The organism is Carnobacterium sp. (assembly GCF_045617425.1).
Taxonomy (GTDB): Bacteria; Bacillota; Bacilli; order Lactobacillales; family Carnobacteriaceae; genus Carnobacterium_B.
In genome coordinates this window covers 1-230,686 of the sequence record NZ_JAZLIO010000015.1, presented here as the reverse complement: position 1 = coordinate 230,686, position 230,686 = coordinate 1, and the positions used below count along the sequence as shown (strand labels likewise).

At 35.2% G+C, this 230,686-nt stretch carries 223 protein-coding genes, 3 pseudogenes, 1 riboswitch and 2 other annotated features; of the genes and pseudogenes, 153 read left to right on the top strand and 73 right to left on the bottom strand.

Annotation, left to right across the window (positions count from 1 at the left end; all coding sequences use genetic code 11):
• Positions 1-56 precede the first annotated feature (56 nt).
• From ACKI3H_RS08505 to ACKI3H_RS08445, 13 genes are all read left to right on the top strand, one after another.
• The gene (locus tag ACKI3H_RS08505) at positions 57-401 is read left to right on the top strand and encodes a hypothetical protein (protein WP_407371846.1); all 345 of its coding nucleotides are present in this window, start codon (positions 57-59) and stop codon (positions 399-401) included.
• Between the two features lie 143 nt (positions 402-544).
• Positions 545-757, top strand: coding sequence for a hypothetical protein (locus ACKI3H_RS08500; RefSeq protein ID WP_407371845.1), 213 nt, complete (start codon positions 545-547; stop codon positions 755-757).
• Positions 758-795: 38 nt separating this feature from the next.
• A complete protein-coding gene (locus tag ACKI3H_RS08495) occupies positions 796-966 on the top strand; it encodes a hypothetical protein (protein ID WP_407371844.1) in 171 nt (56 codons plus the stop codon).
• 745 nt (positions 967-1,711) lie between these two features.
• A complete protein-coding gene (locus ACKI3H_RS08490) occupies positions 1,712-2,383 on the top strand; it encodes a response regulator transcription factor (protein ID WP_407371843.1) in 672 nt (223 codons plus the stop codon).
• A 155-nt stretch (positions 2,384-2,538) separates the two neighbouring features.
• Entirely contained in the window at positions 2,539-3,381 is an 843-nt protein-coding gene (locus ACKI3H_RS08485) for an ATP-binding protein (protein ID WP_407371842.1), read from the top strand.
• Between the two features lie 242 nt (positions 3,382-3,623).
• Complete coding sequence (locus ACKI3H_RS08480) at positions 3,624-4,391, top strand: ABC transporter ATP-binding protein (RefSeq protein WP_407371841.1); 768 nt, start codon at positions 3,624-3,626, stop codon at positions 4,389-4,391.
• Positions 4,381-6,408, top strand: a complete 2,028-nt coding sequence (locus ACKI3H_RS08475; RefSeq protein ID WP_407371840.1) for an FtsX-like permease family protein — start codon at positions 4,381-4,383, stop codon at positions 6,406-6,408. The genes ACKI3H_RS08480 and ACKI3H_RS08475 overlap by 11 nt, the downstream gene beginning before the upstream one ends.
• Before the next feature lie 726 nt (positions 6,409-7,134).
• A complete protein-coding gene (locus ACKI3H_RS08470) occupies positions 7,135-8,103 on the top strand; it encodes a LacI family DNA-binding transcriptional regulator (RefSeq protein WP_407371839.1) in 969 nt (322 codons plus the stop codon).
• Positions 8,104-8,257: 154 nt separating this feature from the next.
• A complete protein-coding gene (locus ACKI3H_RS08465) occupies positions 8,258-9,199 on the top strand; it encodes an ABC transporter permease (protein ID WP_407371838.1) in 942 nt (313 codons plus the stop codon).
• A gap of 12 nt (positions 9,200-9,211) precedes the next feature.
• Entirely contained in the window at positions 9,212-10,093 is an 882-nt protein-coding gene (locus ACKI3H_RS08460) for a carbohydrate ABC transporter permease (protein ID WP_407371837.1), read from the top strand.
• Between the two features lie 24 nt (positions 10,094-10,117).
• Positions 10,118-11,725 carry an ABC transporter substrate-binding protein gene (locus ACKI3H_RS08455; RefSeq protein WP_407371836.1) on the top strand — a complete coding sequence of 536 codons (1,608 nt, stop codon included), beginning with the start codon at positions 10,118-10,120 and terminating at the stop codon, positions 11,723-11,725.
• A gap of 12 nt (positions 11,726-11,737) precedes the next feature.
• The gene (locus ACKI3H_RS08450) at positions 11,738-13,237 is read left to right on the top strand and encodes a glycoside hydrolase family 32 protein (protein WP_407371835.1); all 1,500 of its coding nucleotides are present in this window, start codon (positions 11,738-11,740) and stop codon (positions 13,235-13,237) included.
• Between the two features lie 30 nt (positions 13,238-13,267).
• Entirely contained in the window at positions 13,268-14,125 is an 858-nt protein-coding gene (locus ACKI3H_RS08445) for an ROK family protein (protein WP_407371834.1), read from the top strand.
• Between the two features lie 561 nt (positions 14,126-14,686).
• Here the strand turns inward: ACKI3H_RS08445 and ACKI3H_RS08440 are convergent.
• Positions 14,687-15,100: pseudogene (locus tag ACKI3H_RS08440) on the bottom strand (recombinase family protein); the annotation flags it as partial.
• Positions 15,101-15,188: 88 nt separating this feature from the next.
• On the opposite strand from ACKI3H_RS08440, the gene ACKI3H_RS08435 reads away from it, so the two are divergent.
• Entirely contained in the window at positions 15,189-15,539 is a 351-nt protein-coding gene (locus tag ACKI3H_RS08435; protein ID WP_407371833.1) for a hypothetical protein, read from the top strand.
• 246 nt (positions 15,540-15,785) lie between these two features.
• Here the strand turns inward: ACKI3H_RS08435 and ACKI3H_RS08430 are convergent, their stop codons facing one another.
• The 7 genes from ACKI3H_RS08430 to hisJ form a co-directional block, all read right to left on the bottom strand.
• Positions 15,786-17,087, bottom strand: a complete 1,302-nt coding sequence (locus ACKI3H_RS08430) for a M20 family metallo-hydrolase (RefSeq protein WP_407371832.1) — start codon at positions 17,085-17,087, stop codon at positions 15,786-15,788.
• A gap of 368 nt (positions 17,088-17,455) precedes the next feature.
• Positions 17,456-18,247 carry a tryptophan synthase subunit alpha gene (gene trpA, locus ACKI3H_RS08425; protein ID WP_407371830.1) on the bottom strand — a complete coding sequence of 264 codons (792 nt, stop codon included), beginning with the start codon at positions 18,245-18,247 and terminating at the stop codon, positions 17,456-17,458.
• Entirely contained in the window at positions 18,240-19,421 is a 1,182-nt protein-coding gene (gene trpB / locus ACKI3H_RS08420) for a tryptophan synthase subunit beta (protein WP_407371829.1), read from the bottom strand. Before trpB ends, trpA begins: the two co-directional genes overlap by 8 nt.
• Positions 19,418-20,029, bottom strand: a complete 612-nt coding sequence (locus ACKI3H_RS08415) for a phosphoribosylanthranilate isomerase (protein ID WP_407371828.1) — start codon at positions 20,027-20,029, stop codon at positions 19,418-19,420. The genes trpB and ACKI3H_RS08415 overlap by 4 nt, the downstream gene beginning before the upstream one ends.
• Complete coding sequence (gene trpC / locus ACKI3H_RS08410; protein ID WP_407371827.1) at positions 20,026-20,811, bottom strand: indole-3-glycerol phosphate synthase TrpC; 786 nt, start codon at positions 20,809-20,811, stop codon at positions 20,026-20,028. The genes ACKI3H_RS08415 and trpC overlap by 4 nt, the downstream gene beginning before the upstream one ends.
• Positions 20,808-21,824 carry an anthranilate phosphoribosyltransferase gene (trpD, locus tag ACKI3H_RS08405; protein WP_407371959.1) on the bottom strand — a complete coding sequence of 339 codons (1,017 nt, stop codon included), beginning with the start codon at positions 21,822-21,824 and terminating at the stop codon, positions 20,808-20,810. The genes trpC and trpD overlap by 4 nt, the downstream gene beginning before the upstream one ends.
• Before the next feature lie 109 nt (positions 21,825-21,933).
• Positions 21,934-22,184 (bottom strand) — a binding site (T-box leader).
• Between the two features lie 395 nt (positions 22,185-22,579).
• Positions 22,580-22,824 (top strand) — a binding site (T-box leader).
• 340 nt (positions 22,825-23,164) lie between these two features.
• Positions 23,165-23,947, bottom strand: a complete 783-nt coding sequence (gene hisJ / locus ACKI3H_RS08400; protein WP_407371826.1) for a histidinol-phosphatase HisJ — start codon at positions 23,945-23,947, stop codon at positions 23,165-23,167.
• Between the two features lie 148 nt (positions 23,948-24,095).
• Here hisJ and ACKI3H_RS08395 point away from each other — a divergent pair, with 148 nt between their 5' ends.
• Genes ACKI3H_RS08395 through hisIE form a run of 9 tightly spaced genes read left to right on the top strand, consistent with a single transcriptional unit; the run spans position 24,096 to position 31,040 of the window.
• The gene (locus ACKI3H_RS08395) at positions 24,096-24,926 is read left to right on the top strand and encodes an ATP phosphoribosyltransferase regulatory subunit (protein WP_407371825.1); all 831 of its coding nucleotides are present in this window, start codon (positions 24,096-24,098) and stop codon (positions 24,924-24,926) included.
• Positions 24,927-24,938: 12 nt separating this feature from the next.
• Positions 24,939-25,541 carry an ATP phosphoribosyltransferase gene (hisG, locus tag ACKI3H_RS08390; protein ID WP_407371824.1) on the top strand — a complete coding sequence of 201 codons (603 nt, stop codon included), beginning with the start codon at positions 24,939-24,941 and terminating at the stop codon, positions 25,539-25,541.
• Positions 25,541-26,800 (top strand): histidinol dehydrogenase, encoded by a 1,260-nt coding sequence (gene hisD, locus ACKI3H_RS08385; RefSeq protein ID WP_407371823.1) that lies wholly within the window; start codon positions 25,541-25,543, stop codon positions 26,798-26,800. The genes hisG and hisD overlap by 1 nt, the downstream gene beginning before the upstream one ends.
• Positions 26,797-27,792 carry an aminotransferase class I/II-fold pyridoxal phosphate-dependent enzyme gene (locus ACKI3H_RS08380; protein WP_407371822.1) on the top strand — a complete coding sequence of 332 codons (996 nt, stop codon included), beginning with the start codon at positions 26,797-26,799 and terminating at the stop codon, positions 27,790-27,792. The genes hisD and ACKI3H_RS08380 overlap by 4 nt, the downstream gene beginning before the upstream one ends.
• Positions 27,792-28,370, top strand: coding sequence for an imidazoleglycerol-phosphate dehydratase HisB (hisB, locus tag ACKI3H_RS08375; protein ID WP_407371821.1), 579 nt, complete (start codon positions 27,792-27,794; stop codon positions 28,368-28,370). Before ACKI3H_RS08380 ends, hisB begins: the two co-directional genes overlap by 1 nt.
• Positions 28,367-28,942: an imidazole glycerol phosphate synthase subunit HisH gene (gene hisH, locus ACKI3H_RS08370; protein WP_407371820.1), complete on the top strand. Its 576-nt coding sequence runs from the start codon at positions 28,367-28,369 to the stop codon at positions 28,940-28,942. The genes hisB and hisH overlap by 4 nt, the downstream gene beginning before the upstream one ends.
• Positions 28,939-29,649 (top strand): 1-(5-phosphoribosyl)-5-((5-phosphoribosylamino)methylideneamino)imidazole-4-carboxamide isomerase, encoded by a 711-nt coding sequence (hisA, locus tag ACKI3H_RS08365; RefSeq protein WP_407371819.1) that lies wholly within the window; start codon positions 28,939-28,941, stop codon positions 29,647-29,649. The genes hisH and hisA overlap by 4 nt, the downstream gene beginning before the upstream one ends.
• Positions 29,642-30,406: an imidazole glycerol phosphate synthase subunit HisF gene (hisF, locus tag ACKI3H_RS08360; RefSeq protein WP_407371818.1), complete on the top strand. Its 765-nt coding sequence runs from the start codon at positions 29,642-29,644 to the stop codon at positions 30,404-30,406. The genes hisA and hisF overlap by 8 nt, the downstream gene beginning before the upstream one ends.
• Complete coding sequence (gene hisIE, locus ACKI3H_RS08355; protein ID WP_407371817.1) at positions 30,399-31,040, top strand: bifunctional phosphoribosyl-AMP cyclohydrolase/phosphoribosyl-ATP diphosphatase HisIE; 642 nt, start codon at positions 30,399-30,401, stop codon at positions 31,038-31,040. Before hisF ends, hisIE begins: the two co-directional genes overlap by 8 nt.
• Before the next feature lie 290 nt (positions 31,041-31,330).
• Here hisIE and ACKI3H_RS08350 read toward each other — a convergent pair whose 3' ends face one another.
• From ACKI3H_RS08350 to ACKI3H_RS08340, 3 genes are all read right to left on the bottom strand, one after another.
• Positions 31,331-32,245: an AEC family transporter gene (locus tag ACKI3H_RS08350; RefSeq protein ID WP_407371816.1), complete on the bottom strand. Its 915-nt coding sequence runs from the start codon at positions 32,243-32,245 to the stop codon at positions 31,331-31,333.
• Positions 32,246-32,654: 409 nt separating this feature from the next.
• The gene (locus ACKI3H_RS08345; RefSeq protein ID WP_407371815.1) at positions 32,655-34,139 is read right to left on the bottom strand and encodes a flotillin family protein; all 1,485 of its coding nucleotides are present in this window, start codon (positions 34,137-34,139) and stop codon (positions 32,655-32,657) included.
• 41 nt (positions 34,140-34,180) lie between these two features.
• Positions 34,181-34,759: a hypothetical protein gene (locus ACKI3H_RS08340; protein WP_407371814.1), complete on the bottom strand. Its 579-nt coding sequence runs from the start codon at positions 34,757-34,759 to the stop codon at positions 34,181-34,183.
• A gap of 478 nt (positions 34,760-35,237) precedes the next feature.
• Here ACKI3H_RS08340 and purE point away from each other — a divergent pair, with 478 nt between their 5' ends.
• The 13 genes from purE (at position 35,238) to ACKI3H_RS08275 (ending at position 49,470) form a co-directional block, all read left to right on the top strand.
• Positions 35,238-35,726: a 5-(carboxyamino)imidazole ribonucleotide mutase gene (gene purE, locus ACKI3H_RS08335; RefSeq protein WP_407371813.1), complete on the top strand. Its 489-nt coding sequence runs from the start codon at positions 35,238-35,240 to the stop codon at positions 35,724-35,726.
• Positions 35,719-36,867, top strand: coding sequence for a 5-(carboxyamino)imidazole ribonucleotide synthase (gene purK, locus ACKI3H_RS08330; protein WP_407371812.1), 1,149 nt, complete (start codon positions 35,719-35,721; stop codon positions 36,865-36,867). The genes purE and purK overlap by 8 nt, the downstream gene beginning before the upstream one ends.
• Before the next feature lie 179 nt (positions 36,868-37,046).
• On the top strand, positions 37,047-37,757 hold the full coding sequence (purC, locus tag ACKI3H_RS08325; protein ID WP_407371811.1) for a phosphoribosylaminoimidazolesuccinocarboxamide synthase: 711 nt from the start codon (positions 37,047-37,049) through the stop codon (positions 37,755-37,757).
• Between the two features lie 85 nt (positions 37,758-37,842).
• A complete protein-coding gene (purS, locus tag ACKI3H_RS08320) occupies positions 37,843-38,094 on the top strand; it encodes a phosphoribosylformylglycinamidine synthase subunit PurS (RefSeq protein WP_407371810.1) in 252 nt (83 codons plus the stop codon).
• Positions 38,094-38,774 (top strand): phosphoribosylformylglycinamidine synthase subunit PurQ, encoded by a 681-nt coding sequence (gene purQ / locus ACKI3H_RS08315; protein ID WP_407371809.1) that lies wholly within the window; start codon positions 38,094-38,096, stop codon positions 38,772-38,774. The genes purS and purQ overlap by 1 nt, the downstream gene beginning before the upstream one ends.
• Complete coding sequence (purL, locus tag ACKI3H_RS08310; protein ID WP_407371808.1) at positions 38,771-41,002, top strand: phosphoribosylformylglycinamidine synthase subunit PurL; 2,232 nt, start codon at positions 38,771-38,773, stop codon at positions 41,000-41,002. Before purQ ends, purL begins: the two co-directional genes overlap by 4 nt.
• The gene (purF, locus tag ACKI3H_RS08305) at positions 40,978-42,432 is read left to right on the top strand and encodes an amidophosphoribosyltransferase (protein WP_407371807.1); all 1,455 of its coding nucleotides are present in this window, start codon (positions 40,978-40,980) and stop codon (positions 42,430-42,432) included. The genes purL and purF overlap by 25 nt, the downstream gene beginning before the upstream one ends.
• A gap of 2 nt (positions 42,433-42,434) precedes the next feature.
• Positions 42,435-43,490 carry a phosphoribosylformylglycinamidine cyclo-ligase gene (gene purM, locus ACKI3H_RS08300; RefSeq protein WP_407371806.1) on the top strand — a complete coding sequence of 352 codons (1,056 nt, stop codon included), beginning with the start codon at positions 42,435-42,437 and terminating at the stop codon, positions 43,488-43,490.
• Positions 43,487-44,059, top strand: a complete 573-nt coding sequence (gene purN, locus ACKI3H_RS08295; RefSeq protein WP_407371805.1) for a phosphoribosylglycinamide formyltransferase — start codon at positions 43,487-43,489, stop codon at positions 44,057-44,059. Before purM ends, purN begins: the two co-directional genes overlap by 4 nt.
• Before the next feature lie 33 nt (positions 44,060-44,092).
• Positions 44,093-45,634, top strand: coding sequence for a bifunctional phosphoribosylaminoimidazolecarboxamide formyltransferase/IMP cyclohydrolase (purH, locus tag ACKI3H_RS08290; protein ID WP_407371804.1), 1,542 nt, complete (start codon positions 44,093-44,095; stop codon positions 45,632-45,634).
• A gap of 89 nt (positions 45,635-45,723) precedes the next feature.
• On the top strand, positions 45,724-46,995 hold the full coding sequence (purD, locus tag ACKI3H_RS08285; RefSeq protein WP_407371803.1) for a phosphoribosylamine--glycine ligase: 1,272 nt from the start codon (positions 45,724-45,726) through the stop codon (positions 46,993-46,995).
• Between the two features lie 140 nt (positions 46,996-47,135).
• Positions 47,136-48,677: a flavocytochrome c gene (locus ACKI3H_RS08280; RefSeq protein WP_407371802.1), complete on the top strand. Its 1,542-nt coding sequence runs from the start codon at positions 47,136-47,138 to the stop codon at positions 48,675-48,677.
• Between the two features lie 244 nt (positions 48,678-48,921).
• A complete protein-coding gene (locus ACKI3H_RS08275) occupies positions 48,922-49,470 on the top strand; it encodes a YtxH domain-containing protein (RefSeq protein WP_407371801.1) in 549 nt (182 codons plus the stop codon).
• A gap of 174 nt (positions 49,471-49,644) precedes the next feature.
• Here ACKI3H_RS08275 and ACKI3H_RS08270 read toward each other — a convergent pair whose 3' ends face one another.
• Positions 49,645-50,484, bottom strand: coding sequence for a MurR/RpiR family transcriptional regulator (locus ACKI3H_RS08270; protein ID WP_407371800.1), 840 nt, complete (start codon positions 50,482-50,484; stop codon positions 49,645-49,647).
• A 202-nt stretch (positions 50,485-50,686) separates the two neighbouring features.
• Here ACKI3H_RS08270 and ACKI3H_RS08265 point away from each other — a divergent pair, with 202 nt between their 5' ends.
• From ACKI3H_RS08265 to ACKI3H_RS08245, 5 genes are all read left to right on the top strand, one after another.
• A complete protein-coding gene (locus tag ACKI3H_RS08265; RefSeq protein WP_407371799.1) occupies positions 50,687-51,541 on the top strand; it encodes a hypothetical protein in 855 nt (284 codons plus the stop codon).
• A 1-nt stretch (position 51,542) separates the two neighbouring features.
• A complete protein-coding gene (locus ACKI3H_RS08260; RefSeq protein WP_407371798.1) occupies positions 51,543-53,246 on the top strand; it encodes an ABC transporter ATP-binding protein in 1,704 nt (567 codons plus the stop codon).
• Positions 53,243-54,079, top strand: coding sequence for an energy-coupling factor transporter transmembrane component T family protein (locus ACKI3H_RS08255; RefSeq protein ID WP_407371797.1), 837 nt, complete (start codon positions 53,243-53,245; stop codon positions 54,077-54,079). Before ACKI3H_RS08260 ends, ACKI3H_RS08255 begins: the two co-directional genes overlap by 4 nt.
• Positions 54,080-54,094: 15 nt before the next feature.
• The gene (locus ACKI3H_RS08250) at positions 54,095-54,883 is read left to right on the top strand and encodes a PHP-associated domain-containing protein (protein ID WP_407371796.1); all 789 of its coding nucleotides are present in this window, start codon (positions 54,095-54,097) and stop codon (positions 54,881-54,883) included.
• 233 nt (positions 54,884-55,116) lie between these two features.
• Positions 55,117-55,326, top strand: a complete 210-nt coding sequence (locus ACKI3H_RS08245; protein WP_407371795.1) for a hypothetical protein — start codon at positions 55,117-55,119, stop codon at positions 55,324-55,326.
• 187 nt (positions 55,327-55,513) lie between these two features.
• On the opposite strand, the gene ACKI3H_RS08240 is transcribed toward ACKI3H_RS08245, so the two are convergent.
• Entirely contained in the window at positions 55,514-56,140 is a 627-nt protein-coding gene (locus ACKI3H_RS08240; protein WP_407371794.1) for a DapH/DapD/GlmU-related protein, read from the bottom strand.
• 124 nt (positions 56,141-56,264) lie between these two features.
• On the opposite strand from ACKI3H_RS08240, the gene ACKI3H_RS08235 reads away from it, so the two are divergent.
• Positions 56,265-57,416 (top strand): NAD(P)-dependent oxidoreductase, encoded by a 1,152-nt coding sequence (locus ACKI3H_RS08235; protein ID WP_407371793.1) that lies wholly within the window; start codon positions 56,265-56,267, stop codon positions 57,414-57,416.
• 222 nt (positions 57,417-57,638) lie between these two features.
• Here ACKI3H_RS08235 and ACKI3H_RS08230 read toward each other — a convergent pair whose 3' ends face one another.
• Positions 57,639-58,208, bottom strand: coding sequence for a YdeI/OmpD-associated family protein (locus ACKI3H_RS08230; protein WP_407371792.1), 570 nt, complete (start codon positions 58,206-58,208; stop codon positions 57,639-57,641).
• Positions 58,209-58,273: 65 nt separating this feature from the next.
• A complete protein-coding gene (locus ACKI3H_RS08225) occupies positions 58,274-59,149 on the bottom strand; it encodes a LysR family transcriptional regulator (RefSeq protein ID WP_407371791.1) in 876 nt (291 codons plus the stop codon).
• A 124-nt stretch (positions 59,150-59,273) separates the two neighbouring features.
• Between ACKI3H_RS08225 and ACKI3H_RS08220 the strand changes: the two genes are divergently transcribed.
• The 3 genes from ACKI3H_RS08220 to ACKI3H_RS08210 are packed head-to-tail and all read left to right on the top strand — an operon-like array spanning position 59,274 to position 61,452.
• Positions 59,274-59,837, top strand: coding sequence for a DapH/DapD/GlmU-related protein (locus ACKI3H_RS08220; RefSeq protein ID WP_407371790.1), 564 nt, complete (start codon positions 59,274-59,276; stop codon positions 59,835-59,837).
• 33 nt (positions 59,838-59,870) lie between these two features.
• Complete coding sequence (locus tag ACKI3H_RS08215) at positions 59,871-60,743, top strand: aldo/keto reductase (RefSeq protein ID WP_407371789.1); 873 nt, start codon at positions 59,871-59,873, stop codon at positions 60,741-60,743.
• Between the two features lie 55 nt (positions 60,744-60,798).
• A complete protein-coding gene (locus ACKI3H_RS08210) occupies positions 60,799-61,452 on the top strand; it encodes an NAD(P)-binding oxidoreductase (RefSeq protein ID WP_407371788.1) in 654 nt (217 codons plus the stop codon).
• 109 nt (positions 61,453-61,561) lie between these two features.
• Here the strand turns inward: ACKI3H_RS08210 and ACKI3H_RS08205 are convergent, their stop codons facing one another.
• From ACKI3H_RS08205 to ACKI3H_RS08175, 7 genes are all read right to left on the bottom strand, one after another.
• Entirely contained in the window at positions 61,562-62,647 is a 1,086-nt protein-coding gene (locus ACKI3H_RS08205) for a hypothetical protein (RefSeq protein ID WP_407371787.1), read from the bottom strand.
• Positions 62,634-65,135, bottom strand: coding sequence for a phosphoenolpyruvate synthase (locus ACKI3H_RS08200; RefSeq protein WP_407371786.1), 2,502 nt, complete (start codon positions 65,133-65,135; stop codon positions 62,634-62,636). The genes ACKI3H_RS08205 and ACKI3H_RS08200 overlap by 14 nt, the downstream gene beginning before the upstream one ends.
• Positions 65,132-66,037 carry a prenyltransferase gene (locus tag ACKI3H_RS08195; RefSeq protein ID WP_407371785.1) on the bottom strand — a complete coding sequence of 302 codons (906 nt, stop codon included), beginning with the start codon at positions 66,035-66,037 and terminating at the stop codon, positions 65,132-65,134. The genes ACKI3H_RS08200 and ACKI3H_RS08195 overlap by 4 nt, the downstream gene beginning before the upstream one ends.
• Positions 66,031-66,897, bottom strand: a complete 867-nt coding sequence (locus ACKI3H_RS08190; protein WP_407371784.1) for a phosphatidylserine decarboxylase — start codon at positions 66,895-66,897, stop codon at positions 66,031-66,033. Before ACKI3H_RS08190 ends, ACKI3H_RS08195 begins: the two co-directional genes overlap by 7 nt.
• Position 66,898: 1 nt before the next feature.
• A complete protein-coding gene (locus ACKI3H_RS08185; RefSeq protein ID WP_407371783.1) occupies positions 66,899-67,507 on the bottom strand; it encodes a CDP-alcohol phosphatidyltransferase family protein in 609 nt (202 codons plus the stop codon).
• A gap of 2 nt (positions 67,508-67,509) precedes the next feature.
• A complete protein-coding gene (locus tag ACKI3H_RS08180) occupies positions 67,510-69,978 on the bottom strand; it encodes a PEP/pyruvate-binding domain-containing protein (RefSeq protein ID WP_407371958.1) in 2,469 nt (822 codons plus the stop codon).
• Positions 69,979-70,064: 86 nt separating this feature from the next.
• Complete coding sequence (locus tag ACKI3H_RS08175; protein ID WP_407371957.1) at positions 70,065-70,655, bottom strand: CDP-archaeol synthase; 591 nt, start codon at positions 70,653-70,655, stop codon at positions 70,065-70,067.
• Positions 70,656-71,022: 367 nt separating this feature from the next.
• On the opposite strand from ACKI3H_RS08175, the gene nth (ACKI3H_RS08170) reads away from it, so the two are divergent.
• Positions 71,023-71,289, top strand: a complete 267-nt coding sequence (nth, locus tag ACKI3H_RS08170; protein WP_407371782.1) for an endonuclease III domain-containing protein — start codon at positions 71,023-71,025, stop codon at positions 71,287-71,289.
• A 207-nt stretch (positions 71,290-71,496) separates the two neighbouring features.
• Here the strand turns inward: nth (ACKI3H_RS08170) and msrA are convergent, their stop codons facing one another.
• Entirely contained in the window at positions 71,497-72,336 is an 840-nt protein-coding gene (gene msrA / locus ACKI3H_RS08165; protein ID WP_407371781.1) for a peptide-methionine (S)-S-oxide reductase MsrA, read from the bottom strand.
• 321 nt (positions 72,337-72,657) lie between these two features.
• On the opposite strand from msrA, the gene ACKI3H_RS08160 reads away from it, so the two are divergent.
• Positions 72,658-72,861: a 2-keto-3-deoxygluconate permease gene (locus ACKI3H_RS08160; RefSeq protein WP_407371956.1), complete on the top strand. Its 204-nt coding sequence runs from the start codon at positions 72,658-72,660 to the stop codon at positions 72,859-72,861.
• Positions 72,862-72,915: 54 nt separating this feature from the next.
• On the opposite strand, the gene ACKI3H_RS08155 is transcribed toward ACKI3H_RS08160, so the two are convergent.
• On the bottom strand, positions 72,916-73,917 hold the full coding sequence (locus ACKI3H_RS08155) for a nucleoid-associated protein (RefSeq protein WP_407371780.1): 1,002 nt from the start codon (positions 73,915-73,917) through the stop codon (positions 72,916-72,918).
• A gap of 204 nt (positions 73,918-74,121) precedes the next feature.
• On the opposite strand from ACKI3H_RS08155, the gene ACKI3H_RS08150 reads away from it, so the two are divergent.
• Entirely contained in the window at positions 74,122-74,412 is a 291-nt protein-coding gene (locus tag ACKI3H_RS08150; RefSeq protein WP_407371779.1) for a DUF2087 domain-containing protein, read from the top strand.
• A gap of 40 nt (positions 74,413-74,452) precedes the next feature.
• Entirely contained in the window at positions 74,453-74,833 is a 381-nt protein-coding gene (locus ACKI3H_RS08145) for a DUF3021 family protein (protein WP_407371778.1), read from the top strand.
• Between the two features lie 189 nt (positions 74,834-75,022).
• Here the strand turns inward: ACKI3H_RS08145 and ACKI3H_RS08140 are convergent, their stop codons facing one another.
• Positions 75,023-76,366, bottom strand: coding sequence for an Nramp family divalent metal transporter (locus ACKI3H_RS08140; RefSeq protein ID WP_407371777.1), 1,344 nt, complete (start codon positions 76,364-76,366; stop codon positions 75,023-75,025).
• 405 nt (positions 76,367-76,771) lie between these two features.
• Here ACKI3H_RS08140 and ACKI3H_RS08135 point away from each other — a divergent pair, with 405 nt between their 5' ends.
• The 9 genes from ACKI3H_RS08135 to deoC all read left to right on the top strand — a co-directional run bounded on the left by ACKI3H_RS08135 (position 76,772) and on the right by deoC (position 83,665).
• Positions 76,772-77,605: a histidinol-phosphatase HisJ family protein gene (locus ACKI3H_RS08135; RefSeq protein ID WP_407371776.1), complete on the top strand. Its 834-nt coding sequence runs from the start codon at positions 76,772-76,774 to the stop codon at positions 77,603-77,605.
• A 304-nt stretch (positions 77,606-77,909) separates the two neighbouring features.
• The gene (locus ACKI3H_RS08130) at positions 77,910-79,403 is read left to right on the top strand and encodes a BglG family transcription antiterminator (RefSeq protein ID WP_407371775.1); all 1,494 of its coding nucleotides are present in this window, start codon (positions 77,910-77,912) and stop codon (positions 79,401-79,403) included.
• The gene (locus tag ACKI3H_RS08125; RefSeq protein WP_407371774.1) at positions 79,393-79,830 is read left to right on the top strand and encodes a PTS sugar transporter subunit IIA; all 438 of its coding nucleotides are present in this window, start codon (positions 79,393-79,395) and stop codon (positions 79,828-79,830) included. Before ACKI3H_RS08130 ends, ACKI3H_RS08125 begins: the two co-directional genes overlap by 11 nt.
• Before the next feature lie 11 nt (positions 79,831-79,841).
• Positions 79,842-80,159: a PTS fructose transporter subunit IIB gene (locus ACKI3H_RS08120; protein ID WP_407371773.1), complete on the top strand. Its 318-nt coding sequence runs from the start codon at positions 79,842-79,844 to the stop codon at positions 80,157-80,159.
• 30 nt (positions 80,160-80,189) lie between these two features.
• The gene (locus ACKI3H_RS08115) at positions 80,190-80,642 is read left to right on the top strand and encodes a fructose PTS transporter subunit IIA (protein WP_407371772.1); all 453 of its coding nucleotides are present in this window, start codon (positions 80,190-80,192) and stop codon (positions 80,640-80,642) included.
• Positions 80,643-80,656: 14 nt separating this feature from the next.
• Positions 80,657-80,986: a PTS fructose transporter subunit IIB gene (locus ACKI3H_RS08110; RefSeq protein ID WP_407371771.1), complete on the top strand. Its 330-nt coding sequence runs from the start codon at positions 80,657-80,659 to the stop codon at positions 80,984-80,986.
• A gap of 11 nt (positions 80,987-80,997) precedes the next feature.
• On the top strand, positions 80,998-82,098 hold the full coding sequence (locus ACKI3H_RS08105) for a PTS fructose transporter subunit IIC (protein WP_407371770.1): 1,101 nt from the start codon (positions 80,998-81,000) through the stop codon (positions 82,096-82,098).
• A 56-nt stretch (positions 82,099-82,154) separates the two neighbouring features.
• On the top strand, positions 82,155-82,844 hold the full coding sequence (gene alsE, locus ACKI3H_RS08100) for a D-allulose 6-phosphate 3-epimerase (protein ID WP_407371769.1): 690 nt from the start codon (positions 82,155-82,157) through the stop codon (positions 82,842-82,844).
• 128 nt (positions 82,845-82,972) lie between these two features.
• On the top strand, positions 82,973-83,665 hold the full coding sequence (gene deoC, locus ACKI3H_RS08095) for a deoxyribose-phosphate aldolase (protein WP_407371768.1): 693 nt from the start codon (positions 82,973-82,975) through the stop codon (positions 83,663-83,665).
• A 188-nt stretch (positions 83,666-83,853) separates the two neighbouring features.
• Here the strand turns inward: deoC and ACKI3H_RS08090 are convergent, their stop codons facing one another.
• Positions 83,854-84,714 carry an NAD(P)H-binding protein gene (locus ACKI3H_RS08090; RefSeq protein WP_407371767.1) on the bottom strand — a complete coding sequence of 287 codons (861 nt, stop codon included), beginning with the start codon at positions 84,712-84,714 and terminating at the stop codon, positions 83,854-83,856.
• A gap of 149 nt (positions 84,715-84,863) precedes the next feature.
• Here ACKI3H_RS08090 and ACKI3H_RS08085 point away from each other — a divergent pair, with 149 nt between their 5' ends.
• From ACKI3H_RS08085 to ACKI3H_RS08070, 4 genes are all read left to right on the top strand, one after another.
• Positions 84,864-85,208 (top strand): winged helix-turn-helix transcriptional regulator, encoded by a 345-nt coding sequence (locus ACKI3H_RS08085; RefSeq protein WP_407371766.1) that lies wholly within the window; start codon positions 84,864-84,866, stop codon positions 85,206-85,208.
• 34 nt (positions 85,209-85,242) lie between these two features.
• Complete coding sequence (locus tag ACKI3H_RS08080; RefSeq protein ID WP_407371765.1) at positions 85,243-85,374, top strand: DUF1398 family protein; 132 nt, start codon at positions 85,243-85,245, stop codon at positions 85,372-85,374.
• A 76-nt stretch (positions 85,375-85,450) separates the two neighbouring features.
• Positions 85,451-86,410: a glutathione S-transferase family protein gene (locus ACKI3H_RS08075; RefSeq protein ID WP_407371764.1), complete on the top strand. Its 960-nt coding sequence runs from the start codon at positions 85,451-85,453 to the stop codon at positions 86,408-86,410.
• A 33-nt stretch (positions 86,411-86,443) separates the two neighbouring features.
• Complete coding sequence (locus tag ACKI3H_RS08070) at positions 86,444-87,289, top strand: endo alpha-1,4 polygalactosaminidase (RefSeq protein ID WP_407371763.1); 846 nt, start codon at positions 86,444-86,446, stop codon at positions 87,287-87,289.
• A gap of 486 nt (positions 87,290-87,775) precedes the next feature.
• Here ACKI3H_RS08070 and ACKI3H_RS08065 read toward each other — a convergent pair whose 3' ends face one another.
• A complete protein-coding gene (locus ACKI3H_RS08065) occupies positions 87,776-88,237 on the bottom strand; it encodes a DUF305 domain-containing protein (RefSeq protein ID WP_407371762.1) in 462 nt (153 codons plus the stop codon).
• Between the two features lie 349 nt (positions 88,238-88,586).
• Here ACKI3H_RS08065 and gap point away from each other — a divergent pair, with 349 nt between their 5' ends.
• Entirely contained in the window at positions 88,587-89,600 is a 1,014-nt protein-coding gene (gene gap / locus ACKI3H_RS08060; RefSeq protein ID WP_023179418.1) for a type I glyceraldehyde-3-phosphate dehydrogenase, read from the top strand.
• Positions 89,601-89,695: 95 nt separating this feature from the next.
• On the opposite strand, the gene ACKI3H_RS08055 is transcribed toward gap, so the two are convergent.
• Positions 89,696-90,574: a MurR/RpiR family transcriptional regulator gene (locus ACKI3H_RS08055; protein WP_407371761.1), complete on the bottom strand. Its 879-nt coding sequence runs from the start codon at positions 90,572-90,574 to the stop codon at positions 89,696-89,698.
• Positions 90,575-90,754: 180 nt separating this feature from the next.
• On the opposite strand from ACKI3H_RS08055, the gene ACKI3H_RS08050 reads away from it, so the two are divergent.
• From ACKI3H_RS08050 to ACKI3H_RS08040, 3 genes are all read left to right on the top strand, one after another.
• Positions 90,755-92,191, top strand: a complete 1,437-nt coding sequence (locus tag ACKI3H_RS08050; RefSeq protein ID WP_407371760.1) for a 6-phospho-beta-glucosidase — start codon at positions 90,755-90,757, stop codon at positions 92,189-92,191.
• Positions 92,192-92,245: 54 nt separating this feature from the next.
• Positions 92,246-93,085, top strand: coding sequence for a Cof-type HAD-IIB family hydrolase (locus tag ACKI3H_RS08045; protein WP_407371759.1), 840 nt, complete (start codon positions 92,246-92,248; stop codon positions 93,083-93,085).
• Between the two features lie 123 nt (positions 93,086-93,208).
• Positions 93,209-93,312, top strand: a riboswitch (NiCo riboswitch).
• A gap of 92 nt (positions 93,313-93,404) precedes the next feature.
• On the top strand, positions 93,405-95,228 hold the full coding sequence (locus ACKI3H_RS08040; protein ID WP_407371758.1) for a heavy metal translocating P-type ATPase: 1,824 nt from the start codon (positions 93,405-93,407) through the stop codon (positions 95,226-95,228).
• A gap of 63 nt (positions 95,229-95,291) precedes the next feature.
• Here the strand turns inward: ACKI3H_RS08040 and ACKI3H_RS08035 are convergent, their stop codons facing one another.
• From ACKI3H_RS08035 to ACKI3H_RS08025, 3 genes are all read right to left on the bottom strand, one after another.
• Complete coding sequence (locus ACKI3H_RS08035; RefSeq protein ID WP_023179412.1) at positions 95,292-96,050, bottom strand: ABC transporter permease; 759 nt, start codon at positions 96,048-96,050, stop codon at positions 95,292-95,294.
• Positions 96,047-96,700 (bottom strand): ATP-binding cassette domain-containing protein, encoded by a 654-nt coding sequence (locus ACKI3H_RS08030; protein WP_023179411.1) that lies wholly within the window; start codon positions 96,698-96,700, stop codon positions 96,047-96,049. Before ACKI3H_RS08030 ends, ACKI3H_RS08035 begins: the two co-directional genes overlap by 4 nt.
• A 117-nt stretch (positions 96,701-96,817) precedes the next feature.
• Positions 96,818-97,240, bottom strand: coding sequence for a cupin domain-containing protein (locus ACKI3H_RS08025; protein WP_023179409.1), 423 nt, complete (start codon positions 97,238-97,240; stop codon positions 96,818-96,820).
• A gap of 252 nt (positions 97,241-97,492) precedes the next feature.
• Here ACKI3H_RS08025 and ACKI3H_RS08020 point away from each other — a divergent pair, with 252 nt between their 5' ends.
• The 7 genes and pseudogenes from ACKI3H_RS08020 (at position 97,493) to nth (ACKI3H_RS07990) (ending at position 101,949) form a co-directional block, all read left to right on the top strand.
• Complete coding sequence (locus tag ACKI3H_RS08020) at positions 97,493-97,798, top strand: rhodanese-like domain-containing protein (protein ID WP_407371757.1); 306 nt, start codon at positions 97,493-97,495, stop codon at positions 97,796-97,798.
• Positions 97,798-99,450: an FAD-dependent oxidoreductase gene (locus ACKI3H_RS08015; protein ID WP_407371756.1), complete on the top strand. Its 1,653-nt coding sequence runs from the start codon at positions 97,798-97,800 to the stop codon at positions 99,448-99,450. The genes ACKI3H_RS08020 and ACKI3H_RS08015 overlap by 1 nt, the downstream gene beginning before the upstream one ends.
• On the top strand, positions 99,450-99,746 hold the full coding sequence (locus tag ACKI3H_RS08010; RefSeq protein WP_407371755.1) for a rhodanese-like domain-containing protein: 297 nt from the start codon (positions 99,450-99,452) through the stop codon (positions 99,744-99,746). The genes ACKI3H_RS08015 and ACKI3H_RS08010 overlap by 1 nt, the downstream gene beginning before the upstream one ends.
• Entirely contained in the window at positions 99,746-100,006 is a 261-nt protein-coding gene (locus ACKI3H_RS08005) for a metal-sensitive transcriptional regulator (protein WP_407371754.1), read from the top strand. Before ACKI3H_RS08010 ends, ACKI3H_RS08005 begins: the two co-directional genes overlap by 1 nt.
• Before the next feature lie 275 nt (positions 100,007-100,281).
• Positions 100,282-100,647: a PH domain-containing protein gene (locus ACKI3H_RS08000; protein ID WP_007722078.1), complete on the top strand. Its 366-nt coding sequence runs from the start codon at positions 100,282-100,284 to the stop codon at positions 100,645-100,647.
• 328 nt (positions 100,648-100,975) lie between these two features.
• The gene (locus ACKI3H_RS07995; protein WP_407371753.1) at positions 100,976-101,146 is read left to right on the top strand and encodes a hypothetical protein; all 171 of its coding nucleotides are present in this window, start codon (positions 100,976-100,978) and stop codon (positions 101,144-101,146) included.
• Positions 101,147-101,306: 160 nt separating this feature from the next.
• Positions 101,307-101,949: pseudogene (nth, locus tag ACKI3H_RS07990) on the top strand (endonuclease III).
• Positions 101,950-102,055: 106 nt separating this feature from the next.
• Here nth (ACKI3H_RS07990) and ACKI3H_RS07985 read toward each other — a convergent pair.
• Genes ACKI3H_RS07985 through ACKI3H_RS07960 form a run of 6 tightly spaced genes read right to left on the bottom strand, consistent with a single transcriptional unit; the run spans position 102,056 to position 107,359 of the window.
• Positions 102,056-102,334, bottom strand: a complete 279-nt coding sequence (locus ACKI3H_RS07985) for a chorismate mutase (RefSeq protein WP_407371752.1) — start codon at positions 102,332-102,334, stop codon at positions 102,056-102,058.
• Positions 102,327-103,424: a chorismate synthase gene (gene aroC / locus ACKI3H_RS07980; protein ID WP_407371751.1), complete on the bottom strand. Its 1,098-nt coding sequence runs from the start codon at positions 103,422-103,424 to the stop codon at positions 102,327-102,329. Before aroC ends, ACKI3H_RS07985 begins: the two co-directional genes overlap by 8 nt.
• Positions 103,405-104,658 (bottom strand): 3-phosphoshikimate 1-carboxyvinyltransferase, encoded by a 1,254-nt coding sequence (gene aroA / locus ACKI3H_RS07975; protein WP_407371750.1) that lies wholly within the window; start codon positions 104,656-104,658, stop codon positions 103,405-103,407. Before aroA ends, aroC begins: the two co-directional genes overlap by 20 nt.
• Positions 104,655-105,740 carry a 3-dehydroquinate synthase gene (aroB, locus tag ACKI3H_RS07970; protein WP_407371749.1) on the bottom strand — a complete coding sequence of 362 codons (1,086 nt, stop codon included), beginning with the start codon at positions 105,738-105,740 and terminating at the stop codon, positions 104,655-104,657. The genes aroA and aroB overlap by 4 nt, the downstream gene beginning before the upstream one ends.
• A gap of 20 nt (positions 105,741-105,760) precedes the next feature.
• Positions 105,761-106,801 (bottom strand): 3-deoxy-7-phosphoheptulonate synthase, encoded by a 1,041-nt coding sequence (aroF, locus tag ACKI3H_RS07965; protein WP_407371748.1) that lies wholly within the window; start codon positions 106,799-106,801, stop codon positions 105,761-105,763.
• 21 nt (positions 106,802-106,822) lie between these two features.
• Positions 106,823-107,359, bottom strand: a complete 537-nt coding sequence (locus tag ACKI3H_RS07960) for a hypothetical protein (RefSeq protein WP_407371747.1) — start codon at positions 107,357-107,359, stop codon at positions 106,823-106,825.
• A gap of 527 nt (positions 107,360-107,886) precedes the next feature.
• On the opposite strand from ACKI3H_RS07960, the gene aroE reads away from it, so the two are divergent.
• The 9 genes from aroE (at position 107,887) to ACKI3H_RS07915 (ending at position 118,555) form a co-directional block, all read left to right on the top strand.
• Positions 107,887-108,702: a shikimate dehydrogenase gene (gene aroE, locus ACKI3H_RS07955; RefSeq protein ID WP_407371746.1), complete on the top strand. Its 816-nt coding sequence runs from the start codon at positions 107,887-107,889 to the stop codon at positions 108,700-108,702.
• Complete coding sequence (locus ACKI3H_RS07950; RefSeq protein WP_407371745.1) at positions 108,699-109,241, top strand: shikimate kinase; 543 nt, start codon at positions 108,699-108,701, stop codon at positions 109,239-109,241. Before aroE ends, ACKI3H_RS07950 begins: the two co-directional genes overlap by 4 nt.
• On the top strand, positions 109,222-109,671 hold the full coding sequence (gene aroQ, locus ACKI3H_RS07945) for a type II 3-dehydroquinate dehydratase (protein WP_407371744.1): 450 nt from the start codon (positions 109,222-109,224) through the stop codon (positions 109,669-109,671). Before ACKI3H_RS07950 ends, aroQ begins: the two co-directional genes overlap by 20 nt.
• Positions 109,668-110,504, top strand: coding sequence for a prephenate dehydrogenase (locus ACKI3H_RS07940; RefSeq protein WP_407371743.1), 837 nt, complete (start codon positions 109,668-109,670; stop codon positions 110,502-110,504). Before aroQ ends, ACKI3H_RS07940 begins: the two co-directional genes overlap by 4 nt.
• 478 nt (positions 110,505-110,982) lie before the next feature.
• Positions 110,983-112,659, top strand: a complete 1,677-nt coding sequence (gene kdpA / locus ACKI3H_RS07935; RefSeq protein WP_407371742.1) for a potassium-transporting ATPase subunit KdpA — start codon at positions 110,983-110,985, stop codon at positions 112,657-112,659.
• 11 nt (positions 112,660-112,670) lie between these two features.
• Positions 112,671-114,701: a potassium-transporting ATPase subunit KdpB gene (kdpB, locus tag ACKI3H_RS07930; protein WP_407371741.1), complete on the top strand. Its 2,031-nt coding sequence runs from the start codon at positions 112,671-112,673 to the stop codon at positions 114,699-114,701.
• Positions 114,702-114,711: 10 nt separating this feature from the next.
• Positions 114,712-115,239: a potassium-transporting ATPase subunit C gene (locus tag ACKI3H_RS07925; protein WP_407371740.1), complete on the top strand. Its 528-nt coding sequence runs from the start codon at positions 114,712-114,714 to the stop codon at positions 115,237-115,239.
• Between the two features lie 16 nt (positions 115,240-115,255).
• A complete protein-coding gene (locus tag ACKI3H_RS07920) occupies positions 115,256-117,853 on the top strand; it encodes a DUF4118 domain-containing protein (RefSeq protein ID WP_407371739.1) in 2,598 nt (865 codons plus the stop codon).
• Between the two features lie 15 nt (positions 117,854-117,868).
• Positions 117,869-118,555 (top strand): response regulator, encoded by a 687-nt coding sequence (locus tag ACKI3H_RS07915; protein WP_407371738.1) that lies wholly within the window; start codon positions 117,869-117,871, stop codon positions 118,553-118,555.
• Between the two features lie 432 nt (positions 118,556-118,987).
• Here the strand turns inward: ACKI3H_RS07915 and ACKI3H_RS07910 are convergent, their stop codons facing one another.
• Positions 118,988-120,334 carry an FAD-dependent oxidoreductase gene (locus tag ACKI3H_RS07910; RefSeq protein ID WP_407371737.1) on the bottom strand — a complete coding sequence of 449 codons (1,347 nt, stop codon included), beginning with the start codon at positions 120,332-120,334 and terminating at the stop codon, positions 118,988-118,990.
• Positions 120,335-120,468: 134 nt separating this feature from the next.
• Positions 120,469-121,395, bottom strand: a complete 927-nt coding sequence (locus tag ACKI3H_RS07905) for a LysR family transcriptional regulator (RefSeq protein ID WP_407371736.1) — start codon at positions 121,393-121,395, stop codon at positions 120,469-120,471.
• A gap of 367 nt (positions 121,396-121,762) precedes the next feature.
• Here ACKI3H_RS07905 and ACKI3H_RS07900 point away from each other — a divergent pair, with 367 nt between their 5' ends.
• From ACKI3H_RS07900 to mgrA, 9 genes are all read left to right on the top strand, one after another.
• Positions 121,763-122,698: a nitronate monooxygenase gene (locus tag ACKI3H_RS07900; protein ID WP_407371735.1), complete on the top strand. Its 936-nt coding sequence runs from the start codon at positions 121,763-121,765 to the stop codon at positions 122,696-122,698.
• Between the two features lie 143 nt (positions 122,699-122,841).
• Positions 122,842-124,431 (top strand): acyl CoA:acetate/3-ketoacid CoA transferase, encoded by a 1,590-nt coding sequence (locus ACKI3H_RS07895; RefSeq protein ID WP_407371734.1) that lies wholly within the window; start codon positions 122,842-122,844, stop codon positions 124,429-124,431.
• A complete protein-coding gene (locus ACKI3H_RS07890; RefSeq protein ID WP_407371733.1) occupies positions 124,424-125,659 on the top strand; it encodes an OFA family MFS transporter in 1,236 nt (411 codons plus the stop codon). The genes ACKI3H_RS07895 and ACKI3H_RS07890 overlap by 8 nt, the downstream gene beginning before the upstream one ends.
• Before the next feature lie 388 nt (positions 125,660-126,047).
• The gene (locus ACKI3H_RS07885) at positions 126,048-127,892 is read left to right on the top strand and encodes a beta-glucoside-specific PTS transporter subunit IIABC (protein WP_407371732.1); all 1,845 of its coding nucleotides are present in this window, start codon (positions 126,048-126,050) and stop codon (positions 127,890-127,892) included.
• A gap of 2 nt (positions 127,893-127,894) precedes the next feature.
• Complete coding sequence (locus ACKI3H_RS07880) at positions 127,895-129,358, top strand: glycoside hydrolase family 1 protein (protein WP_407371731.1); 1,464 nt, start codon at positions 127,895-127,897, stop codon at positions 129,356-129,358.
• Positions 129,359-129,382: 24 nt separating this feature from the next.
• Positions 129,383-130,231: a PRD domain-containing protein gene (locus ACKI3H_RS07875; RefSeq protein ID WP_407371730.1), complete on the top strand. Its 849-nt coding sequence runs from the start codon at positions 129,383-129,385 to the stop codon at positions 130,229-130,231.
• A 149-nt stretch (positions 130,232-130,380) separates the two neighbouring features.
• A complete protein-coding gene (locus ACKI3H_RS07870; RefSeq protein ID WP_407371729.1) occupies positions 130,381-130,833 on the top strand; it encodes a MarR family winged helix-turn-helix transcriptional regulator in 453 nt (150 codons plus the stop codon).
• A 14-nt stretch (positions 130,834-130,847) separates the two neighbouring features.
• Positions 130,848-131,357: a GNAT family N-acetyltransferase gene (locus tag ACKI3H_RS07865; RefSeq protein WP_407371728.1), complete on the top strand. Its 510-nt coding sequence runs from the start codon at positions 130,848-130,850 to the stop codon at positions 131,355-131,357.
• Between the two features lie 187 nt (positions 131,358-131,544).
• Entirely contained in the window at positions 131,545-132,534 is a 990-nt protein-coding gene (gene mgrA / locus ACKI3H_RS07860; RefSeq protein ID WP_407371727.1) for an L-glyceraldehyde 3-phosphate reductase, read from the top strand.
• Between the two features lie 285 nt (positions 132,535-132,819).
• On the opposite strand, the gene ACKI3H_RS07855 is transcribed toward mgrA, so the two are convergent.
• Complete coding sequence (locus tag ACKI3H_RS07855) at positions 132,820-133,836, bottom strand: N(5)-(carboxyethyl)ornithine synthase (RefSeq protein WP_407371726.1); 1,017 nt, start codon at positions 133,834-133,836, stop codon at positions 132,820-132,822.
• Positions 133,837-134,088: 252 nt separating this feature from the next.
• Positions 134,089-135,063, bottom strand: a complete 975-nt coding sequence (bsh, locus tag ACKI3H_RS07850) for a choloylglycine hydrolase (protein WP_407371725.1) — start codon at positions 135,061-135,063, stop codon at positions 134,089-134,091.
• A gap of 704 nt (positions 135,064-135,767) precedes the next feature.
• On the opposite strand from bsh, the gene ACKI3H_RS07845 reads away from it, so the two are divergent.
• The 3 genes from ACKI3H_RS07845 to ACKI3H_RS07835 all read left to right on the top strand — a co-directional run bounded on the left by ACKI3H_RS07845 (position 135,768) and on the right by ACKI3H_RS07835 (position 137,908).
• Entirely contained in the window at positions 135,768-136,403 is a 636-nt protein-coding gene (locus ACKI3H_RS07845; protein ID WP_407371724.1) for a TetR/AcrR family transcriptional regulator, read from the top strand.
• Between the two features lie 91 nt (positions 136,404-136,494).
• On the top strand, positions 136,495-137,205 hold the full coding sequence (locus tag ACKI3H_RS07840) for an ABC transporter ATP-binding protein (protein ID WP_407371723.1): 711 nt from the start codon (positions 136,495-136,497) through the stop codon (positions 137,203-137,205).
• Between the two features lies 1 nt (position 137,206).
• Positions 137,207-137,908 (top strand): hypothetical protein, encoded by a 702-nt coding sequence (locus ACKI3H_RS07835; protein WP_407371722.1) that lies wholly within the window; start codon positions 137,207-137,209, stop codon positions 137,906-137,908.
• A 42-nt stretch (positions 137,909-137,950) separates the two neighbouring features.
• On the opposite strand, the gene ACKI3H_RS07830 is transcribed toward ACKI3H_RS07835, so the two are convergent.
• From ACKI3H_RS07830 to ACKI3H_RS07820, 3 genes are all read right to left on the bottom strand, one after another.
• Positions 137,951-138,397 carry a HEAT repeat domain-containing protein gene (locus ACKI3H_RS07830; protein ID WP_407371721.1) on the bottom strand — a complete coding sequence of 149 codons (447 nt, stop codon included), beginning with the start codon at positions 138,395-138,397 and terminating at the stop codon, positions 137,951-137,953.
• A gap of 350 nt (positions 138,398-138,747) precedes the next feature.
• On the bottom strand, positions 138,748-140,133 hold the full coding sequence (locus ACKI3H_RS07825) for a M24 family metallopeptidase (protein WP_407371720.1): 1,386 nt from the start codon (positions 140,131-140,133) through the stop codon (positions 138,748-138,750).
• Positions 140,123-140,908 (bottom strand): DeoR/GlpR family DNA-binding transcription regulator, encoded by a 786-nt coding sequence (locus tag ACKI3H_RS07820; protein WP_407371719.1) that lies wholly within the window; start codon positions 140,906-140,908, stop codon positions 140,123-140,125. Before ACKI3H_RS07820 ends, ACKI3H_RS07825 begins: the two co-directional genes overlap by 11 nt.
• A 362-nt stretch (positions 140,909-141,270) precedes the next feature.
• Here ACKI3H_RS07820 and ACKI3H_RS07815 point away from each other — a divergent pair, with 362 nt between their 5' ends.
• The gene (locus ACKI3H_RS07815) at positions 141,271-141,414 is read left to right on the top strand and encodes a rhodanese-like domain-containing protein (RefSeq protein WP_407371718.1); all 144 of its coding nucleotides are present in this window, start codon (positions 141,271-141,273) and stop codon (positions 141,412-141,414) included.
• Positions 141,415-141,863: 449 nt separating this feature from the next.
• Positions 141,864-142,838 (top strand): sensor domain-containing diguanylate cyclase, encoded by a 975-nt coding sequence (locus ACKI3H_RS07810; RefSeq protein ID WP_407371717.1) that lies wholly within the window; start codon positions 141,864-141,866, stop codon positions 142,836-142,838.
• 241 nt (positions 142,839-143,079) lie between these two features.
• On the opposite strand, the gene ACKI3H_RS07805 is transcribed toward ACKI3H_RS07810, so the two are convergent.
• The 5 genes from ACKI3H_RS07805 to ACKI3H_RS07785 all read right to left on the bottom strand — a co-directional run bounded on the left by ACKI3H_RS07805 (position 143,080) and on the right by ACKI3H_RS07785 (position 147,196).
• Positions 143,080-143,298: a TRIC cation channel family protein gene (locus tag ACKI3H_RS07805; RefSeq protein ID WP_407371716.1), complete on the bottom strand. Its 219-nt coding sequence runs from the start codon at positions 143,296-143,298 to the stop codon at positions 143,080-143,082.
• Positions 143,291-143,446, bottom strand: a complete 156-nt coding sequence (locus ACKI3H_RS07800) for a TRIC cation channel family protein (RefSeq protein WP_407371715.1) — start codon at positions 143,444-143,446, stop codon at positions 143,291-143,293. Before ACKI3H_RS07800 ends, ACKI3H_RS07805 begins: the two co-directional genes overlap by 8 nt.
• A 227-nt stretch (positions 143,447-143,673) precedes the next feature.
• The gene (locus tag ACKI3H_RS07795) at positions 143,674-144,618 is read right to left on the bottom strand and encodes an acetylxylan esterase (protein WP_407371714.1); all 945 of its coding nucleotides are present in this window, start codon (positions 144,616-144,618) and stop codon (positions 143,674-143,676) included.
• Between the two features lies 1 nt (position 144,619).
• Positions 144,620-145,825, bottom strand: coding sequence for an AGE family epimerase/isomerase (locus tag ACKI3H_RS07790; RefSeq protein WP_407371713.1), 1,206 nt, complete (start codon positions 145,823-145,825; stop codon positions 144,620-144,622).
• A 33-nt stretch (positions 145,826-145,858) separates the two neighbouring features.
• Positions 145,859-147,196: an MATE family efflux transporter gene (locus ACKI3H_RS07785; protein WP_407371712.1), complete on the bottom strand. Its 1,338-nt coding sequence runs from the start codon at positions 147,194-147,196 to the stop codon at positions 145,859-145,861.
• A gap of 155 nt (positions 147,197-147,351) precedes the next feature.
• On the opposite strand from ACKI3H_RS07785, the gene ACKI3H_RS07780 reads away from it, so the two are divergent.
• The 15 genes from ACKI3H_RS07780 to ACKI3H_RS07710 all read left to right on the top strand — a co-directional run bounded on the left by ACKI3H_RS07780 (position 147,352) and on the right by ACKI3H_RS07710 (position 166,075).
• On the top strand, positions 147,352-148,281 hold the full coding sequence (locus ACKI3H_RS07780) for a glycoside hydrolase family 113 (RefSeq protein ID WP_407371711.1): 930 nt from the start codon (positions 147,352-147,354) through the stop codon (positions 148,279-148,281).
• Positions 148,282-148,371: 90 nt separating this feature from the next.
• Positions 148,372-149,694, top strand: a complete 1,323-nt coding sequence (locus ACKI3H_RS07775; RefSeq protein WP_407371710.1) for an ABC transporter substrate-binding protein — start codon at positions 148,372-148,374, stop codon at positions 149,692-149,694.
• 62 nt (positions 149,695-149,756) lie between these two features.
• Positions 149,757-150,635 carry a carbohydrate ABC transporter permease gene (locus tag ACKI3H_RS07770; RefSeq protein WP_407371709.1) on the top strand — a complete coding sequence of 293 codons (879 nt, stop codon included), beginning with the start codon at positions 149,757-149,759 and terminating at the stop codon, positions 150,633-150,635.
• 42 nt (positions 150,636-150,677) lie between these two features.
• Positions 150,678-151,496 carry a carbohydrate ABC transporter permease gene (locus ACKI3H_RS07765; RefSeq protein WP_407371955.1) on the top strand — a complete coding sequence of 273 codons (819 nt, stop codon included), beginning with the start codon at positions 150,678-150,680 and terminating at the stop codon, positions 151,494-151,496.
• A 25-nt stretch (positions 151,497-151,521) separates the two neighbouring features.
• Positions 151,522-152,121: a hypothetical protein gene (locus ACKI3H_RS07760; RefSeq protein ID WP_407371708.1), complete on the top strand. Its 600-nt coding sequence runs from the start codon at positions 151,522-151,524 to the stop codon at positions 152,119-152,121.
• A 37-nt stretch (positions 152,122-152,158) separates the two neighbouring features.
• Positions 152,159-154,390: an alpha-galactosidase gene (locus tag ACKI3H_RS07755; protein ID WP_407371707.1), complete on the top strand. Its 2,232-nt coding sequence runs from the start codon at positions 152,159-152,161 to the stop codon at positions 154,388-154,390.
• A 22-nt stretch (positions 154,391-154,412) separates the two neighbouring features.
• Positions 154,413-155,825, top strand: a complete 1,413-nt coding sequence (locus ACKI3H_RS07750; RefSeq protein ID WP_407371706.1) for a glycoside hydrolase family 1 protein — start codon at positions 154,413-154,415, stop codon at positions 155,823-155,825.
• Between the two features lie 166 nt (positions 155,826-155,991).
• Positions 155,992-156,705 carry a GntR family transcriptional regulator gene (locus ACKI3H_RS07745; protein ID WP_407371705.1) on the top strand — a complete coding sequence of 238 codons (714 nt, stop codon included), beginning with the start codon at positions 155,992-155,994 and terminating at the stop codon, positions 156,703-156,705.
• A gap of 203 nt (positions 156,706-156,908) precedes the next feature.
• Positions 156,909-157,802, top strand: a complete 894-nt coding sequence (locus tag ACKI3H_RS07740) for an ROK family protein (protein WP_407371704.1) — start codon at positions 156,909-156,911, stop codon at positions 157,800-157,802.
• Between the two features lie 92 nt (positions 157,803-157,894).
• Positions 157,895-158,491 carry a hypothetical protein gene (locus tag ACKI3H_RS07735; RefSeq protein WP_407371703.1) on the top strand — a complete coding sequence of 199 codons (597 nt, stop codon included), beginning with the start codon at positions 157,895-157,897 and terminating at the stop codon, positions 158,489-158,491.
• Between the two features lie 459 nt (positions 158,492-158,950).
• Entirely contained in the window at positions 158,951-160,003 is a 1,053-nt protein-coding gene (locus ACKI3H_RS07730; protein WP_407371702.1) for a glycosyltransferase, read from the top strand.
• Entirely contained in the window at positions 160,000-162,210 is a 2,211-nt protein-coding gene (locus ACKI3H_RS07725; protein ID WP_407371701.1) for a glycosyltransferase, read from the top strand. The genes ACKI3H_RS07730 and ACKI3H_RS07725 overlap by 4 nt, the downstream gene beginning before the upstream one ends.
• Positions 162,207-164,051, top strand: coding sequence for a lantibiotic ABC transporter permease (locus ACKI3H_RS07720; protein WP_407371700.1), 1,845 nt, complete (start codon positions 162,207-162,209; stop codon positions 164,049-164,051). The genes ACKI3H_RS07725 and ACKI3H_RS07720 overlap by 4 nt, the downstream gene beginning before the upstream one ends.
• A gap of 144 nt (positions 164,052-164,195) precedes the next feature.
• Positions 164,196-164,918, top strand: a complete 723-nt coding sequence (locus tag ACKI3H_RS07715) for an EAL domain-containing protein (protein WP_407371699.1) — start codon at positions 164,196-164,198, stop codon at positions 164,916-164,918.
• 59 nt (positions 164,919-164,977) lie between these two features.
• Positions 164,978-166,075: a GGDEF domain-containing protein gene (locus ACKI3H_RS07710; RefSeq protein ID WP_407371698.1), complete on the top strand. Its 1,098-nt coding sequence runs from the start codon at positions 164,978-164,980 to the stop codon at positions 166,073-166,075.
• Between the two features lie 51 nt (positions 166,076-166,126).
• On the opposite strand, the gene ACKI3H_RS07705 is transcribed toward ACKI3H_RS07710, so the two are convergent.
• Positions 166,127-166,729 (bottom strand): hypothetical protein, encoded by a 603-nt coding sequence (locus ACKI3H_RS07705; protein ID WP_407371697.1) that lies wholly within the window; start codon positions 166,727-166,729, stop codon positions 166,127-166,129.
• A 236-nt stretch (positions 166,730-166,965) separates the two neighbouring features.
• Here ACKI3H_RS07705 and ACKI3H_RS07700 point away from each other — a divergent pair, with 236 nt between their 5' ends.
• The 8 genes from ACKI3H_RS07700 to ACKI3H_RS07665 all read left to right on the top strand — a co-directional run bounded on the left by ACKI3H_RS07700 (position 166,966) and on the right by ACKI3H_RS07665 (position 176,425).
• Positions 166,966-167,640: a response regulator transcription factor gene (locus tag ACKI3H_RS07700; RefSeq protein WP_407371696.1), complete on the top strand. Its 675-nt coding sequence runs from the start codon at positions 166,966-166,968 to the stop codon at positions 167,638-167,640.
• Complete coding sequence (locus ACKI3H_RS07695) at positions 167,637-168,890, top strand: sensor histidine kinase (protein ID WP_407371695.1); 1,254 nt, start codon at positions 167,637-167,639, stop codon at positions 168,888-168,890. Before ACKI3H_RS07700 ends, ACKI3H_RS07695 begins: the two co-directional genes overlap by 4 nt.
• A gap of 209 nt (positions 168,891-169,099) precedes the next feature.
• Positions 169,100-170,479 carry a glycoside hydrolase family 1 protein gene (locus ACKI3H_RS07690; protein WP_407371694.1) on the top strand — a complete coding sequence of 460 codons (1,380 nt, stop codon included), beginning with the start codon at positions 169,100-169,102 and terminating at the stop codon, positions 170,477-170,479.
• A 294-nt stretch (positions 170,480-170,773) separates the two neighbouring features.
• Positions 170,774-171,523 (top strand): polyphosphate polymerase domain-containing protein, encoded by a 750-nt coding sequence (locus tag ACKI3H_RS07685; protein WP_407371693.1) that lies wholly within the window; start codon positions 170,774-170,776, stop codon positions 171,521-171,523.
• Positions 171,520-172,203, top strand: coding sequence for a DUF4956 domain-containing protein (locus ACKI3H_RS07680; protein ID WP_407371692.1), 684 nt, complete (start codon positions 171,520-171,522; stop codon positions 172,201-172,203). The genes ACKI3H_RS07685 and ACKI3H_RS07680 overlap by 4 nt, the downstream gene beginning before the upstream one ends.
• Positions 172,203-174,116, top strand: coding sequence for a carbohydrate-binding domain-containing protein (locus ACKI3H_RS07675; protein WP_407371691.1), 1,914 nt, complete (start codon positions 172,203-172,205; stop codon positions 174,114-174,116). The genes ACKI3H_RS07680 and ACKI3H_RS07675 overlap by 1 nt, the downstream gene beginning before the upstream one ends.
• A gap of 471 nt (positions 174,117-174,587) precedes the next feature.
• Positions 174,588-175,250 (top strand): deoxynucleoside kinase, encoded by a 663-nt coding sequence (locus ACKI3H_RS07670; protein ID WP_407371690.1) that lies wholly within the window; start codon positions 174,588-174,590, stop codon positions 175,248-175,250.
• Positions 175,247-176,425: a NupC/NupG family nucleoside CNT transporter gene (locus ACKI3H_RS07665; protein ID WP_407371689.1), complete on the top strand. Its 1,179-nt coding sequence runs from the start codon at positions 175,247-175,249 to the stop codon at positions 176,423-176,425. The genes ACKI3H_RS07670 and ACKI3H_RS07665 overlap by 4 nt, the downstream gene beginning before the upstream one ends.
• A 56-nt stretch (positions 176,426-176,481) precedes the next feature.
• Here ACKI3H_RS07665 and ACKI3H_RS07660 read toward each other — a convergent pair.
• Positions 176,482-176,658 (bottom strand): annotated as a pseudogene (locus ACKI3H_RS07660) (type I methionyl aminopeptidase); the annotation flags it as partial.
• Between the two features lie 47 nt (positions 176,659-176,705).
• On the bottom strand, positions 176,706-177,089 hold the full coding sequence (locus tag ACKI3H_RS07655; protein WP_407371688.1) for a MerR family transcriptional regulator: 384 nt from the start codon (positions 177,087-177,089) through the stop codon (positions 176,706-176,708).
• 218 nt (positions 177,090-177,307) lie between these two features.
• On the opposite strand from ACKI3H_RS07655, the gene ACKI3H_RS07650 reads away from it, so the two are divergent.
• From ACKI3H_RS07650 to ACKI3H_RS07630, 5 genes are all read left to right on the top strand, one after another.
• The gene (locus ACKI3H_RS07650; RefSeq protein ID WP_407371687.1) at positions 177,308-178,159 is read left to right on the top strand and encodes an aldo/keto reductase; all 852 of its coding nucleotides are present in this window, start codon (positions 177,308-177,310) and stop codon (positions 178,157-178,159) included.
• Positions 178,160-178,688: 529 nt separating this feature from the next.
• Positions 178,689-179,009 carry a hypothetical protein gene (locus ACKI3H_RS07645; RefSeq protein ID WP_407371686.1) on the top strand — a complete coding sequence of 107 codons (321 nt, stop codon included), beginning with the start codon at positions 178,689-178,691 and terminating at the stop codon, positions 179,007-179,009.
• A gap of 282 nt (positions 179,010-179,291) precedes the next feature.
• Entirely contained in the window at positions 179,292-179,666 is a 375-nt protein-coding gene (locus tag ACKI3H_RS07640) for a hypothetical protein (protein WP_407371685.1), read from the top strand.
• Positions 179,667-179,781: 115 nt separating this feature from the next.
• The gene (locus tag ACKI3H_RS07635) at positions 179,782-179,979 is read left to right on the top strand and encodes a hypothetical protein (protein ID WP_407371684.1); all 198 of its coding nucleotides are present in this window, start codon (positions 179,782-179,784) and stop codon (positions 179,977-179,979) included.
• 176 nt (positions 179,980-180,155) lie between these two features.
• Positions 180,156-180,566, top strand: coding sequence for a cupin domain-containing protein (locus ACKI3H_RS07630; protein WP_407371683.1), 411 nt, complete (start codon positions 180,156-180,158; stop codon positions 180,564-180,566).
• Positions 180,567-180,689: 123 nt separating this feature from the next.
• Here ACKI3H_RS07630 and ACKI3H_RS07625 read toward each other — a convergent pair whose 3' ends face one another.
• From ACKI3H_RS07625 to ACKI3H_RS07610, 4 genes are all read right to left on the bottom strand, one after another.
• Positions 180,690-180,983 carry a hypothetical protein gene (locus ACKI3H_RS07625; protein ID WP_407371682.1) on the bottom strand — a complete coding sequence of 98 codons (294 nt, stop codon included), beginning with the start codon at positions 180,981-180,983 and terminating at the stop codon, positions 180,690-180,692.
• 308 nt (positions 180,984-181,291) lie between these two features.
• Entirely contained in the window at positions 181,292-181,900 is a 609-nt protein-coding gene (locus ACKI3H_RS07620) for an alpha/beta hydrolase (protein ID WP_407371681.1), read from the bottom strand.
• A gap of 39 nt (positions 181,901-181,939) precedes the next feature.
• Complete coding sequence (locus ACKI3H_RS07615) at positions 181,940-182,932, bottom strand: ring-cleaving dioxygenase (RefSeq protein ID WP_407371680.1); 993 nt, start codon at positions 182,930-182,932, stop codon at positions 181,940-181,942.
• A 42-nt stretch (positions 182,933-182,974) separates the two neighbouring features.
• Complete coding sequence (locus ACKI3H_RS07610) at positions 182,975-183,910, bottom strand: ring-cleaving dioxygenase (protein ID WP_407371679.1); 936 nt, start codon at positions 183,908-183,910, stop codon at positions 182,975-182,977.
• 372 nt (positions 183,911-184,282) lie between these two features.
• Here ACKI3H_RS07610 and ACKI3H_RS07605 point away from each other — a divergent pair, with 372 nt between their 5' ends.
• Positions 184,283-184,933 carry an NADPH-dependent FMN reductase gene (locus ACKI3H_RS07605; protein WP_407371678.1) on the top strand — a complete coding sequence of 217 codons (651 nt, stop codon included), beginning with the start codon at positions 184,283-184,285 and terminating at the stop codon, positions 184,931-184,933.
• Between the two features lie 321 nt (positions 184,934-185,254).
• Here the strand turns inward: ACKI3H_RS07605 and ACKI3H_RS07600 are convergent, their stop codons facing one another.
• Positions 185,255-185,560: a hypothetical protein gene (locus ACKI3H_RS07600; RefSeq protein ID WP_407371677.1), complete on the bottom strand. Its 306-nt coding sequence runs from the start codon at positions 185,558-185,560 to the stop codon at positions 185,255-185,257.
• A 440-nt stretch (positions 185,561-186,000) separates the two neighbouring features.
• Between ACKI3H_RS07600 and ACKI3H_RS07595 the strand changes: the two genes are divergently transcribed.
• The 3 genes from ACKI3H_RS07595 (at position 186,001) to ACKI3H_RS07585 (ending at position 188,042) form a co-directional block, all read left to right on the top strand.
• Positions 186,001-186,777, top strand: a complete 777-nt coding sequence (locus ACKI3H_RS07595) for a DUF2785 domain-containing protein (RefSeq protein ID WP_407371676.1) — start codon at positions 186,001-186,003, stop codon at positions 186,775-186,777.
• 147 nt (positions 186,778-186,924) lie between these two features.
• Positions 186,925-187,545 carry a histidine phosphatase family protein gene (locus ACKI3H_RS07590; RefSeq protein ID WP_407371675.1) on the top strand — a complete coding sequence of 207 codons (621 nt, stop codon included), beginning with the start codon at positions 186,925-186,927 and terminating at the stop codon, positions 187,543-187,545.
• A gap of 38 nt (positions 187,546-187,583) precedes the next feature.
• A complete protein-coding gene (locus tag ACKI3H_RS07585) occupies positions 187,584-188,042 on the top strand; it encodes an NUDIX hydrolase (protein WP_407371674.1) in 459 nt (152 codons plus the stop codon).
• Positions 188,043-188,057: 15 nt separating this feature from the next.
• Here ACKI3H_RS07585 and ACKI3H_RS07580 read toward each other — a convergent pair whose 3' ends face one another.
• On the bottom strand, positions 188,058-188,492 hold the full coding sequence (locus ACKI3H_RS07580; protein WP_407371673.1) for a GNAT family N-acetyltransferase: 435 nt from the start codon (positions 188,490-188,492) through the stop codon (positions 188,058-188,060).
• Between the two features lie 112 nt (positions 188,493-188,604).
• Between ACKI3H_RS07580 and ACKI3H_RS07575 the strand changes: the two genes are divergently transcribed.
• The gene (locus tag ACKI3H_RS07575) at positions 188,605-189,219 is read left to right on the top strand and encodes an HAD-IA family hydrolase (protein WP_407371672.1); all 615 of its coding nucleotides are present in this window, start codon (positions 188,605-188,607) and stop codon (positions 189,217-189,219) included.
• A gap of 113 nt (positions 189,220-189,332) precedes the next feature.
• Positions 189,333-190,217: an SDR family oxidoreductase gene (locus ACKI3H_RS07570; RefSeq protein WP_407371671.1), complete on the top strand. Its 885-nt coding sequence runs from the start codon at positions 189,333-189,335 to the stop codon at positions 190,215-190,217.
• Positions 190,218-190,312: 95 nt separating this feature from the next.
• Here the strand turns inward: ACKI3H_RS07570 and ACKI3H_RS07565 are convergent, their stop codons facing one another.
• Entirely contained in the window at positions 190,313-191,143 is an 831-nt protein-coding gene (locus ACKI3H_RS07565; protein WP_407371670.1) for a hypothetical protein, read from the bottom strand.
• 216 nt (positions 191,144-191,359) lie between these two features.
• Between ACKI3H_RS07565 and ACKI3H_RS07560 the strand changes: the two genes are divergently transcribed.
• Positions 191,360-191,578: a hypothetical protein gene (locus ACKI3H_RS07560; RefSeq protein ID WP_407371669.1), complete on the top strand. Its 219-nt coding sequence runs from the start codon at positions 191,360-191,362 to the stop codon at positions 191,576-191,578.
• Between the two features lie 93 nt (positions 191,579-191,671).
• Here ACKI3H_RS07560 and ACKI3H_RS07555 read toward each other — a convergent pair whose 3' ends face one another.
• Positions 191,672-192,553, bottom strand: a complete 882-nt coding sequence (locus ACKI3H_RS07555; RefSeq protein ID WP_407371668.1) for a hypothetical protein — start codon at positions 192,551-192,553, stop codon at positions 191,672-191,674.
• Positions 192,554-193,203: 650 nt separating this feature from the next.
• Between ACKI3H_RS07555 and chvE the strand changes: the two genes are divergently transcribed.
• The 4 genes from chvE to ACKI3H_RS07535 all read left to right on the top strand — a co-directional run bounded on the left by chvE (position 193,204) and on the right by ACKI3H_RS07535 (position 197,443).
• Complete coding sequence (gene chvE / locus ACKI3H_RS07550) at positions 193,204-194,286, top strand: multiple monosaccharide ABC transporter substrate-binding protein (protein ID WP_407371954.1); 1,083 nt, start codon at positions 193,204-193,206, stop codon at positions 194,284-194,286.
• A gap of 64 nt (positions 194,287-194,350) precedes the next feature.
• Positions 194,351-195,880, top strand: coding sequence for a multiple monosaccharide ABC transporter ATP-binding protein (mmsA, locus tag ACKI3H_RS07545; protein ID WP_407371667.1), 1,530 nt, complete (start codon positions 194,351-194,353; stop codon positions 195,878-195,880).
• Positions 195,881-197,098, top strand: a complete 1,218-nt coding sequence (gene mmsB / locus ACKI3H_RS07540; protein ID WP_407371666.1) for a multiple monosaccharide ABC transporter permease — start codon at positions 195,881-195,883, stop codon at positions 197,096-197,098. It begins immediately after the preceding gene.
• Between the two features lie 27 nt (positions 197,099-197,125).
• The gene (locus ACKI3H_RS07535) at positions 197,126-197,443 is read left to right on the top strand and encodes a PTS sugar transporter subunit IIB (RefSeq protein ID WP_407371665.1); all 318 of its coding nucleotides are present in this window, start codon (positions 197,126-197,128) and stop codon (positions 197,441-197,443) included.
• Between the two features lie 1,112 nt (positions 197,444-198,555).
• On the opposite strand, the gene ACKI3H_RS07530 is transcribed toward ACKI3H_RS07535, so the two are convergent.
• Complete coding sequence (locus tag ACKI3H_RS07530; protein WP_407371664.1) at positions 198,556-198,747, bottom strand: hypothetical protein; 192 nt, start codon at positions 198,745-198,747, stop codon at positions 198,556-198,558.
• Between the two features lie 142 nt (positions 198,748-198,889).
• Here ACKI3H_RS07530 and ACKI3H_RS07525 point away from each other — a divergent pair, with 142 nt between their 5' ends.
• Entirely contained in the window at positions 198,890-199,369 is a 480-nt protein-coding gene (locus ACKI3H_RS07525; RefSeq protein ID WP_407371663.1) for a DUF5626 family protein, read from the top strand.
• A 16-nt stretch (positions 199,370-199,385) separates the two neighbouring features.
• Here the strand turns inward: ACKI3H_RS07525 and ACKI3H_RS07520 are convergent, their stop codons facing one another.
• Positions 199,386-199,901 (bottom strand): helix-turn-helix domain-containing protein, encoded by a 516-nt coding sequence (locus ACKI3H_RS07520; RefSeq protein WP_407371662.1) that lies wholly within the window; start codon positions 199,899-199,901, stop codon positions 199,386-199,388.
• 875 nt (positions 199,902-200,776) lie between these two features.
• Here ACKI3H_RS07520 and ACKI3H_RS07515 point away from each other — a divergent pair.
• From ACKI3H_RS07515 to ACKI3H_RS07495, 5 genes are all read left to right on the top strand, one after another.
• Positions 200,777-201,253: a DUF2975 domain-containing protein gene (locus ACKI3H_RS07515; RefSeq protein WP_407371661.1), complete on the top strand. Its 477-nt coding sequence runs from the start codon at positions 200,777-200,779 to the stop codon at positions 201,251-201,253.
• Between the two features lie 15 nt (positions 201,254-201,268).
• On the top strand, positions 201,269-201,481 hold the full coding sequence (locus tag ACKI3H_RS07510; protein WP_407371660.1) for a helix-turn-helix domain-containing protein: 213 nt from the start codon (positions 201,269-201,271) through the stop codon (positions 201,479-201,481).
• 113 nt (positions 201,482-201,594) lie between these two features.
• Positions 201,595-203,343: a LytS/YhcK type 5TM receptor domain-containing protein gene (locus ACKI3H_RS07505; protein ID WP_407371659.1), complete on the top strand. Its 1,749-nt coding sequence runs from the start codon at positions 201,595-201,597 to the stop codon at positions 203,341-203,343.
• Between the two features lie 2 nt (positions 203,344-203,345).
• Positions 203,346-204,071: a LytTR family transcriptional regulator DNA-binding domain-containing protein gene (locus ACKI3H_RS07500; protein ID WP_407371658.1), complete on the top strand. Its 726-nt coding sequence runs from the start codon at positions 203,346-203,348 to the stop codon at positions 204,069-204,071.
• A gap of 159 nt (positions 204,072-204,230) precedes the next feature.
• Entirely contained in the window at positions 204,231-205,709 is a 1,479-nt protein-coding gene (locus ACKI3H_RS07495; protein WP_407371657.1) for a carbon starvation protein A, read from the top strand.
• 115 nt (positions 205,710-205,824) lie between these two features.
• On the opposite strand, the gene ACKI3H_RS07490 is transcribed toward ACKI3H_RS07495, so the two are convergent.
• Together ACKI3H_RS07490 and ACKI3H_RS07485 are read right to left on the bottom strand one after the other, a co-directional pair.
• On the bottom strand, positions 205,825-206,454 hold the full coding sequence (locus ACKI3H_RS07490) for a DUF975 family protein (protein ID WP_407371656.1): 630 nt from the start codon (positions 206,452-206,454) through the stop codon (positions 205,825-205,827).
• A 283-nt stretch (positions 206,455-206,737) separates the two neighbouring features.
• Positions 206,738-207,103 carry a phage holin family protein gene (locus tag ACKI3H_RS07485; protein WP_407371655.1) on the bottom strand — a complete coding sequence of 122 codons (366 nt, stop codon included), beginning with the start codon at positions 207,101-207,103 and terminating at the stop codon, positions 206,738-206,740.
• Positions 207,104-207,330: 227 nt separating this feature from the next.
• On the opposite strand from ACKI3H_RS07485, the gene ACKI3H_RS07480 reads away from it, so the two are divergent.
• The 12 genes from ACKI3H_RS07480 to ACKI3H_RS07425 all read left to right on the top strand — a co-directional run bounded on the left by ACKI3H_RS07480 (position 207,331) and on the right by ACKI3H_RS07425 (position 219,984).
• Positions 207,331-207,690, top strand: coding sequence for a helix-turn-helix domain-containing protein (locus tag ACKI3H_RS07480; RefSeq protein WP_407371654.1), 360 nt, complete (start codon positions 207,331-207,333; stop codon positions 207,688-207,690).
• Positions 207,691-208,122 carry an ImmA/IrrE family metallo-endopeptidase gene (locus ACKI3H_RS07475; protein WP_407371653.1) on the top strand — a complete coding sequence of 144 codons (432 nt, stop codon included), beginning with the start codon at positions 207,691-207,693 and terminating at the stop codon, positions 208,120-208,122.
• 599 nt (positions 208,123-208,721) lie between these two features.
• Positions 208,722-209,768: a PTS transporter subunit IIC gene (locus tag ACKI3H_RS07470; RefSeq protein WP_407371652.1), complete on the top strand. Its 1,047-nt coding sequence runs from the start codon at positions 208,722-208,724 to the stop codon at positions 209,766-209,768.
• 35 nt (positions 209,769-209,803) lie between these two features.
• The gene (locus ACKI3H_RS07465; protein WP_407371651.1) at positions 209,804-210,730 is read left to right on the top strand and encodes a 2-dehydropantoate 2-reductase; all 927 of its coding nucleotides are present in this window, start codon (positions 209,804-209,806) and stop codon (positions 210,728-210,730) included.
• A 144-nt stretch (positions 210,731-210,874) separates the two neighbouring features.
• Positions 210,875-211,741 carry an MBL fold metallo-hydrolase gene (locus ACKI3H_RS07460; RefSeq protein WP_407371650.1) on the top strand — a complete coding sequence of 289 codons (867 nt, stop codon included), beginning with the start codon at positions 210,875-210,877 and terminating at the stop codon, positions 211,739-211,741.
• Between the two features lie 265 nt (positions 211,742-212,006).
• Positions 212,007-213,227, top strand: a complete 1,221-nt coding sequence (locus tag ACKI3H_RS07455) for an acyl-CoA dehydrogenase family protein (protein ID WP_407371649.1) — start codon at positions 212,007-212,009, stop codon at positions 213,225-213,227.
• Between the two features lie 173 nt (positions 213,228-213,400).
• Entirely contained in the window at positions 213,401-214,291 is an 891-nt protein-coding gene (locus ACKI3H_RS07450) for a LysR family transcriptional regulator (protein WP_407371648.1), read from the top strand.
• Positions 214,292-214,557: 266 nt separating this feature from the next.
• Positions 214,558-215,736, top strand: a complete 1,179-nt coding sequence (locus ACKI3H_RS07445) for an acetyl-CoA C-acetyltransferase (RefSeq protein WP_407371647.1) — start codon at positions 214,558-214,560, stop codon at positions 215,734-215,736.
• A 51-nt stretch (positions 215,737-215,787) separates the two neighbouring features.
• Positions 215,788-216,909 (top strand): acyl-CoA dehydrogenase family protein, encoded by a 1,122-nt coding sequence (locus ACKI3H_RS07440; RefSeq protein ID WP_407371646.1) that lies wholly within the window; start codon positions 215,788-215,790, stop codon positions 216,907-216,909.
• A 43-nt stretch (positions 216,910-216,952) separates the two neighbouring features.
• Entirely contained in the window at positions 216,953-217,807 is an 855-nt protein-coding gene (locus tag ACKI3H_RS07435; protein ID WP_407371645.1) for a 3-hydroxybutyryl-CoA dehydrogenase, read from the top strand.
• Between the two features lie 15 nt (positions 217,808-217,822).
• On the top strand, positions 217,823-218,608 hold the full coding sequence (locus ACKI3H_RS07430) for an enoyl-CoA hydratase-related protein (protein ID WP_407371644.1): 786 nt from the start codon (positions 217,823-217,825) through the stop codon (positions 218,606-218,608).
• A 35-nt stretch (positions 218,609-218,643) separates the two neighbouring features.
• A complete protein-coding gene (locus ACKI3H_RS07425; RefSeq protein ID WP_407371643.1) occupies positions 218,644-219,984 on the top strand; it encodes an acetyl-CoA hydrolase/transferase family protein in 1,341 nt (446 codons plus the stop codon).
• A 64-nt stretch (positions 219,985-220,048) separates the two neighbouring features.
• Here ACKI3H_RS07425 and ACKI3H_RS07420 read toward each other — a convergent pair whose 3' ends face one another.
• The 9 genes from ACKI3H_RS07420 to ACKI3H_RS07380 form a co-directional block, all read right to left on the bottom strand.
• Positions 220,049-221,050 (bottom strand): LacI family DNA-binding transcriptional regulator, encoded by a 1,002-nt coding sequence (locus tag ACKI3H_RS07420; RefSeq protein ID WP_407371642.1) that lies wholly within the window; start codon positions 221,048-221,050, stop codon positions 220,049-220,051.
• A gap of 39 nt (positions 221,051-221,089) precedes the next feature.
• The gene (locus ACKI3H_RS07415; protein WP_407371641.1) at positions 221,090-222,139 is read right to left on the bottom strand and encodes an aldose epimerase family protein; all 1,050 of its coding nucleotides are present in this window, start codon (positions 222,137-222,139) and stop codon (positions 221,090-221,092) included.
• Positions 222,123-223,643, bottom strand: a complete 1,521-nt coding sequence (gene galT / locus ACKI3H_RS07410; protein WP_407371640.1) for a UDP-glucose--hexose-1-phosphate uridylyltransferase — start codon at positions 223,641-223,643, stop codon at positions 222,123-222,125. Before galT ends, ACKI3H_RS07415 begins: the two co-directional genes overlap by 17 nt.
• 15 nt (positions 223,644-223,658) lie before the next feature.
• On the bottom strand, positions 223,659-224,657 hold the full coding sequence (gene galE / locus ACKI3H_RS07405) for a UDP-glucose 4-epimerase GalE (protein WP_407371639.1): 999 nt from the start codon (positions 224,655-224,657) through the stop codon (positions 223,659-223,661).
• A complete protein-coding gene (locus tag ACKI3H_RS07400; protein ID WP_407371638.1) occupies positions 224,654-225,832 on the bottom strand; it encodes a galactokinase in 1,179 nt (392 codons plus the stop codon). The genes galE and ACKI3H_RS07400 overlap by 4 nt, the downstream gene beginning before the upstream one ends.
• A gap of 125 nt (positions 225,833-225,957) precedes the next feature.
• Positions 225,958-226,467 carry a hypothetical protein gene (locus tag ACKI3H_RS07395; protein ID WP_407371637.1) on the bottom strand — a complete coding sequence of 170 codons (510 nt, stop codon included), beginning with the start codon at positions 226,465-226,467 and terminating at the stop codon, positions 225,958-225,960.
• A gap of 473 nt (positions 226,468-226,940) precedes the next feature.
• Positions 226,941-228,197, bottom strand: a complete 1,257-nt coding sequence (locus ACKI3H_RS07390; protein ID WP_407371636.1) for a metal ABC transporter solute-binding protein, Zn/Mn family — start codon at positions 228,195-228,197, stop codon at positions 226,941-226,943.
• A gap of 109 nt (positions 228,198-228,306) precedes the next feature.
• Complete coding sequence (locus tag ACKI3H_RS07385) at positions 228,307-229,275, bottom strand: ZinT family metal-binding protein (RefSeq protein WP_407371635.1); 969 nt, start codon at positions 229,273-229,275, stop codon at positions 228,307-228,309.
• 265 nt (positions 229,276-229,540) lie between these two features.
• A complete protein-coding gene (locus tag ACKI3H_RS07380; protein ID WP_407371634.1) occupies positions 229,541-230,395 on the bottom strand; it encodes a DegV family protein in 855 nt (284 codons plus the stop codon).
• Between the last annotated feature and the right edge of the window lie 291 nt (positions 230,396-230,686).

The following is a 230,686-nucleotide window of genomic DNA, read 5'->3' as shown; positions in this document are numbered from 1 at the left end:
ATCCTGTCTATCGAATAACAGATAAACTTTATAAACAAATGAATGGAGGTTTTTTTTTGATACATACTATAACTACTACTTTTTTATCGCTACTTATTTTAGGCAAACTGATGGGCATACTCAATATTTTACTGGGTAGATATACCTCTCCTTTTATAAGCTATTTTACGGTAGCGCCTATTGACTCCTATCAAATCAATGATCTAACTAAAGAAAAACAAACTAAATTTAAACGTTTAGCTACCTTAAGTGGAATGATAGACATCTTTATTTATATCATTGTATTCTTAATTATCTCAAAAGTAGAAACCGAAGTGATCCTACTCTTTGCAGTTATACTCTATGCAAATGACACTTTTTTTTCTAACTATATGAAAAAAAATTTACGTCTTAACTATTAATTGGATTACTGGAAGCTTCAGTATGAGGAGAGATTAAATTAGAAAATTAGCTAAAAAGATCCGTTATATAACAATGGAATCAAAGTAAAATCGATTGTAACTAAATACAAACCGAAGTAATTATTTAGGTTAGAGGTGAGATTATGCTTAATAAATATAAAGAATATACAGAAAACCATCCGTATGCTTATGTCATATTACTAATGGTATTTACTAGTTTTTTTGGTATTTTAATAGAGTATCTAGTAAATAAAGACTTTATGGGTGCAGGACTATATAGCTCTCTAGGGATTACTTTAATTGAAATTTTAAGAGTCAGAAGAAAAAATAGACAAAAGAGAACAACGTCCAAATAATGTCTATATAGATTTTTACTAAACAAGGAGTTGTCTCATTGAAATATATTATTATTATTATCTGGATTTTCTTAATTAGTTATATTAGTGGCGAAATATTTAACCTAAACCAAGATATCTATTATTTTATTATTACCGGTATTTTAAAATTTGGCGGGGCATTTTTTATACTAAATGTTTTTGAGAAAAAACAAAAAACTAATCTTTAAAAACTACAGAGAAAAAGGGGATAGCATGCAAAAAAGAACTGTAAAAGTAATCATTGCTACTGTAATAATCATTATGCTGATTTTTGCAATTATTGGAATCATGGCTTTTTAATATATATGCAAAAAATCTAAGTTAACATAAAACCCAAAGTTCAAAATAATTACGCTGATTTAAATGAATAGTTTAAAAAAAAAGAGTTATAAGGTTAGTATGTTATAAACCTATAACTCTTTATTTAATTTCTGCATTATTAAATAATTATAAAATAAAAAGAAATACTAATTTTATTTTTTTATAAACTTAAATAAAATTCACTAGTTTAAGACAATTCTCAGAAGGCTGGTTAATAAACTTCGATATTCATCGTTTGCTCATTGTAATTCAAATACTAAACTGTACATATGACAGCAATAAAAAAAGTGTGATTATTCGCCGATTCTATAAAAGGATTCTAAGAAAATTTAAAATAAAGCTTACTTTTTTGGTTACATTTTTTCTTGAAAAAAAAGTTCATACTAAATACTAGTTACTTTAATTAAATATTACTTATAAATGTTATAATACCAGCAAAAGAAAATATGTTCTAAATCGGATATACAATTTAAATAAAATGAAAGAAACTAACAAAATAAGGACCTAAACGAAGTTTAAATGTACCCATTCTTATTTTTTAAAAGTATGAATCAATCAGGATAATATAGTTGTGGAAATAATTTTATAATAATGCTTAAGGGAAGTGACTACATGACAAAAATTATTATTGTAGAGGATACCGTTACAATAAGAGAAGAGCTTAAAACCTTTTTAACTAGATATGATTATGAGGTACTTGCTCCAGTTACTTTTGAAGACATTCCTGGATTTGTGGATAAGAATAAGGCAGACTTAATACTTCTAGACGTAAATTTACCTGTATTTGATGGGTATCATATATGTAGAGAAATAAGACGAAATTCGGATGTTCCAATAATAATAGTTACAAGCAGGGATACAGAAATGGATGAGCTTATAAGCTTGAATATAGGGGCAGATGATTTTATTACTAAACCCTATAATACTCAAATACTATTAGCTCATATCGCTTCTATTATAAAGAGAACAAAGGGTTTGCGTAGGGATCAAGACATATTGACTTATAATGATTTAACACTTAATTTATCCAACAGTTCTGTTAGATATAAAGAAAACACAACAGGTGTAACAAAAAACGAACTTAAAATACTATCATGCCTTATAAAAAATAAGGGTCATATAGTATCTAGGGATGAGCTAATGGATTTTTTGTGGACATCCTATCTTTTCGTGGATGATAATAATTTATCAGTAAACATTACAAGGTTGAGAAAAAAACTTGAAGAATTAGGAATGGAAAAGAATATTGAAACGAAACGAAGCTTAGGTTATATACTGCCATGAGTATAGTAGAATATTTAAAGGAAAGGTTATTATTTTTAGCAATTAACCTCATACTATTTATTATCTTATGTGTTGTACTTTTAATAATAAATATTAGTACAGTCATAATTTTATTGATATTTTGTTTATGGTTCTTCCCTATGAGTGCATATATTATGACAGAATTTATAAAAGCAAAAAGATTTTTTGATGAATTAGAAGATGTGGTAGACAAATTAGACAGAAAATATTTGGTCGCTGAAATTATAAAAAGACCTGAATTTATTGAAGGTAAGATTTTTTTTGATGTCTTAAAAAGAGCAAATAAAGATATGCATGAGCATGTTAATATGTATAGAGATATGCAAAGTGGTTACAGAGAATATATTGAAACTTGGGTCCATGAAATAAAGACACCTATTGCTTCTACAAGACTTATTATCGATAATAATGAAAATAAAATTACCAAAAACATAGAATATGAAATGAAAAAAGTAGAAAATTTTATAGAGCAGATATTATATTATTCTAAAAGTAATGATGCCTACAAGGATTACATTATAAAAAAAATTTCTTTAATTTCTATAGTAAGTAATGTAATTAAAAATAATTCTAAAGATTTTATAAATAAAAAAATATCTGTGGACATAAAAAATGTACAAGCTAACATATATAGTGATGGAAAGTGGCTTGAATTTATTGTAAATCAGATAATAGGAAACTCCGTTAAATACTGCAATGAGAAAGAAGGAAAGATAACAATATCTTCAATTATAAATACTAATAATATAGTTTTAATTATTGAAGATAATGGGATCGGAATTGCGGATTATGATGTAAGCAGAGTTTTTGAAAAAGGCTTCACTGGAGAAAACGGAAGAGAATTTGGTAAGTCTACAGGAATTGGGCTGTATCTATGTAATGAACTTTGTGGAAAATTGGGTTTAGGATTGAATTTAACTTCTAAAAAAGGAGAAGGAACCAAAGTAAGCATTATATTTCCAATAGGGAATGTATGACTACGGATACTAAATTTACCAGCTTTATGTTTATATAGTTGTAGTAAATGTTAGCTTATATCATATAAGGGCTCATTACTTCTGTAATCTACAGTTGTAATGAATCCTTTTTTTACATACTCGTTAAGTTGCAAAAATGAAAGGTTATTGAAATGTAAACAACTATTTAGTCTGGTAACGTTTGTATACAATAAAGAATGTAGATAAGAATAAAAAATTAACTAAAGATGGAGACAAAATATATGAAGCACATACTAAGCGTATCTAAAATTGAAAAATACTATGGGAATAAAGGAAATATAGCTAAAGCAATTGATAATATAAGTTTTAAAGTAAATAAGGGAGAATTTGTTGGAATAATGGGGCCATCAGGTAGTGGAAAAACTACGCTGCTTAACTGTATTTCTACAATAGATACTGTTACGACAGGGCATATTATTATAAATAATCGAGATATTACTGACCTTAAACCAAAAAAATTAGAAGAGTTTAGGCGAGATGAGTTAGGTTTTATCTTTCAAGATTTTAACCTATTGGATACTTTGACAGGTTTTGAGAATATAGCCTTAGCTTTAACAATTCAAAATAGAAATCCAAAAGAGATAGAAGTTTTAATAAAGAGCGTAGCAGAGATACTTGAGATTAGTGATGTATTAACTAAGTATCCATACCAAATGTCGGGTGGACAAAAGCAAAGAGTAGCCTCAGCTAGGGCTATCGTTACTAAGCCCTCGTTAATTCTTGCTGACGAACCTACAGGGTCATTGGATTCAAAATCCTCTAGATTACTCTTGGAATCTTTTGAAAAATTAAATAAAGAGCAGGAATCTACAATTCTGATGGTAACACATGATGCGTTTACTGCAAGTTATGCTCAACGAATTTTAGTTATAAAAGATGGGAAAATATTTAATGAATTAATAAGAGGAAATAGTTCAAGAAAAGAATTTTTCAATAAAATAATTGAAGTTGAAGGACTTCTTGGAGGTGATATTAGCAATGATTTTTAAAATGGCAGTAAATAATGTAAAAAAAAGTTTTAAAGACTATACAATATATTTTTTAACGTTAACCTTTTCGGTATGTATTTTCTATAGTTTTAATTCAATTCATGCACAAACTGCAGTGCTTGAGGTAGGAAAAAGCTCTTTAAGTTATATGCAAACGTTAACCAATCTTATATCTATAACATCTATATTTATATCTTTTATTTTAGGTGGATTAATTGTTTATGCAAATAATTTTATTATAAAAAGAAGAACTAAAGAATTAGGAATATATATGATATTAGGTATGGGAAAAAACAAAATGTCAAAAATATTTATATATGAGACCCTTATAATAGGAGGATTATCTTTAGGGGTTGGTCTTTTTTTAGGAATAATCGCATCACAAGGAGTATCAGTAATTACAGCTAATCTTTTTGCACTGAATATGACTAGTTTTAACTTTATACTATCTATTGAAGCAATAATTAAAACCGTATTATATTTTGGAATAGCATTTATAGTAGTAATAGTATTTAATCAGGTAATAATTTCAAAATACAAATTGATAAATATGTTAAATGCATCAAAGAAAAACGAAGATACCAAAGTTAAAAATCCTATAATTTCCGTAATTGTATTTTTGTTGTCGGTAGGAATGATAGGAATTTCATATGATTTGGTTATAAAAGTAGGTTTATTTCCAAGGGAGACTGAATTTTTACTGTCTGTAATTCTCGGGATACTTGGAACATTATTGTGCTTTTATAGTTTAGCAGGATTTTTTATTCTCATAGTACAAAAAAATAAAAAAATATATCTAAAAGAATTAAATATATTTACTCTAAGACAAGTTAACAATAAAATTAACACAAATTTTGTATCTATTTCCGTAATTTGCCTGATGTTATTTGTAACTATGGTGAGCCTATTTACAATGTTTAGCTATAAAGCAAACTTAGATGAATCTATAGAAGGTAATACGAGCTTTGATGCCTCTGCAGTACTATATACTACTCAAATGAATGATGAAGGAGACTATATTGAAGAGGCATTAAATAAATTGAATTTCAACTTTAGCGAGTCTGAAGATTATTTATTTTTTAATCAGTATGAAATTAATCTTCAAGTAGCTGATTTAGTAAGCAAATATATTGATTTAAATGATGTAAATGATTTAGAAACAAAAGCTGATGATAGAAATATTAAAGTTATTACGGTTGCAGATTATAATGCAGTTATACAGCTTAAAAATAAGCAAAAAGTTACTTTGAAAAATAATGAAGTTTTAGTAGTATCAAATTATGGTGATAAAATTGAGTCTATAAATAAATTTATGGAAAACGAACAATCAATAAATATTAACAGTAAACAGTATAATATTAAAAATAAAGACTTAATAATAGAAAATATAGAAAATCAGCCACACAATACTGACTTTTTTTACTTAGTAGTTCCAGATAATCTTAGTAAAGAATTAACACTGGCGGCTACAAGGCTGAACGTGAAATTTGATGATAGTAATAGAAAGGAATCAGCAATAAAGTTCGCCACTCTATTTGATAATTTTAATACTATTGGTGGAGAATTTACTCAAGAAGTAGGTTTTATTGAAGGATATACAAAAGAGCAAGCTACTGCAATATTGTATGGCAACTCTGCAATTATAGTGTTTTTAGGATTATATGTAGGAAGTATAGTGTTAATTTCTAGCGCAGCAGTACTAGGAATACAACAGTTATCCGAAGCAAATACTAGCCTTGATAGATATAAGGCACTTAAAAAAATTGGTGTTACAGAAAAAATGATAAATAAAACAATATTTATACAAACCTTAATAGCATTTATATTTCCGTTTGTGTTAGCGGTTATACATTCAATAGTAGGTATCATAGTAATAAATAATGCATTTGAAACGCGCAATAAAAGTGTAATTGGTTCATCCTCACTTATGATTTCTCTTGTAATAGCTATAATATATGGCGGGTATTTTTATGTTACTTATGTTGGATATAAAAATATAGTGAAGGGTAGTAGTTGAAATCTTAAAATTAGTTGAATGATTCATACTATTTCAAAAAAAATTTGTTAAAAAAGCATAAAATATGCTGGAAAAGTTAAAGATTCCAATAGGAATGAAAATATCGCCGACAACGTAAATTTGATAAAATTTAAAAGCTGAAATTAGTAATATAGAATCATAAAACTACTTTAATATAGATTAAATAGACCAAAGTTTTTATTTTGGTCTATTTTCATAGTCAAAACTTAAGGTTAATGACTATAAATTTAATGGATGAAGGGATACTAAAAAGTAGTTTGTCAATAAGCATAAAGAAGTTTATAGTATTGTGCATGTTCAAATTTTTTGAACACTGGGAGGATGGTATTGTTTAAGCTCACAAATAAAGAACAACATTATAAAATAATTTTCAAAAATTATTAATCGAATTAAAATATACGTGTTATTTAAAGAGGGATATCTTTCATAATAATCCTTATTTAACTCTTAAAAGAGGTTAATTTATTCCAATTTCTGATATGATAGAAAATGGTCGGAAATTATGATAATATTTTTCAATAAAATATAAATTTCTAATAGTAAGATGTCTCAAAATTAATATTGAAACCGGTTTATTAAAAGCATAATTTGTTATATACTTATCTATACTGCAGTATACATCTTGATTTTATAGGAGAATTTAAAAAGATATTATTTAAAATTAGTTATATTAGAATAAGATATACAATAAAATGAGGTGTAAAAATGGCTACAATGAAAGATGTTGCAAATTTGGCAGGAGTTGGAGTAGGTACAGTATCTAGGTATGTAAATAATCCGGATTCTTTAAAAGAAAGTACGAAAGTAAAAGTTGAGTATGCAATTAATAAGCTGGATTATCAGCCTAATGAATATGCTAGGGGATTAAAATTAAATAAAACAAATTCTGTCGCCTTGATCATTCCGTCAATTTGGCATCCTTTTTTCTCAGAGTTTGCTTATTATGTAGAAAGAACCTTGGAAAATTACGGATACAAATTACTTTTATGTAATTCAGAAAATAACTATAAGAAAGAATTGGAATATATTAAAATGGTTCAACAAAATAAAGTGGATGGTATTATTGGTATTACGTATAGTGATATTGATAAATATGTTAAGTCTAATATGCCATTTGTAAGTATTGACCGTCATTTTAAAGAAGATGTCACATATGTCACATCAGATAATGAACAAGCTGGAAGATTAGCAGCAACACAGTTAATAAAAAATGGATGCAAATCTTTAGCTTATATTGGGGGGATACCTGTTTATAAGTCTGAGATTACGAAACGCGCTAGTTCTTTTCTAAAAGAAGCAAAAGAACAAAAAATCAAATTTTCAAGTTTAGAAATTCCTGAACCTATTGATCAATGGGAAGAAAAAATCGAAGAATTTATATTATCTCATCCAGATATTGATGGTATCTTTACAATCAACGATTATATGGGGTTAGATGTAAAACAGTGTTTAGAAAATCTAGGTAAAAAAGTGCCAGATGATATTCAAATTATAGGTTGTGACGGTATTAAATTATCAAAAGATAGACAAGTTATCATGTCTACAATAAAACAACCTGTTGAAGAAATGGCTATAAAGTCAGTACAATCGCTTTTAAAAATAATTAATCACTTGCCTGTAGAAAAAAGAATTGTTCTTCCAGTAACATACATTCAAGGAAAAACCACAAAATAAAAGTTTGACAGATAGCGCTTACTATGTTAATTTAATAGGTGTTAAAAGTAAATATTTGTTTTTTGAAAATATTGGAAACGTTTCAATAAAATGCAAACATTTCCGGTATTATTTTTTCGTCAAATTGGAAACGTTTCAAAAAGGAGGAAGTATAATGGAAAATGCAATTTTGAAAACTGGAAAAAAGGAGAAAGTAAATAAAAAATGGCAATACATAAAAAATAATAAACTTCTATATGTATTGTTAATGCCTGGTTTATTATTAACACTCATTTTTAAATATTTTCCGATGTATGGAGTATTACTTGCCTTTAAAGACTATAATCCGTTAAAAGGTATTTTAGCTAGTCCTTGGGTGGGTTTTGATCATTTTATTTCTTTTTTCAACTCTCCAAACTTTAGTGTTTTGCTTGAAAATACATTGAAATTAAGTTTTTATGGATTAATACTTGGTTTTTTTCCACCAATTATATTAGCGCTTTCTTTAAACCAGATTATGAGCAAAAAATGGAAAAAAAGAATTCAATTAATCTTATATGCTCCAAATTTTATTTCAGTTGTAGTTATCGTAGGAATTATATTTATATTGTTTAGCGCAAATGGGCCAATTAATATTATTTTTAATAGTATTACGGGGGAAAATATTAAATTTATGCAAAATCCAGATTTCTTTAGACCATTGTATGTTTTCTCAGGTGTATGGCAAGCAATGGGATGGTCTTCAATACTTTATACTTCTGCCTTAGCAAATGTTGATACCGATTTATTGGATGCAGCTGGAATAGATGGAGCAAATATTTTCCAGAAAATTTGGCATGTTGATATTCCAACTATTAAACCAGTAATGGTTATCAATTTTATTCTTGCAGCAGGGGGAATAATGAGTGTGGGATACGAAAAAGCCTATCTTATGCAAACATCGTTAAATTTACCAACATCAGAAATAATTTCGACCTATGTATATAAAGTGGGTTTGCAACAAGGTAATTATGGATATTCAACAGCTGTTGGACTTTTTAATTCCTTAATAAATATTATTTTATTGATTGCCGCAAATACAGTTGTTAAAAAATTAAATGATGGAAAAGGATTATAGGAGGCGAGATCGATGTTAAATTATACAGAATTCGATAAACGAATGTTGGTTGTTAATCGAATTATCATAGGTTTTTTAGTTGTTATTACTTTATTACCATTAATTTACGTGTTGGTAGCATCATTTATGGATCCAACAACATTGTTAAATAAAGGTATAAGTTTTAACCCAAAAGATTGGACGTTAACTGGTTATGAAAGAGTATTTGCAGATGGCTCTATTTTAAGGGGGTTTTTAAATTCAATTTTTTATTCAGTTACCTTTAGTGTTTTGACAGTTTTTATTACCATGATTACAGCATATCCTCTCTCTAAAGCAAACTTAGTTGGAAAAGGACCAATTATGACTTTTTTGATTATTACAATGTTTTTTGGTGGTGGGTTAGTACCAACCTACTTGTTACTAAAAAATTTAAATATGATTAATACGGTTTGGGCATTAATTATCCCTGGAGCAGTGAATGTATTTAATATCATTCTGGCAAAAACTTATTTTCAAGGTATTCCAAAAGAATTATCTGAAGCAGCAGTAATGGATGGTGCAAATGAGTTTCAAATTCTTTTTAAAATTATGTTACCAATAGCAAAACCTATTATTTTCGTATTATTTTTATACGCTTTTGTTGGTCAATGGAACTCTTATTTTGAAGCTATGATTTATTTGCAAGATCCCAAACTAGAACCTCTACAAATGGTATTACGCAAAATATTAATTCAAAATGAACCTTCGCAAAATATGGTAGGCGCCCAAACAGAAATGGCTGCCATCAAAGAAATAGCTGAACTAATTAAGTATGCAACTATTGTTATATCAAGCTTACCTTTACTTATTATGTATCCATTTTTCCAAAAATATTTTGATAAAGGAACGTTAGTAGGATCTGTAAAAGGATAAAAAAAGATAATGGGGGAATAAAAAATGCGTAAGAAAAAAGCGAGAAATTTACTACTACTATCAGGGTTAACGATTATGCTATTAAGTGCATGTGGTTCAACAGAGGAAGCTTTTACAGAAGATTATGAATTATCAAATGTTACTTTTCCATTAAAAGAAGATGTTTCATTAAAATTCTTAACACAGAGTTCTCCATTGGCACCGGCGGATCCTAATGATAAGTTGGTATTTCAAAGACTTGAAGAAAAGACGGGCGTTCACATCGATTGGACAAACTATCAATCAGATTTTGCAGAAAAAAGAAACTTAGATATTGCAAGTGGATCCTTACCAGATGGTATTTTTAACGCAGCCGCTAGCGATTATGATCTTTTGTCTTGGGCAAAAAATGGAGTTATTGTTCCTGTAAATGATCTAGTTGATCAATATATGCCTAATTTAAAAAAAATTTATGACGAAAATCCAGAATATAAAGCTCTTGCAACAGCTCCGGATGGAAATATGTATTCCTTTCCATGGATTGAAGAATTAGGTAGTGATAAGGAATCGATTCATACTGTGAATGATATGGCATGGATTAATGTGGACTGGTTAAACAATCTTGGATTAGAAATGCCACAAACGACTGATGAATTGATAACTGTCTTGGAAGCTTTTAAAACTCAGGATCCAAATGGGAATGGAGAAGCTGATGAAATTCCACTATCTTTTATTGATAATGGTGGTAATGAAGATATGAAGTTATTATTTTCTGCTTTTGGTATCGGTGACAATGATGACCACCTTGTAGTGGGGAATGATGGGAAGGTTGACTTTACAGCAGACAATCCAGAATATAAAGAAGCTATCAATTACTTTAATGATATGTATCAAAATGGGTTAATTGATACGGAAGCTTTTGAGCATGATTGGAATGGATATATTGCAAAAGGAAAAGAAGCGCGTTACGGCGTTTACTTTACTTGGGATAAGGCAAATGTTACAGGAGATAATGATACTTACGACTTATTACCAGTACTCTCAGGACCAACCGGAGAGAAACATATAACAAGAACAAATGGGATGGGTTTTAGTCGTGACCGTTTTGTTATCACAAGTGAAAATAAAAATCTTGAGTTAACGGCAAAGTGGATAGATGCTATGTATGAACCGTCTCAATCCGTTCAAAATAACTGGGGAACTTATGGAGAAGAAGATAGCCAGAATATTTTTGAACTAGACGAGGAAACGAATATGTTGAAACACTTACCATTAACTGGAACTTCTCCTGGAGAATTAAGACAAAAAACAGAAGCTTCAGGTCCGTTGGCTATTTTAAACGATTATTATGGAACCGTCACGACCATGCCAGAGGATGCAAAATGGCGATTAGAAATACTAAAAGAAAACTTTGTACCTTATGTTACTAATGATTTTATTTATCCAAGAGTATTTCTAACACTTGAAAATGCAGATCGTATAGCAAAAATTGATGCAGACATGCTACCATATCTGAATAGAAAACGAGCAGAATGGATTATAAATGGAAATGTTGATACAGAATGGGAGGATTATTTGAAAGAATTAGAAAGTTTTGGTTTATCAGAATGGTTAGAAATTAAACAAGAAGGTTACGATACTTTTAAAGAATAAGAGGGGAAATAAATGACAATGAGCAATTACACACTTTTGAAGGCAAATTCCTATATAGAAGAGCATAAAGATAAGATTGTACAAGATTACCGTCTAAATTATCATTTTTCTGCACCTACAGGCTGGATAAATGATCCTAATGGATTTGTTTTTTATAAAGGCGAATATCATTTATTCTATCAATTCCATCCATACAATTCGGAATGGGGTCCTATGCACTGGGGACACGCAAAAAGTAAAGACATGATAAATTGGGAACATCTTCCGGTTGCTCTAGCACCTGATACACCTGCAGATGCAGGTGGGTGCTTTTCAGGAAGTGCCATTGAGAAAGATGGAAATCTTTATCTTATGTATACAGGTATCATGCATGTAGAAACGGAAAATAAGACACAACAAGTACAATGTATAGCCGTATCAAAAGATGGAATAAATTTTGAAAAAGTAAAGCAAAATCCTATTATTGATGCATCTTCCTTACCGATAAATGCAGTCCAAGAAGATTTCAGAGATCCAAAAGTGTTTGAAAGGAACGGTATTTATTATAGCGTGATTGTATCAAAGACAAAAAAAGAAACAGGGCAAGTTTTATTGTACAAATCGCTTGATTTGATCAACTGGGAATTTAAATCAATCCTACTTGAAGGCCAAGAAGAACATGGTGTTATGTGGGAATGCCCTGATTTATTTGAATTAAATGGGCACGATGTTCTAATCCTTTCTCCTATCCAAATGCCTAAAAAGGGTCATGATTTCCACAATACAAGTTCCTCCATAGTGATGGTTGGAAGAGTAGATTGGAATACTGGGAAATTTGTAAAATCAACTTTACAAGAAATAGACCATGGTCTTGATTTTTATGCTCCCCAGACACTACAAGATGCTAACGGAAACCGTATCATGATAGCGTGGATGCAGATGTGGGGAAGAACGCAGCCAACACATGTTGAAAGACATGGTTGGGCTGGAGCTATGACACTTCCACGAGTATTAGAAATCAAAAATGAACAATTAATTCAAAAGGCAATCAATGAAATTAATCATTATCAAACAGTTGAAAAAGAATATTATGATATATATTTAGAGAATGAAACAAAAATAATTGATTCCTTTTCGGAACCGAGTTTACGTATTCAATTAAAGGCTAATTTAGAGAACGCTAAAACTTTTTTTATTGAATTACCCAAAAATGAAAATGAAAAAGTTGTTTTACTTTTTCAAGTAGAAGAAGGTGTACTGGAGTTAAGTAGAGAGAATATTGGATCTCCTATTTTAGGTTCTGAAGAGGCTACTTTGGTAAAAAGAACCGTGAGTATTCCGCTTATCGAAAATCAACTTCATTTAGATATTTTTATTGATAAATCTTCAATAGAAGTATTTATCAACGGCGGACGTGAGGTGATGTCCATGACTATTTTCCCATTAAAAGCAGTTTATGAATATGCTATTGGCGTGAATGGAAAAGTGACGATTAATGAATTACAGCACTCGTCAATTCATGTTGGTGAGTAGGGCATTCAAAATACTAAAGGAGGATTATCATTGAATTATGGAGGTATTGAAGCGGGAGGCACAAAATTTATTTGTGCTGTTTCGGATGAAAGTTTAGAAATAATTGCAAAAAAAAGTATAGAAACAACAAATCCCAAAGATACATTAAAGAAAGTTTTTGATTTTTTTGAACCATATAAATTAGTTGCTCTTGGAATTGGGTCTTTTGGCCCGATTGAGATAAATAAAAATTCTGAACTATATGGTAGTCTCACTTCAACGCCAAAAAAAGGCTGGGAAAATTTCAAGCTTTTATCGGCAATAAAAAAAGAAATAGACGTTCCTATTCATTTGACAACAGATGTAAATGCAGCTGCCTACGGTGAATGGAAGCATGGTAGCGCAAAAGGATTAGAAAGTTGTATCTATCTAACGATTGGCACTGGAATTGGTGCTGGAGCAATCGTCAACGGAGAAATCCTTTCAGGATTTGGTCACCCTGAGATGGGACATATTGGGATAAAAAAACATAAAAAAGATAAGTTCAATGGTAATTGTCCGTACCATAGCGATTGCTTTGAAGGTATGGCATCAGGCCCAGCTATTGAAAAGAGATATGGAAAAAAAGGCTACGAATTGGCTGATAAAAAAGAGGTTTGGCAAATTGAAGCTGATTATATAGCGCAAGCTCTGATTAATTACAGTCTAATACTAAGACCAGAGCGTATTATTTTAGGTGGAGGAGTAATGAAACAGAAGCAACTTTTTCCTTTAATTAAAAATCGTTTTAAAGAACTTATGAATGATTATCTCTCTGTCCCAGATTTAGATACCTATATCGTCCCGCCAATTTTGGAAGATAATGCAGGTATAGTGGGATGTCTTCAGTTAGCTGTGGAATACAAATAAGAGATAGTGATTATTTAAATAAAAAAGTGTTTAATACTTCAATATAGATGTATTTTACTTTATAGTTAGCTCATATTTTTCTTAGTTAGTATGAAATTAGATTTCATGGAATCATAGAGATGCTGGATATATAGTTCTTTAATATATACATTAGAATTATTTTTTTAAAAGATAAATTGTAATACTAAGTGTAATACTAAAAGATGAGTATTAAAAATTAAGCAGCCTACTGGCTTGTTTTAGTTCGGTATTATACTGAGCTTAAGCAAGCCAGTTTTTTATTTTTACGCTTGATGTCAGTTCGCAATAACAGATAGATCCCTAATACTTAATAATATTTTTTTAATAAAAGACTCAAAAGTCAAAATATCTCTTCTAACTTTGAATGTCGATACAGAATTTAATTCTTCGTACTATTGAAGTTATATTCAAACCCACTGAGTTCCCTTCATATTATTGATTCAATAAGTGTTAACGATATAGTATCTGACTGTATTTTTCGCTTCCCGACTGTACATATAATAATATTCAAAATAAACTATAAAAAAAATTTATATTTAATTATTTTGGATCCGTCGTTTCTATTATTTTAGTTAAAATCTGTTTTGAGTCTCTCTCTTTTATTTTTCGGTATAATGAACCTTGAGAGATACCAGTGATTCGGATGATATCTTTAACCTTTTGTTTGTCCATTATCGGTCTACCAATCTTCACTCCGCGTGCTTTAATTGATGCTAAGGCTTCGTGCACTTGCTGTACCGTCAAAACACGCTCCAATTGAACCATGACGTCCATCATCTGAAACATAGCTTGTCCGGTTGGAGTAGAGGTATCTAAATTTTCTTTTAATAAAATAACTTCTACTCCTTGATCTTTAAGTTCTTCAATCGTAGATACAATATCTACAGTTTTCCTACCTAAATGACTAATCAATTCAATAATAACTATATCACCTGATCGAACAGTATTAAATAAGCTATCTAATCCAGCTTATTTAATAATTGTCATATGGGTTAAGATTATATGCTAAAATGAGAAAAACATATATTGAAGGAGACTTAAAATGAATCTTAAGAAAAAATGGCTTATAGGTGTTTTATTTACTTTTGTAATTATAACTTTATCTGCTTGTGGTGGATCTAGTAAGTGGGTAGGTACTTATGGAGGGACTTCTACTAGTGGGACTAAAGTAGAAATTAATATTGATAAAGATGGATCTGTCAGTTACGAAGATGATGGTGAAAAGTCTAAAGGAGAGTGGACAGAAAACGAAAATAGTATAGAACTTGATTTTGACGGTCAGGTATCTGATGTATCTGAACCTTTAATCGTAACACTTTCTTCTGATGGACAGTCGATGACTGTTGAATCTATGAATAGTAATTGGAACCCAGATAGTTACCAAAAAAGATAAAACATACGTTATAATATTTAAAAAATAATTAAGTATCTTATAAAAAATCCATATCCATACTATAGGTAGGTCTCTTACTACAATAGTAACCCAAAGTAAGAAAAGTCGAATTGGATATAACTAAGTTAATAGTGTCATGTAAAGTAGAGTAAGAGTCGAGAGTACAAAAAAAACGGAGTAGTATGAACTACACCGAAAATTTTGTATTCTTTTTTGCACTACAAGGTTATGTTTTTTATTTGGAATTTAGTACTGCAATTTTTCTATATAGGTTTTTAATACGTGTATGGTTTGGATGCAGTCATTTAAGTCGGACCATTCTGCCGGGTTATGACTGAGGCCATCTCTACTCTTAACAAACAGCATGACTATCGGAAGTTGTGCTCCGAGAACCATGGCATCGTGTCCTGCTCCGCTTGGCAAACGATAAGGTCGGATGCCGTTTACTTTCATAGCCTCTTCAAGTAGCTCTTGCCGGTCTTCAGAAATTGGCACAGGTGGGCTCTTTAAGGTTTCTTTATATGTAACAGACAATTTGTGTGATACTCCAATTTCTTCTCCAAGTTGAATAATGCGATTGACTAAAGTATCTCTTGATTCTTCATAGATATCTCTAATATCGACATACAAGGTAACTTTCCCAGGGATGACATTAACTCCATTAGGTTCTACATGAAGTTTTCCTACTGTGGCTACAGCGGTATTATTAATTTGCTGTGGAATTTGAGTGAGTTCGACTATAAACTCACTGGCAGCAAGTAAGGCATCTTTCCGGTCATTCATCGATGTATTGCCTGCATGACCCGCTTCTCCTTGAAATGTGTATTCCAGCCAGTGAGGTCCGGCAATTCCTGTCACAATTCCACATGGAAGTTCTTCTTTTTCTAAACGTTTTCCTTGCTCGATATGTATTTCAATAAAGGTTTCGATATCATCCAAATCCCGTTTGGCATTAGAGTAACTTTCTAGACTTAAACCCACATCTTGCAATACTTTTTCAAAACTTTCCCCATTTATGTCTTTCTTTTTTATCTTCGCGTCTAAGTCGCCTGATCCCATAAAAGCTTCACTTCCATTCAAGCCACCATGGAATCTCGATCCTTCTTCATCAGAAAAAATAACGACTTCGAATGGTTTTTCAGGTGTGAATTCTGTCTCTCTCCAAGCTTCTGCAACTTCTAGAGCAGACAATACTCCTAATGGACCATCGAAGTGTCCACCATTTGGGACGCTGTCGACATGAGAACCGCTTAATATGGCAGGTACACCTGGGCGTTTGCCTTCCAGCCGACCAAATACATTGCCTGCTCCATCCTGATGTACAGAAAGTCCGGCTTCTTTCATCCATTTCATGACCAGTTCTTTTGCTTCTTTTTCTTCAAATGAAAAACCAGTACGATAAGAACCATTCTGTTCTGTTAATCCAATTTTTGACAAAGCTCCTAACCGTTCGGCTAGTCGCTTACCGGAAACACCATTGTAATCAAGTGAAACGTCATACGTTTCAAGTAAATTTTCTTTTAAATTAAAAATTGTTTTTTGGCTCATAAAAATCCCTCCTACTCATTAATTATAACAGATGACTAACAATAAGAAGCTGGAACAAAACTACTTTTGTGAAAAAATAGTCCCACTTTCGTTTATTTTGATAAAGATATAGAAAAATATACTCCCACTACTGAACAAAATAGTTCATAGTTTTAGGAGTGTATTTTTTGAGAAACCTTTTGTCTCAGCCTCTTTTAAGTGTCTACTCTATGGTTCATAAAGTAATGACTATTTTAGGAAATCTTTATTATGTTCAGAAGAAGAGGAAGAATTTATTCAGATGAATTTAATAAAGAAATTTTCTTCCTTTACAATACTGGATAATCCAGAAAAGACGATTGATATATAAGGAAGTCTATTTCTTTTCTTTATACGGAAGTACTCAATTCTTGGTGTACAGTATCTGTCATTTTCTTTACATATTGGTAGACATATTCAGGAGCTTGTTCTCCTTTTTCGGCAATGATATTGACAATAGCACTCCCTACAATGACTCCATCAGCATTTCTAGCCATTGTTTTCGCTTGTTCTGGCGTTGAAATACCAAATCCTACCGCACAGGGAATGGGACTCACTGCTCTAATTTTATTCAATATATCTGAGACGTTGGTTTGAATATCTTTTCTAACACCGGTTACTCCAAGAGAGGACACCACGTACAAAAAGCCTTCTGCTTGTTTTGCAATCATCGTAATGCGTTCTTTTGAAGAGGGTGCAATCATAGAAATATGTTCAACTTGGAACTTCTTACAACTATCTGCAACCAGTCCTTTTTCTTCAAAAGGCACATCAGGAATAATCAATCCATCCACGCCGACTTCTTGACAACGTGACATGAATTTATCAACCCCATAAACGAAGATCGGATTGATATAGGTCATAAAGACAAGGGGGATATCTAATTCTTTTCGTAGTTCCTGTACCATAAGAAAAATATCGTCTACATTAATGTGGTTGGCCAAAGCTCTTTCACTAGCTGCTTGAATGGTAGGGCCTTCCGCCGATGGATCAGAAAAGGGGATCCCGATTTCAATGATATCGGCTCCTGCTTCTGCCATTTTCAAAATCACTTTTTTTGTGACCTCAATGGTTGGATCTCCGGCAGTAACGAAGGGAATAAAAGCTTTTCTCTTTTTGAAAGCATCTTGTAGTCTACTCATGTAAGTCAACTCCTTTATGACGCGCAATGGCTGCAACGTCTTTATCTCCACGCCCTGACAGACAAATCACAATAATTTGATCTTGAGTCATGTCCGGTGCAATTTTTTTGGCATAGGCAACTGCATGAGAACTTTCAATTGCTGGGATGATTCCTTCAGTTCTGGATAGATATTCGAAGGCGTCAACAGCTTCATCATCTGTAATGGACACATATTGTGCCCGCTTAATATCGTGTAAGTTGGCGTGTTCCGGACCGATTCCCGGGTAGTCCAAACCGGCAGAAATCGAATAAACAGGTGCAATTTGTCCGTATTCATCCTGACAAAAATAAGAATTCATGCCATGGAAAATACCTTGCGTGCCAACTGCGATTGTGGCAGCTGTATCTTTCGTATCGATTCCTCGTCCGGCTGCTTCACAACCTATGAGTTGTACTTTTTCGTCTTCAATAAAATCATAAAACATTCCGATGGAGTTGCTGCCGCCCCCCACACAAGCCATTACAATATCCGGCAATTTGTTCTCTTTTTTTAATATCTGAGCTTTTGTCTCTTCTCCAATAACTTTTTGGAAATCTCTTACCATTGTAGGAAACGGGTGAGGGCCCATCACTGATCCAATAGCATAGTGAGAAGTCTCAAAAGATGATGCCCAGTCTTTCATCGCTTCATTGACAGCATCTTTCAGGGTTCGTGTACCAGACTTTACCGAAATCACTTTAGTGCCTAACAGTTCCATACGAAAGACGTTTAATGCTTGTCGTTTTGTATCTTCTTCTCCCATATATATCACGCATTCCATGTCGAATAAAGCTGCCGCCGTAGCGGTTGCTACGCCATGCTGTCCTGCTCCAGTTTCTGCAATGATCCGTGTCTTGCCCATTTTTTTTGCCAACAATAGTTGTCCTAGTACATTATTGATTTTGTGTGCTCCAGTATGATTCAAATCTTCCCGTTTTAGGTAAATTTTGGCTCCGCCCAAATCTTTTGTCATCTTTTCAGCATAATACAAAAGAGAGGGTCTTCCAGCGTAATTTGCCAACAAATCTTCTAGTTCGTTAACAAACTCTTCATCCTGTTTATAATACTCATACGCTTGTTCCAACTCGATTACAGCATTCATTAGTGTTTCCGGAATGAACTGTCCGCCGTGTTTTCCAAAATAGTTTGTCATTTGGTAACCTCCTGTATTTTCTTTACGAATTCCTCTAATTTTGCTTTGTCTTTGTATCCATCTGTCTCTACTCCGCTTGAAATATCCACAGCATATGGGTTTAATTTTTGGATAACTTCTTGGATGTTTCGTGAATTTAAGCCACCTGCTAAAAAATAATTATCGTTCTTTCCATTGAGAAGATTCCAGTTGAAGGTCTCTCCAGTCCCACCATTCAGTTGTTTATGATAGGCATCATAAAGAATTAAATCAGCACCGGTTTTCTTCTCTGCATCTTCTGGGGAAGTTACCCGAATAGCTTTTATAATGGGAGCCTTCACTTTCGCTTTTAAGGTATTTATATAGCGATTGTCTTCACTACCATGTAATTGGATGCAGTCAATGATTTTTTCCTCTACCAATGTTGTGATGAAACTAATCTCTGCATCGACGAAAACCCCAACGGTTTGAATCTCTTTGTCTAAATGTTGACGAAGAATTTTGGCTTCTTCAACTGTTATCTGGCGCTTGCTATCTGCAAATACAAACCCTGCAAAGTCCGGTTTGACATCATTTAACAGTGCAACATCTTCCAGCCTTCTGATTCCGCAGACTTTCAACCTAGTCATGCTGATTCACCTCGCAGTTCTGATAAGCGTGCCTTTTTATCTTTAGCGAGCATCATGGTTTCCCCAATCAAAATGCCGTCCACTGATCCTTCAACTAAGACAGACACATCTTTTCTTGTTTTTATCCCGCTTTCGGCGATAAATAAAATATCCTTTGGCACTTGGCTACGTAAGTCAACTGAGTTCTTTAAATCCACTGTGAACGTTTTTAAGTCACGGTTATTGACGCCGATAATTTGAGGGTTCAACTCCAAAGCTCTTTTTAATTCTTCCTGTGAATGTACTTCTACTAGAGACGATAAACCTAATGAGCGCGCCAACTTATGATAGTGTCGCAATTGTTCATCATCTAGTATGGATACAATTAACAAGACAGCATCAGCTCCAATTGTTTTGGCTTCATAGATCTGGTACTCGTCAACAATAAAATCTTTTCTCAAAATAGGAAGATTCACGGCTTGCTTGATTTCAGTAAGATAGGTATTCTTTCCTTTAAAAAATTCAGGTTCCGTTAATACGGATAGAGCATTAGCACCCGATTGTTCGTAAGAGTGTGCAATCGCTAAGTAATCAAAGTTTTCAGCAAGCATTCCTTTGGAGGGCGAAGCTCGTTTTACTTCGCAAATGAAACTCATTCCTTTTTTAGTAAGAGCTTTTTCAAACGGAAAGCTTTGTTCATTTGGTTGTTCCAAAGCTATTTGTTTCATCTTCTCTAAAGGAACAGTTTGTTTGGCTTTTGCTACTCGCTTTTCAGTACTTTTGACAATTTCATCCAGTATCATACGGCCACCTCATTTGATCGTTTTTTTAACTCATTCAATTTCTTAAGTGCTGCGCCATCGTCAATCAATTTTCCTGCAAGCTGGATAGCTTCTGTGATTGTTATATTTTCTTTTGCCAGATAAATGGCCAAACCTGCATTGCATAAAATAGTATCCCGTTTAGGTCCTTTTTCCCCTGAAAGAATGTCTAACGTAATTTGCGCATTCACTTTTGGTGTGTCACCCATTAAATCTTCTTTTAGGCAGTAATCAAAGCCATAGACTTTTGGATCAAATACAAAGTGGTTGATTACTCCATTTCGTATTTCTGCTATCTCAGTAGTAGTGGTTAACGTGATCTCATCCAATCCATCATTTCCGCCAAATACCATTCCTTTTTCAATACCCAAGTTTTTCAATACTTCCGCTAAAGGATCCACCAAATCTGTATCGTATACACCCAACATTTGCATGGTAGTATTGGCTGGGTTTGCCAGAGGACCAAGAATGTTGAAGATAGTGCGGGCAGCAATTTGTTTTCTAACAGGCGCTGCATATTTCATTGCCGGATGATAGTTCTGAGAGAACATAAAGCACATATTGATATCGTCCAACATTTTTTCACTCTGTACCGCCACTAAATCAATTTTGACCCCTAAAGCTTCTAGTACATCTGCACTGCCGCTTTTACTTGAAGAGCTACGATTTCCATGTTTAGCGACCGGAATGCCAGCAGCTGCGATTACAAATGCAGAAGTTGTTGAAATGTTAAACGTAAAAGCCTTATCTCCACCAGTTCCTACAATATCCAAGGCTTTTATCTTGGTGGTTACTTTTTGAGAATGATCCCTCATCACCATCGCTGAAGCGGTGATTTCTTCAACCGTTTCTCCTTTCATTCTTAGAGCCGTTAGATAAGCAGCAATTTGAGCATCCGTAGCAGATCCACTCATAATTTCTTGCATAATACTTTTTGCGATTTCCAAATTTAAATCGTGTCCTTCCAATAGCTCGGAAATTCCCGTTTTAATAATGTCGGCCTCTTGCTGCGCTTTTACTTCGTGCTCTATTACCGTTAGTTGGTTACTCATAGTTCTCATCCTTTCTAATTTTAGGTATAAAAAAAGACCCTTGTCCCCTATATAAAGGGACAAGAGTCTATACTCCTGCGATACCACCCAAATTGACATTAAAAAAAACATCCACTCGTTTCACGTACTATCATACGTGCCCAGTTGATAACGGATAGGGTTTCCCGTCAGCGCCTACTATGATTTCATTTCAGGCTGCCCTCACAAGTCCATTCAAGAAATGTCTGCTGTCGTAATCTCACCACCTACGACTCTCTTTCAAACAGAAGTGCTTTCTCTACTACTCTTGATTATCGGTTTTTATATTTTTTTAATCGATTCTATAATTTAATTATCAGTATAAATCTTGTTATTTTTAAAGTCAACCCATTTTATATAAACTAATAGGTCACTAGTAATAGACTAAAAAAATGTAGTCATTTGGAAAATTAAGTCAAGACTTGTAAAGTAAGGTGTTTCAAATCTTCATTTACAAGGCTCAAAATTAGAAGAAATGTAGAGAGTTTATTCATGCAATAGTCACTTTTATAGACCAACTCTTCTATTCTTGATGTTAAATGGCGTAACACTTAAGAAGAAGCATATAAAGTTTTTATAAGACTTAGTTTAAAAATTGAAAGAAATAAAAAATTCCTTTTTTGTTTACAAACTATTTTTTATGTGATAGATTAAGTAACAATTAGAAAATGAATAGAAATACATAAGCTATGAAAAGAAAAAGTAAGTACAGGATGTTTGTCAGAGAGTGTGCGGTTGGTGAGAGCACATAAACAAATGTATTGAACACGTCTTTGAGCTAATCGGCGAAACCATTTGGGGGAGTAGTTGGATTCGGGACTCGCACCCGTTACAGTGCAAAAGTATGATAGTACTTTCTGAGTTTGATACTGTGAAGTATCAATAAATTGAGGTGGAACCACGTGAGGCAACTCCCGTCCTCTAGCATTATTGCTAGAGGACGGGAGTTTTTTGTTTTTTGTTGACTGTTTTGCGAGATAAATTATACGTTCAAATTTTGAAAAACTATAGGAGGAATGCAAAATGAAGAATAAGTAATTAGCTTTTGGAAGATTACTGCACTAATGGCAGTACTCAGGGCGTTAAAGTTTGAGGAACAAGTTAGAATACAAGTGCGACGGATGAATTAGAAGTTAAACTGAGAGGTGTGCCGTTTAACCTTTTTGCAGTATTGAATAGGATTACCCAAGGGAAGCATGACTTATTAAGATGAGAAGAAAAAGGTCTTATCGCAAAAAAGCAATGTCATACTTTTTCTCCCATTATTAGAATTCTTCAAGAGATGAAAAGTAACGTCCAATATCTTTTGCTTGATGAGCATCCGAACCTGTCTCATAGTTCAATCCAATTTTTTTAGCATACATCATCATGTCGGCATTGGGGTAAGTCTTCTCATAAAGGGGCTTGTCCATCCCAGAAAAGTTATAGTCTAATCGGTAATGATTCATTTTAGCTAAATCCATTAATGTTTCCCACTGTATAGGATCGTCAACGATATAAGCTTTCTGAAATTTATGGATCAAGTTCAGATGACCAATTTTTTTAGGTGTCCATTCACCGAAAGGAAGAGATAGCGCTTTGATAAGCGTTTCTTCATAACGACGGTACATTGTTTCAAAACCGATGGATGTTCCTTTTTGTACAAAAGAATCACTGTCATAGTCAATGCAGAAATAGTCATTGGGTTTCAGGTGAAGGAAATGAACACTCAGTATGGAATGTTCAATACATTCCGGATACTTTTTTAAAAAATCAATTGTCTTTTTTTCATGATCTTCAATATAATCTACTTCGAATCCGATATGGATACGAATCTTTTCCGCATACTTGTGTTGCATATCTTTTAATGTACCTATATAACGTTCGACATCTTCAGTTTTCATAGCACTGTCTTTTGTTGGAACAGAGTCTTTGATTGGCAGAGGAGCATGTTCTGTAAAAGTCAATTCTTTCAATCCTTTTAATATCGCTTCCTCTATATACATTTCTATAGAATCAGACGAGGCATGTGGGCAATAATTTGTATGGATATGATGGTCTCTTTTCATTTTTTTCTCCTTTTTAAAAAATAAATCAAAAAATTTAGGGTGTGCTTATTTCTCTATAGTAACATGCCTTTAAAGTCGGGTGAAATAGTTTCTCATTTAGGGAAGAGGATCAGTAAAATCAATTAAATAAACTAGGAGTGAGACAACTATGGATCAAATCAGAATGAATCAGGACTTAATGAAAATAAAACAGAAAGAGATAGGGTTTCTGCAACATTTCCAGCAACGTGGTTATGAGTTAATTGATTTAGGGATAGTGGAATCCTTTCAATGGACGGAATTGTCTCAAGATGATTTGCATTTGATGCAATACCGATATAAATGGGAAAGAAATGGGACACTGTTTGCTTTGCGTAGCGACTGGACGAATGCAATTGTGCGCTACCGTAAGAAGTACCATTTGCATGCGGATAAAATTGCTTATGTTGGATCGGTTTATACAGTGGATAGTGAGCGCAAGCAATTAGGAGTCGAGGTTTTTTCCGCGAATGTGAAGGAGCAGTTTGAGGTTTTGAAAGATATGATTTATTTCTTGCAGCAGGAGCTGGCTATCACGCTTTCAGTAGGAGTCATCAGTCATAATATGTTGCTAAAAAAACTTTTAAATAAGGATGAACATGCGGACGAATTGGTTCAACAATACATTAGGGACAGAAACTATGACGCATTGGGTTCCCGTTTAGGAAAAGATCATCTGCTAGTTAGATTGATGAAAGAAGCCCCCGCTGATCAAGGGGACTACTTAAAGAAACACTTTCCTGAATTAACGGATCATTTAAAAGAAATTGAGCAATGGCAAAATCAATTAGATTCATTGGGAGTGGAGTTTGTTTATTCTGATTTATTAGCCGTTCCTATGCAATCTTATTACAAAGGAATCTTTATTCAAGTTTATGAAAAAAATACTGTAAATCCTATTGTATCTGGAGGGCAGTATACGAGTTCTTCAAAAGCTTTCGGAATGGCAATAACAATTTAAGGGAGTGTCAGCATGATAACTATTGCTTTATCAAAAGGAAGACAACTAAAAGATTTCATTGATTACCTTGATTCCATTCAGTTGACTGAATGGTCTACTGCATTGAAATCAGTATCAAGAGAGCTAGTCGTCTTGATAGAAGATATTCGGTTTTTGCTTGTTAAAGGAGAAGATGTTCCAGTCTATGTAGAAGAGGGGATAGCCGATTTGGGAATAACCGGGAGTGATGTATTGTTTGAACAAAATCGAACGCTCAATAACTTGATGAGCTTACCATTTGGTTACTGTCATTTTGCTTTGGCCAGTAAGCATCCACAAAACGAGTATCCAGTTGTGGCAACTAAGTATGTACACTACACACAGCGTTATTTCAATACCATTATGCAACCCGTCAAAATTATTGCCTTGAAAGGTTCTGTTGAATTGGCTGCGACGATCGACATGGCGGATGCCATCATGGATATAGTTCAATCTGGAACCACCTTGCGTGAAAATGGGTTAAGCGAACAAGTAAGACTAGACGAGATAAACGCTCGCCTCATTTCCAATAAACATGCTTATTTTTCAAAGCATGAGGACATCCAAAAAATTATCAATGTATTGAAGGTGAATTGATGTATACAGCAGAAGAATTTAAAAAACAGTATAAATCTGACAATCAGACCGATCTCTCCAAGGCCAAATCGGTAATGGATATCATCCACACCGTTCAGGAAAGAGGGGATGACGCCCTTATTGATTATGCTAGACAATTTGATGGAGTGGAATTGGATTCGAATCGTCTGGAAGTTCCAGCTGCGGAAATAAAGAAAGCCTACAATGAATTGGACAGTGAACTGCGCGATGCATTGGAAGAAGCGTATAAACAAATCTATACCTATCAAGAGTCCATTAAATGGTCAACCATGCCGAAGTCAGAACTCTACCAAAATATTCAGCCGTTAAATAAAATAGGGATCTACGTGCCTGGTGGAAAAGCAAGTTATCCGTCAACTGTATTGATGACAGCCACTTTAGCCAATGTAGCTGGAGTGAGAGAAACGATCATTGTCACTCCTCCTCAACCGGATGGAATCAATAAGACCACTTTAGCTGCCTGCTTTATTGCCCAAGTCGATCATGTCTATCAATCAGGCGGAGCACAAGGCATAGCCGCAATGGCTTACGGAACTGAAACTATTCCAAAGGTTGATAAAATAGTAGGTCCCGGAAACCAGTACGTTGCGTTGGCCAAGAAATTGGTATATGGAGATGTCGGAATTGATTCTATTGCCGGACCTTCTGAAATCGTTCTGGTAGTGGACGAGACGGCTAAAGATGAATGGGTAGCCCTAGATGTGCTGGCTCAGGCTGAACATGATGAGATGGCTCGTACATTTTTAATCAGTACCAATAAAGAAAAGTTGGACGCTGTTGAAGCAGAAATTGATAAGCAAAAAATGAAGCAAAGCCGGTTAAGTGTCATCAACGGAAGTCTGAAGGACCATCACTATCCAATTTTGACCAGTGGGAAGCGAGAAACCATTGAAATCGTGAACCTGATTGCTGGAGAGCATGTATCCATCCAGACAAAGAATGCTGAAGAGTACATTCCTGAAATAAAAACAGCGGGAGCTCTTTTTATTGGTTCGTATTCTCCCGAAGCAATTGGGGACTACGTAGCTGGTCCAAGTCATGTTCTGCCAACCAATGGAAATGCTCGATTTGCCAATGGACTGACGGTGAACGACTTTTTGCGAACCAATTCTGTCATTCAGCTAAAAAAGGAGACGTTTCAACAAATGGCCCCTTCCGGCATGCGTATTGCGAAGGAAGAAAATTTGCAAGCACACCATGATTCTCTTGCTATCAGGTGGGAGGAGGAAGAAAAATGATTCGTATTCACAAAAACGAAAGCCCTAATCGCTCGCTGACAGATGAAGAATTACAAGAAATTGTGATAAAAACGTCTTTCAATCAATATGGAGATGACGAATACAAATATCTGGCGAAAGTGTACGGAGACTTTTATGGACTGGACCCTGAATTGGTCAGTTTTGCTAACGGTTCAGATGAATGGATTCAAAAATGTATGCTGGTTTTAGGAAACGGTCCAGTAATGACCTTTGAACCCGATTTTTCAATGTACGAGGAATACGCCAATCAATTGAAACGTCCTATATATAAGGTGGATTGCAACGAGGATGGATCATTTGATTATGTAAATACACTTGCACAGATAGCAAACATCAAGCCATCATTTTTCATCTTTTCCCAGCCGAACAATCCGCTTGGAATGCTTCATACAGATGAATTTGTACAGGCGGCGGCAAATTTGATGCAAGAACTGAATGGGTATCTAATTATCGATGAAGCTTATATGGAATTCGCGGAACAAAAAGCGGTTCGTCCGGAAGGAGAGCATGTTATTGTTATGCGGACACTTTCCAAGATACATGGTTTGGCAGGCTTGCGCATTGGAATAGTGACCAGCAGTTCGGCAACGATGACCTTGTTGAATTCGATCGCTCATCCTTATCCAATAAATACGTTATCGATTAATATAGCAGCATACTTATTCGAAAATACAACTAAACTGGGAACCTTTATGAACCATCAAAGAAAGCTGGCTGGAAAATTGAAAGACATTTTTAAGAAAGAGATTAGTGATGTGATAACTGTGCTGCCAAGTCAAGCGAACTTCGTCTTTACTTACGGTGAAGATGCCTTGGAATTAGGGAAGTACATCCAAAAAAGAGGATTCCAGCCGAGAACGTATCCTGATTCATCCCACCCCTTACTGCAAAAAGCTGTCCGCTATTCAATAGCGACAGATGAACAATTAACGCAACTTGAATCAATTATAAAAGAATGGAGAGTAGGATAATGACAGTATCTATAGAACGCAATACCAAAGAAACAAAAATCAGCATGTCGTTGAAACAAGGTTTTGAACCGTCTAGCATTGAAACAGGAGTTGGTTTTTTGAATCATATGCTGGATCTATTTGCTTTTCACGGCCATTTTGTACTAAATCTGATAGTCGATGGTGATACAGATGTGGATGCTCATCATACGACTGAAGATGTTGGCATCGTATTGGGACAATTGTTAGCTGAATTGGGTAAAGAAAAAGGGAGCATGACACGCTATGGTACAGCATATGTACCGATGGATGAAACCTTGGCTCGATCAGTGACCGATATCAGTGGTCGACCTTATTTGCACTTTGATGCAGCGTTTTCAAAAGCAATTGTTGGGACGTTTGATGTGGAACTGGTCAAAGAGTTCTTCTATGCGGTCGTTATTCATGCCCGGTACACGACTCATCTGGATTTAATTAGGGGAGGAAATACACACCATGAAATTGAGGCTTTATTCAAAGCATTTGCCCAAAGTGTTCGGATAGCGCTGAGTGATTCAGGTGTCAACCGCCTGCCCTCTTCCAAAGGAGTGATTGAATGATAGCGATTGTGGATTATGGTTTGGGAAACATTGCCAATTTAACTAATGCGATCCGTTTTCTGGGTTATGAGGTAAAAGTGACCAAAGAGGAGAATATCCTTCAGCAGGCAGACACCATTATCCTACCAGGTGTCGGACACTTCAAAGATGCCATGGAACGAATTCAAGCACACGACCTGCTTCCTGTATTGAACGAGTTAAAAGAGACCAAACTATTGGTGGGGATTTGCCTTGGCATGCAGTTGTTGTTTGAACATAGTGAAGAAGGGGATGTCGACGGTCTTGGCTATCTGCCCGGTACAGTTGAAAAAATCATAAGCCCGCATCCGGTACCTCATCTTGGATGGAATGCATTGCACTCAACTCATCCAAGTTTAAATGGAGATGTATATTTTATTCATTCCTATAAAGCAGTCACCAAAAAGAACGTTGTCGCTACAACAGATTATGGGCAAGAAGTGGTAGCAATCGTGCAAAAAGATAACATTGTGGGTATTCAATTCCATCCTGAAAAAAGCGGAAAAAAAGGATTGGTGATTTTAAATCAGGCACTTCAAGGGGGATTTGAATGATTGAGATATGGCCAGCAATCGATTTGATTGACAATAAAAGTGTCCGCCTAACAGAAGGGGATTATGCAACTAAAGAAGAAATGAAACGCTCACCTGAAGAAGCCATTGCTTTTTATAATCAATACCCTCAAGTCACACGTATTCATATTGTTGATTTGATGGGAGCAGTCAAAAAAACCCCGACTTCTAGCGTATATATCGAAACACTTTTGAAGAAAAGCACGGTTCCGATTGAAATCGGTGGGGGAATTCGATCTGAAAAAAACATTCGGCATTATCTTGAAGCAGGAGCTTCTTATGTCATTGTTGGAACCAAAGGTCTTCAGGATGGAGAATGGCTCGCGAAAATGACCACACGCTATCCCGGAAAGATTTACTTGGGACTTGATGCGAAAGGGGAGAATGTCTCATTGAATGGTTGGACAGAAGTCAGTGAACAGACCATTTACGAGGTGGCCGAATCAGTAAATGATCTGCCTTTAGGAGGTATTATTTATACCGATACTTCAAAAGATGGAAAGATGGCTGGTCCAAATGTGGAATTGACCGGTGCATTAGCAAGGTTATCCAAACACCCTATTACGGCTTCAGGCGGTATTCGCAGTCTCGAAGACATTCAACAGTTAGAAAAAGTCGGTGTTGCTGCAGCGATTGTAGGAAAGGCAGCCAACATGGATGCTTTCTGGGAGGAACTAGACAATGATTAAAAAAAGAATCATTCCTTGCTTAGATGTAAAAGACGGCCAAGTGGTCAAGGGTATTCAATTTAAACAATTAAGAAAAATTGGCGATCCAGTTAAAATGGCGAAACAATACAATGATTTCGGAGCGGATGAACTGGTATTCCTGGATATTTCTGCAACGGAAACAGGACATGCAGTCATGATTGATGTCATCCGAGAGACAGCCAAGGAATTATTTATTCCCTTGACTATAGGAGGCGGAATTAAAAATATGGAAGACATCACCCAACTGCTCAATGCGGGAGCAGATAAAGTCAGCTTGAATTCTTCTGCACTGGCAAATCCTTCGTTCATTAAAGAGGCTAGTGAGAAGTTTGGCTCGCAGTGCATCTGTATTGCAATTGATGCACAATGGGAACCTGAAGAAGAAGAATGGTTCTGCTATACTCATGGTGGGAAAAAGCGTACATCTAAACGAACACTCGAATGGGTGAAAGAAGTGGAGTCATTAGGTGCCGGAGAATTACTGGTCACTAGTATGGATTATGATGGAATGAAACAAGGTTTTGATCATCGGCTATTGAGGCTCATTGAACAAGCCGTCCATATTCCTGTTATTGCTTCCGGAGGTGGAGGGAACGCTCGGCACTTTGCGGAATTATTCAAGGCGACTGATGTATCTGCCGGATTGGCTGCCTCTATTTTCCATGATGAAGAAGTCTCAATTGCTGAAGTAAAAGACAGCTGCTCAAAGAAAGGAGTACCGATGCGTTATGTCTAATTACGATGATTTGAAGCCTGATTTTTCTAAAGGGTTATTGACGGTTATCTTGCAACATTATACAAATAAAAATGTCCTGATGGTTGGGTATATGAATGAAGAGGCTTTCGAAATTACCAAAAAAGAAGGAGTAACTTGGTTTTATTCCAGAAGCAAAGAGAGGCTGTGGAAAAAAGGCGAAAGCAGTCAGAATATCCAATATGTAAAAGAAATGTATTTGGACTGCGATCAGGATGCTTTGCTCATAATGGTAGACCCAGCAGGACCAACTTGTCACCGAAATACGGAAAGTTGTTTTAATATTGCTCCAGCTTTTACTTTAAAAGATATCGAGCAAACTATTCAAGACCGGGTAAAAGAGGAAAAAGGGGCTTCCTACACTCATTATCTGTTAACAGAAGGAACCGACAAAATAGCTAAAAAATTTGGTGAAGAAGCAGTTGAAGTCATCATTGCCGCAAAAAATGCAGACAAAAAAGATACTGCAAATGAAACAGCTGACTTACTGTATCACCTAGGAGTCTTGCTATATGATCAAGGCGTTGCTGTTGATGATGTTGCCACAGTGTTGGCTGAACGCCATCAAAAGAACAACAATTTTAAAGGTGAACGAAAAGACATAGACACCTGGTAGATAGCAAGAACGCAGAAAAAAATAGGCTTAAACGGATTGCGTCCAATAGAACGTAAAAAATAGTTTAGTTTAATACTATATAATGTTTAAATCATTAATTAGTTGGAAACAAGGAAAAATCTACTGTTTTATCAAAAATAGCGGGTTTTTTCTTGTTTATAGAGGGAAGGGGATTATTATGTAGAATCATGATATTTATAAGTATCACAATTGATGACCTTTCTAAAAATAATCCATAACAGTATATAAAAAAATTAGGCATGAATGAACTTATTCATTCACGCCAAACATTATAGACTCATAAAAATTAAAGCAGTTGTCATTAAAATTAATGAAAGAATGATACTGATAGAAGACAAGAAGCCAGAAAGGGAGGTTTTATTTCCGTAAACAACCATGTTAATAGTGGAAACCGTACCAATGGGTGAAAGTGCCACTAAAACTAAAGACAACCGAACAATTTCTGGTAAAGGCAGAAAAAAATAAAAAATCACAGCAAGTGAAATACCTAAAGTGTAACGAGTAAAAAGAAGTTTGAACACTTTTGTTAAATCCACTTTAGAAATGTTGAATTCTAAATAAAGGCCAATCATAAACATTGACAGAAAAGCGTTCCCGCTGGCAAAAATCTCAACTACTGAAAGAACACTTTCTGGAATTGTAATATTTACGAGTGCTAAAATAATCATAGCAATATAAGTAGAAAAAGACGGAGAACGAAACAGAGTGAAAATGACATCTGTTACTCCTCGTGTTCCACGATTTTGACCCGTCATTTTATCCGCTAAAAGTGGAGTACCACCAAACAACATTAATGCATTTCCTGTATCGAAGCTTCCAATAAAAGGAATGGCCTGAGGAAAGAAACCTTGCAAAAAAGGAATGGTGAAATTCCCAATATTGTAGCCTGCTTGACTGAACATCATAAGAGCTTGATCCGCTGTGCTCTTTTTTCGCCATATGAATCCCCCAATAGTAATCAGTAAAAAATTTGCGAATAAACCTAGCAATACCAAGATGATTAAAGTACTATTGATTTCAACTGAATTAAATCCGATGATAATGGTGGCTGGTAAAGTTAAATTGAGAACGATTTTTGAAACGGTATATCCATCTTTTGCTTCTAATAGCTTAAAGACTTTAAATAAATAGGCCACTAGAATGATCAATAAAAAACTAGTGGCTTGTATAAATACAACACCCATTAATGATTCACTCCCTCTGTTAAATATAAATTTCCTATAGGGATAGCCTTCCTTTTTATATTTTAGAAATCTGATTGTAAAAATTATAGCATATATCTAATTGAATCGAAGATGTTATGTAGAGTAATGGATACTTTTTCCAGATAGACTTTATGTTATAAAGGTGTAAACAATGAACTAGTTGGTCTTATAGAAGTATAAATTTAATCCAAGTGTTTTCTTGGCTGATTATTAATCAAGAAAAGATCTTTTTCAACTTTTTCAGTGAAAATAGAATCGAAATGTACGGATTAATCATTTAAAGAAATTTTTTTTACGGTGTTGTTTTTAGAACCCCTTTGATCTAATTAAAATACACGAGGCGGAATCGAACCGCCACAAGGCCCCTAGCCGTGCATTGATGCAGGTGTTAAATGATTTTTTTTGAATCGTCTGTGATGATGGGTTCTTCAGTTGCGACTGCTGTTTGAGTGAGGGTGTCGTTTAAGTTGCTGATTTGACGACCCACATTCTTTGTTCCAGCAAATGAACTGATTAAATTGTTAATGTCTAAGCCTGTTGCATCTTTAAATGCTTCTTGAGAGGCTGCCAATGTGTTTAAAGCTGTTTTGGTAATAGCTGATGCGCCATTTCCGTTTCCGCTGTCTACAACGGTGATCTTGTCAATGTTACTCAATGGTTCAGCAGCAGCGCGAACAATTGCAGGATAAGCTTCAATCAGTAAGGTTGCAATGGCTTCATCTCCGTATTGTTTCAAGGCTTCAGCCCAGGCTGTCTTGCTGTCTGCTTCAGCTTTACCGATTAAACGAATACTTTCGGCTTGAGCCATACCGTTTAATTCAATTTCTTTAGCTCTCGCTTCAGATTCAGCAATGGCTTTGTTTTTATCGGCTTCCGCACGTTGTTCAACAGAGTAACGTTCAGCATCAGCTCTCTTACGGACAGTTGCATCGTATTCGCGTTCTTGCTTAATGGTTTCTTTTTCTTGCAATTCGATTTGCTTTTCACGTTCAATAATTTGAGCGTTACCTTCTTCAATGATAACTTGTTTTCTTAATTCAGCTTTCTTTAAGTCATATGCACTTTCAGCTTCGGCTTTAGCGATATTTTGTTCTCTTCCATATTCAGATACGCGCAGACTTTTTACTTTTTCAGCTTGCGCAATCTCTGTTTGGCGTTGCAATTCCGCTTCTTGAGACAGTTGTTCAGCTAATGCTCGTTGAATACGTGTTTCTTTATCCGCATTTGCTGTTTTAATATCAGCATCTCGTTTCACTTCAGCAATACGACCTTGACCCAATGAATCGAGGTAACCGTTTCTGTCCGTTACTTCTTTTACTGTAAAAGATAAAATAACCAATCCCATTTTAGCTAAATCGCCAGATGCTTCATCTTGGACGTTTTGGTTGAATTTATCACGGTTTTGATAAATATCTTCAACAGTCATTCGACCTAAAATCGAACGCAAATGTCCTTCTAGGACTTCTTTCGCTTCGCTTTCTAATTGTTCTGTTGATTTACCAAGGTATTGTTCAGCGGCTGTTGCGATATCTTCTGATGTAGACCCGATTTTGATAATAACGGTTCCATCAACTGCGACTGGAACACCTTCCTCGGTATACACTTCTGGTGTACGAACGTCTAGTTTAGATGACAGCAATGACAACTTATGAACGGATTGAATGATTGGCCAAACGAATGTCCCGCCTCCGCTAACGATTTTCATTTTATTTCCCGTATTTGGATCTATATACACGTTCTTGCTGCCTAATGCTGTACCACTGATAATTAACGCTTCTGCTGGAGAAGCTGTACGGTAACGACTAACTAATGCTACTAATAAAACGACTGCGATGACAACTGCGCCAACGGTTACAAATAAGGTTGAATCCATGTGTACGTTCCTACTTTCTTATTCTATTTTTGATGCTGAGGTTATTTTCTTTGTTTCTCATTCCATGTCGGCTTTGGTTGGCCGATGGTTTTAATGCTGTTTGTATAGGGAAGTACATACAGAATGTTGTCTCTGACATCCATGATCAATACATTTTCATTTTTTGGAATATCGGTTATGTTATCGGTATTGTCATAGATTTTAGCCATCTTATTAACTCGTGTAAAACCAGTAGAAACGATGACTTCACCTGTTCCATTGAGTGTGATCGGAATAGATACTGTCGCTTCTTTGCCTTCTAAATCATGGATGGACGTAACATTCGAATTTTCTGCACGGCTCTTAAATGGCAGGATAACGAGAATATTCATGAGCATAATGACAACCATTATGGCAAAAAAGATACCCGCAAACAACCAAATGGATACAGGTGCGCGACTGGTCACTAGAACCCCATATGTAATGAAAAAAGCAATCATTCCTGTGACAAAGAAATCGCTGATATCGTAAAAACCGACACTGATGATATCTTTTAGTTGTAATGTCAAAATGGCTAATGCGATGCAGCCTGCAAAAGCAAATTGTAAGTACAGGGGGTTTTCTAAGATCGTGGTGAGCACTTCATTTTCACCTCCTTTCAGTGAGGAGTTATTTTATAAAACCAATCGAAGAAAACCCGACAATAATGACAAATAGTCGTTTCCAACGTCTATCATGGTCACAGCTATTGATTATTACAAATTGAGAGTATAGAAGATCGACATAGGAAAATCTTTTCAATTTCAACCCTTTTATTGCACTAATATAGATGGTTCCATAATACTCTACTTAGAGGAATAAAAGAAGGGTCTAATATAAAAATCAAAAGCATTTATTAGTTAGATATGTCTAATGTTCTGTCCCATTGATGTTGCAAGTAAACGAACTTGAACAAATCTGGTTTTTCGGATTATCTATCAAAATTAAGCTGATGACCTAATCTAATAGAAATAAAAATGCGTAATAACGAATGATAATTATAAAATTTAATCAAACGTTTGTAAAATTTCGGCGAGTTGTGCTATATTAAACGTGAGAAAATAGAGTGGAGGAAAATGAATGAATACCATTGTCTCTGTTGTTATGGGGAGCACTTCTGATTGGGAAACGATGAAAGACTGCTGTGCGATGTTAGATAAATTTGATATAGCGTATGAAAAAAAAGTGGTATCAGCCCATCGGACGCCGGATTTGATGTTTAGTTTTGCGGAACAAGCAAGAGAATTAGGTACAAAAATAATCATTGCTGGAGCTGGAGGTGCCGCTCATTTACCGGGCATGATCGCAGCAAAAACTACGTTGCCAGTCATAGGTGTACCGATACAATCTCGAGCGCTAAATGGAATGGATTCGTTATTGTCGATTGTACAAATGCCGGCGGGTGTACCTGTTGCGACTGTGGCGATTGGGAAAGCAGGAGCCGAGAATGCGGGACTTCTTGCGGTTCAGATTCTGTCTATTGAAGATGAAGAATTAGCAAAAAAATTGGAAGTAAGACGTGATAAGCTAAAAAAAAGTGTAATAGAAAGTAGTGAAGACCTTGTATAGAACACTTAAACCAGGAGATACTATTGGAATTATTGGAGGCGGACAATTAGGAAAGATGATGGCTCAATCAGCAAAAAAGATGGGATTTGTTGTTGGTGTCTTGGATCCTAATCAGAATTGTCCGGCAGCTCAAGTGTCTGACTGGAACATCCGTGCCGATTATGCAGATACAAAAGCTTTACGTGAATTTGCGAGAAGAGCAACTGTTCTGACATTTGAATTTGAAAATATTGATGCGAAAGCATTGCAAGAGATGGAAGAGTTGGCAGCTATTCCACAAGGTAGCGAAGTAATAGCTATTACGCAAGACCGAATCAAAGAAAAACGATTTTTAGAATCTATTGAGGTCTCTATAGCAGCTTTTGAGGTTGTGGAAACAATAGACCAACTGAATGCTGCCGTTGAAAAAATTGGCTATCCCTGTATATTGAAAACAACACGTTTTGGATACGATGGCAAGGGACAGGTTGTTTTGAAATCAGAAGCGGATAAAGTAGAAGCAGAAGCGCTGATTGCTGACAACAGCTGTATTCTTGAAGCTTGGGTACCTTTTTCGAAAGAATTATCGGTCATGATTGTTCGCAATCAAAAAGGAGAGACGACCATTTTCCCTGTTTCTGAGAATATCCACGTCAATAATATTTTACATGAAAGCATTGTACCCGCTCGGATTTCTCCAGTAGTGAGTGGAAAAGCGGTGGAAGCGGCTCAACAAATTGCTGATGCGTTGCAATTGGTTGGAACGTTAGGGATCGAACTGTTTTTGACAAAAGACGATGACATCTTTGTCAATGAACTGGCGCCTCGTCCGCATAATTCAGGACATTACACGATTGAAGCAATGTCCCTTTCGCAGTTTGATGCACATATCCGAGCGGTAGCTGGGTTGACAATGCCAAAAGCACGCTTACTTTCGGATGTCGTTATGGTTAATATTTTAGGGCAAGATATGGAAGACAGTTTAGCGTTTCGTGATAAAAAAGCAGAATGGTCGTTTCATTACTATGGGAAAGAAGACTTACATACAAATAGAAAAGTCGGACACGTCACGATCTTGACAAAGGACGTGGAAGAAACCCTGATAGAAATAGAGAATACCGGGATTTGGAATGAAGCGCGCAAAAAATTAGGACTGAATTAACGTAGGAAGACCGGAGCCATTGTTCCGGTCTTTTTTAATGTTGTAAGATAGGTTTCGTTATTTTATCATTTAAAAAAATAGGGGCTATTCCATTGACAATCAAAAGTTGAGTGCTACAATTAAAGCGAATGATTTAACATTATAACAAAATATTGTTCGTAAATAGAAAGGGAGAGATAATGGAAAGGAAAGAATTGCTTTATACCGGGAAAGCTAAAAAATTGTATGCAACTAATCAAGAGGCAATTCTTTTAGCAGAGTATTTAAACCAAGTTACTTCATTAAATGGTGCTAAAAAAGAAAATGTTGAAGGAAAAGGAGAATTGAACAACCAAATTACTGGCTTGATATTCACGTATTTAGCTGAAAGAGGCTTTTCAAGTCACTATATCCAAGAAGTATCAAAAACCGAACAATTGATAAATAAGGTTGAAATGATTCCTTTGGAGGTAGTTGTTCGTAATACGTCAGCAGGCAGTTTTACAAAACGATTTGGTATAGAGGAGGGAATCAATTTATCTTTTCCTATTCTTGAATTCTATTACAAAAATGATAATCTAGATGATCCATTTATTAATGATTCACACGTTAAGATGCTAAGCATTGCGAACGATAAAGAGATCTTAGAAATAAAAAAACAAGCCTTAGAAATCAATGCTGCCTTAGTGGAAATGTTCAAAAAAATCGCTATTCGTTTAATTGATTTTAAAATTGAATTTGGAAAAACGGCTGATGGGAAAATCATCCTCGCTGATGAAATATCCCCAGATACTTGCCGTTTATGGGATATAAATACGAAAGAACATTTGGACAAAGATCTTTATCGCCGAAATTTAGGAGATATCATTCCAGTTTATGCTGAAGTATTGAAGCGACTGAACAACATCTGAATAAACGAATCATCCTTTCCAATAGACACAGAATAATGAAAATCAACTACTATAAATCAAAAGAGAAAAGTGAGGCGTTTCAATCGTGTATAAAGTAACCGTTTATGTCACTTATAAAGATTCAGTTCTAGATCCGCAAGGGGAAGCTGTCAAGGGTGCGGTTCATCGCATGGGATATGAGTCAATCGAAAATATCCGTATTGGGAAATATTTTGAAATCCAAGTTTCTAAGGATGAAAAGGATATTGAACACGTAATTGAAGAGATCTGTGACAAACTTTTAGCAAATGTGGTAATTGAAACATACCGGTATGATATTCAGGAGGTTGGAATGTAATGAAATTTGCCATTATTGTTTTCCCTGGATCCAATTGCGACTTAGACATGTATACAGCTGTAAAAGATAGTCTTGGGGTAGACGCGGAATATGTTCAGCACTATGAAAACAACTTGCAAGGATTCGATGCAGTGTTACTCCCAGGAGGATTCTCTTACGGAGATTACTTGCGCACGGGTTCTATTGCCCGATTTTCCACTATTATGGCTGAAGTGATTCGATTTGCTGAAGAGGGCAAGCCTGTTTTTGGAGCGTGTAATGGATTTCAAATTTTGACAGAAGCGGGTTTATTACCGGGAGCGTTACGCCGCAATGATTCACTGAAATTCATCTCTAAGCAGCAAAATCTAAAAGTAGAAAACGTACATACATCATTTACATCAAGTTACGAACAAGGAGAAGTTATTACGGTACCTATCGCACATGGTGAGGGGAATTACTACTGTGATAAAGAAACATTGCAGCAAATGAAGGATAACAATCAAATTGTTTTTACGTATGCGAATGACAACCCAAATGGAAGCATCGAAAATATAGCGGGCATTATCAATAAGCAAGGAAACGTATTGGGTATGATGCCTCATCCTGAAAGGGCTGTTGAAGCATTATTGGGTTCAGATGATGGATTAAAATTATTCCAGTCTATGTATAAAAATTATCAGAAGGAGCTGTGCCAATGATGGTTTTTTTGGAACCAACACCCGAACAAGTAAAAGAGTTGGAAGTCTATCGTGAATGGGGATTGACTGACGAAGAGTACGCCATCATCAGTGAGGATATTTTGCACCGTTTACCGAACTACACTGAAACAGGTCTGTTTTCTGTTATGTGGAGTGAACATTGCTCTTATAAAAACTCAAAATCGATTTTGCGAAAATTTCCTACTGCAGGAACACAAGTGTTGCAAGGGCCGGGTGAAGGTGCAGGAATTGTTGATATTGGTGATGGTCAGGCGGTTGTCTTTAAGGTGGAGAGTCATAATCACCCATCTGCGGTTGAGCCCTACGAAGGAGCGGCGACTGGTGTCGGAGGAATTATTCGCGATATTTTTAGTATGGGAGCCCGTCCAATTGCGATCCTAGACTCTCTGCGTTTCGGTGAGTTAGACAACGAACGCACAAAATATATTTTCGAAGAAGTTGTAGCTGGGGTTAGTGGTTACGGCAATTGTATCGGTATACCAACGGTGGGTGGAGAAACTGTTTTTGATCCTTGTTACAAAGGCAATCCTTTGGTAAATGTCATGTGTGTCGGCTTGATCGACCAAAAAAATATTCAAAAAGGGCAAGCTAAAGGGACTGGAAACACAATCATGTATGTAGGCGCTAAAACGGGACGTGATGGTATTCATGGAGCGACGTTTGCATCTGTTGAATTCAAAGAGGAAGAAGAAGCGCAACGTTCTGCCGTCCAAGTTGGAGATCCGTTTATGGAAAAGCTATTGATGGAAGCTTGCCTAGAATGCATCTATGATTATTCTGATGCTTTGATCGGAATCCAGGATATGGGAGCTGCAGGACTGGTTTCATCAAGCGCTGAAATGGCTTCAAAAGCGGGTAGTGGGTTGATTTTGAATTTGGATGATGTTCCACAACGCGAAACACATATGACTCCTTATGAAATCATGCTTTCTGAATCGCAAGAGCGGATGTTGTTGTGTGTTAAGAAAGGCGAAGAACAACGGATTATTGAGTTGTTTGAAAAATATGAATTAGCAGCTGTTACTATCGGGGAAGTCACAGACGATGGGTTGTATCGTCTATTTCATGATGGAAAAGAAGTTGCTAATGTACCAGTTGATGCTTTAGCAGAGGATGCACCAGAATACCTTAAACCGATGCAAGAGCCTGAGCGCATCGCGTTATTTGCTGCAATGGCTGACTATCAGCCAATCTTTACGTCTGCTGCAGAAACGCTGGTTAAGTTGTTGCAACAACCAACACTTGCTTCAAAGAAAAATATTTATCAAACTTATGATTCGATGGTCCGTACGAGCACCGTTGTGGGACCAGGAAGTGATGCTGCTGTTATTCGCATACGTGGAACTGAAAAAGCGCTCGCGATGACGACGGACTGTAATAGTCGTTACATCTATTTAAATCCTGAGATTGGTGGACAGATTGCAGTTTCAGAGGCCGCTCGTAATATTGTGGCTAGTGGAGGAAGACCAATGGCCATCACAGATTGTCTGAATTACGGGAATCCTGATAAGCCAGAGATTTTCTGGGAATTGAGTACTTCGGCAGATGGCATATCAGAAGCCTGTCGTTTATTGGGTACCCCAGTGATTTCGGGTAACGTATCGCTCTACAATGAAATGGATGGGGAAGCTATTTACCCGACACCGTTGATTGGCATGGTCGGTCTGATTGAGGACAGCAAACACATTACAACCCAGGCATTCAAAAATGCCAATGATCGAATTTTCATCATTGGCGATACAAAAGCGGATTTTAATGGTTCCGAATTACAAAAATTAGAATTGGGCAAAATTGAAGGAAAGCTAATGGATTTCGATCTGACAATCGAAAAAGAGAACCAAGACACTGTTTTAAAAGCTATTCAGGCTGGATTGATTGAAAGTGCTCACGATTTAGCAGAAGGTGGATTGGCGGTCGGTTTGATGGAGAGCGTCTTCGATACGGCATTAGGATTCGATGTAACAGTAGCGATGGATAAAAAATGGTTATTCAGTGAAACGCAATCGCGTTTTATAGTAACAGTGAAACCTGAAAATGTCCTTGCATTCAAAGCGCTAGTTAAATCAACTGCAACAGAAATTGGGACAGTCGAAAATAATGGATTCGCAAAAATAGCTACTGAAAACGAAATAATTGCTTTATCCATAAAAGAAGTAGAAATGAAATGGCAGGAGGCTATCCCATGTTTGCTGAAACAAAAAGCTTAAATGAAGAGTGTGGGGTGTTTGGCATTTGGGGTGATCCAAGTGCTAGCCAACTGACTTATTTTGGATTGCATAGTTTGCAGCATCGCGGACAAGAAGGTGCTGGAATCGTTTCTTGTAATAATGGGAAACTATTGGTTCATCGCAATCTTGGGTTGATTAGTGAAGTCTTTAAAAATGGAGACGACCTTAAACGATTGTCAGGAGATCGTGCTATCGGACATGTACGCTATTCAACATCTGGACAGAATAGCATCGAAAATGTACAGCCTTTCTTGTACCATTTCTACGATTTAGATATCGCGATCTGTCACAATGGAAACTTGGTGAATGCCAAGAGCTTGCGACGCAATCTGGAAGAAGATGGAGCGATCTTTCATTCGACGTCAGATACGGAAGTGTTGATCCATCTTATTAGACGTAGCCAGAAAGACACGTTAATCAATAAAATAAAGGAAAGCCTGAACCTTGTTAAAGGTGGGTTTACTTATGTGCTTATGACGGATGAAAAAATGTTCGGTGCTGTGGATGCGAACTCTTTACGTCCACTTGTTATTGGATTATTGCCAAATGGTGCCTATGTGATGGCAAGTGAAACGTGTGCCATCGATACCATTGGGGCAGAGTTTGTCCGTAATGTTAATGCCGGAGAATTGGCCATTATTGATGCCAATGGCTTAACGATTGAAAAATACACCGAAGATACAACCATCTCCATTGCGGCAATGGAATATATCTATTTTGCTCGACCAGATTCAAACATAGCCGGTGTGAATGTGCATACGGCTCGTAAAAGAATGGGAAAACGGTTGGCGGTAGAATCCCCTATGGTGAATGCGGATATCGTTATTGGTGTTCCTAACTCGTCATTATCCGCAGCTAGCGGTTTTGCTGAAGAGAGTGGAATCCCCTATGAAATGGGACTGATTAAGAATCAATATGTAGGGCGCACATTTATCCAACCGACACAAGAACTGCGCGAATTGGGTGCAAAAATGAAGTTATCCGCTGTTAAAGGAGTCGTGCAAGGGAAAATTGTTGTCATGGTAGATGACTCGATTGTCCGAGGTACAACAAGTAAACGAATCGTCACGTTATTGAAAGAGGCCGGAGCGAAAGAGGTTCATGTTCGCATCGCTTCTCCTCCCTTGATGTATCCAAGTTTTTACGGGATTGATATTAGCAAATCTGCTGAACTGATTGCTGCAAGAATGACAGTTCCTGAAATGTGTGAGTCTATCGGAGCAGACAGTTTGTCATTTCTCAGCCAAGAAGGCTTAATTGATTCAATTGGATTGAAATTTGATAGTCCTTACTCAGGTTTATGCATGGACAGTTTCAATGGGGATTATCCAGCAGGGCTGTACGACTATGAAGAAGACTACCTAAAGAATATGACCGAAATTCAAAAAGAAAATCTTAGGGGAGGGTAATAATGGGAAATGCCTATGCGAAAGCGGGTGTAGATGTCACAGCGGGTTATGAAGCAGTAGAACGCATCAAAAAACATGTCAAACGTACGAAACGACCGGGTGTTTTTGGTGAAATCGGTGGATTCGGTGGTCATTTTGATCTTGGCGAACTCAACTATAAAAAGCCCGTTCTTATATCTGGGACGGATGGTGTTGGGACAAAACTACTGTTGGCCATTGAATCTGGCAAATGGGACACAATTGGAATCGATTGTGTCGCGATGTGTGTCAATGATATTGTGGCTCAAGGAGCAGAACCCCTTTATTTCTTAGATTATATTGCGGTCGGGAAAAACTATCCTGAAAAAATCGAGCAAATTGTAGCGGGTGTGGCAGAAGGGTGTGTCCAATCCGGAGCTGCCTTAATTGGTGGTGAAACAGCTGAAATGCCGGATATGTATAATCCAGAAGATTTTGATTTGGCAGGATTTACAGTGGGTATTGCAGAAAAAGATGCCTTATTGTCCTCTGCATTGGTCCAAGAAGGGGACACGTTGATTGGACTACCTTCAACGGGAATCCATTCAAACGGTTACTCGTTAGTACGAAAAATTTTCTTTAAAGATCATGCGTATACATTAACGGATAAAGTTCATGGATTGGGTAATCAAGAGTTAGGTAATGTTTTATTGACGCCAACAAAAATTTACGTTAACGCATTGCTGCCATTGATAAAAAAACACTTGCTTCATAGTGTTGCACATATCACAGGCGGCGGATTCGTTGAGAATATTCCGCGGATGCTTCCTAAAAACGTACAAGCTCAAATTCAGTTAGGGAGCTGGCCGGTATTGCCGATCTTTCAAACAATGCAAACGATCGGTAAAATTCCAGAAGGTGACATGTATGAAATATTCAATATGGGCATCGGCATGGTTCTTTCGGTTGCTCCTGAAAAAGTACCTGAAGTAATTGCTATCCTTAGAGGAAATAACGAAAAAGGGTATGTGATCGGTTCGGTAGTTTCAAAGGGAATAGAAACAGAGGAAAAGGTCGTTTTGAAAGAGAAGCAACTATGAGGATAGTTGTATTTGCTTCAGGAAATGGGTCTAATTTCCAAGCGATAGCTGAGGCAAGCGCCTCCAAACAAATCGATGCAACCCTTTGCTTCCTGTTTTGCGATAATCCGAAAGCGTATGTCATAGATCGTGCAAAAAAAATGGGTATCCCTTTTAAGGTTTTCAGTCCGAAAAATTATGAGAATCGAGCAGCCTATGAGTCTGAACTATTGCAACAACTTGAACTAAACGCGGTGGATTTGATTGTATTGGCAGGATACATGAGAATTATTGGACCGACATTGCTAATGGCTTATGCAAATCGTATCTTGAATATCCATCCTTCTTTATTGCCATCCTTTCCTGGTAAAAGCAGCATTCAAGATGCATTCGAATCAAATGAGAAGGAAACTGGTGTGACGGTGCACGTTGTTGATGCAGGTGTAGACACTGGACCGATTATTGCACAAGAGAAGGTGGCTATTTTACCTGAAGATACAATAGACTCTTTGGAGGCCAGGATACATCAAGTAGAGCACCGTCTTTTTCCGCAAGTCATTCAAAAAGTGATTGAAAATAAAAGCCTTTAAAAAAAAGGAATAAAAATTGAGGAGTGGCATACAGTGACAAGAGCATTAATCAGCGTTTCAGATAAAGAAGGTATTGTACCATTCGCAAAAGCATTAGTGGCAAAGGGAATCGAAATCATTTCAACTGGTGGAACCAAGAAGATATTAGAAGACGCAGGTGTCCCTACTGTTTCTGTTGAAGACGTAACTGGATTTCCAGAAATGATGGATGGTCGTGTCAAAACCTTGCATCCACTTATCCATGGTGGTCTATTAGGAAGACGTGATCTACCTGAACACATGTCGGCAATGGAAAAACATAACATCATACCGATTGATTTTGTGGTGGTAAATCTTTATCCATTCAAAGAAACCATCAGTAAAAAGGATGTTGCTTTAGAGGAAGCCATTGAAAATATTGATATTGGCGGTCCGAGCATGCTGCGTAGTGCAGCTAAAAATTATGCAAGTGTGACTGTTTTAACGGATCCAGCTGATTATAATAATGTCATCAGTGAATTGGAAGAAACAGGAGCAACAAATCTTAAAACACGTCAAGCTTTAGCTGCAAAAGTCTTCCGCCACACCGCAAGTTATGATGCCTTGATTGCGCAATATTTGACCACTAGTGTTGGCGAAGAAGAACCTGAAAAATTAACGTTGACCTATGATTTGAAACAAAAACTACGCTATGGCGAAAATGGACATCAAGTCGCTAATTTTTACCAAGATTCAATGATTGTACCCTTCTCGATTGCAAATGCTCATCAATTACATGGAAAAGAATTGTCGTACAATAACATTAAAGACGCAGATGCTGCTATTCGTATCATACGTGAATTTGATGAACCGGCAGTAGTTGCTGTCAAACATATGAACCCATGTGGAGTGGGCATTGCTGAAACGATTGAAGAGGCTTTTGATCGCTGTTACGCAGCTGATCCAGTCTCAATCTTTGGAGGAATCGTAGTGGCCAATCGCCAATTAGATACTATGACAGCAGAAAAGCTGAATAGCATGTTCTTGGAAATCGTTCTCGCGCCAAGTTATACAAAAGAAGCGTTAGCTATTTTATCGAAGAAAAAAAATATTCGGATCATGACTTTGGATTTCTCAACTGCAAAAGTAGGCGGCAAAGAAGTTGTTTCTGTGTTGGGCGGGATATTGGAACAAACACAAGATATCAGTACTGAAGATACAGCGGCTAACTGGGAAGTAATGACAGACCGTAAACCAACCGAAGAGGAAATGAAAGCTATGGACTTTGCATGGAAAATAGTTAAGCACGTAAAGAGCAATGCTATCGTTCTGGCAAATAGCCAACAGACCGTTGGAATCGGGGCAGGGCAAATGAACCGTGTCGGATCCGTTAAAATTGCGATTGAACAGGCTGAAGCAAGTAACGCTATCGAAGGTGCTGTATTGGCTAGTGATGCTTTCTTTCCTATGAATGATAGTGTGGAATACGCAGCACAACATGGCATCAAGGCAATTATTCAACCAGGCGGAAGCATCAAAGATAAAGAATCCATTGAAATGGCGAATAAATACGGAATGACCATGCTGAAAACTGGTGTACGTCATTTTAGACATTAAGAAATAGACTAGAATGCAACCTATCACTAAACAAATCCGAAATACAGCAGAAACTATTTGATCTAATAAAAAATTGGAGGATTTCGTAGATGAAACTTCTTGTCATTGGTAGTGGTGGACGTGAGCACGCCATCGCAAAAAAATTCAAAGAAAGCTCATTAGTAGAAGCTGTATATTGTGCTAAAGGAAATATTGGGATGGAAGCTGATGGCATCCAATTGGTTGACATTGCAGAAAATGATCATCAAGCGTTGATTCATTTTGCGAAATCAGCAAGAATTACTTGGACGTTTATTGGACCAGAAATAGCTCTGTTTGAAGGTTTAGTAGATGCATTCGATAATGCTGGATTAAAGGTCTTTGGACCAAGCAAAAAAGCAGCAGACTTAGAATGTTCAAAACAATTTGCAAAAGAATTGATGGAAAAATATGCTATTCCAACCGCAACGTATGAAATATTCGAAGATTATGATGCAGCTTTAGCTTATGTGGAAGAACAAGGCGTCCCGATTGTCATCAAAGCAGATGGGTTAGCCGCCGGAAAAGGGGTTGCCGTTGCTATGACGCTGAGGGAAGCAACTACTGCTTTAAGTGAGATGTTAGTGAAAGGGAAGTACGCAGCGGGCAAACCCAAAGTGGTGATTGAAGAATATCTCGAAGGTGAAGAATTTTCTTTATTTGCGCTTGTAAATGGATTGAACTATTATTATGCCGGGGTTGCTCAAGATCATAAACGGGCCTATGATGGGGATAAAGGACCAAATACAGGTGGTATGGGCGCTTATTCTCCAGTACCGCAAGTTTCTGAAGCGTTAATTCAAGAAGTTTTGGAGACGGTCATAAAACCAACTGTAAATGCAATGGTTGCTGAATCACGTCCTTTCAAAGGGGTTATTTATGCTGGATTGATGATGACAAAAAATGGTCTGAGGGTCATCGAATTTAATGCTCGTTTTGGGGATCCTGAAACCCAAGTCATTTTGAACCAGCTGGACTCTGATTTGGTACAAGTGATCGATGATATCTTAAATGAAAAAGATCCAGTTATTAAAATGCACACGGACCGCTACACACTAGGTGTTGTTGTTGCAGCTGAGGGTTACCCTGAAAATACGATAAAAGATATTCCATTACCGCAAATGACTACAGAAAGTTCAGATTGTACTATTTATACTGCGGGTATGAAGAAAGAGGAAAGCAGTCTTATTTCTGATGGAGGCCGTATTTTATTTGTTGCAGCACAAGGTTCAACGCTACGAGAAGCCAAAGATAAGGCTTACCATTATTTAACGAATAATCCCATAGAGCATACGTTCTATCGTTTTGATATCGGTGAAAAAGCTATCCAGTTTACAAAATAAAAGCACTGAGGAAAAAAGATACAGTTACTAAAGTGCTTTATTATTTTAAATCTCTTCTAGTATTTTTTTCTCACAAAAGATAGGTTAAAATAAAAGAGTCACAGGGGATAGTTTTTATGATGGATTTTAAGGAGGAAATGATGAAAAAGAAATCTTTTTTGCATGTTCCACTCGTGTTTTGTACTGGTATTTTTTTGGCGTCATATAGAGCTCTTGAAAAAAATAAAGGATCAAAAAATAATGAAGCTAACGAGGATTCTGCTAAGGAAACTGAAGTTAAATCAAATGCTTTAAAACAGGAATATACTCATTTTAGTGAGTTGAAAGATTCGTATGATGTCATTATTGTTGGCGCAAGTGGTGCAGGAATGACTGCAGCTATTGAAGTGAAAGATGCTGGTCTAAATCCTGTCATTTTAGAAAAAATGCCGATAGTTGGAGGGAATACTGCAAAATCATCAAGTGGTATGAATGCTTCAACTACCAAGTTCCAAAAGGCTGAAGGAATAGAGGATAGCAATGAGGCTTTTTACGAGGAAACGTTAGCGGGCGGTTACGGTACGAATGATAAAGAGTTGTTGCGTTACTTTGTGGATCACTCTGCCGCAGCGATTGATTGGCTAGATGAGAATGGAATGACTGTAGATAATTTAACTATAACTGGCGGAATGAATCAAAAAAGGACACATCGTCCATCCGACGGTTCAGCAATTGGCGGCTATTTGGTTAAAGGATTAGTAAAAGCTGTCCACAAACGAAACATTCCAATTCTCGTAGATACAAGTGTGACAGCTCTCAATGAAAATGAGGGTAAGGTTAATGAGGTAACCTTTAAAATAAAAGGATTAGAACCTAAAACGCTCACAGGAAAAGCTGTTGTAGTTGCAACTGGAGGTTTTGGGGCAAGTAAAGAACTGATTGGGAAATTTAGACCAGATTTAAAAGACTATGTAACAACTAATCAAAAAGGCAGTATAGGTGACGGAATCAAAATGATCGAAAATCTAGGCGGTCAAACGATTGGTATGGACCAAATTCAAATCCATCCAACAGTTCAGCAAGATAAAGGAATTTTAATAGGAGAAGTCGTTCGTGGCGAAGGAGCTATCCTCGTAAACCAAACAGGAAATCGTTTTGTTAATGAGTTAACTACGCGCGATAAAGTTTCTGAGGCTATTACTGATTTGCCGGAAAAATCAGCTTACTTGATTTTTGATCAAGGAGTACGGGACCGAGCAAAAGCAATTGATTTTTATGAAAAAATGGAATACGTTAGTAGCGGTAAAGACATAAAAGAGTTAGCAGAGAAAATCAATATACCTGGTAATCAATTACATAGAAGTGTTGTCACATGGAATCAAAGTGTTGCAAATAAGATGGACGAAGAATTTAATCGTACTACTGCAATGGAAAACGACTTAGCTAAGCCAAATTATTATGCAATAAAAATTGCTCCAGGAGTTCACTATACAATGGGAGGCATTAAAGTAAACATGCAAACCGAAGTGTTGAATACAGAAAATCAACCAATTAAAGGGTTGTATGCTGCAGGTGAATTGGCTGGAGGATTACATGGGAATAATCGTATTGGTGGGAACTCAGTTGCAGAAATTATTGTTTTTGGACGCCAAGCTGGTCAGCAAGCAGCTGATTATGTAAAAAGGCACTCTTTATCGAAATGAATTTTTAGGAATAAAGATGCATCCGATGGAATTATTCTATTGAACAAGATAGTAAGTTTATAAATCTAAAATACTCGATTCTAAAAGAATGACTCTGCATAAACAGTGAAATATAGATTTTTCTTTTATTCTTAATGCCTTTTGTTTTGGACAATGCCTTTTGTGTTATATGATGTTCATATAGATAGTATTAGATCGTTAGATGGCAAAATAGAAAAACAAAATTGAAAGGAGCACGAATAAAATGAAAAAATCAAAATTAATCCATATGGGTAAGGAACACGCACATGACGCATTTGATATGGCCAAAGATTATCTTCCTTCAACACATCAATTAGCTAAATCAAAGATGAAGACAGATAAAATGCTTGCTAAGGGAGTCACTAAAGCAATGCCCAAAAAAGTAAAACGAATGGAACTAGCAAAATTAATTATTTTACCGATAGCAGGTGCGTTAGCTGGATTGTTGTTTGCACCTAAATCTGGGAAAGCCTTACGAACAGATATAAAAGATAAGTTCGCTGATGCAAAAGATACTGGCATGGAAAAAGGGAAAGAATGGAAAGAAAAGGGCGTAGAAAAAGCTCAAGACATGAAAGAGAACCACATAAAGAAGACGGATATAGAACATAAAGGTGCTCCTTCCGATGAACCAGAATCAGTGCATGGAAATGTTCATGGTACACCGGCGGAACCAACTGAAGATCAAACTATTCCAGCTGATAAATTGGATGAAACATTAGATGATCTAGGCTATGATTCTGAAGAAGAATTAGTAGAAGAAGAAAAATAATTAAATCAAAATAGACCACTCTTTTCTGTCATATAATGATGACAGAAAAGGGTGGTTCTTTTTTTGAAAATCAATATAAAAGTATATTATTTTACTTTGATCACGAGTTTTGCTCTAGTATAAAAATAGATTAAGCAACTAGAAAATGATTCCATTGATAGCCATAACGTTAAATTATCTTGGAACATTATGCTTATAAGCCTCTTTAAGTGAAAATAAATTTTCAAGATGTTGTTTTCTTTCTTCAGGCATTTGTTTCGCCATTTCAACGATCAACGTATCAATCAGGGCTACTACCGACGTCATGGAATGGTAGTCATCGGGTAGGCCTCGTGCTACAAAAAAGGTTATAACGCCTTCTTCAGAAGTAGAGTTATAATGCCTGTCTGCAAAAGACAGAATAGGAACTTTGATTTTTTTTCCATAGTCTTCTACCAGTTTGATTTCTCTAGGGACAGAACCGAACCCAAAAAGGACAATGGCATCTTCTTGAGAAAGGTTATTTAATTTCTCGAAAAGTTCTGAACCACTTGCAGTCACGAGCTGGATATCCAAGTTAAAGCGATTCAAACGGAAAACGAGTAAGTCAGCAGGACTTTTAGCAGCACCTTTGGCAAATACATAGATTTTTTTAGCTTTTAACAGTAAGTGAATCGCCTGATTCAATGTTTGCATATCCAAATGAGAGACGGTTTCTATCAAATGCTGAATTTCTTTGAAAATGAGTAAATTGTCTTTATCATTCAATTTACCTTCTTCAAAACTATTTTGGAGTTTTTTAGCAGGTGAGACTTGTATATCAGATAAAATAGCCATTTTCATTTCTTTAAATGACGGATAACCAACTTTTTTTGAAAAACGAGTAATGGTTGCATCGCTGATTCCTAGTTTATTAGAGATCTCTGTTATGGTTAAAAAAGGAATCGTTTCAATGTTTGAGTAGATATATTCCAATATTATAAGCTGACTTTTGGTCAGGGAATCCTTAGGAATGGTAAAGGTATGTGTAGCCATGTTTTCCTCCTTTAAGGGTTACTTATCATTTATTGTAGCATAATTTTTCAGGTTTAATGAGTTCGTCAATGAAAATTAATTTTCTTTTATTTATTTTAATGAAAAAAATACTACATTTTTACTTTAAATTTGCGGGTAATTTACATTCGTTCGGTAAGATAACCATGTACTAAATAAAACATAAACTATTGGAGGAATTACTTTGCATTTAAAAGGAAAACGAACGGAACTTACGCAAGCACAAAAGATGATGATTTTCGTCTTATCTATGTCTTTATACGGTCTGGCTACATTGTTCACAGAATTGATTCCATCTGTTCAATTGGGTATCGTTGAATTATCAGTTGAGTATTTTGCTTTTATTCCCTTAACGTTAGCAATTTTATTTGATCCACTATCAGCTGCATTAGGTGCAGCTACTGGAGAAGTGATTTTTAGTGAAATTATGTTAGGCCAATTCGGTGGTGTCGGAGAAGTTGAAAAATTTGTTCTTTTCTCTTTAGGCATCTATATTGCTGGAATGATGGTCAATGATCCTCTTAATAAAGTCCAAGTTGCTATCGCTTCGTTTACGGGCATCTTCATTCACCAATTTTTAGGGGGATTAGTCGACATTTCAAAAGTGGTGTTTGCGATTGAAGACTTTGAAGCTGTTCAAGGGTTGCCTGAATCAGTATTTTTCACTGAAGGATTTGCCATAGTCAATGATTTGCTATTCTCTGGAATCTTATTCTGTGTGCTCCCAACGTTATTCTTAGTCCCAAGACTATATAAAAAAATTGAACCATTATTAGGGATGCGTCCAAGAACCCCTGAAAATAGACCTTCATTTGGAGCAGTATTAAATGTCAAAGCCATTTTGATGGCAATCGGTTTCTTCCTAATCGCCGTCACAACTGAATTTATGGCAGAAACGGGAATCAACTTTATTGACTGGGAAGCAAGCTGGGCTGAAAGTCCTGAAGCAGTGTTTGCAGGCATTGTCATTACGTTAGTTTTGATCGTAGGCATTATACTTGTTATCAGAAAAAATAAAACGATTGGTGTAGGTGAGTAATTTGATTGAGATCAAAAATCTCTACTTTAATTATCCAAGTCAGGAAAAATATCAACTGGAAGAGATCAATTTAACGATTGAAGATGGAGAGTTCGTAGCTATCGTTGGAAACAATGGAACGGGTAAATCAACTTTATGCAAATTGTTGAATGGAGTGATTCCACATTTTATCGATGGTGATGTGAGCGGATCCCTTAAAATAAATGGAGTGGAAACTGTGGATTCAACTGTTTCGGACTTGGCACATACGATTGGCTATGTCTATCAGGATTTTGAAAACCAGTTGATTCGTCCAAAAGTGTTGGATGATGCTGCTTTTTCATGTCTGAACAATGGTTTGGAAGACTATGTTGAACGTGGGATGGAAGCCTTAGAGTTAACGGGGTTAGAAGAACAATCGGATGAGTATATCTGGCAGCTATCTGGTGGTCAGAAGCATTTACTGGCGTTAGCAGGAATGACAGCTTTAAGACCAGATATCTTGATTTTGGATGAACCGATAGCGCAACTGGATCCTTATCATGCACTCAAAACGTATGATGTACTGAAGCGATTTAATAAAGAATTAGGCAAGACGATTGTTGTGATTGAACACCATACAGACTTTATTGGTAAATATTGCGATTCGGTTATTTTCATGAAAGACAATCGAATTCAGTGGAAATTACCTGTAAAAGAAGCGCTCGTTAGAGTAGAAGAATTGATGGAAGGCTCGATCTTTCCACCACAAATTACTCAAGCAGCACATCAGTTAGCTCAAATTTCTGAAAGGAATGCTTTAACCCTGCCAATCAATCACGATCAAGGGAAAGATTATTTCAAAGAGTATGCACTACAGACTGTTGAAAAAACCATGCCTAGTGTTCGTTCAAAACAGGATGATGTCATGATTTATTTAAAAGACGTTTCGCTCAGCTACGATATGATCAAAGGAGATAAAAAACCTATCTTTGATTCATTGAATCTTACAATCAATAAGGGAGAGAGAGTAGCACTGATTGGAAATAACGGTGCAGGTAAATCAACGCTGCTTAAGTTACTGACAGGACTAATCAAACCAGACAGCGGAGAAATAGAGTTGGATGGTAAAGACATTATCCGGTTAAAACCGGAGCAGATCTCAGATACAATCAGTTATGTTTATCAGAATCCTGAGAATATGTTTATCGATGACAGCATCAAACGCGATATTGCTTTTTCAATGAAAGCAAGAAATATCAAAGACTATAAAGAACGAACAGAGGCTCTGTTACGCCAGTTTGATTTAGTAGAGCTAGCTGAAAGAGATGGACGGCTACTTAGTGGAGGACAGATGCGCAGAGCTTCTCTAGCGATCGGGGTAGCGTTGAATCCGCAAATCATGCTATTGGATGAACCCACAGCCAATCTGGATATTGCAACAAGAAAAAGTATTACGAAAACGCTTGATGATCTGAAAGATAGCTTGGAAACGACTATTATTGCCACACATGATATGCAGTTGGTAGCAGAGTGGGCGAATCGAATTGTTGTTCTTCATGAAGGGAAAGTTATTGGAAACGGTACAAGAGAAGAGATTTTTCATGATGAAACATTACTTCAGTTAGCTGGAATCGATCCGCCAGAAATCTTTAAATTGGCAAAATCGATGAATTCGGATGCTTCTATCTATACAGTTGATCAATTTGTGGATCAGTTACAGAAGAAAGAAGGGGTCTTGTCATGATGAAAGTGAATGAAAATTTCTTAGATAAATTTACGATCACGACCTTGAAAAATCAAGTGTTGAAAAATGCTTATGGAAATGATGAAACTTTTGTTGCCTTACTAGATCCACGTACATTATTCATCTGGTATGTGCTCTTTGGGATCATTCCCTGGTTCATTACAAATTATTGGGTATTAGCCGGCTTATTTATTTTTGTAGCCATCACGACTAAATTAGCACGAACAGTGCCTCTTATTTTATTCGTCTTTTGTATCGGACTTTTGTCAGAAACAGGTTTTCTGTTTCTATTCATCTTATTATTCGGTGGTGATTGGTCTGCACTGATTCCAGTGCTCCAGCTGACATTGAAAATCGGCGTTGTCTCATTAGCTTCGATTACGACCTTTGCGGGGATGGATCCTGATAAATTATCTAATGGACTCTTATCGATTGGTTTACCTGATCAGTTCGCATTCAGTATTTCTTATGGTTACCGAATCTTACCGATCATTATGGAAGAATTCCAGAGTATCAATCTTTCTTATCGATTGAGGGGCGTACAACCCGATTCAACTGGCTTTATGGGTAAAATCCGTTTCATTATGTATCAGTTAAAAATCGTCATGCGTTCATTCTATCCCTTGATGTTGAATATGGCTAAACGAAGCCGAACAACAGTAGAAGCATTGGAAATAAAAGGCTATCGTAATTCAATGACCGATCCTAGGGTGAAAAAAATGAAATTGAAAACATTAAACTTCACTTCAAAAGATTTTGCATTTTTAGCAAGTTCAGTTTTGTATTTTGCTTTAGTCGTTACGGCAGCGCTTATCGCACCTAAATTAGTTTAAACGGAGGAACTTATTTTGAAAATAGATTTTCACACGCATGGTAAATTAGCTAAAAACTTACCATTCTCAGAAGAATATACTGTACAGTTATTTAAAGAGGCAAAAGCAAGAGGCTTGGATGCACTCTGTCTGACGGAGCATTTCAACACTCAAGAATTCGAAAAAATTTATGGCTACATTACAGAGCACTACCCGAAAGATGGAGACACTTATTTAGTAGAAGGTGTACGTGTATTTCCTGGATTAGAAGTAGATATTCAAGAAGGTGGACATAATTTAGTTATCGGACGATTTGAAGATATTTTGGAAATCCGTCGTCGCGTTTTACCAGAACTAGATGAAGCATTTCTACCCGCAGAAGACTTGTTTTCTATCATCAAAGAATACAATGTGCTTTTCGGGGCTGCACATGTTTACCGAAGTGGCTGCAACAATCTAACATTATCGGATGATTTGATCGACTGTTATGACTTCTTTGACTTGAATGGAAAAGATACAGGATTGATGGGATTAAGTAATAGAAAAAATATTGAAGCCATAGCTGCTAAATACAATAAGCCGGTTTTAGCGGGAAGTGATACACATCAGTATCTCCAATATGGTGTGTTGTACAATGATTTTGACAAAGACGTGAATACCATTGATGCACTGAAATATGAAATTGAAAAAAAAGCTTATACTGTCGAAATCGATAAGGGCATCAGTCAGAAAGTCGAAGCAGCAACGCTACTGAAAAAAGCGTTAAAAGAATTACAAAAAGTAGGCGGGCGTTACGATATCAACTTAGCTAAAATTAAACTTTAATCTATGAAACAGAAAGAATATGATCTCGAATCATTAGCGAGATTATATTCTTTGCATTCAAAGAACGTTATAAAATACAAGATTCAAGGACAAATAGAAAAGCTAATTCCCTTCTTCATCTATTTAATTGTGTCAATTCATGTTAAAATAAGGAGCTTAGGGTAATGACGATTTTACTTAGAACGGATGCCAAAAAAGCCTCCGCCTATCAATAAATATGGAGGTGTAAGAAAATGAATAAACAATGGACAATCGATTCAATCAAGGAATTTGTTGGGAAAAATTCGGATAGCAAGTTGCTAACAACAGAATATCGTGGTTTTTCTCAAAAACTACAATTTGAATGTGCATGTGGCAATACATTTGAGAAATCCTTTACAAAATTTAAAAATAAAAATCAACGCAAGTGCGAAGTTTGTCAACCACTAAAAGAGGCATTCTAATATATAGTGACTACAAGACCTCCTTGTCAAATGAGGAGCATAAAATAACAGAAGTCAAAAATTAAATCTAATTAAAAAAACGTGAGCAGCTGTCTCACGCTTTTTTTATATGAAAAATAGGCTTGCATTAGCTGCATCTCAAAAAAGAGATAATCTTGTTTTGTATCGACAAATTTAAAGTCTATCTTTATTCTTTTGACCATTTTTCAACAAATAATTCAATTGGCATTTTTAAATCTTCATAACGGTCTTCTAATTCTTGACGGGTCCAATTCCACCATGCAATTTGAGCAAGTTTTTCTTTGATAGTTTCTGGAAAGCGATCTTTTATGTGTTTTGCTGGCACGCCCGCCACAATGGTATAGGGTGGTATATCTTTAGTCACAACAGCGCCGCTTCCTATAACGACTCCATCTCCCACAGTGACACCAGACTGAATGATCACGCCATGGCCAATCCAGACATCATTGCCAATAGTTGTGTAGTTCTCCCGTCTTTTCTCTAAGAAATCTGTATCTTTTTTAGGGAAACCATAGCCACTACCATTGTAAGTAAATATATGTTGAGAAGGACGTTCATAAGGATGGTTTGTAGGACCAATTCGAACCATATCAGCAATACTGTTAAACCGGCCTAATTTTGAATTTTGGATGAAACAATAATCCCCAGTATACGTATAACTCCCAAATTCTGAGTGATCAATCGCATTTTGTTTGCCAATTTCAGTGTATTCACCGAATGTGGTATCTTTGACCTGACTATCGTTTCCAATGACAGGACGATCTGCGTATAGTTTTGTTGGTTCAATATGCATAATCTCAAACCTCTCCATCTTTTCTTTTAGTGTATCGAATGATAAAATAAAAAGCAACAATTCAAAATTTTATGTAACACAGGACTACGAGCACAAGACAGTAGAAGAAACGAGGCAGAACTATATGTATAAGTTACGACTGATTGATCCAATTTCTGATGGACTCATCGCTAGATTGCAAAAACCAAACTTTGAAATTAGCCAAGAGAGAGAAACTGAAGGAATCCTAGTTCGAAGTTCCAACGTTCCTGATGAATCGATCTCAGAAGAATTATTGGTTATTTCTCGATCAGGTGTCGGTGTCAACACAATCAATCTAGAAGCCGCTACTGAAAATGGAACAGCTGTTTTGAACACGCCAGGAGTTAATGCAAACGCAGTTAAAGAATTGGTTTTGGCTTGTCTATTTTTAACGATACGTCCTGTTGCGACAGCAGCGGAAATGGTTCGCACACTTAAGGGCCCGGATATACTTGGGCAAGCAGAATCCAAACGCTCAGACTATGTTGGGCAAGAACTTCAAGGGAAAACAATTGGCTTGTTGGGAATGGGGGCTATCGGCAGGCAAATTGCTAGAAGCTGTTATGACCTAGGAATGGAAGTATTGGGCTACGCTAGACGGGATCATGATATTGATTATGTAAACCAAGTGGATTTAGATGAATTGCTTCGCCTTTCAGATTTTGTTGTCGTTGTTCTGCCGTTGACTAATGAAACCAAAGATTTACTAACGGAAGAAAAATTGAGTCAAATGAAAAAAGGAGCTTATTTGCTTAATTTTGGACGTGACCCGATTGTGAACAGTACAGGACTATTGAAGATCCTACAGGATGAAACCATAGCCGGTTACATTACTGATTTCCCTCAAGAAGAATACCTTGGTCACCCGAATATTTTAATGCTTCCCCATATTGGTGGAACTACTCAGGAAGCTCTAAAGGGTGGAGACCGACTCGCCGTAAGAGCATTGCGTAATTTTTTATTATTTGGAACGGTTAGAGAATCCGTCAACTTTCCAGCTACTCGTCTTGTGTTTCAGTCTCCATATCGTCTTACCATTTTTTATCAAAAAACTAGGAAAGCATGGTCCAAAATCATGAACTATTTGGACCAAGAAAACCTTAAAATAGGAAACATGACCAGTAATGGAAAAGATGGGTACGACTATATGCTGATTGATTTAGAAGAAAGTTTTGACCGAATAGAACCTGTTGCAAAAAAAATTCAGGATATTCCTTCTGTCAAACGAGTACGTATATTATCTAAACCAGATTAACGCTATTTATCTGTTCGTTAAATATAGGAACGCAATAATCGAAAAAATAGAGCGGGACAAAAAGCGTTTAGACCCTAATCACTGGAACGAATAAGTGCAGTATGGTCATCGACCATGATTCGTGAAGTGGACGTCGGGTCTGCTTTTTGGAGTACGTTTTAGAATAAATATTCGTATATAGAGAAGAGGTTGGGGCTTATGTCCTAGCCTCGTTTTCTTTTATTAATAATCAAGTAGGCGGCCATTATCATTCCATTGACCATACAGTTTATTTGCTCTGGTATGTTCTATAAATTTATTCAACCGTCTATTAAAAATCTCTTGGTCATGTTTATAGCTTTGTATATTGTCTATTCTGATTCTTCTATAGAGTTCAGGGAAGCTAAGAAAATTTTGATAGACTTGATTATCTTCTTTTAAGCGAGCTTCGACCTCTTGATCGATAACAAATGATTCAGGACGCATATCCGGAAGAACTTTCAAGCCCGCTTCTGTCATTAAACCCAGTTTTTCTAATCTTCTGACGCGCTCTTTATTTAATTCTGTCCAGTTGCTTTTTTTTCTTCGTGGAGAAAGACGTTGAGCTGATTCTATTTCAGAGATTTTTTTCTTGATGCCATCAATCCAACCAAAACATAAAGCTTCCTCAACGATGTCTAGATACTGAACAACTTCTGCGGTTTCAGTCTTACTGATAATGACCCAACAAAAATTTTCTGTAGATGAGTGTACCTCAAGCCAATTTCTTAAGTCTTCCCGGTTCGTAATAGTAAGCGCATTTTCTATTTTCATTTTTGAGTAAATCCTTTCTAATTAGGAATGGGTAATAGAATGACTTAAACAGTATTGGAAAGCTGCTAAAAATGGATAGAAGCTTGAATAGTTTTTAAGAATACAGTTGCTGCTTTTGAATGAATGGCATTCTTTTTCCATATCATATTTAAGTGTGCCTCTAAACTGGGTCTTAAAGGAACAAATGTTAAATCTGTTCCTTGAGTGTTTATGATCCCATCAATACATAGTGCGCAACCTATACCTTCTTTTATCATGATCGAGGCATTATACAAAAGGTTATAGGTGCCGATGATTTGTTGACTGTCGAGATTTTTCCCTAGCCATTCACCGATTTGATCATCAACTAAAGATTGGCTTGAAACAAAGAGCGAAAGAGACTTTAAATCTTCAGATAAGATAGCTTTCTTTTTTGCATAAGGATGGTCTTTGTGGAATAAAATGCCCCATTGATCGGTTCTAGGTAATCTTAAGTAATCGTATTTTTTCTTTTCTACTGGATCGATGACAATTCCAAAATCCAAGATCCCCTTGTCCAATTTCTCAGAAACATCGTCTGCATTTCCACTATATAATTGGATTTTCACATCAGGATATTTTTCAGTTAAGACACGTATATTTTCAGCTATAAATTGCATGGCTTTACTTTCGCCACCACCAATAACGATTTTCCCGCTAATCGTTTCTTTACTCGATAAGTTTGTCATTGTGGTATCAACTAATGAAAGGATTTCTTTACCACGGTTCATCAAATAGTGCCCATCTTCGGTTAAGGTGATTTCGCGGTTTCCGCGAGTAAATAATTGAACGCCTAATTCTTCTTCTAGTTCTTTTAGTTGTTTAGATAAAGTCGGTTGAGACAAATGTAAGGATTCTGCTGCTTTACTAATTGTTTTTTCTTGAGTCACCGTCAAAAAATAATTTAATACACGAAAATCCAATAGGTATACCTCCTATGTATAGTTAAAAAGCATAGTTGAGTATGCTATATAAGTATTAGTCAGATTCAGTTTATCTTAGTATGATGGGTTTAACAAGAAATAACGATATAGGTGGTGAAGATCTATGAAAGACTTATTGAGCCGAATTATTAGGAAAGAAATAGTAAAAGAATCCTCTTATTTTGAAGAAATACATGAGCAAAAGGTCGAAAATGAAAGATTAGTCATGGAATTGAATACCGGTTATCATACTCCTGCAGAGGTACGCACGTCTCTTGAAAAAATTACGAGTCAATCGATTGATTCTTCGGTTACGATTTCGTTGCCTTTTTACACAGATTTTGGAAAACACATTACATTTGGGACAGATATTTTTATCAATCAAAACGTCACCTTTGTTGATTTAGGCGGTATTTACCTTGAAGATAATGTCTTGATTGGACCTGGCGCTCGTTTAATCACAGTGAATCATTTGGTGGATCCAGCAAAAAGAAGAGGAATCATCGTGGATTCGATTCGAATCAAAGAGAATGCTTGGATTGGAGCAAATGCAACCGTTCTGGCTGGCGTAACGATTGGTAAAAATGCTATTGTTGCAGCAGATGCTACAGTCACTAAAGATGTACCAGACAATGTGATTGTTGTGGGTACACCTGCGAGAATTACTAAAGAAATCGTCTTTCATTAATCTGCTGGAAAAAAGAGAAAGAAGGAATTGGAAATGGTAGTAAACGAAACGTATACATTAATAAATGGAGTTAAAATCCCAAAATTAGGTTTAGGAACTTGGATGATAGATAATGAAGCAGTTGTTCAAGTTGTAAAAGATACGCTTGATTCAGGTTACCGTCATATTGATACAGCGGAAGCTTATCTTAACGAAGAAGGTGTAGGTCGTGGTCTTAAAGAATCTGGGATTAACCGTGAAGATATTTTTGTCACTACGAAACTCGAAGGCGATATCAAAAATTATGAGGAAGCGGTCAAAGCAATCGAGAAATCACTTGAACGTTTAAATATGGATTATATCGACTTAATGATCATTCATAGTCCACAGCCTTGGGCAAACTTCCGTGATGGCAACCATTACTTCGAAGGGAACTTAGAAGCATGGCGCGCCTTAGAGGAAGCGTATGAAGCAGGCAAGTTACGTGCAATCGGTGTATCTAACTTCGAGCAAGTAGACTTGGAAAACTTGATCACTAACGGAAAAGTCAAACCAATGGTAAACCAAGTTCTTGCACACATTACAAATGTTCCAACCGATGTCATTGAGTATTGTCAAAGTCAAGACATCATTGTCGAAGCATACTCACCAATTGCTCACGGAGCTATTCTTGATCATCCAGTTGTTACAGAGATGGCTGAAAAGTATCAGGTTTCACCTGCTCAATTAAGTATTCGCTATGTCTTGCAATTAGGTACAGTTGCTTTACCTAAAACGACGAATAAGGATCATATGAAATCGAATGCTGATATCGACTTTACAATCTCTGAAGAGGATATGAATATGTTAAACGAGTTGCCGCTTATCGAAACTTATGGTGATGATCAGGTTATGCCAGTGTTCAGTTCACAATACAACAAAAAGTAAGTGATATGCGTTATACTAATTGTAAGTTGAATGATTGATTGAGAGGAGTTTTTTAATGAAAGTATTAGTTGTAGGTGCCAATGGGAAAGTAGCTCGTCATTTTGCAGATTTTGCTAAAGAGGATTCAGTTATTGAAGAGATCGCAATGATCCGTAAGGCTGAACAAGTGAGTTTCTTCGAAGAACGAGGAATTGAGACAGTTCTTTTAGATCTTGTTAAAAATTCAGTAGATGAATTGGCAGAAGCTATGAAAAATGTCGATGCAGTTATCTTCAGTGCTGGAGCTGGTGGAAGTGGCTTGGACAAAACCATTTTGATTGACTTAGATGGAGCTATTAAAGCGATGACTGCTGCAGAACAAGCAGGCGTTAAACGTTTTGTTATGGTCAGTACCTTCCGTACAGGGCGTGAAGCAATGTCTCAAGAACAGGATTTACAAATTTACACCATCGCTAAAAATTATGCGGATGAATGGTTGAAGAATCGGACAGATCTAGATTGGACGATTGTGCATCCTGGTATATTAGTTGATGAACCTGGTACCAATCAAATAAAAGTTGGTATGGGCCAAGATATTACTGAGATTCCACGTCAAGATGTAGCTCAAACGTTGATTTCGGTACTTCATAATGACAACACGATCAAACAAGAATTTGAAGTTCTAGCTGGCGACACTGCTGTTGAAGAAGCAATTCGTAATTTAAACTAAATAAGCCAAAGACCCCAAAAGCTAATCTTTTGGGGTCTTTTTATGCAGTAAAACACATTATATAGTGTGTGAGTTTGTTTGATTCTTCTAAATTTCAGCCAAGCTTTGGTTAGTCCAATTTTAACATCCATAAGCTGTAATCATGAGAATCTTTTTGCATCTCTGGCACATAGCGATTTGTTACTGTATTTTCATGAATCAAGGCAGCCACTACTTCTGATTTGCGCTGTTTTATTTGTTTGAAAACTGGGTAGGACATGGCTAATCCTAAACCCAAATGCTTAGAGTCTACGCCTAAATATAGAATGATATAGCGTTTAGCACGCCATCGAGTATATAAAATTTTCGCTAGATTTAGCACAGTCATTTTTCGATAAATCAAATTGCCGTAATCCGGCAAGGTAATCAGAAAGCCAACAAGCTGCTGATCTTTGTAGGCCAACTTCACCATAGAAAAATCGATTACTTGTTTTAAATCGGCAAAAATTTGACTAAACTGTTCAGCTGTAACCTCTTGATACAATGGAAAGTCTTTGTAGAGTACTCTTAAAAGTTCAAAGACTTCAAGAGAAACGGTTGGCCAATCTTCTGGTTTAGGAGAAACAAATCGGTAGCCTTTTTCCACAAAGGATTGGTAACGTTTGGCTAATTTTTTTGATTCATATTGAGGCGGAATCGTGCGATAAAAATTTGATGTGTAGTGCTCGATCTCTTTAAAACCTGCCTCTTGCCATAGCTTTGGGTAATAAGCTGGATTGTGCGGTTCACTCGTAAATGGCGTTCGTTCAAATCCTTTAACTTTCATTCGATAGCCTAGCCAAAAACTTCCTTGAACAGGACCAACGATGCGCTGGCCATTTTCGTTTCGTACTTTGTCACTCAGTTTTTGGATAAACTGAATCATAACAGTTGCATCATCTACCGCTTCAAAATACCCAAAGTAGTAGTCTTCCAAGTGGTGCGGTTTGATCAGAGCCCCACGAATCACCATTTGGCCATCTTGGTAACCATTGAATGCTTGGAACGTATAAGTTGAACTCAATGGATGTTGTCCGCTGATCTGTGCTTGTTCCTCTGAGACCGACTGCATCCATTCCTCTTTTTTGTAGATCTGTTGTGGGAAATATAAAAAATCTGCTTCTGATTGTTCACCTGAAACCACTGGAGTGATTTTTAATGTATTAGGAATAGTCATTTTCATCCTCCAAACGTTTGATCAAACCTGTCTGGCCGTTTATTTCAATCCATTCTCCAGTTTTCAGTTGTTGTGTGGCTTGTTTGACATTGACGACAGAAGGAATACCTAACTCACGAGAGATGATTGCTGTGTGGGATAAAAGCGAACCTTTTTCCGCAATGATTCCTTTTGATTGAGTCAGTAAATACACCCAACCCGGATCCGTCATTTTTGTGACGATAATTTTAGCATGGGATTGATGAAAGTTAACGGCTTGAATATCTTCGACAACTAGAACTTGTCCTCGAACCACACCTTTTGAACAACCAATTCCTTGGAAGTCCTTTTGGTTGGTTGAGGCAATCTTCTGATGATCAATCGTTTGTGGGTACTTTTCAAAAATACTTCCAGCAAAAATCAATCTGCTGAATGCAGGCAATTGCTGATCGACAGACCGTTTATGCTTTCGTTTTTCTATCTCCGACTGCATATTTGACAGGTTCTTATAGCTAGCCAAATCGAACAATTCAGGCATTGTTAAATAGAATACATCTTCTGATTGTTCAAGACGGTTTTCTTTTACCAACTGTTCGCCCATGGTAATAAAAATGAGGCGCATCATTCCATAAATTCGTGTGCGATTCAATCGAGAACTTTCTCTGTATTTGATGCCTGTCATAGCGCGTTTCTTCAAGCCATTCACCAATGGATTCCGTGACTTACATGCTAGAGTTGCGTTAGAGGTAGTGCGTAGAGCAGGTGGTGGCAATTCCAACTGCTGCTGAATCAATTGAATGAATGAAGAAGGTTGGCTACGAAAGGTAGCTGTCTCCAATTTTAATTCTTCTGGAGCTCGATCTCCAAATTGATGAATGAAATGTCGCATATCTTGTGTGATAGGATCTATATCTTCGTCAATAAAATTAGCTGCACGTTCCAAAGAAAGACTGTCGATTTTCTTTCGATAGTCCCTATTTTTATTTTCTTGAATGGTGAAAATAATTTTATTCAGTTCAAAAACTGGTTTCATACTTTCAATTTGTTCGATTCCGGCAATTTCCTCTTGGACTTCTTCAGGCGAACAGATCTTTTTTAACAATCCTGTGTAAATAAATGCATAAAGATCATTGATCAAAGTGACATCCCATTGTTCTAATACTTGTCCTTTGAGTTGCTCAAATAATTGATGAAGTTCTTCAAATGAAGACTCTCGCGTATAAGTTTGATCGAATCGTTCAGAGATCGCTTCAAAATCCGAATCAAGTTGTTTCATTGAACGAGGTACCTGGATGAAACTTTTGATGATGCGTCCCATGATTTTCAGGCGCATTGGTCGGCTGATTTTCACTGTAGTTGCAGAGATATCGGTGGCTTGAACACCTAACATATCTTGCCAAATAGGAATGATCTGTTTAGAAAAGGGCAGCAGCTGCAACAATCTGTACCAATTAGTGATTTGATAATAGACCCGGCTATTGACTTGAGCAATCATATTTTGAAAAGTGGGCTCAAATGATTGAAGTGTCTGTGTATCGTTTTTCAACATACGTTTGGCCAAACCTCTAAAAATACTCCCATAAGCTTCTTGAATGAAACTGAATGTCAAAGGAGTCGTTGTTCCGGGATAACTCTCCACAATATTACTGTTATCTAAAATAATGACGGGTTCTGTAGGGATTTTTGTGATGGGTCTTGCTTGTAAAACATATAGTTGATCATCTAAAAATGTAAATTCGATATCCATTCGCGGACCAAAGATGTCTGTGACTTTTTTCGCCATGGATTCTAAATCTACTTGTTGTTTCTCAGTTAAGATTGGAGACGCACCAGATGTTTCAAAGTAAGACAATTGATCATCCGAATGGATCGTAACCATCGTTGTATCTACTTTATCTTCCACAATACCGCTGCCAACGCCAAGGCCGACAACAATTAGGTGTTCGTTCAACAACCCTTGAGGATTCGCAGTAAAATAGACCCCAGATACATCTCCCGCAATCATATCTTGAAGAATGATGTGTAATTTAACAGCTTCTAACGAGATGCTATTTTCAAAGTAGTAACTCAATGCAGAGGGCTGGTACAACGATAGAAGAGTTTCTTCTACAGCTTCAACTAAATCGTTCGCTTTAACAAACAAACGCGTAGAGAATTGTCCCGCGAATGAGGCAGAGTCCTCATCTTCAACGTTTGCTGAAGAACGTACAGAGTAGGTGTGGTTGTCAGATGCGTTTCTGCTAAATTCATGGATAGCTGAAAGATCTTCCTGCAAAAATTCCGCCTTAAACTTCTGCTGCAATCGTTGACTCAATTCATTCAAGGTATCATTTCCTAGTTGATAGGCTGTTTGTTGTTCCTTCAAGAAGATGTGTACATCCGTTTGATCAAATAGATCAAACGAAAAAACTGAAAAAGGAGGAACAACGAGACCTTGCTTTTTCATTAAATGTAAATTATACGCTTTTGAACCTACTGAATGACGACTTAAGTGAGTGAGTTGTTTCATCGGACAACCCCCTGTATAAATAGATGTGCGGCAACCGAAAGAACCATCGTTGTTTCTGTAATATAGGTATAACGTTCCACTCTGTCTTTGATACTGAAACGTGTCGGATCATGAATGAATTGTTGAAATTGAATCGTCATCCAGATGACATTCGCCAATAAGACAACGACACCAATCTTTGAAATATTCCATAAGAGAATAAAATTCGTTAAAATATCAATGATCGTCAGCACTTGAACAAAACGTGTGGCTTTTTGATAAGTGAACAACTTAGAATAAGTCACATATTCGGTTTCGTCTTTGTGAGCTCTTATTTTACGGCTGATTTCCCATATCAAGCTTGGGAAATACATCGTAAAGGCCAGCAGAACAGTAGGTAACGACAGCAGTGGCAGTTGGTATTTATAACAAACGAACGTGATAATGTAGAAATTCATGATCATCATAACAGGATTATGGGTAACAAGGGCTAAAGGCAATGATTTTTGAATTTTGACTTTACTGAAAAACCAAAGCGACATCAATGTGCCATAGGTGAATAAAAAGAAAAACCACCATACATTATTCATAAAGAAGACGTTCAGCACAACGGTAATTGTGACCATGACAGCTAAAGCACTAGCTAAATCACGTTTCTTAACTCTTCCAGAAGGCAATGCCCGATCTGGAAATAGGCGCTGATCATGTTCGTAGTCTTTAAAATCATCTGCAATCCTAAGCGCCATCAAAAAAGTAAATATCGTCCAAACTCCGATCCATTCTTGTAAGCCTATTGAAAAATCCATTTTTCCTACGTTGAGAAGTAAAATAAAATAGATTTCAAAAAAATAGAGGATGGCTAATAGGAATCTAGGAATCAGTGGGTACATCTCTTTATAATAAGTTAATAATCTGGTTAACATGTTTTCAGACCAATTCCTTCCCCTATAGTGACTTGTGTTTCTATAGTTAAACTAGAATAATGGCGAATATCTGGATCAACAGTTACAGTGTCTTTTGGATAAGCTACTAGTATGGTTGAACCTCCCAAACTAAACCAACCTTTTTCTTTTCCTCGCTGATAATTATCGAATGGTTGATTATAAATCTTGCCGACCAAAAGTGCTCCAACTTCCATCTGCATGATCGTCCCCAATTTCTTTGTTTCGATTAGGCAATACGCTCGTTTATTTTCTTTAAAGAGTTGAAACTGTTTTTGCGCGATTTCTCTGACCGTATGCAGTTTTCCGCGGATTTTACGCCGATGAATAACCGTCCCCGTTTCGCTAGCTAAATAACGATGATAATCATCGGCCGCTAAGCGATAAATAAATAAGGTTCCGTCTTCGTAATAATCAGCTGAAGAACGGTCTTGAAGAATATCTTCTAAACGATATTTCTGCCCTTTGATGATAAAAGTCTGATTACTTTGAATGGGGACGACTAATAGTTTCGCTTGCGCAACAGCGCAAACGCGATTAGACGGACTTACTTGAAGGTTTTCCGCTTTTAATTTGCGGATAAAGAATGCTGCAAAAGAGTTGTAGTCTTCGGATTCGTAATTGCTCAATGTGATGTCATACTCTTTGACAAACGAAGCGATCTTGTTTTTAGAAAGCCGTGTATGATCAATAGCTGTCCATATGATTGAAAATAATGGAGAAGTAACCGTGGAAAGCAACACGTTTCCCCACTTTGTTTGATACAATCGTTTTAGCCATGCTGCTTGATATTCCTTAGGTTCAATAATCGATTTCGTTTCACGCTGATAGACTTTTACCATACTACAATCTCCATAATCCGAACAACGTTACAAACGCTAGTCCTAGGAAGAAGAGGTACATTACTCGATTAGGTTTGGGAATCTTAATGTCCCAGATAAATAGAAAAGCCATCATAGGAGCAAGCAGAAGAAGAATGTATTGAAAACTGCCACTTGAAAACCATTCACTTACCAAATAACCGACCGGAAAAACAAGTGCACCATAGGTAACCGGAACTCCTCGGAAATAAGTAGCTCTTTCTGCTGAATTTCCCTTCGTTTCACGATTGAAATAAGCCAGTCTTGTAACAGCAGTGATGATATAAATAATAGCTAAAAAAATGTTCATTAAAGGAAACCGGCCTTGTGCGATCAATAAAACTGCGGGCAATGCCGCAAAACTGATCATATCGCAAAGGGTATCAATCTCCACACCAAATTGTTCTTGCGCTTTTGTTCTGTCAAAGGAACGCGCAACCATGCCATCAAATAAATCACAGAGCCCGCTCACAATAAAGCAACTCATCGCCCAGATCATCTCACCTTGAATGATGAAATGCATCGCTACTAACGACAGGGCTGTCCCAAAATAAGTTAAATAGACAAACTTTCCATATTCTCCAATAAACATTTTTAGCATCCACCTTTATGAATTGTAATGTCACCCGTTGTTCCATTCATTGTAACGGTCATTCCTGTTTTTAAGTTTTCAGTAGCATTTGTTGCACAGACGATCGTTGGAATCCCAAATTCTCTGGCAACAATTGAGGCATGGCATAAAATACCGCCAGTTTCTGTAATCAGACCCTTAATGGAACCAAAAGCGTGGCTCCAACCTGTATCTGTAAAACGAGTCACCAAAATTTCGCCAGCTTGCAACTGATGGATATCTTTAGGATCTAGTAAGATTCTTACTTTTCCAGAAACAATTCCATCGTTAGCACCGATTCCAGCTAAATAGAATTGTTTATCGACCAAAAGATTTTCGATCTCTGGGGAAGCACTTGTCTCCATTAAATCTCCTGGAGGAACAAAATGGCGATAAGCCTGACAATATATACGATTGTCTTGTACGGATTTTTGAAGACTTTCTTGAGATAACTGATTAGTCATAAAAGAGTGTAACGTTTCTTTCTCAAGATAGAATAGGTCTTCTGTTTGATCAATATATCCTAGTTGGGAATACCTTGCACCTAATTTCAAAGTGATTTGACGAACCAAGTGATAAAAACGAGTGGATACATCTTTAAATTCTTCACGCCACCACAATAATTCACGTAGCATTTTGATATCCTTCATTACTTTGGTACGTTGCCATTTAGTGACATAAGGTTCAATCAGTTTTTCCATTTGCTCATCTGTCAGCGTTTGTGAGAATGAGCGTTGAGCGGTCGTGAGTTTCTCTGGATGATCCACGTAGTCTTTTAATAGATCAACAACTAGCAGTTGGTTTTCGCTATAACTTGGCACCAATAAATTCAATTCACGATTTGAATGATAGCCAAAGGTTTCTTGAAAAGCTTCAATCCGTAGCGCATCTAAACGATGGGGCTGTTTGGTTAGCAGCGTATTGATGTCTACAGGACTGTTCATCATCCATTCCTGCTTAAATGTGTCATTTGTAACGATGATCTCAACAATCTCATACAGATCCTGTAGCGGTTGGATATGTGAAACTGTGCCTAGTTTTGAGATAAGCTGAAAAAAGGTATCTAAGGGCAATTTTTTCAATAAAGCTGTTTTTTTCATGGAAAGCTGTACCGTATTGACATAGACTTGCCAGAAATAAGTCTGTTCACTTTGTAAATAAGCATCGTTAATGATGGTTTCCCATAATTCTTCAATATCTTGCTGATCTGTTGCGGAAGAGAGCGATTGGATTTTTTTATCGATTGATTGATACGTTTCTAATAGTTGTTTGTGTTGTTTTGCTGCCGTTTGCTGTTGTTGCTGAGTTGTTTTATTGATCTTGATCGCTACAGTTATCAAATGGCTGAGCGTCTTGACTGATAGTTTGCTTTTATATCCATCTCCTTGATAATTTTTGTAAACGCCAAGCTCGTCGTCAAATTCGCGTTCAATATAGCCAGGTATCCGTGACATGGCTTCTTTTACAATGCCAATATTCCAATAGGGTCTTGCAAAATGATTGATAGAAAGCTGGTTGATGTTTGTTGAATCGTATAACTTATTTTGAATCAAGAATTTTTCTAACGTAGTCTGCCAAGATTCGCGGTATAAACTCCACATCAACCCTGGACAAGGCTGTGCAGAGACACCGCCATCACGAAAATTCGTTGTTGTCCAATTGCCTTCATCGATTTTTCGGCGAATCGTTGTGATTGGCCGAGCTTGTAAGAAAAATAAAGAATCTTTGCTGAAACAAAATTCTACATCGATAGGATAGCCATAAAAGGTCGCAATCAAAAGTAACTGTTTTCGAAGCTGATTCAACTGATCTGAAGATAAAATTTTCGAGCCATCCGTTAGTCCAATCGTTGAAAACCAGTCGATCGTCAAGTGTTCAGGAGTAACCAACCCACTAACGAGCTGTTCACCGGCACCTTCCACTACTTCAAGGGTTAATAGGCGATCGTTATTTGTCAAAGGATTGAGAGTAAACGCAACACCACTGGAAACTGCTGAAATTTGTTCTTGAATAATGACAGACATTTTTAGATTTTGAATATCCAATTGTTGTGTCTGCCAATAATTTAAACTAGCGGGCTTAAAAAGAGAGGCGATACACTGTTTTAATGCAGCAATAATGTTATCATTCGTCGTGCAGTTTGCAATCGTGTCGTATTGTCCAGCAAAAGAAGTAGATGCTTGGTCTTCCATCAAGCCGCTGCTTCGCACAATATAGGTTTTATTAGGAGATATCAGATCACTTATTTCTTTATGTAATTCCGCTGGGAAACTCAGTTGGTCTAGACGTTGAACAATCGTTTCATAGGTTGGTAGGCTAGGTTGATTCGTTGCTTCTAATCCTACTAATTCTGGGATTGCTTCAGTCCATAGTGAAGTGAGTTTATCTTCTGAAATGAAATAGCCTTTAGGTACCTGAAGGTCTAACTGAGACAAATTAATCAACGCGTTTATTTTACCGCCATACCGCGGATTTGTTTTTGCAGTTTCTATTAAAGTCCAATAAATTGTCTATGCACCTCCTTGTACATCTAACATAATTAGAATGGATTTTTTCTTAATTTAAACCAATACAATAATTGATTGACTACGATATGAGTACCGGCTCCCAAAAGGATAAATCCGAAAAAATGAGCTAAACTTATTGGAACCAGAACCGCGACAACTAGAGCACAACCCAACAATGAATCTGCTTGGTCAATAAAAATAAAGAACCACTTCCAATGATTGTTTGCTGGTTTACCAGGTTTGATCTCTAGCCGTCGTTTCATAAAACTATTGGGCAATTCAAAAATGACATAAGCTAACCCTAATAAAACCCCAATCCAAAGATTGTTTAGGATAGAATTTGCATAGACGTCATAGAAGAGGTTCAGCGATTCAAGAGAGGGGCTAGTTTTTAGAATGAGTCCCCAGACGATCTGAGATAGCCCGCCAAAAAGAATCATACCAATAAAACCTTTCCAAGTTTTGTTTTGACCAAATAATCGCTTACCGTCTGATAATATCCTCCCTGCATCCATGGGGATGTTTAAACGTTGATAGGTAGGGTATTTACAAAATACCATATTAGCAACACCTGCAAAAATGACTGACATTAAGGTAATGTATAAACTTAAAATGGTTTCCAACACAGTAATTTCCTCTTTCTCTTATAAAAATATAAAGGTTTCTCTTTATGTTAAACTATTTTTGTGAATTTTTAAACAAAATCAATTCAGTGAAAATATAAATGACTTTTTAGTCATTCAGTTTGATCTCGAGAACCCTAATTTACGCAGATTTTTGAGGAACAATTCTTTTATTTATTATACCTCAGTCAGCAGTGCTAAAGAACTAGTAAACCGTTAGTTTAACGATTAAAAAGCCAGACTGGCAGGAATATGTAAAGTTATTCTTATAGCTCTGGCTTCATAGAAATTAAGATACTACTAAACTTGATTTTAGTGCTAGTGAATATAGGGTATATTAAAAAAAAGGAATAAAGTAGGAAAACATATGCTGACAAAAGAAGCCGCACAACACGTTATCTATGAAATTATGAAACTTTATCCTGATGCTACCCCAACGATGCGTTACCAAAATCCATTTCAATTGTTGATGGTCGTTATATTAAGTGCTCGGGCAACAGATGTGTCAGTCGCTAAAGTGAAAGACCGGTTATTCGAACGTTATCCAAATCCTCAATCTGTTGTCGAGTCTTCACCTGAAGAAATTGAATCATACATAAAAACAGTCGGACTGTACCGATATATGAGAATTTAGAAGAAGTAAATCCAACTGACTCAACTGATACTGGCTAAATAATCGGTGCCATAAACGAAAAATCTTCCTTTGTACGAAGCATTGAAAAGCTCATACAAAGGAAGATTTCTTAAATAAAATTTTTACTTTTTCAATATCTACTACCACTTCAGAAAGCGAGAGAACTACGTGACCTAATTTTGCAGCTTTCTTTTCTAGATCAACGAATTAACTTTTTCTTTTAAAGCGACTGAATTCAGTCCGAATTTTACCTTGTAAACGTTGGAAACTCAAAAATTGTTGGCGTGACCGTTCGATTCTGTTGTATCGCGTAGGATTCTTTTTATAAAATTGTTGGTGGTAATTTTCAGCCGGCCAAAATACACTTGCAGGCTCAATAGAGGTAACAATCGGACGTTTGTACTTACCAGATTCTGCTAATTGCTGTTTGGATTTTTCAGCAATCTGACGTTGATGCTCATTTTTAACAAAAATAATCGGACGGTATTGACTGCCTCGATCTTGAAATTGACCAAACGCATCTGTAGGATCTGTCAGCTGCCAATAAAGCTCTACCAAATCGGTGTATTGAATGATTCTCGTATCAAAAATAATCTCCACCGCTTCTACATGATCTGTATACTGGCCACTTACTTGGTCATATGTTGGATGGTCCATATGCCCACCAGTGTACCCAGATAAAACAGAAATGATTCCATCACGAGTCTCGAAGGGCTCTACCATACACCAGAAACAGCCGCCAGCAAATACCACAGAATCCTGATGATTCGGATTATCAAGGGAGTGTTTCGTAAAATCAAATTGTCCGGTGGCAGTAGTATTGCCCGTGAGGCTGTTATAAAAATCAGTCACGTCGGCGGTTAAGTTATTTCTTAATGCGAGCGGACGTAATTCAGCCTCAAGCTTTGAAAGTTGATCGTTAACATTCACACCGTTCTCTAGGGCATTTTTGGTCGTCGATAATGCTGATCGTTCCCAATCACGAGTTCCAGGATTTAGTATTAGATTGTAGAGAGCATTGATTGTCTCTTCCTGATTCATTTTCATCTTGACGACCTTCCTTACATTGGAATTTTTAGTAGAGTGTTCTGAATAAATTTATTTAATAAACTGCTTCTTTCTATCATTATACTATACATTAGCAAGTTGGGTCTAAGGGACCTTTAAATCTAAAAATAGCTCTATTTCAGATTTCCAAGATTGAATTTTGGATAAAAGTACAATAATTTGGGATGGAACATTAGTCAAGGGATTGATTTAGTGGAAGCGATTAAATCAATAATATTGGATCTTGTATTCGTTATTATTTATTACATCTATACTTCTCCAATTTACTTCACAGATGAAAAGTTGTTGAAATAAGATGGTATTTCCGGACTTTCCATGATCTCCATTGCGGGTGTTTCGGTGTCTGCTCCAATGTTGTTGTCTCAGACTCATCCAGAGTTAGCATCCTATGTGAAAAGTGCTACTGCGCAGCTCTTAACAGGAGTTGTAGTAACAAGTTTGCTTACTTCATTTTTGGTGAAAAAATTGCATTCAAAAAATACAGAACAAAAAATAGTCAAATAGATTTATACTCCACCAAAAAAGAGATTTCTCATTTAGAGAAATCTCTTTTTTTAATTAAAACAAGTTTTTAATTTTTTCAATGTTTTTGATCATAACAGAAGTGGTTCCATCTGGATTATTGATAAACTCCACAACGTCTGGGTCTCTGTAAAGTTCTATAGGAATGCTGATCTCAATTCCATTATCTAAACGAAATTTTTGTTTAGAATATTTTGGTCCGGCAACAGCTACTTCAGCAGGAGCACGATCCACGTAACCTAAATCTTTGATTTCTTCAAAAAACTTCTCTTTTTTTGCATGGTTATCTCCATAAAGAGTTTCAGCGATCATTTGATTATCAATAACATTTTCTTCCGTCATACTGTGAACAAGTGCATCTTTCGTATCAGCCAGTACTTGAAATTCTTCATCATCAAATGCTTTGCTTGTTTTTTGAACAGCTTTTTTGATAATTGAAATATTCTCTTTGAGACTTGGTTGGGGCTTATCTTCTAAAAATAATTCGGTGAAATAATAAATTTTTTCTGCTAATTCATCAATTAGGTGCTTTTTCTCAATTACATGATACTCCATAGTGTTCAAATTTAACACCATTCCCTCATGTATCGCTTGGCGTGCACTTGGTAAGATGGAACGATTGATAATCAACTGATTCGTCAACGTGTCTTCTTCGTACGAGACATAGTGCGTGATACTATCAGAATAGTTTAATTTGAAAAGCCCTAACTGGGGCACTTCGTCTAACGTAAAATAAACAAATAATAAGTCGGCTGGTGGTATTTCTGGATTGAGTTTTGTAATAGAAAAGAATTTTTCGGTCAATATTTTGGTTGTCTCAATAAAGTCTTCTTGGATAGAAGAAAAAGTTTGGTTTAAAGGATTGCTTTCGGTTAATACCCCAGTTTTCATATTGTCTGAGTCTTCTACTTTCTCAATCATAGCGTGAAGATAGTCAAACGTGAATTTCTCCGTAAGATCTAAGCCAGCAAAAGAGAAGATAGGTTCGTTACTGTTCAAATCAAAAATGTGTAAAATGGCTTCTTTTATATAAATCATCTTGTTCCCTCCGTTTTCAGTCACGCTTATCAGTATCTCACAAATGAGACAATCCCAAAAGAGATTTTTGGACTAAACGTTCCTTTATAAGTTTGAATTAAATTGTTTAGAATATTGACTCTCACCATTTTTTAATGATACAGTTACTATGAAATTTACTTGTTTTTAAATCAAAAAGGAATTTTTAAGAAGGAGAAATGACTTATGAGGTATCAATACACACAACAAGAAAAGGAAAACGTGGTCACGAACTTTATGAAAAATGATAAAGTAACTAAAGTGCCGGCAAAAGAAAAAAAGAAATACATATTATTATCGGAATTCATCACCAGATTCGAACAAGGAAAGATATATTCAGAGAAAGAAATTAATGCGGAGTTACTTAATGTTTATCCAGCAGGTGAGTACGTTGAACAGAGAAGATATTTGATTACCTTTAATTTTTTCAAAAGGACTAGTGATGGTAGTCAGTATTGGCTAAACATTCAAGGATAAGTACAAAAAAAGACCTAAAGAGGTTCGAAAGGAGATTTAAATGAAGCTTTTATTTAAAGGGTTAATTAGAGGAACTATTCCATTTAGTATTATGTTCATGATGTCTTTATGGAATTACTTTCAAGGATCAACAACGGATGCTAGAACATTTTTCTTTAACGGATTGATTATTTTATTTTTGGGAATAGCGAGTGTGATATATGAAGTTAACCGTTGGAATTTCCCTAAACAAATTATGATTCACTACATAACAATGCTGCTTACGGTATTCCCCATTCTTTTGTTGAGTGGTTATTATCCGTTGACCTCTTTTGGTGATTTGCTAAATGTATTTTTGCTTTTTAACAAAGTAGGGATTATGCTTTTTATTGCAACATTCATCATTGCAAAAGTGCGTAGAGAATTTAGTAGACGAAATTGACAGTAGCCTATATATTAAAAATGTTGAAAGACTAAAAAGACTAAAAAGACTAAAAAGACTAAAAAGACTAAAAAGACTAAAAAGACTAAAAAGACTATAGCTAGTTTAATTAGCTGTAGTCTTTTTAATCGCTGAGATCTTTAAATGATGAAGTAGTCCTATTTCAGCACTAAAGGAATAAGAAAATGGTTATAGGGCAATCAATGTATAGATGATTAAATAAACGTTTAAACAAATAATGATAACAGTAGCTGTCCAAGCCACTATTTTGACCAAAGTTGAGTTTACGAAACTTCCCATTTTATCTTTATCACTGGTAAATAAAACCAGTGGAACGAGTGCAAAGGGGAGTTGCATACTTAAAATAACCTGACTGAATATTAAAAGATCGGTAGTCCCGTTTTCTCCGGCAATAATGGTCACAATAAATACTGGGATCACAGCTAGTAATCTTGTAATAATTCGGCGTACCCAGGGTTTAACTCTTAAATGAATAAAGCCTTCCATGACGATTTGACCGCTTAGTGTTCCCGTGATGGTCGAATTTTGACCAGAAGCTAATAAAGCAATGGCAAATAAGGTGCTCGCTATAGATGCGCCAATAGATGGTGCAAGTAAAGCATAGGCATCTTCTATTCCACTGACAACTTGACCGTTACCGTAAAAAGCTGAGGCACCTAAAATTAAAATCATCGAATTAATCAAAAAAGCAATAGTCAAGGAAAAGATAGAATCGATTCGAGCAAATGTCACTGCTTCTTTTTTTCCTTTTTCTGTACGTTCGTAATTTCTTGTCTGAATGATTGAAGAATGCAAATAGAGATTGTGGGGCATAACGGTTGCACCTAATATTCCTAAACCTACAAATAGGATTGAAGGATTCGTGATAATTTCTGAACTTGGTAGATAACCATCAACTAGATCGGTGACATTTGGATTAGATAATAAAATTTCATATGCAAAAATGATAAATATTGTTGCCATTAAGACTATGACGACACTTTCAATAATACGAAAACTGCGTTTCTGCAGTAAAAGCAACAAAAGCACATCTAACGTTGTGATTGTCACACCTAAAAGAATCGGAATGTTAAATAACAGTTTTAGTGCGATAGCAGAACCAATAACTTCAGCAATATCAGTAGCAATAATGGCGACTTCTGTTAAAATCCATAAGAAAAAAGAAGTTTTTTTTCCGACAGAAGCACTAGTTGCTTGAGCTAGATCCATACTTGTGGCAATTCCTAAACGTGCAGCCATTTCTTGCATCAAGGTTGCGACTAGGCTAGCAACCAATATGACACTCAATAAGGTATAACCAAATTTAGATCCACCCTCTATAGAGGTCGCCCAGTTACCTGGATCAACATACCCAACCGCCACTAATGCACCAGGTCCCATAAAAGCAAGTAACTTTCTTAAAAAAGAAGCATTTGTTAGTGGAACTTTTACTGAACTATTGACTTCTTCCAAACTGATGGAATCTATTTTTCTTATCCATCCTTTATCACTAATTTTTTCGCTTTTATTCATTTCACTTCAGATCCATTCGTTGTGTATTCTACTTCTAACATTCGTTAGTTTAGAACTCTACATCCCTTTTGTAAATAGAAGAATGGAAATTAGAATATAAATACGTTTACAAAAAAATGAGAAATAGTATCTATACCACTTACTTTATACATTATATAGTTCTCAGTTAGTGAATAAACTTTATGGAGAAGGTCTTAAGAAGTCCGTTTCTTAAAACCTTCTCTTTTTTGTGGCAGGTTAAATGTTAAAGTGACAAAATATCTTCCGAATGATACGATTATAATTGAAAAGCCTGCTATACTTTTTAGGTTATTAAGTAAACAAAATACGAAAAGTGATGAAAAACTATCACATAGAAAAAAGAGGAAATAAACAAAATAGTGAGAATTTAAAGGAGGTTTTTAGATGGTTTATGCAGATTATCATGTGCATAGTGATTACAGTGACGACTCTTGGTATTTAATGGAGGATGTTGTAAAAGATGCTATTCAATTGGGATTAAAAGACATTTGTTTTACAGATCATGTTGATTATGGGGTTAAACCCGATTGGAAACCAGGGGAAGAATTTCAAGTAGGTAAGAATAAAGAGGTTAAAAATGTTCATTATAATTTATATTTTGCAGAGCTAGATAAACTTGCTAAGAAATATGAAAAAGAGATAAACATAAAAAAAGGATTGGAATTTGGTATGCAGGTCCATACGATACCTCAATTTGAAAAACTTTACCAGTCTCAAGTTTTTGATTTCATTTTATTATCGGTACATCAAATTGAAAACAAAGAATTTTGGACAGGAGAATTTCAAAAAGGACATACTCATAAAGAAAGTTATGATAGATATTACGATGAAATGTATCAATTGGTCACTACTTATAAAAATTATAGTGTGTTGGGGCATATGGACTTAGTGAGACGCTATTTAGATAAAGAAGTCGATAGGTTTGAGTACAATAAAGATAAAATAAAAGAAATATTAAAAGTAGTTATAGCAAATAATAAAGGAATAGAAGTAAATACGTCCTCTAGTCGTTATGAGATTAACGGATTGACACCTTCCATAGAAATCCTAAAACTATATCACGAACTTGGCGGTAAAATTATTACGATTGGCAGTGATAGTCATAAACCAGAACATCTAGGTTTTAACATTAGAGAAGCTAAAAAAATATTAAAAGATATCGGTTATACTCAGTTTTGTACTTTTGATAAAATGACCCCTGTTTTTCACGAATTATAAAAAAGCTTGTTTAGTTAAACTGCATTTCACAAACAATTAAAAAAAATAAGTAAATTAATTATATGACGGCTTTAACCCGAGTTTCTTTCGGAGTTAAAGCCGTCATCTTTTAATCTTGATATTAAAATTACTATCAATTAAATGAAATCAAAATAAGTGGCAAATGATTTTTCTTTAAGACGAGTCATTTTTACTAAATTAGATCTTTTAGGTGCATTAATAAAATGACCATTGCAACGGTCAATTTTCAGGGAAGCGTTTTCTTTAAACTAGGTTACTATAAATACAACAAGGAGGGGTGGCTTTGAGTTCAACCAATAGTCGTGAACAAAAGCTGTTACTGTTTCTTTCTAAAAATCAAGATTACGTTACTTCAGAAGATTTAACAGAAATATTAACTGTTTCTAAAAAAACAGTCTATCGTTTGATTAAAAAAATTAACGAGGAATATGTGGACAATCCTTTAATTCTATCTGAAAAAGGAAGAGGGTATAAATTAGATCACGAAAAGTTTATCAACTATCAAAAAAGTAGCAAGAAATACAAGGAAAATCAATTTTCTACTAACGAGAGACGCAAACGAATCATGGAAGAATTATTGTTGTCTTCGCCAAAACCTTTAAATATCTATCAATTATTTAGCAACTATTATGTAGGAGACTCAGTTATTTTCAATGATGAACAAATTATGAGTGAAGAACTTAAAAAGTATAACTTGACTTTAGAAAGAAAAAACAGAACGTTAGCTGTATTAGGGGAAGAAGTTAATATTAGAAAGGCCATCAAAGATAGTATTGAAATATTTAATATTATTGATATTGACGATTTGAAAAGTAATCAAGAACTTAATTTCAATAAGTACGATGTTTTGTTTATATTAGATCAATTAAGGATCATTGAAAAAGAGCTAGAAATAACCATTCCCTATCCGTATAATGTAAACATTTTTTCGCATTTATATATACTGCTCAGTCGTTCAAGAAAAATCCCAGCATTACTGTTTACGGATAAAATCACTAATGAAGAAATGGAAAATATGAAGAGAGATAGTATTTTGTATCAGGTTGCAAAAGTTACTGTTAACAATATTGAAAAATATTTAAACAGTAATTTACCGGATATTGAAATTTATTTTCTTTACCAATATCTAGTTTCATCAAGGATGCAAGGCTCACTAGCTAAAACGTCTACTTTTTCACCAAAAGTTATCCAAATGACTAAAGTATATATTGAAGAAATGAGTATCAAATTAGGTATTGATATCGAAAGTCAGTCTATATTTATTGATTTAGCCAATCATATCAAACCAATGCTTAATCGGTTAGAACACAAAATTAGAGTTAAAAACAACTTGTTGAATCAAATTAAGGTAGCTTATGAAGAAATATTTTTGGAAGTGACTAACGTATCTAACTTTGTAAGTGAAAAATTCAGCTTGCCAATTATAAATGATGATGAAAATGGCTTTATCACTCTTTATTTTGCAAAGATTATTGAGACAAGCCAATATCAACAACCTATAAAAACACTTATCATGTGTACTACAGGTATTGGAACATCAGAACTTTTAAGAGCAAAAGTAGCAAAGAAATTTCCTGAAATAGAAATTGTAGATGTAATAGCCTCACGAAATATGCAACTGTTTAAAGAGAAATACGAAGATGTTGAATTGATTTTAAGTACCGTCCATATTGAAGATAACAGGCCTATTCCGTATTTATTAGTGAGTGCAATGTTTACGATTGATGATCAGAAGAGACTTCAGAAAAAAATAGAGGAGATTTACCATGGACGCTAATTTATTCTATGAAGTTCATTTTAATCGTGAGTTGAGGACAAAAGAAGAAGTCTATTCTTTTATCTCTGAAATGGTCTGTCAGGGTGAAGACTCTCAAAAAGACGAAATAATAAAGCAACTGATTGAAAGAGAACAGGTAGGCAGCACTTTAATTGCGCATCATGTGCTATTGCCTCATATAGAAAGCAATCAAGTAAACAAAAGTCGAATACTATTTATTCGATTAGTAAAACCTATAGCAATGTGGGATTGTCAGACAAAAGATATCCAGTTGTTGATTGTCCTATTATTGAAGAAAAATGAGATTGACCAAATAAAGAAAAAAATTTCGTTATTTTCAAAGACATTAGCAGATGAAGACTATTTAGATCGGTTGTTAGAAATTACAGATAAAAAAGTTTTTGAAAAAGAAATAATAAAAATTTAGGAGGAAGAATGATGAAAATAGTAGGAGTAGCAGCATGTACAGTTGGGATCGCACACACGTATATCGCACAAGAAAAATTAGAAAATGCCGCAAAAAAATCCGGATATGAAATCGTCATTGAAACACAAGGAACTATTGGGATAGAAAATGAATTAACTGCAGAACAGATTTCAAAGGCAGATGTGGTTATTTTAGCAGTAGATGTAAAAATTTCTGGTCGTGAAAGATTTGACGGAAAAAGAATCATTCAAGTTCCAACAGAAATTGCAATTAAATCACCAAATAAATTAATTGAAAAAGCGGCAGAAGTTGTTCTGCAAAATAACTAATTTTTAAAAATGAGAGGAGAGAGATAGAAAATGGAAGTAAAAAATATTGTCGATTTAAAAACAATCAAAACCAAGATGCGTTCTAAAACTAAAGATGAAGCATTGAAAGAATTAACTGAATTATTGTTAAAAAATGAATACATTACTGATGTTGATGGTTTTATGAAAGATATTTACGCTAGAGAAGCAGAGGGACAAACTGGAATTGGTGGTTATATTGCTATTCCTCACGGGAAAAGTAATTTCGTGAAGAAAATAGGAGTAGCTATTGGAATCATTGAAGAAGAAATTCCTTGGGAAACATTAGATGGCAAAGGAGTAAAGGGAATCATACTTTTTGCTGTAGGCAATGACAATGAAGGAGCTCAAAATCATTTGAAATTATTATCATTATTTGCAAGAAAGTTAGGGAATGACGAAGTAGTTGAAAAGTTATTACAGTCAAAAAAAGCTGAAGATGTAGAAGATGCTTTTAGTAATTAAAAAGGAGAGAGAATATGAAAATAGTAGGAGTAGCAGCATGTACAGTTGGAATCGCTCATACGTACATTGCACAAGAAAAATTAGAAAATGCTGCAAAAAAAGCAGGTTACGATATTACCATTGAAACACAGGGAACAATAGGAATAGAAAATGAATTAACTGCAGAACAAATTGCAGAAGCAGATGTGGTTATTTTAGCAGTGGATGTGAAAATTTCTGGACGTGAAAGATTCGACGGGAAAAGAATGATTCAAGTTCCAACGGAAGTCGCAATTAAATCACCCAATAAATTAATTGAAAAAGCGGTAGAAATTGTTGAACAAAGTAATCGAGAAGCTGTATAGGAGGAAGGAAAATGAAAAAAATTAAAGAATTGAATCTTAAAGGTCATTTATTGACAGCGATTTCATATTTGATTCCAATTGTTTGTGGTGCAGGTTTTTTAATCGCAATTGGTATGGCTTTTGGAGGTACTAGTCAACCTCAATTGATCCAAGGTGAATTCTCTATTTGGGATGCTTTTGCAACAATGGGTGGAGCAGGATTAGGCCTGTTGCCTGTAGTTATAGCTACAGGAATTGCTTACTCAATTGCAGGAAAGCCAGGGATAGCGCCAGGTTTTATCATTGGATTAACAGCTAACGCAATTGGGGCTGGATTTATTGGAGGACTTTTGGGAGGATACTTAGCCGGCTACCTTGTGATGGCTACTTTAAAATACGTTAAAGTACCTAAGTGGGCTAAAGGATTAATGCCAACTTTGATTATTCCATTTTTAACGTCAGTTATTGGTGGTTTGATGATGATTTACATTATTGGTTTGCCAATTGCCGCTTTTACATCTTTATTGACAAATGCTTTAGATAGTTTAGGATCTTCTTCATTGCTATTATTTGGTGGAGTTATAGGGTTATTGAGTGGGGTTGACTATGGTGGACCTATTAATAAAACTGTATTTGCATTTGTATTGACCATGCAAGCAGAAGGTCTGAATGGTCCAATAACAGCATTACAATTAGTAAATACAGCAACACCAATCGGTTTTGGATTAGCCTATTTTATAGCAAAATTGTTCAGAAAAAATATTTATACACCAGTAGAAGTTGAAACATTGAAATCAGCAGTTCCAATGGGCGTTATTAACATTGTTGAAGGTGTCATTCCAATCGTTATGAATGATATTGTTCGTGGTGTAATTGCAACAGCTATCGGTGGAGCAGCCGGCGGAGCAGTGTCTATGGTATTAGGAGCAGATGCAACTGTACCATTTGGAGGAGTATTGATGATTCCGACGATGTCTAGACCGTGGGCAGGAGTTGCGGCACTGGTAGTAAACATTCTTGTAACAGGAGTAACGTTAGCTTTAATTAAGAAAAATGTGACACAAGACGATATGAATATGCAATCAGAAGTTGAAGAAGCAGATATTGACCTAGATGATATCCAAATTTTCTAATAAGTATCTGCAAAAATTTTGTGAAATAATTAAAATAGATGGAGGAAAGATAAAGTATGAAAAAAGTAGAAGTGTCACCGTCATTAATGACAATGGACTTGGATAGATTTAAAGAACAAATCACCTTTTTAAATAATCATGTAGACTCATACCATATTGATATTATGGATGGGCATTATGTTCCTAACATTACATTGTCTCCATGGTTTATCGAAGAAGTGCGAAAAATAAGTGACTTGCCTATGTCTGCCCATCTTATGGTTACAGATCCAAGTTTTTGGGTTCAACAACTAGTGGATTTAAAATGTGAATGGATTTGCATGCATGCAGAAGTCCTGGATGGATTGGCATTTCGATTGATTGATCAAATACAAGATGCGGGATTAAAAGCAGGAGTAGTGTTAAATCCTGAAACGCCTATTGAGACAATATTTCCTTATATTGAATTAGTGGATAAAATTACCATTATGACCGTTGATCCTGGTTTTGCTGGACAACGTTTTATTGATAGTACACTAGATAAAATAGTTGCTTTGAGAGAATTACGTGAAGAAAATGGTTATCATTATGTTATTGAAATGGACGGATCTTCCAATCGAAAAACATTTAAGAAAATTGATGCAGCTAATCCCGATATTTATATTGTGGGGCGCAGTGGTTTATTTGGATTAGATGATGACATTGAAAAATCTTGGGACATCATGAATAAAGATTATGAGGAAATGACTGGAAAAGTCATCTCGTAAAATAAAAAAGAATCGCTTTAGCGGTTCTTTTTTGTATGCGACTAATATGTTTTATTCTATAGCCAAGAGAACACTAATTTATTAGTTGTGGTAAAATGAAACCGAATTCAATTAGGGAGGAATAAAAAATGACATTTCAATTAAGCGTAAACGAATTAGCAAATATGGTGGATCACACTTTATTAAAAGCTGATGCAAAGAAAGCTGGATTTGAAAAATTGTGTCAAGAAGCTGATGAATATGGGTTTAAAATGGTGGCTATCAATTCAGCGCCTGTTTCTCTATGTAGAGAATTGCTAAAAGAAAGTCCAGTTCATGTAGGAGCAGCGATTGGTTTTCCATTGGGGCAGACCACCATGGCTACAAAAATTTTTGAAGTCACGGATGCCATCAAAAATGGGGCAGATGAAATCGACTATGTAATCAATATTAGTGAATTAAAAGACGGTAACTTAGCCTATATTGAACAAGAAATGAAAGAAATCGTAGCTATTTGTCAAATAAATCATGTTTTAAGTAAAGTGATCTTAGAAAATTGTTATCTAACAGTTGAAGAAAAAATAGCTGTTTGTGAAATTGCTAAAAGAGTGAAACCTAATTTTGTGAAAACATCAACTGGTTTTGGTACTAGCGGAGCTACAGTAGAAGATGTAAAGCTTATGAAAGAGGCAGTTGGATTAGACGTCAAAGTGAAAGCAGCAGGGGGAATACGGGACTTTGAAACTGCCAAGGCAATGGTGAAAGCTGGTGCTGAACGATTAGGAACAAGTTCAGGGATTAAAATTATTAATGAGTATAAATCAATGATTAAGGAGTCCTAATATAATCCTTATATAATAAACCAAAATAAAAAGAGTGAGTTTTTAACTCGCTCTTTAGAAATCAGCATTAGTAAATTAAGCTTCAATGGTTATGATGATCGAATGGAAAATAAACAAGAAGAAACTTTATTAAAAGTTTCTTCTTATTTTTCTCTACATGATTGAAGAATAAAACTACTTATAAACTGTTATTTTTGTAAGAACTCTTTTAAAGCATCAACTAGTGGTGTCAATGGTTTGCCTAGCGTTTGTTCAAAATCATCTGACATAACATCCAATTCTCCATTACGAATATCATTTTGAATCATTAAGATGAACCCGACAACTGACTCAGGGATGGCATTATTAGTTAATGCAGTTTGATAATCACTATCATTCATTTTAATGACCTCAAATGCTGTTCCACTAGCAATTTTAAGAGCTTCTGCTAATTCTACATAAGTAATAGGATTGCCTGATAATTCAAGTACTTCTGGTGTTGATGCTTGTCCAGTTAAGACATTGACAGCAGCTTCGGCATATTCACGTTTTAACGCCCAACCCGTTTTGCCGTCTCCAGCAGAGTACGTAAAAGGGTGGCCAGCTACTGCAGCATTTAGTGTGTCCTTTTCGTTTTCTATATACCAGTTGTTGCGTAAAAAAGTGTGGGAAATGTTGGATTCAGAAATTAATTGTTCCGTTAAAATATGGTCTTGAGCTAAAGGACTTTTGGATTCAGCACCTTTAGGGAAACTTGTATAGGCAATAAATGAAATGCCAGTCTTTTTAGCAGCATTTACAACATTTTTGTGCTGCTCACCGCGTGAAACTGCTGCACCAGGTTGTGAGGAAACAAATAATAAACGATCGATGCCGTTGAATGCCTCAATCAAACTTGCATAGTCGCCAAAATCACAAATACGAACCTCAACTCCATGTTCACGCAGTATAGCAGCTTTTTCTTCTGTTCGTGCTAATACCACAATTTCATTTAACTCAACTTGTTCTTTTAAATAATGTAAGGCATAAGTGCCTAGTTCTCCTGTTGCGCCTGTTAATAAGTACTTCATTTGGTATCAACCTTCCTACTAGTTAGATTCTTAGCTTGTTTCTTTCAAGTTCTACTATTATAATAGGACTCTAAGTAACTTATGTAAAGTAAGTACTTTGGAGTTACTTAGTGACTAATAAGTAACTAATGTGAAAGGACAGGGTTTCTATGCGTAACAAAGTTGTAGCTTGTCCAGTAGAGACGACATTATTGTTGATAAATGATCGCTGGAAAGTAATGATATTAAGAGAGCTGTTAGATGGCACTAAACGATTTGGTGAATTAAGAAAAGCTATTGGAACGGTTTCGGCAAAAGTTTTGACGTCACATTTACGGTCTATGGAAGAAGATGGGTTGGTTGATCGTGAAATTTTTGCAGAAGTCCCTCCACGTGTAGAGTATACATTGACGGAATTAGGCAATAGTTTAAAACCAATTTTAGATGCGATGAAGGAATGGGGCACAAACTATCAAGAAATGGTTACGGTTGAAGTTGAACAGCCAAAAGTGTAACCGAAGAATCATTCATTAAAAGGAGAGAGTAAATATGAGTTTAAATAAGCAAGAGATTGAAAAAGCTGGTGTTCCTTTTTGGACGAGTGATTTAGTGTTGAAGCAAGTGATTTATTACGACACGAATCATAAAGCTTTGTTAGTTGAACCGATTCCTGGATTATAAATTAAGCTCTACCTATAATAAAAGAGAAGACAAATAATATAAGCGACAAAGATCAGCAGTTGAAAGGGGAATAACAATGGGATTATTAGTAGATGGTAAATGGCATGATCAATGGTACGACACAGAAGGCAATGGAGGGAGATTCATTCGTCAGGAATCACAATTCCGCAATTGGATCACGCCGGATGGAAGTGCTGGACCAACTGGTGAAGCCGGCTTTAAAGCAGAACCTGGACGTTATCATTTGTACGTAGCGTTGGCGTGTCCTTGGGCAAACCGTGCATTAATCATGCTTAACCTAAAAGGGTTAGAAGAGATGATATCGGTATCTATTGTGAATCTTTTGATGGCCGAAAATGGTTGGACATTTGAATCAGAAGAAGGGGTGATTCCGGATCCAGTCATTGATGCAAATTTTCTTTATGAAGTCTATACGCATGTGGAATCAGGTTATAGTGGACGAGTGACTGTGCCTGTTTTATATGACTTGAAACAAAATAAAATTGTAAATAATGAGTCTTCTGAAATCATGCGTATCTTAAATTCCGCATTTGATGACGTCGGTGCAAAGGAAGGCGATTATTATCCTGAAGCATTGCGTCCAGAAATTGATGCGATCAATGAGAAAGTGTATCATGCAGTTAATAATGGAGTGTACAAAGCTGGATTTGCTACGAAGCAAGAAGTTTATCAAGAAGAAGTGATGAATTTATTTGCTGCGTTAGATGAACTTGAAGAGCGCCTAGAAGAGAATCGTTACTTAGTTGGGGAGCAAATTACGGAAGCAGACTGGCGTTTATTCACTACGCTGATTCGTTTTGACAGTGTTTATCACGGTCATTTTAAATGCAATATCAAACGCATTACAGAGTACAAAAACCTATGGCGCTACACACGAGAATTATACAACTGGCCAGGAATAGCGGAAACAGTGAACTTTAAACATATCAAAGACCATTACTACCGCAGTCATAAAAATATCAATCCGACCGGCATCGTTCCAACAGGACCGGAATTGGATTTTAGTTTAGATTAAAATAGATAGTAAGAGAGATAAAGGGGCCATTACATGAAAACTACTGCAATACGCTTTTTGATAGGAGCAATGGTTATTTTAGGAGTAACAGGTTGTGCAAATTTAGAAGGAAAAAGCAACAGTAAACTCGAAAATACAGGTGATTATGGTGTATTTTTGAGTTTAGATGGAAGTGAAGCAATCGAAGCTAGTGAAGGTTACGAAACGGTCATTATTGATGCACAAAATCTCTCCGAAGCAGAAATTACTGAGATGCAAGATCGAGGACAAAAAGTTTATAGTTATTTAAATGTAGGATCATTGGAAACTTACAGGCCTTACTATGAAGAATTTCAGTATCTTACTTTGAGGCCTTATGAAAATTGGGAAGAAGAATATTGGGTCGATGTAACCAATGAAGACTGGCAAAAATTTAGTGCCGTTACTTTAGCTAACGAACTACTTGATAAGGGAATTGATGGCTTTTGGATCGATAATGTAGATGTATACTGGCAATTTCAAACAAAAGAAACGTATATTGGAGTGGAAAAGATTTTAAAGACACTCATGAGCTATGGCAAACCGGTCCTTATTAATGGAGGAAATGAATTTGTTAGTGCATATTTACAGCAAAATCAGCAAATAGATGATATTTTGACTGGTGTAAACCAAGAAACCGTCTTTTCAGCTATTGATTTTGAGGAAGATAAGCTGAGTACTCAAACAAAAGAAAATCAAACCTACTACTTAAATTATTTAGATACAGTTGATAAAGCTGGGAAAGAGATCTATTTGCTTGAATACTCTACAAAAAAAGAGCTGGCTAAAGATGTCCATGATTATGCGACTAAAAGAGGCTGGCAGTATTATATATCCGATTCGGTTGAGTTGGATAATTGAATCGAATTGGTTGGAACAAAACATGATAAGAAAGGAAATAGGGAGACAGGAGCTTTCTAAACAGTTGATATATAACGTTTAATGATAATAGTAAGAAATATTCGAGTTTCTATCGAAAAATAATAAGTTTTATTTATATAAGAATCCCACGCGTCCTTTTATCCAAAAGAATATGTGAGGTTCTTATCTTCTTTTTTATAAACAAAGGTCAAAAATCAAAGGGATTGCTTATTAGAGTCTACCACGGATAACATGTGCTTCTAATTCTTTTTAATTCTTTATTTAGTTCTTAATGGGCCAAGTAACTAGCAATCACAGATAATGTTTCAATGAGACACGGAGTAGATTTGACTTTTTTTCTCTATAGAGATAAAAAAAAGTCTGTAGAAGTCATTGACTCCTGCAGACTTTTTTGAATTGACTGGTATATATCTAAAAGTTGTTGTCTTGGTTAGCAATAGGACTAAGCAAAGATAAATCAGAATTTTACTCTGTTTCTCCATTCTCTTCAATGTCTTCGATTAGTTTTTTCATTTCTGCAATTTCCTCTTTTTGAGTTTTAATAATGGTATCCCTTAGTTCTTGTACACGAGGATCAGATACATCTGCTCGTTCACTGGTTAGGATAGCAATTGAGTGATGAGGAATCATTGCTTTCATCCAAGAAGAATCATCAATAGTTGCTTGACTTCTTACCAACCAAAGTGAAATACCAAACGTAAGAATAGAAACGCCTAAAATAATGTAATTCAATTTTTTCTTTTGATACATTTTCCACATAAACAGTAGCATGATAATAGCCATTACGGATCCCATCATGATAGACATATAGACTCGAGTTTCACTAAACGTAAAATGAGACAGTTCAAAAATATTGAAGAACATTAAAAAATACATCACAACAGTAGAGGTCAAAATCATTAAACCAAAACGAATGTAACTTTTCACACTATCTCCTCCTTAAGGTATCTAACTAACTAGACTAAAAATTTAGAGCACCGAAGCTATATAAGTTAAATTTATAGTAACATTTAATTTTACTTTGTTAAAATACCTTGCTTATAATCGTAGACTGTTTCTATGAATGTATAGAAATTTGGACTGTTTTCAAAAATGCAGAAGCTGATTTCGAAAGAATTTAATTTTTTAAATTAGAGAATCATACTAAATTCTCTATTGTTAGCACTAAAAACAGACAAATGGAATCAAACCAAAATGAATAATGCAAACAATTGGAAATTTTATTAAAGAAGCGTTACCATGAAAATAGATACAAATAAAAAAGGAGGAAATATTCATGTCAATAAAAGTAGCGATTAATGGATTTGGACGTATTGGGCGTTTGGCATTGCGTCGGATGTTGGAAAAAGATACAGACTTAGAGGTTGTTGCAATCAATGATTTGACGAGTAATGAGGACTTGGTTTATTTGTTAAAATACGATACCTCACAAGGACGTTTTCCATATAATGTAGAAGTTGGGAACGACGCGATCGTGGTAGATGGAAAAGAGATCAAATCGTTTGAAGAAAAAGATGCAAGTAATTTGCCGTGGGGTGATTTAGGAATCGACATCGTTTTGGAATGTACCGGCTTCTATACTTCAGCGAAAAAATCACAGGCTCACTTGGATGCAGGCGCAAAACGAGTATTAATCTCAGCTCCAGTAAAAGCTGCGGGAGCAGAAGTAGACAATACGAAAACAATCGTTTATGGTGTAAATCATGATTCGCTTGATGAAAATGACAAAATCGTTTCTGCAGCATCTTGCACCACGAATTGTTTGGCACCAATGGCCAATGTACTGAACAAAAAATATGGCATCAATAGTGCTTTGATGTCAACAATTCATGCTTATACAGCATCACAAGCATTACAAGATTCACCAGGTGGACGTAAAAACCGTGCAGGAGCACAAAATGCTATTCCGGCTTCAACAGGTGCTGCTAAAGCAGTAGGAAAAGTTATTCCTGAATTAGAAGGAAAAATTGACGGAACTGCTGTCCGCATTCCGACTATTACGGGATCAATGACCGAATTGTATTCTGTTTTGGATAAAGAGGTAACAGTGGAAGAAGTAAACGCTGCAATGAAAGAAGCTTCGAATGAGGCATTCTTATATAATGAAGATGAAATCGTTTCTTCAGACGTTATTGGAGTACCAGCTGGCTCAATTTTTGATGCCACTCAAACCAAAGTAATTGAAGGCTCTAAGGGACAATTAGTCAAAACCGTTGCTTGGTACGATAACGAGTATGGATTTGTGTCTAACATGGTAGGAACCTTAGAACATTTTGCGAATATTAAATAAATTATTTTTAACTAGTGGGAGGTAATGAGCTTCCCGCTTTTTTTTGTGTGCATAAATGAATCAAAAATACTGATTATTAATCTTTATTTATTCGATTAAGACTGTTCTTTAATGATATCGATAGTTGTTTTTCGGGTATCTGTTGAACGACCAATTTTAATGAGGTGATTCAAGTTTAGTTCATAATCTGCAGTAAAGACGATAGAATACAAAAGATTCAATAGATAAATGACAGATGTGGTTGAGGTGAAATTTCCGATTTTAGAATAAAGTTTTTCTCGAGTAGTGATTTTTAATGAACAATCGCTATGTGTTGCGATAAAATTATCTCCTATACTCGTTAAGCTAATAGTGGAGGCTCCTTGCTTTTTCAAAATTTCCATGCATTTTATGAAAGAATCATCTTCACCTGTGTATGAAATAATAAGGGCACAAGTTCTGTTGCCGCTATTAAAAGCCTCATACGTACTATAATCATAAGTGGAAGAAATAGTAATTTTTTTGTTGATTCTACGCATCTTAGTGACGAAGTCTTGAGCAATGAGTGCGTTCGTTTGGCTCGCGAATACTTTGATCTCGTCAGCATGTAGTAAGAGTTTTTGTGCGTGCTCCAAATCTTGAGAATCTATTAGTGATAAAGTGTCCTGAATAGTATTTTGTTGCAGTGTGCTTATTTTATGGGCAATAGAAACCAAATGATCCGTTTGATCATATGGTAAGTTTGCGTCAATAGCTGTAAAGTGGCTATTGAGGTATTGCCATTCTTCAAGGTAAGCTTCTTTTAAGTCTAGCCAACCCTTAAATCCCATTTTTTTCGCTACACGAATAAGGCTCGTAGGATTCGTATGAGTTAAATCTGCAATTTTTTGAGTCGTCATGTCTTGTAAGCCTTCAGGATGATCTATGAGGTAACTTACTAGTACTTGTTCAGCATCTGAAAATGAAGTATGTTTTAATCGTTCAATAAGCAGCATAAAAAGACTCCTTCCTTACACAAATAGTATATGTTTTTGTGTACAGGTTTTACAAGAGGAATCGTTAAATTTAGAAAGTATGTGTAAGAATCTTCTACTTGTATATAAGAGATTGAAATCATGAAACCGTTTAGATAAGATGTAAGTAAGATAAAACTGAGTTTATTAGGAGGAAAAAAGATGGGATTTAATAAAGATTTTCTTTGGGGTGGGGCTACTGCTGCTAATCAAAGTGAAGGTGGTTATAACGCGGATGGCCGAGGTTTAGCGAATGTAGATGTCGTTCCAATTGGAGAAGACCGTTACCCAATCATAACAGGTCAAATGAAACATCTGGATTTTGATGAAGACCATTTTTATCCAGCTAAAGAAGCCATTGATATGTACCATCATTATAAGGAAGATATTGCTTTATTTAGAGAAATGGGATTTAAATCTTATCGTTTTAGCTTGGCTTGGACACGTATTTTTCCAAAAGGCGATGAGGCTGAACCAAATGAAGCAGGGTTGCAATTTTATGATAACCTTATCGATGAATGTCTTAAGTACGGCATCGAACCCATTGTTACGATTACACATTTTGATATGCCAATCCATTTAATTAAAGAATATGGGGGATGGCGCAGTCGTAAAGTAGTTGGTTTTTATAAAAATTTGGTCACCGTATTATTTAATCATTATAAAGGAAAAGTAAAGTATTGGATCACTTTCAATGAAATCAATATGTTGTTGCATGCACCGTTTATGGGAGCTGGGTTAGTATTTGAAGAGGGTGAAAACGAAGAACAAGTAAAATATACAGCAGCTCATCATGAATTAGTAGCCAGTGCGTTAGCGACCAAAATCGCGCATGAAGTAGATCCAGAAAATAAAGTCGGCTGTATGATTGCAGCTGGACAGTATTATCCGAATACACCCAATCCTGCAGATGTTCGTCAAGCTCAAGTAGACAATCAAGAAAATTATTTTTTTATTGACGTACAGTCTCGTGGCGAATACCCTAACTATGCACTGAAACGCTTGTTTAATGAAGGAATCGAAATTCCTTTTGAAGAAGGAGATAAGGAATTATTGAAAGAGCATACGGTTGACTATATTACGTTCTCTTATTATTCTTCGCGAGTTTCTGCCGCTCAAGAGGGACAAGAAAAAGCAGGTGGGAATATATTTGATTCCATTAAAAATCCTTATTTAGAAGAAAGCGAATGGGGCTGGCAAATCGATCCAATTGGCTTCCGTATCACAATCAATGAATTGTATGACCGTTATCAAAAACCGTTGTTTGTCGTTGAAAATGGATTAGGAGCGGTCGATACGCCTCGTGCAGACGGTTCTATAGTAGATGATTACCGCATTGATTATTTAAAACAGCATATCGAGGCAATGAAAGAAGCCGTGGACGAAGATGGAGTAGAACTTTTAGGGTATACGACTTGGGGATGTATCGATTTGGTTTCCGCGTCAACTGGAGAAATGAAAAAAAGATATGGCTTTATTTATGTAGACCGTGACAATGAAGGCAATGGAACAATGGCGCGTTCGAAGAAAAAATCTTTTGACTGGTATAAACAAGTGATTGCTTCTAATGGTGAAAAGGTAGACTATACAAAAGGATAATTTAGTTTGAAGGTCATGCTTATTGTTTAGTATGACCTTTTTAAGGAGGTTACTATGGAATCAAACTATGTTTTTTTAGATGTGGATGGAACATTAGTAAATTATTCTAATGAATTACCGAATTCTACAGTCAAAGCTATTAAAACTGCACAAGACAACGGTCATAAAGTGTACCCGGTGACTGGGCGCAGCAAGGCTGAAATGTATGCTGAACTATTAGAAATCGGTTTTGATGGGTATATTGGTGGAAATGGCAACTATGTTGAAAGCAATGATGAAGTTATTTTGCATCAATTAATAACAGCAGAACAAGAAAAAATGATCGTCGATTGGTTGAACAATCGTGGATTAGCTTTTTATTTAGAGTCTAATAACGGATTATTTGCAAGTCAACAGTTTGAGACACGAGGAGAGCAAACGGTTAAAGAATATGTTGCTTATAAAGGGAAAACTGGGGCAGAAGGAATGACGGTGCGACAAGCATTTCCAGAAATGATTTTTGATGGGCAATTGTATCGAGCTGACGTGAACAAAGTCAGTTTTATTTTAGAAGAGTATGAAGATTACCTAGCTGCAGCCGAGTTTTTTTCTGACTTTCAAGTAGGTACTTGGGGAGGTATAGGTGAACAAGCTTTGTTTGGAGATATTGCTTTAGCAAACATTACAAAACAAACAGCTATCAAAAAATTATTAGAACATCATGGAGTTGATCAGAAGAACACGATAGCTTTTGGCGATGCAAAAATAGATATTCCTATGCTTGAGTATTGTGAAATAGGTGTAGCAATGGGAAATGGCGGTAAAGAAATAAAAGCTATGGCTGATTACATAACCGATAGTGTTGATAAAGACGGACTGGAAAAAGCCTTCCGCCATCTTGGTTTGATAGAGTAAATTCGATTGAATTTAGTAAAAGTGGAGTAACATTTGATGCTTCAATTAGTAAATGGTATTATAAGTTTATATAAATCTAATTTAACTTGCTCTTCTTTCTTATAACTAATATAAGAATGAGAGCCAATTAAATCTGAACAGGCGGTGAACTCTTATAGGTTCATGCGGCCGGATCACACATGTGTGATAGCAGAGTAGTGCTAAAAAGGCACACCTGTGGGACAGTACTACTGTCCTATAGGTGTGTCTTTTTTATTTTTTATTAAGGAGGGGAAATCTAACCACTAACTTAAAAATAATTACAGAATGGAAGAGGGAAATGTTGAAGTTTTTAAGCAATACGCGTTCAGGACAGTTTTTAGTCATTGGAGTCTTTTTTACGATTATTGGATTTATTTTAAATACGATGGGAAGTTTTTATAGTTCAATTTCTTTTTATGGGGCAATTTTCTTTTTAGGGTTCTTTTCAGCTGAAAAAGCTGTGACAGAAACAATCCATTCTAAATCTCCAAATGTTGATTTGCTAATGGTTTTAGCAGCATTAGGTGCATGTTTGATTCATTATGAATCAGAAGGAGCTGTATTATTGCTCATTTTTGCTGGCTCAGAAGCTCTAGAATCCTATGCAACCAATAAATCAAAAAGTGCTATTTCTGAGTTGCTATCTCATGTACCTTCTACAGCGCAACTGCTAAAAGATAATGATGAAGTTAGTGAAGTACCTACTGAAATGTTAAAAGTTGGTGACATTGTAGTCGTTTCAAAAGGAGCACAGATACCTATTGATGGGTATTCCGACCGAAAAACACAAATCAATGAATCCAGCCTTACTGGGGAATCAATGCCGGTTGAAAAAGAAAAGGGAGCCGAAGTATTTTCTGGAACTTTCAATGAAGGGAATGCCTTTCATCTTGAAGTGAATAAAACGAGTGATCAAACCGTCTTCTCAAATATTATACGGATGGTAGAAGAAGCGCAGAAAAGCCCTTCGAAAATTTCGAAAATTATTGATCGTTTTGAAACGAAATACGTGCTAGTAGTTTTAATTATGGTCCCATTATTCATTGCGAGTCTTTATTATTTTAATGGGTATAGCTTTGAGGAAGCTTTTTATAGAGGAATGGTTTTATTAACCGTTGCTAGTCCATGTGCTTTGGTCGCTTCTGCTACACCAGCAACACTAAGTGCTATCAGTAATGGAGCAAAAAATGGGGTGTTAGTTAAAGGCGGAGCAGCAATGGAGTCTTTGAATACGATGGATATTTTATATAGCGATAAAACAGGTACACTGACATTTGGGGATTTCAGAGTATTAAATTATGAAGTTCCAGAAGATATTCTGAATGAAGTGGTTTATATGGAACAACAATCTAACCATCCAATAGCTAATGCTATTGTGGCAGCTTTTGAAAACAGAAAATTTAAAGACATTGATACTTCAGAACCTGTGGAGGAAATAGCTGGACAAGGCGTTAGAAAAGGATCAATTGAAATAGGGAAACCAAGTACGTTTATTGGGTATCCTGATAAAAATTATTATCTTGATAAAGTAGTTGAAGAAAATACGACTATTTTTGTAGCGAAAAGTAATGAAATTGTGGGGTACATTTCTCTTTCTGATGAAATTCGGTATGAAGCAATCGAAGCAGTAGCTGGTTTTCAAAAAGAAGGTATTCAAGTTGTACTTTTGACTGGAGACAATGAAATGGTTGCTTCGAAAGTTGCTAAGGAAGTCAAAGTAAATGATTATGTAGCAAATTGTCTTCCAGAAGATAAGATTAAACACATCTTAAAAAGTCAGCGAAATAAAAAGGTGGTAGGCATGGTTGGAGATGGAATCAATGATGCACCCGCATTAGCGAATGCGGAGATCGGCATTGCTATGGGTAGTGGATCATCGGTGGCCATAGAGTCAGCTGATGTGGTGATTGTAAAAAATGATTTAGCTAAATTGCTTTATAGTTATCACCTGAGCAAAAGATTGAACGGAATTATTAAACAAAATATTTTCTTCTCGATCAGTGTGATCATCATGCTGATGATTTTAAACCTTTTAGGTTATTTAGATTTGCCGGTAGGAGTTGTCTTCCATGAAGGATCAACGATTTTAGTTATTTTGAATGGATTACGTTTGTTGCGTTAAAAAAATATAAAAGCGTGTGAGCCTATTGGAATTTCCGATAGGCTCACACACTTTTTATTGGTTTTAATCTTTTAGTTGTTTCCTTGCTGTATAAAATTCTTTATAAGCCAGGTAACTAGCAATCACAGATGCAATACTTGTAGTGGATAGCAACATAAAGGTAACCATGATTTGGTACTTTATCGCATGCGTAGGGTTTACGCCAGCAAACATTAATCCTGACATCATACCGGGTAAACTAACAATTCCGATTGTCTTTGCAGATTCTATTGTTGGGAGCATTCCTGCACGAATACTATCACGTACTATAGAGATAGAAGCTTGTTTTAAATTTGCCCCTAGGGCCAATTTTTCTAATACTTGTTGACGTTGGTCTTTAAATTTCGAGTTCAAATTACGGTAACAAATTCCAATCGCAATCATTGAGTTACTGGCAATCATTCCTGATATTGGAATAACCTGAGAAGGGATGAATAAAATAGCTCCTGATAATAGTAAAACAATCAAAGTTAAACTAGTAGCTGTTAAGATTGCAATAAAAGATATTTTAAATGCATTTGATATACCATTGCTTTTCTTCCCCGCATTAAAAGAGGCATTAAAAATAATAACTAAAACAAGTGCTAATGTCACAATAATATTATTTAATTTAAAGACATAGCCCAATAAATAACCAACAGCAAATAGTTGAATAACGGCTCGAACAACACCGATTAAAATATCTTTACCTAAGCCTAACTTTTCTTTATAAACAACAATAAGTGCTATACCAACTAAGGCAGTTGCAAAGAATAAGGATGAATTATTAATAGCTAAGTTCATTTCGGTTCCTCCATTTCGCCATTAACTAATTGAATAATACGATTTGAAGCTTGAATCTCTACTGCATTATGGGTGACCCACAAGATTGTAACACCCTGTTCGTGATTGAGATTACGAATTAAATTACGAATAATTTCTTGGTTTTCATGATCTAACGCGCTGGTTACTTCATCTAGTAAGAGGACTTTAGGCATAAATAAAACATTACGAATCAATGCTACCCTTTGCTTTTCCCCACCAGACAATGCGTTGACTGATTTAGTTAAATACTCTGCTCCTAAACCAACTTTTTTTAAAGCATCTAAGGCTTTTTTTTCATTAAAAGGCTGATCTCTGATAACGAATGGGAACATTAGATTATCTTTTACAGTTTCTCCAAAAAGCGTTGCTGTTTGGAAACAGTAGGATACTTCTTTGCGATAATCAGTAGGTTCGTAGTCATCAATTGGTTTACTTTGATAAGAAACGGTTCCTTCAGTTGGAGACAAGAGTGAAGCAATAATTTTTAATAAGGTACTTTTTCCACTTCCTGAGGGTCCTGTAATCGTTAAGAATTCTCCCTCTTCAACAGACAGCGTTATTCCTTTTAAAATAGCTTTTCCATCTAATTCGTAGCCTAGTTGGGTTGTGTTTAATAGTGGTGTCTCCATATATTCTCCTCCTTAGTCTATATTTAATAAATTACAAAAAATGAGAGTCCAATATTTAGAGCTGTTGCTCAAATATTTGGACTCAAAACAGTCTTTTTTTATAAAGCGAGGCTTTTTTTAGTGTTCATTAGGATCGTTTTCTGCGTCTTCATGAGTTGGGTGTATAGTACCTTCAACATGATCAGGACCAGCATAAATGGTATATAATTTTAGTGGTTTGTCACTAGTATTTTTAATATTGTGCCACATATCTGCTGGAACCAATACTGCTTCATCTTCAGAAACAACTTGTTCAAAATTTAAGTTATCTTCAGAAGGTCCCATTTGGCATAGCCCTTGGCCTTCTTCGATGCGAATAAATTGATCAATTCCATGATGAACTTCTAGGCCAATATCATCGTTTGGTTGAATAGTCATGACGGTTACTTGTAATTTAGCGCCTGTCCATATCGTTGTACGGTAGTTATCATTTTGCACTGTAGCATCTTCAATATTTACAACATAAGGTTTTTTGCCATGATCTTTAAAATCAATACTCATTATCCTAATCACTCCATTTCGTAATAGTTATTTAATTATAATAATTACAATCTAAACATAGCAAATTATCAGTTGAAAAACAAGTATTAATGCCTTGAATGTGGCTACTATTTTTTTAGTAGGTTTTAAACAAATATGCTTTACAATTTATACCCCTTGGAGTATTATGTATAAATACGGTACAGGGTATTATGTTAGAAAGGATATTTAGTAACAAAAATAGAAAATAAATTAAAAATAGGAGGAATAAAGATGTTTTTTAAAACAGTAGCATCTATTTCAACCAATGAATTGGAGAAAAAGTTAGTGGAGAAACCACAAATTATTGATGTACGTGAAGCTCATGAGTTTCAGGGAGGTCATATACCTGGAGCTAAAAATGTCCCATTAGGTAAAATTGCTAATTATACCCCCAAAGGTAAAACTTATGTCATCTGTCAATCTGGCATGCGTAGCAAAAAAGCTTCGAAATTTCTAATGAAACAAGGTTACGATGTAGTAAATGTTCGCGGAGGCATGTCTTCTTGGACTGGAGCTAAAAAGGGAGGGAAATTGTGATGAAAGTTGTTATTATAGGAGGAGTCGCTGGTGGAATGTCTGCAGCTACGCGCTTAAGACGTTTGAATGAAACGGCTGAAATCATTGTATTAGAAAAAGGTCCGTATGTATCGTTTGCTAACTGTGGTCTACCGTATTATGTCGCTGGTGAAATTGAAGAACGCAGTGACTTGTTGGTTCAAACACCAGAAGCTTTACAAGCGCGTTTTGAACTAGATGTTCGTCCACATAGTGAAGCAGTAGCAATAGATGCTTCGTTAAAGGAAGTAACTGTTCGAACATCAGAAGGAGACTATACCTTATCTTACGATAAATTAATTCTTTCTCCAGGTGCTAAGCCGTTTATCCCACCAGCTAAAGGGATCGAAGAAGCAAAGAATATTTTCAAATTGCGTTCGGTTCCTGATGTTGATGCAATCACGGATTTCATGGAATTACATCAGCCTAAAAAAGCTGTCGTTATTGGAGCTGGATTTATTGGTTTAGAAATGGCTGAAAGTTTAGTTCATCGTGGATTAGACGTTACAATTATTGAGAAAGCACCACACGTTTTGCCGCCTTTAGATGAAGAAATGGCCGCTTATATCACTAAAGAATTAAAAGCTAATGGGGTCAAATTGTATACAGGACTGGCTGCTGAATCATTTGAAGCAGAAGGAAAAGTAGTTGTACTTGATAATGGTGAACGCTTAGACAGTGATCTAACATTAATGTCGGTAGGGGTTAAACCTGAAACGACATTGGCTCTAACTGCAGGTATTGAAACAGGCGTACGTGGTGGGATAGTGGTGAACGAATACTATGAAACAAGCCAAAAAGATATCTATGCTGTCGGAGATGCGATTGTAGTAAAACAACAAATTAATGGAGAAGATACGATGATTGCTTTAGCTTCTCCAGCTAATCGTCAAGGCAGACAAGTTGCTGATGTGATCAGTGGATTGCCGCGAAAAAATAAAGGAAGTATCGGTACGGCAATTGTCCGTGTATTCAATCAAGTGGCCGCTTCAACTGGTTTAAACGAAAGACAATTGAAAATGGCAAATGAAAAATTTGAAATCGTTCATATCCAAGGGAAAAGTCATGCCGGTTATTATCCAAATGCAGGTACTATTTTGCTAAAAATATTATTTAATCCTGAAAACGGAAAAATCTATGGTGCACAAGCGATAGGTGAAGATGGAGTAGATAAACGCATTGATATCATTGCAACAGCAATTAAAGCAGGCATGACGATACATGATTTGCCAGAGCTAGAGTTTACCTACGCTCCACCATTTGGATCAGCAAAAGATCCGGTGAACATGGCTGGTTATGCAGCTTTGAATCTGATTGAAGGAGTAAGCGAATCGATTCAATGGCATGAATTAGAATCAAAGCAAGAAGAAGGTTATCTATTGTTAGATGTGCGTAATGAAGGAGAACTTGAAAAAAATGGCCGATTAAAAGGAGCACTAAATATTCCTTTAGATCAGTTACGTGAACGATTATCAGAAATACCTAAAGACAAACCCATCATTGTAAGTTGTCACAGCGGGTTGCGCAGCTACATTGCTGAACGAATTTTAAAACAAAATGAATATAAGGCTAAAAATTTGGATGGAGCATTTGCTCTTTATTCAACAGTTAGACCAGAAAAGGTGGAAAAATAATGTACAATTCAATATCAATGCCAGAATTTGAACAAAAATGGAGAAAAGAAACTGTTTCATTAGTCGATGTTCGCGAAAGCGATGAATGGGGCTCTAAACATATAGAAGGCGCTATTCATGTACCTTTAAGCGATTTGTCAAATGAAAAAGAACAGTTAAACAAAGAACAAGAATACTATGTAATGTGCCACTCAGGAGCTCGTTCTGCAATGGCTTGTCAACAGTTAGCAAAAGAAGGATACAAAGTAACCAACGTTATGGGCGGTATCTCTTCTTGGAGAGGTGATACAGTCTAATGGAATATAATGTGAAAATTGTGAACCGGTTGAAACGTTCTGATGGACAATTGCATGGCGTATTAAAGATGGTTGAAGATGGAAAAGAGTGTGCGGACATCGTGACACAATTATCAGCTGTTCGTGCCAGTCTTGATCGGGCTATTAGCTTGATTGTGGCTGAAAACTTAGTAGAATGTGTACAAGAAAACATTAAAGAGGGCGGTACTGGAGAAGAAAATATCCAACAAGCCATTAGTCTGTTAATGAAAAGTAGATAAAGACAGTTCAATCTTGTAGAAGACTGATATTCTTTTAAGTACGATAACGAACAGTCAAATAGTTAAATTTACATCCAACTATTTTTAATAGATATCCCAAAAAAGCTAATTCTACTTTGTGTAGAATTAGCTTTTTTCGCCTTCATAGTTGAATCAAATATAAAAAGAGATAGATTTATAGATTAAATAACAGGTACAATGAATGTGTTGTTGGGAATTTATGAGTAAAGTAATTTTTTCAACTTTATAATGAGGATTGAGAAGGAGAATGAAGAATGGCTGAACTAGAAAAATACATAAATTGGACGTTTTCTGAAAAATGCGCGATTCCAAGCGATATCAATGATAGATTGGTTCCAGGAGAAGAAGCAGTAGAAGCGTTTAAAACAATTAGAGATGTGGCTATATTTACGAACAAACGACTGATTGTTCGTGATGCACAAGGATTACGTGGGAAGAAAATCGAGATTTATTCTTTACCTTATAGTTCAATCAACATGTGGTCCACCGAAAATGCAGGAACTTTTGATATCAATGCGGAAGTTGAATTATGGACGAGAGCAGGCAATATCAAAATTGGCTTAGGAAAAGATATCGATATTAGAAAATTTGATGATTTGATTGCGTCGATTTTACTTTAATGACCTAGCAATCTGTGTGATGGTGTTACTTCATAAAAGCCAAAGAGATTAATTGTGAACGCTCAATCACTTGTTTTTTTGGCTTTTTTGAGCTTGTCAAGATTTCAAAACTTGATGTGGGTCAATTTTCCGTTTTGACATATGGACTATACTGCTGTTATAAAGAAAAATAACTTACACAAGAAAGAAGGAATTCACTAATGGCAAGAGTCAATGAAGTGCCGGAGTGCAATTTTGAAAAACTGGATATGTTTACACTAGCAATTACGCGTGCACACGGTAAGAATCATCCTGAAGCGTTTGAAGTACGAAATATAGTTAATACACAATGAAGGAAAAGACAATAGAAGCAGGTACCACCGGTAAGCCACATTTAGAGGAAGAATTTACCCAATTGCGTAAAGTTACATCCAACTATACTATTCCTGGAGATGTGTGTGGAACTTATGCGGGGGTATACAACATGCTATCTGAAGCAGATCAAGCTTATCACGCATAATTTGCGGATTGAAAAAATAGTGGATCCCAGAAAGAAGAAATTACTTCTGGGATTTTTTTGCTCGTTATGAGATATACTAAAGTTGTGCCAGTCAAATCAAAAATTTTCTAACTGAAGACAGGATATATTTCGAGAGAATTGAAAGAAGGAAAAAATGTCTATGCTAACAAAAGAAGCTGCTCAACACGTGGTCTATGAAATTATGAAACTCTACCCCGATGCTGTCCCAACGGATGCATTATCAAAATCCTTTTCAATTGTTGATGGTCGTTATATTGAGTGCTCAAGCGACTGATGAATCTGTTGCGAAAGTAAAAGAACGGTTATTCGAACGTTATCCAAATCCTCAAGCGGTTATTAAGTCTTCCACGGAAGAAATTGAATCGTACATAAAAACAATTGAACTTTACCGAAATAAAGCAAAGTATATTTATAAAAGCAGTCATCAATTGCTTGAAACATTTGAAGGGAAAGTTCCAAATACACGTGAAGAATTGCAATCATTAACAGGAATCGGACCTAAATCAGCCAATATTTTATTGAATGTTGCTTTTAACCAAGATGCCTTTGCAGTGGACACGCATGTTGCACGTGTTTGCAAACATCACAAAATAGTAGAAGAAAACGCCACACCCAAACAAATTGAAGAACGTATAACAGAAATTATCCCAGCCAAATATTGGGGAAGAGCGCATCAAGCAATGATTTCGTTTGGAAGAGAAATATGTTCACCTAGAAATCCGAAGTGTCATGAGTATCCACAGCTATATGAGAATTTAGAAGAAATAAATTTAATGGATTAAGTTATCTTTGGGAGGAAAAAAGCCCAACATCAGCTATAAAAAAACAGGTTATTCAATGAACACAACTGTTCATGAATAACCTGTTTTTGTGCAATAAATCGATAAATTACGATTCTGATTTTAAGAGAGTTGTTTGAGTTTCTTTCGTAATGTACATCATCGATTGGAAGAATTGGGTAACTTGTGGCTCGAACTGTGTATCTTTTAAGCGGTTGATGTTTCGCTCAATAACAGCTTTTTCGCGAGTGGCATCCAATACCGGCAACGCATGTTGTTTTTTATACTCGCCAACTTTTAGAACCGTATTCAAACGTAATTCAAATAGACGTGTCAACTCTTGATCGATTTCATCAATCTCTTTGCGGTACTGTTCCAATTCATTCATTCGATTGTCCCCCAAGCATCAAATCCATTAATCCGATAGCGGTAACCGCCTCTAAGACCGGCAGAACTCGTGGGACAATACAAGGATCATGACGGCCTTCGACTTCTAATTCAGTCTCTGTTCCTTCTTGGATATTGATCGTCTGTTGTTTCTTTTTGATGGAAGCAGGGGGTTTAACAGCAGCTCTAAAAACGATTGGCATGCCATAAGTAATCCCACCAATGATTCCACCGTTATTGTTGGAACGCGTTTTAATGCGCCCTTGTTCATCATAGTAATATTCGTCGTTTGCTTCTGAACCGCGCATTTTTGTAATGTCGAATCCTGTCCCAAATTCAATACCCTTAATGGCTGGAACGGCAAATACGAGGTGAGCCAGTTGAGATTCAACTGAGTCAAAAAATGGATTCCCATACCCGGCATCTAATCCTAAGACAAATGTTTCAACAATGCCGCCTACAGAATCCCCATCTTCTTTTGCTGCCAAAATCAAGTCGGTCATTTCTGTCTTTTTTTCAGTATTAAACAAAGGAAGTTGTTCTTCTTTGAACTGTTCGATTTGCTCTAACGTGACCGTTTCTTGATCCTCGAAAGTTTCATCTTCGATTGTTCCAATCGATTGAATATGAGAGCCTACTGTTACGCCTTTTTGTTTCAGCCATTGCTGACAAATAGCACCTGCAAAAACGAGAGGAGCAGTAATTCTTCCAGAAAAGTGGCCGCTGCCTCGATGGTCATTGTGACCGTTGTAACGCACGCGTCCAGGGTAATCAGCTTGTCCTGGGCGCATAACATCTTTCAAAACACTGTAGTCTTTTGAGCGCGTATTTGTGTTCCAAATGATTGCAGTCAGTGGTGCACCAGTTGTTTTCCCATCTAAAAATCCACTTAAAATTTCTGGGTGATCTTTTTCTTTTCTTGGTGTCGTCAATTCATTTTTTCCAGGCGCTCTGCGGGCCATTTCAACTAAAATCTGGTCCATATCTATTTCTAAACCTGGAGGCAGACCATTGATTGTAACTCCAATCGCCACGCCATGTGACTCTCCAAATAAAGAGAGTTGTAAATTTTTACCCCATATTCCACTCATGTATTTTTCCTCCTAGTTGTTGGAATGTTTCCCAAAAGTTGGGATAAGACTTTTTGACACAATCTGTGTCTTTGATGTGTATTGGTTCTTTGCACACCGTTGAAGCAATGGCCAACATCATAGCCATGCGGTGATCCTTATGGCTCCAAACATGTTGACCTCCTGATAGTCTAAAGACTCCTTCTATCAAAAGTGAATCTCCTACAATCTCAATCTGTGCGCCTAAAGCAGTCAACTCTTTTTGTGTGGCCACTAAGCGATCGCTTTCTTTGATCCGTAGACGTTCCAGATTGATAATTTTTGTTTTTCCTTTACTTAATGCAGCGACTAAAGCTACTACTGGAATAATATCGGGAACTTGAGCTCCATCTATTATGCGTTCACTATTAGCAGAATCGCCGTTCAATGTATTTAAGATCGAGACGATAGCTTGATCACCTTGTAGAGAAGCTGAATCTAGTCCGTTTACCAAGAGCTCATTACTTAATGCATTTGCACTCAACCAGAAGGCTGCTTGTGAGTAGTCCCCTTCAACTGTGTAATCACGGGCGATATAAGATTGCTGGCCTTTAATGCGGTATTCTTGCCCAGTCTCATCTTGTTCAATTACAATGCCAAAGGCTTGTAAGACAGACAGGGTCAAATCAATGTAGCCTTTCGATTCTAAATGAGTCGTAATTTTTAAGACAGAGTCTCCGGCAAGTAAAGGCAAAGTTAGTAACATACCAGTGATAAACTGGGAACTGATATCGCCACGCATTTCATAGATGCCTGGTGTCAAAGGACCTGCGACACTCAACTGTAGGTTTTCAGTTGTGGCTTGATTATAGTGGAGTGACTGAGCGTCGAATAATTCTTGATAAGGTTCAAGCGGGCGTTTGCCTAAATGTCCTTGACCGATAAAGTGCGTTTCTCCTGTAAACAGTGTCGCTAAAGGAATCAGAAAACGCAAGGTAGAGCCGGACTCATTGCAATTGATTGTGCGGCTTTCCTTAGCAGCTCCATTACGGATGCCATCGATTGTCAATGTCTGATCATCGTAAGAAATAATCGCTCCAAACGAACGCATACCTTCGATAGTTGCAAGGATATCATCAGATAGTTGAATATTCTTGATCGTACTACGACCTGCTGCTAAACTGGCGCAAATCACTGCACGATGCGCCATACTTTTAGATGGCGGGACAATAACAGTTCCATTTAACGCATTAGGAGTAAGGGTTAGATTAGTCATGCTATTCCTCCAGTGTCTAAAGAATCGAAAAAGGATAGAGACGTTTGATGCACAGTAGCGCGTCCGATGTCAGTTAAAACAATCACGGATAAACTGCCTGCAATATTTTTTTTATCTTTTTTGATATAAGGCAATAGTTTAGGGTAATCTTCAAAATCCTCTAGTTTAATAGGCAAATGATGCTGTTTTAAAAGAGTAATCAATCGTTCAGTGGTTCCAACTGTTGTCAGCTGTTTGGATTCTGCAATTCTTGAGATAGCGACCATGCCAATGGCCACACCTTGACCATGGGTATAGGTTTTATACTGGTAGTACGCTTCTATAGCGTGGCCCAACGTATGCCCGAAGTTCAATACCATTCGTTCACCCAAATCTTTTTCATCTGCCTGCACAATCACTTGTTTGATCGTGCAACAGGTTTCGATGATCCAATCGATGTGCTGCATGACTTCTTTTCGAGAAGATAGTGCCATCAGACGATGAAATAAATTAAGATCTTTTATACAGCTATATTTGATTACTTCCGCCATTCCATCAGCAAAGGCAGAATCCGTCAACGTCTCTAGAACCAATGGATCGATCAAGACGAGTAGGGGGTGATAAAAAGCACCTACTAAGTTTTTGCCCTCAGGTAAATCGACGCCAACTTTTCCTCCAACGCTACTATCCACTTGGGCTAGCAGTGTTGTGGGAATTTGGATATAAGAGATACCCCTCAAGTAAGACGAAGCGGCAAAACCAGAGATGTCACCTATCACACCACCACCTAGAGCAATGATCAAGTCGCTACGTGTTAAGCCGAACTCAGCGAATACACTGTAGAGATTAGGCAGCGTGTCAAATGTTTTAGTCTGTTCTCCAGGAGGCAAAACAATGCACTGCACTTCATAATCCGCTGCTTCCAAATCTTTTATAATAGACTTAGCGTAAAGGTCATAGACGGTTTCATCGGTGACAATGGCAATTTTAGCTCCAGTAAAGACTTTTGAGACTTCATTACTGACGCGGTTGAGTATTCCTTTTTCAATCTTTAATTCGTAGTTCACTCCATTTGTGGGAAGTTTAACGGTTAATACAGACATCGATTTTATCCTCCCTCAATTTATTTGGTTAAAATAGTAGCTGCTTCATTGATTGAACGACCTTCGAAATCCGCTAGCTTACGAGCTTTTTCCATCAATCTAGCGAATTCATCTGGTGTCAAACATTGTTCACCATCGCTCCAAGCGTTAGCTGGATCATTGTGAACCTCAATCATTAAGCCATCTGCTCCGGCAACGATGCCTGATTTAGCACCTGCTTCAACCAAGTAAGACATTCCACCAGCATGGCTCGGATCGATAATAATAGGCAAGTGAGAAAGCTCTTTGATGACAGGAACAGCTTGGATATCTAGTGTATTGCGGGTTTCTGTTTCAAATGTCCGAATGCCACGTTCGCATAAAATAACATTTTCATTTCCTCCAGCCATGATGTACTCAGCTGACATCAACCATTCTTTGTAGGTTGCAGATAAACCACGTTTTAAAAGAACGGGTGTATTCGTTCGTCCAACTTCTTTGAGTAAATCAAAGTTTTGCATGTTGCGTGCACCAATTTGAATGATGTCTACTGAGTCAACAAATTGATCGACCCATTTTGTCGACATCAATTCAGTCACAATCGGCATACCTGTTTCAGCTTTAGCAACTTGGAGCATTTTCAATCCTTCTAATTCAAGACCTTGGAAACTGTATGGAGAAGTTCTTGGTTTGAAGGCACCTCCGCGTAAGAAGTTTGCGCCAGCTTGTTTAAGTTGTTTTGCAATAGTTACAATTTGTTCTTCACTTTCTACAGAACAAGGTCCTGCGATGATTCCTAATTTAGTCCCACCGATTGTTTCGTCACCAATTTTGATGATAGAATTCTCAGGATGAAATTTTCTATTCGCTCTTTTGTAAGGATCTTCTACTCGAATAACTTGTTCTACTTCCGGAATTGCATGTAATTGGTGAGCATCGATTCCACTAGTATCGCCAATAAGACCTAGAAAATCGCGCTTAATATCGGTGAAATGACTCACGGCAACTCCTTGAGATTCTAATTTAGTAGCTAATTCTTTAACCTCATTTGCTTTAATTCCTTGTTTTAATACGATTATCATAGTCATTCTCCTCTGTATTGTTTAGTTTATTTTGTACAAACACCACACCATTACTGGCTCATAACGCTCTTCGATTGTGTAGCCTACTTTTTTTTCTTTTTCAAACACATCCTCGCTAATAATCGTATATTTCAGATTTTTTTTACAAAAGGCTGACCAAGCTTTGAATTTACTGTCTGAAAATTCAATTACTGTATCTTCGTTTTTTTGGATTAAATATTTTTTCAAAAAAATAGTGGTGGCTGGATGAATCATTGCTCGGTTTTCTGCATAAAAGCTATTTTTAATGAGAACCATAGGCTTGGTTTTTCGTTGAAAGACGTCTACCAATTCAATTTTATCCCAGTAATCATAATTAAATTCTTTCCACCCATAATCTTTTCGGGCGCTTTTAAAAGCTACAGGGAACAATACGTATTGTTCGGCTAATTGATGAATATTGTGTAATAAGCTGTCAAAAGATGGATAGCCTACAATACCATCGTCTTCTGATTGGAGTAAAGATTCTGCGACTGTATAACTATCTGTGCTGCTTGGTCCTAACGTATGAATGATCATCTATTTTCCTCCACTAAACTTATTGAAAAACGAAAAAACGCCACACCCGATAGTCTATTGAAAGATTATCGAATGTAGCGTTAGGTAAGTTCACTAATAGTATATATAAAATCAGATTAGTTCGTTGCCCCTTCGATTTCTTTCAAAATCTATAGGGCAACTGTTGTTAGCAGCTTAAAAAACTTTAGCCTCTATAGATTTTCTCATAAAGAAGCTAAAATAATAATTATTCAATTGTGAGTCCATTGCAGTTTTAAGTTGTGCTTGTAAGTTCATGGTGGTCTCTCCTCAATTGATCATTATCAGCTGTTTCCCAACTGTGAGACCAATACTAGCAAGTAAAAAAAACATTGTCAACTAAAAATAAAAAAATAATTTTAAATAATACTATAAAAAGTAGGGTGAACAATTGGTACCAAACGAACTCTAGTCATTTTAAATAATTATTCGTTAAATTTTTTAATTGAACTTTAGGTTTCTTTTGTCTATACTTCAACACATTATCAAAGGATTGGAAGAGGTGCCTTATGAAATTTTACGGATTATTAGGAGAATCGCTTGTACATAGCTATTCTCCTGGCCTCCATAAGTTAATTTATCAAAAAATAGGACTGGACGCTGTTTACAAGCTCTTTGCGTTTCCTCCAACGCAATTAAAACAAGCGATGGATGGTATTCGAACCCTGTCCATCAATGGGGTAAATGTCACAATTCCTTATAAAGAAGCTGTTATCCCTTATTTAGACGAAATCGGTCCATTTGCAAAAAAATTGGGAGTAGTGAATACTATTGAAAATGCAAATGGAAAATTAATTGGACACAATACAGATTACGATGGTTTTGGTTTAATTTTGAACCGTAGACAATGGAATGTGAATGGGAAAATTGCAGTTGTTTTAGGATCAGGAGGCGCCTCAAAAACAGTTGAAGCTTATTTAATGGATCATGGGATTAAGATGATCTATATTGTGTCTCGGAATCCTGAACGGTTTAAAAATACAAAAAATAAAAGGTATACCAATTATGAGGAAGCCCAATCTTTAATAGGAGATTTTTTAATTAATACTTCGCCTGTTGGGATGTACCCTAATATCACTAAGTCTCCATTAAGTGAGACTAACATTCAGCAGTTTGATTATTTGATTGACTTGATTTATAACCCTAGTGAAACTACTTTTTTACGATTAGGACGTGAAAATAACAAACAAACGGCTAATGGGTTAGATATGTTAGTGGGTCAAGCTATTCGAGCAGTAGAAATCTGGGAAAAGTGTTCGATTGATGAACAAGTTACGGAAGAGTTGATCTCTGAATGGAAAACAAAAAATGGTGAACGTTTATGAAGACGAATATTGTGTTGATTGGTATGACAGGTAGTGGGAAAAGTACTATTGGAGAAAAACTTAGTCAGCAACTAGACATGCCGTTTAAAGATATCGATCTTTTTATTGAACAAACAACTAAAAAGACCATTTCAGAATTATTTGAAGTAAGTGAAGCTCACTTTAGAGCTATTGAGACCCAAGCTTGTAAAGAGTTGGCAGTGACGGAAAGTTATACAGTCATCTCGTGTGGTGGTGGAGTCGTTCTGAATTCTGAAAATATTCAAGTACTAAGCCAAACAGGGTGGATCGTATTTATTGATCGACCTATCGAACACATTCTCAAAGATATTGAAATTGGACATCGACCGTTATTAAAAGAAGGTGTTGGAAAGCTATACCAATTACACGAACAGCGACTGGGTCTGTATCAGTCATTCGCTGATTTTAGAGTAGATAATCAGTCCGATTTAGAAGATGTACTAAACATCATCAAGAATAATCTTCCAAAAACAATTACGCACAAAAGGAGAGGTCAGCATGGAAATCGTTATTATTAATGGACCAAATTTAAACTTTTTAGGTACCCGTGAACCTGAGATATATGGTCAGCAAACATTGAAAGAGATAGAAAGTAAGATTCAACAATATGCTGAAAATCAAGAAGTAGACTGTTCTTTTTTTCAAAGCAATTCTGAAGGAGAGTTGATTGACCGAATTCAACAAGCTCATATCGATAAGGTAGATGGGATCATTCTTAATCCTGCAGCCTATACCCATTACAGTTATGCCATTCATGATGCTGTGAAATCCATCAATGTACCAACCGTTGAAGTGCATTTAAGTGCTATTCATTCTCGAGAATCTTTCCGGAAAGATTCTGTAGTAGCACCTGCTTGTATTGGACAAATTTCAGGATTTGGAGCAACAGGTTATTTGCTGGCTATCCAAGCATTGAAAGAAGTCAAAAATAAAGGTGAGTATGAATGAACATTGCGATTGTCGGTTTAGGAGTCATTGGAGGTTCGTTTGCTAAAGGTCTTCAAGCAGCTGGTTATACCAATGTTTATGGGATAGACGTCAGCGAATCCACGTTAAAAACAGCTGTAGATCAGGGAATGATAAAAAAAGGATTTGTAGAGGCTAAAGACATTTTGCCAGATATGGATATTGTGATGATCTCTCTTTACCCTAACCAAATTATGCCTTTCGTTGAGCAACACAAAAATAGGCTGAAAGATGGGGCTGTTCTAACGGATGTAACGGGTGTTAAAACAACTATTATAGAAAAAGTTTCTACCGTTCTTCCTTCAACAGTCGATTTTGTATTTGCACACCCAATGCGTGGAAGTGAAAAACAAGGGATTATGGGGGCGGATCACACGCGATTTATAGGAGCCAATGCTTTGATTACTCCTATTGCGACTAACAAAGAGGCCTCTTTACAACTTATTGAAAAGCTCTATAGAGATGTTGGTTTTAACCAAGTAACGCGCGTTTCTCCTGAAAAACATGATGAACAAATTGCGTATGTTAGTCAATTGATGCACGTCTTGTCTGTAGCAGTTGTAAATAGCCAACAAGCTTCCGAAGAAACACTGACGTTTGCTGGAAATAGTTTTCAAGAACTGACAAGAATTGCGGATATCAATGCTGAATTGTGGAGTGAACTGTTTTTAAACAACCGAACAGCCTTATTGACGTCGATTGAACAATTCGAGACTGAACTAAATGCGATGAAACATACGCTAGCAGATAATGATGAAGATGAGCTGAAAAAGATTTTTAAACAGGCCACTAGTAAACGAAGAGAATGGTACTAAGTGCTATCTCAAAAAAGGTGAACTTCCTCTTAATGGAAGTTCACCTTTTTTAGTTTTGAAAATAGCATTTAATTATGATTCAGGATCTTCTATTGTCATAAATATCCTTGGATAAACGTCTATTATATTTTCTTCTATTTTTGTATCGTTATACAAACCATAACCCCAGGATTTAACTAACTCTCCTTAAAACAGTTGTTATTTTTATTTGAACTAAGTTTACCATAATTTCAAGTTGAATATGTCTTGTTCTTAAAGGTTTTACTAATTTTGTATACTGTGAGATTTTCAAGAACAATTAAGTAAAAGGAGTATAAAGAAAGCATAAAGAAATAAAAGAAAGATTAACACTATCTTTATAGCTTATTGGATAAGATGACAGGGTAAAGGAGATGGAGAAAATGGAGTCTTTTCTAGGAGTAGTAGGTGCGTTATTGATGGTATATCTTTTTTGGTTTTTATTTAAGGGGGAAGAAATATGAGCAGTATGATGTTCCAAGGTATGTTCTTTTTCTTTGTATTGATACTAATTTCGATCCCTTTAGGTTGGTACATAAAGGAAACGATGCAAGGGAAAATACCTAAATATATGCGTTTTCTTCAACCGTTGGAGAATGGCGTATATAAGATTATTGGATCTGTGAGTCAAAATAATATGAGTGCGAAAAGGTACCTTTTGTCCATTTTGTTATTGTCGATCTTATCATTTGTATTTCTGACAGTATTATTAATGACGCAACATTTTTTACCTGGAGGACAGAATGTCGCAAATATGTCATTAGATTTAGCTATCAATACTTCAGTTAGTTTTGTGACCAATACCAATTGGCAGGCATATTCTGGAGAAACCAGTCTTTCTAATTTTTCACAAATGTTTGGATTAACTGTTCAAAACTTTGTTTCAGCAGGTGTAGGAATGGCAGTCGTATGCTCCTTATTTAGAGGTATTACGCAAAAGCAAACGAAGTTGATAGGGAACTTTTGGAAAGATCTAACGAGAAGTTTGCTTTATACGTTATTTCCACTGTCAGTTATCGCAGCGATTATCTTAATTTCACAAGGAACGGTTCAAACCTTGAGTCAAGGAGTAGCGTATCAAGGATTTGAAGGACAAGAATTATGGCTATATTTAGGACCTGTGGCTAGTCAAGTAGCTATCAAACAACTTGGAACAAATGGAGGAGGATTTTTTGGAAGTAACTCGGCTTTTCCATTTGAAAATCCAACGTTACTAACAAATTTTGTAGAAAATATGAGTATATTACTGATCCCAGCAGCATTAATCATTACTTTTGGATTTTGGGTCAAAGACTGGAAACAAGGTAGAACGATTATGATTGCTTCATTATTCTTTGCAGTGCTGGCTTTTGTGGGTGTTGTAGTTAGTGAAAGTTTTGGACCAGTATTTGCGAATGTTGCGGAGTCGATGAACTTAGAAGGAAAAGAGATGCGTTTTGGGATAGGATGGTCTAGCTTATGGGCCATTAGTACAACGGCTGCTTCAAATGGATCGATCAACGCGATGGTAGACAGCTTTACTCCATTAGGCGGAGCTATTCCTATGTTCTTGATGCAACTTGGCGAAATCATATTTGGTGGTGTCGGTAGTGGATTATATGGAATGCTTTCATTCTTGTTACTAACAGTATTTATTGCAGGGTTACTAGTAGGAAGAACACCAGAATATTTAGGAAAAAAAATTGATGCATTTGATATCAAAATGGCCGGTATAGTAGTATTAACGCCATTAATGCTAACACTCTTTGGAGCCATGGCTATGACAATGCACCCAGATGTACTGTCTTGGTTGACCAATTCTGGAGCTCACGGTTTTAGTGAAATTTTATATGGAGCTACTTCTCTTGCAAATAACAACGGGAGCGCGTTTGGCGGCTTACTAGCAGATACGCCATTCTTGAATTTACTAGGAAGCGTTCTGATGATGTTATCCAGATTCCTTCCAATCGTAGCAATTTTATTCTTAGCAGAAAATATGGGTAGTAAGAAAAAAGCAGCATTGAGCGAAGGAACGCTGTCCACTACTAATGCAACTTTTGTCACTATGTTGATTATTGTTATCGTCGTTATTGGAGCACTTAGCTTTTTACCAGCATTGGCGTTAGGGCCAATCGCAGATTTTTTCTCTATTAAATAGGAGGAACCAAAATGAAAAAAGTATACAAATGGGCTATTAGAGAGTCATTTAAAAAATTAGATCCAAGAGAACAACTTAAGAATCCGGTCATGTTCGTTGTATATGTCGGTGCTATTTTGACAACCATCTTAAGCTTTACAGATCATTCTGTTCCAATGTGGTTTAGTTTAGTGATAACGTTCTTCTTATGGTTAACATTATTATTTGCAAATTTTGCAGAAGCTATTGCAGAAGGGCGAGGGAAAGCTCAAGCAGATAGTCTAAAAAAAGCAAAAAAAGATGTAATCACTCATAAAATACAAAAATTAGAAGATATAAAAAATGATCAATTGATTGAAACGAATTCTTCAGATTTAAAAAAGGGTGATTTAGTTTATGTAAAGATTGGGGAACAAATACCGGCAGATGGTGACGTCGTTGAAGGCGCAGCTTCGGTTGATGAAAGTGCCATTACCGGAGAGTCAGCTCCTGTTATTCGAGAATCGGGTGGAGACAGAAGTGCAGTGACTGGAGGAACAACAGTCGTTTCAGATTACTTAGTGATTCGGGTCACATCTGAAATTGGACAATCTTTTTTGGATAAAATGATCTCAATGGTTGAAGGGACACATCGAAAGAAGACACCTAATGAAGTAGGCTTACAGATTTTTTTAATCACACTAACCATTATTTTTCTAACGGTTTCTATTACGTTAGTACCTTTTACTGATTTTAGTAGCCAAGTGTCAGGGAGAGGGGAATCGCTATCAAGTGTGATTGTCATCGCCTTACTGATTTGCTTAGCTCCAACAACGATTGGTGCATTGATTTCTTCTATTGGGATTGCAGGGATGAGTCGATTGACCAAGGAAAATGTTATTGCTATGAGCGGTAGAGCAATTGAAGCTGCGGGAGACGTGGATATCTTACTTTTAGATAAAACAGGGACCATTACCTTAGGAAATAGACGTGCCAGTGAGTTTCTTCCGGTTAGCGGTGTCAGTGAAAAACAACTTGCAGATGCAGCTCAGCTGTCTTCATTAGCCGATGAGACAGCAGAGGGACGTAGCATCGTGATTCTGGCAAAAGAACGATTCAACATTCGAGAAAGAGAATTGCAAAAAACAGAAGTGAAATTTATTAACTTCAGTGCAAAAACTCGGATGAGCGGTATCGACTACGGTGGCGATGAAATTCGTAAAGGAGCCGCCGATACAATAAAAAAATATGTTGAGTCCAAAGGAAATAGTTACCCTCCCAGCTGTGACGAAATAGTTGAAAAAATCGCACGTGCTGGAGGAACTCCCTTAGTGGTCGTGAAAAACGGACAAGTACTTGGAGTGGTTTATTTAAAAGATATCGTTAAAAACGGTGTCAAAGAGCGATTCTCAGATATGAGAAAAATGGGGATTAAAACGATTATGATCACCGGAGATAACCCTCTAACAGCCGCAGCAATCGCCGCAGAATCGGGAGTAGATGATTTCTTGGCCGAAGCAACTCCTGAGAATAAAATGAATCTGATTCGGGAGTACCAAGAAAAAGGTCATTTGGTTGCCATGACGGGAGATGGTACAAATGATGCACCCGCCCTAGCCCAAGCGGATGTAGCAATGGCCATGAATACAGGAACTCAAGCGGCTAAAGAAGCTGGAAACCTTATTGATTTAGATTCAAGTCCAACTAAACTCCTTCAAGTTGTAAGAATTGGAAAACAGCTTTTAATGACTCGAGGAGCGTTAACGACTTTTAGTATTGCTAATGATATAGCTAAATATTTTGCAGTGATACCTGTACTATTTTATAGTATTTACCCAGAATTAAGTGTGCTAAATGTAATGGGTCTAGGAAGTCCTTTAACCGCAATCTTATCAGCTGTTATCTACAATGCGGTCATTATCGTTGCATTAATACCATTAGCTTTAAAAGGTATACGCTATCAAGAAAAATCAGCTAGTCAAATTTTACGATACAATCTTTTAGTTTATGGATTAGGCGGAATCATTGCGCCATTTATCTCAATAAAATTAATTGATATGGTGTTGTCTTGGATAATATTATAGGAGGAGAACAATGAAAAAAACATTTTGGGCAAGTTTGCGATTTTTAGGGATAAGCATCCTCTTTTTCGGCGGGGTATATACCTTGCTTATGACAGGAATCGGACAATTATTTTTCTCATACCAAGCAAATGGCAGTCAGATCACCGTGAATGAACAACTGATGGGTTCATCGTTGATTGGCCAACAGTTTGAAGATAACAAGTACTTTTCTGGTAGAAGTTCAGAAGTTAGTCAGTTGTCTCCATTTTCTGAAGAACAAGGAACAATTGTAGAGGCAAGAATAAGTGAACAATTAATAAAAAATCCAACTAAATCAGAAGTACCAATCGATCTAGTAACGGCTTCAGCCAGTGGAGTTGATCCACATATCAGCATCTCAGCGGCGAAATTCCAAATTGAACGAATCGCTGAAAATAGAAATATCAACAGTAAGGCAATAAGTGATATAATAGTTGGAAATAGCGAATCAGACTTATTTTCAAATCGCCAATACGTGAATATTATGGATTTGAATCGAGCTTTAGACGAACTTCAATAGTGGGAAGGATGTCACTATGGATGGAATGAACCAGAAATCTGAAAAAATATTAAGAAAAATTCAATTTGAAGATACAAGGCGTGGCAAATTGAGAGTGTTCTTTGGTTTTGCGGCTGGAGTAGGCAAAACCTATAGAATGCTATCGGAAGCCCATGAGTTATTACTCATGGATAAAACTGTTGTTATAGGATATATTGAACCTCATAACCGACCAGATACGAATCGATTGATTGAAGGTATTCCTACAGTTCCAGTGAAAAAATTGTCCTATAAACAGTTAACACTTTACGAACCAGATATTGATAAATTAATTGAGTTGTCTCCGGACATTGTCTTGATTGATGAACTAGCGCATACGAATGCAGAAGGTTCTAGAAATAAGAAGCGTTATCAAGATGTAGATGAGTTGTTGAATGCTGGAATCAACGTGTTCACAACTATTAATGTTCAACATGTAGAAAGCCTAAATGATATTGTTGAAGAAGTAACAGGTATTGAAATGAAAGAAACGGTCCCTGATACATTTTTCAAGCATGCTGTTTTAAAAGTGATCGATGTTGAACCAAATGAATTGATTGAGCGTCTGGAACAAGGGAAAATCTATTCCAATGAAAGCGCAATACAAGCATTGAGAAATTTTTTTATCATTGAAAAACTCGATCAGCTTAGAGGTTTAGCGATTCAACGAGCAGCTGATCATATTAATCGTGTTAGTTCAAAAACTAGCGGAATCCAAAGTAAACTATTGACGATTATTGAAGATACCTATCCTAAGATGGCAGAGAAGTGTATCCGATGGAGTTCCAGGCTGGCTCAAGGGTTGGGTGCTGAGTGGGTAGTTATCCAAATTCGATCCTTAGATGAAACTTCTGATACGGTTCCCCTTGCCGAAAAACTGGGTGCAGAAGTCATTAGTATTGAAACAGAAGATAGTTTTGAGACCATCGTGGAATATGCTAAAATGATTGGTGCTACAGATATCATAATAGGGAAAAATCTCATGAAAAAATGGTATCAAAGGGTCTTTTTTGAATCCTTTGAAGATCGACTTATTAAACGACTGGTTGAAACTGAGATTCATCTTATTCCTTACAAAGAAAAAAAAGATCACCCTATCTTCTCTTTTGATGATGTGATTGAAGGGGGAGGAAGGGGCTTTGCTATTGCGATGGGTGGAGTCATTGCTGCGACCTTGATCACAGAAATTTTACACTATTTGCACTTTGGTGAACAAAACCTGATGCTGGTTTTTATTTTATGTGTTTTATTGACAGCTCGTTTAACGTCTGGTTATTTCTGGAGTGCATTGTCTTCTATTGTGAGCGTATTATCTTTTAACTGGTTCTTTGTTGAACCCCTGTATTCGTTGACCGTTTATAAAGAGGGATACCCTATAACGCTTTTTATCATGCTGGTGGTAGCCTTGATGGTCAGTAACTTAATGGTACGATTAAAAAAAAGAGCCCTAACCTCGAAAGAAAAAGAGCAACAGATGGAAATACTTTATGAGTTGAATAAACGTTATATCGTAGCAACAACCAATCAGCAGATCTTTGATAGTACCACTATTTTTCTATCACGCTTATTAAATCACGAAGTCATTGTCTATGATAAAAATGGTCATAAAAAAAGTTTGAAAACAGTTGAGGACACCTCGTCGGTATTGGATTCTAAAGATGAAGCAGCTGTCGCTTTTTGGTCAGTGAAAAATCAAAAAGAAGCTGGACATGGTACGGACACGTTAACAGGTGCTAAAGGGTTTTATTTGCCCATTGTGTTGAATGGAAAAAGTTTAGGTGTTTTAGGAATTGAAAAAAATGAAGATAAAGAAATAAAAAACAGTCATTTGAACTACTTAAAGCTGGTAGTTACTCAATTGGCTATTGTCCTTGAACAATTCTATTTGAAAGAAGAAACAAAAAGAATACAAATTGAAAATGAGCGCGAAAAAGTTAGAAGCAATTTATTACGAGCGATTTCTCATGATTTACGGACTCCTTTGACAGCTATTTCAGGAATAGCAGAGACTCTTGGAGATGAAAATCTAGAAATAAAAAAAGAAACGAAAAAAAAATTGTTAATGGATATCCAAGAAGAATCTCAATGGCTGATACGTATGGTGGAAAATTTATTATCGATAACGCGTATTAACATGGATACGATGAAAGTAAAGAAAACAAATGAATCATTAGAAGAAATCATCGAAGCTGTTTTAAATCGATTAAAAAAAGTGTACCCAGTTCAAAAATTAACTGTTTCATTGCCAGAAGAATTAATATTTGTTAATGTAGACCCGATTTTAATTGAGCAGGCACTGTTTAATTTAGTTGAAAATGCATTTAGGCATGGAGATAAAACGAAAGAGGTCTCTTTGATCATAAAGGAAAGTGGAGAATTTGTGCAATTTGAAATTGTGAATTATGGTGAAATTCCGTCGAGTCAATTTCAAAAACTGCAAAATAACTTAGTGATGAATGAAGAAGTTCCAGTTGATTCAAAAAATGGATTGGGAATAGGTCTAAGTATCGTCAAAACAATCATCCATGCGCATAACGGAAAACTTGAAATAGAGAAAGAGCAAGGAAAAACGATTTTTAGAGTTTATATCAGTTAATTGGAGATGACGATTATGGTTAAGCAGTTGTTATTGATTGAAGATGATCCTACCATTATTGATTTTATGGAAGTCGTATTAAGCAAAGAAAATTATCAATTAAAAGTTGCTAAGACCGGAATGGAAGCTTTAACTTTTCTACAAACAGAAAGTTTAGATTTGTTATTGCTGGATCTAGGTCTACCTGATATCGACGGAATTGATTTACTAAAAATAGTGCGTAAGAGAATGACTATTCCAATTATTATCTTATCTGCTAGGACCAATGAATTGGAAAAAGTTAAAGCTTTAGACCATGGTGCAGATGATTATGTGACAAAACCGTTTGGAACACATGAATTGTTAGCTAGGATACGTACATCTTTAAGACATTCAACTAACCAAGTCATTGAGTCTCCTACTATTGAAAATAAAGATCTGAAAATTGATTTTGAAAAGCAACTCTTATATAAACTAGGAAAAGAAGTTCATTTAACCAAAAATGAATACCGTATTTTAAAAGTACTATTCGAAAATTTAGGAAAAGTTGTCACGTATAGTACTTTGATGACAGCAGTATGGGGTCCTTATTCAGGAGATTCTCAAATATTGCGTGTCAACATGTCTAATATTCGGAAAAAAATGGAATACAATACACTAGAACCAGAATACCTGACTACTGAAATTGGGGTAGGGTATAGAATGAAAGATTACAGAGAATAATAAAATGAAACTGAGAAGCACAGGTTTGTATCATGGAAGAGGTTTTCTAATTTTAGAGAGGGTCTTCATTTTTTTTGTTTCACGAAAAATTCCATAAAAATTAAAAAGATGTTTACATCGCTATTAAAGCAAATTCATAATACTAACCTCTTTCTAAACGAGGTAATTACAGTAGTTGTGATGATGGTTGTTGCATTCATTTCGACTTTAGACAATACATTGTTAATAGTTATTAAATACAGTCAATATATTTTTGTGAGAATAGCAATTATTGCGCTAGTGATAGCTTATTTTCTGAAATCAAAAAGTATATACAAAGATTCCGTTTTAGTAGTATAAAAAATAGCATCAAAGTAGGAAAATACCTACTTTGATGCTATTCTTTTCTATTCTATACTAGTCAGTTGAATTTATTTGTTTTCACAAATAAATTTATAACTTTTCACTATCAAAATTTCCGTCTAAAGCTTTTTGAGCAAGGACATTTAGGTAGTTCCAAGGACGGTTGAATCCTGGTTGGAAGAAGAAATCAGCAAAGGCTAATTTTTCTAACGTCCAACCTGAAGAGATAGCTACCGATAGCACATTGATAGAGGCGGTAACGTCATAAGTTGACATCAACTGAGCACCAACAATACGGTGACTGTCTTTTTCAAAATGAATTTTCATCATAACTTTTTCGTCATCAATAAAAGTAGGGCGGATATTTTCTACTACGAATGTGCTGGCAACTTCAGCATCAATGGAATCTTGATCGATGTCTTTAACCCCTGTAGAAGCTAACTTGTAGTCGAATAATGTTAAACCAGATGTCCCAGATACTTCAGGCATTTTTACTTTTTTCTCTAAAATATTTTTAGCCGCAATGACTCCTTGACGGCGAGCATTAGAGGCTAAAGCAATCAGTTTTGAACCATGGTTTGGTGCAAAAGGAATTTTTGTAGCATCGCCCATTGCAAAAATATCTTTTTCAGACGTTTCTAGGTAATCGTCAATAACAACTGTTCCGTCTGGGTTCAATTCAACGATTCCTTGAAGCCATTTCGTATTTGGACGAACACCTACAGCCATAATCACAGTGTCTGCTTCGTATTCCCCTTTATCCGTAACAACTTTTTTAACCGTTCCGTTTTCGCCAACAACTTCTTTTACCATTTCGCTTGTGCGAACAGTCAATCCATTATGATTCATATTTTCATTTAATACATCAACAAATTCTTTATCTAGGTACGTATTCAATACGCGGTCTAAAGAATCAATAACAGTTGTTTCAATACCTACTTTAGCAAATGCTTCAGCAACTTCAATACCGATGTAACCTCCACCGACAACAACCGCTTTTTTCGATTGACCCATACGTGTTTTAACTTTTTCAGCCCAATTACGGCCACGTACATAGAAGATATTATCTAAGTCAGCACCAGGAATTGGAATTCTAACAGGCGCTGCACCAGGAGAAAGAATCAATTTGTCATAACTTTCTTCCGTTTCTCCGTCAGTTGTTTTAACAGTAATGGTTTTAGCTTTTGGATTAATTCCAGTAACGTCACTATTCATATGGACGTTTACATTTTGTTCGATATACGAACCCTCTGTTGCATAATGTAAACTATCTAAAGATTCGGCAATGCCTTCTAAGTAACTTTGAATTCCACAAGACAAGAATGATGCGGTATCTCCACGTTCATACAAATGCAATTCAGCATCTGGCTGCTCTTTCAATAATGTTTGAATGGCTTCATAGCCAGCATGTGATGTTCCTACGACAATAATTTTCAAAAAAATGGCCCCCAATAATAAGTATTTGCTACAAAATGAACTTTACCACTTATTTGGATTTTTATGAAATAATTTGCCTATAGAGCAAATTGAAAAGTAGTATTACTTTTAGCTTCTACTTTGTAGAGAGAGCATCACCCTATTTGCGAGTAAATTAGTAATTGCTTTTTTGCGTTTTCAATAAAGGCCAATTCTAAAGCAGATAAAGCTTTATTTTTTTTATAAGCAATAAAATATTGTACACGTATAAACTTAGGATCGATGTAGAAGATATTATACTGATCAAAGGACTCGATTTCAGACAGGGCACTTTCTGGTAAAAAAGTTAAACCTATGCCTTTTCTGGCAAGAGCAGAAACGGTATAGATATTTCTACTCTCTAATACAATATCTGCTTTAATGCTGAGCTTCTTAAAAAAATCATTAGTTTGTCTACGAATACCTGATTCGTGATTTGTCAGAACGTACTTTTCGTTTTTTAAAATGCTTAAAGGATATGGGAAGTTCTCTATCGTTTTTAGACCTGGTTGATAAAGAGCACTTGTCTTTGGTACGATCACACACCATCGATCTTGGGATAAGACAATAGAAGAAAGGTTTTCATTGTTAGTAGGCATCAAACCTAAATAAAAATCTAATTTGCTTTCTTGAATATCTTGTTCAGTTAATTTTGGACTTTGTTCTAAAATTTTAAATTCAATTTCTGAGTATTGTTCGTGAAATGAAGGTAGGATCATAGGGAGTAAGAAGGTACCCATAAGTGACTGGACTCCTATTCGTAGGCGACCTTTTTTTAAATTAGTTATTAAAGATAATTCGTTTAACATGTCATCATATTGTTCTTGAATAGATTTCATGTACAAAAGGTAACGCTCACCTGAATAAGATAATTCGATTGGGTTATGTGTTCTGTCTATTAGTGACGTTTTTAGTTCCTCTTCAAGTTTAGTAATGTATTTGCTGAGATAGGGTTGAGAAATGTAGAGAGATTTTGCTGCTTGAGTAAAAGTACCCTCAGTTACAAGAGCTTCTAAATAGCGAATGATCATATTGTTATACATTTAGTTGGTTTCCTTTCTATGAGTGATTGCCAAATATAAAATCGAGTTTATTATAATGGTAATCTATTTATTTCGATCATAATAAAAATTAAAAATTTCACAATGTATAATAAAAAAGTTATCGAAACTATAACAAATTATAACTTGATTAGAAAGATTTATACTTATATTTAACAGTATAGCAGTTAAATTTTGTTTTTTAAACGTTAATTTTAAAAGGTTTTTAAGGTTTTTAAGTCAAGTTATACGAAATAGATAATTAATAGGGCATAGCATTATTAATAAAAGAGTAATTTCACAATGTTGAAATTTTGATTTATAATAAATCTATAAAGTTAATAGATTAACAAGAGAGAAGGAAAAAATAATGGCAACAATATGCGAAATGTTAGGAATCGAATACCCAATTTTTCAAGGGGCTATGGCAAGAATTGCAACACATGAAATAGCCGGAGCTGTTTCAGAAGCAGGCGGATTAGGTATTTTGGGATCAGGCGGCTGGTCAGCAGATCAATTACGCGAAGAAATTAGATTAACAAGAGAGGTCACTAAAAAACCGTTTGCTGTTAATTTAATGTTACAAATGCCCAATTGTGATGAATTAGCTCAAGTTATTCTTGATGAAAAAGTAAAAATTGTTACAACAGGTGCTGGATCTCCTAAAAAATATATCCCAGCATTTAAAGAAGCAGGTGTAAAAGTCATCCCAGTTATCGCTTCTGTGAGACATGCCATTAAAATGCAAGCAGCTGGAGTAGATGCAGTTGTTGCGGAAGGTCAAGAAGCAGGAGGGCACATTGGTCAAACTTCTACAATGTCTTTATTGCCACAAATTGTTGATGCAGTAGATATACCTGTATTAGGTGCTGGTGGTGTGGGTGATGGACGTTCGCTTGCTGCTGTGTATGCATTGGGAGCACAAGGTGTACAAGTAGGGACATTATTTTTATCAGCTGAAGAATGTCCGATTCCAGATAGTTATAAAGAACGTCTGATTAACGCTATTGATACGGATACAATTGTAACGGGTCGTAAAGCAAAAGATCCAGTTCGATCATTAAAAAATCCAATGTTAGTTAAATTTGCAAAACTGGAAGAAGCAAATGCTCCCCACGAAGAGTTGGAAAAATTAACTCTTGGTTCATTATCTAGAGCTGTTTACGACGGCGATATGGAAACAGGTTCTGCAATGGCAGGTGAAATTGCTGGTATGATCAAAAATATTCGTCCTGCTAAACAAATCATTGAAGAACTATTTAATGAAGCAGAAAAAAAAGCTACTTCATTAAAAATTTCATATTAAGAAAGTAAGATGACAGGTTGGTTAAAAGTGCTCTATGAAACAAACACTCACAGAGCACTATTTTAATAACTTATTTAAATAAAAAAGCATAAAATTTTTTTAAAAGTTCATGTTAAATAAATCACAAATAGGAGCTGGTCAGAATGACAAAAGTAATTACAGCAGCAGAAGCTGCACAACTAATTAACGATAATAGTACGATAGCAGTAACAGGTTTTGGAATGTCGTGTGTAAATGAAGAGATGTTAATAGCCATTGAAAATCGGTTCAAAGAAGAAGCAGAACCTAAAAATTTAACTGTTATGCATGCAAGTGCTGTAGGAGACCGTAGAACAAAAGGGATGAGTCACTTGGCACATGAAGGGCTGATCAAACGTTGGATTGGCGGGATTGTAAATGCTTCTCCACAAATCAGTGATTTGATCATGGAAAATAAGTGTGAAGCATATAACTTACCTCAAGGAGTTATTGCTCAACTATATCGCGAAATAGCTGCTAAACGGCCTGGATTGTTTACGAAAGTAGGTATGCGTACGTTTGTGGATCCTCGCTTAGAGGGAGGGAAAATATCAGACTGTACAACTGAAGATTTAGTAGAACTAGTTGAGATTGCGGGAGATGAATGGTTATTTTATAAGAGTTTTCCGGTTGATGTTGGTTTAATTAGAGGGACTGTTGCAGATGAAAAAGGCAATTTAACATTAGAAAAAGAAGGACTGCATATGGAAGTGTTACCTGTCGCTCAAGCAGCTAAAAATTCAGGAGGAATCGTGATTGCTCAAGTAGAATCGTTAGCAGTAGCTGGATCGTTGAATCCCAAAGATGTAAGAGTTCCTGGAATTTTAGTCGACTATATTGTTGTTTCCGAACCTGAAAACCATTTTCAAACAGAGAATACACAATACAATCCAGCTTTTTCTGGTCAAGTAAAAGTACCTTTAGATACAGTTGTACCTCTAGAGCTAGATGCTCGAAAAGTAATTGCTCGCCGAGCAGCTGCTGAACTGGTTCCAGAAACTATTTTGAATTTAGGTGTAGGTATTCCAGTGAATGTAGCTACCGTAGCGGCAGAAGAAGGAGTCAACGATCAATTGAATTTAACCACAGAAGCCGGATCAGTTGGGGGCGTTCCAGCTGGATTGAAAGACTTCGGTCATGCTTATAACAGTGAAGCAATCGTTGATCATCATTCACAATTTGACTTTTATGATGGTGGTGGATTAGATTTATCAGTTTTAGGGTTAGCTCAAAGTGATCAATTTGGAAATGTAAATGTTTCTAAATTTAGTGGTCGTGTAGCAGGTTGTGGTGGATTTATCAATATTTCTCAAGCAGCTAAAAAATTAGTTTTTGCGGGTACATTCACAGCTGGAGGGTTAAAAGAAGAAGTGAAAGATGGCAAATTAACGATAATTCAGGAAGGCCGAGTTAAAAAATTCTTGAAAAATGTCGAACAAATTACATTTAGTGGACAATACGCATCAAGCATTAATCAAGAAGTCTTATATGTAACAGAACGTGCAGTATTTGATTTACAAGAAGGAATGCTACGATTAATTGAAATAGCACCTGGAATTGAGTTAGAGCAAGATATTTTAAATCAAATGGATTTTACACCTTTGATAGCAGAAAACTTAAAAGAAATGGACAAAGGAATGTTTGAAGAAAATTGGGGTGGATTAAAAGAAATCATCTTAGCTAATACAGAAAAGGAGCGTTTACTTTATGTCTAAAAAACCGAATCGGTGGATAGTTTTAGTTAGTTCTATGGGAATCTTAATGTGTACAGGAGCAATTTATGCTTTTAGTGTTTTAGCAGGGCCTTTGTCTGAAGCAAATAGTTGGACAATGGGAGAAGTAATGACAGCCTTTGCTATTAATGCAGCTTTAGGACCTATTCCCATGGTTTTAGGAGGATTTTTGACCGATAAAGGTTGGTCTAAATGGAGCATTATGGCAGGAGCAGTATTGTTCGGAGCTGGGTTTGCTTTGACTGGTACAGCAACTAGTTTATTCCAATTGTATCTTTACTATGGTGTTTTAGCTGGGTTTGGGCAAGGTTTTGCTTATTCTGGTTGTTTAAGCAATACAATCCGTTTTTTCCCTGACAAAAAAGGATTGGCTTCTGGATTGATTACTGCAGGAATGGGAGGAGCAGCTATAATAGCAGCTCCAATTGCTAATCAATTGATTCAAAGTAAAGGTGTAGGTACAGCATTTGTTTGGATGGGAATAACGTATATTCTAATTGGTTTTACATGTAGTTTATTTATTAAAGTTGCACCTAAACAAATTACATCAAGTAAAACAAATGTAAAACAAAATCAAGCTTTGCAAGTTAAAGTTGTCAGCAAAAATTGGAAAGAAATGCTTCAATCCATCAATTTTTATCTTATTCTATTGATGTTTGCAACAGGTTCATTTTCTGGTTTGATGATTGCCTCTAATGCAGCGGCTATCGGCCAATCCACCTTTGGTTTAACAGCGGCTACAGCAGCATTTTATGTCAGTCTTTATTCATTAAGCAATACATTAGGAAGGGTAGTCTGGGGAACTATTTCTGATAAACTAGGGCAATCTACTACCATTACGATTATATATAGTATCATTGCACTAATGTTTGTTATTTTGATTCTGATTCAAACGACACTTGGATTTGCTATTGGGATCATCGGACTGGGATTATGTTTCGGTGGCGTTATGGGGGTATTTCCATCACTTGTTATGGATAACTTTGGGCCAAAATTCCAAGGAGTCAACTATGGTATCGTATTTATCGGATATTCAACAGCTGCTTTTATTGCTCCAAAAGTGTCAGCAGCAATTTCTATCAATAATAATGGTGACTATACTAAAGCATTTTATTTAGCAATTGCAGTTGTCATAACTGGGTTAGTGTTAAACGTTTTTTATAAAAAGAAAGTAACTAGTGTTAGGATAGCTAAAACAATAGTTGATTAACAGCAACTAATAACTGTTATCTCAAAGATGGGGAAACATAAATAAGGAAAAAAGAGAATTAATTGAACAGATAGTTCACGTGCAATGCAAGACATAGAAGAGTGTTTGCAAATGAATCTTGTAAAATTATTTTACAGATTTATATTCAAGTAAAATGAAATAAAGTAACGAATGCTATAAGAGTACTAAAATTATTGCTTTTTTATTTTATGTTGACGTTTTCAAAATCCTGTAGTATAGTAATGGTAACTTAATCAGGCATGTGACTGGTAATGCAGGCAGGACCTAAAACAACGAATTACTAGGAGTAAAATCCTATGAGCCGTTTTTTAGGTCCTTTTTTGTATACTAAAATCTCATCTGCCATAATAAAAGGAGGAATTCATAAATGAATTATCAACAAACGGCTGCAGAAATTGTTAAGAAAGTTGGTGGAAAACAAAACATTTCGCATTTAGAACATTGTTCTACTAGACTTAGATTCACATTAAATGATGATTCTAAAGTAGACATTAAAGAGTTGGAACAAATTGATGGTGTTATGGGCGTTCGACAAAATGTTCAATGCCAAGTAATTATTGGTAATGAAGTTGTAGAAGTTTACGACGAAGTGTTAAAAGTAATAGGAGATATTCCAGCATCGAACGGACCTGGAAATAAACCTAAACAAAAACTAAGTAGTTTAGTAATGGATTTTATCATTAGTATTTTTCAACCGTTAATTCCTGCAATTGCAGGTGGTGGAATATTGAAATCTATGTTATTACTCATTTCAATGTTTGGTTGGATAGACCCAGCTTCTCAGACCTATCAAATATTAGATCTTATTGGAGGAGCACCTCTTTATTTCTTACCAATACTGGTAGCTATGACAACAGCTAATAAACTAAAAGTCAATTCACTTGTTGCAGTATCTGCAGTTGGAGCGTTGATTCTTCCAAGTATGACCACATTGATTTCAGAAGGAACTTCGTTATTCTCCATTGGTGTTCCAAATGTAGCTTATGCTTCACAAGTTTTTCCAGCAATCTTGTGTATTTTACTGTATGCTCAAATGGAGAAACTATTTACAAAGTACTCTCCTAAAGCTATTAGAATTTTCTTTGTTCCTATGATGTCATTGTTAATTACTGTACCAATAACGCTATTAGTATTAGGTCCAATCGGCATTACTGTTGGACAAGGATTTGCAAACGTTATCTTATTCCTATTTAACCAATTTGGATGGGTTGCAACTGCTGCTCTTGCTGCTTTCTTACCGTTTATGGTAGTAACAGGGATGCACAAAGCGATGATTCCATATGCAGTCACTTCTATAAGTGAAATGGGTCGTGAATTGCTTTATTTGCCGGCTTCTTTAGCTCATAACCTTGCTGAGTCTGGCGCCTGTTTTGCAGTTGCTGTAAAAAGCAAAGATAAAAGGTTGAAATCTACTGCATTATCAGCAGGAATCTCAGCGTTGTTTGGAATTACAGAACCAGCACTTTATGGAGTCACAATTTTGCATAAAAAAGTCTTATATAGTGTCATGCTCGGAAGTTTGATAGGCGGAGCATTTATAGGCATTATGGCGGTTGAAGCTTTTGCACTAGTTGGACCAGGTTTGGCTAGTATTACTATGTTTGCTTCTCCCGAAAACACCTTAAATTTAGTGTATGCTTTTGTGACATTGGGTATCTCATTTGTAGTCTCATTTGTTGCTGTACTATTTATATGGAAAGAAGAAGCAGTTGAATCAGAAAAACAAGCTTTTGCGGAGAACATATCAGGAAGTACCAATTTTTATAGCCCAATTGAAGGAGAAGTCATTCCTTTAGCTGAAGTAAATGATGAAGTATTTTCAACTAAGCTAGTAGGTGAGGGTATTGCTATTATTCCTGAAATAGGAGAACTGCATGCTCCGGCTGATGGCACGATTACTATGTTATTTGAAACGCATCATGCAATAGGAATGAAAATGAGGAATGGGGCTGAAGTTCTTTTTCATATTGGATTAGAAACCGTGCAATTAGAAGGGAAATACTTCACACCACATGTTAAAGAGGGTGATATCGTTAAAGCAGGTGATCGTTTGGTATCATTTGATATAAAAGCTATCGCAAATGCTGGATATGATCCAACGGTTATAGCAGTGGTAACCAATAAAGAATTGTTTAAGATCAATCAAACCATTACACATGAAAAAGCAAACCAAAATCAAACCGTTATGACGGTAGCACAGATAGGAGAATAAATATGACTAAAACAACACACTTTCCAAAAGGATTTCTATGGGGCGGTGCAATTGCAGCGAACCAAGCAGAAGGAGCATGGAATAAAGATGGTAAAGGGCTATCTGTCGCAGATGTAGCAACCTATAAACCTGATTTAGATGTGAAAAATTTTGCAGGACATATGAAAATAACAACAGAAAGCGTTACAGAAGCAATGGAAGATCCATCTGATAAAATCTATCCTAAGCGTCGTGGGATTGATTTCTACCATAGATACAAAGAGGATCTAGCTTTATTCGCTGAGATGGGTACGAAGGCTCTACGTGTATCTATTGCTTGGTCTAGAATCTTTCCTACAGGAGAAGAAGCTGAACCTAATGAAAAAGGGCTAATTTTTTATGATAATTTATTTCAAGAAATGAAGCGGTTGAATATTGAACCAATAGTAACATTGTCTCATTATGAAATGCCCCTAGCGTTAAGTTTGGAATACAATGGTTGGGCTGATCGCCGAGTAATCGATGATTTTGTTCGTTTTTCAAATGTGTGTTTTGATCGCTATAAAGATTTAGTTAAATACTGGCTGACATTTAATGAAATTGACAGCATTCACCGTCATCCATTTACGACAGCAGGAATCATTCCAGACAAATGTCCAGAAGGTAAAGAAGAGGAAATTATTTATCAAGCACTGCACCATCAATTTGTTGCATCTGCTTTAGTAACGAAAGATTGCCATGAAAAAATAAAAGGCAGTGAAGTTGGTTGCATGATTACGAAGTTAACAACGTACCCAAGGACTTGTACACCAATTGACGTAGAGCTTACTTTGAAAAAGAATTTAGAAAATCTTTTTTATGCAGATGTTCAAGTTTTTGGAGAATACCCTAAATTAATTGAACGTCAATTAGAAAATAAAGGCATCCATATTAAAATGGAAGAAAATGATCGAACTATTTTAAAAGAACATACGGTAGACTTTGTATCGTTTAGTTACTATATGTCTATGACTGAATCAGGCGATGAAAATGCCGAGCGTACAGCAGGAAACACTGTTTTAGGAGTGAAAAATCCTTATCTTCCATCTACTGATTGGGGATGGCAAATTGATCCTAAAGGATTGAAAATTTCTTTACTTGAATTATATGATCGTTATCAAGTACCATTGATGATAGTAGAAAATGGTATGGGCGCAAAAGACGAAGTTGTTGAAGGAAAAATTCATGACCCTTATCGAATCGATTATTTTAAAGAACACTTTAAACAAATGGGTGAAGCCATTGATGAAGGTGTAGACCTAATTGGGTACACCAGCTGGGGTGCAATTGATATCATTAGCGCAGGGACCTCTCAAATGTCAAAACGTTATGGATTTATTTATGTTGATCAAGACGATGAAGGTAATGGGACGCTTGATCGATTGAAAAAAGACTCCTTTTATTGGTATAAAGAAGTTATTGAAACAAATGGAGCAAGTATAGACTAAAAAAATAAACGGGAGTGATTTTCTTTGTCACATATTAAAAAAGTACTCAATTCAAGTGTCGTCTTAGTAGAAAAAGATGGTAAAGAAATGGTTGTGTTTGGAAAAGGGATTGGATATGGGAAGAAAACCGGAATGTCTATTGAAGATAACCAAGTAGATCAATCTTTTCTTCCTGTAGAAAACATACAGACTCAACAGCTTTTAGACTTGGTTGATGCAATCTCTCCCGTTTATTTTGATATAACTCAGGAGATTGTTCAGTACGCAGAACAGTATTTAGGTTCTCCGTTAAATCTTAGTATCTACTTCACACTAATGGATCATTTAAATTTTGCAGTAGAGAGAGCAGAAAAAGGAATTAACATTATCAATCGAGTATATTGGGAAATAAAGAGCTATTACCCAAAAGAATTCCATATTGGTGAGTATGCCCGTACCTTGGTAAACAAGGCTTTAGAAACTAATTTACCGGAAGAGGAAGCTGCGAATATTGCGTTTCATTTGATCAATGCACAAAATTCAGATAATCAAAATGCTGATGGTATGAAATACGCTAAAATGGTCGGGAGCATCGTTAATTTAATTCGGTATAGCTTAAATACAACGGTCAATACTGAATCCATTCATTATGTACGTTTTATTACACATGTTAAATTTTTTGTAGAGCGGTTTTTTGCAGATGAATTGATGGAAAAAGGCGATAAAGAATTGTTTGAACAAATTGCAATTCTTTATCCTCAAGCCATGAATAGTGCTTTTAAAGTTAAAGAGTACGTGGGAAAAATATACGATAAAGAGGTACCGAATGATGAATTAACATATTTAGCAGTTCATATCAATCGCTTATTGAATTACAATGAATTAGATGGCTAAAAAATGAGCTAATGGTAGTAATGCTACTCACTTAAGCTTGTATATAAAAAAGAAGAACAACACTTAAAAAGTGTCGTTCTTCTTTTTTGTTGCAATTACAACAAAAATCGTTATAATAGGAATTGTTAAGAACAAAAAGGGGGAACGAAATGATAGACATTCTTCGTGACATTGGAGTAATTGCAAGAGCCTTAGACTCTATCGCTAATATAGAATTTAAAGAGCTTAATCTTACAAGAGGACAATACCTCTACTTAGTAAGGATTAAAGAAAATCCAGGAATTATACCAGATAATTTAAGTGAAATGATAAAAGTAGATCGTACTACTGCATCAAGAGCTATTCAAAAACTTGAACAGAATGGACTAATTGAAAAGAGAGCTGATTCAGTGAATAAAAAAATCAAAAGGTTATTTACTACACCTAAAGGTGATGAATTAGCGGAGTGTATTGTGAAAGAAAATCTTTATTCTAATGAGGTTGCACTAAAAGGCTTGTCGGACGAAGAAATCAAAATTTTTTCTCAAATTTTAACCAAAATAAAACAGAATACAGAATCTGACTGGGATCTGGTTAAAAAAGGGATTAAACGAAATTACTAAAGGAGACTAGTATTATGGAATTGAAAAAATGTACCTTAGAAGATTTAAAATCACTTCAAAAAATCAGTATAGAACTGTTTACAGATACCTTTAAGGATCAAAACACTGAGGAAGACCTAAAAAACTATTTGGAAAAAGCCTACAATAATGCACAACTCAAACAAGAACTTACAAATGAAAATTCTACTTTTTTCTTTCTATTAGATAATGAAGAAATAGTCGGTTACTTAAAATTGAACATAGGTGATGCCCAAACGGAAAAAATTGATGAAAATGCTGTAGAAATTGAAAGAATCTATATTAAAAGTGACCGTAAAAGAAAAGGATATGGCACATTTTTGATCGAGAAAGCTAAACAATTTGCAAAAGAAAGGAATAAAAAAGTAATTTGGTTAGGTGTTTGGGAAGAAAATTTAAGTGCTCTATCCTTTTATAAAAAGAATGGGTTTATTCAAGTCAGCTCGCATTCGTTCTTTATGGGAGAGGACGAGCAAACCGATTTGATCATGACTAAGACAATCTAATAGGTATACAGCTAATCAGAGCAAAAAAAAGATGAACCGTCTTCTACAAGCACGGTTCTTCTTTTTGTATTAAAAAATATATAAATTCTTAATGGAATTATGCTGTGAACTTTTACAATCGATTGTTTCTCATCTGTGAAAGCGTTATAATTGAAAAAGAAAGAAATTAAAAAACAGGAGTGGTTGAATGTATCAAGCAGCAGAAAATCGTTATGATAATATGATTTACAATCGTGTGGGAAACAGTGGATTAAAATTGCCAGCATTATCTTTAGGGATGTGGCATAATTTCGGTGATGTAGATTTATTTGAAAATAGCCGTAAAATGGTTCATCGTGCATTTGACTTGGGAATTACACATTTTGACTTAGCTAATAACTACGGACCTCCAGCGGGTAGTGCTGAAGAAAATTTTGGACGCATTTTAAAGAAAGATTTGCTTCCTTACCGTGATGAGTTGATTATTTCAAGCAAGGCCGGATATGATATGTGGCCAGGCCCGTACGGTGAATTTGGTTCTAAAAAGTATTTGACTGCTAGTATTGACCAAAGTTTGAAGCGCCTTGGATTAGATTATGTTGATATCTTTTATTCTCATCGTCCAGATCCGGATACACCTTTTGAAGAAACAGCACATGCATTGGACTTAATGGTTCGCCAAGGTAAAGCTTTGTATATTGGAATTTCTAATTACTCTGCAGAACAAACAACTGAAATTTCAAAAATATTTAAAGAATTAAAAACGCCTTTCATTATTCATCAACCTTCTTACAGTATGTATAACCGTTGGATAGAAGATGGTCTACAAGATGTTTTACAAGAAAACCAATTAGGAACGATTGCGTTTAGTCCCTTAGCGCAAGGTATGTTGACAGACCGTTACCTGGATGGCATTCCAAAAGATTCAAGAGCGGGTCGGACAACAAGTCAGTTCTTAGATGAAGTAAAGGTAAAAGCTACCTTAGAAAAATCAAGAGCACTAAACGAAATCGCGAAACGCCGAGGTCAAACGTTAGCTGAAATGGCTGTTTCGTGGATTTTAAGAAATGGAAAAGTCACAAGTGTACTGATTGGAGCCAGCAAGGTAAGCCAAATTGAGGATAATGTCAAAGCATTAGATAATCTTGATTTTTCGCCTTCAGAATTAGACGAAATTGAAAAGATTTTGAAACGTTAGACTGTCGACTTTTTTGTACCAATCACCTTTTTAAATTTTTGATTTATATTAAACATCTAATTAGCAGGTATGTATATGGTATTGAACCTAATTCATACTTGCTGATTTTTTGCTTTATGTATTATGTATGTTATTACTTTCATTATTTAAATAAACAATGAAGTGAAAAATAAACTGATATAAATTCAAAAGTAGCTTGAATTTATATCAGTTTATTAATCACTTATTTTAATTGGTTAGTTTTAAGAAGTGGGGAGTTCTTGAAGGATAGTCCAAATAAATTTGTTATACAGAATTTCTTTCATCAGAATTGATAAATTGAAGAGGTATTGTTCTATTTTGAAATTGATTGATGCGTTCATCAATAATATGACCTCGTTCAATAATCAGAGCATCTTCTAAGATTGCGTTAGGACAACCTTCAACTAAGTCGTCTATATACTTATAGGTTTCCTTTGAAATCGCACGTGAAGTAGAACGATAAAAAATGGTTGGTGTATGATCTACTGCGTAATGTATAACATCATTGATTTCGTAAATTGGGTTTTCCAAAGTAGTCGGTACAGACGTTTCTACAGCACCATTTTCGTCACAGCTGACATCAATGATTAATGTTCCAGGTTTGAATTTTTTTAAATCTGTTTGATAAATCAAATGATCTTTACGTGAAGTATCCCATAAGATTGCATTGACAATCACATCAAACTCGTTCATTTCTTTTTGGAATAACTTTTCTTGGTTGCGATTATAAACTCTAACATCTGCACCCAATCCGATTAACGTCCGTTGTGCGCCTCGTGCTGTATTTCCGCGTCCTAAAATAGCAACTTTTGTATCGTATGGCATAATTCCGTTTAATTGGTAAGCATGCATAACAGCAGCTTCTCCAGCTAATTCATTATTGCGCCAGTAAGAATGGCGATTATCTTCATACATATCTTCCCAAGCGTAAGCAGAAAGTTTATTCTCTACTAATATATCAGTCACTTCTTTACTCTGTACAGCATGAACCCATCCGAATATCGTTTGTCCTGGACGTAGATTTTTTATAAAAGTAGCGTCACCAATTTTAGGATCACAGATAATATCTTGTTCTAAAACGATAGTTCTTGGAACAACTTGACAACCTAATGCAGCATATTCAGTATCAGAAATATTTAAATCACTTCCATAGCCTTCCTCAAAAAATAAAGCTTCTCTGTGATTTATCCGTGTAATGTCTTTAGGCAATAAGGCAATTCGTTTCTCACCAGGTTTGTGACTGTTGACAAAACCAATCGTTTTTAATTTTTTGTGGTGCATGTTCGTAACCTCCTAATTGATTATGTACAGAATGACTGGACATATCACCTTATTATCGCATTAAATGCAATCGGTTACAAATGTTGTTGATATAAGGAATTGAAGAAGGATGAGAATATTGAATAATTTAACAGGCTATGATTCGTTTTATCGTCCCGTAATCATTCTGTTTTGTTATTGAAAAAAATCCGAAAAAAACCTTGAAAAAACTAAGAATTATCCTAGTTCCTTCAAGGCTCACTTTTTAATTGACTAGTTAGTGTAGTTAATAGCTTGATCTTTTTCTAACTCGTAAACAAATAGATTGGAGCTGTCTAAAGGTAAATCTTTCATAGACACAGCACATATTTGGCTATTCTCATACGTTTTATAGTAATAAGTTTGCGTTTCAGTGCTTACACAAGAAGAATATTGAGTGATTTCATAAATTCCTTCTGGTGCCATAGCACCACCTCTTGGTTGCGCTACAAAATCTAAAATATGGAAAAATTGAGAAACATTTGCATTTTCTGTTTTATCTGCAACAGAATTTAAACGAGCATATGCTGCACGAACAAATCTTGATTGAGAAGAAAGATCGCCAGGAAGACCAATAGCTCCCATTCCTCGACTGTAGACATCTAAATCAACCTTAGAACTTAAGCGATTTTCAGGAATATTTGACGTAAGGTTTAAGTAATTGCTCATATTGTATTTATGATAGGGGAAAGAAGGATTGTTAGCTAGTACACCAAATTGATTGTCGTATACTTGTAATCCTTCAGCTGTTGATTCAACGACAATTGAACTGTCTTTATCTGATATCAACCAATGCAATGGCGATAATTGTAGTTTTTCGCTAAAAGAAATATTAATCAGATTGATCTCTTTTAATAAATCTTTAGCTTCTTCGACAGTAGCACATTTGCCTAATAAATAAGGGATAAATTCAAAAGGGGTAACATTTTTTTTGTCTTTTTTCTCGTCATGATATACTGCAAAACCGTCAAAGTTTAATCCACTCATTCCAAGCCCTTTTTCATTAACAGCATCAAAATATAACGGGTAATCATCTACTACCATAGCCATGCCAATGATCGAATAATGTGAAGTAAGTTCTTCTTCTTTACGTAATTTAAAATTGTAATTCCTTGGTGTAACAACAACTTTATTATTTAAAGAATACTCCAAATCAAGATTTCTTCCAAAATAAAATGTATCATTCGTATAAGCTAAACCTGTGCACATGAAATATTCCTCCTGAATTTTTTATACATGGTTATAGTCTAACTACTTATTTTTACTACAAAGATTCAACAGTTCAAATAGAAAGGATATTCTTCTTAAAAAATTACTGTTATTTAAATGAAATTTAAGCCTTTGAGTTTATTAAAAAAATGAGTTTTTACCAATGAAACATCGAAAATTCGGGTATGAGAAAGTGCAACATGATATGGTTGAGAGCAAGGGATATGAATTGGAAAAAAAACTGTTCATTGGAAAATGACTAAAGTTATTAGTGGGGGATAAAAGAGAAGGTGCCAAGCGACTAATAATTGGAAGTACAATGTCAATAATCATTAAAAATAGTATAGTATACCTAGAGTAACGTAGTTTAATCTAGACAGCATTTCTAAAATCAACAAAAGAATTTCTCAAACTAAAAGTAGTCGTTTTTTATTGGCAAAACCTCCTTACTCTGATATGGAGAGTTTATAATTGTAACAAAAAAAAGTCAATTCGTTTGATTGTAGTTTAGATATCGTTGCACTTAAATAGCTTAAGTAAGACGTATAACTAAAGTATAAATGACTAGGCTGAATAGTATTAAAAAAAACGATACTCATTACTTTTTAAAATAGGTCATGTAGTAATTAATTATTGTTGACATAAATACCAGTGGTATGTATTATGTAGATACATACCACTGGTATTTATGTGAGGTGAGATAGTTGGCAAGAAACAAGTACCCTGAAGAAACGAAGAAGAAAATACTGGATGTAGCAGAAAAATTATTTCTAGAAAAAGGCTATGATGGCACTTCTATTCAAGACATTGTTGATGGTCTAGGGAACATGACCAAAGGTGTTATTTACCACCACTTTAAATCAAAATTCGCTATTCTAGAAGCACTAATGGATGAAGCAGATGAAGAAGCTGTCCCTAATAATTTGCATGGAGACACTGGATTAGAAAAATTGCAAAATGTCTTAAAAGATACGTTCAATGCTTATAAAAGACAATCAATCGGTTATTCTGCTGCAGTTGCGTTGAGAAGTCCAAGAATATTGGGCGAACAATACTTGCAAGTCTTCAATGATCTTGTCCCAGAAATGAAAAGAATAGTTGATGAAGGAGTCGCTGATGGATCCATTCAAACTGATTATCCAGAAGAGATTTCAGAATTGCTGATGCTAACGTTTAATTTATGGATAGGATTTCAACTTAGTGTTTTATCAGAAGAAGAACTACGCCGTAAAATTTTATTCATCCAAAAGATGTTTAATGGAGTAGGTGTTCCTTTATTAACAGATGAAATCGTTCAAGAAAGTTTCAAACTATTTTCTATTTTAAAAAAGAATAGCTGATAAAAAGCTATTTTTTTTATAGAGATACATACCAATGGTATCTATCATTTGCTATAAAATACAAAAACAAATAAGAAAGGAAGATTAAAAAATGACAAGAAGTGTTGAAGTCATAAGTATAGAGAAGAACTATGGTAGAAAAGAAGTGTTGAAAAATTTCAGTTTAAGTGTTGAAAAAGGAGAAGTCTATGTTTTACTTGGAAAAAATGGCGCAGGAAAATCGACCTTATTTAAGATTTTGACAGGCTTATCTAAAGCAACCAATGGAGAAATTGCTATTTTAAATGAGAGCAAAGATTTGGAAAAAATAAAAACAAAAATTGGTTCAAATATCAATGAACCCGTTTTTTACGAACATTTATCTGCAGATGAAAATTTAAACATCCACTGTAAATATATGGGAGTCTCTAATAACCGGATTAGCGATTGGCTTAAAACTGTAGGTTTGACTATTGACAATGATCGTCCTGTTAAAGAATATTCGTTAGGAATGCGCCAAAGGCTAGTATTAGCAAGATGCTTAATTCATAATCCTGATTTGCTGATTATTGATGAACCATTAAATGGTCTTGATCCTAGAGGGATAAAACAATTCCGTGAATTGATTGAAGAGATTTCATTGTTAGGAAAAACGATTATCATGTCGAGTCATATTTTAACTGAAGTAGAATCTGTTGCTACACGAATCGGTGTAATCTATGATGGTCAACTTGTTTTAGATGAAAGAAAGCAAGATTTAGTAGCTAAATATCATGATAGCTTAGAAAATTTCTTAATCAACAAAATGGAAGGAGTAGTGTGAAATGAAACTTATTCAATTAGAAATAAAAAAAATCGCACTAACCCCTTATCTGCTTGCTAGCGTTTTGATACCATTAGTTACGTTAGCAATGGTAAACTTATTAGCTTATGCTCCGCAGATTGATCCAAGTATTTTGGTAACAGATCCGGAAATGGGGACCTATAAATTTTTGTATATCCTATCATTTATTATTAACGTAGCGGGTTTTTCATGTTTAGGTACGGCAATGCTAGGAAAAGTGGTAATGGAATCTTATAATGACAATTACCTTTACTTGACGTTAAGTTACCCTGTAGCTAGAAAGAAAATCTTACGGGCAAAAATTATTTTCTGTGAACTGTTTTGTGGGTTTGGCGTTTTTATCGGCATTTTATTAACCAACAGTTTGTTTTTTGTATCAGAGTCTATTTTTTCTGTAGTTAATGATTCTCTCTCTTTCGCTACAATTGTGAGCCAGCTATCTCTTATGATCGTTGCTGTTATTTTAGTTACGAGTATTAGTTTAATTTCTTTAGCTATCGGATGGTGGAGAAATTCGTTAGCTTTAGCCATCGTTTCATCTGTAGTCTTTTGTAGCATACCGAGTAATTTAGTGACAGTTGGCGGGGTTCAAGTAGTTTTAGCTATTACAGTAATTTTGTTAGTAGCAAGTATGCTAGTAGTTCTACTCATTACAAAAAAAGTATCACGATTAGAAGCATAAAAAAAGGAACCCCTATAAGGGGTTCCTTTTTTGCTTCAAGGTCTATCGTAAATTTGCATATGAAGCTGCAATCCACAAATCAAAGTTTTCCTGTTCTTCGTATTGCATAACATCATGCATTTCAGGACTGACGATTTGAAATTGTTTTTTGAAGACATCTAAATCAAATTCTTCCATTTGTGTATCACGTTTAACACGACTAAAAACTTTTGCAAAGTCTTTGCTGCTGTATCTAATATCTTTGCGTTTTAGTTCTAAAGGCAAGCCTTTTTTTGTGACGCCCATCGCTTGTGCAGCGTTAAAAGCAGCTTCTTTTACTGCAAAAACACGGTCATTTGAAGCAAGTTTTGTTAAGATATATCTTGATTTTTGACAGTCATAGTTTGCTAATTCAGTAACGGCTTCGAGTCTGATTTTCCAATTGTCTTTTGTATTTGCTTTAGTTTTTAATTCTTCAATATTAGCTGGTTCTGCTTGAATAATAGTCATCGTTTTGTTGCCTCTTTCTATTTCGTGTCTTAAAGTCCATATTATAGCGTTTGATAGGCTTTTACAAGGTTATTTCGAGAAATTTATTGAATTCTTCTTGATAAACAGATAATTATTCTTTTAGTAGGTAACACTTTGTCGAAATCCATTCCTGGACTGAATTTTAGAAGACCAGCGCAACCTTACAAATTATGCCATTAACCATTATTGTACGTTTAATTGCAACCCTATTGGTCCGTAAGCTTTTCAACTTCTATTGAACAGTATCTTATTTATCAATGAGGCATAGAAAGACAGAACACCGAAAGGAAAAGTAAACCTCCCAACAAAAATAATGGGAGGTCTTATGTTTAAACTTTTTTCGTATAAGCTAACGTTTTGTTTAATAAGAATGGCGTATAAAATGCAACGGTATCACTTAAAGGCAACACATCATCTGTTATGTCTATTTGGATTACATTTTTGATGTAATTTCTTCTTTCTGCGATTCGATTCCACACATCAGGATACTGTTCTTTTAATTCTTCTTGTAGTGCTTTATCCGCGATAGCGACTGGTTCTTCACAACTTGCTCCTGAGTAGCCAGGAACACTCGGAATGATATCTACTTGGAACAATTGACCGCTCTTCACAACAACGTTAGAACCTTTAAAAAATGGTGATGACATCCATTCATCATCTCCTGTGTAATGTCCTGGATTCAAGGTCCAACCATAAACATCAGCAGGGAAGACTTCCTCTATCTTGTCATAAAAGTCATCTCCAACCGTTCCTACACGAATAGTTTCCAACCAAGTAGCGTATGCAGTAAAGTACGGGATGCCCACTTTTTCTAAATAGTCGCTTTGATTTTCTGGCAGATCTTCTTTCGAAGCTGCTACAAAGCCAGCACGACTACTTAGCCCACCTTTATATCCTACTGTCATAGAATAGTTATCGCCTAACAAGGCTTCGTTGTCTCTTGGATAAAGAGTAGCATTAGTAAACCGTTTGCCAGCAGCACTAATCGTCGTCACAGTATTCGGTTGACCATCTAGAGCGAGTAAAGCGCCAATTTCTTTTTCTGTTTTACCTACGTCCACAGCTTGGATTGCTGCGAACATACCTTTTCCAGCTAGGGTTGCTCCATATTCAAAATGAGCGATCTCGTTGGCATTATGAGTCGTACGTAATCCGTCTTCTGGAGAGATAAGGGCTGAAGCAAAGTTTTTTAATTGCTTACGGTCTGCAACATAATTGATTAAACTGTCTAAGATATAAAAAGGTAAGTCGAATAATCCACTATTGTCGTATTGGCTAGATGTAAATAATTTCCATCCAATAATACCAATTGTAGCATCGGGAAGAATTTGACTTTCTTTAAAATGATCTGATAATGTTTTTTCTCCATTCATTGGTTGATTGGGTAAAGAGAAGTAAGGCACGTGAACCGCATAAGCAGGGATGCGAGAGTGAGCCGCTAGTTTTAGGTTTTCATTTCCTAATAATAAGTAGCATTCTCCGTTTGCGTGGATAACTAAACAAGCTTCTTCAAAACGTGGAATAAATCCTGTGAAATATTCGAAATTCGCACCATGTTCACGGTCTGCGTAAATGATTGCGGTATCGATCGCCTGTTGTTTCATTTTTGCTAAAAAATTTTCCTTTCGAGCAATCATTGTTTCATCTGTTAAATAAACTGATTTAAGCTTTGTATGGATAGTTGGTAGGGCTACTTCATTTAAATTAATAGTCATATTTATTTTCCTCCTCATTAATAGATACAATAGTCGTCAACGGTTTTAATTCTTTAAAGTTTTTTTGTTGGCTATCTAAATCAGTAACAATCAGATTAACCTCTTCAACATCACCGATTTTATAAAGGTAAGAGCGACCAAATTTTTTATGATCTGCCACCAAAATAGTTTTCTTCGACTGGTTCATAATGGCTCTTTTTGTAAACGCATCTTCCTCGTTCGGTAGGGTGATTCCAAAGTCAGCACTAATTCCTTCAGCACCTATAAAAGCTACATCAAAGTTGAAATTTCTAACAAAATCAGCCGTTTCTAATCCTAAAAAACCTTTAGATAATTCACGGTACTTTCCAGGAACACTGTGCAACTGAATTCCTTCATATTTGGATAAAGAATTAAGAACTAATAAGGAGTTGGTATAAAAATGGCATCCTTCAATAGTAAAAATTTCTCTTGCCACAGCCAAAGCAGTAGTTCCTGTCTCAATAAAAACAGCACTACCAGGTTTGACTAATCCTCTACAAAACTTACCGATTTGTTTTTTTTCTTGAACACTAACTTCTTCTTTAATAGAGATGGGATTTTCTAAAGCATTTTCTCCTCGGTAAACAGCCCCGCCATGAACAAGTTGGATCTCACCCCATGTGGAAATCTCTTTAAGATCGCGGTTAATGGTCATCATGGAGACACTTAACTCAGCAGCGAGTTCATTTGACGATACCTCTCCGTTAACTTTCAACAAATCAAAAATCATTTCTTGTCTTTTAAATTGGTTCAATAAAACACCTCCTGCTACTTTTCTCATGTCTATCTTAACATTTTATGTAGTTAAAACAACACAAAACAACTAAATATAGTATTTTTGTTATATTCAGTTGTTTTTTTGTGAAATATAATACCCTTCTTTACAAATTATACCGCTGGAGGTATATTAAGTGCTGAGATTTTTTTTATGTAAATTTTAGCTAGAGAAGGTGGAATATTAATGTACCAATCAATAACTATGCCAGAATTTGAACAGAAATGGAAAAGAGAAAAAATAGTATTACTAGATGTTCGAGAACTCGATGAATGGCAAAATAAGATATAGAAGAGTCTATTCATTTAACTTTAAGTAATCTTACGAAAGCTAAAGAAAATTTGGATAAAGAACAAGAATACTACGTCATATGTCATTCGGGAGCACGTTCTGCAAAAGTTTGTCAATTGTTAGCATCAGAAGGGTGCAAAGTTAAAAATGTTATGGGGGGCATTTCTGCTTGGAAAAGAGCGGTAACAGGATAATATACACTGTAAAAATTGTGAACCGCTTAAAAGACGCTCTAAGAAATTTTTCGCGAAATAATATTTCTAATTGACTTTAAACTGTAAAGTTTTGATTACATATAGTAATAGTGCCGTGCCTTAACTGTTGTAATTGACATACTAATGGATTAAACTAAGAAACATAATGAATGTAATATTATAGAATAAATTTATTACTTAGTCATTACTCAAAACACTAATCTAAAGTGGAAAACCCTTGCTGCTAATCCCATTACCTTTCTATTGTCTTTTCTTACCATACATATATATTCTACAATCTACTTTTCTTCGGTTATTTAGGTCAAATAAATGATTCCATTTTTCTAGACTTCTAATCAAATTGTTACGATGAATAGCAATAAAATAAATCGATGTTATTAATTGATGACTAGGTAGGTGTAAGGATTTTCTGAAATGGAGGAGATACCATGAAAGAATTAAGTAGGGAAGAGCTGCTTATGCAAGTGGACTCTTTAAACAGATTAAATAAAGAATTATTGCATACAATCCAAGAATCAGAACATCTAGAATATGGATGGACTGGCAACCTAGGACAATGGTTTTGGGATTGCACTACGAACGAAGTTGAATTTAATTCTTTAAAAACAGAATCTATTGGGTATCGAAAAGAGGATTTGCCTGAAAAAGTTCCTTATCAATTTTTTACAGATAAAATTCATCCTGAAGATAAAGAAGAAGTCATTAGAGCGATGAAAGAACACATGCTAAATAATATACCTATGTGGGAAGTTAAATATCGTATCCAAGCCAAAGATGGTTCTTGGAGGGTTTATCAAGACAGAGGAAGGGTAACGGAGCGAGATGAAAACGGAGCGCCACTTTTTCTTAAAGGAATTGTATTTGATGTTACCAAGGAAGAACAAGAACGTGAACAATTAGCAGTTAAAAATAAAAATTTAACAACTCAAATAAAGGTAGATACACTTACAAATCTACATACAAGATCATCTATTATAGTAGAATTAGCTAAGTGTGCAAATAAAGCCAAAGAAAAAAAATATCCGTTATCTGTTATTTTCATAAAAATTGACAAATATTCTAAATACGAAGAAGAATTTGGTCTATTGTTGAGCGAGGAAATATTAAAAACAACAGGTCAGTTGATTAAATCTGTGATTCAAGAGAAATATGTTGCCGGCAGATATAGAGAGTCTGTCTTTTTAATCCTATTGGAGAATGCTCTTAAAGATGAAGCCTATAAAATTGCAGAGACAGTCAGACAAACCGTTTTGGAAACATTCTTTGTAATACCTAATCAGGTAAGTGTCAGCGGAGGAATTACCATATATGACCCGAGTGAAACAATTAGTGAAATGATTCAAAAGGTATCTGCGAAATTAGAAGTGGCAAAAAAAAATGGTGGAAATCAGATTATTCAATAAAATAAAGGCTAGTAAGTAAAAGAATTCTCTAAAATAAAGAGAGTTCTTTATTTACTAGCTATTTTAATGACAAATTTAGTATTAACGATGTTGATCAATCATATTTAGTCTTTTTCTTTTTTTGGATAGAAAGAGTGGGGTAGACTCCAATTGAAGTAAAGGGATATCACTCTTAAAACAACAATCGAAATGAAGAGTATAATCGTTACATATGGACCATTAACCCAATTTAATCCAATAATCAACCAGCGATTGCAGCCCACAAAGCATAAACGTCTGAATGGAAAATCATAGGTTTACGCCCGGCAAATATATCTCTTAGTAATCCTCCACCTGCACCAGTGATAACAGCAGCAAGAACAACTGCGACTGCTGGTACTTCAGTGGAAACAGCATAAATTGCACATTGTATAGCAAACGCTGCTAAACCAATAGCATCAAAAAACTCGATGCTATTCACTTTCCAAAGGATATTCCAAATGCTGTGTAAAGCCTAAACTATAAATTCCAAGGATATCATAGTTTACTTTTATTGCGATAAATGCACCACTCATTGCAAAGGCAATTGTACCGATAATATTTATAATTTCCCAAGCCATTCCTGTCATTTCAACTACCTCTATTCTATCTATTTTTCTATACGAGCATACATAAATAAAAGGTTATAGAAAAAATAAGTGATTTTATTAAGAGGGATTAGAAATCCATATACTTGATGAGAACATGGACTGCTCTAAAAATCAGCATAAGAAAAAAGCAAGAAAATAGGTGTTGATGATTTTACTCACCAACACCTATTGATAGAGAATCTAGGTTCATATTATGGACAGGTAATTTAATTTAAAAAGTAACTACGCATTTCATCGCTGACTTTAGGCAGGTATTCATGACCGTATTCTGGTAAAACGACAAGCTGTTTTTTTGAAGTGAGTTTATTGTAAGTTGCCATTTGCGTAATTGGCGGAACAACAGCATCTTGCATTCCAATAACCCAACAAACCTCTGCTTTTATACGAGGAGCGAAGTGTTGAATATCAATATATTCCAATGTGTCAAACACTTCGGTTTCCCGTTTATGCAGAGGATCACGGAACTGAAACCAATACGGAATCTCTTCAAAAGCAGAGGTCTGAGCACCTAAAGCATAAGCTTTTCTATAATCAGAAAGGAACGGATAAGAAACATAAATTCGATATAAGTCCGGAACGAGTCCAGCACATGCAATGGTTAGACCGCCACCTTGAGAAGCACCTTGAGCGTAAATGCGAGTTTCATCTACAAATGCCATTTCTTTTAGGATGCGAGCGGCATGAGCAGTATCAAGGAAGACTTGTCTGAAATAAAGATTACCTTTACCTTCTTCCATACCTCGAATAATAAGACCTTTCATAACACCTCCGTTTGTTTGAGTACAATCTTGAGAAAGACCACCTTGTCCGCGAGCATCTAAAGCTAAAACGACAAAGCCCTCAGCTGCCCAACCAATTTTGTCTTGGAAATCACCTGAATCAGTATGGTATCCATGGAACTGCAGCATGCCCTTCAATTTTTTACCAGTGGTTTCTTTTGGTGTAATAAGCTGACAGTGGATAATCGCACCATCAACGCCTTTGAATGTTAAATGGTAAAAGTTGGCTACTTGCGAAGGTATATCTACCGGATCTAGTATGTAATCAAGTGAAAGAGACTCCATTTCACGTAATCCTTTTTCCCAAAAAGCATCAAAATCAGATGGTCTGATGCCGCTGCCAGTATAATTTTCCAAATCTTTCATTTCCATGCTAGTTTTCCTCCAGACGTTTGATCATTTCTAAATAAAAGCGAACTGTATGATAAGGTCCTTTCCATATATCGGATATGTTTTCTTCTGAGTTCCCATTTTTGAGAAATACAGATAACAATTGATTATTTTTGTCCAAACGAGAATACCATTCGCTTCCGGGACGGTCATCCACAAAATTTTGTTGAACTAACTGAATTAATTTTAGAGCTGCTTTCCGATATTCGAGGTTTCCAGATTGTTGAAATGCATGATATAAACCAATAATAGCTTCTGCTTCTACCCACCAGACTTTTGTTTGATCAAGATGAGAACCATCAGCATGATTAATCATCCAACCGGTTTCATCTAGACCATTTTCGTAGCAATAAGCAGCGAGTGAAGCCGTCATGTCACGTACTTCTTTATCTAATTCATCGTTAATCTTGCAATGTTCTAAAGTTTCATCAAGTAACCACGAAGTTTCGATATCATGACCGTAAGAAACTTCAGGAATGACCGAATTCCAGTTTTGGTCGAACTCTTGTTGGCAGTAACCAGCAGGATGAAAGATACGAGTAGTGAATAACTTTAATAAATGCTGAATTTTTTCTAATAACGCTTCATTTGGCCATACTGTGTAGAGGTTTGTATATGCTTCTAGTAAATGTAAATGTGTATTTGTTGTATACCTTACTTTAGAATTTTGAGAAGCAACTTGTGAAAGTGGCTTTTTCTTCCATACCTGATCAAACTCTTCTTCATAGCCAAGAGTAGTTGGATTATACGCATGTTCTTCAATAAGTAGATAAAGTTTCTTCGCGTATTCAAGTGCATCAGAATCTGGATTAATTTTAGCGTATTCACTTAGACCATAAATAGCAAAGGATTGTGCATAAACATGTTTAATTAAATTAACTGGTTTACCTTCAGCATCGACAAGCCAAAAAATGCCACCATATTTCATATCCCATAAAGTATCTAGCATAAAACGGTAAGCATGATCTGCAGCGAGTTTGTACTCATCCTTTTTCATAGTTTCGTAGGAATGGGAAAAAGTCCATAAGAATCGAGACATCATGACACCACCTTTAGGAGCTAGCGGGTAGGATTTCAAATCAATCGATAGTTTACCGTAAAAACCACCATTTACATTATCTTGCTGAGAAAGCCAAAAAGGCAACACTTTACTCATAAGCTGATTTTCTAAAACTAATTTTATTTGCACTTTTCTCCCCCCTTATAAGTATCAATTTTTTTATCAAGCAATAAGTGTTTTTAACCATCCTTTACGTAAGGTACGCCTTACACCTATAATAGCCCGAATAATTTCATGCGAATTAGCGATGAAAAAAATACTCCAAAGTGGCCAGCCAAAATATACCGAAAGAAAAGCCATGGGGATCCCCCATAACCAAACGGATAAGGTATCTAGCCACATCACGAATATTGTATCTCCACCAACACGCAAAATTCCAACATTATTTACATAGTTTAAATGTTTAAATGGCAAAAGAATGACATAAGCTAATAACACCTGTTTTACGAGTTCTTCCACATTATTTGTTATATTGTAAAATTGTAGGATCATTGGTGAAAATAAAAGAATAACTCCACTGATGATAATGGAAAGAATAGTGGTCAATCGAATGAATTGCTTGGCATAAAATAAAGCTTTATCATACTTTTCTCCGCCTAATTGATTTCCAATCATTACACTTGAAGCATCGCTTAGTCCAGTAAATATACAAACAAAAAGAAAAACGAGTGGGTCGATTAGTGAAATAGCAGCAGTTTGATTGGTTCCTGTTCGGGTATAAAGCCAAAAGAAAACCAGTTCACCTATTGTCCAAGTCAGATGATTGATGATGGAAGGGATCGTTATTTTCCAGTATTGACGGCTTATTTTTGGTATAGGTTGATTGTTGTTTGGATTGGTCTTTAAAATCCCTTTGTTGATGAATATTGAAAAAAGCAAAGCTGTTTGGATAATTCTGGCCAATAAAGTTGCTATTGCTGCTCCCTGAATACCATATGCTGGAAGACCGAAAGGACCAAAGATTAGAATCCAATTGAAGAAGGTATTGGTCAAGAGCGTAAGGACGCTGTAAAAAGTAGGTCTTTTGACTTCTCCAATAGTCTTTAAAGTTACACTAAATATCATAGATAATGCAGTAAAGAGATAACTAGCACTTATGATGCGCAAGAAAGATATAGCTTCAGAAATCACTAAAGCATCTTTAGAGAAAATTCCAATTATGGCAGGAGTGAAAAATAAAGTTAGCAAAGCAAAGAACATCGAAAAAAGAGAAGCGATTTTTGTTACTAAAATAAGTGTCTGTTTAACACCGACACTATCGTTTTTACCCCAGTACTGTGCTGAAAAGATAGTTGCACCGCTGGCAAAACCTTGCAAAATAACAACCATAAACTGAGTGAACTTATTAGATATGCCTACCGCCGCAATGGATTCTACGCCTAAGCTTCCTACCATAACTGAATCTACTATATTTAACCCAGATGTAATCATCAATTGGATGGTGATAGGTAATGCAAAGGACCACATTGTTTTGTAAAAGAGACGTTTTTCTTCTTTCATATATCCTCCTTTGTGGTATCGAACGAGTAGTGAAATATAAGATATTCAACTTTATTCTTTACAAACAAATAAAATTGATGAATAATATTGGTACCGCATACAATAATAAATATATACTTTAGTTTTAAAAAGTCAATACGTAAAAGGAGGTTATTATGGAATATATTAAAGGAGTAACATTTGGTTATATGAGTCAACGTGGCGAATGGGAGAAGGAAGAAGCATTTGAATCACTACGCTTGTTAAAAGAACGCTGTGCTATTACACATGTCATATTAGCAGTTGTAGTTGAGCAAGAAACGGTACATACGACTAAAATTAATTGGCAAGCTGATACTGTTTTAAGTGATTCAGAGGTAAGGAAAATGATTGCATTTGCACAGGAAGTAGGCTTAAAAGTAATTTTGAAACCAATGGTAAATATAGCAGATGGCACGTGGCGTGCCCATATCAACTTTTTTGAGTACGATGTACCTTGTGAACCGAAGTGGTCAGATTGGTTCACTTCATATACCGAATTTATTACTCATTACGCACAAATTTCTGAAGAAACAACATGTGATATGTTTGTTGTAGGTTGTGAATTAGTAAATAGTGACCGTCGAGAAAAAGAATGGCGTAAGGTTGTATATTCTGTGCGAAAAGAATACACAGGACTGATCACCTACAATTGCGATAAATATCAAGAAAATCATCTGACTTGGTGGGATGCAGTCGATGTGATATCATCATCCGGTTATTATCCAGTTGATAAATGGAAACAGGAATTAAAACGAATTGAAAAAGTAGTAGAAAGAGAACAAAAACCATTTTTTTTCTGTGAAGCAGGATGTGCCAGTCGATCAGGTTCAAAGTGGTTGCCAAATAACTGGGAGTTAGAAGGATCTGTCGATAACTTAGGACAAAAAGAATGGTACGAAGAGATGTTTCGTCAAACAGACGTATATGAATGGGTAGGAGGTTTTGGGCTTTGGGATTGGAAGTCTAACTTGTATCCTATTCAAAAAGCAACTACAAATCAAGATTATGCATTATATGGAAAACCTGCAGAAGCAGTTGTTAGATGTTATTTCAAAAATAAATAAAAAAATTCTTTAAAAGTATATACATTTAAAATTAAACATGCTATTCTATTTCTGTAAGCGTTTACTACTACTATTTAGGAGGATATAGAGATGAAAAGAAAGTCTATTTTGGGTAAAGCTAGTTTAACAGGTTTAGCAATTGCATCTATCTTGACACTAACGGCATGTGGTGGAGAAAGTACAAAAGAAACGGACGCAGCAAATGATGTAGAAACAATCACATTCATTAATCACAAGACAGACTGGGAAACGAACGGCAAATGGGATGAGTACATAGCAGAGTTTAATGAAGAACATCCTGATATTAAAGTGGAAATTGAAACCATTACCGATTATGTAGGACAAATGAAGACACGTATGAATACAAAAGAATATGGAGATTTAGTAATGTTGCCTGCTGATATTTCGCCGCAAGATTTTGAATTGTTCTTCGAACCTTTAGGAGACAAAGAAGAATTAGGCGAAGTATATATGGGACTGAATGACCGTTCATTTGAAGGTGTTCAATATGGTATTCCATCACAAATGAATGCCACAGGAATGGTTGTAAACATGCAAGTATTTGAAGACGCTGGCATCACTGAATTTCCAAAGACTCAAGAAGATTTTATTGCTGCCTTAGAAACAATCAAAGAAAATGATCCTGAAGTTACACCATTATACACAAACTATGCTGCAGGGTGGACATTATCTAACTGGGACTTCACACGTACAGGAGTTTCTGGTGATCCAGACGTAACAACAAAATTAGCACAAGATACTGCTCCATTTGACAAAGGTGACACAATGTACACAATCTATGACACGTTATATCAAGTCGCTAATAAAGGGTTGATTGAAGCTGATCCAACAACATCTGACTGGGAACAATCAAAAGTAGACTTAGCAAATGGAAAAGTTGGGGTTATGGTTTTGGGAAGCTGGGCGGTACCACAAATCCAAGAAATCGTTCCTGAGAATGCAGAAGATATCACATTCCAAACCTTCCCAGTAACAGCAGAAGACGGCGAACAATATATGGGCATTGGTGGAGATTACAACTATGCCGTTAATGTGAATAGCGAACATAAAGAAGCAGCTCGTACTTTATTAGATTGGTTAGTGAATGAATCAGATTACGCAGTAGAAAATGGTGGTTTATCAGCTGTAATAGGTGGAGATTATCCAGCAGCATTGCAAGCTAGCCAAGAAGCTGGTGTTATCTTACTGGAAGAAAATCCAGCTCCTGAAGGTAAAGAATCTTTATTCCCTGATGTGAACAACATGTCTGAACTAGGTGTTGGTTCTACTGACTTAGAAAAACAACGCATCATTGACGCAGGTGTAGGAAACACAGATGAAAAACTTGAAGACATTATGAAAGAATTTAATACACGATGGGCTGATGCGATCGAAACAGTTGGCAATAACTAATTGATTTAAAGGAGCGTCCTTATTTAGTGGGGACGCTCGATTTTTTAATGGAGGGATAAAGTGTGCATAAAATAAAATTAAATCAAAATTCAGAAAAAAGGTTGCTCATCTTCTTATTTACAATTATTCCAATAGCTTTATTGTTGCTGTTTTCTTATTATCCATTAGTTAAGATGTTCCAATATAGTTTAACTGACTGGAACGGGATAACCCCTGAACCTAATTTTGTCGGTGTAGATAACTATCGGACGGTTCTAACAAATCCAAACTACTTTGCAGTTTTCAAAACAAGTTTATACTACTTCATCGCTACATTTTTTCAACTAGGTATCGCGCTATTATTCGCAACGTTGCTATCATTTAAAGTCAAATTCGCTAATTTTTGGAAAGGTGTTTTATTCTTCCCATATTTGTTGAATGGTGTGGCAATTGGTTTCATCTTTTTGTATTTCTATAAAGGTGGCGGTACATTAGATACGGTCTTATCATTCCTAGGATTAGACGGTCAAATTCGTCTCTGGTTAGGGGATCGTTCAATCAATAATATTTCTTTAGCCTTTACTTCAGTATGGCGCTATACCGGTTTTAATTTCTTGATTTTTTTAGGGGCTATCCAATCGGTCAATCCTGAAATATATGAAGCAGCTGATATTGATGGCGCTAGCCAATGGGATAAGTTTCTATACATTATTGTTCCAAGTATAAAAAATATTATCTTTTTAAATATTATTTTAGGTATCAGTGGTTCACTGAGTGTATTCGATATTCCTTATATCATGACGGGTGGTTCAAACGGAACAACAACATTTGTCATACAAACAATCTCAACAGCCTTTAAATACAATAAAACTGGTTTGGCTTCTGCAATGGGAATCATTCTGTTAATGATTGTGATTGTGGTTACTGTAATCCAACGTTTAGCCATACGAGAAAAGAGGTAGAATATGGAATTGACGCAGACAACGTATAAAAAGAAAAATAAAATGAAACTATCGGTTGGAAGTGTATTCAAGTATGCAGTCCTCACTTTAGGGGTCATTATAGCAATGTTGCCCATACTAGTTGTTTTGATTGGTTCATTTAAGTCAAATGAAGAATTTTTATCAACAGGCGTATTGGCACTGCCAAAAACGATAGACTTTACCAACTATGTAACGGCATTTGTCGATGGAGAAATGTTGACTGGTTTCAAAAACACGCTGATTATTTTTGTTGTCAGTATGGTAGGGAAATTAACATTAGGATCAATGTTTGCTTATGCAATGAATCGTTTCGATTTTCGCTTTAAGAAAATTATTTTGACATTGTTTATGACAGCAATGCTGATTCCGGGAATAACAAGTCAAGTAGCAACATTTCAAATCATTGAAGGGTTAGGTTTATTTAATACGATTTGGTCAGTAATTGTCTTAAATCTTGGTACGGATGTTATAGCACTCTATATTTTTATGCAGTACTTGGATGAGATTCCTATTTCATTAGACGAATCGGCTATTTTAGATGGAGCATCATATTTCCAAATTTTTTGGAAAATCATTTTGCCTAACTTAAAGGCTCCAATTGTGACCATGTTGATTATTAGTGGAGTAGGTGTCTACAATGACTTTTATAATCCTTTCCTTTACATGCCAGGAAGAGAGCTAAAAGTTATCTCAACTGCACTTTTTGCATTTAAAGGCCCTTACGGAACCAACTGGCCAGTTATTTTAGCAGGTGTCATGATTGTAATTATACCTATTCTAATTGTGTTCCTCTCATTACAAAAATACATCTATAACGGTATCGCAGGTTCAGTAAAATAATTGACTTGAGAAAGGAAGAACAAAAATGAGAAAAGCCCCAAGATTGACACAATCTATAGAAATAATTTATGCGTTTGTTGTTGGATCATTACATTATTGGGGTACACTCATCCGTTCTGGTCTCATCTATGGTTTTTCAGATGCTGCACTAGGTATGGTGTTTTTTCTACAAGAAGCGAAAGGACTTTCCAAGAACGGGTCAAATATTGAACAAGTTAAAATAGAAAAAAATAGAGGGAACGTGCCTTATGGAAAAGGACTTTCATTTATATGGACGGGATTGCTAAGTCTATGCGTAGCCAGTTTTCTTTCTATTAAAATGGGAGTTGTGTATTCCATAAGTAGTCTCCTATTAGTAACTAGTTTAACGCTATTTTCCTTTTATCATGTTTTTTTAGTGCTAGCCATTTGTTTGTCTAGTGATAGAAATGAGACATATAAAGGGAAGTGGTTTTATGCCTATACTTTGGACTACCTGATTCGTAATCCATTTAAAAGTTTATTTATTCTGATGCTGACATGGAGCGCGATGGGGATAGCCTATTTTAATTTGATACTGTTTATTTTTCTTGTTCCTAGTATCTATTGGTTACTAATTCAAAAAGGTTTGAAAGTAAAATTATAATCAGTTTTCTTTACATCAATTTGCAAAGGAGTAAACCATGAATAAATATGTTTATCTAAATGAAGGTAAAAAAGAATTTCATCTTACAAATGGTAAAATAAGCTATATATTCCGAGTAATGGAACAAACAAATGTATTAGAACAATTATATGTAGGAAAAGCCATTCGGCATCGTGATTCATTTGCACATCTCATTGAGCGTGAAGTGAGACCATCAAATAATCAAATGGTGAATGATTACACGACATCTTTGGAGCACGTAAAGCAAGAGATGCCGGCTTATGGGACAACAGACTTTAGATACCCAGCTATTGAACTGCGATACGCAGATGGTGATCATATCAGCCACTTTGAGTATCAAAGCTTTGCTATTATAGAAGGAAAGAAAAAACTAGAAGGGATGCCTGCTACTTTTGCTACATCAAAGGAAGCAACTACCTTAGAGATTGGATTGAAGGATCGCTATTCAGAAGTAGTTTTGACTCTTTCGTACACACTGTTTCACGATTTGAGTGTCATTACCAGATATGCAAAAATAGAAAACCAAGGAACTCAATCCATTACTATTGAACGCTTGATGAGTATGAATATTGATTTCCCGACTGCTGATTATGATTTTATTCATTTACATGGCGCTTGGGCACGAGAAGCACAAGTAGAAAGAAAAGAACTAATTACAGGAGTACAACATATCTCTAGTACGCGGGGAGCTAGCAGTCATGCTCATAATCCTTTTTTTGCACTTGCAAAAAAAGATGCAACGGAACATAAAGGAGAAGTATTTGGATTTAGTTTTGTTTACAGTGGTAATTTTTTAGCTCAAGTTGAAGTAGATACATATGATGTGACCCGAGCAATGTTGGGAATAAATCCACACCAGTTTGAATGGAAACTAGACGCTGGGAAAATGTTTACTACACCTGAAGCCGTAATGGTTTACAGTGAAAATGGGTTAAATGGAATGAGCCAAATGTTCCATACGTTGTATCTGGAACAATTGATCAATCCAAAGTGGGCAAAACGAGAAAGACCCATTCTGATTAATAACTGGGAAGCAACTTACTTTAATTTTAATGAAACAAAAATCTTGGAAATTGCTACAGATGCGAAGTCTCTAGGGATTGAGTTATTTGTATTAGATGATGGGTGGTTCGGGAAACGTGACAATGATTCTAGCTCACTAGGAAATTGGGAAGTGGATAAATCAAAATTGCCAAACGGAATTGTAGGACTAGCTAAAAAAATACATGCTATGGATTTGAAATTTGGTCTATGGTTCGAACCTGAAATGGTATCTGTAGGTACACCTATTCATGATGCTCATCCAGAATGGGTTATTGGTCATCCACAAAAAAATATTTCTCATGGACGAAACCAATATGTCCTAGACTTTTCCCGTCCAGAAGTTGTGGAGGATATCTTTGAGCAGATGGATGCGATTCTCAGTAGTAATGAGATCGATTACATCAAATGGGATATGAACCGTTACATTTCTGAAGCCTACTCACAACATTTACCTGCAACACAGCAAAGAGAAGTGATGCATCGTTATATTTTAGGTGTCTATGCGTTATATGAAAAAATTCTAGCGAAATATCCAGATTTATTGATTGAATCCTGTGCAGGAGGCGGTGGACGTTTTGACCCAGGATTGTTATATTATGCGCCTCAAACCTGGACAAGTGACGACACAGATGCCGTTGAGCGATTGAAGATCCAATATGGAACATCTTTTATTTATCCATTGTCAGCAATTGGAAGCCATGTTTCAGAAGTGCCCAATCATCAAGTTGCTCGTAAAACGTCATTGAAAATGCGTGGAGATGTTGCAGCATTTGGAACTTTTGGATATGAATTAGATAGCACAAAGTTAAATGAACCGGATAAAAAGATCATCAAAGAACAAATCAAGCAAGTAAAAGAATGGCAACCCTTGATCCATCAAGGGACGTTTTACCGTTTGAAAAGTCCATTTGAAGAAAATGTAACAGCATGGATGGTTGTATCACTTGATCAAAAAGAGGCATTAGTTGGTGTCTACCAAGTATTGGCAAAACCGAATCCTGTTTATGAACGGATCCAATTGACAGGATTGAAAGAAAATCAGTTGTATCAAATCAATGAAGACGAAACTTTACGTTATGGTGATGATTTAATGCAGGTTGGACTATTACTAGGAGAAAACTATATTGGACGCGCTCATGAATATTGGAGTCGCGACATGCCAGGAGATTACGCAAGTCGTATCTATTATTTGAAAGAAAAATAATCAGTAGTTAGGATGAGTAGAAATGAAAGTAGAATTTCCAAAAGATTTTTGGTGGGGAGCCGCGACATCTGGACCCCAAAGCGAAGGACGTTTCAACAAACAACATGCAAATGTATTTGATCATTGGTACGAAATTGAGCCAGAAGCATTCTACGATCAAGTAGGACCAGATACAGCTTCCAACTTTTATAATAGTTACAAACAAGATATTACAATGATGAAAGAGATTGGGTTCAACTCTTTTCGTACATCTATTCAGTGGTCACGATTGATTGATGACTTAGAAGAAGGGACTGTTAACGAAGATGCGGTTCGATTCTACAATGCAGTCATTGATGAATGTCTTGCACAAGGTATTCGTCCAGTTATCAATTTGCTGCATTTTGATTTACCCGTAGAATTACAAAAGAAATATGGCGGTTGGGAATCAAAATATGTAGTGGATTTATTTGCGAAGTTTGCTTCACAATGTTTCCGTTTGTTTGGCGATCGTGTTGAGGATTGGTTTACGTTCAATGAACCATTAGTCATCGTTGATGGTGCATATTTATATCAATTCCACTACCCAAATATCGTTGATGGAAAAAAAGCGATTCAAGTTGCTTATAACATCTCTCTAGCTTCAGCAAAAGCTATCGCAGCCTATCGTGAAATCAATACGAATCCAGATGGCAGAATCGGTATTATCTTGAATTTAACACCTTCTTACCCAGCAACAGATTCGCCAGCAGATATAGCGGCAGCTCATTTTGCAAATTTATGGATGAATGATATGTTTTTAGGTGCTTCTACAAAAGGCCAGTTTCCTCAAGAATTAATAGATATTTTGAAAAAAGATGGAGTACTATGGAAATCAACGGATGAGGAAATGGCAATTATCAAAGCAAATACGATAGATGTTCTTGGAGTCAACTTTTACCATCCTCATAGAGTTAAACAACCAAATGTCTCGGCTGACAGTTTAGCAGTTGATTGGATGCCAACGAAATATTTTGATGACTATGAGATGCCAGGACGACGCATGAATGTAGATAAGGGGTGGGAAATTTATCCTCAAGCACTCCATGACATTGCATTGAACATTCGTGATAACTATGACAATATTCCATGGTTCGTATCGGAGAATGGTATGGGGGTTTCTAGAGAAGAGCGTTATTTAAGCGAAGAAGGAATAATCGAAGACGATTACCGAATCCAATTCATTCAAGAACATCTTTATTGGCTGGCTAAGGGAATAGATGAAGGCTCTAATTGTTTTGGCTACCACTTATGGACGCCCATTGATTGCTGGTCATGGAAAAATGCTTATCGTAATCGTTATGGTTTAATATCCAATAATATCCATACTCAGGTAAAAACAATTAAAAAATCTGGTCACTGGTTCAAAAAAGTTGCTGAAGAAAACCACTTTAATTTACCGGAGAGTTTAATGTAATTGTTACTAATCTTATAAGAAAATCTTTTGGAAATGCAGATGTTGAAGAAAATTTGTCAAGAAATAGGAATTTCGCTATACTAAAGATATAGACTTTTTCTGTACTGCCCTATAAACATAGTGCTGTTTTCAGAAATAAACTGAGGTAGCGAAAGGGACAATAAAAATGAAAAAGTACATCATGATTTCTAACGATATACGCAATAAAATTTTAAAAGGAGAGTACGTTGCTAATCAACGATTGCCTTTTGAAAAAGATTTGTGTATCCAATACGATTCTAGCAAGATGACAATTAAAAAAGCCGTAGATATCTTAGTAACTGAAGGCTTGATTATCAAGAGAAGAGGATCTGGAACGTTTGTGAAAGATCTCAATCCAGAAGAAATCGAACGTGTCATCATGGCAAATCAATTCCGTGGTACAACAGCACTTTATCCAGATAAAAAAGTTTCTAGTAAAATTTTAAATTTTTCTATTGTACAAGTACCCGAACATGCGGCTAAAAAATTAAACATAACATCGGATAATTTTGTTTATGATATTCGTCGGGTTCGTTACGTTAATGATAAGCCCGTCGTAATAGAAGAAATGTATATGCCCATTGATCTCATTCCTGGAATCAAAGAAAAGAATATTAAAGAATCCATTTATGAGTATCTTGAAAATGAATTACATCTGAAGATTCAAAGCGCACATAGAACTGTCTCTGTTCGTAAAGCAACGGAGTTTGAAGCAGAAAAACTCGGACTTGAAAGTGGAGACCCTGTTGCTGTAGCTGAGCAAGTAGGTTATTTAGATACTGGAAATACCTTTGAGTTTTCTATATCTATCCATCGTTATGACGAATTCTCAGTAGAAATTGTCTTAACACGTGATTAAATGAAGTGGGAAAAATGATCATCTGACTAAATAAAAAATAAAAATTTTTACAGAAAAAGCCAATATAGGGATATTCTCTGTCGTTGGCTTTTTCCTTTTTAATAGTTTAATTTGAAAGAAAAAGTGAATTATTGGGTAAATAAGTTACTAATATGAATAATGAAATGAGAAAACTATTAACTAAATTGATGGGAAGTGACTAGATGAGTATTGTTGTATTTGATATTGGCGGATCAGCAGTTAAATTTGGATTGTTTGAAAATGAAGAATTAAGTAATAAAGGTTCATTTTATACACCAAAAAATTGGGATGATATGAAAGAAGAAATGATGAAGGTTTATGCTAGCTTTACTAAAGATCATTCAGTCAAGGGTGTAGCAATCAGTGCCCCGGGTGCTGTTGATGCACAAGAAGGGACTATCAGTGGAATAAGTGCGGTTCCTTATCTTCATTTTTTCCCAATCAAGAAAGAATGGGAAAATCTATTTGGAGTACCAGTTTCAATGGAGAATGATGCCAATTGTGCTGCATTAGCAGAAGTATGGTATGGAGCTGCTAAAAATATCCAACACGCTTTGTTCTTAATCATTGGTTCTGGTATTGGCGGGTCCGTTGTTATTGATCGTAAGTTATTTAAAGGGAAAGATCTTTTCGGGGGAGAATTTGGCTACATGTTGTTAGATGGTGAACATACGTTAAGCGAAATGGGAAGTCCAGTTCAAACTGCAGAACGTTATGGAAAAGAAATGGGATTAAATACAGTTGTGGATGGAAAGCATCTTTTTAAAGAAGCGGATAGAGGAGAACCACTGGCAGTTAAATATGTGGACGGTCTTATTGATGGCCTAGCACGAGGGATTTATAATCTTTCTATTAGTTTTAATCCTGATATGGTTGTTATTGGTGGTGGGATATCTGTCAGAGAAGACCTTATTCAACGTTTGCATGAACGGACTTCCTTTTATTTAGAACGTCAAAGAGCACAAGATGTTAAATTAAACATTCAAGTTTGTGAATTTCACAATGATGCTAACTTGATTGGCGCTGTGGCTCATTTTGAACAAACGGGGTATGATAAAAATAATATAGCGACTTAGAACTTCCTTTGTTAAAATAAAACTTCAATATGCAATTCCGGATATTAAAAGTAGAACTATTATTTTATATAGAAAACATGGAGGAACTAGGTATGACATTTGAACCAACTGAGAGTTTAGACACTTATTATAACGAAAATATTTTATCAATTGATAAAAGACTTTGTGAGTTATTAAATGACCGTAAAAAAATTGTAAATAGAGAACTGATTCCTCCTGACAAGGTCGTTTCTAATTTGGCTGATGAGTACGGTTTTCAAAAAGAGTATTTACAATCGTTCTTTACAACAATAGGTATGGAAGACATCTTTCAACCGATTGTTGAACCAGTTCAATTTAGGAAATATTTGCCTGTGCTTAAAACATATGAAAATCAAGGAGTGTTATACACTGTGACCTATATTCGGCAGTATATTAACGCGAGTGTACTATATTTACACATTGATTGGGAGGAGAGGGATGAGTCTATTGAATTTAGCTATGATCCAAATCTTTTTGACTTGTTCATTGATGATACGTATATTTGTCGATCAGAAGGAGGAGGAACAACCGGACATATGAGTTCTAGTTACATTATTTCACCTTCTTTGCCAGATGATCTTAATGGAATTGAACTAGTCTTTAAAGAACTTGGCAGACCTTTTACAGAAAATCCAACTGGTTTTGAATTTTCAATTAAGCTAGGGTAGAAATAACATCTGTCATTTGAGATGATACAGCTAAAAAAACTGACTTGCTTTTAATTAAGCAAGTCAGTTTTTTTGTAACAATCGTTACTTTTATTAGTTTTTTAAACTATGGTAATGTCTTATATAATTCTAATCAATTGTGAACAAGAGTAACATAACTGTGGAATAAAAAGGACTATTGGATATAAAAGTAATGGATAAAAAAAATTGTATGTGATATAAATAACAGAATGAACTGTTTAAGAATCTAATGAAAATAAATTTTACTTTATTATGAATAAGAAATATATATATAATTAGTTTCTTTTGCAGTTAGCTTTTGGGAGTTCTGTAAAAATTGAAGTGGGATGTACTCTATCTCTCTTCAATTTTTTTACAGTGATTAAAGTTAAATAATAAGCTAGATTATGAAAGTTAAAATTGGAACTTTATCTATATAGAGATTTGAAGGAGGATGATATGGAAAATATAGTAATTGTCATACCATCTTTGGAACCAGACGAAAAATTACTTACGTTGTTAGCAACAATTAGAAAAATGCAACCCACTACAATTCCTATTGTGATTGTAGATGATGGTAGCGGGAGCTCATTTGAAAATGTTTTTCAAAGTGCAAAAGATGAATTTGATTGTGTGGTTATAAAGCATGAACAGAACTTTGGCAAAGGAAGAGCATTGAAGACTGCCATGAATTATGTGTTGGAGCACTTTGGAAATGCTAAAGGAGTTGTTACGATTGACTCAGATGGACAACACCAATATAAGGATATGGCGATTTGTGTGGATGCATTTAATGTGCATGATGATGCTTTAATTATGGGAGTAAGAAGTTTCGATGGAAAAGTACCTCTTAGAAGTAAATTTGGAAATTTACTGACAAGAAAAATAATGAAAGCCACAACAGGAATTAAATTAACAGATACTCAAACAGGATTAAGGGTTATCCCGCGGGTTTTTATGGAACAATTAATCAATACCTCAGGAGAACGTTTCGAATATGAAATGACTATGTTATTAGAAGCGAAAAATCAAAATATAGCTATTATAGAAGTACCAATTAAAACAATTTATATCGAAGAAAATCAATCTTCTCATTTTCATGCTTTATTTGATTCTATAGCTATTTATGCTGTTTTTATGAGGTATCTTTTTTCATCTGTTTTTTCTTTTTTAATTGATATCAGTCTTTTTTCTCTTATCATTTATTTTATAGGAGAAAGTAATTTTCAAACGATTACTGTAGCTTCATACGTTGCTCGCAGTGTGTCTTCATTATTTAATTATGTTGTGAATAATTACATTGTGTTTAAAAATAGCAGTTCTAATAGTCTTATTAAATACTATGGGTTAGTTATTGTACAAACGTTTGTCTCAAGTTTCTTCGTGTCAATGGTGCATAATAGGCTAATGGATTTTAGTCCTACAATCTTAAAAGTAGTAATAGATTTATTATTGTTCTTAATTAGTTTTTATGTTCAAAAAAAATGGGTTTTTCATAAGGTGGTCAAATGAAAGATAATAAAAAAATACTTTATCTGGCAGCAGTTTTATTTTCAGTCATTTACTTAGTGTGGAGACTGTTCTTTACTTTGCCTTTATCGGGATCATTATTTGCACTTATTTTTGGTATAGCGCTTTGGATAAGTGAAGTTGTTTCAAATTTCACAGCATTTATTTTAATTTGGAGCAAGAGTAAAGAAAAAATGTTGGAAAAACCGATAGTAGAAAATGAAGAATATCCACATGTAGATGTCATCATAGCCACACACAATGAAGATGTAGAATTATTATATAAAACGGTCAATGGTTGTGTTCATATGGAATACCCGGATCCTTCGAAAGTTCATATTTACTTGTCTGATGATACTAATAGAAAAGAAGTAAAAGAATTAGCAAAACAGTTTAATGTAGGATACGCAGGTTTTGAAAATAATAAACATGCAAAGTCGGGAAATTTGAATAATGCATTAAGGTTAACAAATTCTCCTTTAGTAGCAACGTTCGATGCAGACATGATTCCTTATTCGAAATTTTTAATGGAAACTGTTCCTTACTTTATGGAAGATTTCAGAGCTAAAGACGATCCAGATCGTAAACATATTGGCTTTATTCAAACACCACAAAGTTTTTATAATGCCGATATTTTTCAATATAATTTATTCTCAGAAAACTCCATAGCTAATGAACAAGATTTTTTTTCTAAAGAGGTAAATGTATTAAATAATGCACATGATACTGCTATATATACAGGATCGAATACATTGATTTTAAGGAAAGCGATTGAGGTGGCTGGCGGCTTTCCTACTAATACGATTACAGAAGATTTTCAATTGGGTGCCAAGATAAACAGTTGTGGCTATAGAAGTATTTCAACGCTTGAACCTATGGCCAGTGGTTTGACCCCATCTGATTTTCAAAGTGTCTTAAAACAACGTATAAGATGGGCACGGGGGGTCATTCGTAGTATATATAATTTGCGTATATTAACTAATCCGGATTTTAATTGGAATCAGAAAATGGTTTTTTTGAATAGCTATTTGTATTGGTGGTCATTTTTCAGGCGGCTTCTTTATGTGTTTGCTCCAATATTATTTACAGTGTTCGATATTCGGGTAGTGGATACTGACTTTTGGGTGTTAATGTGTTTTTGGTTGCCTGGTTATTTTTTATTGCAACGAGCTATGACTAGTGTTTCGGGCGAAATCAGATCGCAGCGTTGGGGAGAAATACAAGAAACTATCTTTGCTCCTTATTTAGTGGTACCTGTATTCTTAGAATCTATTGGGATTACAGAAAAAAAATTCAAAGTTACTAAAAAAACGGTGAATAGGTCACGTTATGAATTGTTGTATGTCGTGCCTCATCTTATTATGCTTCTTCTTTCTCTTTATGGTTTAATCAAATTCAACTATGGAAAGTTCGGGTCGGAATTATTGTATGGTAGTGTTATTACATTTTGGTTACTACACCATACTGTTAATCTTTCGTATGCTGTTTTATTTTCTTTAGGTCGCCCAATTTATCGCAAATTTGAAAGATTTTATGCAAAAGAAGCTCTAACAGTAACGTATTTAAATCATGAGTATTCTCTGTATACAACTAATATATCAGAAGAAGGACTTTCCTTCTTTTCTGAAGAACCTATTTATTTTCCACCAGATGTTTGGCTCAATTTTGCTATACAAACGGATCAGCATAGTGTAGAGGTGAGAGGGAAAATTGCTAGAGTAATGGAACAATCTGATGGTTGGTTATATGGAGTTTGGATTGAAAAACCAACACTAGATGACAAACAAGCCTATTTTCAGTTAGTCTATGATCGAAGTAATCAATATTTGCCAAAGAAACATGATGTGTGGCTATCGCCATTGGATGGTTTAATAGATAATCTTATCCAACATTTCTCAATAAAAAAACCAGTTACTTCTCAAAAAATAGCTAAATTCCCAATTATTACAATGAATGAAAGTATAGAGATTCAGGATACTCCTGTAAAGGTAAAACAATTTGATTTTCAAACAATGGTGATAGAAAGTAATGTTGTAGGTATCATGCAAAAGAAAATAGATTTCCTATACAAAAAGGTAGTATTTAAACTTACGTTATCTGAATTTAATGTGACGACTGGTGAATATGTTTATCTAGTAGATAATCTAAACGACTTAATTGAGGAAAATTCTTTTCATGATTTAGTGAAGGATTGGAGCAACAAAGGATGATAAATATAGGATTACGCTTGTTTCTTTTTGGCTTGTCAACATATGGGTATCGATTATCTATTGAAAGGAAGTTTGATTATCCACCAAAGTTGTCCTTAGTAGTTGTTTTTTGTGTGAATATACTTGTTTTGTATTTTGCTTCTTTAACAGGATTTTTATATAGCACTGCACTCGTGATGTTCTTTATTGGAATGATTCTTTTTGGATATAATTTTTTTAAATATAAAGATTATGTTATCAATAGGCTTTTTTCGTTAGATCTGATTAGAATATGGATGCTCGGTTATTTTTTGATTATTTCTGTTGTTTTAGTGCAATCAAACTTGGTTCACTATGATAATTTTTCTCACTGGGGCTTAATTGTCAAATATCTTATTACAGAAGCTTCACTACCTACTGCTGCAACTGGGATTATAAGTTTTACATCTTATCCCATCGGATCTTCTCTGTTCGTTTATTATGTCACCCTAATTGTAGGATATCATGAAGGTGTTATGTTGTTAGGTCAATTTATCCTCATTGTTGCCGCACTGTATTCTCTATTTGCTGTTATACGAGATTCTTCTAAGTCTCTTATGACTAGTAGTTTATTTTTTACTATAGCTCTATTTAATTATTTCAATATAGCCATTCGAATGAATAACTTATTGGTCGATTTTATGTTGCCATTGTTAGCATTAGCTGCAATTTCAGGTATTTATGTGTTGAGAAAAAACTTTCTTCTTTCATCCATTCATACGGTTATACTATTATCTACATTAGCTGTTGTTAAAAATAGTGGATTGTTTTTTGTGCTGATTGTACTGATTTATTATATATATATAAGTATAAAGCACTTCAATAAAGAGTATTCTAAACTAATGTATGTATTAGGAATTGGCTCAACAATCCTTTTTTCTATGGTTACTTTTATACTTTGGGATATACATGTGGAAAATACCTTTACAGAAGAAGTGTCTAAACATAGTGTGAACATAGGGTCTTATCAAGATATATTTGCGGAAAAGACAAACGAAATAACCAGTCAAATTGTCCAATCGTTTAGTTCAACTATTACAGATTGGCATAGTTTATCTACTCAAGGAATCATACTTATAAATATTCTTTTTATTGGATCTTTTCTCATCATTCGGGTAATCTTTAAAAGAAAGTCTAGTCTGATCAAGATGTTGCTTTTGACGGATACTATCATTCTTCTGTATTATGTAGGGATATTAGGAATGTTTTTATTTTCTATGCCTATAGATGAAGCATTAGTATTAGCCGGGTTTGAAAGATATGCTTCAAGTATGGTTATTTTTTCTTTAGGCATTTTCTCGATAACGATTGTACAAGAAATGGACTCGCTTCTCTATGAACAAAATATAGCGATGCGAAACCATAAATCTTATAAAACTATCAAAACAAAAAAATATTATCAATACGGTTCCATATTATTGTTATTTTTTTCTACAGGTTTAGTTTTATCTGAAAGTAATGGTATGATGTTTATGAATAAGAGTTATGAAAATGAAATACCTTATTTAGTAAAAAGTGTTACGAAGGACAATCAAAATTTGAACAATGCAAGTTATCTGATAGTAAGTGCAGATAAAGAAAATATAGACAACTATTATACGCAGTATGTAGGGAAATATTATTTATACTCAAACCAGGTGGATGCGATTGAAAATTTTATTATTTCGGATGAAGAGTTTATAACGACGTTGTCTAATTATGATTATATAGTAGTAATTGATGAACACTATACGTTTAATGCACTAACTAAAAAATTACTAAATATTAATATAGAGCAAAAGATATATAGTTCTGAGGAATTGCTCACTCACTACACTAATTAATTAACTTCCAAGTAGTCATTATTGAATGAACCATGATTTAAACCTAAGCCGTTCTCTAGTTAAATGGTAAAATGAGAAATAGATGTATGACTTATCTTTTAATGGAAGTGACCGATTTAATATAGTAGTAAGGGAGGCCTTTAAATGGATGAATTTCAATTGTACTTTCAACCTAAAGTCGATGTACGACACGATCGAGTAGTTGGATATGAGGTATTGTTAAGAAATAAAGAACAAAATCCGTATTATCCAGTAGGGAAAATGGCTAATATTTTAAAAAATCAAGAAGAGCATTACTATTTTTTGAAATGGTTTCAAGATGAAATGACGCAGGTATTGCATTCAGCACCCACAGAAAAATTTGCTATTAATTTTGCACCAAATCAATTACTTTACCCGGAAACGCATATTTTTTTTACAAACATGCAACAATTTGTTGAACAATTGATAATCGAAGTAACAGAAGAACCACCATTGTTTGTTGATACAATAAATAATTTGGGTGCTTTAACAGTTGATCAGCAACTTCATTCTGCTTTTTTATCAATCAAAGAAAAAGGATATTACATCGCATTAGATGATGTAGATTCGGGAAAAAATTCGTTAGATGAGGTTTTGAAATATACTTCTTATCTAGACCAAATTAAATTTTCGATTGTAAAATGCGATAAAAAAGATTTAAATGAAGAGACGTTAAATCTGTTCCTAACTGCTTGGAAACATTTTTCTGAAGATTATCATCTTGATTTCATTGTGGAAGGAATTGAAGATCAAGAGACAAGTGACAGATTAAAAAAACAAGGGATATTCATCCAACAAGGCTACTATTTTGGAAAACCTTCAAAAAAGATAAAGAAGTGTTGTTAAGAAAGTACTGATTTATGTAGTTATTATTTCCTGTGTCTGGCTGATGGAAGGAGGTTTGCATGCTGACATCTATTTTCTTAAATGTTATTGCTAATATCTCGATTCTCACTACAGCATCCTATATATTGGTTAAACTGATTCCCAAAAAGAAAATATATACGATTAGCTTAAGTCAAAGGCTCTGGATGATTGGTTTATCTGGGGTGACAAGTTCTCTTTTAATGCTATTTTCAGTAAAATTACCTGAAAATGTCATTTTAGACTTCAGGCATGTTATTTTAATTTTGCTGGTTTATTATTTTGGCAGCTCAGTTTCTTTTCCAATAGCTGTATTGATGGCAGTGTTGCGTTTACTATGGGGAATCAATCCTAGTTCAATTCGAACAGCGTCAATATATATTGTACTTGGTCTGGTATTGCCTTATGTGTGTAAAAAACTAATGAAATGGTTTAACCGATATGCTATTTTACTGATGCTTAATGCGATTTGTGTGTCAACTATTGCTCTGAACTTATTTCTTTTATATGATAATCTTTTATTGAGTACTTTTATTTGCTTAAGCGTATTGCTTCTTTCAAGTAGTGTAGTTATTGCTGTTACATTATTTATTGAAGATTTGATAAGAATGCGGTCTTTATTTTTAAAAGAGCAAGAACGTGCAAAAATGGATTACTTAACTGGTTTATACAATATGAGGGAATTCAATAAAAAATGGCAATCGATTGCCGCAAATGATTCAGTTCGAACAACAGCTTTCATGATGCTGGATATTGATCATTTTAAATGCATAAATGATAAGTATGGACATGCAAATGGTAATTTTATCTTACGACAGCTAGCTACAATTTTAAAAGTTGGAGCTCCAGATAGTGAACTTGTTTACCGTGTTGGAGGGGAAGAATTCTGTTTAATCTTAAACAACTTACCGTATACTGAACAAAAAAAAATTGCCGAAAAAGTTAGAGCTAATGTAGCAAGTAAAGAATTTTTATTGGAAAATGGAGCTGGCATCAATATGACTATATCGATTGGGTTAGCTGCCTCTACTCAAAAAAAAGATATGAAAAATCTGTTCCGGTTAGCCGATCGTTGTTTATACAAGGCCAAAAATCAAGGGAGAAACAGAGTAATTGGAGCAACATTGGAAAGTGAGTAGAACGCAAAAAACGGAGTAGTTCATTCTACTCCGTTTTTTTGCTTAGCTAAATCAGTATTTCTTTTTAGGATGGCGGTCTACAGGTTCAGGATATTTCAGTATAAGTTCTTCTCCCACTGGAGTGATTTTATATCCTCTAATGTTAAAATGAGGACCAAGTTGCTCATCCGTTAAGTGTTCTGTAGCAAGTTTCATTAATTCTGGTTTTTTTAGTTTAGAATAGCCGGTAAGGTCAAATTGTTTTAAAATAGCTTTTAGTTGTGCAGCATTCAGATACGGTAACGAATCAGATGGAGAAAGTTCGTATGCATATCCTTTTTTTTGAAGTTCATCTAAGGCTTGAGCACCATTGATACCATAATCGTACTCAAAGTATTTTGGATATCCGCTCATATTTGTAAATGTTCCAAAATTTATACGCCACAGTAAAATTAAATGACCAGGCAATATGTCTTCTTCATAACGAATCGTATTTCTTTTTGGTACTAGCTTTTCAGAGCCAATAGACACTGCAGCTAACCATTTCTCTAAATCACGTTCAGGTGAAATATAAGGAACTTCAGCATAATCTTGATAAAGTTCAAAAGCAGCTTTAACTTTTGGATCACTCAAATCCAGATGGCTGTTTTGTTTGTCGACATTAGTAGTATTCACAAAAAAACCTCCTTTTCATTAGTCTATTTTCTTTCCAAAAAACAGAGCAAATTGTATACATTAATAGTATAGTATCTTTTGATTTTTCACAAGAAGAGTAAAAAAAACTAAGTATATAAGTGACTTAGCGTGTTCAGTGAGCCCTTGCAGCAGTTGTTATCGATACAAATTATCTTGCACATCTTAATCGAGTGGCCTATGCTAATCAAAAGAAGTTTTTGAGGAGGTTTTGTGACATGCGCCTTTTGTTGGCAGAAGATGAACAGGATTTGGCTCGTGCCATTCAAGTGATTTTAGAAAACCAAGGATATACTGTGGATAGTGTTCATGATGGAGAAGACGCTTATGAATATGCTTCCTTAGCTGAATACGATGGGCTTATTCTTGATATTATGATGCCTAAACGCTCTGGGCTAGAAGTTCTAGAAAAGTTGCGAAAAGAAGGCAAAGAAACGCCTATTTTGCTTTTGACAGCAAAATCAGCTATCGAGGATCGTATCAACGGACTGGATCTTGGAGCAGATGATTATTTGACGAAACCATTTGCAATGGGAGAGTTATTAGCACGTGTACGTGCTATGACACGCCGAAAAACAGTTTTACAAGCGAATAATTTATCATTTGAAGATTTAGTATTGAACAAAGATAGTATGCGTATCAGTAATGGTCAAAACGAAATAAAATTATCAAACAAAGAATGTCAAATTTTGCAATTACTAATGGAAAATCCGAAACAAATTTTTTCAGCCGACCAAATGATCGAACGTATCTGGGGTTGGGATGCGGATATCGAAATGAACAGTATCTGGGTACATTTAAGTAATTTGCGAAAAAAATTAGCGGAACTAGAAGTTCATGTCAAAATAGTTGCTACTCGTGGTGTGGGGTATTCGCTGGAGGTTATTAAATGATTGAGAAGCTAAGAAAGAAATTTATACTGGTTACTATGAGCACTGTTTTTGTGGTAATGTCTGTCGTATTAATTTCATTGAACGCCACAAATTACTTCCACGCAGCAGAAAGAGCAGATGAAATTTTGAGTATTTTAACTGAAAATGGCGGAGAATTTCCAGATGAGGAATTCACAGAACAAGAACCGGGAATTGAACCAAGAATCTTACCGCCAAATCAAGCGGTGTCGGCAGAGACCCCTTTTGAAACTCGTTATTTTACTGCTGTTGCCAATTCCAATCGACAAGTCATTCAAATCGATACAACACGAATACGGTCGGTCAATTCTGAAACAGGAAGGATTTATTCAGAGGATATCTTATCTTCAGATGATACAAAAGGATACGTGGATGTTTTTCGGTATAGAGTTGTAGAGCAAGAGGATGGAACTTTTTTGCTGCTGTTTGTTGACAGCCAACGGGAGCTGCAGACGGTGAGAACCTTCTTTCAAAATTCATTATCCATTGGGTTCATCAGTTTAGCACTCATTTTTTTGTTGGTAGTTTATTTTTCAAAAAAAATTGTGAAACCTGTTCAAGAAAGTATTGATCGCCAAAAGCAATTTATTACCGATATGGGTCATGAGATAAAAACGCCATTGGCTATTATTTCAGCTAATAATGATGTGCAGCAAATGCTTAACGGAGAGAATGAATGGACAGAAAGTACTGGAAAACAGATTCGTCGTTTAAATGGTTTGATGGAAAGTATGATTCAACTCACACAAATGGAAGAGGAGTCCTATAAACCTAAGATTGAACCGGTTAATTTTTCGAAAATCTTGCGCGAAACATGTGAACCTTATGTTCTTATTGGTGAGCAAAAAAAGGTTGCTATTGCTCTAGATATTCAACCAGATTTATTTATTCAAGCAGAAGTGGAGTCGATTCATAAGTTGTGTTCGCTATTAATGGATAATGCAAATAAATATGTCCGAGAACCGGGAACCATTCAAGTACATTTAAGTAGCCAACAAAGCAATAAAATCAAATTGCTCATTTCTAATACGGTTAACGAAATGCCCCAAAAATTTGATCGATTATTTGACCGTTTTTACAGAGAAGATCAAGCAAGAAAACACACGGCTGGAGGTTATGGCATCGGGTTGTCTTTGGCAGCTGCCATAGTAGAAAATTACCACGGACAAATTAGAGCCATCTCAATAGATGATGAAACCATTGCTTTTGAAGTTGTATTGCCAATAAAATAAAAATAGCTGGACAAGTCACTGATATAAATCAGAAAACTTGTCTTTTCTTTGTCCAGTTTAGGTATCTTTATTTCATCATTTTTGTCAAAAAGAAAAAATTCACATGATTCGTAGTATAATATATTCCGGTCTTTACATAAAAATAAAACTTTGCTAGAGTATGAATATAAACCGATTACATTTTAATTCAAAGACGAGGAGACTAGACGATGACTAAATTTTTTTGGGGTAATTCAGTATCAAGCATGCAAACTGAAGGAGGATGGGATGAGGGTGGAAAGAGCCCGTCTGTTTACGATGTAAGAGAAGCGACGGAAGATACAAGTGATTGGAAATTTGCGAATGATAATTATCATCATTTTGAACAAGATCTAGATTACATCAAAGACTTAGGCATGAATATGTATCGGTTCCAGATTTCTTGGTCACGAGTGATTAAAAACGGTAACGGTGAATTGAATGAAGAAGGCATTGCTTATTATGATCGATTCATTGAGGGATTGCTTGAAAGAGGTATCGAGCCGATGATCTGTCTATATCATTTTGACATGCCCTTGCATTTAGCAGAAGAATATAATGGGCTAGTTTCAAAAGAAGTACTGAATGCCTTCGTCAGATATGGAAAAGAAATGGTCGATCGTTATGCGGATAAAGTGAAGTACTGGATTGTATTTAATGAGCAGAATCTCTACCATGTCCCAGAAGCATTTAGAATCAGTGGATATTTACAGGGAGAAAAGACGACAAATGAGTTATATCAAATTTTACACAATGTCATGGTGGCACATGCTGAAATTGCCAATTATCTTCACGAAACAACAGATGCTCAGATTGGTGGAATGCTAGCTTATAGTGAAGTTTATCCAGCAACTTGCAAGCCTGGAGATATTCTAGCAGCTAGAAAATGGGATGAATTTGTAAACTATACGTTACTTGACGCTTATACAAAAGGAACGTATTCAAAAGAAATGATGCAGTTTGTGAAGAACAACGAAATTGATATGAACATATTATCTGGAGAATTAGAAACAATTCAAAATCAGAAGAATGATTTTATCAGTTTTAGTTATTATGCTTCGTCAACCATCAGCGCTGAAAAGATTCCAGCGGGAACAGTTCCAAATGAGTATATGCATTACGGGAGATTAGACAATCCACATTTAGATACTACAGAATGGAACTGGCAGATTGATCCACTTGGATTCCGAGATGTGTTAAACAAATTATATCAACGCTATCAGGTACCTGTCTTTCCAATTGAAAATGGTATTGGAGTGAAAGAAGAGTGGGATGGATCGAATCTAATAGAAGATGACTATCGCATCGACTATCATAAGAAACATTTATTAGCCATGTATGACGCTATGTACATCGATGGAGTAGAAGTAATGGGCTATCTTGGATGGGGCTTGATTGATATTTTGAGTTCACAAGGAGATATGCGTAAACGTTATGGATTAGTTTATGTGAACCGCGATAACCATAATTTGAAAGACATGAAGAGAGTTCCGAAGAAAAGTTACGAATGGTTCAAAGAAGTCATTAAAACAGATGGAAAGTGTCTGACTGAAGGCCTTGACAGAACCTGATAGAAGAAGCATCAGAGTTAGGAAAACATGTTGAAAACGGGTTTGAAACAATAAAAAGTATCAGCCCTAAATTTAATAAAGAATGGCCCAATTTTCTTTAAAAAAATTGGGCCATTCTTTTTTTTATGTCATCGATTCAGTGTTTTTTTAGATAGTTGCCATGAAGAGCAGACGAACTTCTTTAGTTGCCTTAGCGTTTCCTCTGACATAAAGAGTTGCTTCTAAATTTTAAACTTAAGGTTCAATTAAGGTTCAAGTTTTATATTGTATCCATCGAGCAAGGAGGTAAGGAATATGGCTAATTATCAAAGTGTTTTTGAACGAAAGGAAACAAAGTACTTAATTACTTATGAGCAATGGAACAAATTACTCATAGAACTTAGACCGTATATGGAACTGGACCAATACGGCAAACATTTGATCACAAATATTTACTATGATACTCCGAGTTGGTATTTGATACGTCACTCAATGAGTAAACCGCTCTACAAAGAAAAAGTTCGATTGCGCAGTTATGGTGTTCCAACAAAAAAAGATTCAGTCTATGTGGAGATTAAGAAAAAATTTGATGGGATTGTCTACAAAAGAAGAACAAAGATGCAATTGAAACATGCGGAAAGATTTCTAACACATCAAAATGAGCTTGAATTTGTCAGCGATAATCAAAAAGTACGTGAATTTGAGTCTGTCCTTTCTTTTTATCCCGACTTAGAGCCAGCTATGTATTTGTCTTATAAAAGACTAGCTTACTGTGGAAAGTCGGATAACGATATCCGAATCACTTTTGATCAAGAAATTTTATACCGAACAGAGGATCTTTCATTATCATCTGGATCGTATGGCGAAGCAATTTTACCGAAAAATCACTTGTTGATGGAAATAAAAATTTGTGAAGCAATGCCTGTATGGCTCGCCCGTATTTTATCTAACCAACAAGTTTATCCAACCAAATTTTCAAAATATGCTAATGGGTATCAAAATTATTTAAAGAAACAAAAAGAACCAACAATAGAAGTAAACGAAAGAGAGGTTTTTAGTGCATGAGTGAATTGTTTAATAGTTTATATATGGAAAGTACGTCTGCGTTTTCAATTTCAAGTTTTATTTTTTGTACACTAGCAAGTTTGATTTTAGGTGGGTTTATTTCATGGACCTATATGCACCAAAATCAATATTCTAAAGGATTTGTAGGCACGTTATTTTTATTGCCGGCCATGGTGCAAATGGTCATTATGTTGGTTAATGGGAACGTTGGAGCCGGAGTTGCTGTGATGGGAGCATTCAGTCTAGTGCGATTCCGCTCAGTTCCGGGATCGGCTAAGGAAATCAGCAGTATTTTTCTAGCCATGGCTATCGGTTTAGCAACTGGTATGGGCTATATAGGAGTTGCCGTAGTATTTGCTTTGGTTATTTGTGGTGTGATGGTCATATTGAATCTTTCCAACTTCGGCGAAATGGGTGAACAGGTCCGTATGTTAAAAATCACTATTCCCGAAAACCTAGATTATAGTACGATCTTTGATGATGTTTTCGAACAATACCTATCTAGTTATCAAATGCTGAGAGTGAAAACGACCAACATGGGTAGTCTGTTTCGTCTTGAATACACCATTGAGTTGAAAGATCCAATGCAAGAAAAACAACTGATTGATGCCTTGCGTTGTAGGAATGGAAACTTAGAAATTATTTGTGGCCGCTCGTTATCTGGAAAGGAAGAATTATAATGAAAAAAAAGATGAAACATACGAAAATTACCCCATTTCTAACTCTAGCTGTTTTAGTAATGCTGGCGGGATGCCAAGCGACTTCTTCTGATACTGCCCAAAGCGCAGAATCCACTGTAATTGCTGATTCTGGCACTTCGGAAAGTACAGTGGACTATGACTTAGAATTCAGCTCAGATGATCTTGAAGTCGGGTATGACGAGTCTGATTCAACTACTATTCAATTAGCTGATGCCCAAAGCACGAGCAGCGGAGATGGAGCAACGGTTGATGGTAATGTCGTTACTATTACAGCAGGAGGAACCTATTTAATCAGTGGGACTCTCTCAGATGGTCAGATCAAAGTGACGGCTCCTGATACTGAAGAAGTTCATTTAATTTTGAATGGAGTAGAGATTACCTCTTCAAGCAGTGCGCCGCTGCTTATTGAAGAAGCAGAGAAAGTTTTTGTGACTTTAGCAGAAGGTTCAGAAAATACACTGACGGATAAAGCTGGAAGTACAGCATCTATCGGAACAGGTGATGATGCAACAACTATTGATGGAACAATCTTTAGTAAGGCTGATTTGACAGTGAACGGATCTGGAAACTTAACAGTAAATGGAAATACAAATCATGGTATTGTATCAAAAGATGATTTGGTTATCGTAAGCGGAACGTATCAAATTACTGCAGCTGGACAAGGTCTGTCAGGAAAAGATGCAGTCAAAATTAAAGACGGAACATTCACGTTGAATACAGGTGCTGATGGTATCCAATCTGACAACGATCAAGAAGAAGGCAGAGGATTTGTTTATATTGCAGGTGGAGATTTCGTGATGGATGCAGATCAAGACGGTATTCAAGCTGAAACACTGCTTCAAATTGATGGCGGGACTTTTGACATTACAGCAGGCGGAGGAAGTGCCAATGCAGTAGCGAAAACATCGGAAGGTATGGGAATGGACTTCTTTAATCAAACTGCAGAAACAGAAACAGAAACAGAGGAAAATTTGGATACGGACGATACTAGTTCGACAAGTACAAAAGGGTTAAAAGCAACTGGCGAGTTGATAATCAATGATGGAACGATCACTATTAATGCGGCTGATGATACAGTTCATACTGATGGCAACTTGACACTCTCAGGTGGGACATTAACATTAGCTTCTGGCGATGATGGCTTACATGCGAACAATGATTTGCAATTAAACGGTTCAACTGTTGCGATTACAGAAAGTTATGAAGGTATTGAAGGCAAGACGATCACAATCAATGACGGGGAGATAACGGTTTTAGCTAGTGATGATGGGGTAAATGCATCTAGCGGTACTTCCACAACTAGCGAACAAGCTGGTCCCGGTGAAACAGCTGGTAGTAGTGAAAATGCATTAATTATTTCTGGTGGTACATTGACAGTGAATAGCAGCGGTGATGGATTAGATTCAAATGGAACAATTGAAATTTCTGGAGGATTAACGACAGTTAGTGGACCAGAAAATGACGGAAACGGAACAATTGATTCAAATGGGGATACTATTATTACTGGAGGAACATTAATGGCTGCTGGTAGTTCAGGTATGGCTGTAACTTTTTCAGGAAGTTCTAGTCAAGCAAGTGTATTGTACGGATTCGAAAACACTTATGAAGCAGAGAGTGAAATTGAATTAAGAGATGCAGATGGTACTGTTCTTTTGTCATGGACAGCAGACAAAAGTTTCACTTCTGTGCAGTTTAGTTCAGCTGATTTAGCAGTAGATGAAACCTATACCTTATCCGTTAATGATGAAACGTTTGAGGTCCCAATTGAATCAGTTGCAACCACAGTGGGAACTACAACTGGGCAAATGGAAGGCGGCATGCAACAGCCTGGTAATGGCGATATACAAAAACCAAGTGAAGGAGAACCGGGTAGTATGCCAGAGTTCAATTAAATAATAGAAGTAGGTGGAAAAATAGACAAATCATGTGGGATAATCCAGTGATTTGTCTATTTTTCTTTTTTTGAAAAACTAAGTTAAAAATCAATTAGACTTCCTAATATTCATAGCTAAATATGATACAATAGGTTGTCTTTCTAGTCTTAAAGAATAGCAGTTAAATAAAAAACATAAATTTAGCAATAACACAACATGCTGTGTTTTTTTTATTTAAAATAGCATATGTTGTGTTTTTCTGTTGAAAAAATTGGAAAATAGTAGTATTATAACTAAGGTGCTGCTTGATGAGGTTATGGCTATTTATAAAATAAGTAGCTTTAAATGAATAGAAGATTATTCTGAATTTATTTAGCAAATCAATTTCAGATAAAGCAACAAAGAAAATCAAGATAACAATGTTTAACTAAATAGAAAAAGGGTAGCTCAATGGGCTACTCTTTTTCCTTGAAATAAGGAGAGGGGTAGATGGCGATTTTAGTAATTGGTGGAATGATTGGAGCAGGAAAAACAAGTGTGGCTGAACTTTTGGGAGGGTCTTTGGGTACTGAGGTCTTTTATGAAAATATAGAGGACAACGAAATCTTGCCTTTATTTTATACAGCAAGCGAAGAGGAGCAAAGAGTAAAACGTTACCCGTTCTTATTGCAATTGGAGTTTTTGAATAGTCGGTTTAAAAGCATTAAAGAAGCGCTACATAACCAAAACAATGTTTTAGATCGATCAATTTATGAGGACTGGTATTTTGCGAAAGTAAACACTAAACTAGGGCGTATTTCAGAAACGGAATTCAGTATATATGAAAAATTGCTTAATAATATGATGGAAGAATTACAAGAATTGCCAAAAAAATCGCCTGATTTAATGATTTATTTGCAAGGGTCTTTTGAAACTATACTTTACCGAATCGGTTTGCGTGGCAGAGACTTTGAGCAGGATCAAGGGTTGCTGGACTATTATAGAGCCCTTTGGGAAGGCTATGACAATTGGGTTGCCAAATATTATGACGCCTCTGAGGTATTGATTATCAACATAGACAAAATTGATGTAGTCAATAACCCAGCAGATGCCTATACGGTCGTAACAATGGTTAAAGATAAATTAGCAGAGATGGAGATAGGAAATAAATGAATAAATTGATTACGATTTTAGGAATTATTGTTATGTTGGGGATTGTTTTTCTCTTATCAGATAATAAAAAAGCTATTAATAAAAGAACAGTCTTTACTGCTTTAGGAGCACAAATTGTTTTGTCATTATTCTTAATTAAAGTTCCTATTGGTAGTTGGATCATTGAACAATTAGCAAGCGGTGTAACAAAGCTGTTTAGTTTTGCTAATGAAGGGCTAACTTTTGTGTTTGGAGATCTATTTGGACAAGGGTATTTCTTTATTGATGTACTGGGAGTCATTATTTTCTTATCGGGCTTAACAGGTATCCTAGGTTATTTAGGTGTAGTTGGTTGGGTAGTGAAAATTATAGGAGGAGCTGTAGGTAAACTACTAGGTACAGAGAAAGCAGAGTCGTTTGTAGCGGTGGCAAATATGTTCTTAGGTCAAACAGAATCTCCTTTCTTAGTAGCCAAATACCTGCCAAATATGACGAAATCAGAGTTGATGACGGTTTTGGTTTCAGGAATGGGCTCAATGTCAGCTTCTATTTTAGTAGGGTATAATTTGCTAGGAATTCCTATGAAATGGTTGCTGATCACAACTGCTTTGGTGCCATTTGGGTCAATGCTAGTGGCTAAAATTTTGACACCCGAAACAGAAGTCAGCCAAGTGTCAGACGTAACATTAGACCGTAAAGGATCTAATACGTCAATTTTTTCTGCAATGTCTGAAGGAATCAATAATGGTTTACAAATGGTTCTAGGTATCGGTGCTAGTTTGATTGCTGTAATCTCAATTGTGGCATTATTAAACAGTATTTTAGGTTTAATAGGAACGAGCTTTACAGAGGCTTTAGGCTATGTTTTTCTGCCAATTGGTTGGTTGATGGGGTTAAATGGTTCTGAAGCAATGATAGCTGGGCAAATTTTAGGTACAAAAATGTCTATTAATGAATTTGTCGCTTATGCTGATTTAGCGCCTATGATGGCTGAGCTATCGGATAGAGCAGTAGCTATGTTATCCATTGCTGTAGGTAGTTTTGGAGCATTTGCTAGTATTGCGATTTGTGTAACAGGATTATCAGTATTTGCACCAACTAGAAAAAATGATTTATCTAAACTTGCACTTAGAGGAATGTTAGGCGGATTTATTGTACCTATCTTATCTGCTATGTTTGTTGGACTGTTTCTATAAAAAAAATAAAATGACTCCTAAAAGTTGGTTGAACTTTTGGGGGTCATTTTATTTTATTAATCATTTTGAGAAGTTAAAATACATGGACCATCTTTCGTAATCGCTAGTATATATTCAAATTGGCAGCTTAAGTCCCTAGCTTTTGTTTTGGTAGTCCAGTTGTTGTCATCTATTTTTGATTTCCTTGTTCCTGTATTCACCATAGGTTTAATAGTAATGACCATCTCTCTTTTATTAAGGTTAAAGCATATTTTACTAACCAATAGACTGAGTTTACTATCTAAACCGATTTGTTAGCATCAACAGTTTCAACCGCCTTTTGATAATAGGAGATCTTATGGTTGATTTTATCTAAATTTTTTTGAAATGAAACCAGCTTGTCTTCCACTGTTTTTTTGTGTTCTTCGAACATATGGAGACGAATTTCCAGTGTGGAGTCGCCTTCCATGGACCACTCAATAAAGTTTCGGATTTCTTTGACAGACATACCGGTACCTTTTAAGCAGCTGATCAGGTCCAAAAAGGACAGGTCACTGTCACTAAAGCTTCTAACACCGGCAGCGGTCCTTTCGACAAAAGGCAGTAAACCCTGTTTATCATAATACCGTAAAGTATATTTTGAAAATCCGGTTATTTCAGAAACTTGGCCAATAGTATAATGCACTGCAAGTCCTCCTAGTCTATATTAAAAAATAATAATAGAAATAAAATAAAAGATTCACCAAATTTGTTGAATCGATAACTTATTATAGCTTTCATTTGACTTAGAGTATAGTCTAAGGTCTATTATAAATAATAGGTAAGGAAATTCTATCTATCAAAAGAAAAATGAATGGAATAACCAGCCCGTGATAACAATAAAACAAGCAAAGGATGATTAAAGTGAAAAAGCTGTCAGATACATTTACGTTAACAAACGGTTATGAAATTCCCGTTTTAGGTTATGGAACATGGCAAGTAACGAATCCTGAAGAGTGTGTCGAGGGTGTAATAAATGCTGTTAAATCAGGATACCGGCACATTGATACAGCTCAAATGTATGGAAATGAAGAATACGTTGGAGAAGGTATCCGTCAAAGCGGTATTCCGCGTGAAGAACTTTTTATCACTACCAAAATCAATAATATCAATCATGGTTACGATGCTGTCCGCAAGTCAACTGATGAATCCTTGGAAAAGTTAGGGTTGGAATATCTTGATTTGGTCCTTATTCATTGGCCGGTAGTTAAAAGTGCTAACGGAGACTGGCAACAAGACGATATCGATACTTGGCGAGCTCTTGAAGATTTGTATGAAGAAGGCAAATTAAAAGCAATCGGAATCAGCAATTTTGCAGTGAAACATCTAGAAAATATTGTTGATAATTGCCGGATTGTACCAATGGTCAATCAAATTAAGCTGTTCCCTGGTGTTTTACAAGAAGATACCGTTGCGTTGAGCCGTAAACACAATATGGTAATTGAAGCTTATTCTCCGCTTGCGCCTATTAAAGAATTGTCAGAAGATGAGAAAGTTCAAGCTATGTGTGAGAAATACGGTAAAAGTGTTGCGCAACTGTTACTGAGATTCAGCCTGCAGCATGAATTTCTGCCATTGACAAAATCGGTACATGAAGACCGAATCAAAGAAAATGCCGATATCTTCGACTTTGAAATTTCTGCAGAAGATATGTCCTATTTAGACAGCCTTTCATTTGAACACTTCAGTAAACCTGAAGACGACAAAGCAAGATAGAGGGCTGAAATTGTTCAGCTGTAAAAAAAAGATTGTTCTCTGATTGAAGCTATGCTGAAAATAAAATAAGTTTTACTAACAACCAGATAAGCAATAGTAAGGTATGCTTTAGAAGATTCGGGACTAAACGCTTTACGTCCCACACTCACTCTACTGAAAAAAACACATGAATTATTGTGTATTATACGTACGGAGTTACAAGAAATCATGTTTCTTACTAAAAAAGGGATCACTTGTTCAAAAAGACAGTGGATCCCTTTTTTATTTCTATTCTTTTTGTATAAAATTTGTGATCTATTCACGCATAGCTGTTAATACAAGTTTAAAGTGTTTCCCGAATCCGTTAATGAGTCTTCTAACTGGGGGGGAACTTCTCAATAAACTTCTCTATGTACGATTCCATCTTCCATCAATAGTATCTTTGCTTATATTTTTAAAGACGCTAGGAGTGATTGAGCTTCTAATATAAAGATTGGTAATTTAATGATAGAGTATAATTGAAAAAACGTGAGTAAGGGAGAGTGTGCAATTGAAAATTAATCTGGTCATTTTTCTAACAGCTACAAAAGGACAAAAAGAAAGCAATCGTATTGAAATAGTAACGAAACCAGTTGAATCAACTTTTCGTCCAGTTAAAGGAGATATAATTGATGACCCTGGATTTGATCCAAGATTTCATAATGGCTATGAAGTTGTAAAAGTTACTGTAAATTATGTTACCAATGAATGTTATGTATCTTTGCATCCACTTGCGTTGGAAATAGAGGAAATTAGTATTGATGACTATCTAAAAAAACTTGTAGCAAATAAATGGCATATTTCTTCAAAAGAAGAAATAATAGCCGAGTAATCAGAAGCTATTCAAAGAATGAGGGAGAAAGAAGCTGATTAAAGCAGATATTTACTCTCATTTTGTCTATAAAAAGCTTACATTTAAGTGTAATTAACTAAAAGCCCTAGATTTATATCAAAAATCGGGATTTTTTTAACTTCTAAGATACAGCAAATCAACACCTTAATTTATTAAAGCAAAGATAAGAATGCGCTTCCCACTGTGGTATAATAAAATAAAATATAATTTCGTATTGGTTTAGTCCTTTAACAACTAACTAGAATAAAAGGAGCGTTTAATATGAGTGATCGCGATAAGCAAAATAAGTATAATCAACACAGTAATATTTCAAGTTCTTTATATGCTAGAGTAAATGTTGGGCAAGATGCCGATAAAAATTCGCTAGATAGTGCTGAGCCTGTACACACAGGTGGGAGTATGAACAACGATGATGAAAGAGTGAGCGATAATAGTACATTTACTCATACTTTATTATTTTACATTATTGGGTTAGTAACGTCTGTTATCATAGGATTTGGTATGTTTAAGTTATTTCAAGATTATTTTTATGGTGAAGGATTAAACCAAGCGTTACCATCATTTTTTCTGATTGCTGGCTCTCTTTTAATTGGTTTTATTATCTCATCAGCTATTCTCAAAAGAATAAAAGTTTAGTTAATAATCGGACATGTTTTTGACAAGACAATAAACTGAAGAGGAGATTATTTTATGAGGAAAATACCATTGCTCATTTATGTCTCACTTAATTTTTGTGTTAACTGGTTGTTCAGTGATATCCCAAGATAAGGCTGAACAGTTTATTATAAGAGAGTACAGCAATCATTTAGGTGAAGCTACGATTATTTCTGCAAAAGAAATAGATAACGAGTACTTAATTGAATGGGAAAATAAGAACGATAAATATAGAGCTACAAGTATGGTTTCAGCAGATAGAGAAATAATAATAATAGAAGCGGAAATTGGATAGCGGTAGCTAGATTCTTAGTGCTAGCGTGTTAATTAATAACATGAAAGATGGATTTATAGTTTAGTTTAAAGAGTTTAAAGATGACTTTTTAATTTGAAAGCGCTACAATAAACGTGGAATACTGTGTATAGAAGTAGATAATTACTAGTAACTAAATCAAAAGGAGGGAAATAGTAATGGAGTTTAGAGATCATGGCAAAAAGCCTTATATGTTTGACATTGAAGAGGCAACTCTCCAAAATAATAATTTTCGTACCACGATTTGGACAGGTGAAAAACTACAACTTACGGTGATGTCCATTAAGGAAAATGAGGAAGCTGGATTAGAAGTTCATGAAGGCATTGATCAGTTCATACGTATTGTAGAAGGACAGGGTGTATGTAAAATAGGTGAAACCAAAGACAATTTAAACTTTGAAAGAGCTATTACCAAGAATGATGCTGTAATAGTACCTGAAAATATGTGGCACAACATCATCAACACAGGCGGCAAACCTTTAAAACTTTATACATTATACTCTACACCAGAGCACAAAGAAGGAACAATTCATATTTCGCGCGAAGATGCACCGCCACATATTGAGTAAGAGTAGATAATTTCGATAAAAATATAGTGAAAAAATAGATTAGATGCTGCAATCAACTGCGCACCTAATCTATTTTTTTATAACTATGTTAAAAGAAGTGCGGATTAAGTTAAGACAACAAAATTAATTTCGCCCAATAAACCCTTTATTGGCTAATACGTTAGCAGCATGTTTATCTGCCGGTACATAACCTTTTTCAATTAAGTCGTTGATGTACAATCTGTTGTAGATAAAAGCAAAAATTAGGCTGGAAAAGTCCAATGAAAAGGCAGCGCAAACGAGTTGAATAGAGAACCATTTAAAATCTCCACGAAAGAGAGCAGGCATAAATGCAAAAAATAAGGTAGTCCATGAAAAACCAATTTTTATGTGCTTAATTTGATGAGTATGCGGATGAGTTAAAGATATTTTCATCATTAATCACGTTCCTTTCATTTATTATAAAGTATAACATATGTCTAAAAGGAACATGGCTAAACAGAACTTAGAGTAACTTTTTGAATTGTTCAAAAAAAGAATACTATCTCCAAATTTGTCTTGTTCGCTTAATTTTTCAAACCATTCCTCGGCTTGAGGTAACTAATTTTTTTAAGCGTCTTAAGGTTAATTTGTAGCCTCGTTAAACAAAGGTAATAATAATTATAAAAATAATAAGCCTTAAACGAAGTAAATCATTCGTTTAAAGCTTATTTTATTCAGGTTAAATTTACTTTAGTCAGTATTTTTTAAGCGTACGTTAGTTGGTACCATTTAGCTGCAGCAGCAACTTCACTATACGTTAATTGATGTTGATTGCTTTCCCAGTGAATTTCAACTTTAGCATGTGCTTTTTCCAGTGTAGCATACAATTCTTCTGATTCTTTTGAAGGACAAATCGGATCGTTTGTTCCAGCACTGATAAAGACAGACTTGCTTGATAAATCTGGTAAAGATATGCCTCTTCTAGGAACCATCGGGTGGTGCAAGATAGCTCCAGACAATGCATCAGCATAATGAAAGAGAAGACTAGCAGCAATGTTTGCTCCATTGGAATACCCTATAGCTAAAATATTTGTGCGGTCAAATTCATATTGACTAGCAGCTTCATCAAGAAATGCATTTAATTCTTTTGTACGGAAAATCAAATCTTCTTCATCAAAGATCCCTTCAGCAAGTCGGCGGAAAAAGCGCGGCATACCATTTTCTGAAACATTTCCTCGTACACTTAAAACATTTGCATCTGAATCGATTTCTGCTGCAAGAGGAAGCAGGTCACGCTCAGTGCCTCCAGTTCCATGTAGTAGAAGTAAAGTCGGTTTCGTTTGGTCTTTCCCTTTAATAAATAAATGTTTCATACTATTTCTCCTTTATTATTCTATTCTCTAATAGGTCACTTAATCTAAATACTCTTTTTCAAATACTTTTGTGCTGCGTACAGTATCAATAGGACGTACCAATGATTCAATACGACTACGGTCATTTCTAAAAGCTGGTGGTAAAGCAAGTGTTTCACCTAAAGTCTCAATGGATTCTTCATCATCAATGAAACCTGGTTCATCTGTAGCTAGTTCAAATAAAATACCAGGATAGATATTTGTATACGTAGATTCAAAATAGAAACGATCGACATATCCTGAATTTGGCAACCCAAAACTCTGCATCCGTTCCGTCCAATAGTCAAGATTCTCACGGTTTTTTGCACGGAAAGCAACATGATGTACGCTGCCGTATCCCTGTCTTCCACGTGGCAAAATCGTATTTACTTCAACAATGATTTGGGCGCCGTTACCTCCAAATTCTCCAACTTCAAATTGGTGGTAGTCCCCCTCAACTGCAATTTCTTTGAATAAAAGAACTTTTTCAAGAACTTGCTTCATGTAATCAAAATTTGAAACTCTAAAGAAAATAGGACCTAAACCAGTAATGGCAAATTCGTCAGGTACAGGACCTTTATGCCAAGGTTTTCCAGAAACCACTCCAGTATCTTTTTCATCTGAAATCAATTGGTATTGTTGTTCATCAAAATCTTCAAATTGTAAAGTCTTGACCCCAAACATTTCTTTGATTTCTCCATGTTTAACAGCATATTTGTTAAATCGTTTAACCCAATAATCTAACGTCGCATCACTTGGTACACGAAAAGAAGTTCTTGAAATGTCATCCGTTCCTTTTAATCCTTTTGAAACATTTGGAAAATCAAAGAAGGTCATATCTGTTCCTGGACTACCACTTTCATCAGCAAAGAATAGGTGATAAGTGTGAATATCATCTTGATTAATGGTTTTTTTAACCAAGCGAAGACCTAAGACATTTGTATAAAAGGTATAGATTTTTTCAGCGCTACTTGTTATTGCGGTTACGTGGTGAATTCCTGCAAATTCGTTCATACATTATTCCTCCAATTAGTTGATTTAATTTTAAAATATCGTTTAATCCAATTCTCTGACTTCAATTGGAATCAGGTTAGTTGTTAATTTTTCTCGTGCACTTTCATATTGAGTTGGTAGTTTTAAGCTTTGTCCCATTGTCTCATAAGATTCATCATGTGCAAAACCAGGAGTATCGGTCGCTATTTCAAATAAAATATCGCCATGTTCTCTAAAATAAATAGCGTTAAAATAGTTGCGGTCTTTTATTTCTGTTACACCGTACCCTTTGTTATAAACATAGTCTTGCCAATCAACGTGATCGGCTTCATCTTTTGCGCGCCACGCAATATGGTGGACAGTTCCAACGCCCATTATCCCTTGAGCAAGTTCACTTTGTTTAACATCGATAATATTTCCAATTTCTCCATAAGCTTTCAACCGAATAAGATCGTCTTCTTCAGCTATTTTTTCCAAACCCATCGTTTCTTGAAGTGTTTCAATTGTTGAACTTGGATCAGTTGAGTACAATATTGCTCCGCCAAACCCTTTTATTGCTACATCAGGGGTTACTTCTCCAAAAGTCCAATTGTTTAGTTGACCATTTTCACGTTCAACTAATTCCAGTTGTAAACCATGGTAGTCTTCAAATTGTAAATAGGTTTCACCAAAACGACTTGCTTTTTTGTAATGGATTGTAAATTTATTTAATCTATTTTCCCAATAAGATAAGGAACCAACTGGAATAGCATAAGTGGTCACACCAACTTGACCTGCGCCGATTTTTCCCTGTGCAGCTCCAGACCAAGGGAAGAAAGTAATAATAGTACCAGGTTTTCCTCCATCATCTCCAAAATAGAGATGATATGTACCTGGATCATCAAAATTGACCGTTTTTTTAATAAGTCGCAAACCTAAAATACCAGCATAAAAATCAATATTTTCTTGAGGATGCCCAACGATAGCTGTAATGTGGTGAATACCTGCTGTTTTTTTCATATCAATCGCTCCTTATAGGTTTAATAGTTAAACTAAAGATTTTAAATGTTACCTGTAATTAAAAAATTCAAATAAATTTGGTTTAATTTAATCACGAATTAATATATTACTAATTCGAGGTAATTGTAATACGTTTATTTTATTTTGTCAAATAGAGTAAACTAAAATTTTTTAACTGTCTATTGTAAGAGAAACCTTAATTTAGAGGCAAATAAAAATAAATTCACTTATTTTTAGTAAAAACCTCTAATTAATAATAAATAGACTTGTAATATTTTTTTGTCTATGGCATACTAGTAAATGTACTTACGAAATGTAAGTGTTAATTGATGGGTGACCTTCAATTAAATGATCTGTAATGGAGGAAACACATTGACTAACAAATCGGTATTTAGTCGAATGAGCGAAGCTTTATTCGGGAAGAATGAACAAACAACAAAAATAGAAGAAAAGAGGAATAAAATTATGAAAATCGGTATTATCTCAGGAAGCGTACGTGTAGGAAGAAACTCAGCAGCAGTAACAGAATGGATCCACGAATTTGCAGTAAACAGAAATGATGAGGGTGTCGAATATGAAATGGTTGCTTTAGCAGATTACGATCTGCCATTATTGGGAGCTGAACTATCTGAAGCCCGCCAAGCATCAGCAGGCGCAGCGATTCAAGCATGGTCAGAAAAAATGGCTTCATTTGATGGATATGTCTTTATCACTCCAGAATACAATCATGCAGTTGGTGGAGCATTGAAAAATGCTTTAGATTTCTTAAAAGTAGAAGTTGCGAATAAAACAGCAGCACTAGTTGGATATGGTAGTTTAGGTGGAGCACGTGCTCACGAAAACATGCGTGTGATTTTAGGGGAACTAAGTGTAGCTTCTGTACACACAACAACAAACTTCTCTCTAATGACTGATTTTGAAAACATGAGTATTTTCAAACCAAATGACTATAATAAAGTGAATGCACAAGGCATGTTTGATGACTTATTGTTATGGACTAAAGCTCTTAACACAATTAGATAAGAATAAAAACAAAAAACTATCAACCACCAGAAGAAATTTGGTGGTTGATAGTTTTTTTGTTCTTTTCTATTAAAAATTAAAAATGTCACTTTATACGTTATTCAGTAAAGAACCTAAAGAATGGCTATCAAGAGAGTGTTGTGTTACTTTTTGATTAGTCCAAAAATCGTCTTTTATGTATCGAGGAATGATATGTGTATGAAATTGAGTTCCTTCCATCATAGAATGACCATTATTTTTTATTGAGGTAACACCTAAAACTTCATCCTCAATAAATATCAATGATGTTAAAGGCTTTAACGATATATGTTATTGTGGTATTTATTGAAAGTAGATAAGAAAGCTCACAATAATTAATAGAGTTAAAATAGCTAACGTAATTATAGAGTGACTACTTAAAGAACCAATAGCTTGTTTTTCTGCTTTATAATGAGGATTAACTCTTTTAATATTGTAGTCAGTATTTGTGCTCATAAAACTTCCACTGGGGAGATTAAACAAGAATAAAATAATATAAAAAATGCCCGACAGTAAACTTATAGGAACATCCCAAATAAGGTTTATTAGAAAGGCTATAAAAATTGGAATAATACTTAGTAAAACTAAATTCATTAGCTTCTTTTTCAATATAATACCTCCATATAAATAAACACAATAAGTCTTCGTTCGATTAACTCAGAACAGTTTTTCATTTGAGTTGATGCAACAAGACTTAATTCAGTTAACTCAGAACAGTTTTTCGTTTGAGTTGATGCAACAAGACTTAATTCGATTAACTCAGATCAGTTTTTTCGTTTGAGTTGATGCAACAAGCTTTAGTTCTACTAAAAAAAATAAAAAATCCAGTTAAACTGGTCAAAGCTAAATAATCATACCATTAATAACCCATTAAAAATAATGGAGAAACTAATTCTGTTAAAAATTAGAAAAACATTGTTCTTTTAAGATAAGATTAATATACTAAAGTCATTAGAATGTTATGTTTTTAATTTAATCATTCTTTAATTTTAACTTATTTTATTTCTATTAGATATAAAAAGTCAAGGAATAGTTTAAGGAGTAAAAAAATGCTAATTAAAAAACTAGAAGAAAAAAATTATAGCGATAGCGAATGGCTTTTAAAAGAAATGCTTCTAAATATAGGCAATACTGACTCTTATATTAGAGATAAATTGATCTATAATGCTTTTATAGAAATGATTACTAAAGATTATTTAACCAATGATCAATTAAAAAATTTATTTAATCAATTACTATCTAATCAGTATTTATTGTATGGAATCGGATCTAAGAATAGTGATTCGGTTTATAAACGTTCATTTTCGGCACTTGCTCTAAGTATTTTAGTAAATAAAGACAAAGAACAGCAGTTCCTTGAAAAGAATCAGATTTCTTTTTTAATAAATAAGACTTGTTTTTATCTTATTAGTGAACAGGATAAGCGTGGTTTTACTGAAGAGAAAGGCTGGGCACACTCGATTGCACATTGCGCTGATTTATTAGACGAGATCATTACTCACCCATTATTTGAACAAAGCATGTATGAAAAAGTGGTAGAAGCACTAGTTTTCTGTGTAAATAGTCCTTTTGTTTATGAAGATGATGAAATAGAAAGACTTTCAACTCCTTCTGCTGCTTTGATTAATCGTTATGGAAACTCTCAGGAATTTATCGACAGAATAGAGAGTTTAATTAATCATTTTTTATCAAAGAAAACCTATAGTCATTTAGATACTCGAGTGGTTAGTAACGTTCGTAATTACTTAAGGGCTATGTATTTTAAAGTTGATTTAGAAGAACATAAACAACTATTGGTAGGCTGTTTAAAGCAAATAAGTACATAATAGAATAGAGTTGCAATTTTTATCTATTTTACATATTAGGTAATTTGGTATTCATTTTTCTTCTTAAACTATCTTCTGAAAAATATGGAAGAAGAAAATTCGAAAGAAAAAAGGTGTTCATCTATTTAGTGTATAGGAGGAATAGAAATGGGAAATATTTATTTTGTTCGGCACGCTGAGTCAGATACTAGAGTTCATGATGAGGTTTCAAGACCATTAACGGAAAAAGGCATACAAGATAGCGCGTTAGTTTCCAACTACTTAGAAGATAAAAATATTCAATACATCTACTCTAGTCCCTATGCTAGAGCAGTTGATACAGTTAAAGACTTATCCGAAAGGCTTGCTATTGATGTGACGTGTATTGATGGCTTTAGAGAACGTGGTATTTCTAGTTGGGTTGAGGACTTTACTACTTTTAGTCAACGACAATGGAATGATTTTGACTATAGATTATCTGACGGAGAATGTCTAAGAGAAGTTCAATTAAGAAATGTGAAGGCATTAATGGAACTTGTACAGTTACATCCGGAAGCAAATTATGTTATTGGGAGTCATGGAACTGCTCTAAGTACAATTATCAATCATTTTAATCCTCGTTTTAGATTCGAAGACTTTTCAAAAATAAAAAAGTTAATGCCTTGGATCGTAAAAATGTCTTTCAAAAATAAGATTTCTATAAAAATAGAGTCCATTGATGTGTTTAAGAATAATGAAATCACAACTATCAGTTTGAGCGAACCTATGTTGATGAACCATGTTAAATGAATTTGTACTCATAAAAAGTAGTATTGAGGAGGTGCTGAGTGGATTATATATCTTGGATTAGAAGTTATACTGGCAATCAAGAGATTATCTTAAATTTTTCAGGTGGAATCATAACAAATCAAAAAAAAGAAATTTTGCTACAATTAAGAAGCGATAAAAAATTGTGGAGCTTACCTGGTGGTGCTGTTGAAAAGGGCGAGACAGTTGAACAGGCTGCAGTCAGAGAAGTGCTAGAAGAAACAGGTTTGCATGTAAAAGTTGTATCGTTGCTAGGTATTTATTCCAATTACTTTGATTCATATCCTAACGGAGATAAAGCTCAAACCATTACAACAATGTTTATTTTTAAACTAGTTGAAGGCAATCTTTCTATTGAGAATAGTGAAACGTTAGATTTAGAATTTTTTTCTAAAACTAATCTACCAGAAATAGCCAACCAACAGCACAAAGACGCCATAAAAGACTATTTTTCTGGAGAATTGGGTTTTTATCGTTAGTTCAAATAGACGCTGCTAGATAATCTTCAGGAATCTTTTTTGATTTTTATCACTAATATAGCCAATAGACTCGTAAAACTTATGAGCTCCGGTTCTAGTTTCTCCAGAATTTAAGCGTACACCAACTAAATCACGTTCACTAGCTGCTTGTTCGATTTTTTGCATTAATTGTTTTCCAATACCTTTTTTCTGATAAGTTTGATTAACTGCCAAAGCCAATACGTTTAGCATAGGTTCTGAATAGAGCGTTTCATACAATTCTGCATGCACATATCCCACAACTAATTCTTCCTCTTCAGCAATGTAAAAAATATGATGGTTAGGGTTAAGGAGTAAATTTTTCATCTGCTTTTTAGTCATTTCTATGGAAATGTCATACCCTAGAGACTCCGCATTCATTAAGTTGATTGCTTCAGTATCAGTTAGTTGCATATCTCGAACTCGAATCATAATTGTCCTCTTTTCATAAAGAATAATAATATTATTTTATCATAACGATTATAATTATAAATATTCTTATTAATATTTTTAAGAAAAATTATTTATTGGAGGAAAATTAAAGATGTTTAAACACATAATTTGGGATTTTGACGGAACTCTTTTTGATACGTATCCAGTGATGGCAAAAATTTTTAAAGATTTACTGGAAAAAGAGGGAATAGAAGAGCCATTAGATGAAATCATACAACACATGCAAGTATCTATGTCATTTGCTTTAGTATATTATGAGAAAAAGTATGCAATAAGCAGGGATATTATTGAGAGATTTAAAATGCTACGGAAAACTAAAGGAATTGAATTAGCTAAACCGTTTGAGGATATTGAAGATATCTGTAAATATATCTATTCAACGAATAGGAAAAATTATTTGTACACTCATAGAGGAAAATCTGCATTAGTATTGTTAAAAAAATATGGATTATATGATTATTTTTCTGATTTTATTACGTTTGATCAAGGATTTGAAAGAAAACCAAACCCTAACGCATTAAACTTTCTGATAAAGGAACACGCTATTCATCTTGACGAGGCATTAATGATTGGAGATCGAGAAATAGATTTGTTAGCTGCAAAAAATGCTGGAATCAGTGCTTGTTATTTTAACGAGAAAAAAAGAAAAAATGAATATGCTGATTACACAATTAATCACTTTCAGCAATTGTATTCTGTTCTTTAGTTTTTTAATATAAGTTTTAAGGAAGAATGCGTATTACTGGAAAACGGTTTCCCTATACCGTTATACTTCTTAATAAGTTAACCAATCTATTAAACTTTTAGGAGGAATAGTATATGGTCCAAGAAACGTATTTGATTACAGGTGCAGGAACAGGATTTGGAAAAGGTATTGCTTTGGGTTTGGCGGAACAAGGAAAAAAAGTTATTGCCGGAGTCGAAACAATGTCTGAAGTATCCGCATTGTTAAATGAAGCAGAAGAAAAGAAAGTTGAGATACAAGTTGAGAAATTGGATGTAACCAATCCAGCAGATAGAGAAAGAGCGTGGACTTGGGATGTTGATGTCCTTTTAAATAACGCTGGAATTTCAGAAGGTGGATCACTGGTAGATATACCAGAAGAACAATTGCGCCGTCAATTTGAAGTAAATGTATTTGGACCAATGTTATTGACTCAAAAAATAGCTAAGACAATGGCAAAGAAACAACGAGGAAAAATTGTTTTTATGTCTTCTGTTTCAGGATTAATGGCAGACCCAATATCAGGCCCTTATGGCGGATCAAAATTCACATTAGAAGCCTTTGCGGAATCATTAAGTAAAGAACTTCAAGAATTTAATGTGCAAGTGGCAACTATCAATCCGGGACCATTCTTGACGGGATTCAATGATCGAGAATTCGAAGCATGGAGAACTTGGAGAGATGATCCAGAAGAGCGTCTATTTGATTATGAGCAATTAGCATTTCCTTATGAACAATTTGATCCCGAAGAAGTTATCAAAGAATCCATTAAAGTACTAACTGGAGAAACAAATGACTATCGAAATGTTATTCCTAAAGCAATGGGATCTATGGTTCAAAAGAGACAAAAAGAACTATGGGATAAAAAGACCGATGAAAATCTAGGAGAAAGACATGAAATGGTCCAAAAATCAATAGATATTGAACCGGCTACAACACCAACAAAAGGGATTGTAAATAAGATAAAAGATAAACTTTAAGATTGAAAAAAGAATTGCCTCTTGGTGGCAATTCTTTTTTTGTTTATTATCCTACTGTGAATGATTCTTTGTTTGGTAAAAATAATGGTTTGAACTTATGATTGATTCATCGAAACCACCATTTCTAAAGCATCTAATGGGACTCTAGTAGTTTTCAGTTGGTAGATGATGTTATTCTTTTGCCAACGAATATCTACGTTAACTTCTTCTCCACCTTGCGGGTATTGTATGTAAACGATACCTTGATCCTTAGGAGCTGGAAGATAATGGTCTTCTAAATAAGCTACTATTTTTGTTGCTATTCCAGAATTCTCCATTTGATCTTCGCTGACAGAACGGATAGAAAACAACCAGTTTCCTTCGTGCCAACTAAATTGCTGAGTCCCGGCAGCGCCTTCTCCATACCCGGTAATCCCATAGCCTAAATTGGAGCTGCCTTCCTCGCGGGGTTCTACTGATTTTCCATTTAAGAAAGTACCCAACTCTTCACTTGCTGAAGCCGGATTTTCATAAATCGTTCCGGTTACCTCAGCTAATTCTCCTTGGACATCTATATAACTAACGGTATAGTTATCCCCTTCATTTGTTATTATATCGGCTGTAACCGAAGAGGGTTCAGTGGTTGGAAAAGTTGTTGGTAATAAGACAAGCTCTGGAATCATTTCAAGTTCAGAAGATACATCTATAGGTTCGTTTGAAGGCGTTTCTTGACTTTCTTGATTAGTAGAAGAGCTAGCTGTTTCTTCACTACTTGTTTCGGAAATGGCTGAACTGCCTTCGCTGCTAGTAGTGTCCGTACTTTCTACATCTTCTGATTCCATAGTAGATGATGACGTTTCAGTTGGATCACTATTGTTGGAACATCCTATCAATACTATTCCACATAATCCCATTATTAAAAATTTGGGAATCATCTTTTTTTTCATATAAAGTCCTCCTTTAGTTGGTTTAAGGATAACGCTTTCTATATTTAAGGTAAACTAACTCGCTTTATGAATACTGAAGGCAGAGCAACTAAGTGTAAGTCATTGTTTACTTATAGATACATCATATGTTATAAATAAGTATTAAAAATCCTAAATATGGAGTTATGTAATGTGATGCTATATCTATCGAAAACATAAATTAAGGAGACAGTTTTTATGAAATCAGTAGTTATTTCAGTTACTAAATGTAGTTTGATGATTGTATTTTTGTACGTTATTAATACTATTGTTAGTTTTTTGTTTGGAAATTTAATACCTAATCCTGATGAAATGAGAGGAGCAATATTTATTTACTTTTTTATATTCCTAGGCGAGCTTATAGCTGCTTATTTGGGCATATATATTGTATTTAAAGTTGCAAAGATGGAAAAATAAATCCTAATCAAACAAAAAATATACATACTAAAAACACGACATTAAAAATAAATGGCGTGTTTTTTTTAATCTTATTGGGTTGTTGTCAATTTTTTAATATAAAATTTCGGACTCTTCGATTTTTTTTTGAATCTCTTCTTTGTTAGCTTCAAGTTTATTTTGCAGTTCTTTAATAGTTGTTCCAAGGTTTTCAAGCATTTCAATATTTCTTCCAATTTTATCTTTGGTATCCCAATCAGAAAAAATATTATCAAAGAAAATATCGAACGTTTTGCCCATACCGCTAAATTTTTCATAGCTAAGATAAGTATCTAAAGAAACATCTTTTAATTCCTTAGCATAATGTCCTAAGAGCTGTTCTAGTTGATTCATTTTGGCTTCAGCTTTATCAATTTTATTGTATTTCATCATATCGACGATAAAACTACTGTCTGTAAACATATCCCATGTTGAAAAAGAATCAGCTGAATCTAAGTCTTCTAAGGCAAAATCTATTCCATTCAAGACTCTTTCTCCGGCTGCAGAGGCTTCTTCAAGTTCAATCAATTCTTGTTTAAGTTGAGCACGATTAAGTTCTTCAGTACTAATTTTTTCACGGAAATCACTATCTTGTCGGTACAAAAGTTCTTTTAACTGATTGAGTTCAGCAGTGGTCTGGTTAATAGTTGATTGAACATTAGCTAAATCTTCTCTAGATTCTAACATTAAAGCTAAAGACAAATCTAATTCCATTTTGGCAGTCATTTGTTCTTGCATTTCTTTATCTAATCTTTTTTCGTAATTTCCAATTAACCGTTTCAAGAAAGTAGACAACGATTCAGTTTGTAATTTTTCGATATCTTCGCTTTCTTTATCAAAGTTTGCTTTTGCAGATTCATATCGTATAGTGTTTTCTTCAAATCTTATTTTTGAACTTTCCTCTTTTTTTAATAACGATTTTAATTTTGCTTGTAAGGCTTCATATTTTTCTATCATTAAACACACTCCTATGTACGGTTTTTTTTAAACGATAAAAGCATCTTTTGAGTCTATTATGAATTAAGAGGATAAGAATCTCAATAGATAAAAACCAATTTTAAATTTAAGGTTTTAAAAGAAACAGATTTTCTAGTATTTCTGCCACACAGGGGACAGAATAAAAAATTCCTTTATCAATGGTTGAATATTTAAACTTTTCCATAAGATTTTAAAATCGCATTTTCTAAAAAGATCTATTCGCTGAAATTTGTGCGAAAAAAGAAGATAAAGACTAATGGATATAGTTCGTGTGAATAGTTTCAGTTTAAGCAAATGTCTGTTTAATGTATTAACAAGCGAGCATAGAAGTTTCGAAAATATTTATACGTACAATATCATTAAAAATGTTTACATGTACGTATAAGTAAGTTATAATATTTTTATGAAAGCGCTATTAAAATAAAAAGTAGGAGAAATTAGAATGACATAATAAGATGCAATTGTTAAATTAATATACTGTTTAATCATTATGTTTTAAAATCCATAGTTACATTTTAAAAGGTGGTGGAGTAATTAAGTACAGTTATAAAGGTATTATTTTTAATAATGTGATAATTTTTAATAATAGAATATAAAATAAAAAATAGTGAGGAGAAATAATAATGACTATAAAGAATATGAAAAAAATGGTTTTAACTTTAGTAGGGCTTCTATCAGTTTTTCTATTAGCAGCATGTGGCAGTTCTGAAGCGGATGAATCAAAAGCGTATATCGGTATTTCTATGCCGACACAATCAGCGGAACGTTGGATCGATGACGGGAATAATATGGTTACAAATTTAGAAGAATTAGGATACAAAACGGATTTGCAATATGCTGAAGATGTTGTAGGTAATCAAGTTTCCCAAATTGAGAATATGATTACAAAAGGCGTGGATGTTCTTGTAATCGCTTCCGTAGATGGTTCAGCACTAACAGACGTATTACAAAAAGCAAAAGATGAAGGAATTGAAGTTATTGCGTACGATAGATTACTGATGAATAGTGAAAATGTAGATTACTATGCAACTTTTGATAACTTTGGAGTTGGAGTTTTAGGTGCATCATATATTGAAGAGGCACTAGGGTTAAAAGATGGTGAAGGACCCTTTAATGTAGAATTATTTGGCGGATCTCCTGATGATAATAATGCTGTTATTAACTTTGATGGTGTAATGTCTGTGTTTAAACCTTATCTTGATAATGGTCAATTAGTTGTACCAAGTGGACAAACTAAGTTTAATCAAATTGCAACGTTGCGTTGGGACGGTTCAACTGCACAGTCTCGCATGGATAACCTTTTGAGTGCAAACTATACTGACAAAACTTTAGATGCTGTTTTATCTCCATACGATCCTATTAGTTTAGGAATCATCTCATCATTAAAAGGTGTGGGTTATGGTTCTGATGACTTATCTTTACCTGTTATCACAGGGCAAGACGCTAATTTACCAGCAATCAAATCTATGGTAGCAGGTGAACAAAGTCAAACAATTTTTAAAGATACTAGAGAATTAGCATCTGTAACGATTGAAATGATTGAAGCTATTGTAAATGATGAAGAAGTAGAAGTTAATGACACAGAAACATATGATAATGGGACAAAAGTTGTTCCAACTTTTACGGTAGAACCGGTTTCAGTCGATATTAAAAACTATAAAGAGGCTTTAATTGATAGTGATTACTATACAGAAGCAGAAATTAATGAATAACAGATTATTTAAACTCTAAGTTATTCATATTTGAGAAACTCTATGTAAGTTTAGGAGGGATTATATGTCAGATATTATATTGGAAATGAAAAATATCACTAAAAACTTTTCGGGAGTTAAAGCCCTAGACAACGTTAGTCTTAAAATAAAAAAAGGGGAAGTTCATGCTTTATGTGGAGAAAATGGAGCAGGAAAATCTACTCTTATGAAAATTCTTAGCGGTGTTTATCCTTTTGGAGATTACTCTGGAGATATTGTTTATAAAGGTGAGATTTGCCAATTTAAATCAATTTCCGATAGTGAAGAAAAAGGGATTGTGATCATTCATCAAGAATTGGCACTTATTCCATTCTTATCAGTGAAAGAAAATATTTTTCTGGGAAACGAACAGTCAAAAAAGGGAATTATTGATTGGAATATAACAGAAAAGAAAGCATCTAATTTATTAAATATAGTTGGGTTAACCATTTCACCTAATGCTTTAGTTACGCAATTGGGAGTTGGGCAACAGCAGTTAGTTGAAATCGCTAAGGCCTTTTCTAAGAATGTTCAGTTATTAATACTAGATGAGCCGACTGCAGCTTTAAACGAAGATGATAGTGCAAATCTTTTAGAACTTATTAAGGAATTTAAGAAGCAAGGGATAACATCAATTATAATTTCTCATAAATTAAATGAAATAACAGCTATTGCAGATAATGTAACTATTATCCGGGATGGAAAATCTATTGAAACGTTATCAAATGAACAAATTGATGAAAATCGAATTATTAAAGGTATGGTTGGTAGAGATCTTACGAATAGATATCCTGATAGAGAGCCTAAAATAGGAAATAAAATATTTGAAGTGAAAAATTGGAATGTCTATCATCCACTTGATAGAACCAGAAAAGTGAATAATAATCTTGATTTCCACATTAAATCTGGAGAAATTGTCGGTATTGCTGGATTGATGGGGGCAGGAAGAACAGAATTTGCTATGAGTGTTTTCGGTAAATCTTATGGTTCTAATATTAGTGGACAAATTATTAAAGATGATAAGGAAATTAAAATCAATAATGTATCCGATGCCATTAGAAATCGTATTGCTTATCTTTCGGAAGATAGAAAAAACTATGGGTTGAACTTATTACAAGATATTAAAGAAAATGTTACATTGGCAAGTTTGTCTAAAATTTCGAATAAAGGCGTTATTGATAAAGAAAAAGAAATTATTGAAGCAGAGAAATACAGAGATAATATGAGAATAAAAACGAAAGATATTTATCAAAATGTAGGAAGTTTAAGTGGAGGAAATCAGCAAAAAGTTGTCCTAGGTAAGTGGTTGATGTCTGAGCCGGATATTCTTTTTCTTGATGAACCTACTCGTGGAATTGACGTAGGAGCAAAATTTGAAATCTATTCTATTATTGAACAGATGGCCAGAGCTGGAAAAGCGATTTGTATTATTTCATCAGAATTACCTGAGATATTAGGAATGTGCGACCGCATTTATACAATGAATGAAGGCCGCTTTACAGGTGACATCCCTAAAGAAGGAGCTACACAAGAAGATTTAATGAAACTGATGACTGCTGAGGAGGCAATGATTTAAATGGAAGAGACAAGTGGAAAAAAAGTACTATTACCAGAAAGTAATAAAGAGAAAAAAACAGCTAAAGACATTGCATTGGATATTCTTAGTAAATACAGTATGATTTTTATTTTAATTGCTATCTTAATTGCATTTCAAATTTTAACAGATGGTATCCTTTGGAAGCCATTAAATATCACCAACTTGATACTGCAAAATAGCCATGTATTAGTGTTAGCTATAGGAATGTTACTAGTTATTTTATTAGGAGATGTAGACCTATCAGTCGGATCGGTAGTCGCTTTTGTTGGAGCTGCCTCTGCTGTCATGATGGTTCAATGGCAATGGCATCCGATGGTAGCTATTGGAGCTTCTTTGTTACTTGGTGGAGTAATAGGAGCGTGGAATGGTTTTTGGGTCTCCTATATCGGTATTCCTGCATTTATTGTTACACTCGCAGGATTGCTTTCTTTTAGAGGATTAACGCAAGTTATTCTTGGCGGTACAACTCTTGCACCTTTTCCAACTTTTTTCACTAAATTGAGCTCGGGCTATATTCCCGATTTTCTTGGTGGGGGAGAACTGCATCTAACCTCTATCTTGATAGGATTGGTGTTATCATTACTTGCAGTTTGGAATATGTGGAAAGCACGTAAAAGAAAAAAAGATAACTTATTTGAAGTAGAATCCACAATCTGGTTTATTACTAAAGTAATCATTATGTTTGTTTCGATTATGGGATTAACTGCGGTTCTATCTTCATACAAAGGATACCCAGTTATACTAGTCCTTTTAGCAGTTCTAATTATGATTTATGGTTTTTTAACAACCAAAACAACTCTTGGAAGACAGATATACGCTATAGGAGGAAATCGGAAAGCTGCTGAATTATCAGGTGTTAAGACAAAGAAACTAACTTTTTGGATCTTTGTTAATATGGGAGTTCTCTCTGCACTAGCTGGTTTATTAGTAGCTTCTCGTTTAAATGCAGCTACTCCAAATGCTGGTAATGGTTTTGAATTAGATGCTATTGCAGCGGTATATATAGGAGGAGCATCTGCATCCGGCGGTATTGGAACAATACTTGGTGCAGTTATAGGTGGATTAATAATGGGGATTTTGAATAACGGAATGTCTATTATGGGAATTGGAATCGACTGGCAACAAGCTATTAAAGGTTTAATATTATTACTAGCAGTTGCGTTTGATGTTTACAGTAGAAAAAGAAAAGCAACTTAACAAATAAGGATTAGGAGTGGATGACTTTTGGAAAATAAAACAATACTTCTTATCTGTACAGCAGGTATAACTACAGGATTACTTGTAAAAAAGATTCAAAAACTGATAGAAGATGAGGGTAAAGATTATCATATTTATTCAGCACCTGCGATTGTTGTAGAGAGCATTTTAAAAGAACAAAAAATTGATGCTTTATTAATGGGTCCCCAATCCCGATATGAAATATCAAGGTTAGAAGAATTACTCAATTATAAAAAGGTGCCGTATAGACTAATTGATAATGAAGATTATGAAATATTGAATGCGCAAGCCATTTATACTAAGTTGAAGACGATGATCCAATAAAGATAGGCAGAACTAAAGCATTTTTCAAAGATTTCATAACTAGAATAGGTAAGTCAACAAAAAAATGTTGACTGCCTATTTTTTACGTGTAATTTGTTAATCTTAAATAGATTTTGGTCGCTTAAATGAAGTTCTATTTTATAAATGACTAAGTAATAAAAAAATATAAGCGATTACCACAAATGGTGAACAAAAAATACATCACAAAAACTAATAGGTGTTGTTGTCACGTACTTATTTGATTATATATTCCCTTCGATTATCAGAGAGATAGAGGATGAACTAAGTAAAAAAGCTATGCTTTACTACTCTCTAGCACGAAAAATAATAGTGAAAATGAAAAAAGAGTTTGGAAATGATGATTGAAAAAAATATTGATGGTTTAATCGTTGAACCTACAAAAAGCCGGAATTAAATCCTAATCTAAACTACTAGTTTCGTATGCAATAAAGAGTTATACCATATGTGTCTATCAATGCTTCATATGAAGAACTGAAAGCGCCAATGACAAGGATAGATGACACGTTAGCAAGTGAAAAGCTGACTGCTCATTTGTTGTAATTTGGTTATACGCGTATTTGAATGATAACAAAAACAGATGACTTACAAGGGAAAGATCGAATGAAAGGATTTGTTAGAGCTCATTGCAAAAGTAACAAAATTATTAATAGCAGATTGATGGTTACCTTTGACACTTATAACATAGGAGGACGACCAGAAAACTTTTCCATATATAAAAAAGAATTAATAGCAGATAACCAGATGGATTTATTTCATCTGGTTTTTAATCGATATTATCAGTAACAGTAGACTTGTACCTAAACGAAAAATGCAAAGTAATCATGGGTTGTTTGTTACGTTTAATGATTTATTTAAAAATAATTAAATGGATTAAATAATTCGAATAAAAGAACAAAAATGTTTCTTTATAAGATTTTTTAAAAGATACTTTATTTTAAGGAACTTATATAATACAACTAGTAAAATTATTAACGTACATATTAAGGAGTAACTAATAAGAATTAACAGTATATATAAGAGTATTTCCATTTGATCACTTCATTCCCTCAAACTTTCCATTATTTTTATCGAGTTGCTCATCTTTAAAACAACTATTTTTCAGTTATTTCTTTAAATGTACTAATCTTTGCATAGATTGAAAAAACTAGTACAAACAATAAACTAATCCATTCTTTAATACCTAATACAGATAGAGTTGAATCATGTAAAAATAGTAATAAGTAGAGTAAACACCCAATATCTAAAAGAATGATGCTCGCTACTTGTAGTCTATAAATGCTCAAACTAATACCTCCTATCTAGAATGAATTTTAACCGAATTCAGCATAAATGGTATAAGAATAATCACTTGAAAAAAAGTTTAATCAATACAATTATTTCTGTTATATTATAGTTGTTATTAAAAAACTATCTGGAGGGATTTATTTGAAGAAATTAGTCTTTATTTTAGGTTGTTTTACTATTTTTTGTTTTGGTGCTAAAGATGTACAAGCTGCAGATACAACTGCTTTAACTGAGAACACTGTCAGCTATGATTTGGAAAAGGGTGGCTTACAACAGTTTGAAGTTGAAAATGATTTAGGTGAAATCTACACTATTACAGTTGAAAAAGAACCACAATTTTTATTAGCAGCAAGTAGTGTTAGTAATGGTACATACAAAATTACAAAAGAGCGAGCGTTACAATGGAAAGCAAGTTATAAAGTTGATGTAAGCAATAATAAAATTACTCGAGCTCACTCTGGTTCAGCGACTGCTTATATTGGAAGCTTTAAAAGTTTGCTTTTAAAAGTTGATAGTTCTACGCAAGCTACTTATTATTTAAAACGAACAGTATTGGGTCTAGAATCTTATATAAATTTAAGAGCTAAACTATCCGGAAGCAGCATTGCTATTACATATTAATTAAGTCAGATTTTGTTTATTCGCCAAGGTATTCAACTGTGGTTGTTCCCCATCCTAGGTAGTCTCCAACAACACTGTAAATAGCAAACAGATTAACAAATAGACAACAAGCACACGCTAAGTAAACAAACTTATACAGTGTGTTTGTTTGTTTATTTCGTTTGATTACAACTGGAGCCACAAGAAAACCTAATGGAGGAATCAAACATCCAATAAAAGCAATGGTTAATAATAACAGGCCCTCATCTTTTTCAATAAATCCACGAATAAAATCTAATTTTTGATGATTTTCTTCAATCTTAACTTCATTTTCATGTATTTTATTTTTAAGTTTTTGATTTTCTTTAAGCAAATCATCAATTGAAACTTCATAATACACACTTAATTTAACTAAATTATCTAAATCTGGATAACCATTGCCGGTTTCCCATTTTGAAATAGATTGTCTTGAAATTTGTAAATGTTCAGCAACATCTCCTTGCGAAAATCCTTTGTTCACTCTACTTTCTTTCAAGCGTTCACCTAGGGCCATATGTGTTCTCCTTTTTGATGATTTTTTTCTATCATACCGAAAATAACGGTTGTTGACTATCAACTATTGGTTGCTTTTAGCACCTATTGGTTTACATAGAGGGTAAATCAGAATAATAGAGTGGTTAAGATGTAATTTTCTATTTCCAGCTACATGTTATTTAGGTAAATAGTTGAATCAGTAGCCATTTCCAGAATAGTATAATGATAAACAGTATTTATTTTATTAGTAACTTAAAAAAAAAAGCTAAGGATAGTAAATATAGCCATCTATATTAGTCAATAAGGTATCAGAAGTTGAGTCTGAGGAAACTCTTGAATTTATTTACGTCAAAAATTTGCGCAATTTGCTTTATCTGAAATATTGAATTCGATTATTTTTTCAAGTAATGCGAAATCAAGCGGACTGTTCCACTGGATCGGTAAAAATAGGCTGATTCCATGCAACTCTTGGTTTCAAGCTAGGGAAAGTCTTTAATACCCAATTCAGTACTTCTTCTATTCGTTTTCGATTTTCAATATTATCAATTTTTGACAAATAATCCGAAAAGTTTCTATTTTATCCCCCTAAAATAATTATATTTTAGAATTGGTATCTCATTATAGTTATGAGTAATTATTATGTAAAATAAGTTAAAAGGAATACCGCTTACCTAATCCTTATTTAACTATATATTTTACAATTGGAAGAGTCAAATTTCTATTATAAACTGCTGATTACTTGAAACTAGTAGTCGTTATATAAGAGTCTACTAATTTTAATATGTTAAAAAGTGTCTAACAATTTAAATATATCTTAAAATAATATTTATTTATTGATAATCAATAAATAAGGTGCTAAGATAATTGTTATATTAAGTAAGGGAGGCTTTATTTATGAAACGAGGTACAACAATTTTTTTAAAAGCAGCGTTAATTTTAATCGGTCTTCCTGTTCTTTTTTTGAGTATAGTTGGATTTATTTGGTTAATGAGAAATCCGGCAAATCCAAATTATGATCAATTACTCTACCCTATTGTAATTGGTATCTATGTATCTGCCATACCGTTTTTTATTGCTTTATATCAAGCTTTTAAACTGTTAACTCATATTGATAGGAACCAAGCGTTTTCTGATCTATGTGTTAAAGCGCTTAAAAATATCAAGTTTTGTGCTTTAATAATCTGTGGTTTATATGTGGGAATGATGCCATTTGTTTTTGGTGTAGCTCAAATGGATGATGCACCTGGGCTTGTTTTAATCGGAATGGTTCCAGTCTTTGCATCGTTTATTATCACAGTCTTTGCAGCAGTTCTTCAAAGACTGTTACAAGAAGCCATTGATATAAAAAAAGAAAATGATTTAATAGTCTGATCTGAGGTGAGTAATATGGCAATTATAATTAATGTTGATGTGATGTTGGCCAAACGCAAAATGAGCGTAACAGAACTTTCAAATAAAGTAGGTATTACGATGGCGAACCTTTCTATATTGAAAAATGGGAAAGCAAAAGCTATTCGATTTTCAACTTTAGAGGCGATCTGCAAAGCATTAGATTGTCATCCAGGAGATATTTTAGAATATAAAAAAGATGAGCAATAAAATAAATAAGATACCAGAGCTTTGCATCAAATGATGTAGAGCTCTATTTATTTGTGTGCATAACTAGTTTTTGTAAGGTAAACTAAAGGCATCAAACTATAGGAAGTGAAAAGATGTTCAACTTATTTATTTTAATGCTTGAACGTGGCGGATTAATTATTATTTTGGCCTATATATTAATGAATATCCCTTATTTTAAAAACCTTTTAGGAAATCGAAGAAAAGTAAGTACGATGGTTCAGCTGATTATAGTGTTTGGAATATTTGCTATCATTTCTAACTTTACTGGGATAGAAATTCATGGCAATCAGATTATGATTGATGAACCGTTTTCTGATTTATCACCTCATTCTTCTTTGGCGAATACCCGTGTGTTAACGATTGGCGTAGCAGGTTTGATAGGAGGGCCGATTATAGGTATGAGTGTGGGTATTATTTCAGGTACTGTACGCTATCTCCAAGGCGGAATGGATGCGTATATCTATGTGATGTCTTCAATTTTAGTTGGCTTATTTTCCGGGTTATATGGGTTAAAATCTATCCGGAAAAATACATATCCAAAAGTTGGAGAGGGTCTTGCCATTGGTGCAGCAATGGAAGGCATTCAAATGATCAGTATCATTTTTCTCAGTACACGATTTCAAGAGTCAATAGACCTAGTGCAATTTATTATGTTGCCAATGATATTGACGAATAGTATGGGTACTGGAATTTTCTTATCGATTATGGATTCAACATTGCGGCAAGAAGAACAAACAAGAGCTGTCCAAACGCATGACGTTTTCCAATTAGCTAATGAAACGATGCCTTACTTTCGTTCAGGCATGAATGAAGAGTCTTGCACACAAGCAGCAAAAATCATTCAAAGGTTAATCAAAGTTTCAGCCGTTAGCATTACCAACAAAGATAGTATTTTGGCACATGTTGGTGCAGCCAGTAATCATCATTTTCCTTCTAAAAAAATAGTAACTAGCTTATCTAAAGAAGTTTTACGAACTGGAGAAATTAAAGAAGCACATTCTCATGAAGAAATTGGGTGTGATTATCCAGGCTGTCCACTAGAAGCAGCCATCGTTATTCCGTTAAAAATCAAGGAGGAAACGATTGGAACGCTAAAATTATATTTCACTGATGCTTCAAAGTTGACCTTTGTCGAAAGGCAATTAGCAGAAGGTCTAGCAACTATATTTTCCAGTCAAATTGAGCTTGGAGAAATGGAATTGCAAAGCCAGCTCTTACAAGATGCAGAGATTAAATCGTTACAAGCTCAAGTAAATCCGCACTTTTTCTTTAATACGATTAATACCATTTCGGCACTGATTCGTGTAGATAGTGAAAAAGCGCGTGACATGCTACTGCAACTGAGTACCTTTTTTCGGTCAAATTTGCAAGGAGCCAGAACGAATGTGATTCCTTTAGAAAAAGAACTCCTTCAAGTAGAAGCTTATATGAACTTGGAACAAGCACGTTTTCCAGATCGTTATCAAGTCGACTGGAACATAGAAAATGGATTAAAAAATATACTATTGCCTCCGTTTGTTATTCAAATATTGGTAGAAAATGCATTCAAACATGCATTTAAAAGTCGTAAAGTGGATAATCGTGTTCAAGTAACAGTCAATAAGATAGGCCATGAAATTTTTGTTAGTGTACAAGATAATGGATATGGAATAGAAGAGGATAGGATTGGACAATTAGGCAAAGAAAGTGTTCCGTCTGAAAAGGGGACCGGTTCAGCTTTAGAAAATTTAAATAAGCGGCTTATCAGTTTATTCGGAGAAAGAGCTCAATTGAACTTCGAGTCTTCAAAGCAAGGAACCACTGTTTCTTGTAAAATACCTTATCAAGGAAAGGAGGGATAATCATGCATACTTTAATAGTGGATGATGAACCTTTAGCTAGAGATGAATTGGCCTATTTATTGGAACGCTGTGCAGGAATTACAACAATCATTGAAGCTGAATCTATTGAGGAAGCTTTAGAAAAAATGCTGCTACATGAAATTGATTTAATTTTTTTAGATATTCATTTGACCAGTGAAAGTGGTCTGACGTTAGCAAATAAAATCAATCAGTTAAAAAGGCCTCCTATGATTATTTTTGCGACAGCTTATGATGAATATGCAATCAAAGCATTTGAGTTAAATGCAACGGACTATGTTTTAAAACCATTTGAGTTGTCTCGAATTCAGCACGCTGTGCAAAAGGCGTGGGTTAGTTATCAAAAAGAACAGATTCATTTGCAAGAGAATAATCCAGAATGCTTGAAGACGATTCCCATTCAAATGGATGAACGCATTTATATTGTTAAAATCGACGACATTATTGCAGTTGCTGTGGATAATGGCATCACAACTATTTACACAATTGAAAAAGACTACATTACAAATGAACCGTTAAATGCTTATGAAGAAAAAGTAAACGGACATGCCTTTTTACGTGTGCATCGTTCCTACTTACTTAACGTGAAAGAAATCCTAGAAATACAACCGTGGTTTAACCACACATTTCTTGTTACGATGAGTAATCAAGCTAAAATTCCTGTGAGCAGACACTATATGAAGCAATTTAAAGAAGAAGTAGGGTTGTAATGGCTTATTAATTGATGAATTTGAGAACTGCAGGCGAGCATTTTAGCCTGCAGTTTTGCTATGTCGGCTTAAAATGAATCTTAAACCTCATTTTTTATAGTACAGTAGGGCTATTATAAAATGGATTTTTTATTTAATACTATAAGGAGGTAAAGTAATATGAGTACATTGTTGGGTGGTATTGCGTTATTAATTTTAGGGTATTTTAGTTATGGAAAGTATATTGAAAAGAATTTTGGGATCGATCCGGATCGTACAACCCCTGCAGAAGCATTAAAAGACGGCTATGATTTTGTACCTATGTCTAAATCGAAAAATGCTATTATTCAGTTATTAAATATTGCAGGAACGGGACCTATATTCGGACCAATAATGGGAGCGCTTTATGGACCGGTTGCTTATATTTGGATTATTGTAGGTTGTATTCTAGGAGGGGCAGTCCATGATTATATGTTAGGCATGATTTCTTTACGGAATGATGGCGCCCATTTACCGGAATTAGCCAGCAAATACTTAGGAAAACCAGTAAAACATGTCGTGAATATTTTTTCTATGCTTCTTTTGATGTTAGTCGGTACTGTTTTTGTTACTTCACCAGCTAACTTGATTGAAAGTATTACCCCCAATTGGTTAACTTTAGGGGTAATTATTGGATTGATTTTTCTTTATTATCTAATTTCAACTATTTTGCCAATCGATAAAGCAATGGGAGTTGTTTATCCTTATTTTGGTGCTATTTTGATTATTAGTACATTAGCTATTGGATTAAGTTTAATTTTTGGTGGTCACACTATTCCAAACTTAACACCAAGTACGATGCAAAATTTCAATCCAGAAGGTACACCAATTTTTCCTGCGCTATTCTTCACCATTTCTTGTGGAGCTTTATCTGGTTTCCATGCTACACAAGCGCCAATGGTTTCAAGAACATCTAAAAATGAAAAAGAAGGACGCTTTACTTTTTATGGCATGATGATTGCTGAAGGTGTAATTGCAATGATCTGGGCAGCAGCTTCTATGTCTTTATTTGATGGACAGACCCTTAGCCAAATGATTAATAATGGGACTCCTTCTCTTGTAGTCAACCAAGTATCTTATATGTTGCTTGGCAGTGTATTTGGGACAGTTGCAATTATTGGGGTAATTGTGTTGCCAATTTCTTCAGGGCTTTCTGCGTTTAGAAGTTTACGAACAATAACTGCAGATTACTTGCATATTAAACAAGATACACTGAAGAAGGTATTAATGGTGACCATTCCTTTATACATTATTTCTTTAATTCTAACGCAAGTTGATTTTAATAGCTTATGGAGATATTTCAATTGGGCAAATCAAGTTACGGCAGTAATTTCTTTATTAGTCTCAACACGTTACCTGTATTTGAAAAATAAAAATTACTTTGTGACGCTTCTTCCAGGAATATTCATGCTTTATGCTTGTGTCGTTTATATATTTAGTGAACCAATTGGCTTCGGCATGGGATTGAGCACATTAACGTATATCTTAAGTACAATTTTAACACTAGGTATAATAGTACTTTATTGGGAAACTGGTAAAAAGCAAAAAAGAGATTTGGATCCATCAGATGAATTATTGAACGATCAATTGCCAATAGGTACATTTTCGTCACATAACTAATAAATAAAGTTAAAGGATTAGTAAACAAAAAGAGCTAACTTCCGTTTTAAGGAAGTTTAGCTCTTTTTGTTTTAGTAACTTTATCCATAGATTAGTTAATGGGTTTAAATAACTTCTATGCGATAGAAACGTTAACATTTGCTAATAATTTCATACGTTCATCATAAAACTTAGCATAAACTGTCCATTTGTAGGGTGTTAACCAGATATAAGGTATGCCAAATGTGAATAATGCTAAAATATCCCAAAGAAGAAAGGATAAATCCATTATAAACCAATCCATCTTGAAACCTTCCATTAACTCTTCACTTTTAGAAAGTGCCTCTTTATAACTTATATCTTCATTGTCTACCAATAGATAAGAAACAAGAGAATAAGAGTAGGACTTATATATACCAGGTATAATTAAGAATAGAGACCAAAATAAGATAGAGATTTCTCTTAGCCACATAGTTAAGATATAACGGGTACTATGATTTTTTACTGCTTCTGCTATATCTTTTTGAAAAGAAACAGCTTCATGTCGATTAAGTTTCAAGATGATTGTGTCAATAAAAGGTGAAAGGGAAGAAACAAGAATACTGACAATCAGTGAAACAATAAAACTAGTAAAAATAGATGAATCGTCTTCTGATAATACGCCATAAATATCAAGTATATTGGGAACAATAGTGACTAATACTATAATGAAAAAGTGCTGTTTTAAGGTATCTCTTGCAAGCCCTTTTATGTATTTTCTGTCCAAATAATTCTCTCCTTTTTTTATTTTTTAAATCTATTTATCTTTTCCGTTAGTTTACCAAAATACTATAAAAGTTAAAAGAACATCTTTTATTTTTCGGAAATATGAACAAATAATTTGAAATAAAAAGCGAAACCTTATAAGCAGAAGAGTCCGTTTGTTCCCACCAACTATGCGAATTAAATCATTTATAGTATATTCCACTAATTATCCTCCTTTCTAATCAGCTTAACCTAGATTGAGTGTAAACCTTGAAGCAACGTAAAGATCAAGTATTAAAAAAAGGCTATTTAAATTTATCTATATTCTTTTTTATAAATTCAGGTACGGGAATACCCATTGCAGTTAAATTTTCAAGGACGGATATTCCATAATGAGCAATATAAAAAGAGATGATAAGTCGAGAATATGAATGGAATTCAAATATAGAACAATAAATGTAAAATGTTAAAACAAGTACAATAACTAGTCCGTCTTTTATTACTCTTTTTCTATTAATGACATGAGTTAATTTTGCGGTTCTATTTGATAAATATGAACTGATGATATCCGTAAAAAAATCGACAAAGATAGTAATAATCAGAAGGTATACGTAGGCATCTGCATAGGGTATGATGGCTTCGTAAAAAATACTTAAAATAGTAGAATTCATAATATCGCTCCTTTTTTTAATTACACTTAACGAGTACTTTTTTCGCGTAATTAATATTAGATATCTTTAATTCCAGTTTTTTTTATTTTTATACTCGTATTGTGTAATTAGATAGTACTACTCACGCTGTTATTAGTCAATAAACTATACTCGTTAAATGTAAAAATATTTTAATTTAGTTTCGTTTCGTGTAATATAGAGATATAAAATAGTAATAGAGGTGTACTATGGATATTTACAAATTAAGGGGATTAAGAAAAGAAAGACGCTTAACCCAAGAAGATATGGCTCGTATTCTAGAAGTGGCCCGAACAACCTATGCCAACTATGAACAAGGTACGAGAGAACCGGATAATAAAACACTTAATAAATTAGCTGATTATTTTCAAGTTTCGACAGATTATCTTTTAGGTCGTGATGTCCCAAAATGGGCAACTCCAGAAGATTTAATTGATTTAGAAGAGATGTTAAATGATAATGTTCATATGGCTTATGGTGGAGAAGATTTGACGGAAGAAGACAAACAACGCGTACAGGATGTTTTGGCCGCTGTTTTTTGGGATAGAATGAAAAAAAGAAGGGATTAAATGTTTGAAAAGTGGTATGACTTAATTCAACAGTTATATAAAGAGTTTAAAACCTATGATCCGTTTGTTTTAGCAGAAAGTAAAGGGATTGATGTTCTTTTTGTTCCTTTTGGGGAAACACCAAAAGGAGAAACGGTAAGATTCAAAGATGAGACAATTATTTTATTGAATGAGCAATTAATGGAAGAAAACGAACGATTTTTTGTATTGGCTCATGAGTTGTATCATGCAATTGAGCATGAACAGCTAAGTGCCTACTATACAACTCAAAGAAATGGAAAAGGAACACTTGAAAGAGAAGCAAATATCTTTTCTGGTCAATTAATGATTAAAATGTATGAAGAAATTTATGGTTTTCCACCTGAAACTTTTCAAGATTTACAAAACCAGTATGGAGTTTCAGAAGAATTAGAAGATTATTTAACCAAATAAGGTTAATGAGAATTTTTGTAAAACAAAAGAAGCTAACAGAATAATAAACAATGGATACTCATTTGAATATATACTAATTCTTTTAGTTTGTAGAGGCTGGGACAATAGTTCCAGTCTCTGATTTTGTATTCTGATTCAATTTCTTTCTATTATTACTTTTTAACTTTAATCAACATAGAAAAATAATGAAAATGTAAATATTTAACTATACACTATCAAGAGGAGATATAAGGAATTTTATATTTTTCTTATACTGAATTATACATAGTTTGATAATTAATTAACAAATAAAAATGGAAATGTAATAGTATAACTAATCAGGAAAATATGTTAGGTTAAAATGTATGAAAAGGTAGAGTAGTTATTTCTAAACGTTTTTAAAACCTGAATTTAAAAATTTTTTAAAACAGACAAGCATAGGGATAGAAGAAATGAGTACTAGTTAATATAAAAAGTTATCATTAAATACAATGGAAATAAACTTGAAACAATATTTAATTTGTGATAAATTTAACTAGTAAAAAAATTAGTGAATTTTTGAACAAACAAATAAAATTTCATTATCTATTCATTTAATGAAAGAAGAAAGGTTGAGTTTGATGGAAGAAAGAGTAAAATATACTGGTAAAGATTATTTGAACAAAGTTTTAGGAGGAACAGCATCGGGAATCGTTATTGGGCTAATTGCCAATGCAATATTGGGATCAGTCTTTAAAGCACTTATTCCTTATGGTTCTATATTTGTACTATTGTCAAGTGTAGTAACAATTATGCAATTCATCACACCAGCTATTATTGGAGTTCTTGTAGCAACACAATTTAAAATGAATGGAATGGAAAGTGTCATTGTTGGTGCAGCAGCTTTCTTAGGATCTGGTGCTTATAAAGTTACCGAAGCGGGTGTTCAACTAGTTGGTATTGGAGATTTGATTAATGTAATGCTGGTTTCCGCTATAGCAGTTTTTGTTACACGTTTGTTGCAAAGTCGACTGGGTTCGTTGACGTTGATTCTTATGCCAATTATCGTTGGTGCTGGTGTGGGGACGATTGGACTAATCATGTTGCCATATGTTGGTATGATTACTTCTTCAATTGGAGAAGTAATCAATAGCTTTACAACTCTACAACCGTTATTGATGGTTATTTTGATTTCTGTAGCATTCTCAATTTTAATTATTTCACCAATTTCAACAGTAGCAATCGGAATTGCAATTGGTGTTGCTGGATTAGGAGCAGGGGCTGCTGCAGTGGGCGTTACGGCTTGTACAGCGATTTTGGTAATCGGGTCTTTGAGAATCAATCAATCCGGAACAACATTGGCTATTTTACTCGGAGCTATGAAAATGATGATTCCTAATTTAATCAAACATCCAAAAATAATGATTCCAGTAGTTATGAATGCTGTTGTCTCAGGTATAGGTGTGTATATCCTAACGATTCATGGTACTCCACAAACAGCTGGATTTGGAATTGTAGGATTAGTTGGACCTATTCAAGCCTTTAATATGGGAACTGGTTTGCTTAATGTAATATTAGCTTACTTTATAATACCTTTCGTTGGTGGATTCATTATTGATAGGATATGTAACAAATTCTTACACATTTATGAAGATGAAATCTTTAAATTTATCCCAGCTTCAAATTAATTAATAGACAATGATAAAAACGGAGGAATTTTAGAATGAAAATAGCAATTGCAGGTTCTGGAGCTTTAGGATGCGGATTTGGTTATATGATGCAAAAAAATGGAAATGATGTTGCATTAATCGATTTCTGGGAAGATCATATCAAGGCTATTAAGGAAAAAGGGTTATCCGTTACAGTGAATGGGAAAGAAGATAATGTAATCATCCCGATAGGTAAGCCAGAAGAAATTAAAGATACATTTGATACTGTCTTTATTTTTACTAAATCAATGGGATTAAGAGAAATGTTAGAAAAAATTAAGCATATGTTAACTGAAGATACAAAAGTGGTGTGCTTGCTAAATGGGCTAGGTCATGCGAAAACCATTTCAGAATACATTCCTCAAAAAAATATTATTATGGGAACAACCTTATGGACTGGAGGAATAGACGCTCCAGGTAAAACACATTTTATGGGAGAAGGTCCAGTTGAAGTTCAAAATAGTGATGCAAATGAAGCAGAAGGTACTCGTGAAGTTGTAAAAATGATGGCAGATTGTGGGTTAAATGGTGTCTACAGTCAAAACGTTAACTTTACAACTTGGAGAAAAGCTTGTGTGAATGGGACAATGAATGCTCTTTGCTCATTGTTAGACTGCAATATCAAAGAATTATTTGAAACTTCTCAAATTGAACAATTAAATAAAGAAATTGTCAGCGAATTTTCTCGAGTTGCAGAAACTGAAGGCGTACATATAGACGTTGAAGAAACTGTAAATTATTTAAAAGGAACAGCTGAAAAAGTTGGCGAACATTACCCTTCTATGCACCAAGATTTAAAAAATAAACGTCTAACTGAAATCGATTTTTTGAATGGTGAAGTCGCAAAACAAGCTGAAGTTAAAGGATTTGAAGCACCATATAGTCAATTGATTACTCAATTGATTCATGCAAAGGAAGATATATTAGGAATCAAACGTTAAAAATATCTCTTGAAACAGTTTCGAAGTAAAAACTTTGAAACTGTTTTTTTTGCTAAATATTTTTTTTCTTTGAATAAATAAAAAAGGATGCGTATAATCTACTGGGAATAAGTGGGAACGCTTTTTTATAAAAGGAGGGCAAAAATGGATAGTTTAGTATTTCATGATATGAGGTTAACGTGGATGGATGGTGGAATAACATCTATGGACGGAGGAGCAATGTTTGGTGTCGTTCCTAAGCCGTTATGGTCACGCAAATATCCAGTCAATGAAAAAAATCAAATTGAGTTACCAACCGATTCGATTCTGATTCAATATCAAAATAAGAATTATTTGATTGATGCTGGAGTAGGACAAGGGAAATTATCCGATAAGCAACGACGCAATTATGGAGTTGTGGAAGAAACCAAAATAGAAAAAAGTTTGGCAGAATTGGGAATGACAGTGGCCGATATCCATGTCGTATTGATGACCCATCTGCATTTTGATCATGCAGGCGGACTAACACATTTGGAAAATGAGGAACTTGTTTCTACTTTTCCAAATGCGGACATTTACGTTAATGAAATTGAATGGGATGAGATGAGAAATCCAAATATTCGCTCCAAAAGCACGTATTGGAAAGAAAATTGGGAGCCTGTTCAGAATCAATTTATTACGTATCAGGAATCGCTTGAAGTCGTACCGGGAATTGAGATGATCCACACTGGAGGCCATAGTGACGGACATGCTGTGATCAAATTGACTCAAGAAAATGAAACATTGCTGCATATGGCAGATATTATGCCAACACATGCACATCAAAATCCTTTATGGGTCTTAGCTTACGATGACTATCCAATGACATCTATATTCAGTAAAGAAAAATGGATGAAAGAAGCGTATGAAAATCATTATAAATTCATTTTTTATCATGACGCGTATTATCGCATGATTGAATGGGACGAGACCGGAAAAAATGTAGTGGATTCATTGAAACGAAGTAAACCAGCATATATTACATTTACCTAAATCAAACAACACTATTTAATAGCTGATTGTAAGAATCAGTTTTTGGATAGTGTTTTTATTTTTGTCATTTATTAAAAAAACTAAAATTATTTTTAAAGAAAAGCATTAAAATATAGGTTTTGAGAGGAGTGTTAAGTTCTTCTTATACCTTCTATAATTTATGATAAGTAGACTGGAAATTTAAAATGGCTTAAATTTAAATTTGTAAGCGGTTTAAATAAAAAGAAAACCAATTAAAAAACTAACGAATTAAGGGGCGGTTAAAATGATGAACACCATGACGAAAGAAAGACCAGTTGATTTAGCTACTTTTTACCCATCAGATCTATATGAGTATTCAAGCGCTTTAACAGATGGAGAATTAACAGTTTTAAAAGAATTACGTGAGGCACTTGAAATCCATTTACGTCCAGTATTAAGTGAATATTGGGAAAAAGCAGAGTTTCCTTTTGAAGCTTTTGAAAAAATCAAAAAAGTAAGGATGATGGACAATCCGTTATTATTTGAAGGTCGTAAAGATAAACGTAAACCAAGCGAATTATACAATGTTTTTAGATATTTTGAGTTAGCTAAACTAGATGCTTCTATCGCAACATTTTACACAGTTCATGGTGGATTATTCTATGCAACCTTGTTACAAGGCGGAAATGATGAACAAATCGAACGCTGGGCTGAAAAAACAGCTTCTTATGAGATTCAAGGTTGCTTTGCTTTAACCGAACCCGAACACGGTTCAGACATTGCTGGAGGATTAGCAACTACTGCACGTAAAGAAGGCGATACTTGGATCATCAATGGAGAAAAACGTTGGATCGGTGGAGCTGGATCAGCAGACGAAATGGCTGTGTTTGCTCGTGATGAAGTGGATGGAAAAGTTAAAGCCTTCATGATTCCTGGTAAAGCTGAAGGGGTACATGTTCAAAAAATCGAAGGGAAAACTTCACTTCGAATGACACAAAATGGGCATATTACATTTACAAACGTTAAAGTTGGAGAAGACCGTAGATTACAAAATGTGAATTCATTTAAAGATGTAGCAGGTATTCTACGTATTACGCGTGCAGATATCTCGCATTTGGCGACAGGATTAACAGCAGGTGCGTTTGAAGCTGCTTTACGTTACGTCAAACAACGCGAACAATTTGGCAAGAATTTAGGATCATTCCAATTGGTTCAAGAAAAATTGTCTATCATGCAAGCAAACGTAACGGCTAATTTAAGTTTCTCTGTACGTTTAGCTCAAATGCAAGAAGAAGGCAATTATCGCGAAGTTAATTCATCAATGGCTAAAATGCACAATGCATTACGCATGCGTGAAACTGTCGCATTAGCTCGTGAAGTAGTAGGTGGAAATGGGATCACGCTAGAAACAGATGTTGCACGTTTCTTTGCAGATGCAGAAGCTATTTACTCTTACGAAGGAACACATGAAATCAACGCATTAATTGTTGGTAGATATTTGACCGGTGTAGGTGCATTTGTTTAAGTGCTACTAAAAACTCAGAAAACGGGATCATTGATCCTTGTTTTCTGAGTTTTTTTGTCTACTTTTGCATAAACATCCTTAACCATGGTATTCTATACATAGATATAAATAGTTATTATGATATAAACTGGTCCCAAAAGAAATAATCAAAAGAAAAAGGGGAATAGCAGGAATTGGATATTACACAATTGAATTATTTTATCAATATTGTTGAATGCGGTTGCAATTTATCGTTAGCAGCCAAAAAAATTCATATCTCGCAATCAGCTTTAAGCCAAATGATCACTAACTTTGAAAAAGATGAAGAATTAAGTCTCTTTTATCGTAAAAATGGAAGACTAGAAGAAATGACGCCAAGTGGCATTAAGTTATACAAGTATGCTTTAGATATTTTAAAAATGCATGGTGAAATGAAAAATATGATTCGCAAAGAATCATCCAAACAAAAAGGGACGATCCGTCTTGGTGTGCCTTCTTTGATTCTACGTGTTTTCTTTTCCAACTTCTTCTCTAAATTCATCGTAGAAAACCCGGAAATTAAAATTGAGATTGTAGAAGATGGCTGTAATGAGTTGAGAAGGATGTTTTTGCAAAAAGATTTAGATTATGTCGTATTGATTGAACCAACGAACCTTGACCCGAAAGCCTATGAAGAGCATGTAATTCAAATTGACGAATTGACAGCTTTTATGTCATCGACTCATGATTTAAGTAAAAAGAATAAAATCAATTGGACAGAAATTGATAATTACCCAATCGCTACATTTAATGAATCATTTGTGACCAACGATTTAGTTAAACGAACGTTTAAAAAACAACAGTCAAAGGCAGAGATTATTTTCACGTCTTCCTCGTGGGATTTTCTAATTGAAACCACACGTTACTCAGATACAATTGCTATCTTACCTTCACCGATTGGCCGCTATTTAAATAGCGAGGATTATGTAGAGAAATCATTTAAGAACCCAATTCCTTTTAATGTTCTACTGTGTCGACCTATAAAAACAAATTATTCAGCTGTCGAAACAAATTTACATGAATCTGTTTTAAGTTATTTTTATTAAGCAATGGAACAATCCTGGAAATTGGTTTAAAATTGTGCAAAAAATTCCTTTACAAAAATACGAAAGACCCGATGTTTTTATCCGGTTCTTTCGTATTTTTGTTTTTGTATGAACACACTTTCACAAAGGTATTAATAAAACTTATTGAATCTGTAATATAAACTTGTTAGACGTTTAGGTTCAATCCATTTATGATAACAATGTAAACGCTTCATAGGAATTTAAAAATTTGATAAAAACAGGGAAATTATTTGGAGGGAATTTACATGACAGAAGCAGTAATCGTATCAGCGCTAAGAACACCAGTTGGGTCGTTCGGAGGAGCTTTTAAAGATGTATCAGCCGTTGATTTAGGAGCAGCTGTTGTAAAAAGAGCCATTGAAAGTATTGGTTTAGATCCAGCAACAATTGATGAGATGATATTTGGAAACGTTTTAAGTGCAGGTTTAGGGCAAAATGTTGCTAGACAAGTAGCTATAAAAGCTGGGATTCCTAAACATGTTCCATCTTTTGCTATCAATAAAGTATGTGGATCAGGGTTGAAAACGGTTGCTTTAGCAGCACAATCGATTCTTTCAGGAGACAACGAAATTGTTATTGCCGGTGGAACCGAAAGTATGAGTCAAGCACCATATGTATTGTCTGATGCACGTTGGGGTAAACGAATGGGTAATGGTCACATGATTGATACAATGTTGAAGGATGGTTTAACGGATGCCTTTACCGATATTCATATGGGCGTAACAGCAGAAAATATTGTTGAAAAATATCAATTTACTCGTGAACAACAAGATGAATTAGCGGTTCGCAGTCAAAATAATGCTGAGAAGGCTGTAATGTCTGGCCGATTCAAAGAGGAAATCGTTCCAATTGAAGTTCCTCAACGTAGAGGAGAACCTAAAATAGTCGATACAGATGAACACCCACGTTTTGGTACAACAAGTGAATCAATGGCGAAATTAAAACCCGCTTTCAAAAAAGATGGTTCAGTAACAGCAGGAAATGCCTCAGGATTGAACGATGGAGCAGCTGTCTTGATCGTTATGAGCCGTGAAAAAGCAGATGAGTTAGGAATGAAACCTCTAGCTACTATCAAGTCATATGCAAGTGCAGGTGTAGATCCAAATATTATGGGATGTGGTCCAATCCCAGCGACTCAAAAAGCTTTGAAAAAAGCTGGTTTAACAGTAGAAGATTTAGATTTGATCGAAGCAAATGAAGCTTTTTCGGCACAAGCATTAAGCGTCATTACCGATTTAAAATTTAACACGGATATCGTTAACGTCAATGGTGGTGCGATTGCTTTAGGACACCCAGTTGGAGCTAGTGGTGCTCGTATCTTGGTCACTTTACTTCACGAAATGGAAAAACGCGATTCAAAATGTGGATTAGCAACCTTATGTATTGGCGGAGGACAAGGAATGTCACTGATTGTTGAACGTTAAGAACTAAAAAAATGTACGCTGGTAGAAAATGTAAGAAAGGAGTATCCAAGTATGACGAATGAAACAATGAACCATTTGATCAGTCAAGTTGCCGTTTTTTCCAAAACTGTCATCCGACCAATCGCTTCTGACTACGACAAAACAGAAGCATTTCCTGAAGAACAACTAAATCAACTAAGTGATATGGGCTTTTTACGGATGCCGTTTGATCGGTTGCATGGAGGACTTGGTGGATCATTTGAAGATTTATTGGAAGTCATTCGGATCGTATCAAGAGATTGTGCATCAACAGCGAGTATCTTGTTGACCCAAACATCTATGAGCCTTTGGCCAATCTATCAATATGGCACGGAACGACAAAAACAGATGTATCTGCCGGCTATGTTGAGTGGAGAAAATTTTGGTGCATTTGGACTAAATGAGTTAGGGATGGACAATGATCTTGAAAACATGGAAACTCTTGCAGTTGAAAAAGAAAATCATTGGGAATTGAGTGGAGCTAAAGCATTAGTTTCAAATGCTGGGAAAGCCAACGTTTATTTGATAGGAAGTAAGACCCTGACTAAAGATGGTACAAGCGGATACGGTATCTTTATTGTAACAGCTGGAATGCGAGGTCTTACTATAGGAAATAGAGAAGAAAAAATGGGTATACGCGCTCTTCCGGTGGCTTCACTTAAGTTTGATCAGATATGCGTTTCAAAAGAAAATCTATTGGGTGGCAGCTGTAATGGAGAAGAACAATGCCAATCTATTAGCGATCATATGCGACTGTCTATTGCTGCCCAAGCGATAGGAATCGCTGAAGGATCTTTTGAACGAGCGTTAAACTATGTTAGTCAAGATCGTAAATTTGGGCAACGACTGATCGATTTACGCAATACACAATTTAAACTTGCTGAAATGTATACAGAATTACAAGCTGCGGCTGCACTGTTGGATCAAGTAGCGAAAAACGGTCAACTTGATTCAAGAATGGTCGCTATGGTTAAGTTGAAAGCTGCAAATACTGCTATCGAAATGACTGAAATGGCCATTCAAGTAACTGGCGGTTACGGATACATGAGGAACAATGATATCGAACGTTACGTCAGAGATGCTAAGTTAACAGCCATTTATGGTGGCACTTTAGAAACACAAAAAGACACGATTGCAAAAAATTGGATCAACTAATCGTAAGGAAAAGTAAGAGTTACTTATTTAGAGGAGTGAAATAATGGAAATTAAAAAAATTATGGTGATCGGATCAGGACAAATGGGCAGTGGTATTGCGCAAGTTATGGCACAAGCTGGATATGATGTTATCTTGAATGATATAAAAGAAGAATTAGTGCAACGTGGATTCGCTAAGATCCAAAAAGGACTAACTCGTGAAGTTGAAAAAGGCCGTAAAACAGAAGACGAAAAAGAAAGCATTTTAGCTCACTTTACGCTTTCAACGGATATTCAAGATGCAAAAAAAGCACAACTAGTCGTCGAAGCCGCAACAGAAAACAAAAAAATCAAATTAGCTATTTTTAAAGAACTTGATGAAATCACAGATAAAGAAACGATTTTAGCCAGTAATACGTCTTCTCTTTCGATTACAGAAATTGCTGCAGCGACTAATCGTCCAGAAAAAGTTATCGGATTGCATTTCTTTAATCCGGTTCCTGTTATGAAATTAGTAGAGATCAATCGAGGATTGGCAACCAATGATGAAACAACAGCAACAGTTAAAGCACTGAGCGAGAAAATAGAGAAAGTTACGATCGATATCAAAGATTCACCAGGGTTTGCCGTTAACCGTATTTTGATTCCAATGATCAATGAAGCCATTTTCACGGTGTATGAAGGTTTAGCAACACTTGAAGAAGTGGATGAAGCAATGAAACTAGGTGCAAATCACCCAATGGGTCCAATTGCTTTAGCAGATTATATTGGATTAGACGTTTGTTTAGCCATTATGGAAGTATTGTATACAGGATTTAATGATTCAAAATACCGTCCTTGTCCATTATTGAAAAAATACGTAGAAGCTGGCTGGCTGGGTAGAAAAACGGGTAAAGGGTTCTATGACTACGCTTCATAAGGAGAGAATAGAGAAATGACAGAATACAACACACTTACTTTAGAAAAAACAGAAGGCATCGCTATTTTAACCATCAATCGACCTAAGATGTTGAATGCATTAAGTCAAGAAGTCTTAGAAGAATTGTCAGTTGCACTAGATGAAGTGGAAAAAGATGTTGTTACTCGTGTACTGATTGTGACGGGTTCAGGTATTAAAGCTTTTGTAGCTGGTGCTGATATCAAAGAAATGAAAATGAAAAATGCAGTCGAAGGAAGAATTTTTTCTTCGTTGGGAAATGCAGTTTTTTCAAAACTAGAACAATTGCGTCAGCCGACTATCGCTGCTGTTAATGGATTTGCGTTAGGTGGAGGTTGTGAGCTTGCTTTAGCTTGTGATATTCGTATCGGAGCTGAGAATGCAAAATTTGGGCAACCTGAAGTCGGATTGGGAATCATTCCAGGGTTTGGTGGAACACAACGGTTGCCACGTCTTGTTGGAATAGGTAAAGCAAAAGAATTGATTTATACCGGGGCAAATGTTGTTGCTGAAGAAGCATATCGCATTGGTTTATTGAATAAAGTAGTAGCTGTTGAAGACTTACTAGAAGAAACAAAAGAGATGGCTAAAAAAATAATCAAAAATTCGCCATTAGGTGTTGAGGGCAGTAAAAAAGCAATCGATCAAGGCATGCAAATGAGTATACAGCAAGGGCTTGCATTAGAATCCGAAGTTTTTGGAGCTTTATTTGCTACTGACGATCAAAAAGAAGGCATGAGTGCTTTTGTTGAAAAGCGTAAAGCACAGTTTGAAAACAAATAAAAAATAATCAATTATCTGATTGGGGGATTTTAGATATGTTAGAACTATACAAGAAAATGTATGAAAATAAAAAAACAACAGCACAAGAAGCGGTACAATTGGTCGAACCAGGCGATGGGATCATTTTCCCCATCATGCCAGGTGAACCCCCAGCATTATTGGAAGCGTTACCTAGTAACGAATCATTAAACGGAAACAGCTTATACCGGATGCTACCAAGCTTTCCGACAGTAGACATCTCGTCAGCTAAACTAAAACAAGTTTCCATATTTTTATCAGGAATGGACAGAAAAGGGTTTACTCAAGGCAATATCGATTTACTGCCAAATCACTTTTCTGATATCCCAGCATTGCTAAAAAGACGTACCGATCGTCCAGTGATTATGGCAACAGTATCGCCAATGGACGAAGACGGCAATTTCTCTTTAGGAACAAGTCCTTCTTATGTTGCTTCATTGATCGAAGATGCAAAAACCATTATTCTTGAAGTCAACAAGCACATGCCACGTACATTTGGTGCCAAAAATAGCATTCACATCAGTGAAGTTGCAGCGTTAGTTGAACATGATTTTGAATTGCCAACTTTACCTAGCCCTAAATTAAGTGAAAAAGATTTGGCGATCGGTAAAATTATTGCTGAAACGGTGAAAGATGGAGATACGGTTCAAATTGGTTTTGGTTCAATGCCAAATGCTGTAATGGATTACTTGATGGATAAACGCAATTTAGGTGTTCATAGTGAGATGCTTCCAGACAAAATTGTGGAACTCTATGCAAAAGGCGTGGTCAACAATAAATATAAAACGACTTATCCAACGAAAACGGTTTCTACCTTCGCAATTGGGTCAAAACAATTATACGAATTTATGGATAACAACAGAGATATATTGATGTTGCCATGTGATATGACAAATGATATTCGCGAGATCGCTAAAATCGATAATTTAAAAGCCATCAACTCGACAGTTGAAGTGGACTTTTTAGGTCAATGCAATTCAGAAACGGTGAAAGGTTCTTATTATTCATCTACAGGTGGACAAGCTGACTTTACTAAAGGAGTCAGATTAGCTAAAAATGGCTGTGGGATTATCTGCTTGTATTCAACAGCTAAAAACGATACTATTTCGACAATAGTGCCTGAACTAGCTTTAGGATCAGCTGTATCAACGTCTAAAAATGATATTGATACGATTGTAACGGAGTATGGAAAAGCCGAATTGATTGGAAAAACTGTACAAGAACGTGCAGAAGCCTTGATTGAAGTAGCACATCCTAATTTCCGAAAAGAATTGCGCCAAAAAGCCATTGGAAAACACTTTATTGTGGAAGAAGCAGTTGCTGAAAAAGAAGAAACAATGGTCATGATGGAAGGCTAAGAGGATAACGGAGAAAGGACATTCTTAAAGTTCAATTTTGAACGCTAAGAATGCCCTTTTTTAGTTATAGATTTAATTTAGTGCTTTCGCGTAAAATTAGATCTGTTGATAAGGTAACTTTTTTTGCAACTGTTCTTTCAGTATTTAATTTGTCTAGCCATAGGTCAAAACCGGTTTCGCCCATTAATTCTGTATACACTTTTACTGTGCTAAGTGTAGGATAGATATACTTAGCTACGCTGATATCATTAAAGCCGATGAGACTGACGCGGTCTGGGACGGATATCCCTGCTTCTTGTAAGGCTCTTAAACAGCCGATAGCCATGGAGTCATTTGAAATAAAAAAGGCATCTGGTAAGTCGTCTTTTAATGTCTCGATAGCCTTTTTCATCAGTTCTTGGCCGGATGCGACATTAAAAGAACCTGTAAAAACATGGTTTTCATTGTATATTCCAGCTTGGTTCATGTAATTCTCAAAAATCGTCGTTCGTTTATCAATGATCGGTTTAGATCTATCGCCAAAATTTTCTTGTCCAGCAATCAAACCAATATTTTGGTAACCGTTTGTACAAAAGTAATCCAAAACAGAATTTACTGCTTGTTCAAAATCGATAACAACCGAGTCTAGTTTACGATGAAGTTGATCGAAATCAACAAAACAGATATTTTCTGTCCATGAAGTAAGTTTAGTTACTTGAGAATCGCTAAATTTTCCAATCGCTATGATACCTTCGATGGATGAATTCATTTCAAAATCTGTATTTTGGAAAATACGGACGATTTCATAGTTCATTTCTTCTGCTCTTTTTTCTACACCTAAGCGGATAGATAAGTAATAGAGGTCATCTAATTCTTCTTTTTCAGTGTACCATTGAACAATGGCTAATTTACCTTGTTTGCTTGCTTTTTTCTTTTGGTATTTCGTGTATTCTAGAGCTTCAGCAACTTCAAACACTCGTTTTTTTGTTTCATCACCTACTGATAATGTCTCGTCATAATTGAGTACTCGAGATACGGTTGCGCTTGAGACACCTGCTTGTTCGGCAATGTCTTTAATTGTTGCCATGTTCTCACCACTTTCTTTTCAAGTCTATTTATTTAATCATTATAGCATTGTATCAAAGCGGTAAGTTGTTTCAGCTTGAAAAATATCAGTTGGTTTAAGAATGATATTTCCGAATTTTTTTTGATTGATTGCATCCGGTAATTGTTGAGTTTCTAAAGTAATCCCTGCATAGTGTTCAAGTAATGTTCCTTCTTTTGTATGTTTTCCATCTAATGAGTCCGTAGCATAAATAACAACAGCGTCTTGATCCGTAAACATCTGTACCCGTCTGCCACTAATTGAGTCGTATAAAACAGCTTCCGGTTTTTGGGACAGGTGCTCAAGAACAAATGGATGATCATACCCAGCTACTAATTTATTTTGGGGATGTGAACTCTCAAACCCTTTGCTTACTGTATCTGCTATTGTGAAGTCGAACGGTGTTTCATTTACAGGTAACAGGTTCCCGGTCGGAATAGAGTCTTCTCTAAGTTCAGCGAACAAATTACTCGTCAAGGTTAATTGATGCTGTTTGATTGTGTGTGTTGGGTCGCCAGTCAAATTAAAGTAAACGTGATTGGTCGGATTAAACAAGGTTGTTTCATCAGTTGTGGCATGATAATTGACTTTCCAATCGTTTGATTCCGTCAATGTATACGTCACTTGTATTGCTAAATTGCCAGGATAACCATTTTCATTGTTGAGACTCTTGTATGAGAAAATCAATTGTGCTTCGTTTTCAGTAGAATTAGTTTTTACTGACCAAATTTTGGTGTCCAAACTATTTTTTCCACCATGCAAATGATTGCCTTTTTCATTTGTTTCGAGTTGGTAATTTTTTCCTTCCAATGAAAACTTGCCTTTATCAATCCTTCCTGCAACTCTTCCAACTGTTGCACCGTAGAAAGGGCGATAGAATACATATTCATCTAACGTATCGTAGCCTAGTACAATGTTTTCAATCAACCCATTCTTATCTGGTACTCGAATGGAAGTGATAGCTGCGCCATAAGTTATAGCGGATAAAGATACACCTTGATGATTCGTCAAAGTATATTCTTGAATAAGCTGTCCTGAAAGTTCTCCAAAATCTTTAATTGAAATTTTCAATCTTTTCTCCTCCTTTTGAATGAGCAAAACTATTTATAAATCGTTTGAAAGCAGCTTTTCCTTCAGCAGTCTGTTTATACACACCAGCGTCTTCTAGTACTTTCAAAAAAACTGATCCAACGGCATCTTCAATGGTTTTTTCAACCGTTTCTTTTGTGATTATTTTTGTTCTTTTTAATTCATCCGCCCATTTTTGATGAGAAATATTTAGTCGATGAGGTTCATCTAATAAGTAATGTTCAACTTCCGCCAGTTCTTTTTTCAGTCTTGGTGGTAAGATAGCTAAGCCCATTACTTCGATTAGCCCGATATTTTCCTTTTTAATATGCTGAACATCCTGATGAGGGTGGAAAATTCCATCAGGATACTGTAGGGTGGTACGATTATTGCGCAATACTAGGTCTAATTCATAGTGATCCTTTTTATACCTAGCAATAGGTGTAATCGTGTTGTGAGGTTCTCCATTTGTTTCAGCAATAATAGCTGCTGATTCATCTGAATAGCAACGCCATTGATCTAAAATAAGAGTCGCTGCTTCAACTAATTCAGTTTGATCAGAACTTCTTAGACGGATGACTGACATTGGCCATTTGACAAGACCGGCTTCTATAGAAGGATAACCTGTTAACGTAAAGGGAAAGTCTATCGGTGCTTCGGCCATTGCAAAAGTGTGACGGCCACCTTGATAATGGTCATGAGACAGGATTGAACCTCCTACTATCGGTAAATCAGCATTAGATCCAACAAAGTAATGCGGAAACTGTTCAACTATACTCAACAGTTTCGTGAAAGTAGCTTTTTCTAACTTCATAGGTTTATGCTCTTGAGATAAAAAAATACAATGTTCTTCATAATAAGCGTAAGGAGAATACTGCAGACCCCAGTTCTCATTAGTTAAAGGTAGACGGATGATGCGATGGTTACTTCTGGCAGGATGGTTCAGATGTCCCTCGTATCCTTCGTTTTCCATACATAATAGACAAGTAGGATATCCAAAAAAAGCAGGAGCTGTTTTAGCTAAAGCAATCTGCTTAGGGTCTTTTTCTGGTTTTGATAAATTGATCGTGATTTCCAAATTACCAAAATGTGTAGATTTGATAAATTTGATATTCTTCTCAATTGCTCGTGTCTTAATGTAATCATTTTCCCGACTAAGATGATAAAAATAAGTTGTAGCAGCTATAGGACTTTCTTGATAAAGCTCCCAAAATGTTCGGTTTATCTCAGAAGGTAGGGGAGTGATAAGGTTCATTATCTTTGCGGATAGAATATCTCTTTCAGATTCATTATTTCCAATTACTTTTTCCTGAACAGCATAATCGACTAAAGAGTCCATTGTTTCCAAGCGATTTGGTAATGGATTAGAAGCTTTTATGCCTAAAGCTAAAGTTTGTTTTCCAATCAAAGCGAGCAATTGATTTTGTTTAAGAAGAACATCTAACGGATGAATTTCTTGATTTTGATAACCGATTTGAATGAAATCGGTTACTGCTTGATCGATCATATACATTCATCCTTTCTAATTTTGTTTATCTGCATAACCATGAGGAGAGTTTTTATGCCAATTCCAAGCTGATGCTATGATATCATTTATGTGCGTATATTGAGGTTTCCAACCTAGAATAGTTTTTGCTTTCTCACTTGAAGCAATTAATATGCTGGGGTCTCCATCTCGACGTACAGCTACAGTTGCAGGGATTTCTCTTCCAGTAACTTCACGTGCTGTATTCAGTATTTGTTTTACCGAAAAACCGTTACTGCTGCCCAAATTAAAGATAGTACTTTTATTTTCTGACTTTAAATATTTCAACGCTAAAATATGTGCTTCTACTAAATCGACGACATGGACATAATCACGAATACACGTACCATCTGGAGTAGCATAATCGTCTCCGAAAATGGTTAATTCATTTCTTTGTCCTAAAGCCGTTTGTAAAACAAGAGGAACTAAATGTGACTCAGGTGAATGATCTTCACCAATACTGCCATCTAGTTTTGCTCCAGCTACATTGAAATACCTTAATGCTACAAATTTCATATCATAAGCTTTGTCACACCATTTCAGTATCTTTTCCATCATCAATTTTGTTTCTCCATATGGACTTTCAGGATTGGTGTCTGCAGTTTCCTTAATGGGGATTTCTTTAGGCTCACCGTAAGTAGCAGCTGAAGAAGAGAATACAATTGATTTAACAGCGAATTTCTGCATAGTTTCTAAAGTTACTTGAGTACCATAAACGTTATTATTAAAGTATTGTAGCGGTTGCTGCATTGATTCTCCTACTAAAGAATTCGCTGCAAAGTGCATAACTCCTTCAATCGACTCTTTTTCAAAAATAGATTCCATAAAGGCTTTGTCACGAATATCTCCTTGGTAAAATCGGACTTCCTTATGAATCGCATCCCGGTGTCCAGTTTGTAAATTGTCGATTACTGCTACATCATATTGTTGTTCAATTAATTGGTCAACGGCATGAGAACCGATGTAGCCGGCTCCTCCTAATACTAAAACTGTCATGCTGATTCCTCCTCAAGTAATTTAGGACCATCACTAATTTGAGCGATATAAAACTCGCCAGGGTAGCCGATTTGATCTAGGTATTGTTTTCCAACTTGGTCAATAAAATTATCTATTTTATCGTTTTCAGCGATTGCGATGGCACATCCGCCAAATCCTGCACCCGTCATTCGTGCACCTAAAATCCCTGGCTGATCCCAGGCAGCTTGAACTATTGCGTCCAATTCTGGTCCAGTTACTTCATAATCATCTCTCAAGGAAACATGTGATTCATTCATTAATTGACCAAACTCTTCCAAATTTCCAGCCTTTAAAGCTACGGCTGCCTTGAGTGTCCTTTGGTTCTCAGTTACGGCATGTCGTGCTCTTTTTAGAATGGTTTTATTTGAAAGGGCTGATTGATGGTCAGCAAAAGTTTGTTCGTCTAATTCTCCTAATGAAGAAACAGTAAGAACGTTTTGCAATTCCGCTAATGCCTGATCGCATTCACTGCGTCGTTCATTGTATTTAGAATCAGCTAACTCACGTCTTTTTTTAGTGTTCATGATAACAATTGACTGATTTTCTAACACCACTGGAATCAATTCATAGTCTAAAGTGTTGCAGTCTAATAAAATCGCTGTATCTTTTTCGCCTTTACCTACTGCAAATTGATCCATAATACCTGAATTGACCCCGATAAAATCATTTTCCACTCGTTGCCCAGTTTTAATCAACTCTAATCGATCAATATCTAAATCAAATAATATTTGCACTATAAATCCTGTCAATAACTCAATTGAAGCGGAAGAGGAAAGACCTGCTCCGTTTGGAATATTGCCATAATAAAGGATATCCAATCCTTGATTGATAGCATAATCCGATTCTTTTAAAAATTTAATCATTCCTTTAGGATAATTTGTCCATTTATCGGCTGGATTGTATTCTAAGTTATCTAAATCAATCGATATAACTCCTAATTCAGAAAAATTTTCAGAATAAAAGTTAATGATCTGATCTTCTCTTTTTGCAGCTAAACCATATGTTCCTAAAGTAATTGCGCAAGGGAAAACATTTCCACCATTGTAATCAGTGTGTTCTCCAATTAAGTTGATTCTCCCTGGAGAGAAAAACGCTTTCATATTTGTTTGTTTAAAAAGTTCTGTAAATTTTGTTTTCAAAGCAGTTAAATCCATTTGTGTTTCCTCCTTAATAACTTTTTTGTTACCCTTAGTTTAAATAATTTAGTAAATAAACACAAGTAAAATTTAGTAAAAATAAATAAAAAATAGGGATACATATTGAATCCCTAAAATTAAGATTAAAAAATGATTTTTTTTGCAAAAATGAGTAATAAAAGCGCAATAATGAAAAATAATATAGGCAATAAAAAAGATGAAACCATTTGTAGCACAAAGGTCATGTGTGTGTATATCTTTTCAAAAGTTGTTTGAAAACCTACAAATAAGAAATACAAGGCAAATAAAGGCCAAGAAAAAATAAGGTTATAGATCAGTAGTAGCACTAACAATTGACCAAATGTTGGTTGAAATTGCTGAACAACTGTCAAATAGGCAATAAAAGGAGCAGCGGTTGAAAATTCAACGACCGTAGTTGTAAAGCCAATACTTATCAAAGAAGCTGGAGTGATTTTTTTGTCAGAAAACTTCAATTCTAGTTCTTTTGACTCATTATCACTCTTATCCATAAGAAACTGTCTGGTTTTCCAATTGATTAAAAAAGATCGAATACTGTACCAAATAAGAACACTACCAATAATAAAAGCTAAGAGCGCAGTTGGAAATGCGAGTACTGTCCAATAGGTTGACAAAAATTGTTCATTTAAAATCGATACACTGGTATAGAAAATAAAGCTAGCTAAATAGTTTGTTAAAAACAACGTTACAATGTAATACCAAATGTGGTGTGTCTTTTTTAACAGACCTTGTAAAGTAAATTGTTGGGCGATAGCAAAGGGGTTAAAAGAATCTATAAAACTAGTAACAACGGTCAAACTAATAAGTGAAAAAATAATAATCTCCTCCTAAACATAAAAAAGGATACACGTAACTTCTACTCCTGCAGGGCCTATCGGAGTAGAAAATACGTATATCCTAGGTTTACTCGGCAGCAAACCAAACGTTATCAATTTAATAGTTATAGTAACAAAAATTCAGGAGACCTGTCAATAGTGCTAATAGACTTGAGTAATTTTAAAATTTCCGGCTAGAACCGCCACCAACTCCTTGAAAAAGGTGTTCTCTCTCTTAAAATAATCACCTATTACAATTATCCAATCATCAATCAACGAATACTTAATTGTAAAGCCTTCAAATTCTTACGCATTAAACTTAGATAGTCCATGCCTTCATCTTGCATTTCTTGAGAAACACTTTCGAGATCATATAAAACTTCTATATCAGTATCTGTTTCTTTTCCTACTGTTTGTGCAATAGAAGAGTCTGCACCTTGTTGATAATAAATAACAGGAACATCATATCCCTTAACTAATTTACTGATTTCCGCAATACGTGAGGGGCTAGGTTCTACTTCAGTAGAAATGCCTCCAACAGCAATTTGTTCTAAGTTGTATCGCTGAGCAATATACCCGAATGCTTGATGTTGAACGACAAACACACGATTAGTTGCAGAAGACAAAGCTGTTTTATACTCTTCATCTAATTTTTGAAGTTCTAAAATAAATTTTTCAGCATTTTCTTCATAGACGGCTTTTCCCTCAGGGTCAGCCTGAATCAATGCATCTTTGATGACGGTCACTTGGTCTTGAGCTAATACTGGATCTAACCAGATATGAGGATCTGAACCTTCATGATCATCGATAACGATCTCAACTGTATCAGATTCAGCGTATGGAATACCAGCTTCGTCAGAAAAGACAACTTTGACATCAAAACTTTCACCAATTGTTTCATATTCAAATGTCTCCTTTGTTTGATCTGAGACTGCCTTCCAGTCTGCGTTAGCTTCACGAATATACCATTGCAGTTTAGTTGAATCTTTCATCTCAGTTGAATCGGAAACAAGTTGAACAATATCTCCAGTATGGTAGTGACCAGCTAGGCCATTAACTTCAACGGTAGTAGGTAGATCTCCATCCACATCCACTTCAAGGGACTCATCACTGTGATCACTGCTATCTGTATGCTCATGTTCATGCGTTTCAGTACTAATAAAATTATCAGCATCAGCTGTACGAACAGCAATAAGGTCTTCACTATCAAGTGAATTCATCAGGCTACCAACCCAAGGTTCCATTTCACCACTACTGTAAACAAACACATCTGCATCATTTATAGTAGCAACATCTCGAGCACTTGGTTCAAAACCGTGAGCATCTGTTCCAGGTTTTATGATCATAGAAACATCAGCGCGATCACCAGCTACTTCTTTTGTAAATTCATAAACTGGGTAAAAAGTGGTAACAACTGATAATTCTGAGCTATTCTTTGTTTCGCTGTCAGATTGCTCTAGTCCACATCCAAAAAGAGTCATACCTGCAAATAAACTGAGCATACTTGAAACAAACCATTTTTTTTTCATATTTTCCTCCTGAATCCATTTGCCAAACGCATTCAACAAATGGATCGTTATCAATTAATTTGAAATTTGTTTATGGATAGTACATTTAAAAAAATGAGTTTAAAATAGTTTAGTGCGCTAACATATCTTGAACAAGTCCAGTTGCATCTAGGTCAGCAGGATAATAAGTTGGCCAGTTATCCATTTCTTCTAACACGGTGTCTCTGTCATCTCCCCAGAATAAATGATAATGGTGAGATTCTTCCGGGAAAATATTGTGGTCACTAAATTGAATGTATTCAGGCATTTCTTCTGAACCGTTAACTAACTTAAAGACAAAACGTACGCCTCTATTTCCCTTTTCGTAATTAAGTATCTCATAGCCATCATTTTCGTAAGTTCCCGAATAGTCTTTTTCATCATCATAAAAAGTAACTTGATTTCCCTCAATAACCACTTGATCAACAGTTGTTTCATATCCAATAGTGTAATAGTCTTTGTATTCTTCAGCAGTCATAGCGTCACTTTCTTCTGCTTTATGTTCAAAGACTTCATCTAAATCACCAGACTGAAGGTAAGGAAAGACAGATTGCCATTCTCCTTCAAAATCGGATAGTTCACGATTTTCTACTTGATTATCTTCAAAATAGCCTGCATAGATTTGTTTGCTCGCTTCATCATGACCATGGTGGTCATCAATAACAATTTTAGCTGGTTCCGATTCAGCATAAGGTTCATCATTATCATCTACTAAGGCAGCTTTGATTTCTAACCCATCAGCAGTAGCTTCTCCAATAAAGTCTTTAGTTCTTTGACCAGCAACAACTTTCCATTCGCTTTCTTCGTTTTCTCTTGTATACCACTGCCACTGAGTTGTTCCAGTTTCTTTTTCTGGCAGAGCACTTAGTTCAACAGAATCACCTGTATGGTAGTGATCTGCTAAACCATTAATTTCAATAGTTTGATTCTCATAACTTTCAGCAGCTAGATCGCTCATACTACTTTGTGATTCTTGGTCTGAAGCAACATTGTCTCCACATGCTACTAATAGAATACTAACAGCAACCAATCCTATGTATTGACTTAACTTTTTTTTCATTTATTCGTCCTCCAATGTTTTTAAAACGTAATCATTACGTTTTAAAACTTAACATGTTTCTATATATATTGTCAACAAAATTATATGACTTTTTGTTTTAGTCTAAGAAAAAATGAAGGATTAGAACTTATAATTACTGATAGGACTTGAAAGGAATCATTTAGAGATAAATAAAATTAAAAAAACTACTTTAAGGAACCTGTAGGTAAACAGGTTCCTAAAAGTAGCTTTTTAATGAATAATTTAATTAGAAAGTTTTTATGAGCTAGTTCTTTTCGATTCCAATAATACCAAAAGCACCAGGCCCGCCATGGCTTGAAATAACAGAACCAGCTGAGAACCAAGAAGGGTCATTGTAACCTGCTTCTTGCAACAAAGATTTAGCGAATTGTTTATGATCTTCACTCAATCTTTTTGTCCCACCAATGATCAATGTCTCTGGATCAATGTCATAATTCTTAATGAAATCCTTAACGGTATTTTTTAGACAACGATCAAACGATCCGCGATATTTTTTTGAAGCCACTAAATAGCCGTCCTTAAGAATAATAGTAGGGTGAAGGTTCAAAAGGGATGCACCAAGATACGCTACATTTGAAACTCGTCCTCCAGCTTTCAAATAAAGTAAGGATTGAGGCAAGAAAACAAAACGTGTACGTTCACGGACATCTTCCACAAAAGCAACAATTTCTTCAGCCGTGGTATTTGGATTATTTTCAATGAATCTTGCAGTTGCAACAATCACAGCAGTTAAGCCGCCGGAAACATTTTTACTATCAACGATATGAATATTTTTAAAATCTTCAGCTGCAATAGTGCAAGAAGTATAAGATACTGTTGTGACTGCTGAGTACGCAATATGAATAATGTGAGCTTCTGGAAAATTTGCAAAGATTTGTTCAAAAACAACACTGTTATCTTGTGGAGTCGTTCCCGCAGTTTTTGGCAAGGTACCGGTTTGATCATAAAACCGATAAACATCTTCAACGTCAAAACTGCCGTCATCAAAGGTCTCCGAACCCATAGTAACATGCATGGGGATAACTTGAATGTTGTAGCGTTCGATAAGTTCTGAAGATAAGTCAGATCCGCTCTCAGTAGTGATAATAAATTTTGTCATGATTTCCTCCTGTTGTCTATTCTAGAATATATAGTTGTGATAATCATATCATACGTAAAGAGGAAGAGATACTGATAATAAGTTGTATTTAAGTAGCATACTAATGAGATCGAAATGTTATTTTAATAATATGCTTCGACATACTGTAAAGCGTATTACATGATACTCTTTCCTTATTCCTTTATACTAAATAGTGTAATAATTCATAGAAAGGATGAAAGTAAAATGACAAAAATTGAGAAATTCGAATTAAATGATGGAACAAGTTTGCCGGCTATTGGATTTGGAACG

Excerpts from the sequence above, each read along its gene's own strand:
- ACKI3H_RS08205 (WP_407371787.1), bottom strand. The coding sequence starts at position 62,647 with ATGACTATTCCTAATACATTAAAAATCACTCCAGTGGTTTCAGGTGAA.
- ACKI3H_RS07570 (WP_407371671.1), top strand. The coding sequence starts at position 189,333 with ATGGTCCAAGAAACGTATTTGATTACAGGTGCAGGAACAGGATTTGGA.
- ACKI3H_RS08200 (WP_407371786.1), bottom strand. The coding sequence starts at position 65,135 with ATGAAACAACTCACTCACTTAAGTCGTCATTCAGTAGGTTCAAAAGCG.
- ACKI3H_RS07785 (WP_407371712.1), bottom strand. The coding sequence starts at position 147,196 with ATGAAAGAAGAAAAACGTCTCTTTTACAAAACAATGTGGTCCTTTGCA.
- trpB (WP_407371829.1), bottom strand. The coding sequence starts at position 19,421 with ATGACAAACTATTTTGGAAAACACGGCGGACAGTTCATTCCGGAAACA.
- ACKI3H_RS08500 (WP_407371845.1), top strand. The coding sequence starts at position 545 with ATGCTTAATAAATATAAAGAATATACAGAAAACCATCCGTATGCTTAT.
- ACKI3H_RS07400 (WP_407371638.1), bottom strand. The coding sequence starts at position 225,832 with ATGGATTTAACTGCTTTGAAAACAAAATTTACAGAACTTTTTAAACAA.
- ACKI3H_RS08190 (WP_407371784.1), bottom strand. The coding sequence starts at position 66,897 with ATGGTAAAAGTCTATCAGCGTGAAACGAAATCGATTATTGAACCTAAG.
- ACKI3H_RS08025 (WP_023179409.1), bottom strand. The coding sequence starts at position 97,240 with ATGAGTATTGATTTTAAAGATCATGGCAAAAAACCTTATGTTGTAAAT.
- ACKI3H_RS07520 (WP_407371662.1), bottom strand. The coding sequence starts at position 199,901 with ATGGCCCTAGGTGAACGCTTGAAAGAAAGTAGAGTGAACAAAGGATTT.
- ACKI3H_RS07460 (WP_407371650.1), top strand. The coding sequence starts at position 210,875 with ATGGATAGTTTAGTATTTCATGATATGAGGTTAACGTGGATGGATGGT.
- ACKI3H_RS07440 (WP_407371646.1), top strand. The coding sequence starts at position 215,788 with ATGACGAATGAAACAATGAACCATTTGATCAGTCAAGTTGCCGTTTTT.
- ACKI3H_RS08480 (WP_407371841.1), top strand. The coding sequence starts at position 3,624 with ATGAAGCACATACTAAGCGTATCTAAAATTGAAAAATACTATGGGAAT.
- ACKI3H_RS08465 (WP_407371838.1), top strand. The coding sequence starts at position 8,258 with ATGGAAAATGCAATTTTGAAAACTGGAAAAAAGGAGAAAGTAAATAAA.
- ACKI3H_RS08075 (WP_407371764.1), top strand. The coding sequence starts at position 85,451 with ATGGGATTATTAGTAGATGGTAAATGGCATGATCAATGGTACGACACA.
- ACKI3H_RS07485 (WP_407371655.1), bottom strand. The coding sequence starts at position 207,103 with ATGAATTCTACTATTTTAAGTATTTTTTACGAAGCCATCATACCCTAT.
- ACKI3H_RS07915 (WP_407371738.1), top strand. The coding sequence starts at position 117,869 with ATGGTTAAGCAGTTGTTATTGATTGAAGATGATCCTACCATTATTGAT.
- ACKI3H_RS07985 (WP_407371752.1), bottom strand. The coding sequence starts at position 102,334 with ATGAATGAATTGGAACAGTACCGCAAAGAGATTGATGAAATCGATCAA.
- ACKI3H_RS07475 (WP_407371653.1), top strand. The coding sequence starts at position 207,691 with ATGTTTGAAAAGTGGTATGACTTAATTCAACAGTTATATAAAGAGTTT.
- trpC (WP_407371827.1), bottom strand. The coding sequence starts at position 20,811 with ATGATACTGGATGAAATTGTCAAAAGTACTGAAAAGCGAGTAGCAAAA.
- msrA (WP_407371781.1), bottom strand. The coding sequence starts at position 72,336 with ATGAAAATGAATCAGGAAGAGACAATCAATGCTCTCTACAATCTAATA.
- ACKI3H_RS07745 (WP_407371705.1), top strand. The coding sequence starts at position 155,992 with ATGAAAAAGTACATCATGATTTCTAACGATATACGCAATAAAATTTTA.
- ACKI3H_RS07925 (WP_407371740.1), top strand. The coding sequence starts at position 114,712 with ATGAAAAAAACATTTTGGGCAAGTTTGCGATTTTTAGGGATAAGCATC.
- ACKI3H_RS08120 (WP_407371773.1), top strand. The coding sequence starts at position 79,842 with ATGAAAATAGTAGGAGTAGCAGCATGTACAGTTGGGATCGCACACACG.
- ACKI3H_RS07710 (WP_407371698.1), top strand. The coding sequence starts at position 164,978 with ATGCTGACATCTATTTTCTTAAATGTTATTGCTAATATCTCGATTCTC.
- ACKI3H_RS07905 (WP_407371736.1), bottom strand. The coding sequence starts at position 121,395 with ATGTATAACAATATGATCATTCGCTATTTAGAAGCTCTTGTAACTGAG.
- ACKI3H_RS07695 (WP_407371695.1), top strand. The coding sequence starts at position 167,637 with ATGATTGAGAAGCTAAGAAAGAAATTTATACTGGTTACTATGAGCACT.
- trpA (WP_407371830.1), bottom strand. The coding sequence starts at position 18,247 with ATGAGTAGACTACAAGATGCTTTCAAAAAGAGAAAAGCTTTTATTCCC.
- ACKI3H_RS07715 (WP_407371699.1), top strand. The coding sequence starts at position 164,196 with ATGGATGAATTTCAATTGTACTTTCAACCTAAAGTCGATGTACGACAC.
- ACKI3H_RS07840 (WP_407371723.1), top strand. The coding sequence starts at position 136,495 with ATGACAAGAAGTGTTGAAGTCATAAGTATAGAGAAGAACTATGGTAGA.
- hisH (WP_407371820.1), top strand. The coding sequence starts at position 28,367 with ATGATAGCGATTGTGGATTATGGTTTGGGAAACATTGCCAATTTAACT.
- galT (WP_407371640.1), bottom strand. The coding sequence starts at position 223,643 with ATGATCGATCAAGCAGTAACCGATTTCATTCAAATCGGTTATCAAAAT.
- ACKI3H_RS08215 (WP_407371789.1), top strand. The coding sequence starts at position 59,871 with ATGGTAGTAAACGAAACGTATACATTAATAAATGGAGTTAAAATCCCA.
- ACKI3H_RS07380 (WP_407371634.1), bottom strand. The coding sequence starts at position 230,395 with ATGACAAAATTTATTATCACTACTGAGAGCGGATCTGACTTATCTTCA.
- ACKI3H_RS07515 (WP_407371661.1), top strand. The coding sequence starts at position 200,777 with ATGAAACGAGGTACAACAATTTTTTTAAAAGCAGCGTTAATTTTAATC.
- ACKI3H_RS07775 (WP_407371710.1), top strand. The coding sequence starts at position 148,372 with ATGAAAAGAAAGTCTATTTTGGGTAAAGCTAGTTTAACAGGTTTAGCA.
- ACKI3H_RS07610 (WP_407371679.1), bottom strand. The coding sequence starts at position 183,910 with ATGAAAAAAACAGCAGGTATTCACCACATTACAGCTATCGTTGGGCAT.
- ACKI3H_RS08140 (WP_407371777.1), bottom strand. The coding sequence starts at position 76,366 with ATGAATAAAAGCGAAAAAATTAGTGATAAAGGATGGATAAGAAAAATA.
- aroB (WP_407371749.1), bottom strand. The coding sequence starts at position 105,740 with ATGTCTGTATTAACCGTTAAACTTCCCACAAATGGAGTGAACTACGAA.
- ACKI3H_RS08005 (WP_407371754.1), top strand. The coding sequence starts at position 99,746 with ATGGAATATAATGTGAAAATTGTGAACCGGTTGAAACGTTCTGATGGA.
- alsE (WP_407371769.1), top strand. The coding sequence starts at position 82,155 with ATGAAAAAAGTAGAAGTGTCACCGTCATTAATGACAATGGACTTGGAT.
- ACKI3H_RS07920 (WP_407371739.1), top strand. The coding sequence starts at position 115,256 with ATGGATGGAATGAACCAGAAATCTGAAAAAATATTAAGAAAAATTCAA.
- ACKI3H_RS07615 (WP_407371680.1), bottom strand. The coding sequence starts at position 182,932 with ATGAACGAATTTGCAGGAATTCACCACGTAACCGCAATAACAAGTAGC.
- ACKI3H_RS08000 (WP_007722078.1), top strand. The coding sequence starts at position 100,282 with ATGGCTGAACTAGAAAAATACATAAATTGGACGTTTTCTGAAAAATGC.
- aroQ (WP_407371744.1), top strand. The coding sequence starts at position 109,222 with ATGGAAATCGTTATTATTAATGGACCAAATTTAAACTTTTTAGGTACC.
- ACKI3H_RS07690 (WP_407371694.1), top strand. The coding sequence starts at position 169,100 with ATGACTAAATTTTTTTGGGGTAATTCAGTATCAAGCATGCAAACTGAA.
- ACKI3H_RS08030 (WP_023179411.1), bottom strand. The coding sequence starts at position 96,700 with ATGGAGACACCACTATTAAACACAACCCAACTAGGCTACGAATTAGAT.
- purF (WP_407371807.1), top strand. The coding sequence starts at position 40,978 with ATGTTTGCTGAAACAAAAAGCTTAAATGAAGAGTGTGGGGTGTTTGGC.
- mmsA (WP_407371667.1), top strand. The coding sequence starts at position 194,351 with ATGTCAGATATTATATTGGAAATGAAAAATATCACTAAAAACTTTTCG.
- ACKI3H_RS08015 (WP_407371756.1), top strand. The coding sequence starts at position 97,798 with ATGAAAGTTGTTATTATAGGAGGAGTCGCTGGTGGAATGTCTGCAGCT.
- ACKI3H_RS07640 (WP_407371685.1), top strand. The coding sequence starts at position 179,292 with ATGAGTGATCGCGATAAGCAAAATAAGTATAATCAACACAGTAATATT.
- ACKI3H_RS08255 (WP_407371797.1), top strand. The coding sequence starts at position 53,243 with ATGATGAAAGTGAATGAAAATTTCTTAGATAAATTTACGATCACGACC.
- ACKI3H_RS07595 (WP_407371676.1), top strand. The coding sequence starts at position 186,001 with ATGCTAATTAAAAAACTAGAAGAAAAAAATTATAGCGATAGCGAATGG.
- ACKI3H_RS08475 (WP_407371840.1), top strand. The coding sequence starts at position 4,381 with ATGATTTTTAAAATGGCAGTAAATAATGTAAAAAAAAGTTTTAAAGAC.
- ACKI3H_RS07855 (WP_407371726.1), bottom strand. The coding sequence starts at position 133,836 with ATGCACCACAAAAAATTAAAAACGATTGGTTTTGTCAACAGTCACAAA.
- ACKI3H_RS07385 (WP_407371635.1), bottom strand. The coding sequence starts at position 229,275 with ATGAAAAAAAAGTTAAGTCAATACATAGGATTGGTTGCTGTTAGTATT.
- mmsB (WP_407371666.1), top strand. The coding sequence starts at position 195,881 with ATGGAAGAGACAAGTGGAAAAAAAGTACTATTACCAGAAAGTAATAAA.
- ACKI3H_RS07940 (WP_407371743.1), top strand. The coding sequence starts at position 109,668 with ATGAACATTGCGATTGTCGGTTTAGGAGTCATTGGAGGTTCGTTTGCT.
- ACKI3H_RS08105 (WP_407371770.1), top strand. The coding sequence starts at position 80,998 with ATGAAAAAAATTAAAGAATTGAATCTTAAAGGTCATTTATTGACAGCG.
- kdpA (WP_407371742.1), top strand. The coding sequence starts at position 110,983 with ATGAGCAGTATGATGTTCCAAGGTATGTTCTTTTTCTTTGTATTGATA.
- ACKI3H_RS07455 (WP_407371649.1), top strand. The coding sequence starts at position 212,007 with ATGATGAACACCATGACGAAAGAAAGACCAGTTGATTTAGCTACTTTT.
- ACKI3H_RS07565 (WP_407371670.1), bottom strand. The coding sequence starts at position 191,143 with ATGAAAAAAAAGATGATTCCCAAATTTTTAATAATGGGATTATGTGGA.
- ACKI3H_RS08450 (WP_407371835.1), top strand. The coding sequence starts at position 11,738 with ATGACAATGAGCAATTACACACTTTTGAAGGCAAATTCCTATATAGAA.
- aroC (WP_407371751.1), bottom strand. The coding sequence starts at position 103,424 with ATGAGTGGAATATGGGGTAAAAATTTACAACTCTCTTTATTTGGAGAG.
- ACKI3H_RS07870 (WP_407371729.1), top strand. The coding sequence starts at position 130,381 with ATGATAGACATTCTTCGTGACATTGGAGTAATTGCAAGAGCCTTAGAC.
- ACKI3H_RS08020 (WP_407371757.1), top strand. The coding sequence starts at position 97,493 with ATGTTTTTTAAAACAGTAGCATCTATTTCAACCAATGAATTGGAGAAA.
- ACKI3H_RS07575 (WP_407371672.1), top strand. The coding sequence starts at position 188,605 with ATGTTTAAACACATAATTTGGGATTTTGACGGAACTCTTTTTGATACG.
- nth (WP_407371782.1), top strand. The coding sequence starts at position 71,023 with ATGCTGACAAAAGAAGCCGCACAACACGTTATCTATGAAATTATGAAA.
- ACKI3H_RS07675 (WP_407371691.1), top strand. The coding sequence starts at position 172,203 with ATGAAAAAAAAGATGAAACATACGAAAATTACCCCATTTCTAACTCTA.
- ACKI3H_RS07760 (WP_407371708.1), top strand. The coding sequence starts at position 151,522 with ATGAGAAAAGCCCCAAGATTGACACAATCTATAGAAATAATTTATGCG.
- ACKI3H_RS07620 (WP_407371681.1), bottom strand. The coding sequence starts at position 181,900 with ATGAAACATTTATTTATTAAAGGGAAAGACCAAACGAAACCGACTTTA.
- hisB (WP_407371821.1), top strand. The coding sequence starts at position 27,792 with ATGACAGTATCTATAGAACGCAATACCAAAGAAACAAAAATCAGCATG.
- ACKI3H_RS07880 (WP_407371731.1), top strand. The coding sequence starts at position 127,895 with ATGACTAAAACAACACACTTTCCAAAAGGATTTCTATGGGGCGGTGCA.
- ACKI3H_RS07720 (WP_407371700.1), top strand. The coding sequence starts at position 162,207 with ATGATAAATATAGGATTACGCTTGTTTCTTTTTGGCTTGTCAACATAT.
- ACKI3H_RS07825 (WP_407371720.1), bottom strand. The coding sequence starts at position 140,133 with ATGACTATTAATTTAAATGAAGTAGCCCTACCAACTATCCATACAAAG.
- ACKI3H_RS08380 (WP_407371822.1), top strand. The coding sequence starts at position 26,797 with ATGATTCGTATTCACAAAAACGAAAGCCCTAATCGCTCGCTGACAGAT.
- galE (WP_407371639.1), bottom strand. The coding sequence starts at position 224,657 with ATGACAGTTTTAGTATTAGGAGGAGCCGGCTACATCGGTTCTCATGCC.
- ACKI3H_RS07895 (WP_407371734.1), top strand. The coding sequence starts at position 122,842 with ATGACAAAAGTAATTACAGCAGCAGAAGCTGCACAACTAATTAACGAT.
- ACKI3H_RS08235 (WP_407371793.1), top strand. The coding sequence starts at position 56,265 with ATGTATAAGTTACGACTGATTGATCCAATTTCTGATGGACTCATCGCT.
- ACKI3H_RS07625 (WP_407371682.1), bottom strand. The coding sequence starts at position 180,983 with ATGATGAAAATATCTTTAACTCATCCGCATACTCATCAAATTAAGCAC.
- bsh (WP_407371725.1), bottom strand. The coding sequence starts at position 135,063 with ATGTGCACAGGTTTAGCTTATACGAATGATACATTTTATTTTGGAAGA.
- ACKI3H_RS07445 (WP_407371647.1), top strand. The coding sequence starts at position 214,558 with ATGACAGAAGCAGTAATCGTATCAGCGCTAAGAACACCAGTTGGGTCG.
- ACKI3H_RS08270 (WP_407371800.1), bottom strand. The coding sequence starts at position 50,484 with ATGGCTACACATACCTTTACCATTCCTAAGGATTCCCTGACCAAAAGT.
- ACKI3H_RS07725 (WP_407371701.1), top strand. The coding sequence starts at position 160,000 with ATGAAAGATAATAAAAAAATACTTTATCTGGCAGCAGTTTTATTTTCA.
- ACKI3H_RS07800 (WP_407371715.1), bottom strand. The coding sequence starts at position 143,446 with ATGACAGGAATGGCTTGGGAAATTATAAATATTATCGGTACAATTGCC.
- ACKI3H_RS07750 (WP_407371706.1), top strand. The coding sequence starts at position 154,413 with ATGAAAGTAGAATTTCCAAAAGATTTTTGGTGGGGAGCCGCGACATCT.
- ACKI3H_RS08080 (WP_407371765.1), top strand. The coding sequence starts at position 85,243 with ATGAGTTTAAATAAGCAAGAGATTGAAAAAGCTGGTGTTCCTTTTTGG.
- purE (WP_407371813.1), top strand. The coding sequence starts at position 35,238 with ATGAATACCATTGTCTCTGTTGTTATGGGGAGCACTTCTGATTGGGAA.
- ACKI3H_RS07780 (WP_407371711.1), top strand. The coding sequence starts at position 147,352 with ATGGAATATATTAAAGGAGTAACATTTGGTTATATGAGTCAACGTGGC.
- ACKI3H_RS08085 (WP_407371766.1), top strand. The coding sequence starts at position 84,864 with ATGCGTAACAAAGTTGTAGCTTGTCCAGTAGAGACGACATTATTGTTG.
- ACKI3H_RS08055 (WP_407371761.1), bottom strand. The coding sequence starts at position 90,574 with ATGCTGCTTATTGAACGATTAAAACATACTTCATTTTCAGATGCTGAA.
- purN (WP_407371805.1), top strand. The coding sequence starts at position 43,487 with ATGAGGATAGTTGTATTTGCTTCAGGAAATGGGTCTAATTTCCAAGCG.
- ACKI3H_RS07505 (WP_407371659.1), top strand. The coding sequence starts at position 201,595 with ATGTTCAACTTATTTATTTTAATGCTTGAACGTGGCGGATTAATTATT.
- ACKI3H_RS07510 (WP_407371660.1), top strand. The coding sequence starts at position 201,269 with ATGGCAATTATAATTAATGTTGATGTGATGTTGGCCAAACGCAAAATG.
- ACKI3H_RS07730 (WP_407371702.1), top strand. The coding sequence starts at position 158,951 with ATGGAAAATATAGTAATTGTCATACCATCTTTGGAACCAGACGAAAAA.
- aroE (WP_407371746.1), top strand. The coding sequence starts at position 107,887 with ATGAAATTTTACGGATTATTAGGAGAATCGCTTGTACATAGCTATTCT.
- hisD (WP_407371823.1), top strand. The coding sequence starts at position 25,541 with ATGTATACAGCAGAAGAATTTAAAAAACAGTATAAATCTGACAATCAG.
- ACKI3H_RS07700 (WP_407371696.1), top strand. The coding sequence starts at position 166,966 with ATGCGCCTTTTGTTGGCAGAAGATGAACAGGATTTGGCTCGTGCCATT.
- ACKI3H_RS08455 (WP_407371836.1), top strand. The coding sequence starts at position 10,118 with ATGCGTAAGAAAAAAGCGAGAAATTTACTACTACTATCAGGGTTAACG.
- hisA (WP_407371819.1), top strand. The coding sequence starts at position 28,939 with ATGATTGAGATATGGCCAGCAATCGATTTGATTGACAATAAAAGTGTC.
- ACKI3H_RS08210 (WP_407371788.1), top strand. The coding sequence starts at position 60,799 with ATGAAAGTATTAGTTGTAGGTGCCAATGGGAAAGTAGCTCGTCATTTT.
- hisIE (WP_407371817.1), top strand. The coding sequence starts at position 30,399 with ATGTCTAATTACGATGATTTGAAGCCTGATTTTTCTAAAGGGTTATTG.
- ACKI3H_RS07680 (WP_407371692.1), top strand. The coding sequence starts at position 171,520 with ATGAGTGAATTGTTTAATAGTTTATATATGGAAAGTACGTCTGCGTTT.
- purQ (WP_407371809.1), top strand. The coding sequence starts at position 38,094 with ATGAAATTTGCCATTATTGTTTTCCCTGGATCCAATTGCGACTTAGAC.
- purL (WP_407371808.1), top strand. The coding sequence starts at position 38,771 with ATGATGGTTTTTTTGGAACCAACACCCGAACAAGTAAAAGAGTTGGAA.
- ACKI3H_RS08155 (WP_407371780.1), bottom strand. The coding sequence starts at position 73,917 with ATGATTTATATAAAAGAAGCCATTTTACACATTTTTGATTTGAACAGT.
- mgrA (WP_407371727.1), top strand. The coding sequence starts at position 131,545 with ATGTATCAAGCAGCAGAAAATCGTTATGATAATATGATTTACAATCGT.
- ACKI3H_RS07740 (WP_407371704.1), top strand. The coding sequence starts at position 156,909 with ATGAGTATTGTTGTATTTGATATTGGCGGATCAGCAGTTAAATTTGGA.
- ACKI3H_RS08125 (WP_407371774.1), top strand. The coding sequence starts at position 79,393 with ATGGACGCTAATTTATTCTATGAAGTTCATTTTAATCGTGAGTTGAGG.
- ACKI3H_RS07835 (WP_407371722.1), top strand. The coding sequence starts at position 137,207 with ATGAAACTTATTCAATTAGAAATAAAAAAAATCGCACTAACCCCTTAT.
- ACKI3H_RS08035 (WP_023179412.1), bottom strand. The coding sequence starts at position 96,050 with ATGAACTTAGCTATTAATAATTCATCCTTATTCTTTGCAACTGCCTTA.
- ACKI3H_RS07670 (WP_407371690.1), top strand. The coding sequence starts at position 174,588 with ATGGCGATTTTAGTAATTGGTGGAATGATTGGAGCAGGAAAAACAAGT.
- ACKI3H_RS08230 (WP_407371792.1), bottom strand. The coding sequence starts at position 58,208 with ATGAAAATAGAAAATGCGCTTACTATTACGAACCGGGAAGACTTAAGA.
- ACKI3H_RS08090 (WP_407371767.1), bottom strand. The coding sequence starts at position 84,714 with ATGAAGTACTTATTAACAGGCGCAACAGGAGAACTAGGCACTTATGCC.
- ACKI3H_RS07735 (WP_407371703.1), top strand. The coding sequence starts at position 157,895 with ATGACATTTGAACCAACTGAGAGTTTAGACACTTATTATAACGAAAAT.
- ACKI3H_RS08110 (WP_407371771.1), top strand. The coding sequence starts at position 80,657 with ATGAAAATAGTAGGAGTAGCAGCATGTACAGTTGGAATCGCTCATACG.
- ACKI3H_RS08275 (WP_407371801.1), top strand. The coding sequence starts at position 48,922 with ATGAAAAAATCAAAATTAATCCATATGGGTAAGGAACACGCACATGAC.
- hisF (WP_407371818.1), top strand. The coding sequence starts at position 29,642 with ATGATTAAAAAAAGAATCATTCCTTGCTTAGATGTAAAAGACGGCCAA.
- ACKI3H_RS07765 (WP_407371955.1), top strand. The coding sequence starts at position 150,678 with ATGAAACTATCGGTTGGAAGTGTATTCAAGTATGCAGTCCTCACTTTA.
- ACKI3H_RS07755 (WP_407371707.1), top strand. The coding sequence starts at position 152,159 with ATGAATAAATATGTTTATCTAAATGAAGGTAAAAAAGAATTTCATCTT.
- ACKI3H_RS08185 (WP_407371783.1), bottom strand. The coding sequence starts at position 67,507 with ATGTTTATTGGAGAATATGGAAAGTTTGTCTATTTAACTTATTTTGGG.
- ACKI3H_RS08045 (WP_407371759.1), top strand. The coding sequence starts at position 92,246 with ATGGAATCAAACTATGTTTTTTTAGATGTGGATGGAACATTAGTAAAT.
- ACKI3H_RS07865 (WP_407371728.1), top strand. The coding sequence starts at position 130,848 with ATGGAATTGAAAAAATGTACCTTAGAAGATTTAAAATCACTTCAAAAA.
- purC (WP_407371811.1), top strand. The coding sequence starts at position 37,047 with ATGGAAAGGAAAGAATTGCTTTATACCGGGAAAGCTAAAAAATTGTAT.
- ACKI3H_RS07435 (WP_407371645.1), top strand. The coding sequence starts at position 216,953 with ATGGAAATTAAAAAAATTATGGTGATCGGATCAGGACAAATGGGCAGT.
- ACKI3H_RS07480 (WP_407371654.1), top strand. The coding sequence starts at position 207,331 with ATGGATATTTACAAATTAAGGGGATTAAGAAAAGAAAGACGCTTAACC.
- ACKI3H_RS07580 (WP_407371673.1), bottom strand. The coding sequence starts at position 188,492 with ATGATTCGAGTTCGAGATATGCAACTAACTGATACTGAAGCAATCAAC.
- ACKI3H_RS07560 (WP_407371669.1), top strand. The coding sequence starts at position 191,360 with ATGAAATCAGTAGTTATTTCAGTTACTAAATGTAGTTTGATGATTGTA.
- ACKI3H_RS08240 (WP_407371794.1), bottom strand. The coding sequence starts at position 56,140 with ATGCATATTGAACCAACAAAACTATACGCAGATCGTCCTGTCATTGGA.
- ACKI3H_RS08350 (WP_407371816.1), bottom strand. The coding sequence starts at position 32,245 with ATGGGTGTTGTATTTATACAAGCCACTAGTTTTTTATTGATCATTCTA.
- ACKI3H_RS08395 (WP_407371825.1), top strand. The coding sequence starts at position 24,096 with ATGGATCAAATCAGAATGAATCAGGACTTAATGAAAATAAAACAGAAA.
- ACKI3H_RS07465 (WP_407371651.1), top strand. The coding sequence starts at position 209,804 with ATGAAAATAGCAATTGCAGGTTCTGGAGCTTTAGGATGCGGATTTGGT.
- ACKI3H_RS07685 (WP_407371693.1), top strand. The coding sequence starts at position 170,774 with ATGGCTAATTATCAAAGTGTTTTTGAACGAAAGGAAACAAAGTACTTA.
- ACKI3H_RS08145 (WP_407371778.1), top strand. The coding sequence starts at position 74,453 with ATGAAGCTTTTATTTAAAGGGTTAATTAGAGGAACTATTCCATTTAGT.
- ACKI3H_RS08195 (WP_407371785.1), bottom strand. The coding sequence starts at position 66,037 with ATGTTAACCAGATTATTAACTTATTATAAAGAGATGTACCCACTGATT.
- ACKI3H_RS08345 (WP_407371815.1), bottom strand. The coding sequence starts at position 34,139 with ATGGATTCAACCTTATTTGTAACCGTTGGCGCAGTTGTCATCGCAGTC.
- ACKI3H_RS08220 (WP_407371790.1), top strand. The coding sequence starts at position 59,274 with ATGAAAGACTTATTGAGCCGAATTATTAGGAAAGAAATAGTAAAAGAA.
- ACKI3H_RS08470 (WP_407371839.1), top strand. The coding sequence starts at position 7,135 with ATGGCTACAATGAAAGATGTTGCAAATTTGGCAGGAGTTGGAGTAGGT.
- purM (WP_407371806.1), top strand. The coding sequence starts at position 42,435 with ATGGGAAATGCCTATGCGAAAGCGGGTGTAGATGTCACAGCGGGTTAT.
- ACKI3H_RS07470 (WP_407371652.1), top strand. The coding sequence starts at position 208,722 with ATGGAAGAAAGAGTAAAATATACTGGTAAAGATTATTTGAACAAAGTT.
- ACKI3H_RS08435 (WP_407371833.1), top strand. The coding sequence starts at position 15,189 with ATGAATCTTAAGAAAAAATGGCTTATAGGTGTTTTATTTACTTTTGTA.
- ACKI3H_RS07500 (WP_407371658.1), top strand. The coding sequence starts at position 203,346 with ATGCATACTTTAATAGTGGATGATGAACCTTTAGCTAGAGATGAATTG.
- ACKI3H_RS07950 (WP_407371745.1), top strand. The coding sequence starts at position 108,699 with ATGAAGACGAATATTGTGTTGATTGGTATGACAGGTAGTGGGAAAAGT.
- ACKI3H_RS08485 (WP_407371842.1), top strand. The coding sequence starts at position 2,539 with ATGACAGAATTTATAAAAGCAAAAAGATTTTTTGATGAATTAGAAGAT.
- ACKI3H_RS08430 (WP_407371832.1), bottom strand. The coding sequence starts at position 17,087 with ATGAGCCAAAAAACAATTTTTAATTTAAAAGAAAATTTACTTGAAACG.
- deoC (WP_407371768.1), top strand. The coding sequence starts at position 82,973 with ATGACATTTCAATTAAGCGTAAACGAATTAGCAAATATGGTGGATCAC.
- ACKI3H_RS07630 (WP_407371683.1), top strand. The coding sequence starts at position 180,156 with ATGGAGTTTAGAGATCATGGCAAAAAGCCTTATATGTTTGACATTGAA.
- ACKI3H_RS07830 (WP_407371721.1), bottom strand. The coding sequence starts at position 138,397 with ATGACTATTATTCAAGCAGAACCAGCTAATATTGAAGAATTAAAAACT.
- kdpB (WP_407371741.1), top strand. The coding sequence starts at position 112,671 with ATGAAAAAAGTATACAAATGGGCTATTAGAGAGTCATTTAAAAAATTA.
- hisG (WP_407371824.1), top strand. The coding sequence starts at position 24,939 with ATGATAACTATTGCTTTATCAAAAGGAAGACAACTAAAAGATTTCATT.
- ACKI3H_RS07495 (WP_407371657.1), top strand. The coding sequence starts at position 204,231 with ATGAGTACATTGTTGGGTGGTATTGCGTTATTAATTTTAGGGTATTTT.
- ACKI3H_RS08135 (WP_407371776.1), top strand. The coding sequence starts at position 76,772 with ATGGTTTATGCAGATTATCATGTGCATAGTGATTACAGTGACGACTCT.
- ACKI3H_RS08050 (WP_407371760.1), top strand. The coding sequence starts at position 90,755 with ATGGGATTTAATAAAGATTTTCTTTGGGGTGGGGCTACTGCTGCTAAT.
- ACKI3H_RS08490 (WP_407371843.1), top strand. The coding sequence starts at position 1,712 with ATGACAAAAATTATTATTGTAGAGGATACCGTTACAATAAGAGAAGAG.
- ACKI3H_RS08150 (WP_407371779.1), top strand. The coding sequence starts at position 74,122 with ATGAGGTATCAATACACACAACAAGAAAAGGAAAACGTGGTCACGAAC.
- ACKI3H_RS07885 (WP_407371732.1), top strand. The coding sequence starts at position 126,048 with ATGAATTATCAACAAACGGCTGCAGAAATTGTTAAGAAAGTTGGTGGA.
- ACKI3H_RS07430 (WP_407371644.1), top strand. The coding sequence starts at position 217,823 with ATGACAGAATACAACACACTTACTTTAGAAAAAACAGAAGGCATCGCT.
- ACKI3H_RS07810 (WP_407371717.1), top strand. The coding sequence starts at position 141,864 with ATGAAAGAATTAAGTAGGGAAGAGCTGCTTATGCAAGTGGACTCTTTA.
- aroF (WP_407371748.1), bottom strand. The coding sequence starts at position 106,801 with ATGATAATCGTATTAAAACAAGGAATTAAAGCAAATGAGGTTAAAGAA.
- ACKI3H_RS07900 (WP_407371735.1), top strand. The coding sequence starts at position 121,763 with ATGGCAACAATATGCGAAATGTTAGGAATCGAATACCCAATTTTTCAA.
- ACKI3H_RS07795 (WP_407371714.1), bottom strand. The coding sequence starts at position 144,618 with ATGGAAATGAAAGATTTGGAAAATTATACTGGCAGCGGCATCAGACCA.
- hisJ (WP_407371826.1), bottom strand. The coding sequence starts at position 23,947 with ATGAAAAGAGACCATCATATCCATACAAATTATTGCCCACATGCCTCG.
- ACKI3H_RS07960 (WP_407371747.1), bottom strand. The coding sequence starts at position 107,359 with ATGATCATTCATACGTTAGGACCAAGCAGCACAGATAGTTATACAGTC.
- ACKI3H_RS07555 (WP_407371668.1), bottom strand. The coding sequence starts at position 192,553 with ATGATAGAAAAATATGAAGCCTTACAAGCAAAATTAAAATCGTTATTA.
- purD (WP_407371803.1), top strand. The coding sequence starts at position 45,724 with ATGAAACTTCTTGTCATTGGTAGTGGTGGACGTGAGCACGCCATCGCA.
- ACKI3H_RS08415 (WP_407371828.1), bottom strand. The coding sequence starts at position 20,029 with ATGACTAGGTTGAAAGTCTGCGGAATCAGAAGGCTGGAAGATGTTGCA.
- ACKI3H_RS07590 (WP_407371675.1), top strand. The coding sequence starts at position 186,925 with ATGGGAAATATTTATTTTGTTCGGCACGCTGAGTCAGATACTAGAGTT.
- ACKI3H_RS07995 (WP_407371753.1), top strand. The coding sequence starts at position 100,976 with ATGAAGGAAAAGACAATAGAAGCAGGTACCACCGGTAAGCCACATTTA.
- ACKI3H_RS07665 (WP_407371689.1), top strand. The coding sequence starts at position 175,247 with ATGAATAAATTGATTACGATTTTAGGAATTATTGTTATGTTGGGGATT.
- ACKI3H_RS08040 (WP_407371758.1), top strand. The coding sequence starts at position 93,405 with ATGTTGAAGTTTTTAAGCAATACGCGTTCAGGACAGTTTTTAGTCATT.
- gap (WP_023179418.1), top strand. The coding sequence starts at position 88,587 with ATGTCAATAAAAGTAGCGATTAATGGATTTGGACGTATTGGGCGTTTG.
- ACKI3H_RS08280 (WP_407371802.1), top strand. The coding sequence starts at position 47,136 with ATGAAAAAGAAATCTTTTTTGCATGTTCCACTCGTGTTTTGTACTGGT.
- ACKI3H_RS07390 (WP_407371636.1), bottom strand. The coding sequence starts at position 228,197 with ATGAAAAAAAAATGGTTTGTTTCAAGTATGCTCAGTTTATTTGCAGGT.
- ACKI3H_RS07890 (WP_407371733.1), top strand. The coding sequence starts at position 124,424 with ATGTCTAAAAAACCGAATCGGTGGATAGTTTTAGTTAGTTCTATGGGA.
- aroA (WP_407371750.1), bottom strand. The coding sequence starts at position 104,658 with ATGACTAATCTAACCCTTACTCCTAATGCGTTAAATGGAACTGTTATT.
- ACKI3H_RS08070 (WP_407371763.1), top strand. The coding sequence starts at position 86,444 with ATGAAAACTACTGCAATACGCTTTTTGATAGGAGCAATGGTTATTTTA.
- ACKI3H_RS07420 (WP_407371642.1), bottom strand. The coding sequence starts at position 221,050 with ATGGCAACAATTAAAGACATTGCCGAACAAGCAGGTGTCTCAAGCGCA.
- ACKI3H_RS08460 (WP_407371837.1), top strand. The coding sequence starts at position 9,212 with ATGTTAAATTATACAGAATTCGATAAACGAATGTTGGTTGTTAATCGA.
- ACKI3H_RS07425 (WP_407371643.1), top strand. The coding sequence starts at position 218,644 with ATGTTAGAACTATACAAGAAAATGTATGAAAATAAAAAAACAACAGCA.
- ACKI3H_RS08010 (WP_407371755.1), top strand. The coding sequence starts at position 99,450 with ATGTACAATTCAATATCAATGCCAGAATTTGAACAAAAATGGAGAAAA.
- ACKI3H_RS08245 (WP_407371795.1), top strand. The coding sequence starts at position 55,117 with ATGAATAAACAATGGACAATCGATTCAATCAAGGAATTTGTTGGGAAA.
- ACKI3H_RS08115 (WP_407371772.1), top strand. The coding sequence starts at position 80,190 with ATGGAAGTAAAAAATATTGTCGATTTAAAAACAATCAAAACCAAGATG.